Here is a 230686-nt window from a genome sequence, read left to right on the forward strand (position 1 = left end):
AACACCACGAGTGCGGGCACGCCGACCTGGCGGGCGAGCAGGATGTGCTCGCGGGTCTGGGGCATCGGGCCGTCGGCCGCCGATACCACCAGGATGGCGCCGTCCATCTGCGCCGCACCCGTGATCATGTTCTTCACGTAATCCGCGTGGCCGGGGCAATCGACGTGGGCGTAGTGCCGGTTGGCGGTCTCGTACTCGACGTGGGCCGTCGAGATCGTGATGCCGCGCGCCTTCTCCTCGGGCGCCTTGTCGATCTGGTCGTAGGCCGTGAACGTCGCCCCGCCCGACTCGGCCAGGACCTTCGTGATCGCCGCCGTCAGCGACGTCTTGCCGTGGTCCACGTGACCGATCGTGCCGATGTTGCAATGCGGCTTCGTGCGAGCAAACTTCTCTTTGGCCATCGTAGCCTCCGTCTATCTCAGGTGTTTCGGGTGATGCTGCAGCGGTCCGGAAAAGGCGGGAAGCCTTAAGCGTACTTCGCGACGACCTTCTCGGCCTCGCCGCGCGGCACCTCTTCGTAATGGTCGAACTGCATCGTGAAGTTGGCTCTGCCCTGCGAGAACGAGCGGAGCTGGTTCACGTAGCCGAACATGTTGGCGAGCGGCACCATCGCGTTGATGACGTTCGCGTTGCCGCGCATGTCCTGGCCCTGGATCTGGCCACGGCGAGAGTTGAGATCGCCGATCACCGAACCGGTGTACTCCTCCGGGGAGACGACCTCGACCTTCATCACCGGCTCGAGCAGCACCGAGCCACCCTTCTGGAGCGCCTCGCGCAGGGCCGCACGGGAAGCGATCTCGAAGGCGAGCGCCGAGGAGTCGACATCGTGGTAGGCCCCATCGACGAGCTCGACCTTGATGTCGACCACCGGGAAGCCGGCGAGGATGCCGGCACCCAGGACCGAATTCAGGCCCTTTTCGACGCCCGGGATGTACTCCTTGGGCACCGTGCCGCCGATGATCTTCGAGGAGAACTCGAAGCCCTTGCCCGGCTCGTTCGGCTCGACGACGAACTTCACCCGCGCGAACTGGCCTGTACCGCCGGTCTGCTTCTTGTGGGTGTAGTCGATCTCGGTCCGCTTGGTCAGCTTCTCGCGGTAGGCGACCTGGGGCGCACCGATGTTGGCGTCGACCATGTAGGTGCGGCGCAGGATGTCGACCTTGATGTCGAGGTGGAGCTCGCCCATCCCGCGAAGGATGGTTTGGCCCGACTCCTGGTCCGTCGAGACCCGGAAGGACGGGTCTTCGGCGGCGAGCTTGGCCAGGGCGATGCCGAGCTTCTCCTGATCGGCCTTCGACTTCGGCTCGACGGCGATCTCGATCACCGGCTCGGGGAATTCCATCTTCTCGAGGATCACGGCCTTCTGGGGATCGCACAGGGTGTCGCCAGTGCGGGTGTCCTTGAGGCCGGCCAGCGCCACGATGTCGCCCGTGAAGGCTTCCTTGACGTCCTCGCGGTTGTTGGCGTGCATGAGAAGCATGCGGCCGACACGCTCCTTCTTGTCGCGCGACGAGTTGATGACGTTCGCGCCCGACTCGATCTTGCCCGAGTAGACGCGGCAGAACGTGATCGTGCCGACGTGGGGATCGTCCATGATCTTGAAGGCGAGCATGGAGAAGGGATCGCTGTCGGACGGATGCCGGACGATCTCTTCCTCGGTCTTGAAGTCGAGGCCCTTGATCTCGCCGCGGTCGGCGGGAGACGGAAGGTACTCGACGACCGCGTCGAGCAGCGGCTGGACGCCCTTGTTCTTGAAGGCCGAGCCACATAGCACGGGATGGAACGCGCGGCGCTGCACGGCGGTGCGGACCAGGCGATGCATCGTCTCGGCGTCCGGCTCGACACCGTCGAGGTAGGCCGACATGGCGTCGTCATCCATCTCGACGCAGGCCTCGACGAGCTTGATGCGGTATTCCGCAGCCTGATCGACGAGGTCGGCCGGGATTTCGGCTTCCGCGAAATCCGCACCGAGCTTCTCGGAGGTCCAGACGATCGCCTTCATCTTGATGAGGTCGATGACGCCCTTGAAGCTCGTCTCCGAACCGATCGGCAGCTGCAGGCACACCGGCTTGCCGGCGACGCGGTCGATGATGTCGGCGACGCACTTGAAGAAGTCGGCACCGACCTTGTCCATCTTGTTGACGAACACGACACGCGGCACATCGTACTTGTCGGCCTGGCGCCAGACGGTCTCGGTCTGGGGCTCGACGCCCTGGTTGCCGTCGAGCACGCAGACCGCGCCATCGAGCACGCGCAAGCTGCGCTCGACTTCGATGGTGAAGTCGACGTGGCCGGGGGTGTCGATGATGTTCAGGCGCTTGTCGCGCCAGAAGCAGGTGGTCGCGGCGGAGGTGATCGTGATGCCACGCTCCTGCTCCTGCGTCATCCAGTCCATGGTCGCGGCGCCGTCGTGGACTTCGCCGATCTTATGGGACTTGCCGGTGTAGTAGAGGATCCGCTCGGTGGTCGTGGTCTTGCCGGCGTCGATGTGCGCCATGATACCGAAGTTGCGGTAGTCCTCGATCGCGTGCGTGCGGGGCATCGGATTGCTCCTGAAAGGGTCCGGGGCCGCTTACCAGCGGTAGTGCGAGAAGGCGCGGTTGGCTTCCGCCATCCGGTGGGTGTCTTCCCGCTTCTTGACCGCGTTGCCACGGTTGTTGGCGGCATCGAGGAGTTCGGCCGACAGGCGCTCGACCATGGTGCGATCGTTGCGCGAACGGGCGGCCTGGATCAGCCAACGGATGGCCAGCGCCTGGCGGCGCTCGGTCCGGACTTCGACGGGCACCTGGTAGGTGGCGCCACCGACGCGGCGCGAACGCACTTCGATCGCCGGAGCGACGTTCTCGAGGGCGGCCCGGAACACCTCGATCGGGTTCGTGCGGGAGCGGTTCTCGACGATGTCGAACGCGCCGTACACGATGCCTTCGGCGATCGACTTCTTGCCCTCGTACATGATCGAATTCATGAACTTGGTCAGGACGATGTCGCCGTACTTGGCGTCCGGGATGATTTCGCGCTTTTCGGCAGAATGGCGGCGGGACATCGCTCGCTCCGTATCGGTCTAAGGTCTTGGAACCACCCCGCGCAGGCCGCCTCAGCCTTCAGGGCCGGCGACATCCTTAGGGGGTGCGCGAAAGTCTTACTTGGGACGCTTGGCGCCGTACTTCGAACGACGCTGCTTGCGGCCCTTGACGCCCTGCGTGTCGAGCACGCCGCGCAGGATGTGATAGCGCACACCCGGAAGATCCTTCACGCGGCCGCCGCGGATCATCACCACGGAGTGCTCCTGAAGGTTATGGCCTTCGCCCGGGATGTAGCCGATGACCTCGAAGCCGTTGGTCAGACGAACCTTGGCGACCTTACGGAGCGCCGAGTTCGGCTTCTTCGGGGTCGTCGTGTAGACGCGGGTGCAGACGCCACGCTTCTGCGGGCAGGCGTCGAGGGCCGGAACCTTGTTACGGGCCTTCTGCGCCTTGCGCGGCTGGGCGATCAGCTGGTTGATCGTCGGCATGCCAATCCTCTCGCAACGCATCGCCTCGTGGCGACCGTCGAATCTTCCATCTCGTGCCGTCTGCCGCAGGGATGCGGCGAAACGCAAAACCGCGCCCCAGGCTGCGATCAGCCTTTGGCGCGCCGTTGCAAGCAGAGGATCACGGATACCGATCCGCGGTCATGCCAAGCTGACACGTGTTCGTCGTTTGAATGTCGGTCGCGTTTAGGCGGTCTGGATCAGGGCTTTTGAGAAAGCACTTCGATCGGCTACCGCCTACGGCCAGCCGTTCAGTGAGGGTCTGTTAGAGGGGGATTCGCCGCGCGTCAACCGCGAAGTGTGACCGCGGACACTGGCAGAGCGAGGTTATCGGACGATGACCGGCATCGCGGCCGCCTTACTTTCGGCCGATCCGGAAAGGCGATCGGCTTCGACATCGGCGTTGCGTCACGGCCGGCCGTCGGGCGTCCATCCGTAGAGCCATGCATAGCGTTCCGTGAGGCGCGCCGGGGTCATGCGGCTCATCACGGCGTTTCGGGCGAGCCGCGTGAGGCCGCCGGCATGATAAGTTCGGCCGTTGCCACGGGCGGCATCGCGCACTCTGCGGACCCTGGCGCCGCGCTCGCGGGCGTATGCATCGAGGGCGGCCGGAACCTCGGCCTGGCGGAGCGTGCGGGCGATGACCGCGGCGTCCTCGATGGCGAGGGCGGCGCCCTGGGCCAGGAACGGCAGGATGGGATGGGCCGCGTCGCCCAGGAGCGCGATGCGGCCCCTCGCCAGGGGCCTTGCCGCCGGTCGGTCGACGAGGGACCAGACGAGCCAGGAATCGGGGATGGCGAGCAATGCGGCCAGGGGTGGGGCGGCCCCGTGCAGCCGGGCACGCAGGACTGCGGGTTCGCCGAGTCGCCCCCAGCCTTCGCTGCCTAGCTTCTCGGGGATCACCGCAACGATGTTGATCTGCTGGCCGCGCCCGATCGGATAATGCACCACGTGGTGGCCGCGGCCGAGCCACAGGCCCGTTTCGTCGGACTGGAACTCCTCCGGGGCGGCCTCGCGCGGAACGAGCGCGCGCCAGGCCGCCTGGCCGCAGGCCTGCAGGGGCCTGGCGTCGAGGTGCTGGCGCAGGCGCGAGCGTACCCCGTCGGCGCCGATGGCGAGATCGGCCTCGAACGTATCGGTACGGCTTCCGTGCCCGCTCTCCAGGGTGAGGGTGACGCTGGTGTCGGTCTCGGCGATGGCGGTGACCTCGCGCCCCACCATCAACCGGATGCCGGCGCGGCTGCGCACCGCATCGAGGAGCAGCGTCTGCAGGTCGGCCCGGTGGATGACGTAGTAGGGTGCGCCGAACCGCTCCTTCAGCGAGGCCCCGAGCAGGACGCCGCCGAGCGTGCGGGCGCTCGCCAGGTCGCGCACCGTCACCTGCGGCGGCAGATCGGCGGCCCGGCGCAGGGCGGCGGACAGGCCGAGGTCGGCGAGCACGCGGCTGGCGTTGGGCGACAGCTGCAGGCCGGCCCCGACCTCGCTGAACCCGGTTCGCCGCTCGATCAGCGTCACCGAATGGCCTTCGGCGTCGAGGGCGAGGGCCGCGGTGAGGCCGCCGATGCCGGCTCCGACGATGGCGATGGTACGGGTGGTCACGGGGGAGATCGCGGTCCCTAGCCGATGGCCGCGGTCGCCCTGTCGTCCCAGACGCAGGCGGCGGGATCGGCCTGGTCGGCCTTGAGGCCGGCACGGAACCGGTACAGCGTCGAGCAGTACTGGCAGATGATCTCGTGGTCCGCGCCCATGTCGAGGAAGACGTGCGGATGGTCGAAGGGCGGCTTGGCGCCGATGCACATGAATTCGTGCACGCCGACATGGACGACCGCCACGCCGGGGTCGTTGTGGAAATGCGGTCTGCCTGCGTCAGCCATCGCGCCGTCCTGCCCGTGTGTCCTGCCCGTGCGAGGGTCCGCTCGCGGAGCCCCGGTCGCCACCGCTCTACCCGCTCGGATCGGTCAATCCTAGCCCGCAGGCGGGTTGGCGCCGGGATCGGCGCATCCTACAGTGCCGTCCTGACGCGCCGCCGCCCTTGAAGACGTTCGAACATCCATGATGCAGCAGGATCAAGCGAAGGCCGAGACCGGCCGGCGCGTACCCGAACCGCCGATCTACGGTCCCGACGGCTTTGCCGGCATGCGCCGCGCGGGCCGGCTCACGGCCGAGGCCCTCGACCTCCTGATGGAGGCGACGGTGCCAGGGGTGACCACGGAGGCCCTCGACAGGCTGGCCTACACCTTCGCGATGGACCACGGCGCCTACCCGGCCTCGCTGCTCTACCGCGGCTATCCGAAGTCGATCTGCACCTCGATCAACCACGTGGTGTGTCACGGCATCCCCAACGACAAGCCCCTGCGCGAGGGCGACATCGTCAACCTCGACATCTGCCTGATCCTCGACGGCTGGCACGGCGATTCGAGCCGGATGGCCTACGTCGGCGAGGTGCCGCGCAAGGCCGCGCGCCTCGTCGAGATCACCTACGAATCGCTCATGCGCGGCATCGCGGCGATCAAGCCGGGCGGCACCACCAGCGACATCGGCCGGGCGATCCAGACCTTCGCGGAGGCCGAACGCTGCTCGGTGGTGCGCGATTTCTGCGGCCACGGCCTCGGTCGCAGCTACCACGACGCGCCGACCATCCTCCATTACGTCGAGCCGAGCTACGACGTGACCCTGCGGCCGGGACAGTTCTTCACCATCGAGCCGATGATCAACCTCGGACGGCCCGCGGTGAAGATCCTCTCCGACGGCTGGACGGCCGTGACGCGGGACAGGTCGCTGTCGGCCCAGTTCGAGCACACGATCGCGGTGACCGAAACCGGGGCCGAGATCTTCACCCTGTCGCCCACGGGGATGCACAAGCCGGTCGACATCGGCGCCTGAGGCGGGTGGCGATGAAGCCCGGCCTGCCCTCCGGCCGCGATGCCCCCGCCGCCGAGGACCCGCAGCATTACCTCGGCCACCGCGAACGCCTGCGCGCCCGCTTCGCGCAGGCCGGGGCGGATGCGCTGCCCGATTACGAACTCCTGGAGCTCGCCCTTTTTCGCGCCATTCCGCGGCGGGACGTGAAGCCGCTGGCCAAGGCGCTGATCCGGCGTTTCGGCAGCTTCGCCGAGGTGGTGAGCGCCGAACCGGCGCGGCTGTCCGAGATCGAGGGCGTCAGCGCCGGCGTCGTGGCCGACCTCAAGCTCATCGAGGCGGCGGGCCACCGTCTCGCGCGCGGGGCCATCGCGGCCCGGCCGCTGCTGTCGTCGTGGGCCGCCTTGATCGAATACTGCCGGGCGACCATGGCCTTCGCGCCCCGCGAGCAGTTCCGCGTGCTCTTCCTCGACAGGCGCAACCATCTCATCGCCGACGAGGTCCAGGGTCGCGGCACCGTCGACCACACCCCGGTCTATCCCCGCGAAGTGGCGCGGCGGGCGCTGGAGCTCTCCGCCACCGCCATCATCCTCGCCCACAACCATCCCTCCGGCGATCCGACGCCGTCGGCGGCCGACATCCGCATGACCCGCGAGATCGTCGCCGTGCTCGATCCCCTCGGCATCGTCGTCCACGACCACGTCATCCTCGGGCGAGATGGCCATGCCAGCCTCAAGGGTCTCAAGCTGATCTGACAATCCCGTGGCCCCGGCCGGGTCGCCGGAACGCGGCGGCCCGGGCCGGGTTCATCCTCGGCGGGACAGGTTGTGGTGGCGCCCGGCGGGCGCTCGGCTAGGATGAAACCAACCGTACCGCCGGCCCTTCTCCGGCGGCGTCGCGCACCGGCCGCCGCCCTCGGATGGCGCGCCTCTTGCGACGAAGCGGGCGATCAAGGGGAGGCGCGAATGGCGCTCAACGCGTACGACGAGATGAACGGCTTTGCCGTGGACGGCATGAGCCCAGCGGCGGTGCGCGAAGCCTATGGCAGCCTCAAGTCCTGGCTCGAGACGACGCCGCCGGAGCATTTCAACACCCGCCGCAGCCAGGCCGAACTGCTGTTCCGGCGCATCGGCATCACCTTCGCGGTCTACGGCGCCAACGAATCCACCGAGCGGCTGATCCCGTTCGACATCATCCCGCGGGTGATCACCAAGCCGGAGTGGGGCTTCCTGGAGCGCGGTCTCAAGCAGCGCGTCACCGCCATGAACGCCTTCCTGAAGGACATCTACAGCGCCCAGGAATGCATCAAGGCCGGCATCATCCCGGCCGACCTCGTCTACCGCAACCCGCACTACAGGATGGAGATGCGCGCCTTCTCGGTCCCGCACGACCTCTACGTCCAGATCGCCGGCATCGACATCGTGCGGACCGGCGAGAACGACTTCTTCGTGCTCGAGGACAACGCCCGCACCCCGTCCGGCGTCTCCTACATGCTCGAGAACCGCGAGGTGATGCTGCGCCTCTTTCCGGAGCTGTTCTCGCGCCATCGCGTGGCGCCGGTAGAGAACTATCCCGACGCCCTGCTCGCGACCCTGAACAGCCTCGCGCCATCGACCGCGACCCGCGACCCCACCGTGGTGCTGCTCACCCCGGGGCGCTACAATTCGGCCTTCTACGAACACTCGTTCCTGGCCGACAAGCTCGGCGTCGACCTCGTGGAGGCCTCCGACCTCTTCACCAAGGACGACGTCGTCTACATGCGCACCACCGAGGGGCCGCGCCGGGTCGACGTGATCTACCGCCGCCTCGACGACGACTTCCTCGACCCGCTGGTGTTCCGCCCCGATTCGGTGTTGGGCGTGCCCGGCCTGATGAACGCCTACGAGCGCGGGACAGTGACGCTGGCCAACGCGGTCGGCACCGGCATCGCCGACGACAAGGCGGTCTACAGCTACATGCCGGACATCATCAAATTCTTCACCGGCGAGGAACCGATCCTGCACAACGTGCCGACCTATCGCTGCCGCGAGAAGGAGGCCTTCGCCTACGTCATGGACAACCTCGCCGAACTGGTGGTGAAGGAGGTCAACGGCTCGGGCGGCTACGGCATGCTGGTCGGCCCCCATGCCACCAAGCGCGAGATCGAGGATTTCGGAAAGAAGCTGCGGCACGCGCCGGACGGCTTCATCGCCCAGCCGACCCTGGCGCTGTCGACCTGCCCGACCTTCGTGGCCTCCGGCGTCGCCCCCCGCCACGTCGACCTGCGCCCCTTCGTGCTATGCGGCGCCGACGAGATCCGCATCGTGCCGGGCGGCCTCACCCGCGTCGCGCTGAAGGAGGGCTCCCTCGTGGTCAACTCCAGCCAGGGCGGCGGCACCAAGGATACCTGGGTGCTCGACGCCTGACCGACACCGCCCCACGGGCGCACACGACGCCATCGGCTGCCTCCCGGCGAGGCAGTCCACTCCAGACTCCGGCCACCCTCCGCGCCGGCCCGCTTCAGGACACCCATGCTCTCCCGGACCGCCGATAACCTGTATTGGCTCTCGCGCTACGTCGAGCGGGCGGAGTTCGTCGCCCGCATCCTGGACGCCGCGCATCGCCTCGCCGCCCTGCCCTCGAGCTACGGCGGCGGCGAGACCAACGAGTGGGCCTCGGCGCTGGCCTCGGCCGGCGACCCGGAGGTGTTCAAGCCACTCTACGGCGGGGTGAACGAGGCCACGGTCTGCAACTTCCTGGCCTTCAGTCCGCACAACCCGTCCTCGATCCGCTCCTGCATCGAGACCGCCCGCGAGAACGCCCGCAGCGTCCGCACCGCGCTGACCTCCGAGATGTGGGACGCGATCAACGGCGCCTGGCTCGAGCTGCGCAACTACGAAGGCCGCGACCTCAACCGCGAGGAGTTCTCGCACTTCCTCGACTGGGTGAAGGGTGTCTCGCTGGCCTTCGACGGCTCGGCCTATCGGACCATGCTGCGCAACGACGCCTATTGGTTCACGCGCCTGGGCACCGCCATCGAGCGCGCCGACAACACCGCCCGCATCCTCGACGTGAAGTACCGCATCCTCCTGCCGGACACCGAGCGGGTCGGCGGCAGCCTCGACTACTTCCAGTGGACCACGATCCTGCGCGAGGTCTCGGCCTTCAACGCCTACCATTGGGTCTACCGCGAGAGCGTCAAGCCGCTGCTGGTGGCCGACCTCCTGATCCTCAACCGGCAGATGCCGCGATCCCTCGCCAATTGCTACGGCATGCTCGTGGAGCACCTCGATCTCGTCGCCGACGCCTACGGCCGGCGCGGGGCCAGCCAGCGCCTGGCCAGCAACACCCTCGCCCGGCTCGAAGGCGAGAACATCGAGCGGGTGTTCAATTCCGGCCTGCACGAGTTCGTCACGGCCTTCATCGCCGAGAACAATCGCCTCGGCGCGGCGGTCATCGAGCAATATCTGGTGTAGGGTCGAGGCCTGAAGCCCGCGCGACCAAGGTTCCCGCATGCGCATCCGCGTCTTCCACGAGACCCAGTACACCTATGAGCAGCCGGCCCGCGGACTGATCCAGGTGCTCCGGCTGCGGCCGCGCGACCACGACGGGCAGTACGTGCGCCGCTGGCGCATCGAGCCGTCGGTGGATGGCCGCATCAGCGAGCGCGAGGACGGCTTCGGCAACATCGTCCATTGGTTCACGGCCGACGATCCCGCCGATGCCCTCACCATCCGGGTCACCGGCGAGGTCGACACCAACGAGATGCACGGCATCGTCCGCGGCACGATCGAGCGCCTGCCCAACGTGTTCTACCTGCGTGACTCCGATCTCGCGATGGCCAACCCCGAGATCCAGGCCTTCGCCAGGACCGTGGCCGCCGACGGCGATCCGACGCCCCTGTCGCAGCTCCATCGCCTGATGGCGGCCGTGAACGAGACCGTCGCCTATACGCCGGGACCGGCCAGTGCCAGCACCACCGCGGCCCGGTCGTTCGAAGCCGGCAAGGGCGTCTGCCAGGACCATGCCCACATCTTCATCGCCGCGGCCCGGTTCCTGGAGATCCCGGCCCGCTACGTCTCGGGATACTTCCACCGGGGTGACGGCGTCGTCGACCAGGAGGCCGGCCACGGCTGGGTCGAGGCCCTGGTGCCGGATCTCGGCTGGGTCGGGTTCGACCCGGCCAACGGCATCGCCACAACCGAGGCGCACATCCGCGTCGCGATCGGTCTCGATTACCTGGGCGCGGCCCCGATCCGCGGCAGCCGCATGGGTGGCGGGACGGAAACGCTCGCCGTGACCTTGCGCGTCGAGCAGGCACAGGCTTCCGTCCAGTCCTGATTCCGGTATCGCGCCGGAGCGTTTGAGGGGAAAACCGGACCGTGACCTACTGCGTCGGGCTCCTCGTCGAGGACGGGCTCGTGATGATCGCCGATACCCGCACCAACGCGGGGCTCGACAACATCTCGACCTATCGCAAGCTCCACCACTTCAACGTGCCGGGCGAGCGCGTGATGATGCTGGCCTCGGCCGGCAACCTCTCCATCACCCAGTCGGTGCTGAGCATGCTCGCCGAGGGCGTCGACGACAAGGAGAGCGAGGCGCCCCAGACCATCCTGCAGCAGCCGACCATGTTCAAGGCGGCCCAGCTCGTGGGGCGGGCGATCCGCCGGGTGCGGGCGATCGAGCGCGAGGGGTTCGAATCGGCCAACCTGCGGATGGACGTGTCCTTCCTGTTCGGCGGCCAGATCGGCGCAGAGCCGATGCGGTTGTTCATGATCTACTCGGCCGGCAACTTCATCGAGTGCAGCCGCGACGCGCCGTTCCTGCAGGTGGGCGAGCACAAGTACGGCAAGCCGATCCTCGACCGGGCCGTGAAATACGAGACCGACCTCTACGACGCCCTCAAGGTCGGCCTGGTCTCGATGGATTCGACCATGCGCTCCAACCTCGGGGTGGGGTTGCCCATCGACATCGCGGTCTCGCGCTCGGGCTCCCTCGACACCGAGGTGAACTACCGGATCGAGGCCGGCGAGAGCTATTTCCACGACCTGCGCGAGCGCTGGTCGGCGGCCCTGCGCGCCGCCCATCGCGCGATCCCGCGCCCCCCCTACGGCCCGTCGGGGCGGTAGGCCGGACGCACAAGGTTTTCCCGCCACGGGAAACGCCGATTTCCCGGTTGCCTCGCCGGGGGGCGACAACCACCTAGGCCGTATGCTGGATCGTGGCCCGCCCCAACCGCCGCCGCCGACCGCCGATGCGGACGGGTCCGAGGCCAACGACGTTCCCTTCGGGGCGCTGCAGGCATGCGTCGCCCTGCGCGACTGGCTGCTTAGCGAAGGCGCGCGCCTGCCCAAGGCCGACGACCTCCTGGCGGGGCTGTCCGAGCGGCTGATCGACCTCGACGTGCCCATCGACCGGGCCACCACCGCGATCGATACCCTGCATTCGGAGTATTCCGGGATCGGCCGCTACTGGACCCGCAAGGACGGCCCGTCGGTGCGGCTGTTCCCGCACGGCGAGGCCTCCGACAAGGCCTATCGCGAGAGCCCGTTCCTGACGGTCCACGAGACCGGCGAATGGCTCGTCCTCGACCTCGCCGAAACGCCCGAGGACCGCTACGCAGTCCTCCCCGAACTGAAGGCGGACGGCTACACCCACTACATCGTCGCGCCGCTGTTCTTCACCAACGGCACCCGCAACGGCATCACCTTCGCCACCCGCGCGCCGGAGGGGTTTCGCGACGAGGACATCGCGATCCTGCGCTTCGTCATGCCGACCCTGGCGGCGGTGATGGAGATGCGGATCGTCAACAAGACCCTCGACCAGGTGCTGCGCATCTACGTCGGCGACGAGCCTCATACCGCCATCCTTGCCGGGGACATCCGCCGGGGCCAGGTGCGCCGCATCCGCTCCGCGATCCTGTTCGCCGACATGCGCGACTACACCCGCATCTCCGCCGACATGACGCCCGAGGAGGCGGTGACGCTCCTCAACATCTTTTTCGATTGCCTCGTCCCGGCCATCGAGCGGGAGGGCGGCGAAGTCCTGAAGTACCTCGGCGACGGCCTTCTGGCGATCTTCCGCGAGCCCGGCGACGACCTCGGCAGTGCGGCCAAGGGCGCCCTCATGGCGGCCCAGAGCGCCCTGTCGGCCCTCGACGAGGCCAACGGCCTCGGCCGATTCGCCACCCCGGTGGCGGCCGGCATCGCCCTGCACCACGGCGAGGCGGCCTATGGCAACGTCGGCTCGGGCGCCCGGCTCGACTTCACGGTGATCGGTCGCGACGTGAACCTCGCCAGCCGGCTGGCCAAGCTCAACCGGCTGCTCGGGGAGCCGCTCCTGATGTCGAAGCCCTTCGTCGACTTCCTCTGGGGCGACCCGGAACCCCTCGGTCTTCATGCCCTGGACGGATTTCCCGAACCGATGGCGGTCTATCGCCCGGCCCGGCCGCTTTCGGCCCGAGGGGATTGACCACGACGCGCGGCGGGACCACATCAGGGTCGTTCCAGGGAGATCCCCGACAAGGGGCTGAGACACCGATGAGCCCGTCCTTCGCGGACGGGCGGCGCGGAAATCCTTCGAACCTGAACCGGCTCATACCGGCGTAGGGATTGGACCGCGGGCCCCGCGACAACGGCCCGGCTCGCTCGCCGAGACGCGAGCGACAGGACACCAGTCTCCGCCGGTCGATGCGGAGAGAGTTGTGGCGGACCTGGCGACCATCATCGGATCACGCAGACCGACCGGGGAATCCTGGCCGGGCGTCAGCCTACCGCAGAGCACCGACGTCATCGTGGTCGGGGCCGGCGTCGTCGGCCTGTCCATCGCCTGGCGGCTCGCCGACGCGGGGCGGTCCGTGACGGTGCTGGAGCGATCCGAGGTCGGCGCCGGCGCGAGCCTGGCTGCCACCGGCATGCTGGCGCCCGCCGCCGAGCACGAGCCCGGGTCCGATCCGCTGCTGCCGCTCGCCCTCGACAGCCTCGCGCGCTGGCCGGCGTTTCGCGATGACCTGGAGGCGGCGTCCGGGATCGACATCGACTACCGCACGCAAGGCACCCTCGTTCTCGCCATCGGCCGCGACGAGGTCGAGCGCCTGCGCTTCCGCCACGACCTGCAGACACGCTCCGGCATCCGGGCGCGCTGGCTCTCCGGCCTGGAGGTGCGCGAGCGCGAGCCGATGCTGCGCCCCGCCGTCACCGCCGGGATCCTGTGCGAGGACGACCACCAGGTCGATCCTCGCAAGGTGATGGCCGCGCTGATCCGCGCCTGCCGGGCCGCCGGCGTCGCCCTGGTGGCGCCCTGCCCGGCCCAAAGCCTCGACTGGGCCGGGGGACAGGTCCGCGGCGTCGTCACCGCGCAGGGGCGCATCGCCGCCGGGACGGTGGTCCTCGCCTCGGGCGCCTGGAGCGGCGAACGCGGCCTGCTGCCGCCGGAACTCGCGCTGCCGGTACGGCCGATCAAGGGTCAGGCGCTGGCGGTGAAGACCACGGCGCGCACCGGCACCCTCACCCACATGGTCTGGACCGAACAGGTCCACATAGCGCCCAAGGGCGACGGCGACCTCATCGTCGGCGCCACCGTGGAGGATTGCGGCTTTCGCGCCGGCCTCACCGTCGGCGGCCTCTATGCCCTGCTCGAAGGCGCCCGCCGCGTCCTGCCGGGGATCGAAGAGATGGAGATCGGCGCGGTCTGGAGCGGCTACCGCCCGACCTCGGACGACGACGCCCCCATCGTCGACCGCCTGGCGCCCGGCCTCGTGGTCGCCACCGGGCACCACCGCAACGGCTACCTCCTGACCCCGGCCACCGCCGACGCGGTGACGGCCCTCGTCGACACCGGTGCGGTCCCGGACTTCGCCCGCGGCTTCGGCCTCGGGCGCTTCGAGGCGGCGCCTCGACCGGGCATGAGGGTTCCGGCATGACCATCACGGTCAACGGCACCCCCCGGGACCACGCGGCGTCCGACCTCGAGGCCCTGTTCCGGATCGAGGCCGAGGAGGCCGGCATCGAGAGCGCACAGGGGGTGGCCATCGCGCTCAACGGGCGGGTCGTGCCCCGCCGCGAGTGGGCGCGCACACCGCTGGGCGACGGCGACCGCGTCGAGATCGTGCGGGCCATGCAGGGAGGATGAACCCATGAGCGCATCGATAAACACCGACGACGCCCTGGTGATCGCCGGGGTGAGCCTCGCCTCGCGGCTGTTCATCGGCACCGCCGGCTATCCGACCCAGACCATCATGACCCAGGCCGTCGAGGCCTCCGGCGCCGAGGTGGTGACCGCCTCGATCCGGCGGGTCTCGCTCGAGGGGCACGGCTCCGACACGGTGCGGCGCCTGGCGGGCTACCGCTTACTGCCCAACACCGCCGGCTGCGAGACGGCGCGCGACGCGATCCTCACCGCCGAACTCGCCCGCGAGGCCCTCGACACCACCTGGATCAAGGTCGAGGTCATCGGCGACCGCGAGACCCTCTACCCGGACGTCGCGGAACTGCTCGCCGCCTGCCGCCACCTCGTCGACGACGGCTTCACCGTCCTGCCCTATTGCAACGACGACCCGGTGCTGTGCCAGCGGCTCGAGGACATCGGCTGCGCCGCGGTGATGCCGATGGGTTCGCTGATCGGGTCGGGCATGGGCATCGCCAACCCGGCCAACCTCGAACTCATCTGCCGCCGCGCCGGCGTGCCCGTCATCGTCGATGCCGGCATCGGCACCGCCTCGGACGCGGTCATCGCCATGGAGCTCGGCGCCGCCGGCTGCCTCCTCAACACGGCGGTCGCCAAGGCCGACGATCCCGTGCGGATGGCCCGCGCCATGCGCCGGGCCGTCGAGGCCGGGCGCGACGCCCATTGCGCCGGCCGGATCCCGCGCCGCGGCCGGGCCGAGCCGTCGAGCCCGCAACTCGGGCTGGTCGGCTCGTGAGGCACCGGGAATGAAGCCGCTGCCGTCGCCGCTGCTCGTGGTGACGGACCGGGGGCCGATCCGCTCTCCCTCCGACCTCGCGCCGGCAGGAGCGCGCCTCCTCGCCACCGTCGAGGCGGCCCTGGAGGGCGGCGCGCGCTGGCTGTGGTTCCGCGAGAAGGACATGGCGTCCGGCGAGCGGCGCCGGCTGGCCGTCGCGGTGATGACCCGAGTGCGGGCCTTCGGTGGAACCTTCACCCTGGGCGGCGAGGCCGCAGCGGCGGTGGCGATCGGGGCCGATGGCGTCCATCTGCCCGGCGACGCGACGCAGGACGCGATCGCGGCGGCGCGCAGGGCCATGCCCGACGGCCTCGTCGGCGTCTCCGCCCATGGCGCGTCGGACATCGGGCGGGCCGCCGCCGCCGGAGCCGATTACGCGACCCTGAGCCCGATTTTTCTCACCGCCAGCAAGCCGGGCTACGGCCCGGCGCTGGGCGTCGACGCGATCCGGGCGGCGTCGGGCTACGGCCTGCCGGTGATCGCCCTGGGAGGCATCGCGCCCGCGCACGTCGCCGGCTGCCGCGGCGCCGGTGCGGCCGGCATCGCGGTGATGGGCGGCATCATGGCTGCGGACGACCCGGGCTCGGCCACGGCGCGCTACCTCGGTGCCTGGACAGGCTGACGCTGCGACCCGAGGTCTGCGCCGTCCGAGCCCGGAAGGCGGCCTCGGCACCGCCATCCGAACCGGCTGCCTTCTTCAATCACCACCCGTTAACGAAGACCTGAAGATCGTCGGGTGGGTGCGTCTTCGCACCGCGAACATTTGCGGGCACTGCAATAACGAATAAATCGTGAAGCTCTCGAACGATGTGGAACTTTTCAGCGGTTTCCCCATTATCCGCTGAGTGTCGTCGTCGCGTTCTCGAAATCTTCCTGGTGTCCCACAGGTCCGGTGACCGCAATGCCCGTTTTCGATGCCAAGAACCTCGACTCCGATACGGAAGGCTTCGCCCTCCTCGCCGCGATCCTGTACCCGACCCGTGAAGCCCAGGACCGCGCCCTGACGCACGGTCGTTGCCGTGCCGATCGCTCGGCTGCGCTCGCCGATCCGCTGACGATGGAGATGCAGTTTCCCCAGCGCGCCGGACAGACCGAGGCGGCGATCTCGACCTCCTAGGGCAGCTTGATCCGGACCGCCCGTCGGGACGGGTCGGTCCGCCGGCCCGTGCGGTTCGACTACCAATCCTGCGCTGTGATCACACCGTCCTTCGTCACGACGGCCCAAGCGCGGCCGCGACGCTCGATGGTCTCCACCCGACCGACTCCGGGCACCATGTCGCCACGCGCGACTTCCACGAGGCGCCGCTTGCGGTCTTCCAGGACGGCGATGCCGTCGTAGACCTCCCGAACCGCCCAGTTCGTCGCCGCCGCCGTCTTCGGCTTGGTCTCGACCGCCCCCTTGGGATCGGCCAGCGACCCCGTCTGCACCGGCTCGGCCGGAGCGGCCTTGGCCGCCTGCGGCGCCACAGGTTGCGGCGCCGGGGCGGCGGGGACCGCGAGGCGCTTGTCGATGACCGCGCCGAGGCTGGCGATGCGAGCGGCCTGCTCGCGGTCGGACACGTCCTGTTTGTCGGTCAATGCGACGAGGCGCGCGGCGATCGCCTGTTCCATCCGTGCGATCCGCTGCGAGACCTCGGCCCGGATCGCCTTGGCGTCCTCGGCCGCGCGTTCGCCGGACTGGCCGACAGTGGCGGCCAGCCGGCCGATCTGCGTGGCGATGCGAGCGGTCTCGCTGCGTCCCGCCTCGAGATCGGTCTTGATCGCCGACAGCGTCAGCGGGGCCGTGGCGTCGCGCGGGATGGTGAGGGCGGTGCCCCCCGCCCCGAGGATCAGGCCGATGCTGAGGGCGGCCCCGCCGACTGCCGCTGCGCGGGCGTCGACGAAGCCGAACGTCTTGCGCCGCAGGGCACGGGCGGCGGTCACCACCGGCGGCGCGTCGGGCTGGGTCTTGGCCGATCCCGAGACGGCCTGCTTGAGCAGAGCCTCGGCCGAGGCGCCGGCCGGGGTTGCAGACGGCGGCTTTGCCGCGACGACCGTATCCGTCATGAGAAACCGTCCCGATGAAACAGGTCTCCATCGTTAAGGACGTTTGTTTACCGAAGGGTTACCATGTTCGGCCGGCAAGCCTTCCCTCGGCCGGCAAGCCCCCGGCATCACGCGGCGAGGCCGCGCTGGCGCAGCAGCGGCGTGATGCTCGGCAGGCGCCCGCGGAAGGCGGTATAGGCCTCCTTCGGGTCGCGGAGGTTGCCGGCACCGTAGACGTAGGTGCGCAGGCGCGCAGCCGTCTCGGGATGGAAGATGTCCCCGGCCTCGCGGAAGGCGTCGAAGGCGTCGGCGTCGAGCACTTCCGACCACAGGTAGCTGTAGTAGCCGGCCGCATAGCCGTCGCCCGAGAAGATGTGCGCGAAATGCGGGCTGCGATGGCGCATGGAGATCTCGGCCGGCATGGCGATGCGTTCCAGCGCATCCGCCTCGAAGGCCGCCACGTCGAGCCCGTCCTCGCCGGCGCTCGAGAGGTGCAGCGTCATGTCGACGATGGCCGAGGCGGTGTATTCCACCGTCGAGAAGCCCTGGTTGAAGGTGCGCGCGGCGAGCAGGCGCGCCAGCAGGTCCTCGGGCATCGGCTCGCCGGTGACGTAGTGCCGGGCGTGCTCGCGCAGGACCTGCGGCTGCTCGAACCAGTGCTCGTAGAGCTGCGAGGGCAGTTCCACGAAGTCGCCCGAGACGGCGGTGCCCGCCAGCAGCGGATAGGTCACGTCCGAGAGGAGCCCGTGCAGGGCGTGGCCGAACTCGTGGAACAAGGTGCGCGCGTCGTCGAAGGACAGGAGGGTCGCCTCCCCGGCCGGCGCCTTGGCGAAGTTCATCACGTTGACGATGATCGGCTTGACGTCGCCGATCAGGCGCTCCTGCGAGCGGAAGGCGCTCATCCAGGCGCCGCTGCGCTTCGAGGCGCGGGCGAAATAATCGCCGATGAAGACGCCGACCTGCGACCCGTCGGAGTTGCGCACGCTCCAGGCGCGGATGTCGGGATGGTAGCGCGGGAACTCCGCCAGTTCCTCGAAGACGAGCCCGAACAGGCGCGAGGCGGTGTCGAAGGCCGCCGCGATGACCCCGTCGAGGGAGAGGTACGGCTTGATCTCGCCCTCGTCGAGGTTGTGCTCCACCCGCCGCAGCTTCTCGGCGTAGAAGCGCCAGTCGTGGCGGGCGAGGGCGAAGTTGCCCCCTTCCGCCTGGACCAGGGCCTGGAGCCGGTCGCGCTCGGCCGCCGCGCGGCGATGGGCGGGCGTCCAGACGTTGCGCAGGAGGTCCATGGCCGCGTCGGGGGTCCCCGCCATGGTGTCGGCGAGCTTGAAATGCGCGAAGCTCTCGAAGCCCAGGAGTCTCGCCCGCTCCGCGCGCAGGGCGACGATCTCGGCGATGATGCCGCGGTTGTCGTGGGCGCCGCCGCCCTCGCCGCGCCGGGTCCAGGCCTCGTAGGCGCGCTCGCGCAGGTCGCGGCGGGTCGAGAAGACGAGGAAGGGCTCGATCAGCGAGCGCGACAGGGTGATGACGTGGCCGTGCTCGCCGCCGCGCTCCTTGGCGGCGCTGGCGGCGGCGGCCTTCAGGAAGGGCGGCAGGCCGGCCAGGTCGTCCTCGCCGTGGAGGGGCAGGACGAAGCCGCTCTCGTCGGCGAGCAAGTTCTGGCTGAAGCTGGTGCCGAGTTCCGCCATGCGGCCGCTGATCTGCGCCATCCGTTCCTTGGCCTCGGGGGCGAGGTCGGCGCCCGACCGGCGAAAGCGGGTCCGGTAACGGTCGAGGACGCGCCGTTCCTCCGGTCCCAGCGCTTCGGCGGTCTCGTCCACGCCGGCGATCCGGGCCCAGAGCCGGGGGTCGAGGTAGATCGCGCTGCCGTGGCGCGCCAGCCGCGGCGTGATCGCGCGCTCGACCGCCTGCAGCTCCGGATTGGTGTGGCTGCCGCTCAGGTTGAAGAACACCGAGGCGACCCGGTCGAGGGCCTGCCCGGCCGTCTCCATGGCGACGACGGTGTTGGCGAAGGTCGGCGCGTCCGGATGGCCGGCGATGGCCGCGATCTCGGCGGTATGGGCTTCCAGGGCCTCCTCGAAGGCCGGCAGGAAGTGCGCCGCCTCGATCCGCTCGAACGGCGGCAATCCGAAGGGGGTATCCCAGGCGGGCTCTGCGAACGGGCCGGAAGGGGTGGTGCTCGTGGTCATTGTCGTCCTTGGTCGTCCTAGCGGGATCGCGCCGCCGATGGCCCTGAAGGTAGAGGGGCCTTGGCCCCGCGCAAAGCCATCCTTTGCGACACAGGGCGACGCGGCCGCTCCCGATCGGTATGCGGTGAAGACCCGACGTCGATGACGACGCGGGCGACGCGTGAGGGGAATGCGATGCCGACGCCGCGACGAGCACACCCATCGAGGGTGAAAGTCTGTCTGTTCGTCGCCCTGTCCGGGGGGCTCTTCACCGTCATGCCGCCGTCCGGCTCGACCGCAGCCGAAGAGAAGACCGCTGTCCGGGAGACGTCCTCGGTCCAAGACAAGCCGGCGATACAGTCACCCTCGCCGGTGCCCCCTCCCCGCCCGGAAGAACTCGGCCCCTCCGCCGCATCGCCGAATCCTGTGCCAACTCCTGCGACAACCCCTGCGACAACCCCTGCGCCAACTCCCTCGCCGGTGCCTCCGAGCGCGCCGCCGCCGCCCGAGCGGCCGAGCGAGCTGACGCCGGCGGCTCCGGCACCCGCCGTCGCCGCGCCGCCGCCGGCCGAGATGCCGGCCCCGCCGCCGCGTCCCGCCGACCTCGGCTCCGAGACCGCCCTCGCCATCAAGGTCGAGGCGGTGGACGATACCGCCTGTCGCCGGCGCCTCGAAGGCCTCGGCGCCGTCGTCTCGCCCCTGCCCCCGATCGCGCTCGGCCAATGCGGGGCGGCGAGGCCGCTGCTGGTCTCGAGTCTCAAGGGTGTCGCGCTCAATCCGCCGGCCACCCTGGTCTGTCCTGCCGCCGAGGCCCTGGCGCGCTGGACGACGGAGGTCCAGGTCTTCGCGGAACGGGACCTCGGCGCACCGCTGGCCAGTCTCGGCATCGGCACCTCCTACCTGTGCCGCGGCCAGAACCACGATCCGGATGCCAAGCTCAGCGAGCACGCCTTCGCCAACGGCGTCGACGTGATGGGCTACGGCTTCACGGGCCGCGCCGCCATCGCGGTCGGGCCTGCGGCCAAGGGGACGCCGGAGGCGGCCTTCCAGGCCAACGCCCAGGCCAAGGCCTGCGCCTTCTTCCGCACGGTGCTGGGGCCTGGCTCGGACGCCGCGCACGCCAACCACCTGCATCTCGACGAGCGGGAACGGTCCGCCGGTCACCGACTCTGCCAATAGGCCGGGAACGGCATCGGTCCTCGTGGCTTGATGGTCCGGATGGACGACCGGGGTAGCACGGCGATGACGACGACGACGGCGGCGATGCGGACGGGTGCGGTGCTGTTTGCCCTCGTCGTCGGGGGCGGCCATGCCTTGGCCGCCCCCGACGACGAGCGGCTGACCAGGGATGGCGTCAACGGCGCGGCCTTCGCGGACGAGGGAGCCGGGGCCGGCCGTGCGTCGAAAAAGGACACCGCGCGCAAGGCGGCGGGCGAACGGCCCGACCCGCTGCTCGTCAAGGTGCAGGTCCTCCTCGATCGGGCGCGGTTCTCCCCGGGCGCCATCGACGGACGCGATGGCGACAACCTGCGCGGCGCGCTCGCCGCCTTCGCCGCGGCCCGGGAAGGCGCGGCCCAGGAAGGCGCAGCCAAGGACGCGTCAGCCAAGGACGCGTCAGCCAAGGACGCCTCGACCAAGGACGCCTCGGCCGGGAAGTCCCTCTACAAGCCGTTGTTCGAGACCCTCCAGGCGACCAGCGCCGACCCGGTCCTGGTCGACTACACCCTCACCGAGGACGACGTCGCCGGGCCCTACGTCGACGAGATCCCCGCCAAGATGGAGGATCAGGCCGACCTCAAGGCGATGGGCTACGAGACCCCGCGCGAGATGCTGGCCGAACGCTTCCACATGAGCGGCGCTCTCCTGGCGGCCCTCAACCCCGATGCGGCCTTCGACAAGGCCGGTACCGTCGTCACCGTGGCGGCGGTGCCGCCGATGGAGAGGGGCAAGCCGCGGGCGCTCAAGGGGAAAGCGGGCAAGGAAAAAGCCGGCCCGGAAAAAGCCGGCACGGAGAAGCCGGACACGCTGAAAGACGACCAGGAACCGCCGCGGGTGACCCGCATCGTGGTCGACAAAGCCGCACGCCAGGTCCGCGCGTTCGACCGTGACGGGACCCAGCTCAGGTTCTATCCCGCCTCGATCGGCAGCGACGAGAAGCCGGCGCCGTCCGGCACCGCCAAGGTCGAGGCGGTGGCCTTCGAGCCGACCTATACCTACGACCCGAAGTACGCCTTCGACGGCGTCAAGGCCAAGAAGCCCTTCGCGATCCGTCCCGGCCCCAACAACCCCGTGGGGCTCGCCTGGATCGACCTGTCGATCCCCTCCTACGGCATCCACGGCACCGCCGAGCCGGAGAAGGTCGGCAAGACCGAGTCCCACGGCTGCGTCCGCCTCACGAACTGGGACGTGCGCGACCTCGCCACCCTCGTCGAGAAGGGCGCCGTGGTGGAGTTCAAGGACGAGTAGCGCGGCGCAAGAGACCTGCGACGGCGAGCATCGCGGCATCGCACAGGAAGGCCAGCGCCGCCGTGGCGCAGGCACCCTGGAGCAGCGGAACCAGGTTCTGGTTCTGGAGGCCGGCGACGATGGGGGTGCCGAGGGTGGCGGCGCCGGCGAGCGCCCCCACCGCTGCGGTCGCCACCGCGAGGACGAGGCCGGTGCGCAGGGCGTCGAGGATCCCCGGCGCGGCGAGCGGCAGTTCCACCTGCCGCAGGACCTGGAGATCGCTTAACCCGATGGCCCTGCCCGCCTCGCGCGCATCGGTCGGAACGCCTTCGATGGCGCCGATCGTCCCGCGCAGCACCGGCATGATGCCGTAGGCGACGAGCGCGAGCAGCGTCGGCGGCCCCCCGAAGCCCAGCACCGGCAGGGCGAGGGCCACCACCACCACCGGCGGCACGGCCTGCGCGAAGGCTGCCACCCGGTCGATCTCTCCACGCCAGGCCAGGGCGCCCGCCCGCGTCGCCAGGACGCCGAGGCCGACCCCGAGGATGGCCATGACGGCGAGTCCGCCGGCCGCGATGGACACATGGCTGGCGCCGAGGTCCACCAGCCGGTCGAGGCTCACCGGCCGCAGGGCCGGTTGCCCGAAGGCCGCGACGAGGGAGCCGGCGACACCGGGAAGGCTCGCCGCGGCCAGGACCGCCCCGGCCAGGGCCGAGCCCCCTGCCTTCCCGACGCTCATGAGTGCGACCGCCGTCGTGCCATGGCCTCGGCCGCCCCGAGGCCCGCATCGGCCGCGAGGGACAGGCCGACGATGGGCAGGGCCCCGAGCAGGATCAGGTCGGGGGCGAATTGCGCCATGCCATCGAACACGATGCGTCCGAGCCCGCCCGCACCCACGAGGGCACCCAGGGTCGCGAGGCCGAGGCTCTGCACGGCCGCGACCCGCAGGGCGCCGACGAGGACCGGAGCGCCGAGGGGAAGCCTGACCGACAGGAGGACCTGACGGCGGCCGAGGCCGACGGCCTCTGCGGTATCGACCAGGGTGGCCGGCGTTCCCCCGAGCCCGGCCGCCAGGCCGCGCCAGAGCGGCAGCAGCAGGTAGGCCGCGATGCCGAGGATGGCGGGGCCGGGCCCGAGTGCGCTGAGCCCGGCTTCGCGCAGGCTCGGTACAGCGCTCAGGACGGCCGAGAAGGCGCCGACCAGGGCGCCGAACAGGGCCACCGCCGGCACCACCTGGATGCCGCTCACCACCACCTCCACCAGACCCTGACCGCGCCGCCACAGGGACATCGTCACCGCACAGAGGCAGGCGAGGACGAGGGCGCCGCCGGCCAGGACGAGGTGCTGGACGATCGCCTCGCCGAGGACGGCGTGGCGGGCGCGGAACTCCACGGCCAGCGAGAGGTGATCGAGGGTGCCCGACCGGGCGAGCGTGGTCAGGCCCGCGGCCAGCCCCGCGATGGCGATGGCGCCGAACCCCGGCATCCGGAAAGCGCGGACCGACCAGCCCGCCGCCGCCAGCAGGACCATGACCGCGCACCAGCCGCCCGATCCGACGCTCGCCCTGGCGGCGGTGGGGCGGCCGTCGAGGAGGGCGGTCGCGCCCGCGCCGAGACCGGCCGCCAACAGAAGCACGGCGGCGCCGAATATCGGCAGGGCCAGGGCGGCGCCCACCCGTCCCGGCGCGGCGGCGAACAAAGCCAGCCCGGCGAGACCGAGGCCGGCCACGGCATGGACGTGGCCGCCGCCGGCCGCGGCACCGAACGCCGGCGTCCCGAGCGCGAGCCGGTTGGCGGCCACCGACAGGAGCGGCAGCCCGTAGAGGCTCGCCGCCAGCGCCAGGGCGAGGATGGCGGCCGCGGCGGCACGGGCGGTCGTCATCGGCCCCCGCGCCGGTCGGCGAGGTAGCGCGCGGCCACCGCTTCGGCCGGCTCGCCCTCAACCGCCACGGCGGCGTTGAGCCGGCGCAGGGTCGCGGCGTCGAGGGAGCGGAACAGGTCGGCCAGGGCCGGGCGGATGCCGGGGTGCCGGGCGAGGCTGGCCTCCCTGATCACCGGCGCCACCTCGTAGACGATCTGCGCGTTTTTGGGGTCGGCCATCACCACGAGGTCGAGGGCGGAGAGGGCGCCGTCGGTGCCGTAGACCATGCCCGCATCGACGCCGCTGATCCCCTGCGCCGCCGCCCGCGCGGTCACGGCGGTGTCGCCACCGGGCAGGCTGATCACACGGTCTCGCGGCATGTGGAAGCCGTAGGCCGCTTCGTAGGCCGGCAAGGCCGCCGGGCTCTCGACGAACTCGGTGGAGGCGGCGAGCCGGATCAGGCCACGCCGCACGGCCTCGGCGAAATCGGCCATCGTCGCCAGTCCCTCGCGCCGGGCGAGATCGCCCCGGACCGCGATGAGCCAGGTGTTGTTGGCCGGCGCCCGCTCCAGCCAGACGAGGCCACGGGCGGCATCGCTGCGGGCGATGCTCGAAAAGGCGCCCTCCGGCGTCCGCCAGGCGGGGTCGGTCTCGGTACCGGTGAAATAGGCGCCGTTGCCGGTGTATTCGGGATAGACGTCGACATCGCCCGACAGCAGCGCTGAGCGGACGATCAGGGTCGGGCCGAGCCCGAGGCGCCGCTTTACGGTCAGGCCGAGCCCTTCGAGCACCAGGGCGATCATGGCTCCGGTCAGGGCGCCCTCCGTATCGCTCTTCGAGGCGACCACGAGGACGCGGTCCGCCGCCACGGCGCCGCGCCGGGAGGCGTCGACGAGCGCGAAGGCGACCATCGCTCCAGCGACGAGGGATCGCCTGGGGAGGGTGGCGTGCGACACACGCGTCACGCTGGTTCTTCGGCCGTCATGCGCACCGTAACGGGCATCGCGAGTGTATTCTTTCATACCGTGTGTCGCGCCGATGTATCACTGCGTTACATTACGCGAACGTCGAGGGGTTCTACAGGACGTCCGGAGCTTGACACCACGCCCCGGACGGGCGACGGCTCGGGTCCGTCGTCCGAGACCGAGCATGGCAGACGCCGCTCCCCGACCCGGTTCGTCGCTTGCCGCGGGCAGGCGATCCAAGGGTCGAGGCTGCGGCCTTCTCGACGACGACGCACCCTAGGGAAGACATCGCAGCGTGAGTGCTGAAGCGAACGACGACCTGCTGAACGGAGTCCGGGTGCTGGTCGTCGAAGACGAGGCGGCGATCTCGATGCTGCTCGAGGACATGCTCCTCGACTTCGGCTGCACCGTGGTCGGCCCCGCCGCGCGTCTGGCCACCGCCCTCGAGATGGCCGAGGCCGAGAGCTTCGACGTCGCGATCCTCGACGTGAACGTGGCCGGCGAGCCGATCTATCCGGTGGCCGAGGCGATCGTGCGCCGCACGCTGCCGCTGGTGTTCTCCACCGGCTACGGTGGTGCCGGCATCCGCGAGCCGTTCCGGGATTGCCCGGTGGTGCAGAAGCCGTTCAGCCAGGCCGACCTCAAGCGCACCCTGACGGCGGCCATCGTCGCCGCCCGGAAGTAGCGGCCTTACAGCCCTTCGATCGGGAAGGCGTCCGGCACGTGCACCGGCCAGGAGGCCGGGGCGACGAAGACCGCGTCGGCCCTGAAGACCAGCCCGGCGTGGCGGGGATGGCGGCTGATCCAGCCGCGCACGGCCCGCGAGAACCGCGCCCGCTTCCTCGCGTCGATCGCCTCCACCGCATCCCGCATCCGGGCCCGGGCCTTCACCTCCACGAAGGCGATGGTCTCGCCCCGGCGCAGGATCAGGTCGATCTCGCCGCCGGCCGCGCTGAAGCGCCGGGCGAGCGGCCGATACCCCTTGAGCATCAACGCGACGAGCGCCAGCGTCTCGGCGGTGCGTCCGCGCAGATAGGTGGCGCGGCGGCGTCCTTCGGGACCCGCGAGCCGCCCCCTCGTCATCGCCGCGCCAGCACGAGGGCGCGGGCGTAGACCGCCCGGCGCGGCTGGCCGGTCTCGTCGGCCACGAGGGCCGCCGCGTCCTTGATCGAATGTCGCTCCAGGGCCAGGGCGATGGCCGCATCGAGCCCGGCGTCCGCCTCCTCGGCGGCTGGCTCCTCGGTGGGCGTCCCGATCACGACGACGACCTCCCCCTTGGGCGCCCCCTCTTCCGCGAAGGTTTCGGCCAGGGAGCCGAGGGTGCCGCGCCGAATGGTCTCGTAGAGCTTGGTCAATTCGCGGGCCACCGCCGCCGGGCGGGCGGGTCCGAGGATCGCGACGGCGTCCGCCAGCATCTCCGGCAGGCGATGGGGCGATTCGAACAGCACCAGCGTCCCGGGAATGTCCGCCAGGGCAGCGAGGCGGTTGCGCCGCGCCCCGGACTTGTGCGGCAGGAACCCCTCGAAGAAGAAGCGATCGGTGGGCAGGCCTGCGGCGACGATGGCCGTCATCACCGCCGAGGGCCCGGGAATCGGGGTGATGACGAGGCCCGCCTCGATCGCCGCCTGGACGAGCTTGAAGCCGGGGTCCGAGACCAGGGGCGTGCCCGCGTCCGAGACCAGGGCCAGGGCCTCGCCGGCCTGCATGCGCGCGATCATCCGCTCGCGTACCGCCGCGTTGGAATGCTCGTGATAGGCCACCAGCGGCGTGGTGATCCCGTAGTGCATCAAGAGCGTGCGGGTGACTCGGGTGTCCTCGGCCAGCACGGCGTCCGCCGCGGCCAGGGTCGCGAGGGCGCGGAACGACACGTCCTTCAGGTTGCCGATGGGGGTGGCGACCACGTGCAGGCCGGGCTCCAGGGGCTGCGCCTCCGCCGCGAGGCCGAAGGCGGTGAAGGTGGCCGGCGCCGTGCCCTCGGGCAGGGTCGGCCGCCGCCGGCTGCGGTTGTCGATGCGGGTGGGTGGCGCTGCCTTGGTCATGGGCGCCACCTTGCCACGGCGAACGCCGGCGATGGAATGGCGCTGGCGGGGACCGCCGGACATTTACTTTTCGCCCCCAGACTTTAAGCCCGACCGACGGCCGGCGGTCGCAAGCTGAAGGGGGGAGCCATGCGCCTACGAGATCGCTTCGGCAGGCGGCGGCATGCCCTCCCCCGCGGCCTCGCTCCGGCCGTCGTCCTGTTTGCATGCGCGCTCGCCGCCTGTGTCGGCGGGCCCGACGGCGGTCCCCGGTCTGCGGCGCGCACGCCGCCGGTGGCGGCCGATGCACCGGTCGCCGCCGATGCGGTCCCCGTTTCGGGCACCCGGATCGGTGCCGGTTCGGTCAAGCTCGCGCTGATCCTGCCGCTCACCGGACAGGGGGCGGCCATCGGCACGGCGATGCGCAACGCCGCCGAACTCGCCATCGAGGATTTCCAGAAGCCCGACCTGGAGATCCTGGTGAAGGACGACCGTGGCACGCCGGACGGCGCCCGCGAGGCGGCACAGGCCGCGCTGACGGATGGGGCCGACCTGGTGCTCGGTCCACTGTTCGCCGCCAACGTCCAGGCCGTGGCCGGCGTCGTCCGTCCCGTGGGCAAGCCGATGGTCGCCTTCTCCACCGATGCGGCGGTGGCGGCGCGGGGCGTCTACCTCCTCAGTTTCCTGCCCCAGACCGAGGTCGACCGCATCGTCGACGCGGCGGTGGCCGGCGGCCGGACCTCGTTCGCCGCCCTCATTCCGGAATCGAGCTACGGCAACGCCGTCGAGGCGCAGTTCCGGGAGGCCGTGGCGCGAAAGGGCGCGCGCCTAGTCGTCCTGGAACGCTACCCTCCCGGCAACCCGGCCGCCGCCGTCGCCCGCGTCTCGGGCCTGATCGCCGGCCCCGGCGCGCAGGCGGATGCGCTGTTTTTGCCCGACACGCCGGAGGGGCTCACCGCCCTCGCCCCGGCGCTCACCCGGGCCGGCTTCTCGCCCGCCCGCGTCAAACCCCTCGGCACCGCCTTGTGGAACGACCCGAGGGTGTTCGCCCTCCCCGCGCTTCAGGGCGGCTGGTTCGCGGCCGCCGATCCTGCCGGGTTCGCAACCTTCTCGCAACGCTACCAGGCCCGGTTCGGGGCGGCGCCGCCCCGGGTGGCGACCCTGGCCTACGACGCGGTCTCGCTGAGCGCGGCACTGACCCGCCAATACGGCTCGCAGCGCTTTGCCGACGCCACGCTCACCAACCCGGCGGGGTTCGCCGGCACCGACGGCACCTTCCGCTTCCGGCCCGACGGCGCGAGCGACCGCTCGCTCGCCGTCAGCGAGGTCCGCAGCGGCGGTGCCGCCATCGTCAGCCCGGCGCCGCGGGCGCTCGGGCCTTCGGGGACTTGAGCGACTACTCGCCGTCGATCCGCTTGCCGAGGAGCGCGATGGCGCGCTGGTAGACCGAGGCCGCGTTCCAGCCCTGGATCGCCGCGAAGTTCGGCTCGCCGGGCTGGTAGCCGGCGCCGGCCCGCCAGCCGTGGGCCTTCAGGAAGTTGGCCGTGGCGTTCAACGCGGCCGGGGCGTTGTCGAGGCTGCCGCCGGTGCCGTAGTTCAGGACGCTCTTGGGCAGGAACTGGGTGTGGCCGATCTCACCGTGGGCCGCACCGCGGGTGCTCGAGCTGAGGATGCCCCTGTCGACCAGGGTGAGGGCGGCGTAGAGCTGGTCGGTGAAGAACTCCGAGCGGCGGCAGTCGTAGGCGAGCGTCGCCACGGCCGAGAGGGTGTTGATGTTGCCCTTCACCGCGCCGAAGCCCGTCTCCATGCCCCAGATCGCCAGGAGCGGGCCGGCCGGCACGCCGTAGCGCTGCTCGATCGAAGCGAACAAAGCCGCCTGCGACTGCTTGAGCGACCGCCCGCGCGAGACGATGGCCGGGCCGCCGCGCTTGGCCAGGAACTGGTCGAGGGTGAGCTTGAAGCTCTTCTGGCCCCGGTCCGCCGAAATGGTCGCGGTGGAATAGGACGTCGTCATGAGGGCGGCGAGGCTGGCCGCGCTCGCCCGGCCCTTGGCCTCGTCGGCGAACTGCTGTTTCCAGGCCTCGAATCCGGCACCGGTGTTGCCGCATTGGGCCGCGTCGGCCGCCCCGCCGAGGCCGACGGCGGTGCAGACGCCAAGGGCCAGCGCGACGGTCCGATACCTGCGTGTGATCATCGACATAAACTCCCTGAGGCGGCGGGCCAGAAAACCGGGGCACGACCTCGACATCATGTGCGTCGATCGCGACCGATCTGCCGCTCTCGGACGATGCCGTCCTCTTGCCATTCCTTCGATGGGGAGGAAACCATGGCGCCGCGGGAAGCGGCGTTTTTATCGGACCTGCGGCAGGACTGTCGCTCTCCAAGACTGTCGCTGTGCTTGACGTTTGCTCCGGCCGGGACCGGGGGAGCTCACCCCGCCAGTTGCGCGACGACCGCGTTCAGCACCGGCGCGCCTCGGGCCGTCGTGGCGATGCGCCCGCCAGGCCGCCGCGCCACCAATCCTTCCGCCACGAGCGTCGCGAGCCGATCCGCGTCGAGGGCGCGGCCCTTCAACGCCGCATAACGGGCGGGGTCGATGCCCTCGGCCAGGCGCATCCCCATCATCAGGAACTCGTCGCCCTGGACGGCCGGGCTCAGCGTCTCGGTGGAAACGATGCCGTGACCGTCGGCCTCGACGCGCGCGAGCCAGGTTTCGGGGGCGCGCTCGGTCACCGTGCCGATCCGCCCCTGCGGCGTCACGAGGCGGCCGTGGGCGCCCGGCCCGATGCCGGCGTATTCGCCGTAGCGCCAATAGAGCAGGTTGTGGCGCGACTGCGCGCCGGGCCTGGCGTGGTTCGAGATCTCGTAGGCGGCGAGGCCGGCGCGGTCGCAGACCTCCTGCGTCACGTCGTAGAGGACGCGCGCGGTGTCGTCGTCCGGCGGCACCAGCCTGCCGGCCGTAAACAGACCGTGGAACGGCGTGCCCGGCTCGATGGTGAGCTGATACAGCGACAGGTGCTCGGCGGCCCGCGCGATGGCATCGGTCAGTTCCGCCCGCCAGGCCTGAGCGGTCTGGTCGGGACGGGCATAGATCAGGTCGAACGACGAGCGGTCGAAATGCCTGGCGGCCACGGCCACCGCCGCCAGGGCCTCCTCGGCCGTATGGAGGCGGCCCAGGCGCTTGAGAGAGGCGTCGTCCAGGGCCTGGACGCCGAGCGAGACCCGGTTGACGCCGGCGGCCCGGTATCCGGCGAAGCGACCGGCCTCGACGCTGGTGGGGTTGGCCTCCAGGGTGATCTCGACGTCGCCGGTGGTGCCCCAGGCCGTGGCGATGGCGTCGAGGAGCCCGGCGACGGTGGCCGGCTTCATCAGCGAGGGGGTGCCACCGCCCAGGAACACGCTGGAGACGGTGCGACCGGGGGTGCGCGCCGCCACGTGGGCGATCTCGGCCCGGAAGGCGGCGAGGTAGCGCGTCTCGTCGACCGGGGCATGGCGGACGTGGCTGTTGAAGTCGCAATAGGGGCATTTGGCGGCGCAGAACGGCCAATGCAGGTAGACCCCGAAGCCCACGTCGCGGGTCGGATGGTCGGGGGCCATGGGGTGGGCCGACATGCGCTGCGATCGAATCCGTTCCGAACGAGGCCCGCTTCCCTCGCCGGAGGGACGGGCCGTCGCACTCATACCCGCCGCAGGCAGGCCGCGGCCAGCAGAACGAAGGCGCGGGCCCTGTGCGACAGTGCCGCCCCGGACTGCCAGTCGACGCCGTGCTTCTCGTCCGACGTCATCTCCCCGAAGGTGCGGTCGTGGTCGTCGGGCAGGAACAGCGGATCGTAGCCGAAGCCGAGACCGCCGCGCGGCGGCACGATGCTGCCGAAGACCCGGCCCTCGAAGGTCTCGAGGTGGCCGTCGGGCCAGGCGATGACCAGGGCCGAGACGAAATGGGCACGCCGCTCGGTGGCGCCGCGGCGGTCGAGTTCGTGCGCGACCCGGCCCATGGCGCCGGCGAAATCCTTCGACGGCCCGGCCCAGCGCGCGGAGAACAGGCCGGGTGCCCCGTCGAGCGCATTCACGCACAGGCCGGAATCGTCGGCGAAGGCGGGCAGGCCGGACGCCCTGGCGGCGGCCTCGGCCTTGATCGCCGCGTTCTCGCAGAACATCGTCCCGGTCTCGTCGGGCTCGGGCAGGCCGAGCTCTCCGGCCGAAACGGCCTCGATCCCGAACGGCGCGAGCAGTTCGCGCATTTCGACGAGCTTGCCCGGGTTGTGGGTCGCGATCACGACCTTGCCGGTAAGGAGGCGATGATCGCTCATGCGATGGCCTGTTTCTGCAGGGCGACCAGTTCGGCGATGCCGCCCTTGGCCAGACGCAGGAGGCTGAGGAGTTCCTCCTCCGAGAACGGCTTGCCCTCGGCGGTGCCCTGCACCTCCACGAGACCGCCCGAGCCGGTCATGACGAAGTTCGCGTCGGTCTCGGCGGCCGAATCCTCGGCGTAGTCGAGATCGAGGACGGGCGTTCCCTTGTAGATGCCGCAGGAGATGGCGGCGACGTGGTCGCGCAGGGGGTCGACCGAGATGATCGAGCGGCCGCGCATCCACGAGAAGCAATCGTGCAGGGCGATCCAGGCTCCGGTGATCGCGGCGGTGCGGGTGCCGCCGTCGGCCTGGAAGACGTCGCAATCCACGGTGATCTGGCGCTCGCCGATGGCCGGCAGGTTGGTGACCGCGCGCAGCGAGCGGCCGATCAACCGCTGAATTTCTTGGGTGCGCCCGGAAGGCTTGCCCGCCGTGACCTCGCGGCGGTTGCGCTCGTGGGTGGCGCGCGGCAGCATCGCGTATTCCGCCGTGACCCAGCCCTTGCCCGAGCCACGCAGCCACGGCGGGCCGCGCTCTTCCAGGGAGGCCGTGCACAGCACCTTGGTCTCGCCGAAGGTGACGAGGCAGGACCCTTCGGCGTAGCGGGCGACCGACCGTTCGAGGGTGACGGTACGCAGGGCGTCGGTGGCGCGCTTCGACGGCCGCATCGGCGTCTTCCTCAGGGTGCTCTCGCTCGGGGTGGTCCGGAACGATGAGGCCGCGCTCTTAGGCGTCCGTCGTGTGGGCGGCAAGCGGCGGGACGCCGACCCGAAGGGTCGTGTCCCGCCCGTGCGGCTCAGTACCGGAAGCGGCGGCCGTGGTGGTGATGGTGGCGACGGCCGTAGTGGTGGCCGAAGTGACGGCCGCGATGGTGATGGAAGTGGCGGCGGTGATGGCGACCGTGATGACGCCAGTGACCGCCACCGTAGCGGACTTCGGCGATGTCGGTGGACGGGGCGACGACCTCGATCGGAGCCACGGCGGGAGCCGCCTCGGCGGTCTTCGGGCTACCGAACATCATGCCGCCGACGATGGCGACGACGAGGGCGGACGACTTGACCAGACCGGCCAGGGTTGGGAACTTCATCGCATGAACTCCTGTGAAGCACTCACTCGGATCGAGCCGGCCCGCGGTGGCGGGCGAGCGCGATAAGCGGAGACAAACGTCCGACACCCGCGAAACGACCCGACACCGGCGTGTTTTTCTCCGACTTAATTTCGCGGCCGCCGGGGATTAGTGTCGCGCCGCGGTCCGTCTCGTGCGTCCCTCGTCACCGGGATGCCGGCGGGGTCGGCCAGGATCAGGACCCGTGCAGGACGACCCGTGCAGGACCAGGACCAGGACCCGTGACAGAGCACCCTCGCCCGTTCTCGACCCACCACGCTCTCTCCGGCCTCGACACGCGGGCGCGGGAAATCTTCCGGCAGATCGTCGAGAGTTACCTGTCCACCGGGGAGCCGGTGGGCTCGCGCAACCTCGCCCGCATCCTGCCGATGCCGCTCTCGCCGGCCTCCATCCGCAACGTGATGGCGGATCTGGAGCATTCCGGGCTGATCTTCGCACCCCACACCTCCGCCGGGCGGCTTCCCACCGAGCAGGGCCTGCGTTTCTTCGTGGATGCGATGCTGGAACTTGGCGACGTCGGCCGCGAGGAACAGGAGCGGATCGAGGCGCAGATGCGGGCGGCCGCCTCCGGCCATACCTTCGAGAGTGCGCTGGCCGAGGCCTCGACGCTGCTGTCGGGCATCTCGCGGGGGGCCGGCGTCGTCGTCACCACCAAGGCGAATGTGCAGCTCAAGCACATCGAGTTCGTGCGGCTCGACCCGCAGCGCGCCCTCGTCGTTCTCGTCTCCGACGACGGTTCGGTGGAAAACCGGCTGCTCGACCTGCCGCCCGGCCTGCCGGCCGGCGCGCTCCAGGAGGCCTCGAACTATCTCAACGCCCGCCTGCACGGCCGCACCTTGGGCGGCCTGCGCGCCGAGATCGAGGCGGGGCGCCAGGCCATGAAGCAGGAGCTCGACGCCATCACGGAGCGGCTGGTGGATGCCGGGCTCGCCGTCAGCGTCGGCCCGAGCGAGGCGCGCCAGCTGATCGTGCGCGGCCAGGCCAATCTCCTCGACGACCTGCGCGCGGCGGAGGATCTCGAACGCATCCGGCTGCTGTTCTCCGACCTCGAGACGCAGAAGGAGGTCATCGACCTCCTGTCCCGTGCCGAGGGCGGCGAGGGCGTGCGAATCTTCATCGGCTCGGAGAACAAGCTGTTCTCGCTGTCCGGCTCGTCGATGATCGCCGCTCCGTTCCGGGACGGGTCCCAGAAGATCGTCGGCGTCGTCGGCGTCATCGGCCCGACCCGGCTGAACTACGCGCGGATCGTGCCGATGGTCGACTATACGGCCCGCGTCGTTTCGCGGATGCTCGATCGCGGGCCCAGGTAGCGCTCGGCCCGCGAGTGAGCGCGCGGCCCGAAGGCCGCACGCTTTTTCGGCTCAGCCGCGGATCACGTCGACGATCTCGTAGGTGTCGGGATCGACGATGACGATGTCGTCGTCCACCAGCACGTAGCGGTAATCCTCGTACTCCGGCACCACCCGGACGATCTCGGGCGGCAGGGTCGAGAGGGTGTAGCTACGGGCGATGGCGGTCCCAACCGTCAGCGCGAAGGCGCCGGCGGCCAGACGGGTCACGCCGCCACGGCGAAGCAGGCTCTGGCGGAACTCGGTGCGCTGCGGGGCGCCGAGACGGCCGAAGGCACCGCGGGCCGCGCCGCGCTCGCCGCGCATTCCGCGATCGCCACCGCGTCCGTCGCGGTCCGCCCGACCGTCGCGGTCGCCGCCACGTCCATCACGATCCGCGCGGCCGTCACGATCGCCCCCGCGCCCGTCGCGTCCGTCGCGGTCCATCTTGCCGTCGCGGTCGCCCCGCTCGGCGCCCTTGCCGTCACGGTCGCCCTTGCCGTCGCGATCACCCTTGCCGTCGCGATCACCCTTGCCGTCACGCTCCATCTGTCCGCCTTCGCGGCCGCCGCGGGCGCCATCCTCGCCACCCCGTCCGGGAGCACCGCCGGCCCGGCCAGGTGTTCCGGCCTCGCCGGCACCGCCACGCATGCCACCACCCGCACCGCCGGCCGCGCCACCCGCCTCACCGGCGCCGCCACGCATACCGGCGCCACCGGCACCACCGCCGGCACCCATGCCTGCGCCGCCGCCGACGCCGCCGCCCGCACCGCCACCAGCACCGCCGCCAGCAGCCCCGCCGCCCGCACCGCCACCAGCAGCCCCGCCGGCGGCACCGCCGCCAGCGCCGCCACCGCCGCCGGGACCGCCCTGCGCGACCGCGCTCGCCACACCGGCCACCATCAGGGCAGCCGCCATCGTGCTCCGCATGAGCTTATTCATGACCATCCATCCAATCGTATTCGAGATCCGGCGCCACGAATGAACGCCATCGCGAACCCGAAACGAGACTGCATACAAAACCGTTCCGTCCCATCGCGGTGGGTCTTGCGAAAGATCACGTCGGGACGAAACTGCCGGCAACGGCAAGCTAAGCGATGGCGCTTGTTGGCCTTCGCGAGCAAAGGGCGAAAAGCTTGAGCATTCCGGTCGATCGCGATTGAAAGTCGGTCGTCGAATACGGTCCGGCGGGCACGCGTCTTGCGCCCGTCGGTCGGCGTCCGTGGGGGCGAGCCGGGGCTTCTCGCGAACGGTCCGGCCGGTGGGAGCGCCCGTGTCCGCGGTGGCCCTCAGCCGAGGGCCGCCACCACCGCCCGGCCGCAGGCAGCGGTGTCGGCCCGGCCACCGAGATCGCCGGTGCGGGTCTCCGGGTCGGCGAGCACCCGTTCGATCGCGGCCACGATGGCGGCGGCGGCGTCCCGCTCGCCGAGGTGGTCGAGCATCATCGCCCCGGACCAGATCTGCCCGATCGGGTTGGCGATGCCCTTGCCGGCGATGTCGGGGGCCGAGCCGTGGACGGGCTCGAACAGCGACGGGAAGCGCCGCTCCGGGTTGATGTTGGCCGAGGGCGCGATCCCGATCGTGCCGGTGCAGGCGGGGCCGAGGTCCGACAGGATGTCCCCGAACAGGTTGGAGGCGACCACCACGTCGAACCGATCGGGGTTGAGCACGAACTGGGCCGTCAGGATGTCGATGTGGTACTGGTCCCAGCGCACGTCCGCATAGTCCTGCGAGACCGCCTTCACCCGCTCGTCCCAGAACGGCATGGTGATCGAGATGCCGTTCGATTTCGTCGCCGAGGTCAGGTGGCGCTTGGCCCGGCTCCTGGCCAGGTCGAAGGCGAAGCGCAGCACGCGGTCCGTGCCGAACCGCGTGAAGATCGATTCCTGCACCGCGAACTCGCGGTCCGTGCCGGGGAACATCCGCCCGCCGGCGTTGGAATACTCGCCTTCGGTATTCTCGCGCACCACCCAGAAGTCGATGTCGCCGGGCTTGCGGCCGGCCAGCGGGCACGGAACGCCGGGCATCAGGCGCACGGGACGCAGGTTGACGTATTGGTCGAACTCCCGCCGGAACAGGATCAGCGAGCCCCACAGCGAGATGTGGTCGGGCACCTGGTCGGGCATGCCGACGGCCCCGAAGTAGATCGCGTCGTGGCCGCCGATCCGCTGTTTCCAGTCCTCGGGCATCATCCGGCCGTGGGCGGCGTAGTAGTCGCAGGACGCGAAATCGAAGACGTCGAGGTCGAGGGTGAAGCCGAAGCGCTCGGCGACACGTTCCAGGACGCGGACGCCTTCGGGCATCACCTCCTTGCCGATGCCGTCTCCGGCGATGACGGCGATGCGATGGTGTCGTGCGGCCTTCGTCATGGCTGTCTCTCCCGGTGCGTTTTTCCCGGGGCGGGTCTGGATCGCACCGGTCGCGGCGTCAATCGCCGCGGCGGCTCCTCATGGCACCCGGGACCGGATGCGGTCGATGAAGGTCTCGACGGTCGGCAGGATGCCGGCGACGATGGTCTCGACCCCCTTGGTGTTGGGATGGAGCCCGTCCTCCAGGTTGAAGGTGCGGTCGCCGACGATCCCGTTCAGGAAGAACGGGTAGAGGACGAGGTCGTGGGCCTTGGCGAGATCGGGAAAGATCGCATCGAACCGCGCCGTATAGTCCGGCCCGAGGTTGCGCGAGGCGTGCATGCCGGCGAGCAGCACCGGAATGCCGCGCGCCTTCAGCCGCGTGACGATCGCCTCCAGCGCTTTTCGCGTAACCGCCGGATCAGTGCCGCGCAGCATGTCGTTGGCGCCGAGCTCGAGGATGACGCCGTCGGTCCCGTCGGGCACCGACCAGTCGACGCGGTCGAGGCCGCCGGTGGCGGTGTCGCCGGAGACGCCGGCATTGGCCACGCTGACGGCGTGGCCCTTGGCCGTCAGCGCCCGTTCCAGCACGGCCGGGAAGGCCGCGCTCGCCGGCAGCCGGTAGCCGGCGCTGAGGCTGTCGCCGAAGGCGACGAGGTTGAGCGTCCGTCCGGCCGGCGCGGCCCGGGCCGCGCCCGGCATTACGAGGGCGACCGAGAGCGTCGTGACGAGTGCGGCAAAGAGCGCCATCAGCGCGGCCCCGAGCCGGGGCGCATGGCGCCGGGCACGGGGCGGGACCATATCGCGCTCAACCGACGCGGCGGGGCCGGCGCTGGGGCTGTCATGTGACGCAGAGCACAGATCCATTCCGACACGTCCCCGATCCTCGTCGCCATCCGTCGTCGCTCGCCCCAAGATCGGTCTCCCATCGATGCCAGACAAGCCGTCGTCGGTCGCTTCCCAGACAACTCGCCAGACGATCCACCAGGTACCCCGCCCCGCCGGGCCGACCATCGCGCTGTCCGACATCGACCTCAGCCTCGGGCGCGGGGCGGCCCGGGTCCATGTCCTGCGCGGCATTTCCCTCGATGTCGCGGCGGGCGAGGCGGTGGGCCTCGTCGGCCCGTCCGGATCGGGCAAGTCGACCCTGCTCATGGTGATGGCCGGGCTCGAGCGGCCCGATGCCGGGCGGATCGTGGTCGAAGGCACCGACCTCGGCGCTTTGAGCGAGGACGATCTGGCGCGGTTTCGCGGCCGGCGTATCGGCATCGTGTTCCAGGCCTTCCACCTCGTGCCGACCATGACGGCGATCGAGAACGTGGCCCTGCCCCTCGAACTCGCCGGCAAGGACGGGGCGCACGAGCGCGCCGCGGCGGAACTGGCGGCCGTCGGTCTCGGGCACCGGCTGCACCACTATCCGGCCCAGCTCTCGGGCGGCGAGCAGCAGAGGGTGGCGATCGCGCGGGCCATCGCCCCCGATCCGGCCATCCTCGTGGCGGACGAGCCCACCGGAAACCTGGACGAGACCACCGGCCGGCAGATCGTCGACCTGCTGTTCGCATTGAAACGCGACCGTGGCGCCACCCTCGTCCTCGTCACCCACGATCCGGGGCTGGCGCGGCTGTGCGATCGCACCGTCCGGCTGCGGTCCGGCCGGGTCGAGGAGGCCATGGCCGCGTGAGTACGCATCTGCAGGGTACCCTGGCTGAGGCCGCCCCGGCGCGCCGCCCGGCCTCTCCGAGCCGCCTTCCCCTCACCCTGCGCCTGGCGCTTCGCGAATTGCGCGGCGGGCTGTCGGGCTTTGCGGTGTTCCTCGCCTGCATCGCACTGGGCGTCGCGGCGATCGCCGGGGTCGCCTCCATCGCCGGCTCGCTCACGGACGGGCTCGGCCGCGAAGGCCGGCGCATCCTGGGCGGCGACCTCACCTACAGCCTGATCAACCGCGCCGCGACGCCGGCCGAACTCGCGGCGCTGGAAGCGCAGGCGCCCGTCTCGGTGGTGACCACCCTGCGGGCCATGGCGCTGGCCGGCGACAAGGGCGCCGCCCTCGTCGAGATGAAGGCGGTGGGTGCCGATTATCCCGGTGCCGGGACCCTCGTCACCGATCCCGAACGGCCGCTGCAGGACCTCCTGGCGCAGGCCGACGGGGCCTTCGGCGTCGTCGTCGATCCGCTGCTCCTCACCCGCCTCGACCTCAAGGTCGGCGACCGCATCACCATCGCCGGGCAGCCGGTGGCGATCCGGGCGACCCTCGTGTCGGAGCCCGACAAGATCGCCAACGGCATCGGCTTCGGGCCGCGCGTGCTGATCTCGCGGGCGGGCCTCGATGCCACGGGCCTGATCCAGCCCGGCAGCCTCAACCGGTTCAGCTACCGGCTGCAGGCGCCCGAGGCGAGCGAGGCGGAGCTCGTCGACAAGGCCGCCGCCATCGCTGCGGCGGCCCCCGATGCCGGCTGGGAGATGCGCGCGCGCACCAATGCCGACCCGCGGTTCGCCAAGAGCATCGAGCGGTTCACGCAGTTCCTGACGCTGGTGGGCCTCACCGCCCTCATCGTCGGTGGGGTCGGCGTCGCCAACGCCGTCCATGCCTTCGTCGAGCGCAAGCGCGGCTCCATCGCCACCCTCAAGAGCGTCGGCGCGCCCGGCGCCCAGGTGGTGGCGCTCTACCTGACGCAGGTGATGCTGATCGCCACCCTCGGCACCCTGATCGGCCTCGTGATCGGGGCCGGCCTGCCGTTCGCCCTCGACGCCCTGTTCCGGAACGACCTGCCCCTGCCCCTCGACCCGACCCTGTCGCCGGGGGAACTCGCCCTCGCGGCGGCCTACGGCCTGCTGACGGCGCTCGCCTTCGCCATCGTCCCCCTCGGGCGGGCCCACGACGTGCCGGTGTCGGGCCTGTTCCGCGACGTGGTCGACCCGAGCGCGGCGCGGACCCGCCTGCGCTACCGCCTGATCCTCGCCGGCGCGGTGGCGGCCCTGGTCGCCCTCTCGCTGGTCACCGCCTTCGACCGGCGCGTGGCGCTGATCTTCATCGCGGCGGCCGGGCTCGCCTTCGGCCTCCTGCGGCTCGTCGCCATCGGCGTGATGGCCGGAGCCAGGCGCCTGCCGCGCCCGCGCTTCGCCGCGCCCCGGATGGCCCTGGCCAACCTCCATCGTCCCGGCGCCCTGACGCCGGCGATCGTGCTCTCGCTCGGGCTCGGGGTCACGCTCCTGGTGACCTTGAGCCTCATCGACGTCAACGTCCGGCGCACCCTCACGAACTCGCTGCCCGCGCGCGCGCCCAACCTGTTCTTCCTCGACATCCCCTCGGCCGACGCCGACGCGTTCCACGACTTTCTCGGGAAGCAGGCGTCGGGTGCCAAGATCGAGCGGGTGCCGATGATGCGCGGGCGCATCGCCGCCCTCAACGGCGTGCCCGCCGGGCAGATCAAGGCGCCGGACGATGCCGCCTGGGTCCTCGACGGCGACCGCGGCATCACCTACGCGGCAGACCTGCCGGAGGGGTCGAAGCTGGTCGCCGGTACCTGGTGGGACGCCGAGGCGGCCCGCACGCCGCTGGTCTCCTTCGACGCCGAACTCGCGCGCCGCCTCGACCTCTCTGTAGGCGACACCGTGAGCGTGAACGTGCTCGGGCGGACCCTGACCGCCACCATCGCCAACCTGCGCAAGGTCGAATGGCGCAACCTCGGCATCAACTTCGTGATGGTGTTCTCGCCCGGCACCTTCCGGGGGGCGCCCCATTCCGACCTCGCCACCCTGACCCTCGCGGGCGGGCCGGACGCCAAGGCCGAGGCGGTGATCCTGCGCGACGTCGCCCGCGCCTTCCCCTCGGTGACCAGCGTGCGGGTGAAGGACGCCCTCGACGCGGTCAACGACATCGTCGGCAAGCTCGTCCTGGCGATCCGCGGCGCCAGCGGGGTCGCGGTGGTGGCGAGCCTGTTCGTCCTGGCCGGCGCCATCGCCGCCGGTCACCGGGCCCGCCTCTACGACGCGGTGGTGCTCAAGACGCTGGGCGCCACCCGTTGGCGGCTCCTCCACGCCTATGCCCTCGAATACGGGGCGCTCGGCGCGGTCACGGCGGTGTTCGGGCTCCTGGCCGGCACGCTGGCGGGCTGGGTCATCGTGACGAAGGTGATGAAGCTCGACTTCGCCCTCGATCTGTCGGGCGCCCTGGTCGCGGCCGGCCTCGCCGTGGTGTTCGCGATCGTGCTGGGCCTGGCCGGCACCTGGCGCATCCTCGGCCAGAAGCCGGCGCCCTACCTGCGCCAGTTCTGAGGGCGTCGCGTCCGACGCTATTCCGCGGCGTCGAGCATCACCGCCTGCAGCCTCGGCGCGGCCGGGCCGTCCTTGCGGCCGGACCGCAGCGGCGCGATGTCGACCCGGTTGCGGCCTGCCTGCTTGGCCTTGTAGAGGGCCGCGTCGGCGGAACGTACGAGGTCGGTGGTCCCGCTGGCGGTGGCCGGGATCGACGAGACGCCGAACGAGGCCGAAACCGTCGCCCCGCGCTGGCCCGACAGCGCCTCGATCCGCTGGCGGATCACTTCGGCCTTGTCGGCGGCGTTCTCCAGGTCGCAATCGGGCATCAGCACGATCATCTCCTCGCCGCCGTAGCGGCAGGCGACATCGGTCTCGCGCAGGGCGCCCACGATGGCGCCGGCGGCCTCGCGCAGCACCGCGTCGCCGGTGGCGTGGCCGTGCTCGTCGTTGAGCCGCTTGAAGTGGTCGAGGTCGATCATGATCACCGCGAGCCTGCGGTTCTCGCGCTCGGCCAGGCGCACGAAGCGGTCGAGGCTGTCCTCCATGTAGCGGCGGTTGTAGAGGCCGGTGAGCGGGTCGCGCAGGGCCTGGTTGCGCAGCTTTTCCCGCAGCGACAGGTTCGAGAGGGCGAGCGACATCGCATCGGCCATGGCGAGGCCCAGCGGCGAAGCCGCGGTGACACGCGCCTCCGCCTCCGGTCCGTCGGCGAAGATCTGCAGCAGGCCGAGGATCTCGCCGCGGGCGATCATCGGGATCTCGACGAGGGTGCTGCCCGGCACGTGGTGCTCGCAGCACAGGCCGAGGCCGGCCGCGCCGTTGCGGTGCGGCTTGCCGCGCTTGAGCGCCCAGCACTGGTCGAGGCCGATCATCGCCGGCAGCGACCGCTCGGCGGGGATGTCCCAGGACGTCGAGAGGGTCAGCCGGTCGCGCGAGTTGTTGAAGACGTAGAGGGCGCCGCCGAGGCCGGGGATGAGTTCGCCCGCCGTCGCCCGCAGCACGGCGTTGGCGTCGAGGTGGTTGGCGGCGCTCTGGAGCATGTCCGTCATGTCGAACAGGCGCTTCACCTGGCGCCGCGACGAGGTCGCCTCGGCGATGGCCGCGGCGCGCCCCTGCGCCTCGCGGGCCGCCGACAGCACCGCCAGCAGCATCAGGACGCCGATCAGGACCTGGAACCCCATCACGCTGAGGGTGCCGGCCTCGATGCGGTTCTCGTAGGCCGTGAACTGCCCGTTCAGCTGGGCGAGGAAGGCGTCGGTGGCCGCGTGCAGGCCGTCGGAGGCGATCGTCGCCCGGCGCTGCGCCAGGAGGGCCTGGGCTTCGCCGCGCCGGCCCGCCTGGATCAGGTCGATCGCCTCGCGCCAGGTGGAATCGAGCCGGTCGAGGAGTACCGTGGCGCCGTCCGCGTCGCCCGCCGCCTCCAGTACCGGGGCGAGGACGGCGGCATACTCCTGTTTCCTGACCCGCAGCGTCTCCAGCGCGCGTGCCTGGAGAGAGCCGCTGCCGTCGTCGGGTCCGAAGGCGCGATGGAAGACGTGCGCCGCCGCGTCGGCCACGGCCTCCTGCGCGATCCGGACCTGGCGGCCGCCCTCGCGCAGGTCGATCAGGGTCCGGCGCTGCGTGTTGGTGAAGATGAAGCTCGCCAGCACCGCCGCGAGCATGGCCAGCACGAGCCCGCCCTGCAGGATCAGGCGGAACTGCGGCCCGAGGCTGCGCGCGGGCGGGACTGCATCGGCTCTCTCAGGCGTGAGTACAGTCTGCATCGTCGCGATGTCTCCCCGCCGAAACGATAGACCGGACGACGATGGGCCGTGAGCGGGATGTTGAGGGACGCTTAACGAAGATCCGAAATCCCCTCGCGTTTTTCTTTCAAAAGAGACAGATCTCAACGATGTCGCGTCGTCGCCGCGTGGACGGTCGGCCGAGACCGCGTTTTGCCTGGCGGGACCGGGTTTAATCCCCGATGCGGCAAATAAAAACAGGGCGGCGACGACGGGAATCCCGTCGTCGCACGTGCAATGTCCCTCTTGTGCGGGACGGCGCGACCGAACATATTTGGGATCGAGGCGCCGCAGGGTGCCAGAGGCGGTGTGCGTGAGCCTCGATTTTCGAAATCACACGCTGAGAGAGTTTCCAAAGGAATCTCCCATGGCATTCGACAACAGCCCCTTCCGCTACGGAAGCCAGCAGCAGACCGGCTACGCCGGCACCCAGGTCGACGTCGACCAGGGCCTGCGCACCTTCATGCTCGGCGTCTACAACAACATGGTCATCGGTCTCGGCATTTCGGGATTGGTGGCGCTCGGCCTCAACATGGCCGCCACGGCACAGACCACCACGGGCAAGGTCGCCCTGACCCCGTTCGGCCAGATGCTCTACACCAGCCCCTTCAAGTGGGTGCTGATGCTGGCGCCGCTGGCGTTCATCTTCTTCTTCTCGTTCCGGATGGACCGGATGTCGGCCGCCTCGGCGCGCACGATGTTCTTCGCCTTCGCGGCGGTGATGGGCGCCTCGATGTCGACGCTGCTGCTCGTGTTCACGGGTGCCAGCGTGGTGCGGGTGTTCTTCATCACGGCGGCGACGTTCGGTGGCCTGAGCCTCTACGGCTACACCACCAAGCGCAGCCTGTCGGGCATGGGCTCGTTCCTGATCATGGGCCTGATCGGCCTGATCATCGCCTCGCTGGTAAACATCTTCCTCGCCTCGAGCGCGCTGCAGTTCGCGATCTCGGTGATCGGCGTGCTGATCTTCGCCGGCCTGACCGCCTACGACACGCAGAAGCTCAAGGAGATGTTCCTCTACAGCGGCGCGGATGCCGAAGGCGCCGCCAAGCTCTCGGTGAACGGTGCCCTGACGCTCTATCTGGACTTCATCAACATGTTCCAGATGCTGCTGTCGCTGCTGGGTGACCGCCGCTAAGCGCTCCACCGATACGAAGAAGCCCCGGTGAGAACCGGGGCTTTTTTTATGCGCGGGCCGGTGCTGCGTTCGGCGTGACCCGCATGTTGGTCACACCGCCCGCAGGGGCTTGTCGAGCACCGCCAGCACGCGGGCGAGGTCGTGCCCGCGCTTCATCACGAGGCCGGTGGCGGCGACGACCGCATAGGCACCCTGGCGCCGGGCCAGCCTCGGGTCCTTCTCGACGCGGTACAGCGGCATCTCCGACGTGCGGCGGTAGATCGAGAACACCGCCTTGTCCCGGCGGAAATCGATGGCGTAGTCGCGCCATTCTCCCTCGGCGACCCGGCGCCCGTAGAGATCGAAGATGGCGCGCAGTTCCGTGCGGTCGAAGGTGACCTGGGCGACGACGGGTGGCACGGGGAAGGGAACGACGCTGCCGCTGGGGTCCGTCTGTCTCTGGTCGCCGCCCGTCCTCTCGCTCAATCCTGGCTCCTCGGTTCGCGGTCGTCGGTTCTTGGGATGATGGGCCGGCGGCCGGCGGCCCGCAAGGGTTGCCGCCGGAAACACGGACCACGATTCCGCCGTGTTGGCGCCCTTGACAAGCCTTCATGAGAAGCCATCCCTGTGACGGAACCTCGTCGGTTCCGATGGCCGGATCGTCCCCCGATCTTCTACGGTCCCCCAGCCTTTCGGGGGGTGCCCGGCCCTTCGGACCGACACTCCAGAGGTTTCGAGACCCAAGGACTTCAGGCCGCCTCTTCGGAGTGCGGCCTTTTTTTCGGATCGATGCTGCGCCCTCCGCCGGCGTTTCGGGTATGCACGAGGGACGGGAGACGGGGCGCGGGACGGGTCGTGGTGCAATTCGATGCGGGTTTCCGGGCCGCCCTGGCGGATCTCGTCGCCTGGCGCCGCGACGTGCGCCGGTTCCGCGTCGATCCGGTGCCCGAGGCCGTGCTGCGCGAGTGCCTCGCCATGGCGTCCTCCAGCCCCTCGGTGGGCAACAGCCAGCCCTGGCGCTTCGTGAGGGTCGCCGATCCCGCCCGCCGTGCGGCGGTGGCCGCGAGCTTCGAGCGCTGCAACGCGGCGGCCGCCGCGAGCTACCCCGATGCCCGGCGCGCCGCCTATGCCCGCCTCAAGCTCGCCGGCCTGCGCGAGGCGCCGGTCCATCTGGCCGTGTTCTGCGATGCCGTCACGCCCATCGGCCACGGCCTCGGGCGGGCGACCATGCCCGAGATGCTGCGCTACTCCGTGGTCTGCGCGGTGCAGACCTTCTGGCTGGCCGCCCGCGCCCACGGACTCGGCGTCGGCTGGGTCTCGATCCTCGAACCTGCCGAAGTGGCGGCCTGCCTCGACCTCCCCCCGGCCTACGAACTGGTGGCCTATCTCTGCGTCGGCTATCCGATCGAGGAGCACCTCGACCCGGAACTCATTCGCCACGGCTGGCAGGAGCGGACCGCAGACGCCGACCGCCTGATCGAGCGATGACGCCGTCGTGGTGAGCGAAGGTTTAAAGCCGAACCTCGATTTATCACGATCGTCGAGCGATGCTTTTGATCGTGATTGTCGAAACACGGGGACGGCCCCCGCCCAGTAACCGGACCGACAATCGCGAACGGCGATGGTCCCTGGACTTGCGGTGACGCTTGGACAGGGAGACGGATCGATGATCGGGCGGATGGGTGTGTGGGCGATTCTTACTGGCGCGGCGCTGATGGGATCGCCGCTGCAGGCGCGGGAGGTGGTGGCCTTCTCCGAAGGGGTGTCGCCGGGCACCGTCGTGGTGCGGACGGCCGAGCGCCGGCTCTACCTCGTCAACGGCGACGGCACCGCGATCCGCTATCCCGTCGCGGTGGGCAAGCCCGGCAAGCAATGGTCCGGGGCGACGCGCATCGACGGCAAGTACGTCGCGCCGGCCTGGTCGCCGCCCGCTGAGGTCAAGCGCGACAACCCGCGCCTGCCCGACGTGATCGCCGGCGGCTCGCCGAGCAACCCGATGGGGGCCGCCGCCATGACGCTGGCGGGGGGGCAATACGCCATCCACGGCACCAACCGGCCGAGCTCGGTCGGCACCTACGCGTCCTATGGCTGCATCCGCATGTACAACCAGGACGTGGTCGACCTGTTCGACCGGGTCGACGTCGGCACGCAGGTCTACGTCACGCGCTGAGGCCGGGCCCCGTCAGAAATCGACGGCGATGCCCTTCACCTCCCAGTCGGTGTAGCGCACCGGCTCGAGGCCGCCGCGGCCCTGCTTCTCCCGCGTCGCGGCGATGGCCTCGGCCCGGGCGTCGATGTCGGCGCGGCGCGCGGCGGCCTCCGCCAGGGCGCGCTCGGCCGCCGCCGGCAGCGGGGGCCGCGACACCGCCGTCGCTTCGCCGGCTTCGCTGGCGGGCGAATCTTTCGGCCTTTCGTCTTGCATCGACCTGAACCTGTGTGGAAGGGCGTCGGGTGAGCCCGGGCGACAGCCGGGCGTGATGCAAGCAAGGTGGCATTCATGGCGGCTCGCCGCAACGCGCCCGGTCCCGCGCCGGCGCTCGATTCCAGCGTCGCCGGCCTCGCCGCGCGCCAGGTCGCGCACGCGGCCGTGGCCGATCTCATCGGCAAGGATCGGGCCTTCGCCCTCGACGACGCCCTCGCCCAGGCCGACCGGGACGGGCGCCTCGAGCCGGCCGATGCCGGGCTGGCCCGCGCCATCGCCACGGCGACCTTCCGCCGCTTCGGTTTCCTGCGCTGCGCCCTGCACGAGCGCCTGTCGCAGGGCCTGCCCGAGGACCAGCCGCGCCTCGTGGCGCTGCTCGCCACCGGGGCGGCGCAAATCCTCGACCTCAACGTCCCCGACCACGCCGCCGTCGACCTGTCGGTGCGCCTCGCCAAGGGCGATCCCCAGCTCCAGCACCTCGCCGGCCTCGTGAACGCGGTGATGCGCCGCGTGGTGCGCGAGCGCGCGGCGATCTTTTCCGCCAGCACCGACCCCCTCGGCGACAACACCCCCGGCTGGCTCGCTACCCGCTGGCACGAGCGCTACGGACCGGAGACGGCCGCGGCCATCGCCGCCGCGCACCTGCGGGGTGCCCCCCTCGACATCACCGTCAAGGAGGATCCGCAGGCCTGGGCCGAGCGGCTCGGCGGCGTCCTCCTGGCCACCGGCAGCATCCGCCTGCACGACGTCCACGCGGCCGTCTCGGCGCTTCCCGGCTACGACGAGGGCGCCTGGTGGGTGCAGGACGCCGCCGCCGCGATACCGGCGCGCCTCCTCGGCGTGCGGCCGGGCGAGCGCGTCGCCGACCTCTGCGCCGCTCCGGGCGGCAAGACCGCCCAGCTCGCCGCCGCGGGGGCCGCCGTGACCGCCGTCGACCGGTCCGGGCCGCGCATGGAGCGCCTGTCCGAGAACCTCGCACGGCTCGGCCTCACCGCCGAGATCCGCGTCGGCGACGCCCTGGCGCTGGGTAACGACGAGACCTTCGACGCGGTCCTCCTCGATGCGCCCTGCTCGGCCACCGGCACTATCCGGCGTCACCCGGAGGTGGCCTGGACCAAGGTCGAGGCCGACATCCAGCGCCTGGCCGGATTGCAGGCGCGCCTGCTCGACCGGGCCGCCACCCTGGTCCGGCCGGGCGGGCGGCTCGTCTACTGCACCTGCTCGATCGAACCCGAGGAGGGCGAGGCACAGGTGGCGCGTTTCCTCTCCCGCAACGCCGGCTTTTCGCGGGTTCCGATCCTGGCCGACGAGATCGGCGGATTGGCCGAGGCGATCGATGGCGAGGGCGACCTGCGCACCCTGCCCGCGCAACTCGACGGAGACGCGCCGGATCGTCAGGGCGGCCTCGACGGTTTCTTCGCCGCGCGGCTGACGCGCCTCGCCTGAGTCGCCGGCCCGTGCGGCCGATCCTTATGCTTAACCGCCGGTTAAGCCCCGTGGCGCTACCGTGAGCCTGGGACCATCCTGCAGCGCCCCCTTCGGCGATGCGTCGCCGAACGAGGAGACCACGTGGGTTGGGGCGCTGATCGCTGGCGGCTATATCGGCTCATCGGGGGCGAGGCCCTGCGCATGGTGCGCGGCGCCGTGCTGCGGCTGGGCGCCCGCCCGGACGTCCTGGCCGGTGCGCGGGTGACCGGCGTGGTGATCGCCCCCCACGACCTGCGCACCAGCGACGCCACCTTCGCCGACGACATCTATGCCGGCCTGTTCGTGTTCTCGGGCCGCTCGCTCTCTGTGAGCGGACGCTCGCCCTTCGATTACGCGCCCCCCTCCCCCGAATGGGCCGATGCGCTCTACGGCTTCGGCTGGCTGCGCCATCTGCGCGCCGCCGACACCGCGCTGGCCCGCGCCAACGCCCGTGCCTTCGTCGGTGACTTCATGGCCGGACGGGGCGACGCCGCCCTGGCGCGGCCGACGGCGGTGGCAGCGCGGCGCCTCATCGCCTTCCTGTGCCAGTCGCCGCTGGTCCTCGAAGGTGCCGACCACGCCTTCTACCAGGCCTTCCTCAAGACCCTCGGCCGCTCGGCGCGCGACCTGGAGCGCGACCTGCGCCGCACCGGCCTGCCGCAGACCCGCCTCGTCGCAGCGGTGGCCCTGAGCTACGCCGGCCTGTGCTGCGAGGGCATCCAGCCGATCCTGCGCCGCGCGACCCGTGTGCTCAGTCGCGAACTCGACCGCCAGATCATGCCCGACGGCGGGCACCGCAGCCGCGACCCGCGCTTCGCGATGGAACTGCTCCTCGACCTGCTGCCCCTGCGCCAGAGCTTCCTCAGCCGCGGCGTCGATCCGCCCGACGCGCTGCTGCGGGCCATCGACCGGATGCTGCCGCTGCTGCGGCTCCTGCGCCACGGCGATGCCTCGCTCAGCCATTTCAACGGCATGGGGGCCACGGCGGCCGACCACCTGGCCACCCTGCTCGTCTACGATGGCGCTCTGGCCCAGCCGATGATGCACGCGCCCCATTCCGGCTACGAGCGGCTGGAGGCCGGCCGCGTGGTGGTGGTGGCCGATGTCGGCGCACCGCCGCCGATGCTCGCCTCGGCGCGCGCCGGGGCCGGCTGCCTCTCCTTCGAGATGTCGAGCGGCCCCCAGCGCATCGTCGTCAACTGCGGTCTGCCGGCCAGCGGCCCGGAACTGCGCCGCCTCGCGCGCAGCACCGCCGCGCATTCCACCGCCAGCGTCGCCGACACCTCCTCCTGCCGCTTCCTCGCCGGCGGCGCCTGGTGGGGCGAGGCCCGGGCGATCGACTGGCTCTCGAACCGGATCGGATCGGTGGTTCTGTCGGGCCCCCGCGAGGTCCGGGCCGAACGCACGCGCGACGGGCAGGCCCATGTGCTCGCCGCCCGCCACGACGGTTATGCGGCCGGCTTCGGGCTGATCCACGAGCGCCGCTGGCGGCTGCCGGCGGATGGACGCGCCCTCGAGGGCGAGGATTCCTTCGTGCGCGAGGGCAAGAGCAAGGACAAGGGCCGCCTGCGCACCCACGAGGTCGCGATCCGCTTCCACCTCCATCCGGGCATCGCGGTGCGGGGTCGGGCCGGCGACGGCCTCGAACTCGCGACCCCGCAGGGCGAGGTCTGGCACTTCGAGGCCGAATCGGACGAGGACGCCCTCGACGTCGCGATCGAGGAGAGCGTCTACTTCGCCGGCCTCACCGGCGCGCGGCGCACCGACCAGATCGTAATCTACGTCACGGTGGCCGCCGCGGCGCGGCTGCGCTGGCGCTTCGCCATGGTCGACGTGAGGCCGGCGTAAGATCGGGCCTCCCTGGCCCGGCCGGCCGGTTTCGTGCTACCCGCCGCAGCCCGACCCTTGTAAAAACGAGTTGCCGATGCCGTCCGATGCCGTGCGCATCACCCGCGCCCTCCTGTCCGTCTCCGACAAGACCGGCCTCGTGGAGTTCGCCCGCGCGCTGGCCGGGCACGGCGTCGCGCTGCTCTCCACCGGCGGCACCCACCGCGCCTTGCGCGAGGCGGGGCTGGCGGTGATCGAGGTCTCCGACGTCACCGGCTTTCCCGAGATGATGGACGGGCGCGTCAAGACCCTGCACCCGGCCATCCACGGCGGGCTGCTGGCGGTGCGCGCCAACCCCGAGCACCAGGCGGCCATGGCCGCCCACGGCATCGGGCCGATCGACCTCCTCGTGGTCAACCTCTATCCGTTCGAGGCGACGATCGCGCAGGATTGCACCGACGCCGAGGCGATCGAGAACATCGACGTCGGCGGCCCTGCGATGATCCGGGGCGCGGCCAAGAACCATGCCGACGTGGCGGTGGTGACGGATGTCGCCGATTATCCCGCCCTCCTCGCCGAGCTGGACGGCCGAGAAGGGACGCTGAGCAGCGTCACCCGGCGGCGCCTCGCGGCCAAGGCGTTCGCGCGCACGGCGGCCTACGACGCGGCCATCGCCAACTGGCTGGCGGCCCGCGCCGGCGAGCCGGAGACGGCGCCGTTCCGGGCCTTCGGGGGCACCCTGGCGCAGGGGCTGCGCTACGGCGAGAACCCGCACCAGGCCGCCGCCTTCTACCGCTCGCCGGGCAAGGCGCGGGCCGGCGTCGCGACGGTGCGCCAGCTCCAGGGCAAGGAACTGTCCTACAACAACCTCAACGACACCGACGCGGCCTACGAATGCGTCGCGGAGTTCGATCCCTCCTCCGCGGCCGCGGTGGCGATCATCAAGCACGCCAACCCCTGTGGCGTCGCCACCGGCACCACCTTGGCCGAGGCCTACGAGCGGGCGCTCGCCTGCGATCCCTCCTCCGCCTTCGGCGGCATCGTCGCCCTCAACCGGACGCTGGACGCCGACTCGGCGCGGCGGATCGTCGAGATCTTCACCGAGGTCATCATCGCGCCGGACGCCACGCCGGAGGCCGTCGCCATCGTGGCCGCCAAGAAGAACCTGCGCCTGCTCCTGGCCGGTTCGCTGCCCGATCCGCGTGGCGCCGGCGAGACCGTGCGCACGCTCTCGGGCGGGCTGCTGGTACAGGGACGCGACAACGCCGTCGTCGACGACATGGCCCTGCGGGTCGTGACCAAGCGCGCGCCCACCGAGCGGGAGCTCGCCGACCTGCTGTTCGCCTTCCGGGTCGCCAAGCACGTGAAATCGAACGCCATCGTCTACGCCCGCGACGGCGCCACCGTCGGCATCGGCGCCGGACAGATGTCGCGGGTCGATTCCTCGCGCATCGCCGCCTGGAAGGCGGCCGAGGCGGCCGCACGGGGCGGTGCCACCGAGAGTCTGGCCAAGGGCGCGGTCGTGGCCTCGGACGCCTTCTTCCCCTTCGCCGACGGCCTGATCGCGGCGGCGGAGGCCGGCGCCACCGCGGTGATCCAGCCCGGCGGCTCGATGCGCGACGACGAGGTGGTGCGGGCCGCCGACGAGGCGGGCCTCGCCATGGTCTTCACCGGGCACCGCCACTTCCGGCACTGAGGGCATACGGGCGTCGCCGGTGGCCTCGCCCGCCGATCGGACTGCCGCTACGGTCGACGCACCATCACCGGAGCGTCCACCCACCATGACCGAGTCGTCCGCCTATCACACCCGGAGTGCGCGCTACGCCGTCGGGGAGGCGCTCGCCAGGGCGACGCCCCATGCCGAACATGCCGCCTGGCAGCCCAGGCCCGATCGGGCGCCCCTGGCGATCCTCGCCGAGAGCGACGCCGAGCGGCTGCCGGACCTGGTGCCGCGCCGCTACAAGCGGATGGCCGAGAGCCCCTTCACCTTCCTGCGCGGGGCGGCGGCCGTCATGGCCCGGGACCTCGTCGGCGCGGCCATGGCCGGCGTGCCGGTCCAGGCCTGCGGCGATTGCCACGTCGGCAACTTCGGGCTGTTCGTGAGCCCCGAGGGCCGGGTGCTGTTCGACATCAACGATTTCGACGAGACTCTTCCCGGCATCGACTTCACCGTCGACCTCAAGCGCCTCGCCACCAGCATCGTGGTGGAGACCCGGGCCGATGCCCATGCCGATGCGGACACCGCCCGTGCGGCGGCGCAGGCGGCGCTGCGGGCCTATCGCGAGCACATCCACCATCTGGCTGCGCTGGAGCCGCTCGCCTGCTGGCGCAGCAACATCGACCTCGATCACGAGGTGGCGCACATCGACGACGACGGATCGCGCGACGAAGCCGAGCGCGGTCTCGATGCCGGCCTGCACCAGGAGACCGTCAAGGCCGACATCCCCGAACTCGACCCCGCCACCCAGGACGGCGCGCCGGCGACCTGGCGCATCGCGGACAAGGGCAAGAAGGTGTTCCACGTCGCGCCCAACGGCGACCGCGAGCCGGTGGAGGATGCGCGCGCGGCCCTGATCGCCTATCCGGCCGGCCTCGCGCCGGAGCGGCGCGGCCTCGTCGAGCGGTACGCCCTGCGCGACGTCGCCTTCAAGGTGGTGGGCATCGGCTCGGTCGGCCGCGTTTGCGCGGTGGGGCTCTACACCGATGCCGACGGTGCGCCGCTCTTTCTCCAGGTCAAGGAAGCCCGGCAGTCGGTGCTGACGCCCCTCGTCCTGGCCAGCGCCCGTGCGGCGGCGACGGAGGGCTTGCGCGTGGTCGAGGGCCAGCGGGTGATGCAGGCGGCGAGCGACATCTTTCTCGGCGCGGCGCAATCCCCGACGAGCGGCCGCTCCTATTACGTGCGCCAGCTCAAGAACAAGAAGCTGTCGGACGTGGCCGACCTGATGTCGCGGACCGAGCCGAGGCGCTACGCCGCCCTGTGCGGGCGGACCCTGGCCCGCGCCCACGCCCGCTCGGGCGAAGCCTCGACCATCGCCGGATACATGGGCGAATCCGACGGCCTCGACGAGGCGATCGCGCGGTTCGCGATGACCTACGCGGATGAGACCACCGCGGACCACGCGGCGCTGCTCGCCGCGAGGGGGTGATACGGTTCCCGCTCGAATCAAGCGGGAACGGTCTCACCGAGCCCGCGCGGCGCTCGAGAGAAGCCGACATCCGCTTTGCGAAGCCATCGAACGGATGTCGTATGACCCCGAGCTTCGGGCGGTGCCCCTGCGATCCGGCGCAGGCCGGCCCGCCCCAAAAGAAAAAAGGCCCCGTCGCGAGACGGGGCCTTTTCTCATGTCGCGGTGCGGTTCACCTCAGCGCGTGGGCGCCTCGTCGTAGGTGAAGATATCGCGGTCCTTGGTCTCCGGGATGAAGAGGGCACCGATGACCGCGGTCGCGAGGGCGATGACGATCGGGTACCAGAGCCCGAAGTAGATGTCGCCGGTCTGGGCCACCATGGCGAAGGCGGTGGCCGGCAGCAGGCCGCCGAACCAGCCGTTGCCGATGTGGTAGGGCAGCGACATCGAGGTGTAGCGGATACGCGTCGGGAACAGCTCCACCAGCGCCGCCGCGATCGGGCCGTAGACCATCGTCACGTAGAGGACGAGGATCGTCAGGATGCCGATGATGGTCAGCTTCTGGACCGTGAAGATGTCGATCATCTTGGCGAAGTTCGACAGGCCGTCCTTCGGGTCGATGGCGATCTTCACGATGCTCGGGTTGGTGGCCGTCGGGTAGCCGGCGGCGGTCAGCGCTGCACCCACGTCCTTGGCGAAGGCCGGATCGGCGGCGGCGAACTCCTTGCCGGCGACGGTCACGGTGGCCTTGGTGCCGGCGGCGACCGGCTCGGTGGTGTAGTTCACCGCGGAGCGGGCGAGCAGCGCCTTGGCGATGTCGCACGAGTTGGTGAACTTGGCCGTTCCCACCGGATTGAACTGGAAGGAGCAATCCGCCGGGTCGGCCTTGACCACCACCTGCGTGTTCTGCTGGGCCGCGTGCAGGGCCGGGTTGGCCGCAGCGGTCAGCGCCTTGAACAGCGGGAAGAAGGTCAGGGCCGCGATCACGCAACCGCCGAGGATGATCGGCTTGCGGCCGATCTTGTCGGAGAGCGAGCCGAAGAACAGGAACCCGCCGGTGCCGAGGATGAGCGACCAGGCGATGAGCACGTTGGCCGTGAACTGGTCGACCTTCAGGATCGTCTGGAGGAAGAACAGCGCGTAGAACTGGCCGGTGTACCAGACCACTGCCTGGCCGGCGGTGAGGCCGAGGAGCGCGAGCAGCGCCCACTTGGCGTTGCGCCATTGGCCGAAGGCCTCCGAGAGCGGCGCCTTCGAGCCGGTGCCCTCTTCCTTCATCTTCTTGAAGGCCGGGCTCTCCTGCATCTGCAGGCGGATCCAGACCGAGATGCCGAGCAGCACGATCGAGACCAGGAACGGAATGCGCCAGCCCCAGGCGGCGAACGGCGTGATCGTGCCGGCGGTGCCATCGGCCAGGGTGGTGGCCACGGGGACGTAGTTGGCGTTCACGTAGATCTGGGTGAACAGGATCACCATCAGCGACAGCAGCAGCCCGAGGGTCGCCGTGGTCTGGATGAAGGCGGTGTAGAAGCCGCGACGGCCGCGGGGGGCGTGCTCGGCCACGTAGACGGCGGCGCCGCCGTATTCACCACCGAGCGCCAGACCCTGGAGCATGCGCAGGGCGAGGAGCGCCACGGGGGCGACCCAGCCGATGCCGTACTCGTTCATGGTGGCGTAGGAGGGCAGCAGGCCGACGACGAAGGTCGAGATGCCCATGATCAGGATGGTGACGAGGAAGGTGTACTTGCGGCCGACGAGGTCGCCGAGCCGGCCGAACACCAGGGCGCCGAAGGGGCGCACGAGGAAGCCCGCGGCGAAGGCGAGCAGCGCGAAGACGTTGCGGGTGGCTTCCGGATAGGCCGAGAAGAACTGCGCGCCGATGATCGCGGCGAGCGAACCGTAGAGATAGAAGTCGTACCATTCGAAGACGGTCCCCAGCGACGAGGCCAGGATGACCTTCTTCTCTCCGGCGCTCATCGGTCGCGCCGCCTCCTCCGTCACCGGTGTCGCACTTGCAACAGCCATGGCCCCGTCCCTCCCAAGATCTTTTGTTTTGATTGTCGCGATGCGCCGGACCCGGCGCGGTTCAGATTAGGCGTCGATCGCCGCCGCGTCTGTGTCGACGGGATGCGGCGGGACCCGCATTTCCGCCACGCGGCGATACCGATACGGCCAAGTTACCGCAAGGTTTGACCGGGCCCAACAGTGAAAAGGAAATTTACCATCGACGCAAAGCATTTTGTAACAGCTTTGCGCGAACGCGGCTGCCGGAGAGGGTCGCAAGTGCCCGGCAGCCGCGCTCTCGGAGTCTATTGGGCCCGGTTCTGACGGTTCTCGATCAGGTCGTCGACCACGGCCGGTTCGGCGAGGGTCGAGGTGTCGCCGAGCGCCGAGAACTCGTCTTCGGCGATCTTGCGCAGGATCCGGCGCATGATCTTGCCCGAGCGGGTCTTGGGAAGTCCCGGCGCGAACTGGATCAGGTCCGGCGACGCGATCGGCCCAATGTCCTTGCGGACCCAGGTCACGAGTTCCTTGCGGAGCGCGTCCGACCCCTCCTCGCCCTCCATGAGGGTGACGTAGGCGTAGATGCCCTGGCCCTTGAGGCTGTGGGGGTAGCCCACCACCGCCGCCTCCGAGACCTTGGGGTGCGCCACCAGGGACGATTCGACCTCGGCCGTACCCATGCGATGGCCCGACACGTTGATGACGTCGTCGACGCGGCCGGTGATCCAGTAATAGCCGTCGGCGTCGCGCCGGCAGCCGTCGCCGGTGAAATAGAGGTTGGGATAGGTCGAGAAGTAGGTCTGCTCGAAGCGCTCGTGGTCGCCGTAGACCGTGCGCATCTGGCCCGGCCAGCTGTCCGCGATGCAGAGGTTGCCCTCGCAGGGGCCGTCGAGGGCCTTGCCCTCGGCATCCACGATCAGCGGCTGCACCCCGAAGAACGGCCGCGTCGCTGAGCCGGGCTTGAGCTTGGTGGCACCGGGCAGCGGCGTGATCAGGATGCCGCCGGTCTCGGTCTGCCACCAGGTGTCGACGATGGGGCAGCGCGAGTCGCCGACCACCCGGTAGTACCAGTCCCACGCCTCCGGGTTGATCGGTTCGCCCACCGAGCCGAGCACGCGCAGGCTCGCCCGCGAGGTCTTCTTCACGGGGCCCTCGCCGCCGCCCATGAGCGAGCGGATCGCGGTGGGGGCGGTGTAGAAGATGTTGACCTTGTGCTTGTCGACCACGTCCCAGAAGCGGGAGTTGGTGGGATAGGTGGGGATGCCCTCGAACATCAGCGTGGTCGCGCCGTTGGCGAGCGGCCCGTAGACAATATAGCTGTGACCGGTGACCCAGCCGACGTCGGCGGTACACCAGTAGACTTCGCCCTCGCGGTAATCGAAGACGTATTCGTGCGTCATCGCGGCGTAGACGAGGTAGCCGCCGGTGGTGTGGACCACGCCCTTGGGCTGGCCGGTGGAACCCGAGGTGTAGAGGATGAAGAGCGGATGCTCGGCCTCCACGGGCTCGGCCGGGCAATCGTCGGTGACCTGGGCGGCGGCCTCGTCGTAATAGACGTCGCGGCCCGGCTCCATCGGCACGGAGGTGCCGGTGCGGCGCACCACCACGACGTGGTCGACGGCATCGGGCCCGAGCCGGGCCAGCGCCGCATCGACGTTGGTCTTGAGCGGGACCTTGCGGCCGCCGCGCAGGCCCTCGTCGGCGGTGATGACGAGCTTGGAGGCACAGCCCTCGATGCGGCCGGCCAGCGAATCGGGCGAGAACCCGCCGAACACGATGGAATGGATGGCGCCGAGCCGGGCGCAGGCCAGCATCGCGTAGGCCGCCTCGGGGATCATCGGCAGGTAGAGGGTGACCCGGTCGCCCTTGGAGACGCCGCGATTGCGCAGCACGTTGGCCATCCGGCAGACCTCCGCGTGGAGCTCCCGGTAGGTGATGTGCTTGGATTCGTTCGGGTCGTCGCCTTCCCAGATGATCGCCACCTGGTCGCCGCGGCTCTTGAGATGGCGGTCGATGCAATTGACGGCGACGTTGGTGCGGCCGTCCTCGAACCATTTGATCGAGACGTTGCCGGGAGCGAAGCTCGTGGCCTTGACGCGCGAATAGGGCGTCGACCAGTCGATGCGCTTGCCGTGCTCGGCCCAGAACGCTTCCGGGTCCCTCACCGACGCCTCGTACATCGCCAGATATCCGGCGTTGTCGACACGGGCGCCGTCGCTCCATGCCGGGCTGACGTCCACGACCTTCTCGTCCATCGCGCGTTTCCCTGTTCCCGGTGCCCGATCGTATCGCGACAACGCGCGCAGCCGGTGCTTCCAGTGCCGTTCTTAGGCGTGCGCACAGGGCGGCGGCAAGGGCAAAAACGTCAATCGGGACAAGTGCTGAGCCACCCTCCCTCCCGGAGTGCCGGTCACGATCGCGGCGGCGGCGTCAGCTGCGATCGGCGCAGGGCTCGGTCCGGGCCGGCCAGTCGGGATGGGCGGCGCGGAAGGCGATGACGAGGGTGTCGAGGCGGGCATCGACGAGGGCGCGCTCCTGCGCGATCGGCGCCACCGAAGGCGCCCATTTCGCCCCGTCCCAGGTCTGCAGCGACAGGGCGGGACGGCCGCCGTGGTCGCGGCAATCGAAGCTCACCGCACGGGCGAAGCCCGCGAGCCCGAGCTCCTTCCAGCGAATGCCATCGATGGACAGGGTCTCGAACCCCCGCCTGATCCCGTCGCCCGTGAGGCCGCCCTGTGTTCGCCCATGCCCCCGGATCGCCTCGGCGAGGAGGACCGCGCCGTAGACGCCGCGGTTGTAGAGAGGTTCGCCGGAACCGTCTTTTGGCGTGCGCGAGAGGCCGCGGTCGATGACGTGCACGTCGATCTCGTCGAAGGCCGGGAAGTGGTCGCCGAAGGCGTGGCGGCTGACCTCGCGGAACCCGCGCGCGCCCGTGCCGAGCCGGTGCAGCACGGTGTCGTCGGGCCAGTGCAGGGCCACCAGCCTGTCCGGCGGCATGCCCGCCGCCAGGGCGTCCTCGACGGCCGTGTCCGCCTTCGGGCCGCGCCCGAGCAGGACCAGATAGTCCGGGCGCTGCGGTCCCAGGTCGCGCAGGCCGCCGGCCTCGCCGGACAGTGCGTAGAACCTCGGCGTGAAGCCGAGCCGGGCGGCGAGGTCGCGCATCACGTCGAGGGAGGCGGGATCCGCCGTCTCGGCGTCGTGGACCAGCCCGATCGAGAGGCCCGTCAGGTCGGCTTCGCGCCCTGTGAGATCGGCGATGGCACGAACGGCGACGGTGATGCCGCCCAGGGTCGCGTCCGACGGGTTGAACAGCCAGGGCATCACGTCGCCGCGGGTGGCCACGGCGAACCCGTCCGCCAGGGACAGCATCGGAACGCGGGCTCGCCCGGCGACGGCGGCCAGCGCCCGCGTTGTCGCCCGTTCGGTGGCCAGCACCACGACGGCGCCGGCCGCCACGGCCTGTCCGTGGCAGGCGGCGGCCTTCGCCTCATCGGCACCGACCTCGCATTCGAGGATCGTGAGGGGGCGGCCCGCGACGCCGCCGTCGCGCCGGTCGAGCATCGTGAGGTAGTCGCGCGCACCGTTGGCGATGCGGGTGCCGCTCGCGGCCGCCGGCCCGGTGCGGTCGGTCAGCAGCGCCACCACCAGCGGCTCGCCCAAGGCGGTCGTGGCCGCCAGCATCGCGGCGATGCCGGCGATCCATCCCGCAGATCTGGCCATGCCGCTCGCTCCCCGCCCCGCACCGGTCCAGACCGGTACCGGAGGGCGAACCACGGCCCGGGCGCCCTGGCAAGGGCGTCGCGGGCGCCGGTTCAGGCGCTGAGGGCCGGGGGGAACAGCATCTCGACGAGGGTGCCCTCGTCCTTGTGGCTGGTGATGCGCAGGCGCCCGCGGTTGGCCTCCACCAGGGCCTTGGTCAGCGGCAGGCCGAGGCCGGTGCTGCCCCGCGGCGTCGGCGCGGCGGTCTTGCGGTAGGGCTCGAGCACGGTCTCGACCTCGTCGGGCGTCATGCCGACGCCGGTGTCGCGGACCCGCAGGGCGATCTCGCCGCGGTCGGCCATGGTGGTGGAGACGATCACCTGCCCGCCCGCCTGGGTGAAGCGGATGGCGTTGGCGATCACGTTCAGGGCCGCCTGGCGCACCGAGGGCTCGTCGGCCACGAGGCGCGTCAGGTTCTCGGAGAAGCTTGTGCGGATCACGATCCGGTCCCTGGCGGCCTGCGGGAGCATCATCGCCACGCAACTCGACACGATGTCGTTGAGCGGCACCTCGGTGAAGGCGAGGTCCCGCCGCCCGGCCTCGAGGCTCGCCAGATCGGCGAGATCCTTGACGACGGCGAGCACGTGCTCTCCGGACGCCCGGATGTCGTGCAGGCACTCCCGGTACCGCTCGTTCTCCAAGGGGCCGAACTGCTCGGTGAGCATCGCGTCGGTGAAGCCGAGGATGCCGTCGAGGGGGGGGCGGACCTCGTGGTTGATCTTGGCGAGGATCTCGGACTTCAGCCCGGCCGCTGCCCGGTCCGGCTCCGCCTCCGTCTGCATCGCGCGCAGCAGCAGGAGCGATCGTCTCTCGCCTGCTCCGCTCAGGGGGACACGGCGCATCTGGAGGGTGAGCGGGCCGTTCGCGCCCTCGACGACGACCTGGCGCGGCTCCGGGCCGTCCGGCACCCGCGCGCCGGGGCGGTGGGCGACGCCGGACAACAGCGACGCGACCCCCGCGCCGACGACCTCGCGCGCATCGAGGCCGAGCAGCCGCGCCGCCGGCCTGTTGACGCCGAGGATGCGGCCGGCGGCATCGAGGGTGACGACGCCGTCGTCGAGGCTGTCGAGCACGGCCAGGACCTCGGCGGACCGGCGTCCCGCGAAGTCCTGCGCCACCCGCGCCGCGGCGAGGGCGACGTCGGGGGCCTCGGCGGCGACCTCGCGGATCAGAAGCAGCTCGGCCGATCCGCCCTGCCACGGGATCTCGCAGCGCGACACCGACACGCCGACGCTGCCGCCCTCGCGGCGGAACAGCAGCGCCGGGCTTTCCACCCGCGCCAGGTCCTCCGGTGGCCGGCCATGGAACAGGCGCGCGAGCCCCCCGGCGGCCACCAGGCCGTCGATGTCGGCGAAACCCGCCAGCGTCAGCATCGTCGGGTTGGCGAAGATCGGATGTCCGGCGCGGCAGACCAGCACCGCCGCCGGGAGCCGGACCAGGATCGCGATCGGATCGGCGCGCGCCTCGTCGCCGGGCGCGTCCGGTTCGGGCGCCCGCGGAACGGGGGCGGGAAACGGCATCACGTCGCCGCCGGGACCGTCGCGCCTTTCCGCGGTCCGGTCGGGTTCGTCGCCGGCGAAGCGCGCGCCGAGCGCCCGCGCGATCTCGCGAAAGGCATCGTGCTCGTCGCCCGACAGATGCGGATCGGACGCCGCCGCTCCGATCTCGACGGGCTCGTCCGCTGGCGGTGGCGTCGGGCCGTCGGCGATCACGGACACGGCCGGCTCCGTCACCGGATCCGAAGCCTGCGGAGCCGGATCGTCCGGCGGCTCGGCAGGGCGCTCGTCGACGGGGAGCGGGCGCAGCAGCCCGAAGCCGCCGTAGCCCGAGAACGGTTGCCCGGCGCGGGCCAGGGGCGTCCCGGAAAGCTCCATCTCGAACCGAGCCGGGAAGCCCGGCCGGCGCAGGACGAGGGAGATCGCCCGGAAGGTCCGTTGCTGCGCCAGCGCGGCGAGCAACCCCTCGGCATCGGTCAGCACCCGCGATTCGGCGAGGCCCTGCCACGATGCGCCGAGCATCGCCGATTGCACCAGCGCACCGGCCGGGCCTGCGATCGCGCCGAGGCGATCCTCGCCGTCGCTGCGCCAGGTGAAGCGCGCCGGCCCCTCGGCCGGTATCGTCGGCTCCGCCTCGGGTTCCGGCTGGGCCGCGGGTGGCACGACCCGCCGACCGACCGGCGCTTCGGCCGCGGGCCGGAGGCGGGGGAGACGGCCGGTGACGATCAACGCGATGACGGGGCCGCCCTCCCCGTCCGCCCTGACGACGAGGCAGGTGGCGGAGGGCTGGATACGGCGGCGATCGAACTGGAGCCGGGCCAGGGCCGGACCGTCGCCGCTCAGCCCGATCCGGCCGACCTGGGCCTTCAGCCCGACCGCAGGGTCGATGCGATCGCCGGCCCCGGCCAGTCCCGCCCGCAGGGGGGCGGCCGCCTCGGACGCATGGAGGATCGCTTCCGCAGCCGCGTCGAGGATCAGCAGCGCACAGGCCGGCGCGGCCAGGAGCGGGCCGAGCCGGCGGTCGTCGGCCCACCGCGCCAAAACCACGCCGAGGGCATCGGCGCCACCATCGCGATCCTCGCGCTGCTCCCGATTGGACATTCAAACCCGTTTTGCGTCACACCAATGCGGTCTGCGACCGTTAGTACGGCATTGCGCACCAGGATGTCGGCACCTAAGGGAGCCAACACACGTTTACGCGATGTCAACCTTAATGCGCTCGGCCCGGCTGTCATAGGCGAACGAGCGTGTTATTGTGCAGCGCACAACGATGCATCAACAAGCAAGTCCGAGGAGACGATCATGAGCAACATTCCGTCCTACGAGGTTCCCGCCGAGATGCGCGATTTCGCCGAGAAGAGTGTCGATCAGGCTCGCAAGGCTTTCGATTCCTTCATCGGCGCCGCCCGCAAGACCGCCGAGACGGTCCACGGCTCCACCGAGACCGCCCGCACCAGCGCCCAGGACATGTCGGCCCGCGGCTTCGAGTTCGCCGAGCAGAACGTGACCGCCGCCTTCGACCTCGCCCAGAAGCTCGTGCGCTCCCGCGACGTCCAGGAGGCGATGCAGCACCAGGCCGAGTTTGTGCGCAACCAGTTCGCCGCGATCCAGGCCCAGGCCAAGGAGTTCGGTGGCCTCGCCCAGTCGGTGATGCAGCAGAGCGCCGAGAAGGCGAAGTCCGCCATGGAGCAGGGCGCCCAGCAGGCCCGCCAGGCCATGGAGCAGGGTACCGAGCAGGCTCGCAAGGCCGGCGAGGACATGCAGAACGCCGCCCGCAACGCCACCAACTGATTCGCGGACCCAAGTCCGTCCGTGAATCCGTCCGTGACGGCCGGCCCGCCCCACGCCATGGGGCGGGCCCTTTCATGTCCGACAGGTTTTCGGGGTCCGGCGCCGGGCGCCGCCTTTTTTCCGGCATGGCGGGGCCATAACGCCTGCCTCGCGGCCCGCACATCGCGTTCTCGGGGGCCGGATCCTCACAGGGGCGACCACAGCCATGCGTCTTGCCTATCGAATCGGTCTCAGCGCCGTGATCCTCGCCAGCGCCATCGGATCGCAGACGGCCAGCGCCCAGTACTACGGCGGCTACGACCGTCCGCCGCCGCCCCGCTACCAGGAGGACGACGGCTACGACCGTCCGCCGCCGCGCCGCCGCGCCGTCGGACTGAACTGCGACGCCGTCCAGTCCGGCATCTCCGGGCTGCAGCCGTTCTCCTGCCCGCTGCCCGGGCCGAGGCCGCTCGGCGCCCGCTGCTTCTGCGACATGCCGATCGCCTCCTTCAGCGCGCCGCAGACGGCGGTGGGACGGGTGGTCCCGTAGGATATCGGAACGCAAGACGGCCGCGCCGCCCCGTGAGGGCGACGCGGCCGTTCTGCAGATTCGGAAGAACCGCGGTTCAGTTCAGGACGACGACCTTGGCGCCGACCTTCACGCGCTCGTAGAGATCGGTGACGTCCTCGTTGGTCATCCGGATGCAGCCGGACGAGACCGCCTGGCCGATCGTGTCGGGCTCGTTGGAGCCGTGGATGCGGTACTCGGTATTGCCGATGTACATCGCACGGGCACCGAGCGGGTTCTCGACACCGCCGGCCATGTAGCGCGGCAGGTCGGGACGACGGGCCAGCATCGCGGCCGGGGGCGTCCACGACGGCCACTCGCGCTTGGCGGTCACGGTCTTGGTGCCGGACCAGGTGAAGCCGGGGCGCCCGACGCCGACGCCGTAACGGATCGCCTCGCCACCCGGCAGCACGAAGTACAGGCGCCGCTCGGCGGTGGAGACGACGATGGTGCCCGGCTTGTAGTTGGCATTGAACGCGACGAGCTCGCGGGGGATCGGCGCCACCTGCGCCTGGGGTGCCGCCTGGACCGAATAGCCCCGCGATCCGTAGCCCGGCTCGACGCCGCGCGGCGCGGTATAGGGGTCGTAGGCCGGATCCGAGTAGTATTCCTCGCCGGCGTTGGTCTCGAATGGATCGTAGGGCGCTGCCGTGACCGGTGACGCGCCGAGAACACAGATCCCGATGACGCCTGCACCGAGAACGCCCGCGAGGGCCGTAGCCAAGGTCTTCATGATGGAACCCTTACCTGCGCGATAACCTTTGCCATACAAGCGTGGGCATAGGCGGCGGGTTCCCTGGTCTGTCGTGTTTTCGCGCACCGCGATGGACGAATGGTGAAAGGCGGATGTCTGGCGGCGATCGAAGGCAATGTCGCCGTCGAAACGTCGGGCCGCCGCCGCGATCCGCAGTGCCCGTCAGGCGGTGCGCAGCCCGGCCGCCGCCGCGGCGTTGCGCCGGATCGTGTCGGGGTCCGGGGTGCCGGCCGGAACCACCCAGCTCCCCCCGACGCACAGGACGGACTTGAACGCGAGCCACTCCGGGGCCGAGGCCTCGGTGATGCCGCCGGTGGGGCAGAACCGGACCTGACCGAACGGCCCTGCCAGGGCCTTGAGCGCCTTCAGGCCGCCGGCGGCCTCCGCGGGAAAGAACTTGAACCGGTCGAGCCCGTGGTCGAGCCCGCGCATGATGTCGGCCGCATTGGCGATGCCCGGCAGATAGGGAATTCCGCTGTCGAGGGCGGCCCTGGTCAGCGGATCGGTGAGGCCGGGGCTGACGACGAAACGCGCGCCGGCCGCGAGCGCGGCGTCGAGGTCCCTGCCGTTCAGGACGGTGCCGGCGCCCACGACCGCGCCCTCCACCGTGGCCATCTCGCGGATGACCTCGAGGGCGGCGGGCGTGCGCAGGGTGACTTCGAGGGCGGTGAGTCCCCCCTCCACCAGTGCTTGCGCGATGGGGATGGCGTCGCGGGCATTCTCCACCACGAGGACGGGGATCACGGGGACGGAGCGCATCAGGGCGTCGATGGCGGACATCGGAAGTATCCTCGGCTGAAGGTGTCGGTGCCCTCCCCTGTCGCGGGGAGGGCGGAGGCGCGACTTACAGGCCGGCCGCCGCCAGCATCGCGGAGGCGCCCTGCTCGGCCCCGTCCGCCCCCTGGCGCATGAAGGCGAAGAGCTCGCGCCCGGTGCCGAAGGCCGGAGGGGGCGCCACCGCGTCCTTGCGGGCGGCCCATTCCGCCGGATCGACCAGGGCGACCAGGCTCCCCTCCTCCGCGCTGAGGCGCACGCGATCGCCGTCGCGCAGCTTGGCCAGAGGGCCGCCGCCCAGGGCCTCGGGGCTCAGGTGGATCGCCGCGGGCACCTTGCCCGACGCCCCCGACATCCGCCCGTCGGTGACCAGCGCCACCCGGAAGCCCCGGTCCTGGAGCACGCCGAGCTGGGGCGTGAGCTTGTGCAGTTCGGGCATGCCGTTGGCCTTGGGGCCCTGGAAGCGCACGACCACCACCACGTCGCGTTCGAGTTCCCCGGCCTTGAACGCGGCGAGCACGTCGTCCTGGTCGTCGAAGACACGGGCCGGGGCCTCCACCGTCCAGCGCTCGGGATCGACCGCGCTGGTCTTGAAGGTGGCCCGGCCGAGGTTGCCCTGGACCAGCCGCATGCCGCCGTCGGCCTTGAAGGCGTTGGCCGGCGCGCGCAGGATCGACTCGTCGTGCGAGCGGTCGGGGGCGTCCTCGAAGACGAGGTCGTCCTCGATCAGCTTGGGGTCGCGGGCGTGGTCGCGCAGGCGCGTGCCGGCCACCGTGAGGATGTCGTCGTGCAACAGCCCGGCGTCGATCAGGCTGGCGATGACGTAGCTCATGCCGCCGGCGGCATGGAAGTGGTTCACGTCGCCCGAGCCGTTGGGATAGACCTTGGCCACCTGCGGCACCACCGCCGAGAGCCGGTCGAAATCCTCCCAGTCGAGGACGATGCCGGCGGCGCGGGCGATCGCCGGCAGGTGGATGGCGTGGTTGGTGGAGCCCCCCGTGGCGAGCAGGCCGACCACGGCGTTCACGATCGCCTTCTCGTCGACGCAGCGCCCCAGCGGCCGGTATGCGTTGCCCTGCGCGCCGATGGCCGCGAGGCGATGGACGGCCGCCCGCGTCACCGCCTGGCGCAGCTTGGTGCCCGGGTTGATGAAGGAGGCGCCGGGCATGTGCAGGCCCATCACGTCCATCATCATCTGGTTGGAATTGGCGGTGCCGTAGAAGGTGCAGGTGCCGGCCCCGTGGTAAGAGGCCGACTCGCTCTCCAGGAGTTCGTCGCGCCCGACCTTGCCCTCGGCATAGAGCTGGCGGATGCGCTGCTTCTCCTTGTTGGCGAGCCCGGAGGGCATCGGCCCGGCCGGGATCAGGATCATCGGCAGGTGGCCGAAGCGCAGGGCTCCGATCAGGAGGCCCGGCACGATCTTGTCGCAGATGCCGAGCAGCGCCGCGCCGTCGAACATGCCGTGGCTGAGGGCGACGGCGGTGGAGAGCGCGATGGTGTCGCGCGAGAACAGCGACAGCTCCATGCCGCGCTGGCCTTGGGTGACGCCGTCGCACATCGCCGGCACGCCGCCGGCCACCTGCGCCGTCGCCCCGACCTCGCGGGCGAACAGCTTGATCTGCTCCGGGTACCGTCCGTAGGGCTGATGCGCCGAGAGCATGTCGTTGTAGGCGGTGACGATGCCGATGTTCATCGACCGGCCCGCCTTGATCGCCGGCTTGTCCTCGCCCGAGGCGGCAAAGCCGTGGGCGAGGTTGCCGCAGTTGAGCATCGGCCGATGGACGCCCGAATCGCGCTCGCGGGCGATCAGGTCGAGGTAGGCCGTTCGCGAACGCTGGGAGCGCGAGACGACCCGCTCGGTGACGGCGGCGATCTCGGGGTGAAGCTCGGTCATGCCGTGTCCTGCCCTGCCATGTCCTACCTTGCCATGTCCTACCTTGCGGGCTCCGCCCCTGCAGGCCCCCGCCCCGGGGGCGAGCCTGCCTTGCGCGCGTGAAAAAGCCCGTTCACGATCTTCGCCGCGACGGGCGATCTCCTGGGATAGATCGGTCGATCGCCGGTCCAATCAACGGCGGCCGCCGTCGATGACCGCCGGGGTCGAGCAGGTTTCACGCCAATCCCGCCCGATCCGGCCTCCGTCGCGCCGCCCCGGGCGGTCTGTCCCGATCGACCCCTGCCCGATCGACCCCTGCCCGACGATCCATGGCCCAACGACCCTCGGCCCGATCCACTCTCGCGTCCGCGAGCGGCGCGAGACCTATCCATCGCTGCCCCATTCCGACAGAAGGACCCTCAGGCCGATCCAGCCGTCGCCGACCCATCCGTCCAGGAGTTCACGATGAGCCTTTTCCACGATCTCGTCGATCGGTTCACCCAGAGCGTCACAGCCTACGTCGGCGACAAGGCGCTGATGCTGGCCGCCGTCTCCGCGGCCTCGAACGTCATCGTCGCCGACAGCGAGGTCGACGACGAGGAGGTGGAGACCGCCCTGGCGGGCATGCGCGCCAACCCGATCCTGCAGAAGGGCTACGACACGCTGATGCTGGAGACCGAGCTGTTCGACGGCATCGCCCGGGCCCGCACCCGCGCCGGGCGCGCCGAGAACCTCGGCCGGGTGGCCGCCATCGTCGACCGGGACATCGAGCAGCGCAACAACGTGTTCCTCATCGCCGCCGACGTCGCCGACCACGAGGGCATCAGCGACGTCGAGCGCAAGGCCCTGGCGGAGGTCGCCGCCGCCCTCGCCGTCGACATGGAGGCCCTGCTCCGCGCCTCTCCGGTCAAGGTCGTGCCCGCGCCCTGACGCGGCGGCGCGAGCCCGCAGCGTGGCGGCCTGTCCCTGCCGCCGGCCTCGGTGTTCGCCGGTGGCCGGCGACGGCGTCCACGCCCTGTGCCCGCCGGGCCGCGCGGCCTGTCCGGTCCGCCGGACACCAACGTCCCGGCACCCGAGGTCGGTCGACAAAGGTCCCTCATGCCGAGGGAAAAGGGCGTGGCCGCCACGATTTCTTCATCGATCTGTCCTTTCCTGCAAGCTATTGCCCCGAAGTCTCTTGCTCCGAAGCAACCTTGCCCCACAGCACCCTTGCCCCGAAGCACCCTTGCCGGCCGCCGATGCCGCGCTCGGGGAGAGGTGACGCGTGACCCTGTCGTTCCAGCCATCCCAGCCGCCCGGTGCCGCCCCGGCAGGGGACGCCGCACCCCGAGACGGAGCGCCGCCCGCGGTGCCGCTCAGCCCGAAAGAACAGGGGCTGTCGGGTCTCGCGTCGGCCAAGCGCGGGAGCGATTCGGTCGAGGGCATGTTCGCGGATTCGTCCGGCGCCTCGCCGAGCCCGGGGGCACTGCCCCTCTGGCTGCTGCTGGTCGGACGCGAGGCGGTCCATCGGCGCTGGGGGCTCGTCACGGGCGCGGGCCTGGCCTGGGCGGCGCTGGGCGGCGCCCTGGTGATCGACGCCCTCGACGGCGCCACGCATGTGCCGGACCGCTGGTTCGGCCTCCTTCTCGTGATCGAGGCGGTGAGCTCGCTGGTGCGCGGCCTCGTCGCCACCGGCGCCGCCCGGCGCCTGCGCCTTCTCAAGGCCGGGCTGCTCCTCGTGGTCGCGGTGCTGACGATCCTGGCGTCCTCTTCGAGCACGTTCCTGTTGGCGATGCTGTTCGGTACGGCCTTCCTGTTCGACGGCCTGTCGCGGATCGTCCTCTCGCAGGTGCTGCGCTTTCCCGGATGGCGCGGGTCGGTGGCGCATGGCGCGCTCGGCGTGGTCCTGGGGATCCTGACCCTGCAGCCCTGGCCGACCTGGTACGCCGGCACGGTGGGGTTCAGCATCGGCGCCTTCCTGGTTCTGGCCGGGATCAAGGTCGCGCTGCTCGGCCTGCGCCTGCGGCGCGAGCCCGAACAGATGCCGGCTTCGACCCCGGCGAGCGGATCGGACGCCCTCACCGTCTACGTCTGGACGCCCACCGGCACGGCCACGATCCCGGCCCGGCGGCGGCTGGTGCATCGCTACGTCGTCTCGGTGAACGGCGGCGGCCACATCTCCACCGGCCACGCGGCGCTGGAGCTGGCGGGGCGGCCCGGCGGCGACGGGCCCTTGTACGTGAGCCACTACCCCGCCGTGGAGATCGACCGGTCGCCGGGCAACCTGCGCGCGACCCTGCGTGCGGGCCCCGAGAACAACGTCTCGGGTCGTTTCCTGCCGAGCTACCGCGAGGAGGCCGACGACTGGTGCGAGGCCACGGTCACGGTCACGCTCACGGGCGTCGACGGCGCCCGCCTGCGCACCTTCTGGGAGGCGTACCGCCGGGACGCGACCTACAACCTCGTGGGGCGCAACTGCTCGACGGGGGTCGCCAACGCCCTCGACGCCGCGGTGGAGGGCAGCTTCAGCCGCGACGGCACGCCGTGGCGCAGGCTGGCCCAGGCGGCCCTGAGCCCGGAATTCTGGGCGGCCGCGCTCATGCGCAACGGCGCGGGCGCGATGACCTGGACGCCCGGCCTCGTGCTCGATTATGCGCGGGCGCTGAGCGCGCTCGTCGATCCCGTCGCGCCGGTCCCGGCCGTCCGCTGGCAGGGCGTCAGGCGGCGGCTGTTGCGCAACTGGCGGGCCGAGACCGTCGCGCGCAAGCGCGGCGTGCTGGCGGCGGCCGAGGCCTCAGCGGCGCCGAAGGTCGCGTGAGATCGCCAGCATCACCGCGAGCGTGTCGGCCTCGTCCTGCTCGGCCCCGTGGTCGCTGAGCTTGACGATGACCGTCCCGGTATCGCGATTGACGTAGACGTATTGGCCGTAGACGCCGATGGCCGAGATATCGTCGTCGCCCTCCGGCACGTGCCACCATTGCGCCGAGTAGGGCCAGCCGTCGACCTCCCGACGCGCCGGCGTCTCGATCCGCTCGATCCAGCGCCGCGGGACGACGCTGGCCGAGCCGACCGCGCCGTGGTCGGCCACCATCAGCCCCAGGCGGGCGAAGTCGCGGGCGACCGCGTTGAGGCAACAGAACGCCTTCTCCGTCCCGCCCGGCCGGTCGAGGTTCCAGCTCGCGTCCGCCTGTGCCCCCATGGGCTTCCAGATCCGCTCCGACAGGAGGTCGGACAGCGGCCTGCCGTGGACCTCGGCGAGGATCAGGCCCAGGACCTGGGTGTCGATGCTGCGGTACTGCCCGGTGCTGCCGGGGCTCGACGACAGCACGGCGTGCTCCCTCACGAAGGCTCGCAGGTCGCGCGTCAGGTACATCCCCGCGGTGCCGACGAGCGGGTGCCAGGGGTCGTAGTTCTCCGGCACCGCGAGGCCGCTGGTCATGTCGAGGAGGTCGCCGACGGTGATGCGGCCGAAGACCGGAGCCGTGCGCAGGTCGGGCAGGAGGTCGGAGACGTGGTCCGTCTCCTTCAGCCGGCCATCGGCGATCGCCCGTCCGACCAGCAGCGAGACCACCGATTTCGCCACCGACCAGGACGGGAACGATGTCTCGGCGTCGAAGCCGGGACGGTACCATTCGTGGACGAGGACGCCGTCCTGGGTCACCAGGAGGGCATTGGTGTGCGTTGCCGCCAGCATGGCGCCGAGGGGGACGAGCGTGTCCTTCCAGGGGACACGATCGAGGATCGGGCGGGGTGCGAGGGTGAGGATCCGCGGCGTGCGCGACGCCGCCACCGGTCGGCTCGCGAACCAGGCTCCGGCGGCGGAGGGTTCGACGACCGCCAGGGCCGCCAGGGTGACCGGATTCGGCACCCCGAGGACGGCCGTGGCCGCCCATGCGAGGCCCCCCAGGCCGAGCAACGGCAGGCCGAGCCGCGAAATGAGCCGCTTGGGGGACGGATGCACCTGACGGCAACCCTTCTCGCGGGACGACGACGTGGGGCCGTGCGTGCGGCGACGCCCGGCGGTCACGATGGCGGCGGTGGTACGCGCGTCGCCGGTTCAGTGATGCGCGGTCTGGCCCGATGCCAGGATCGCCACGCCCAGGGCGATGACGGCGATGCCGGCCATCATGGTGACGGAGATCGGCTCGTCGAACAGGAGTGCGCCGCCGAGAGCCGCACCGACCATGCCGACCCCGGCCCAGATGGCGTAGACCACCCCGATCGGCAGCATGTTCATGCTGTTGGACATCAGCCAGAACGCCGTGCCGTACCCCACCGCCACGATGATCGTGGGGATCGGCTTGGTCAGCCCGTCGGCGGCCTTGAGGGCGAGGGTGGCCGTGACCTCGGCGCTGATGGCGAAGGCGAGGAGCAGGTAGGGGTTCATGGGCAGGGCGTCCGTGGAAGCGGCGGGCCGACGGAGCGCCGGATGATGTTTGCCTCCGACCATTGCAACCGGACCCGTTAAAGTCCGGTTCGAGAGGGCGCGACGGCGACCGGTTTTGCCCGACCCCCTACCGGCTCGCACGCATCGGGAGCGGTGGCCCTCGGCTTGCCTCCCGAAGGCGGCGGCCGTCGCAGGAGGCGTGCAAACATCCCGATGGGATCGCACCGGTTCCGTGTGGTACCGGGGTGACCTGGAACGACACCCCGTCGCACCGGTATCTGCAGGACCACGTCCGACCGGGACCATCCGTCCGCCGCCCCCCGGAGTTTGCCACGTGTCGCGATTGGCGATCGTTCCCAGCGTCATCGAAACGACGGATCGGGTCGAGGCCCGGTGGGCGTTCGAGTTCTGGCGCTCCACGGCCCTCGCCCCCTTCGGCGACGTGGCGCGCGTGCGTCCGGACGGCCCGTTCCGCGCCAGGCGCCTCGCCGTCGCACAGGCGGACTGGGTGATGACGCGGACGGTCAGCAGCCCGGTGGGGCTGACGTTCGGGCGCCGCCACGTCGACCGGAACGCCCCGGAGACGGTGGTGGTCGGCCTGGGGCTCGACGGGCTCGGGTATCACGAGCAACGCGGCCGCGGCGGACGGATCGCGGCCGGAACCGTCAGCTTCCTGTCGCGCAACCGGCCCTTCGTGGCGGGCACGCACTGCGACTACGAGGAACTGCGGCTCGCCGTGCCGCGCCGGACCTTCGAGGCCTGGGTCGGCGAGGCCGATGCCTTCGCAGGCCGCCTGATCGCGGATGAAGCCGCGAGCGGCGCGTTCCAGACCTGTTTTCGCGCGTTCGCCGCGTCGGTCGCCTGGCTCTCCGAGGACGAGGCGCGGATCGCCGTGGAAGGCGTGCTGCACATGCTGCGTAACCTCGCCCGGGATCCGCACGCTCCATCCGGCGTGCAGGTCTCGCGCGAGGCGGTGCTCGCCCTCGCCCGCGCCCATATCGCGCGGCGGATGCACGACCCCGGCCTCGACCCCGACGAGATCCACACGGTGCTCGGGCTCTCCCGCGCCCATCTCTACCGGGCGTTTTCGGACACCGACGGCGTGGCGGCGGCCATCCGCGAGGCGCGCCTCCTGCGCGCGCACCGGCGCCTGACGTCGCCGACCGGCGACCGGCCGAAGATCGCCACCATCGCCTATGCCTGCGGTTTCACCGACGTGCCGACCTTCAACCGCGCCTTCCGCAAGCGGTTCGGCCACGCGCCCGGCGAGCTTCGCGCCGATCGCCCCTGAACCGGCGGCGGCCTCCGCCAACCGGGCTCGGCGGGGGCTCATCTCAGGTGGTAGGACACCCCCGCGATCAGGGCCTTTTCCTCGGTGTTGACGGTCCGGCGCGGGTCGGCGCCGAACTTGTTGTGCCAGTACTGGAACCCGGCGAACACCTCGAGCTGGTTGGGCCTGCCGCCGGCGAGCTGCCCGACATCGAGCACCAGGTTGGTCTGGGACACGAACTCGACCCGGGTCCGGTTCTCGTTGGTGACGCCGTAGCGGCCCTTGGGCAGGATGACGGTGTTGAAGCCGGCCAGCGACAGGGGCAGTCCGGTGAACGTCAGCGGGAGTGAGTAGGTGACCTCGAACTCGGGCGTCATCAGGTATTCGACGCTGCGGAATTTGCCGGCGGCAAAGCCGTTGTGGGAGAATTCCTTGTAGCCCTGGACCTTCAGGTTCAGGTAGCCGGCCGGCACGTCGAAGGCGAAGTTCAGGCCAAAGGTGCCGGCCCGCTTCCGGCTGTCGAAGGTGGTGTCCTTGGTGTTGACGTCCGCCCCGAACGACAGCCCGATATCCTTGACGAGGCCGGGGATGCCGAAGACGTCGGTGTCGAAGATCTGGTTTGCGCTCAAGGTCCCGCGGTAAATCAGATAGACCTCCGTCGCACCGACGCCCTGGAAGCTCCCGAACCTGTCGCCGGCCGGGTCCTGCGAGCCGGAGCGCAGGATGTCGAGGGACAGGAGGTTGGTGCCGTAGGTCCATGCGTTGGTGTGGAAGACATTCACGACGTTCTTTGGCACCTCGCGGGGCTCCAGCCGGCCATTCGGGGTGCCGTCCGGACGCCGTACGCCGAGACCTGGCTCCGCCGACGGGCCCTGGAAGCGGTAGCTGACGATGGTGTCGGAGAAGCTGAAGAACGAGGGTGGGGCCGCCGCCTTTACAGGCGTGGCCGCGACGGGACCCTCGATCGCCTCTGCACGGGCGTCCCCGACCGGGAGGCCCAGCCCCAGGCCCCCGGCGAGGAGGGCCGCCGAAACCCTGAGGCCCCTTGGGCCGGACCGGCCTCCACGAGGCGTGAGAGCGAGCGTTGGCATCATTCCCGAACGTGTCCCCATGCCCTGTGTCGCGGTCCGGTTGGGTCCAGGCCGCCGTTGCGTTTCTTTGGCCGGTGGCGGCTTCGAGAAGGCGTCGCCGATGCCGTCTCGGCCCGATCCGATCGCCGCCGGCGCTCGGCTCATTCCATTTTCGGTTGATCACTCCGTGATGCGGACATGGGCTTCGCTCAGGCGCCGCGCGGGCTCGGTGATACGGTTCCCGCTTGATCCAAGCGGAAACCGTATCAGAGCACCTTCCAGAAGATCAGGATCATGACGACGTAGGCCGCGACCAGCAGGCCCGCGCCCCGGATGTCGAGGATGGCCCGCCTGTCGGGCGGCGGCGACAGCCACCAGCCGAGGCGGTTGGCCGTCCAGGGCACCAGTTTCGCGGTCAGCAGCACGCTGAAGACGTTGCCGATGAAGAGCGCCACCGGAAAATCGAGGTTCAACGTCCGCGAGAGGAACGGCGTACCGACGAAGAGGCCCCACAGGAAGACGGTGGGATAGAGCGTCAGCAGGACGATCATGTTCATCTTCCACGCGGCCGGCGCGGGCGCGCCCTCGGGCGTGGCATCGCGGAACCACTGCTCGAAGCCGCTCTGCACCCGGCGGGTGTGGAACTCCGCCGTCAGCGGAGCCGCTTCCTCGATCAAGGCCCGGCGTTCGGGCGAATCCAGCCAGGCCTGGAGGTTGGCGTCGCTGTCGAAGCGCAGGATGGCGACGTAGTCCTCCTGCACGCCCGGCACCGCGGGCTCGAACCGGTAGCCCTGCAGGCCCGCCGCCTTCGATTGGGCGGCGGCGACCTTCTGCTCCCAGATGCGATACTGCGCCTCCATCCCCGGTTTCACGCGGGTGCTGATGACGGCGGAGGCCGGTGCGGTGCGGGCCGCACTGGCGTCGTCGCTGACGATGTGGACGTCGTCGCGCCCCACCAGCATCGGGGCGGCGCCCTCGATGCGCGATTGCCGCTCGGGCGAGGCCAGCCAGCCCTTGGCGTGCTCCACGCTGACGAAGCGCTGCAGGATCACCCAATCGACCTGGAGCGGCGGGTGGGGCGGCATCAGCCGCTGCTCGATGAAGCCCGGAAACGTCGAGATCACCGCGCTGGTGCCGCCCTGCCACTGGGCGAAGGCTTCCGTCCTCTCGGGCCGGACGGAGGTCTGCGTCACGATGCTGACGCTGCGGGACTGCGCGCTCATCGGCCGGCGAGCTGCGTGAAGAGGCGGTCGGGCGTGAACGGAAGGTGGGCGAAGCGCACCCCCGTGGCATCGGCGAGCGCATTCGAGACCGCGGGCGCCACCGGGTTGATGCCGCATTCGCCCTGGGACTTCGCGCCGAGCGGCCCGATGCTGTCGGTCGTCTCCGCGAAGAAGATGTCGGTGTGGGGCGTGTCGGCCAGGGTCGGGATGCGGCAGTTGCGCAGCTGCGGGTTGACCATCCGCCCCTCGTCGTCGTGCACCATGTTCTCGACGAGCGCCCAGCCGTAGCCCATCGACACGGCGCCATCGAGCTGGCCGCGGCACTGCATCGGGTTGATCGGCAAGCCGATGTCGGCGGCGTGGACGCTGTGCAAGACCCGGATCTCGCCGGTGACGCGGTGCACCGCGAGGCGGACGCCCTGCACGTTGAAGGCGATGGTCCGCGGCGAGAGATAGGCCCGGCGGCCGACCGTGAAGCGATGGTCGACCTTGGCGCCCTCGGCGTGGAGATCGACGAGCGAGATGCGGCGGTTGCCGCAGATGACGCCGTCGTTGTCGAGGCGGCACTGGTCCATCGGCACGCCGGTGTGTCGGCTGGCGAAGTCGAGGATGTCCTGGGCCATGGCCTCGGCCGTCAGATGGACCGCCTTGCCGGCGACGACGACGCCGGTGCTGGCGAAGGTGCCGGTGTCGTAGGGGGTGCGGTCGGTGTCGGCGTTGATGATGCCGACGTCGTCGGCGCGCGTCCCCAGGATGGAGGCGGCGATCTGCTTGTGGGCCGTGGTGATGCCGTTGCCCATCTCGGTGGAGCCGCAGGCGAGGAAGTAGCTGCCGTCGGCCTTGAGGTGCATCTCGGCGCCCGAGCGATGCTCGGTGGGCGGGCCGCATTCGAGCATGGCCAGCGCCACGCCCCGGCCCTCGGCCCAATCCGCCCCCTCGGGCTTGGCGACGCCGTTGCCTTTGGCGAGCTCGCGCTCGACGATGTCGAGGCACTCGCCGATGCCGTGGCTGCCGAAGCTGGCGTCGGACGCCTCCTTCCAGATCGATTCGATGTTGTCGCCCGGCTGCACCACGTTTAGGCGCCGCATCGCGAAGGGATCGATGCCGAGCCGGCGGGCGAGTTCGTCGATGGCGCATTCGATCGCGAAGGTGGTCTGCGAGGCGCCGTAGCCGCGAAAGCCGCCGCCCGGCGTCATGTTGGTGTAGACGGCGTGGCCGATGCCCTTCTTGTTGGCGCAGCGGTAGGCCGCGATCGGGCTCGCCATGGCGGCCGCCAGGGTCTCGCTGCCGTGGCCGCCGTAGGCGCCGGTGTTGGAGAACACCTCGACGTCGAGGGCCGTCAGCGTGCCGTCCTTGCGGGCGCCGATCTTCACGCGGGTGGTCATCTGGTGGCGCGTGGTGGCGCCGATGAACTCCTCCTCGCGGGTCCATTCCCATTTCACGGGGCGGCCGAGCTTCATCGTGGCGAACAGTACGAGGTCTTCCGAGACCATCTCCTGCTTGCCGCCGAAGCCCCCGCCGACGCGCTCCGTGAACACGTGGAGGTCCCGGGGCGAGAGCCCCATGACGTAGGCGAGCTTCTGGCGCACCGCGAACGGCCCCTGCGAACTCGTGCGCACGTGCCAGCGGCCGTCCTCGCCCTTCCAGGCGATGGAGCCGTGCGTCTCGAGGTGCACGTGCTGGACGCGGGAGGTCGAGTAGGTCTGCTCGTGGACGACGTCGGCTTGCGCGAAGCCCTTGGCCACGTCGCCGATCTCGCCCTGCAGCGTGCAGAAGATGTTGTTGCTCCCCGCGACGTAGTCCTTGTCGTGCAGGATCGGCGCGTCGGGCCGCATGGCCAGGACCGGATCGAACACCGCCGGCAGGATCTCGTAGTCGACGTGGAGCGCGCGGCACCCCGCCTCGGCGGCCGCTTCCGTCTCGGCCACCACGGCCGCCACCCGCTGGCCGGAAAACCGCGCCACGTTGTCGAGGAGCAGGATGTCGTCGGGATCGACGAGGTGGTCCTCGTGCAGGGCCGAGCTGAACCGGCGCCCGGGCACGTCCTCCCAGGTGTAGACCGCGACCACGCCGGGCACGGCCAGGGCCGCCTGCCTGTCGATGCCGACGATGCGTGCGTGGGCGTGGGGCGAGCGCAGGACCTTCAGGTGCAGCAGGTCGGCCACCGCGATGTCCATCGTGTAGCGCGCGGTGCCGGTGAGAATGGTGTCGGTGAACGGATTGGGCAGGCTCGCCCCCAGCGCCTTGCCGGCCAGATCGGCCTCGATGTTGCACACGCCGTTGAGCGCGTCCTTGATCGAGCGGTAGCCGGTGCAGCGGCACAGGTTGCCCTTGAGGGCATGCGGCAGGTCGCTCTTCTGGGCCTCCGTCAGGGTGACGGCGGTCATGATCATGCCGGCGGTGCAGAAGCCGCACTGGAAACCTTGCGCGTCATGGAACGCCTGCTGGAGCGCATGCTTGTGCCCGCAGGGCGACAGGCCCTCGATGGTGGTGACCTCGCGCCCCTCGGCCCGGAAGGCCGGAACGAGGCAGGAGTGGAACGGCTTGCCGTCGATGTGCACCGTGCAGGCGCCGCAATCGCCGGAATCGCAACCCTTCTTGACGCCGAACACCTCGAGGTCGCGCAGGAGGGTCCGCAGGCACTGGCCCGGCGCCGGCTCGGCGGCGTAGGCGCGGCCGTTGATGGAATACTCAGTCATGCGAGCTCCGTACGGATCTGTTCGGCCAGGTACTGCGTGACGTGGCGCTTGTAGGGAGCCGTCCCGTGCACGTCGTGGAAGTAGGCGTCCGCCGGCAGGCGCTCGTCGATGGCGCGGCGCAGCGCGTCCGCCGACGGGAGCGTGGCGAAGCGCAGCTGCACCGGCTTCGGGGTCGCCGCGGTGATCGTCAGGAGGAAATCCGCGCCGCCGTCGCCGGCGGTGCCGATGATCAGGGCGGCCGAGCGACCGTAGCGGGTCAGCGAGACCTGCCGCATGGCCGTGCGCTTCGTCAGCGCCGCGGCGGGCAGGTGGATGCTGCGCAGCAATTCGCCCTTGCCCAGGACGTTGGCGTGGTTGCCGGTGACGAAATCGACCACCGTGACGGTGCGCGCCTGTCCCTCGCGCGGCCACAGCGTGCACACGCCCTCCAGCGCCGCGGTCAGCGAGATCATCGCGCCGGCCGGTAGCGACATGCAGACGTTGCCGCCGATGGTGGCGGCGTTCCAGACCTTGAACGACATCAGGAACGAGTCGATGCACTGCCGGAACAGGGGCACCGCGCGCCAGGCCGCCGGACCCTCGAACCCGTGCAGATCGACGACGCGACAGGTCGCGGCGATCTCGAGGCCGGCGTCGGTCGCCGTCAGCGGCGCCCAGCCCAGTCTCTCGAGATCGATCAGCGTATCGACCGCCACCTGCGGTTCCGCGAACAGCCAGGTGCCGCCCGCGAGCCACGAGTAGCCGTCGTGCCAGCCCTGGATCTCGTCCAGCGATGTCGGTCGCTTGACGTCGACAACGGTCGAAAGGTTCATCGTTGGCCCTCAAGGTTCGCAGGCTGCGGCGTCGGGTTCGTGAATGCCGTCGTCTGTCGTGATGCGGCGAATGACGCTCGCATTGCGATGAATAGGGTGTCGTTTGAAAAAGCCGGGCCGGTTGCCCTCACGAACCCAATAGGCTTTGTCCGAACCATCGGGGATACCGCCGCTTCCATCGGACGACACGCGGTGGCGGAGGTTTCTGCCGCGCCTCGATTGTCGTCTCGCCATGATGTACGGCCGAGCCTGTGAAACGCGGGTAAATGAAATCTGCGCATGCGCGTTTCGCAGGAGCGCGGCGATGAAAATTGTAACGACGCGTGTTCGAAGAACATCGTATTGTTCGCAGACGTCGAGAGACGCCTAAACTGGTCTTCCGAAAAATTCGGATCCCGTCGGTGGCGTTCGACGCGTAGCCCGGAAGGTCGGGCGTCGATACGGGTGAGACGGATCGGCAACGAAAAAGCGACCGGCGCGGCGCAACCCGTTCATGCGACGCGGGAGGCCGATCGTGACGAAGATTCCCCGGATGGCGTCGCAATGCGGATTTCGACGCCGCTCCGGCACCGAGCCCACCGGCTTTGGCGATCCCTTGTGGATGAAACGCCGCCCTGTCCCGGACGCCCGGAGCGCCGGCGGAGGGTGATCCGGGATCCAGGGAGACGAGGGCCGCGGAGCGGCGCGCTATCGCCACCGTCGATCCCGGTTACGATAGAGGCGCGCCGGGCGTCCCGTCTTGCATGGCGGCGGCGTAGAGCCGTTCGCATCCGTCCAGCCAGACATCGTGCGTGAAATGACGCCGGACGCGGTCGTGGGCGGTGCGTCGCGGGATCGCGAAGGCGCGGCCGATGGCGTCCGCCAGGGCGGCCTCGTCGTCGGGCGGAGCGAAGGCACCGGCCTCGCCGATGACCTCGCGGGCGGCCCCCCGGTCGAAACTCGCCACCGGCAGGCCGCAGGCCATCGCCTCGATGGCGACCAGACCGAACGGTTCGTCCCAGCACGGCGTGAACAGGAAAACGGAGGCCCTGCCGACCTCCGCCGCCAGGGACGGGCCGTCGAGATGGCCGCCGTAGCGGATCGCGCCGCCGAGCCGGGGCCGGACCTCGCTCTCCCAATACGCGCCATCCTCCGTCGAGCCGAACAGCGTCAGGGCGATGCCGGCCCGGCGCGCGGCCTGGATCGCCAGATGGGTTCCCTTGTAGGGGGTGATCCGCCCGCACCAGACCGCGCTGCCGTCGCCTCGGTCGCGGTAGGGCCAGTCCGCCAGGTCGATGCCGTTGTGGAGCACGCTGGCCTGCGGCGGCGCCCCGTCCGGGAACCACGCCCGCAACTGGCCGTGCGAGGTCACCGTGAGGCGGTGGCCGGGGACCACGCTGTCGTGCACGAACCAGCGCAGGGCGTCGTAGGGCGGAACGTGCAGGGAGGTGACGGTGGGGACCCGGCGGGTGCGCTCGCGGGCGAGCGGCAGGCGGCTGAGGCTGTTGTTGTGGACGACGTCGAACCCGCCCGCCGCGATCCGGTCGCAGGCGGCGGCGTAACCGGCGTCGAGATGCGCGACGAGGGCCGGGTCGCCGGTGTGTTCCTGGCCGGGGAACGTCGCCTCCTGATGCCGGGGGATCACGGCGTCGAGGGTGAAGCGCGGGTCGCTGTCGCCCGAGGCGAACAGCACCACGTCGTGGCCGCGGGCGCGCAGGCCCTCGGCGAGGTGCCAGCTGTGGGCCTCCATGCCGCCCCGGAACGGCGGCGCGATCGGCTGGCGGACGTGGGCGAGGACGGCGATCCTCATGCGGGCACGCGCGCGGTCTCGGCCGGGGATGCGGCGGCGGCGATCCGCGCGTCGAGGAGGCGGATCACCGTCGCGGTGTTGGCGTAGGGCTGGTGGCTCTGCTGGCCCGTCAGCGCGAGGTCGTCGGCATCGGGCCGGCGCAGGATGCGGATCGGCCGGCCCGGGGCATCGTCGATCAGCCCCATGAGGCGGAAGGCGTAGAGCCAGTGGCCCATGGTGCGGTAGCCCCACTTCGCCTCGAACAGCTCGGCGTTGCGCACGACGCTGTCGAGGTGGTGGATCGGCGGCATGTGGTGGGGGTGATACTGGTGGTGCGCGAGCCCGCCCCTGATCCAGGCGATGGGGATGCCGTACCGGTCGAGGGTCTTGCCGAAGTCCGTGTCCTCGCCGCCATAGCCGGTATAGCGCTCGTCGAAGCCGCCGGCGGCGATGAAGGTCGCCCGCCGCATGGCGAAGTTGAGCGACCAGAAGCACCGGTAGTCGGTGCAGATCTCGATGCCCTCGGCCGGCGGGCCGCGCCGGTCGGAGTGGCGCTGCGCGAGGGGGCCGAAGTCTTCGCTCCGCCAGGCGCCGCCCGTGGCGCCGCCGGGCAGGTAGAGGACTTCGCCCATCAGCAGGCCGTCGAGTTCGTCGAGCCGGCGCGCGTAGTCGGCCACCAGGTCCGGCGCGGGGATGCAGTCGACGTCGAGGAAGACCACCTGCTCGCCGGCCGCCGCCGCCACGGCGCGGTTGCGGGCGGCGGCCAGGGGCAGCCGGTCGCCGCCGACCACGATCTGGCGGATCGGGAACGGCGCGTCGGGCAGGTCGTAGGGCCGGTCCTGCATCACCGCCACGATGAGTTCGACGGGGATCTGCGTCTGGCGGGTCAGGCCGAGCACCAGGTTGTGCAGATGGGTCGGGCGCCCCTGAGCCAGGGTCACGACGGTCACGCTCGGCATGCTGGACGGTTCCGGATCGAGGAGTCGAGGATCAGGCGGCGGGCGCGCCGGCCCAGAGGTCGTCGGTGAGGCCTTCGAGCCAGCCCGCGGCGCGGGCGGCGGCATCGGGGGCGTGGAGCGGGCGCAGGATCTCGCCGTCGAGGGCGCGGGCCCGGTCGAGGAGGTCGCGCCAGCCCTGGAGGTCGCCGGGCCAGCGCGGCGCCTGCACGGCGGCGCCGAGGCGCACGAGGGCCTCGGCCTTGCGGGTCTGTTCGCCGAAATAGCGCCATTCGGGCATCACCACGAGGCGTCCGCCGACTCGGGCGACCTCGTGAATGGTGTTGTCGCCCGCCGACGCGATGACGATGTCGGCCGCCGCGAGATGGTCGGTGACGGAGGCGACCCAGCCGAGTTCGCGCAGGTTGGCGAAATCCGTCTCGTGGCCCTCGCGGTGGGTCGGCCCGAGGGTCAGCCATAGGGCGTCGGGGACGGCACGCGCGGCGACGGTGAGCGGCGCGTAGGGCGTACCGCTGCCCCCGCCCCCGGTCACGGCGACGACGATCTCCCGGGCCGGGTCGAGGCCGAGGCGGGCGCGGGCCTCGGCCCGGGTCGGCACCGGATCGACGCTCGTGCACAGGCCGCCGCTGTAGAAGGTCCTGGCCCGCAGGTAATCCGGATAGTCGTCCTGCTCGAGACGCGGGTCGAAGGGGGCGAGCATGCCCACACAGGCCTCGTAGGCGCCGATATGGCCGATGTCGGAGCGGTCGCCGTGCATGCGGATCTGCACGGCCGGGACGCTGGCGGCGCGGGCGAGCAGGGCGATCTCGGCCGAGACGTCGACGACGAAGAGGCCGACGCCCCGGTCGTCGAGGTGGTCGAGGATGGCCCGCATGGTCCGGCGGGTCTCCGTCACGCCGAGGGGCACGCAATGCATCACGCTCGGCGTCGGCTCGGCGAACAGGCGCGGCGTCGGCACCCTGGCGCCGATCATGTCGGGCAGGCCGACGATCTCGATGTCGCGGGCAAATCCGTCGAACAGGCCCAGGTCGGCGGTGAGGACCGAGACCGGCCGGTGGCGCGAGAATTCGGCGACCACGGCGCGGGTGCGGTTGGCGTGTCCGCGCCCCTGGTGGTGGACGAAGAAGGCGATGGGTTTTGTCATGGAACTCGAAAACTCAGGAGAACAGGCGCGTGCCGGGCTGCAGGGCGGCGGCGATCTCGGCCGGCTCCGGCGCGCGCAGCCGCTGGATCTCGGGCGCGTCCGGCTCCCATGCGATGAGGCCGGCGTCGCGGAACTGGCCGAGCCAGTAGTCCATGCACCAGGTGCCGTGCCGGGCGTGGAAGCGGGCGGCGTTGCGCAGGATGTGGTCGAACTGGTGGAGCGGCGGCACGTGCACCGGATGGTGCTGGTGGTAGGCGCGTGCGCCCGCGACCCAGTGGGTCGGCAGGCCGGCGGCGGCCAGACGCACGGCGAAATCGGTCTCCTCGGCGCCGTACCCGGAAAACCCCTCGTCCATGCCGCCCAGGCCCGCGTAGGCTGCGGCCGGCAGGGCGAAGGACAGGCCCCACAGTTCCTTCGCGTCGGGCTCCGGGCGCAGGCCGGTGGCGGGGATCGCGGGCTTGGCCGGATGGACCCGGCCGAGGCGGTCGAGGCGCGCGTCATCGAGGTCGGGCCCGACCGCGCCCTCGGGCAGGTAGAGCACTTCGCCGAGCAGCAGTCCGTCGGTCGCCGTCCCCGCATAGGCCGCGACCAGTCCCGGCCCGGGGATGCAGTCGACGTCGAGGAAGATCAGGCGCTCGCCCCGCGCCGCTTCGGCGGCGCGGTTGCGGGCGGCGGCGAGCGGCATCGGCTCGCCGGGAACGAACACGTGGCGCACGCGGCACCCCGGGTCGGGCAGGTCGGGCGCCGGCTCCGGCTGCATCCAGGCGATCACGAGTTCGCACGGCGCCATCGTCTGGCGGGCGAGCCCGCGCATGAGGTTGCGCAGGTGCGCGTCCCGGCCCCGGACCAGGGTGAGCACGCTGGCCGGGCTCCCGGCCTCAGGCGACATGGGCGAGGGTCTTCCGGAAATGCGCGACGCCTTCGATGACGCCGCGGGCATGCGAGGCGCGGGCGACGTAGGAATGGCCGAGCGCCGCGTGACTTGCGAGGTCGTCGGAGAAATTCGCCACGATGATCGCCTGACGGCCCGCCCGCAGCATCTCGACGTCGTTGCCGGAATCGCCGGCCACGAACACGTTGCCCTCGCCGAGGCCGTAGAGGGTGCGCACGTGGTCGACGGCCGTGCCCTTCGAGGCTAGGGGCGGCAGCACGTCGAGGTAGCGGCCGTGGCTGTGGATGAGGGAGGCGGGCAGGCCGGCGGCGTCGAGGCGCGCCCGCACCCGCCGGACGGTATCGGCATCCCCGAAATAGCTGAGCTTGTGCGTGCGCTGCTCCAGCGGCCCCTGGGCCACGAGGTCCGGCAGGTCGGACAGGGCGGCTCGCACTGCGGTCCGGTCCCACCCGCGCGAGACCGCCTCGCGCCAGGGCCGGTCGACGGAGTAACTGACGCCGTTGGGGTCGAGGTGATAAATCTCGGAGCCCACCGAGGTGATCATCACCTGCGGGCGCGGGCTCGCCTGCTGCTCCAGGATCGCCATCGCGCTGTGGAACGAGCGCCCGGTGGCGACTCCGAAGGCGAGGCCCTCCTGCTCGCTGCGCCAGTGTCGGAACGCGCTGAGCCCGGCGTCGCAGCCCACCAGGGTGTTGTCGATATCGCAGATGAGGAGCTGGCGCGGATCGCGCAGGGGCGGTTCGGCCGAACCCAGCGCCCGCAGGAGGGCGTGGTAGCGCGCCGCGTGGCGGTCCCAGTCGTAGGCCGCCGCCGCCCGGGCGCCGCCAGCCACGAAGCGGTCTCGCAGGCCCGGCTCGTCGAGGATGCGCAGGCACGCCCGCGCGATCGCGCCGGGATCGCGCGGATCGACCAGAAGGCCGTTGCCGCAGGTCTCGACGATGTCGTTGGGGCCGCCGCTGTCGGTGGCGACCAGCGGCAGGCCGGCGGCGGAGGCCTCCAGCAGGGTCAGGCCGAACGGCTCGTTCAGGGCCGGGTTGACGAACACGCCGCCGCGCACCCGGGCATAGGCGTAGAGCGCCGGCACGTCCTCGGGGCGATGGGTTTTGGGGTAGGCGACCCGGCCGTAGAGGTCGTAGCGATCGATGAGGGCGAGGAGTTCGCGCATGGTCCCGGCCATGCCGCCGTCGAGGTCGTCGAGGTCGCCGCGGGTTCCGGCGACGAGGACGAGGTTGGCCCGCGCCTGGAGGTCGGGGCTCTCGCCGTAGGCCGTCACCAGGGCGGCGAGGTTCTTGCGCGCCACCGGCCGGGCGAGCGCCAGCAGGGCCGGTCTGAGGGGGTCGCGCAAAAACCGGTCGATGGTCGCATCGACGCGCGGGCAGGGTTGCGCCCCCTGGAAGCGCGCGAGGTCGCTGCCCGGCGGAACCACCCGGATGCGGCCGGGATCGTAGGCGGCATAGGCCGCGTATTGCACCTCGGCCTCGTCGCGGGACGAGGCGACGACGAGGGCGGCGCGGGCGAGCGCGGTCTCCTCGGCGGCGATCCGATGCGCGAGCCGCGGGTCGGCGTCCGCGCGATGCCCCATCGCCGCGGCCTTGACCCGCCCGAGCGAATGGGCGGTGAACACGAAGGGGATGCCGAGGCGGTCCTCGACCCGCGCGGCGACGGCGGCGGCATCGGCGTAATGGGCGTGGATCACGTCCGGTGCCGTCGGTTGCGCGGCGATCCAGGAGACGAGTCCGTCGGCGAAGCTCGCGACCTCCGCGTGGAGGTCTTCCTTCGGCAGGTAGCCCGGCGACGCGCTGGCGAGTCGCACGATGGTCACCTTGCCCGATACCGCCTCCTCGGGCACGGCGTAGGCGTCCCCCAGCGTGCTGTCGAACAGGCGGGTCGCGACGACGATCCTGTCCACGGTCGCATCCTGTGCGCAGGATCGAACGAGGTCGAGGAGGTAGCGGATGTGCCCACCCGTATCCGCAGTGAGACCGTAGGCGACGCCGTCACCACGAAGACATCCTTGAAGTGCGACGTGAAGAACGAACATCGTCAGCGCGATAGCGTCAAAACGAGCGCCAGTGCATCACCAAATGTTAATTCCAACGCTAAAGTACAGCCGATGATCAGGGTCGCACAGGTCGCACCCAATATTTTCCCTACCCCGCCCCTCCATCATGGAGGCACGGAGCGCGTCGTTCACGATCTGGGCGTGGCGCTGCGGGGTCTTGGCGTCGAGGTAACCCTGTTCGCCCCCTCCGACAGTGTGACAGATCTCCCTCGCGTCGGGGATTATCCCAGCCTCGCCGCCCTCGAGGCCCGCGAGGGCAAGGTCGCGCCGGGGGTGCCCGCAGCCCTGGAAGCGCTGCAGATGGAGGCGCTTGCCCGCCGCCTCGACGCGTTCGACATCGTCCATTGCCACGGCGAATTCGCCCATGCCGCGATCCTGGGTGTGCGGCGATGCCGCAGCCTGACGACGGTGCACTGGCGCGTGGACGAGCGTGACCGCGCGCTGTTCTTTTCCGGCTTTCCCGACCTGCCGGTGGCGGCGATCTCGGCGGCGCAGGAGGCCGGCATTCCGGCACCGAACCGCGCCGGCATCGTCCACCACGGCATCGCCCGCGACCGCTACGCCCTGCGCACCGACCCCGAGGGCGGCCTCGCCTTCGTCGGGCGGATGACCGACCAGAAGCGGCCCGATACGGCGATCCGCGTCGCGCGGGCGGCCGGCCTTCCCATCCGCCTCGCCGGGACCGTGGATGTCGGAAACCCGGGCTATTTCGACCGGGCGGTCCGCCCGCTCCTGGGAGAGGATGCGGTCTACGTCGGCCCGGTGGACGACCGCGCCAAGGGGCTGCTTCTCGGCGACGCCCGCGCCCTCCTGTTTCCGATCGACTGGCCCGAGCCGTTCGGCCTCGTGATGATCGAGGCCATGGCCTGCGGCACCCCGGTGATCGCCTGGAACCGCGGCTCGGTGCCCGAGATCGTCGAGGACGGGATCACGGGCTTCGTCGTTTCCTCCGAGGCCGAGGCGGTCGCGGCGGTGGCGCGGGTGGGAGAGCTCGACCGCACGCAGGTCCGCCGCCGCTTCGAGGCGCGCTTCACCGCCGCGCGCATGGCCGCGGACTATCTCGCGATCTACCGCCGGCTGCTCGCGGCGTGAGCGCCCGCCTGCGCACGGCGCTGCTCGCCTGGGATTATCCGCCGGCCACGAGCGGCCTCTCCACCGCCGCCCGCGAGATCGCGGAAATCCTCGGCGGGCGCGATGTCCATGTCACCGTGTTCACCCTCGACCGGATCGGCGCGGGCGAGGCCGGCGGGGTGGCCATCGAGGGCATCGGCCTCCCGCCCGGCTCGCCCCTCGCGCGGCTGCGGCTGTGGGGATCGGCCGGGCATCTCGCGGCACCGCTGGCGTTTCGCCGGGCGGTGCTGCGCGCCCATGCCCGCCGACCGTTCGACTGCATCGAGGCGACCAACTGGTACGCGCCGGCCGCCCTCCTCGTGGGCGGGGCCGGGCCGCCCCTGGTGACCCGCAACTCGACGCCCGCCGCCTTCACGCGCGAGCCACCGACGTCCCTGCGCGACCGCCTCGACGGTCTGGCCGCCGACCGGCTCGAACGCCGGCAGGCCAGGCGGAGCGCCGGACTGATCTCGAACACCGCCGATCATGCCGCACGGATGACGGCGCTCTACGGCCTTCGTCCGGAGCAGCCTCACGCGGTGGCGGGCCTGAGCCTTCCCCCGGAAATGCGGGAGCGTGGCCGATCCGCCCCCTACCCGGGGGTCGAGGGCGGTCCGGTGCGCCTGCTGTTCGTCGGTCGGGCCGAGGCGCGCAAGGGCTTCGATCTCCTGCTCTCGGCCGCCGCGATCCTCGACGCCGATTGCGAGGCGGGGAGGCTGCCCCCCTTCGAGATCGCCCTCGTCGGCGTGGCGGCGGCCGACCTGCCGGTGGCCTGCCCGGCATCGGCCCGGCGGCGATTGCGGCCGCTGGGCCGGATCGACGCCGCCGCCCTCGACAGGGCCTACGCCACGGCCCATGCGGTCCTCGCCCCCTCGCGCTACGAGAGCTTCGGCCTCGTCTACCAGGAGGCCCTGGCCTACGGCCGTCCGGTGGTGGCCTGCGCCGAGGATGCCAGCGCCCGCGCCTTCGTCGGCGGCCCGGGCGCGGGGCTCCTGGCGCGCGAGGCGACGGGTGCCGCCCTCGCCGACGCCGTGCGACCGCTGCTCCTCGATTCCACCCTGCGCCTGGCGCTGCGGGACAGGGCGCTCGCGGCCGCCGGCGCCTTCGACCGGGCGCGGCTCGGGGACGAGACGCTGGCCCTCTACGAACGGGCCATCGCGGTAGCGCGTCAGGGCCGGTAGGGGCGCAGCAGCGCCTCCTCCTCCTCCGGCCGCCCCCGGCCGGGGTCCATCGCCTCGTAGCGCCGGGAGCGCGCCGCGACATGGGCCCGGGACAGGCGGTGTTCGATGGCGCCGTGGAGCGCGATGAAGCTGCGGCGCCAGTCGCCACCGAGGTCAGGCCGCTCGTGGACCCGCCCCCGGTAGCGCAGGCCGGCACGCGCGAGGCGATACTGGACGTCCGGATGCACATCCGACAGCACCCCGTCGACGCGATTGTGCCGGGGCAGCCCGATCGACAGGATCTCTCCGTCCTCGGCGAGGTCGACGAGGGCCGGCAGCAGGTCTCCCACGGCGGGCGGGAGATCCTCGTCGGCGTCGAGCTGGAGCATCCACGGGCTGCGTGCCAGGTCCTGCAGCGCATTGCGCTGGGCCGCGAAATCGCCGCCGAGCGGTCGGGCTGCGATCCGCACGGCCCCGGCCGGAAAGCCCGCGATGGTGGCGGGAGCCGGCGATCGCTCGGGGGCATCGACGAGGATCGCCACGTCCGAGGTCCAGGCCGCGTGACCGGCGATGCCACCCAGCACGGTATCGAGATCGCCGGGGCGGCACAGGAGGCCGAGGGAGACCTTTCCCGGCTGCGCCGAAGCGAGATCATAGACCTCGCCACGGCCGGCCCGGTCGGAATGCGGCCGGAGCAGTGCCGCGCGATCGGCCTCGCAGAGGGTGCGGATTCCCCGCCCGAGCGCGGTGGCGGCCGTGCGAAGGGTGTAGACGTCGAGGCCGTAGGGGGCCTCCGGCGCCAGGCGGAATGTCGGACCGGCCAGGGCCCGGACGAGATGCGTGCGGCAGGCTTCGTGGTCCGCCCCCTCCTCGAACACGACGCCGCAGGAGGCGCAGACGATCGGGAAAACTCGCTGGCGTCCATCGGCATAGACGATGTGCCGTCGCGTCGGCGCCAGGGTATCGGCCAGGCAGACGAAGCAACGTCGCATGGTGCGTCCTCTCTGCCGTCCGCGCTCGCGCGGCGCGACCTTGCGTACACCGTCGAGGCTCGGCGCGCATGACAGGGTGGCGCGTTTCGTCTCAAAGGTCGCAGACCGCCTCGAGGAATCCGTCCCCATGCCGCCGTTCCCCGCCTTCGACGGATCGCGCGTCGCCATCGTCGGCAATGCACGCGAGATCGGCGACCGGGGCCGGGCGATCGACGCGGCCGATTGCGTGGTGCGCTTCAACAATGCTTGTGGGTTCGGCGGCGCGGCGGGCTCGCGGGTGACGGTCCTCGCCCTCGTCAATCGCGGCGGGCAGGCGCGCGCCTGGGTCGAGGACGGTGGCTTCCTCGATCGCCCGGTCGTCAGGCAGTCCGGCGGCTTCCTGCTGCCGTTTCCCGAACTCGCACCGGACGAGGAAGGGGCGCACGAGCGGGTGTGCTGGACGGCGCCGTTGCAGGGTCGCCTCGTCGACCGGCCGGTCCGGCTCCTGCCGTCGACGCTGCATGACCGCGCCCGGCACCTGCTGGTCGCGCGCGGCTGCGCCTCCCCGAACCCGAGCACCGGCTTTCTCGTCGCGCTCGCCGTCCTGGAGGACCGGGCCGCTTGCCTGCCCCCCATCGACGTCTACGGGTTCGGGTTCGCAGGCTGGGCCGGCCATCCGTGGGAGGCCGAGCGGGCGTGGTTCGAGGCGGGCCACGCCGCCGGACGGCTGCGGCTGCATCCCCTCGCCGCGACCTGATCGGACTGCCGGTCGCCACTGTCACGAACCCTGCCCGGGGCCGCTGCGCAGCCGAGGTCGGTAACCAACGGTTAACCATGTTGCGGACAGTCTCCCTCCACGAGGAGTGATCATGCCCGGACGCAATTTCGATCGCCTGAGCGAGGCTCAGCTCATCGCCGGCCGGACGGATACGCGCCGGGTCCATGTCGCACCGCTGGTGCGGACGACGGAGCCCAAGAGGGTATCCGAGCTCTTGGACGCCATCGACCAGATCGCCGAGGCGGCGATCGGCGAACGCAGCTTCCTCCACGTGAAGCCCACGAGGATCGGACGCTGAGCGTGCCCGGCTCGATGTCTTCCCGTCCTGCGCCGCCTCAGCAGGAATAGGGAACGAGCCGGGAGAAGCGCCCGACATCGGGCCTGTGGCAGACGCGAGGCTTGCGACCGACGATCTCTGCGTCCGCCGCACCGCGTCCGACCTTCGCGCCCATAGGCCGATGGTGCCACTGCGCCCCATGAGGGTCGGCGCCCCCGCGGGGCTGCGCCGTCGAAGGTCCGGATTGCACCAGCAGGAGCATGGCCGCGGTCGCCAGGAGGGTGATGCGCATGCTCGGCTCTCGGTCGCTGTTTCCGGTCCCCCTGCAAATGGTGAGGCCGTCCGCCGGGAACCACCGGCCGCGACCGTGAGGCGCGACGCCATTCCCCCCAACCCTCGTCCCGGCTTGTGGCCCTTCGGCTCGGCGACCCATCGCGCATCTTAGGAGCGCCGCCGCGGGCAAAGCTTGTGACGCCACGCTGGAGGAACAGGCCGAACCTTCCCTTGGTTGACGGTCACGAACACTCATCCAAGGACCACAGATGACCCTTCTTCGCACGCTGGTTGCCGCCACCGCCCTTTCGACGCTCACGGCCGCCACGGCCCTGGCGGCCCCTTGTGCCGTCGGAACGACCACCAACAGCCAGGGCAGCCAGGCATCCGCCGACAAGAGCTCGAAGGTCGACGGCGCTTCCGATGCCAAGGTGACGCCCGGCGCGAAGGCGGAATCGCCCGGTACGGTCGGCGCGATGAACAACGTCGGCGCGAACACGCAGCCCGCCCCCGGCGAAAAGAAGCCTGCCGAGGGCCAGGTCGTGAAGCCCGGCAGCAACGACTGCTGAACCGCCACGTGACCGAACTCGCCGCCGGGTTCGATTTCCGGCGGCGAGGTCTGGGCTTTCCCGTGCTTGTATGGGGGGTAGTCGGAGAGCTTGTACAACCGATTGCAGTCGCTCTCGTGTTCTTCCTGAGTTTGAGGTTTTCAGCTGCCGGCCTCATAACCAGCCGCCGACGGTTACGGCGAAGCAGACGGCGGCGAGATCGTTGGTCTCCACGCGGTCGTGGCGTGTTGCGATGCGGCAGAAGTCCTCGAGGCGACCGATCATCCGCACGCTTGATGCCCCGCGTGTGGGTGGGCGAATGCGCCGCGACCTTCGCAAGTTGCACGTCCGTCAGCCAAAACTGGTCTACCGGCTTCTCTCAAAGACGCCCCGAATCACACCCGCGGCGTTCGCGCCATCGTGTTAGGCCCGGACGCTAGGCCGCCTGGAAGCACCGGTGGATCAGGCCGCGCAGGGCCACCCGCAGGTTCGCGGTGCGGGCGATCGGGTCGATCTCGGTCGTGAACAGCCGCAGGATCAGGCTGTGGCGCTGGCGCCGGTCGGGCTCCAGTCCGACGGCAAGCGTCCCGTCGGCGGAGGCGGTGAGCCGCGCGGCGATCCAGCCCGCCGGTGCGACGTGCACCCGCAGGGCATCGCCGGGGACGAGGATGTCGGGGTCGCCCCGCAGGCGCAGGTGCGCCGTGGTCATCCCGAGGCTCGTCAGCGTCCCGTCGTAGGTGGCACCCCCGATCTGGATCTCGGCCGGTTCGTCGACGGCGAATTCCTCGGCGCCCCGCGGCCGCTCGAAGCAGACGAGGAAGGCGACGAAGGTGAACGCCATCGCGACGCCGGCCCAGATCAGGTTGAGGTAGTCGAGGGGCGAGATCTCGGTGGCTCCGACGGGCGAGACGAACGACCACACGATCGAGGCCGCCGAGAGCAGTGCGATCCCGCCGAAGCCCGCCGCCATGCGTCCGCGCACCGTCGAGACCGAGCGGTCGCCGCCCTTGTCGGTCACCTTGAAGGGCCGCCCGAACGGACGGATCGCCGCCGAGACGAGCGTGACGGTGATGGCCAGCGCGGTCATGATGTGGGTCACCTCCATGAACAGCGGCAGCGTGCGCCGCCCGGAGACCCAGCCGCTGTAGACCCACAAAGCCAGAAGCGCCGGCAGGCCGTAGCGCAGGAACGACAGGTAGTCGGCATAGAAGGCCGGCATGTCGAAGAACCAGTAGATCGACGGGGCCACCAGCATCAGCACGATGAACGGCTTGCACAGCCAGTTCAGCACCCCGTGCAGGTAGTGCAGCCGCTCCCGCATCGCATAGCCGGGCCCGCGGAACGGGCCCTGCTTCAGGAGCGCCACCTGGATCGTGCCGAGGCACCAGCGCGTGCGCTGGGTGATGTACTCCGGCAGGCCCTCCGCCGAGAGGCCGGCGCTGAGGCGCTCGTTCAGCCAATGGGTCCGGTAGCCGTGGCGCATCAGCGAATAGGTGAGATTGATGTCCTCGCAGATCGCGTCGTGGGGGAAGCCGCCCATCTCGTTGACGCGGTCCCGGCGCACCAGGAACGAGGTGCCGACGCAGAAGGCGCAGCCCCAGGCGTCCTTGGCCGGCTGGAACACGTCGAAGAAGATGCGCTGGTCGTCGACCCAGGCGTCGGCGGCCATCAGGTTGTGCTGGATCGGGTCGGCGTTGAAGAAGAACTGCGGGGTCTGCACCACGGCGCAGCGCGGGTCGTGGAACAGCCCCACAGCCCGCTTGAGGATGTTGGGCGCCACCGCGAAGTCGGCATCGAGCACGAGGATGATCGGCGCGTTGCTGCGTGTTTCGGTCAGGCGCAGGGCGTTGTTGAGGTTGCCCGCCTTCGCGCCCTCGTTGTCGGCCCGGGTGAGATAATTGGCCCCGACCTCCTCGCAGAAATCCTTGAGCCAGCCGCGGCGGGTGTCGTCGCAGACCCAGACGGTGACGTTGGGATAGTCCACCGCCAGGGCCGGGATGATCGACTTCTCGACCACGTCGAGGGGCTCGTTGTAGGTGCAGATGAAGATGTCCACCGCCGGCCACTCGCCGCTGGCGGCGAGCCTGGCGCCCTCGCGGTCGGCCTCGGCCGAGCGATCCTTGAACCGGACCAGGATGACGATCGACATCAGCGTGTAGAGGATCGCCACCATCTCGAAGCCGAAGAACAGGTACGGCCACAGCTTGTCGAGGCCGGGCTCGATCCGCGGCAGCGTGTCGTGCCAGCGCCAGAGCGCGTAGCAGAGGATGAAGGTGGCGGTGACCGCGCCGAACAGGACGCGGGAGGCCGCGCTCGCCCTGTCGAGCAGGCCCGCCATCACCAGGAGGCCGAGCAGGATGCCGAGATCCAGGGTGAGGACCGCGGCGACGTCGGTGGGGGCTTCGAACATCGTCGTCTACTCCGCGGTCCGGCCGGTGAAGGGGTTCCAGCCGGTGGCGGCGAGCGCGGCCCAGGCGGTCGCGCCGAGGTGCGGCCGGCGGAAGTAGAAGAAGTCCGGTTCCTTGCTCGCCGGGCCGATGGCGATACCGGTGGTGAGGCGGGCCACGTTCGCGGCGTAGAGGTATCCGGATGGCGAGACCTGCCCTGACAGCCCGTCGAGGAGCCGCATGGCCTCCGGCACCCTGCCGAGCGCCCGCAGGGTCAGTGCCGCCTGCGCCGTCCCCTCGATCCAGAGTCCGTCGCGATCCTCGTTGAAGTCGAAGCCGCCGGGCACCCCCATGTAGGCCTCGGCATAGGCGTAGGCGGCCCGCCAGGACGCGGGCGCCCCGAGAACGCCGATCAGCGGCCAGAGCTGGGTGTCGAGCGCGGTGTGCGCGATGGGCTGCAGGGCGCCGTCCGGCACGGTGCCGAGGCGGAACAGGCCGGGATCGGCCACGAAGGCCGCATCGAGGAAGCCGCGGGCGGTCTTCGCCATGGCGGCGTCCTCCGGCCGGCCGTCGAGGCGGTGGAGCCAGGCGGCGACGGCGTGGACGTCGAGGTTGTGCTCGGTGGATTTCCAGGCGAGCGGCGTCTGCACCGGGTCGAACCCGTCGACCCCGCCCGAAAACCCTTCCGGGGGGCGGCGGTCGCGGGTGTGCTCGCCGATCCAGCCGAGCATCCGGCGCGCACCGGCCCGGTAGCTGCCGTCGGGGGCGGCCTGGTCGAGGGTCAGCAGCGCCAGGGCGGCCCAGGCGACGTTGCCGGTGGCGGTGCCGTCCTGGTAGGCGTCTTCGGCCCAGAGGTTCTTCTTGGCGTCCCACCAGCCCGGCATCGGCGGCGGTCCGTCGCCGACGGGGCCGGCGCGGTAGGCGTTGCGCACTCGCCCGTCCGAGAAGGTGCGGTCGTGGGACATCCCATGCAGGAGGGCGTCGCCGATCCGCCGGGCGCGGGGGACGTCGCCGCAGGCCACCAGGGCGATGGCCGCCAGCGCGTTGTCGTAGGTGAAGGCCGATTGGCGCAGGGGAAGCGGCAACTCCGCCTCGCCCTCCCCCGGCCGGTAGCTGGCGACGAACACCGGGCCGGAGCCGGCCGCATCGACGCCCGCGCCGAGCGCCGCGCAGAGCGGCGTGGCGGTCGGGTGGCGCGGGCCGGCCGCCGCGGGCATGGCGGCCAGCATCAGGGCGACGGCGGCGATCCGCACGATCACCGCAGAGTCTCGGCCCGGCGACCGTCGTGGCCTTCGTCGCGGGCCGCATCCGCATCGCTCACCGGCGAGATCCAGGCGGCGACCCTGCGGATGCCGTGGGACATGGTGACGGCGACCTCGCGGACGTTCGTGCTGACGGCCGTCCAGCCGGCCTGCGCCTCCGGGCCGGTGAAGCCCGACGCCACCGCTTTCCACGCCACCGAGGCCGAGGGGATCCAGCCGTTCTCGCGGGTGATCGTCACCCACTGGCCGACGGAGCAGGGACTGGTGCGGGCCTGCGGCCGCGGGCGATCGGTGGATGCATCACCCTCGGCACGGTCGAGGCTGACGAGCACGTACATCTCGCGCCGCTCGGTCTGGGGGAACGGCACCGCGTATTGCTGGTCGGTCTTGTCGCTGGTCTTTGGCAGGATCTCGCTCACCCGGCCCGGCTGCGGCTCGCTCGAACCGGCGGACGAGATCGTCACCGGAGTGCCGACGGCGAGATCCTGCGCCTGACGATACGAGAAGATGCCCACCGCGAAGGCCTGCTCGCAATCGACCAGCGTGGCGACGGAATCGCCGGGATTGACGTGGCGCCCCTGCGCTGCGCCGAGGCTGAGGACGACGCCGCCGTTCGTCGCGCGCAACTGCGCGTCGGTGAGGCTGTCGAGGCGCTTGCGCTCCGCGTCGAGCAGGGCCGTCTGGGTCTTCAGGCTGGAGGTGAGCTGGGTCTCCTCGATCGCCAGGCGCTGGGCGTCGAAGGCGAGGTCGCGCCGCTTCTGCGTGAGGACGGCGAGGCTGTTGGACTGGTTGCCGACGAAGACGTTCTTACGCACCGCGGCGAGTTCGGCGGACTTCTGAGCGAGCTTGGCGCTCTCGGCATCCTTGTCGAACCGGGCCGCCTCGAGCTTGTACTGGGTGGGGCGCACCAGATCGATGCTGGCGGCGTTGCGGTCGACCATCGACTGCTGGCGGTCGACCACCGCCTTGGTCGATTGACCCTCGGCGTTGGCCACCCCGACACGGGCCCTGGCCTCCGTCACCTCGCCTTCGAGCTTGGCCACGGTCTGCTCGACCTGCCGCTTGATCTCGGCATCCAGCGCCGCGACGTAGGCCTCGTCGGATTCCCGCTTCTGCCGGGCAGCGAGAAGGGAGCCGCGCAGTTCGGAGACCTTGCCGTCCAGGGTGATCAGGGTGGTTCGGTCGATACGGGCGTTGTGGATGCGCGCCACGGTTTCGCCGGGCGCCAGCCGTTGCCCGATGCCGGGGGCGATCTCGGTCATCTCGCCGGCGATGGGCGCGGTGAGGAGGCTGATCGGCGCGTTGATCACCGCCCGGTCGGACTGGTCGGCCAACAGCGGCGGCAAGGTCGCCGTCGTCATCAGCAACGCCAGCACCGTCGCGACGGAATAGGCGGAGATGCGGACCATCCGCGTATGATTTCGGTTGTGCCCGTTGTGCGGCGCAACAAGAGGCCCCGCCGAAGCGGAGGTGGAGGATTTCGGGGTCATGGGGAGGGCCCTTGCAAGAAGAAACGGAAGTCCGGCGGGGTTGCGACAGTCCCGATGCTTCAAGGGTTGAAGTCGTTCGGGGCCACGCGCGTCGGTAGTGTTTCCTCGCGCTCTGCCGATGATATGGCGATTTCGAATCGCTCGACGTCGTGCAGATCGTTAACGGTAATACAAGTGTTCGATAAAATCAAACCGGTTATATTTATACGAAGTGAGCATAATTGATCGATATTGACTTATATTGCCAGAGGCGATCCCGGTCTGAAAATCGCATCGACCTCATAATATTCGGCGTTCATGTTGTAAGGCTGCGCTTTTACCAAAGCGCGCGATGCCATCCCGATCTCGACGACATCGCATTACCCAGGACCGGAAGCCACGGACGACATCGTTTCGTGCCGGCGCCGTGCCGACACCCGCTCACAACGGCGGTGCAGCAAAAACCGTTCCGTTAATAAAACGTTGCAATTTTACACTCAATTCTGGGGTGAAACCCTTCGTCGGTGCAGTCCAACGCCCTTTGCGTGGCGGCCCGTCTCGGTTCGACCGCGCGCATGCCCCTTGCTCGGTCGTACTTTGCTGGGCACGGCGAGGCCGTGAGCGCTGTGCCGGCCGGCTCCGTCGAGGATGACACGGCGTGGGCGGCGGGATCGACGCTGCGGCCGATCTCGGCGCGGTGCGCGTTGATCGCCGAGGCGTCGCAGCGGGGTATGACGAGACCGGCCCCCTGCCCTTCTCCGGGCAGATCGCCGCGACGACTTAGGCGTCGCCCGTCGCCGGTGGTGGTCAGGACGCCTGTCGCACCGGTTGCGCCGCGACGGGGGTGCCGAGGTCGCGGTGCAGGCCGGCCATCGCGGCCAGCGCCAGGCGGCTCGCCTCTGCCGCCTCCTCGATGTCGCCCTGTGTCAGGGTGCCGGCCCGGCTGGCGCGCTCGAAGGCCCGGCAGGTCTCCGACAGGGGCGTGAACCCCAGCATGCCCGCCGAGGAGATGAGCCTGTGCGCGATCCCCGCCAGGTCGCGCTCCGGGTCGGCGAAGGTTTGGTGCGTGGTCGGTTCGAGCAGGAAGCCGGTCCTGAGGACGCCGTCGAGATCGCACAGCATCCGGGCGAGCTTCTCGCCCCCGAGCAGGTCCCTGAGTTCGTCGAAGGTCGCACGGTCGACCGCGGCGGGGCCGGCCGCCGTGCCCTGTTCGGACGCGGTCCACCGGGCCACGGCCGCGAGCAGTTCCGCCCTTCGGAACGGCTTGCCGACGTGGTCGACCATGCCCGCCGCCTTGAACGCCGCCACCTGATCGGGCAGCACGTTGGCGGTCAGCGCCAGGATCGGGATGGTCGCTCGGCGCCCACCCATCGCGCGGATGCGGGCGGTGGCCTCCAAGCCGTCCATGACCGGCATCTGCACGTCCATCAGGATGACGTCGTAGAGGGTGCGCTGGGCCGCATGGACCGCCTCGGCGCCGTCGCAGGCGACGTCGACCTCGTGCCCGGCACCGGCCAGGACCGCCATGGCGATCTCCTGGTTCGTCATCACGTCCTCCACCAGCAGGATCCTGGCGGGGCGGTGCGCTGCGGCCGGATGGGGCGCGACATCGGCCGCCGCCGGTACCGAAGCGCCGATCGCGAGGTCCACCGTGAACCAGAAGGTCGAGCCCCCCCCGGGCCGGCTCTCCATCCCGATCCGCCCGCCCATCAGTTCGACGAGGCTCCTGCTGATGGCGAGCCCGAGTCCGGTTCCTCCGAAGCGGCGCGAGATCGAGCCGTCGACCTGGCTGAAGCGCAGGAACAGCCGGTCGCGCCTGTCCTGCGGAACCCCGATGCCGGTGTCGCCGACCTCGCAGCGCAGGTGCAGCGTGCCCGCCTTGCGTCTCTCCCCGCGCAGGGTGAGCGCCACCTCGCCGGCGTGAGTGAACTTCACCGCGTTGTTGAGGAGGTTCAACAGCACCTGGCGCAGGCGGTTCTGGTCTCCCACCAGTGTCCGTGGCAGGTCCGGGTCGATGTCGGTCCGCAACGTGAGGGGTTTGTCGGCCACGAGGCCGCTGATCATCGCCATGGTGTCGGCCACGAGCGCGGACAGCGAGAACGCCTCCGGTTCGAGCTCGACGCGGCCGGCCTCGATCTTCGAGAAATCGAGGACGTCGTTGACGATGGTGAGCAGCGCGCGGCCCGAACCGAGGATGCGGCCGAGCTTGATCCGGTCCGGCGCGCCCTGCCCGGGCTCGTCCAGCAGCATCTCGGTGTAGCCGATGATGCTGTTGAGCGGGGTCCGGATCTCGTGGCTCATGGCCGCCAGGAAATCGGACTTCGCGGCATTCGCCGCCTCCGCCTCGATGCGGGCCGCTTCGGCGGCATGGCCGGCCTCGATCAGCACCGCCTCGGCGTGCTTGCGCCGGTCGACGTCGAAGTTCAGGCCGACCATGCGCAGGGGATGGCCCTGCGCATCGACATACGCGCTCCCGATCCCGTGGAGCCAACGGATGCCGCCATCGGGCAGCAGCACGCGGAATTCGGCCGAGTAGCTCTCGCCGGTCTCCACGGCGCGCCTCACCGCGGCCCACACGAGGTCGGCATCGTGGGGGTGGACGAGCCCACTCCAGGTGTCGGCGGTCATCGTCGCCGGCCCGTCGCCCTCGAGCCCGTGCATGGCCGCGCTCTCGTGGGACAGGATGACCGCGGCGATAGCGCCGTCGGCGAACACCACGTCCCAGGTGCCCGCGCCGGCCGCCGTCTGCGCAATCCGCAACAGGTCGGCCGATTGGCGCAGGGCGTCGCGGTCGGTCACCGCGTCGTGGATGTCGAGGGCGGTCCCCAGCCAGTTCACAACCTCGCCGTCGCGCATGATCGGAACGATCACCAGCCGGTGCCAGCGATGAGCGCCGTCCTCCCCGGCCAGGCGCACGTCGGCCTCCCATCGACCGTCCGAGGCGATCGTCCCGTCGTTCCAGGCCCGCTCGATCGGCGCGCGGTCGTCGGGATGGTAGCAGGCCAGCCGATCTACGAAGGTGGTCCCGATCCGACCGTGGTAGGTCTCGAAGCGGCGGTTGGCATAGACTGTGTCGCGGCTGTCGCGGTCCATGATCCAGACCATCTGCGGCAGGGTGTCGGCCAGGATGCGGTAGCGGGCCTCGCTTTCGCGCAGGGCCTCCTCGGCCCGGCGACGCTGCGAGGTGTCGCGGACCGCAGTGATGAAGCCGTCCGGCCTGCCCCGGGCGTCCCGCTGGATCTGCAGCGAGGCCTCGACCCAGATCCAGCGCCCGTCCCGGTGGCGCAGCCGGCTCACGGCCACCGCCCGGTCACGCTCGCCGGAGACGAGGCCCGCGATCATCCGATCGAACGCCGGCACGTCGTCGGGATGGATGCCGTCGCGCGGGCTCAGGCCGATCAGTTCTTCCGGGGCGTAGTCGATGAGGGCTCGGGAGGCGGGCGAGACGTAGGTGCGTCGGCCCTCGCGATCGAGCCGCACGATCATGTCGCTGGCGCTGTCGGCCATCTGGCGATAGCGCGCCTCGCTGATCCGCAGCGCCTCGGCCCTCTGTCTCCGGCTCGTGACGTCGCGACTGAGACAGACGAACCCGACGAGGCGGCCCGCGCCGTCGCGCAGCGGTTCGAGGAGGTCGCTCGCCCAGAAGCGCGTGCCGTCCTTGTGCTGGCGCCAGCCTTCGACTTCCGCCCGGCCCCTCGCCCGTGCCGCGGCGACGATGGCCTTCGCCGAGGCGTCGGCCCGGTCGTCGTCGGGACGCAGGTGCGACAGATGACGGCCGACGATCTCTTCCGGCTTGTAGCCGAAGATGCGCTCGCCGCCGGCGTGCCAGTCGATCACGATTCCATTGGGGTCGAGCAGGGAGATCGCACAGACGGTCAGGCCTTCGACGATGAGCCGGGCCTGGCTTTCGCGTACCGCGCGTCTCGCCTCGCAGTCGGGCGGGTCGGTCACGTCCTCGGTGACGATGACGAAGGCGTCGGGCCGGTCGACGGCCGTTTCGCAGGTGGCACCGACCACGACGGATCGGATGTCTCCGGAGGGCCCGACGATCCGCGCCTCGTAATGGAAGCCCCTTCTCGCGGCACTCGCCGCGGCGACGATGGCGCGCGCCCGCTCGCGGTCGTCGGGATGATGGCGCAGGAGCATCTGGTCGAGTCCCGGCGCGGCCTCGTCCGGACCGAACCCGTAGATCCGGCGCGCCTCGGCCGACCAGGCCCGGTCGCCGGTCGGCCATTCGAGACGGATGTGCCCGACTTCCCCGAACCGTCGCGCCACCGGAAGGACATCGTCGGCCTTGGCGTCGGATGTCCGGTCATGCGGTTCTCCGGCATCCCGCGGCTTTGCGTTCCGATCGGGATGCGGACCCAGGGAATGGATTTGCAGGTGCGCCGAGACGACCGCGGCCAGATCCCGGAGGCGGCGGCGTCGATCGGCGCGGAACGTGCGTGCCGTCACGTCCAGGACGCAGAGCGTTCCGACCCGCAGCCCGGACTCCAGGGTCAGCGCGGCGCCGGCGTAGAAGCGAATGCCCGGTGGCCCGGCGACGAGCTTCAGCCGCGAGAAGCGCGGATCGCGGCTCGCATCCTCGACCACGAAGACGTCGTCCGACGCGATGGCATGACGGGAAAACGGGTCGTCCTTGCCAGCCCCGTCGAGGGACGGGCCGCAGACCGTCCCGAACCGGACCCGGTCGGCCGCGACCAGCGAGACCGCGGCGACGGGGAGGTCGAACAGGGATCTCGCGACCTGGCAGACGGCCTCGAACAGCGGGTCGTGTTCCGTGCCGACGATCCTCGGATCGCGGGAGAATCGCAGGCGCGGCAGCGCGATGGCAGCAATGGGGAGCTTATCGGACACTCCGACTGCGGTCCTTATCGACGGTTGGTCGGCCTCCGGCCGATGTCATCGAGCCGTCCGGGTCGAGCCCTATCATCGCCATCGCCGACTGAACACCGCGTCGTGATCGACCGGGCCGAGGGGGTGACGATCTCCCGGCGATACGGTTTCCGCTTGGATCGAGCGGGAACGGTATCACCGAGCCCGCGCGGCGCCTGAGCGAAGCCCATGTCCGCATCACGACGTGATCAACCGGAACGTCCATCGCCCGCTGGCGGCGAAAGCCGGTCTTCCGCCGCATTACGGGGGCAGGTGCAGGCGATGATCGCAGTCCCGTTCCTGGCCGCCCTGGTCGTGTCCGTTTCGCTCACCGCACCGGCGACGGCCTCGCCTCCCTGCGGCGCCGAGGCCAGGGCCCGGCTCCTGGCGCCGCCGGGTCCGGACGACGACACGGTTTCCCTCACCTGCTCGATCCGCCTGCGTCCCGGGGACCGGATCGCGCGCAAGATCCTCCTCGAAGGGAGTGCGGCCTCGGGCGTGACCCTCGATTGCGCCGGGGCGACCCTCGGCCGGACCGATCCCCCGCCGGCGTTCAGCGATTTCGCCGTGGAGATCCGCTCGCGCCAGCCGACCCCCGGCTCGCCGCACTGGGAGCGGCCGGTGGACGTGACCCTGCGCGACTGTACGATCCTCGGCAACGTCCGGATCTGGGGCATGGGGCTCAACGGCCAGGGCGAGGCTGTGCGGCAATCCTCTCGCCGGCCCGGGCATACCGAACGGGCGCAGGGAGCGGCGCCGAGCCGGATCCGCATCCTCGATTCCCGCCTCACCGCGCTCGGGGCGATTCCGCTCTATCTGGCGCCCGGCGTCACCGGCGTGACCCTGTCGGGCTCGACGCTGGACGGCACCTCCTCGGCGGTGGCGCTCTATCTCGACGCCGAGAGCGGCGGCAACACCATCACGAACAACACCTTCGCGGTCTCGGCGGGCCGTGAAATGGTGGCGGTCGACGGTTCGGCCCGCAACACCATCACCGGCAACCGCTTCGTGCTCGGGGCTCGCGGCGGCATCCACCTCTACCGCAACTGCGGCGAGGGCGGCACGGTCCGCCACCAGACGCCGTCGGACAACCTCATCACCGGCAACAGCTTCCGCCAGACCGGCCTGTGGCGCTCCGAGCCCGTCAAGGTCGGCTCGCGCGGCGGCTGGGGCTGGACCATGAACTGCGACGCCGATGCCGGATATCCGTTCGGCAGCAGCCTCGACGACGACGACCATGCCACCGGCAACGTCGTCGAGGGCAATCGCGTGGAGTAGCGACCTACTTCTTGGCCGCCTTCACCGCCGAGCTGACCATGTCCTTGGTGGAGGGCGCTGCGGCGTTCGTCTTGGTCACGACCTTCTTGGGCTTCTTGGCCTCGCGGCTGCCGCGCTTGTTTTCCTGCGCCATGACGGTGTCCTCCGGTGGTTCGAGGGCGCGATCATGACATGCCGCGGCGATTCCTCGGCATGGAAAAGCGATGCCGCGAAACGCCGGCGCAGCGGCTCTGGCATCAGAGCGGGATGTTGTCGTGCTTCTTCCAGGGCTGCTCCATCGCCTTGGTGCGCAGCATGCCCAGCGCCCGGGCGATGCGCTTGCGGGTCGAATGGGGCATGATCACCTCGTCGATGTAGCCGCGCTCGGCCGCCACGAACGGCGACAGGAAACGATCCTCGTATTCGGAGGTGCGCGCCGCGATCTTGTCGCTGTCGCCGATTTCGCTGCGGAAGATGATCTCGACGGCGCCCTTGGCGCCCATCACCGCGATCTGCGCGGTCGGCCAGGCGTAGTTGAGGTCGGCGCCGACGTGCTTGGAGGCCATCACGTCGTAGGCGCCACCGAAGGCCTTGCGGGTGATGATGGTGACGAGCGGCACGGTGGCCTGGCTGTAGGCGAACAACAGCTTGGCGCCGTGCTTGATCAGGCCGCCGTATTCCTGGGCGGTGCCCGGCAGGAAGCCCGGCACGTCCACGAAAGTCACGATCGGGATCGAGAAGGCGTCGCAGAAGCGCACGAAGCGGGCGGCTTTTCGCGATGCGTCCGAGTCGAGCACGCCGGCCAGCACCATCGGCTGGTTGGCCACGAAGCCGACGGTGCGGCCCTCGATGCGGCCGAAGCCGGTGATGATGTTGCGGGCGTAGGTCGCCTGGATCTCGAAGAAGTCGCCCTCGTCGGCGACGCGCCGGATCAACTCGCCCATGTCGTAGGGGGTGTTGGGGTTGTCGGGGATCAGGGTGTCGAGGCCCTTGTCGAGGCGCAAGGGGTCGTCGAAGCTCTCGATCTCCGGCACGCCGTCGACGTTGTTGGCGGGCAGGAAGTCGAGGAGGCGGCGGATCTGCAGGATCGCCTCGACGTCGTTCTCGAACGAACCGTCGGCGATGGACGACTTCGTCGTATGGACCTTGGCGCCGCCGAGCTCCTCCGCCGTGACGACCTCGTTGGTGACGGTCTTCACCACGTCGGGGCCGGTCACGAACATGTAGCTGGTGTCGCGCACCATGAAGATGAAGTCGGTCATGGCCGGCGAATAGACGTCGCCGCCCGCGCACGGGCCCATGATCACCGAGATCTGCGGGATCACGCCCGAGGCCGCGACGTTGCGCTTGAACACCTCGCCGTAGCCGCCCAGCGCCGCCACACCTTCCTGGATGCGCGCGCCGCCGGCATCGAAGATGCCGATGATCGGGGCGCGCATCTTCAGCGCCATGTCCTGGACCTTGATGATCTTGGCCGCGTGCGTCTCGGATAGGGAGCCGCCGAACACCGTGAAGTCCTTCGAGAACAGGAAGACGGTGCGGCCGTTGACGGTGCCCCAGCCGGTGACGACGCCGTCGCCGGGGATCTTCTGCTTCTCCATCCCGAAATCGGTGGAGCGGTGCTGCACGAACATGTCGAATTCCTCGAACGACCTGTGGTCGAGCAGGAGTTCGATGCGCTCGCGCGCCGTCAGCTTGCCGCGCTTGTGCTGGGCCGCGACGCGGTTTTCGCCGCCGCCGAGGCGTGCCTCGGCGCGCCGCTCCTCGAGCCGGTCGAGAATGTCCTTCATGGTGGTCTGGCCTCGAGCACTGGAACGGTCACGACCTCACTCGCGCCGGTACAGGCTTTGCCGGTACAGGCTTGGCGGTAAGGTCCTGGGTCGGCCTTAGCACGGGTCGCTCCGGTGGAAAACGGGCTGCGGGCTCCCTCAGCCGGCGTATTGCGCGGTCAGGGCGGCCGCCTCGAACTCCGCCTTGCGCATCGTCATCCGAGCCTGCGCCTCCTCATCCGGCCCCCAGACCGCCGCCTGGTAGGTCTCGTCCACATGGGCGGCCTCCCACGCCTCCTCCGGGCTCAGGCGGCCGCGCAGGACGGCGAGCGCGATCAGGAGCGAACCGGTGAGGGTCGTCATGGTGTGGAGGGCGGCGAGTCGGAACGGTCCTTCGGTCGCCGCGATCGCCTCCTCCAGAATGCGGATCGACCGCTCGGGCTGGTCGACGTGGCGCACGCCCTCGCTCAGGATGAAGCGGGCGCCGAGCGCCTCGTATGCCCAGTCGAGCACCGGGTCCCAGGCGGCGGCCTGCATCGCCACGAGGCGCTCGGGCTCGCCGGCCCGGTAGGCGACGAGGTCGGTCACGGCATAAGACGCCAGATCCGCCACCACCGCCTCGCGGCGGGGGGCGACCCCGTCGATAGCGGTGTTGGCGAGACGGGTAAGGGGCATCCGTGCGGGGTCGATCACCGCGACCTGCGTCTGCCATTCCGCCGCCACCGCTTCGGCCAGGGCGCGTGTCGGCAACGTCAGCGGGTTCTTGGCGGGCGTGTTGGCGGAGCGCCCATCGAGGGTGAGGCGAAAGCCGCCCCCGGCATCGGCGAATCCGGCCTGTTCGTAGAAGCGCTTGGGCAGGGCCGGACGCCCCCCTTCGCGCACCGCCTTCAGCGGATCGCGGGCGGCGGACGGGTCGGGCTCGCCGAGCCAGTCGGACAGGGTGTCGTCGTTCATGAAGGACCAGATCTGGGGGAACCGGATTTTCGACGGAGCACGAGGTGCCTCAGGCGGGCGGCAGGGGGCCGCCGAACAGGTCGGCGAGGGCTCCGGCATGGTCCACCACCGTCACCGCGCCCGCCCCGAACAACGCGCCGGGGCTGTGATAGCCCCAGGCGACGCCGATCGCGGCGGCGCCGGCGCTCACCGCCATCGCCATGTCGTAGGTGGTGTCGCCGATCATCATCGTGGTCGAAGGCACCGCCCCGGCCTCGTCCATCGCCTGGCGCAGCATGGCCGGGTCGGGTTTGGAGGGCGCGTCGTCGGCGGTCTGGATGGTGGCGAACCAGCCCTCCCAGCCGTTGGCGGCGATGAGATGCTCGACGCCGCGGCGCGACTTGCCGGTGGCGATGCCCAGGCGCACGTCGTTGCGCGCATGCAGCTTGGCGAGAAGGTCGCCCATGCCGGGAAACAGCGGCTCCTCGTAGTCCGGGTCGAGCCGCAGCGCGTTGAAGGCGCGCTTGTAGCTCTCCGACAACCCCTCGATCGGCCCATCCTCGCCCACGAGACGGCGGAACGCCTGCGGCAGCGACAGGCCGACCACCGAGAGCGCCTCGCGCCGCTCGGGGCACGCCAGCCCGTGCTCGGCGAAGGCCACGCCTTGAGCAGCAACGATGAGATGCTGGCTGTCGACGAGGGTTCCATCGACATCGAAGACCACGAGCCTCACGGTGCGTCGGGCCGATCGACCGCGACGCGCATCACGGCTGCCGGGCCGGTGCGGCCGGCGAGGCGGGATTGGCCCTCGGCCGCTCGTAGCCGAGCTTGCACCGCACCAGGAAGCGCCGCCGGGCGCCGCCGCGCAGGCCGCGGTTGTGCGATTGCCGGTTGCAGCTGGCGTAGGAGTTGCGCCGCCGCTTTTCCGGCCGCGCGCCGGGGAGGGGCCGCTGGACGGGCGCCGTCGCGGCCGCCGGCGGCGCGGCTTGGGCCGGTCGCTGCACGGTCGCGGGCGGCGTCACGGCGGGAGGCTGGGCGGGCGGGGTCTGCGCCGAGGCCTGCCCGAACATCAGCGCACCGACCAGCATGCCGCCGGCAAGGGCCGCACCCGTGAGGCGCACGCGGGGGGGGATCGTCGGTCGATGCATCGGTACTCCGCCACAGGGCCGCCGAAGCGGGACCACGTCTGCGACCCGCCGGCCGCGAGGATACGGTATGCACGGCGATTGCCAAGCATGTTCCCGGCACCCTGCGGCATCGGGCCCGCCGGTCAGGCTTCGGGTGCCTCGACGATGGGGTCGTAGCGCGACGCATCGAACCCGAGCAGGTTCCAGCTCTGCGCCATGTGCGGCGGCAGGGGCGCGGTCACGTCCACCGGCTTTCCCGTGCGCGGATGCGGGATCACGATGCGGCGGGCGAGCAGGTGCAGCCGGTTCTGGATGCCGCCGGGCAATTCCCAGTTCTCGATGCTGAAGTACTTCGGGTCGCCGACGATGGGGTGGCCGATGTGCGCCGCATGCGCGCGCAACTGGTGTGTCCGGCCGGTCACCGGCTTCAGGGACAGCCAGGAGAGCTTCTGGGCGGCGTTGTCGACCATGGCGTAATAGGTCAGTGCATGGGCCGCCCCTTCGTCGCCGTGGCTGGCGACCCGCATGCGCGCGTCGGCGTCGGTCGGCTCCTCCTTGGCCAGATAGGTCGAGATCCGGCCCTGGTGGACGCGCGGCACGCCGGCGGTGAGCGCCCAATAGACCTTGCGGGCCGAGCGGGAGCGGAAGCTCTTGGCCAGCGTCGCCGCGGCCAGCCGCGTCTTGGCGACGATGAGGCAGCCGGCGGTATCCTTGTCGAGGCGGTGGACGAGGCGCGGCTTCTGGCCGTCCTTGCCGGTCAGGGCCTCGAGCAGGCCGTCGACGTGGCGCACGGTGCCCGAACCGCCCTGGACCGCGAGGCCGAAGGGCTTGTTCAGGATCATCATCTCCGCATCCTCGTAGAGGATCAGCGAGCGGATGAAGTCGGCGTCGTTCGCGTCCCGCGCGAGGCTGCGCGGGCGGTCCGCCACCGGATCGAGCTTGAGCGGCGGGACGCGCACGCTCATGCCCGGCGCGAGGCGGTCGTTGGGCTTGGCGCGCTTGCCGTCGACCCGCAGTTCGCCCTTGCGCACGATGCTCTGGACGCGGGTGAAGGGCAGCTGCGGGAACCGCGTGGTGAGGAAGCGGTCGATCCGCATCTCGGCCTCGTCCTCCTCCACCACGAGGGTCTGCACCCCCGAGGCGAGGGTGGCGGAGGCGGCGGCGCGCTGCTCGCGCCGGGTCGGCCCCTCGGGGGCGGGCTCCTGCGCCGTGGCAGCGGCACGGCGCGGCCGCGGAGCATCGGCGATCTCGGCCGCCTCGGCGCGAGGCGCACGGGTGCGGGGCGCCCGGACGGGGCGCGCCTCCGCCTCGGGGCCGGGATCGGGCGCATCGCCCGGGCGCCAAGGCGCACGCTTGGCCGATTCGTCGCCCCGGACCTGGGCGGCGCGCTGTGCAGCATCGAGGGCGCTGGTGCGCGGGCCGGTGCGCTCGCGGTCGGGACGTCGGAACGCCTCGGAACGCCCGGGCTTGCCCGGGCGGAACGGCTTGGCGGCACGGCCGGGGCCCGCGCCCCTACCGCTGGCATCCTTGCCGCCGGCACCTTTGCGCCCGGCGCCGCCGCGTGAGGGTGGTCGAGTGGTCATCGCCCGCTGCTAGCATCCGCCCGGCGCCGCGACAAATCAAACCCGCCGCGCGACCCAAGCAATCGCCGTCGTCCGGTCGACCGGTGTCGGTCGCACCGGGAGGGGCCTCCCACGGTGCCCGGCCATCCTCGATCGGCCGACCCGAACCCTATGGCGACACGCCATCGCCCATCGGCGCGGGCGGGCGTCTGGCGAGTTCGGTCCGCAGGCGCAGGATTTCACTGTCCCTCTCGGCGATGCCGCCGAGCAGAGCGGAGACGGGATTCGTCAAGACGTCGACGCTCAGGGTCGACGGCGGGATGCCAGCCGCCTCAGCGGATTTCGCCGCGACTGCGATGTGATAGGTCGGCGGACGCCCGGCCTGCTTGCGGACGCGCGACAGAGAGGGGTTGGAGAGAAACGAGACGGCCTCGGAGGAGGCGCCGTCTTCCAAACTCCAGATCGCGGACCCGTAGATGATCTCCTGGCCGAAGAACGCGATCGTCGGAAAATGCTTCGCCAGCATCGCTCGAAACTGATCGAGGTTCATTTCCTCGATATGAAACGGGTTGGGTACACCGCCTCTGGCGTAGGAATACACGTCCCGGTTCGGCGTGGAGCAAATGAAGATCCCGTCCCGCGCCAGGACCCGATCGACCTCGCTGACGAAAAGCCGCTGGTCGCGGAGATGCTCGATCGTCTCGAACGAGACGACCACGTCGACACTGCCGTCGCCGACCGGCAGGTTCAGCGCATCGCCCACCGAGAACGTCGCCCATTGACCGTGGGTCCGGACGGCATGGTCGACGACCTGGGGAGAGACATCGACCCCGAACATCTCGGAGGCGCCGGATTGGGCCAGCAGGGCGGTGCCGTAGCCCTCGCCGCACGCCACGTCGAGAACCCGCTTTCCCCGCACCAGATCGCTGCAGGCGAGGTAGCGGTGCAGATGTTCCAACGCCGTGTCGTCGACGCTACCTCGCGGCACGAACCGCTCGCCGCCGCCGCCCAGGTCCTCCGCGATGGGGCCCGAGAGCCGGAACTCCTTGGTCCCCATCACCTCGTCCCATCCGACACGCCGCGGCGGCGCAGCCAGATCGAGCCGCCGGAGTTCTTCAGGAAGCTCGGGCAATCCGCCTTGATGACGTCGACGCGAAGCTGAAGAAACATATCGTTGAAGAAGACAACTTCGAATTCTTTGTTGAAGGCCAGAAACGCGCGCAGACCATAGATCTCATTCCACGACCGATTCTCGGCAACCGCCCAGCTGTGACTGTATTCGAACGGGTAGAAGATGTCGTGAAAATGGATGAAGACGCCCGGCTTGATCAGAGGAAGCACCTCTGCCAATTCGAACGCGACATCGGAACCTGTCTTCAAGACGTGCGTGCTGTCGATGAAGAGAAAATCACCCTCTTCGAGAGTCTCGAAACAGCTGAGCGGGACTGACTGGATCCCCTGTTCGAGAATGGTCACGCGCTGGATATCGTCCTCGCGGATCAACGATTTGAGAAGGGTCGGATGCGGCTCGATGAACGTGATCTCGCACGGAAACCCACCCGGTCCCGAGGAGGCGTCGAGCAAGCACGCCGACGAATAGCCGGATCCGACCTCGATGACCCGTTTCGGCTTGAAGCGCCGAAGGAGCGCGTAGAGAACCGTCCCATCGCCGTAGGAGAACGCCGGGTTCTTGTAGTGATAGCGATGGTGACCGTCCGGTTCGTCGGCGAACGGAATGTCTTTGGCATACGGCAGAAGGTCGTCCCGCCAGAATTGTGTCATCTTGGCGATGTCGAGATCGAGCCCGACGAGCGTTTCAGGCTCGCGACGCTGGCGTGACGGGGTGATCGTCGACGTCAACGTCGTCGGGTCGACGACCGGCGAATAGAAGTGCCCGGCCGGAGCGAAGATGGGCACGGTACTTTTCTGCTGCGCGGCGGGCGACTTGCGATTCTTGAACTCGTCGGTGTTCGCGAAACGCTCGAGGACGGCGGGGAGAGAATCGAGATCGACGATCAGCCGTGTGATCGCAGTCATCTCGTTCGGGCCGGGGGCACGCCCCATGAAAATCGAAAACAGCGACGTCACGATCTTCTCTTGAACGGTGCCGGCGTGAGCGTCGTTTTCCACGGTTGCATTCCCCACGGTTTGGGATTTCGGATCGGCGGAACCTGCTGTCACGATGCGACACTCCTCGCCGATCGACACGGATGGATCAACCGATCGCCGCCTCGGTTCCACTCAACAAGTCGGCCAGGTCCTTGTTCGCGAACGTGGCCGTGCCGGACCCGGCCTCGACCGTCATCGTCCTCAATTTCCAGACCAACTGACGGCGGTCGGCACCCGTGCCCTTCATGAACGGAGACAACGTCGGCAGGGTCGTGATGTCGACGGCGAACCGTTCTGACGGAGGCTCGGGTACCGTCATCGTGATCGTGATCATCGTTTGAGCTTCGTTGATCGTGAGGTCGTGCGGAATCGTCTCACCGCCTGGGAACGAGGTCGAGACCTGATTGAAACTCGAGATCTCCCCTTTGGGAATGTCGGCCACGATCTCGATCCGGGTGATGCCTTTGCCTTCAAACGGAATACTGACCTTCGACTTCATCCACATGCCAGGCATTGCCCCGACTGGAAAAAAGACTTTGACACCGCTTTTTTCGGCACAGGGCAGCTTGGCCCAATCCAAATCGAGATGAAGCCCACTCTGGATCAAGGTCAGAGGCGGCATTTTGCGAGAGGTCAGCGCATTGCGGTCGATCTCGAGGAACTTTTCATACTTTTCGGCAGAAAGCTGATCGAGTTCGACGGCATCGTTTTTATAGTCGAATATTTCGGTCTTATCGAAGCCGATCGAGTTATAGAGATCGGGTGTATAGTGCTCACCCTCTTCTCCGATATATTTCGCGTTGACGGTTGCCGTCGAAATTCGAACCCGACCGAGCTCGTTCGTAGCGACATTCTTGAAAAGATCTTGATTCGACGGCAGTGGTCCGTAACCGCGCGAAAGCCACAATTTGTAGATCGGAAGATACGGGCGGTCCGAGTAATCGACGAGACTGATGGCATCAATGTAGGGACGCACGAGTTCGTTTCGCTCCCTCCAATGCCGTCGCGTCAGGCCAAACCCCCAGTTGTGGTGCATTCTGCCCAGGGCGGTTTTCGACCGCTCCTGCGCCTCCACCGTCACGACGACATTGGATCCGTAGGCGGAGACCATGCCGATGCGCTCGTCGCCGAGCGCCTGCTCGATGAGGCGATCGAGGATCTCGATGTATCTTGGGCTTGGAACGAGGTCGTCCTCGAAGAAGATCGCCGCCTCGTTGTCGTGCTCCACGAAGGCGCATTGCTCCGCGGCATCGATGTTCAGCGCGATACCGAGATTGCTCGACGAACGACGCATCTTTCCCTGCGGAAAGATGCGGTGAAAGATTTCCACGCACTCGTCGATCAACTTGGGGTCGGTCTTAACGACATCGTAGTAGCTGCTGTAGGCCGCATCCTGAAACAACCACACATCCCGTCCCGGATCGGACGAAAGGTCGACGGACGCCCGCAAACCCTCGAGCGTCTGCCTCAGATATTGAGGTCTGTTGTAGGAAACGATGAAAATCGGACTACCCATTGACCACCCCCATGCCGAACATCTCAACGTTTCTATCGAGGAAAGGACGAAGCCGGAAACATGCGCCGGTCAATTGACGCAGTACAAAACAAAAATTCCGGTGTTGTCCGATAGATAGGCGTATTGCTCGGAGGCCATGAAGCGGAAATACGCGTCCTTGAAGCCGGCTTTCTTGGCGCGCTCCAAAATATCCCACCCGGGCAGTTCGAAGACGAGCGAGCCGCCGGAATTGAACGGGTCGCCGTGATACTCCGGCTTGGTGATGTACTCGATCTCGCCGTCGGCCAGCAGCTTCGCCTTGCGTTCACCCTCCTCCCGCATGAAGAGGAACGGGTGGGTGCCGATGTGCATGCCCCCGGGGACGAGCACGCGCGCCATTTCGCCGAGCGCCTCATCCAGGCTGGGGACGTGTTCCAGCACTTCGTTGGTCATGACGAAGTCGAACGTCGCCGACGGGAACGACAGGCCGGTGAGGTCTTCCTGCGGTATCGGAAACATCGTCTTGCGGGTCTGCTCGTTCGTCGTGAACTCCGACCCGTAGAACATCGGATAGCGCCCTCTGAGACGCAGCGCGAGTTTCGTCACGGCTTCCGGTGAGTAGATCTTCACCATGATCGAGCGCGTGCGAAGCTGCTCGTCGAGGCAATACATCACCGCGCGTTGTCTCGAGTTGACCCCGTCGAAGACAAGGTTTTCCCTCAAGTTTTCGATGCTGCCCTCGATTTCGTGTGACAGCACCTTCCTGTCGGTCAACGGCTCGACGAAGCCGTTCGCCAAGACCCGCTGGCCGATCGCTCTGGCGTGCGAGGCATCACCGGCGAACTTGTTTTCAGCGAGCCAGGTCTGCCATTCACCGAACGACCGAAACGTGACATCGAGCGTATACGGATTTGAAATCGGTGTTTGCATTTCGTGCCTGCTCCATGCCGGTCTTGTCTTGACGATCAGTGCGGCTGGTCTTGCTTCCCCATCGCGTCCTTCAGAGCATACGGAGGCGCCACGTCGACTTGACAGATCGAGGCACCACCGCGGAGCGGCCAGAAGACCAGACTGGACGGTGCCACGCCCGCCTTCGAGAATTCAGCCACCATCATGTCGGTGAACTGCCGGCTTCCGAAGCTCAATTCGCCCACGACGAGTTGGGCGCGACGTTGCTTCACTTCCGCTGCGATGCTGTCGAGCGTCGCCGCGTCGAACGGTTTGCCGCGATCGTAGATGTGGACATCGTAGAATGCCGGCTTCTTGCCGCCTGCGGAAAAGACGCTGTCGATGCTTTTCACACTCTTCGTGAAACGATTGACGGGGCAAGACACGGTCGAGGGTATGTCGGGACGAGCCTGCTTGACGAGGCTGGCGGTGAAATTCGCGTACACGTCTTTGAGTTCAGGCGAGAAATCGGCCGGCGTGCAGCCCTCGTTGAAGAGGTCGAAATTGACCTTGAACGTGTCGTCGACTTTGATCTGGCGTTGCGAGTCCTCGACGAACTTCACGACGGTCGGCAACAGGGACTGGTCGTAACAATCCCCCCACGCCGTTCGACGACAGGCGGGATGGATCGTACCCTGCGGACCGAGTGCAATCGTCAGGCTCTTGAAGCCGGCGCGCTTCACATCCGTGGCGTAATTCGCGATCGCGGCCCCGGCGGCGGCGCCGTTGACGACATCGAACCAGTTCTTTTGGACCTTCGCTTGTGGTCCGAAGAAAACGATCGTTCTCACCGTCGAAAACCCGGATTTGCGCATCGTTTCGAGCTGAGCTTGAACTTGCGTGCGGATTTCAGGCTGGTCGTACTTCGGCAGAAACGCGGCGTCCTTGATGGTCGCATTTTTGCTGGTCGAGCAGAGAGCGACGTTTTCAGCCACGACGTTCAAGAAACTGAAGTTGATTCCATAATCCGTGGCTTCCGCCCGCGATGCGGATACGATGGCTAGACAGCCGAACCATGCCGCCAAGAAGGTTCGATGCGACGTCGATAGTGACAGTCCCATTGTGGCTCGCCCGTAGGTCATGATTATGAACGCCTGCGTTTACACAGAGTGAGCCACAGGCGCAAACGCAGGCGGTCTCGTCGAATGTCCGCCTGCGGCACGCCGGATCCCGGGCGACGTCCGCCTCGCGCCGGGAGCGCGGGCTTGACCCGAGCGGCTGGGCGAAAGGAGCGCCATGGTTTCGAGCGGGAGTCTCGATGGCGTGGCGAGAGGTCCATACGTTTTCTCGGACCGGTCACGTCCGCAGGACGAGGCAGGCGCCGCCCACGCCTCTGATCCGGGTGCACAGGGCATCGGCCGCGGCCCGGCTCTCGGCGGGGATGCGGATGCGGTAGAAGGCGCGGGTGCCGCGGTTGCGCAGGCGGGTGCCGATGATCATCGGGCGGACCTCGCCGATCACCCCGGCGTAGCGGGACCGCGCCCGCGAGAAACTCGCCAGGGCCAGGGATTTGGAAAAATTGCCGGCGAGCTGGATGCCCCAGGGGGCGGCCGGGCCTTCGGTGCCGCCCAGGGCGAAGCGGTCGCCGCGCCGGGCGATGCGCAGGTCGGCGGTGACCTGCAGGCAGGTCTTGTCCGGTGTCACGGTCTTGTCCGGTGTCACGGTGCCGGCATTCGGAGCGGTCGCGTCCTTCGCCTCGGAGGGGTCTGCCGGCGTCGACGCGGCCGCGCCGCGCCAATCCTCGGCGGGGGCGCCGGTGATCGCCAGCACGTAACCGCGGGTCTCGGCCGGCAGGCCGCCGGTGCCGGCGAGCCAGGCCGAGACCCGCCCCGGCCCGCCGTTGTAGGCCGCCGCCGCCAGGCCGAGGTTGCCGAACTGCCGGTTCAGGTCGGCCAGGAGATGGGCCGCGTGCGGGATCGCCTGTTCCGGGTCGAACGGATCGGTCAGGCCGCGCTCGCGCGCCGTGCCCGGCATGAACTGCGCCACCCCCTGCGCGCCGACGGGGCTGACCGCGGTGACGCGAAAGCTGCTCTCCCGCCAGATCAGCCGGGTGAGGAACGGGACCGGCAGGGCATGGCTCCGGGCCGCACCCTCGATCAGCCGGCACAGCGCCTGTTCCACGGTCTCGCCGCCGGCCTCGGCACGGGCGCCCTGGCTCGACCCGATCCCCAGGACGAGGGCGGCCAACACCGCGGCGGGTGCGCTGGGGAGGGCGAAGGGTCTGATCACGCCGCGTTGTAGCGCGATCGGGGTGGCGATCAATCGCGAGGGCACGCATCGCGGAGCGAGCGCGGGCGCGCTATAAGCCCTCGCCTTCCCGTTCCCTCCACCGCCGGTGCCGATGACCGACCCCCTGCTTTCCGTCCAGGACCTGTCGGTCGCCTTCCGCTCGCGCGAGCGCGAGACCCTGGCGGTCGACCGGATCGGTTTCACGATCCGCGCCGGCGAGACCCTGGCGCTGGTGGGGGAATCGGGGTCGGGCAAGTCGGTCACGGCGCTGTCGATCCTGCGGCTGCTCGACGGCAGCGCGGTCCACCCCTCGGGGCGCATCCTGTTCAAGGGCCGCGACCTCCTGACCCTGCCCGAGCGCGACCTGCGCAAGGTCCGCGGCGCCGACATCACGATGGTGTTCCAGGAGCCGATGACCTCGCTCAACCCGCTCCACACCATCCAGCGCCAGATCGGCGAGGTGCTGGAGGTGCATCGCGGTCTCTCCGGCAAGGCGGCGCGGGCGCGCATCCTCGACCTCCTCGGTCTCGTGGGCCTGCGCGATGCGGAGAGCCGGCTCGGGGCCTATCCGCACGAACTGTCGGGCGGCCAGCGCCAGCGTGTGATGATCGCCATGGCGCTCGCCTGCGAGCCCGACCTCCTGGTGGCCGACGAGCCGACGACCGCCCTCGACGTCACGGTCCAGGCCCAGATCCTCACCCTGCTCGCCGACCTCCAGAAGCGGCTCGGCATGGCGATGCTGTTCATCACCCACGACCTGGGCATCGTGAAACGCATCGCCGACGACGTCTGCGTCATGCTGGCCGGGCGCATCGTCGAGGCCGGCCCGGTGGCCGGCATCTTCGCGGACCCGCAGCACGCCTACACCCGCCGCCTGATCGCCTCCGAGCCGACGGGCCGGGCCAACCCGGTGCCCACGGCTGCGCCCGTCGTCCTGGCGGCCGGGCCGATGAAGGTGTGGTTTCCGATCCGCCAGGGCCTGCTGCGGCGGACCACCGGATACGTCAGGGCCGTTGACGGCGTCTCCATCGCCGTGCGCGAGGGCGAGACGGTGGGCGTGGTGGGGGAATCGGGCTCGGGCAAGACCACGCTCGGCCTGGCGCTGCTGCGGCTCACCGCCAGCGAGGGGCCGATCGTCTTCCTCGGTCGAGCGATCGAGGATCTGAGCGTGTCCGCGATGCGGCCGCTGCGCAAGGACATGCAGGTGGTCTTCCAGGACCCCTACGGCTCGCTGTCGCCGCGCATGACCGTGGCCGACATCATCAGCGAGGGGCTGGTGGTGCAGGGGCAGGCGCGCTCGCGGACCGAGCGCACCGCCATCGTCGCCCAGGCGCTGACCGAGGTCGGGCTCGATCCGGCGACCATGGACCGGTACCCGCACGAATTCTCCGGCGGCCAGCGCCAGCGCATCGCCATCGCTCGGGCGATCGTGCTCAAGCCCCGCTTCGTCGTGCTCGACGAGCCGACCTCCGCCCTCGACCGCTCCGTACAGGCGCAGATCGTCACGCTGCTGCGCGACCTCCAGCGCGAGCGCAAGCTCGCCTACCTGTTCATCAGCCACGATCTCAAGGTGGTCCGCGCGCTCGCCAACTACGTCCTCGTCATGCAGAACGGGCGCGTGGTCGAGGAGGGGAGCGCCGAGGCGATCTTCGCCGATCCGCAGACCGCCTACACCCGGGCCCTGTTCGCCGCCGCCTTCGACCTCGAGACCGAGACCGTCGACGACCCGGTTCCGGCCTGACAGGACGAGACCGTCATGGCCCGCGCCTTCCTCATCGTCCTCGATTCCGTCGGCATCGGCGGCGCACCCGATGCCGCCGCCTACGGCGACGCCGGTTCCGACACGCTGGGCCATATCGCCGAGGCCTGCGCGGGCGGACGGGGCGACCGGCCGGGCCTGCGCACGGGCCCTTTGCGCCTGCCGCACCTGGCCTCGCTCGGCCTCGGCCTCGCCGCTCAGGGCGCCACCGGGGCGATCCCGCCGGGGCTGGCGCCGGAAGGCCCCATTACCGGCGCCTACGGCCATGCCGTCGAGATCGCGGCCGGCAAGGACACCCCCTCGGGCCATTGGGAGATCGCCGGCCTGCCGATGCAGAAGCCCTGGGGCTACTTCCCGGACGCGAGACCGGCCTTCCCGCCCGAGTTGACCCGCGCCCTCGTCGCCGCCGGCCGGCTGCCGGGCATCCTCGGCGACTGCCATGCCTCGGGGATCGCGGCCATCGACAGCTTCGGGGCCGAGCACGTCCGCACCGGCCGGCCGATCTGCTACACCTCCGCCGACAGCGTCTTCCAGATCGCCGCCCACGAGGAGAGTTTCGGACTGGAGCGGCTGCACGGTCTCTGCCGCCTGGCCCGCGACCTCTGCGACCCCTACCGGATCGGGCGGGTCATCGCCCGGCCCTTCACCGGCACGCCGGAGGCCGGCTTCCGCCGCACGGCCAACCGCAAGGACTACGCGACGCCGCCCCCCGAGGAGACTCTCCTCGACCGTCTCACCGCGGCCGGGCGCGGCGTGGTCAGCATCGGCAAGATCGGCGACATCTTCGCCCATCGCGGCACCGGCCGCGAGGTCAAGGCCGCCGGCAACGAGGCCGGGCTCGACGCGGCACTGGCCGCCTTCGACGCCCTGACCGAGGGCGGCCTCGTCTTCCTCAACCTCGTCGATTTCGACACCGACTACGGCCACCGGCGCGACGTGCCGGGCTATGCCGCGGCACTAGAGGCCTTCGATGCGCGGGTCCCCGAGATCCTGGACGTGCTGGGCGCCGGCGACCTGTGCATCGTCACCGCCGATCACGGCAACGACCCGACCTGGGCGGGCACAGAGCACACCCGCGAGCAGGTCCCGATCCTGGCCTTCGGCCCGGACGTGCCCCCCGGCCCGATCGGGCGACGCGAGACCCTGGCCGATATCGGCGCCACCGTCGCCCGCCACCTCGGCCTGCCGCCGCTGCCGGCCGGGTACGCCTGGTAGGAATTGTTTCACGTGAAACCGCCGGGATGACGGTGGCGCCGTCACCGGGACGAGATCTCGCCCGCCTCTGACGGACCCCGCGATGGGCTCAGGCCAGGGCGGTGTCCGGCGGTCCGAGTTCGAGGGGGACGCCGATGATGGGAGCCTCCTCCGCGGCCGCCGCGCTCGGCTCGGAGCGGATGGTGACGGTGTCGCCGTCGATGGAGAAGCGCACGTCCATCGCCGCCGCCCTGGCCACCAGGCCGGCGTAATAGGCGAGGATGCCGTGGGCATCGACGCCGTGCTCGGGGGCGCCGGCGATCAGCGATTCCACATGCGGCGGGATACGGGCGTGCGAGCCCTTGGCGCGCAGCACCAGGGTCGGCGCCTCGCCGTCGCCCGTCACCTGCACGTCGATCACCCCGCCGCGCGGAATTGCGCTGGTGGCGATGACCACGAGGTTGAGGAGCAGCTTGACCTTGTTCTTCGGGTAGAGGGCCTGCGGCGCGCTCCAGGTGAGCTGGGTCTTCTCGTCGCCGAACATGCCGCGCGACACCTTCTCGGCGTCGGCCAGGTCGATCGAGGCCCCGGCCGAGCCGGCCGCCCCGAAGGCGATGCGGGTGAACTGCAGCCGGGCCGAGGCCTGGCGCGCGCTCTTGCGGATCAGGTCGAGGGCGAACTCGCGCATGGAGGCGTCGCTCTCGTCCTCCAGCACCTCGAGGCCGTTCACGATCGCACCGACCGGGCTGATGACGTCGTGGCAGATGCGCGAGCACAGCAGTGCCGAGAGGTCGAGGGCATCGAGGGTGACGGCGGTCATGGCGCTCTCCGCGCAGAGGTCGGGCTGCGATAGGACGATGGATGTGTGCGGGACTGTCTTAACGCACCGATAACCGCGCTCCGATGCTTTGAAAAGCGGCAGGACGGCCGACCCGGCCCGGCTCGACAAGAGGGCCGTCGCATACCATGTCTGAAGGATGACCCTTCTGGCGCAGGATCGCGCGCGCATCGCGACCACCCTCACCGAGATCGCCTGCGAAGCCGGCGAAATCCTGCGCGCCTACCACGGTGGCGACTGCCCGCACGTGATCAAGCCGGACGGGTCGCCCGCGAGTTCGGCCGACATCGAGTCCGAGGCGCTGATCGTCGCCGCCCTCGCCCGTCATTGGCCGGGCATCCCGGTGGTCGCCGAAGAGAGCAGCCACGACCGCCCCCCCGCCGACCTGTTCTTCCTCGTCGATCCCCTGGACGGCACCAGCGATTTCCTCGCCGGCAACCGCGAGTACACGGTCAACATCGGCCTCGTCCAAGGCGACCGGCCGGTGGCCGCGGCCCTGGCCGCTCCCGGGCTCGGCCGGGTCTGGGGCGCCGGGGTCGAGGCCTTCGAGGCGCCGATCGTCTGCGGCCGCCCCGGCGCACCCTCTGCGGTCGGGGTCAGGCGGCAACCCGACGACGGGCTCGTCGCCCTCGTCAGCCGCCGCCACGGCGATATCGAGACGGAGGCGTGTCTGGCGAGGCTGCCGGTCGGCCGGCGGCTCCAGGCCGCTTCCGCCCTGAAATTCTGTCTGATCGCGTCGGGCGAGGCCGACATCTACGTGCGCTGCGGCCCGACCATGGAATGGGACACCGCCGCCGGGGACCATGTCCTGACGAGCGCCGGCGGCCGCGTGCTGGTCTCGTCGGGCGAGGCCATCACCTACGGCCACTACGACCTCTACTACCGCAACGGCCCCTTCGTGGCGGTGGCGCAGGCGTCCTATGCGGACCGCTTGAGCCTGCCGCACCGGGCCCGGCCCGTGAGACCCGGAGCGGCGGTGTCGCCCAAGGCCTGATCGGCGCCGGTTCGCGGGTCCGGCGCCGGCGGGACGTGGCAGCCCCGCTTCAGCCGCGCTGGTCGATGGGGACGTATTCGCGCTTGTCCGGGCCGATGTAGAGCTGGCGCGGCCGGCCGATCTTCTGGGAGGGGTCCTCGATCATCTCGGCCCATTGCGCGATCCAGCCCACGGTCCGGGCGAGTGCGAACAGCACCGTGAACATCGAGGTCGGGAAGCCCATCGCCTTCAGGGTGATGCCCGAGTAGAAATCGATGTTCGGGTAGAGCTTCTTCTCGATGAAGTACTCGTCCTTGAGGGCGATCTGTTCGAGTTGCACCGCGACTTCGAGGAGCGGGTCGTCCTTGATGCCGAGCTGGCCGAGCACCTCGTGGGTGGTCTTCTGCATGATGCGCGCGCGCGGATCGTAGTTCTTGTAGACGCGGTGGCCGAAGCCCATCAGGCGGAAGGGGTCGTTCTTGTCCTTGGCCTTGGCGACGTATTTGGCGACGTTGTCGGGCGTGCCGATCTCCTCGAGCATCTTCAGCGCGGCCTCGTTGGCGCCGCCGTGTGCGGGCCCCCACAGGCAGGCGATGCCGGCAGCGATACAGGCGAACGGATTGGCACCCGAGGAACCGGCGAGCCGCACCGTCGAGGTCGAGGCGTTCTGCTCATGGTCGGCGTGCAGCACGAAGATCCGGTCGAGGGCGCGCGCGAAGATCGGGTTGACGACGAAATCCTCGCACGGAACCGCAAAGCACATCCGCAGGAAGTTCGACGTATAGTCGAGATCGTTCTTCGGGTACACGAACGGCTGGCCGATGGAGTACTTATAGGCCATCGCCGCGAGCGTCGGCATCTTGGCGATCATGCGCAGGGACGCGATCATGCGCTGCTTGTCGTCTGAGATGTCGGTGGAGTCGTGATAGAACGCCGAGAGCGCGCCGACCGAGGCGACCATGATCGCCATCGGGTGGGCATCGCGGCGGAAGCCCTGGAAGAAGCGGTTCATCTGGTCGTGCACCATGGTGTGGCGCGTGACCCGGTAGTCGAAATCGGCCTTCTGGGCCGGGGTCGGCAATTCGCCGAACAGCATCAGGTAGCAGGTCTCGAGGAAGTCGCCCTGCTCGGCGATCTGCTCGATGGGATAGCCGCGGTAGAGCAGGATGCCCGCGTCGCCGTCGATGTAGGTGATCTTGGATTCGCACGACGCCGTCGACGTGAAGCCGGGATCGAAGGTGAAGACGCCGGTCTTGGCGTGGAGCTTGCCGATGTCGATGACGTCGGGACCGATGGTCCCGGTCTTGATCGGAAGCTCGATCTGGTTGTCGCCCACGGTAATCGTGCTGGATGCGCTCATGGAGACGTGGACCCTTTCCTGGCAGCGGGCGGACCGAGGCTTGATGGTGTGAAGCCGGCCCGCCTGACGACGAAGCGACCACCGGCATCCAGGTTCCGCCTGCACCCTTATGCTGCAGTTGCGAACACCGGAACCGGGTTAGCGGATCGGCCCCCGGCCTTCAACTCGCGACCGTCGATCCCCCCGTCGCATCAAGCGAAATCCGGGCCGCAACCGTGACGGGTCAGGCGGCCTCGATCCGGTCGCGCAGGCGGCCGAGGCTGTCCTCGCGCCCGAGCACGGCCATGACGTCGAACAGCGGCGGCGAGGTCGTTCGGCCGGTGAGCGCCGCCCGCAACGGCTGTGCGACCTGCCCGAGCTTGAGCCCGTTCGCCTCGGCGAACTGGCGCACCGCCGCCTCGGTCGCGGCGGCGGTCCACTCCGCGACGGCCTCTAGGACCGGGAGGACCGCGGCCAGACGCGCCTTGGCCTCCGGGGTGAGGAGGGCGGCGGCCTTGTCGTCGAGCGCCAGCGGGCGGGCGGCCGTGAGGTAGTAGGCGCTGTCGAGAAGCTCGACGAGGGTCTTGGCGCGCTCCTTGAGGCCGGGCATCGCCGCCGTGAGCGCGGCCTTCAGCGGCGCCGGCATCGGCGAGGCGATGCCCCGCGACGGCCCGAGGGCGGGCAGGATGCGGTCGATCGCCTCCACCAGCGCCGAATCCTCGGCGCCGCGGATGTAGATGCCGTTGAGGTTTTCGAGCTTGGCGAAGTCGAACCGGGCCGGCGAGCGGCCGATCGCGCCGAGATCGAACGCCTCCGTCATCTCCTGCGTCGAGAAGATCTCCTGGTCGCCGTGGCTCCATCCGAGACGCACGAGGTAGTTGCGCAGGGCCGAGGGCAGGTAGCCGAGGTCGCGGTAGGCATCGACACCGAGCGCGCCGTGGCGCTTCGAGAGCTTGGCGCCGTCGGCCCCGTGGATGAGCGGGATATGCGCCATCGCCGGCACCGGCCAACCGAACGCCTGATAGATCTGGCTCTGCCGGGCGGCATTGGTCAGGTGGTCGTCGCCGCGGATCACCTGGGTAACGCCCATGTCGTGGTCGTCCACCACCACCGCCAGCATGTAGGTGGGATTGCCGTCTGAGCGCAGCAGGACGAGGTCGTCGAGGTCGCGGTTCTGCCAGACGACGCGGCCCTGCACGCCGTCCTCCACCACGGTCTCGCCCTCCGAAGGGGCGCGCAGGCGGATCACCGGCTTGACGCCGGCCGGCGCCTCGGAGGGATCGCGGTCGCGCCAGCGCCCGTCGTAGCGCATCGGCCGCCCCTCCGCCCGGGCCGCCTCGCGCATGGCGGTGAGTTCCTCGGGCGTGGCGTAGCAGCGATAGGCGTGGCCCGAGGCGAGCAGGCTCTCGGCCATCTCGCGGTGCCGGTCGGCGCGGGCGTATTGGTAGACGACGTCGCCGTCCCAATCGAGGCCGAGCCAATGCAGGCCGTCGAGGATGGCCTCGATCGCCCCTTGCGTCGAGCGTTCGCGATCGGTGTCCTCGATCCGCAGCAGCATGCGACCGCCGAAGCGGCGCGCGTAGAGCCAGTTGAACAACGCCGTCCGGGCTCCGCCGATGTGCAGGTAGCCGGTGGGCGAAGGCGCGAAACGGGTGACGACGGCTGACGACATCGGGCGGTCTGACTTGTGTGGGGAGAGGAGGATCGAGCGGGTCGACCCGCCGGGCTGCGGCCCTGTAGCATGGGCGGGCGGGGACGTTAAGGAACGGGCCGGGCCATGGCGTGCCCGCGGACGCCATCCGGGGCGGCGGGGTCCGGCGAAGGCGAGATCGGGAGACCGTCGGCATGGCGCGGGGCGAGGCTGGGGCGCGGACGGCCGGGCGGATCGCCGCCCTGTCGCCCCGCCGTCTCGCCGCCTGGCTCCCCGCATTGCGGCACTGGTTCGTCGCAGGGGTGGCGCTGGAGGCCGAACGGCGGCGGCTGTTCCCCTGGCTCGCGGTGGCCTTCGGCGCCGGCATCCTCGTGTATTTCTCCGCCACCGTCGGCGAGCCCGTGTTGGCGGCGCCCCTGGGATCGGCGGCCCTCCTCGCGGCCCTCGTCCCCGTCTGCGCCGCCCGGCCGGTATTGCGGGCGCTCCTCCTCGGGCTCGTGGCCGCGCTCCTCGGCTTTGCGGCCGGGGCCTGGCGCGTCGCCACGGTGGCGAGCCCGATCCTGGCCCGCACCACGATCGCGCCGCTCACCGGGTTCATCGAATCCCTGGACGAGCGCGAGGAGGGTGCGCGCCTGATCATCCGGGTCGAGAGCTTCGGCAGCCTCGCCGCCGAGGCCCGGCCGACCCGGGTGCGCGCCTCCTACAAGGCATCCCGCCCCCTCAAGCCGGGCGATTTCATCGCCGCCAACGCGCGCCTGCTGCCGCCGCCCGAGGCGGCGCGTCCGGGCGGGTACGACTTCGGCCGCGACGCCTTCTTCCGCGGCCTCGGCGCGGTGGGCTCCCTCGTCGGCAAGATCGAGGTCAAGCCGCCCCCCGGGCCGCTGCCGGTCCGGTTGCGTGCGGCCGCGGCGGTGGACGACGCCCGCAACGCCCTCACCCGGCGGATCACCGATGCCATCGGCGGACAGGCCGGTGCGGTCGCCGCCGCCCTGGTCACGGGCAAACGCGGCCTCATCGACCAGCAGACCAACGACGTGCTGCGGGACGCGGGGATCTATCACGTGGTCTCGATCTCGGGCCTCCACATGGTGCTGGCGGCCGGGGTGGTGTTCTGGCTGGTGCGCGCGATCCTGGCGGCGGTGCCTTTCCTCGCCCTGCGAGCACCGATCAAGAAGATCGCCGCCGCCTTCGCGATGGTCGGTGTCACCGCCTATTGCGTCTTCTCCGGCTGGGACATCGCGGCCGAGCGGGCCTGGATCATGACCCTGGTGATGCTCGGCGCGATCCTGGTCGACCGCCCCGCTTTGAGCATGCGCAACCTGGCGCTGGCGGCCCTGATCGCGCTCGCCCGCGAGCCGGAGGGGCTGCTCGGCCCGAGCTTCCAGATGTCGTTCGGGGCCGTCGCCGGCCTCATCGCCTGCGCCGGATATCTCGACGGGAGCGGCCTGCGCCGCGAGGCCGACGGCCGCGTCGCCCGCGCGATGGCCACCGTCGCCGCGGCGGTCGTCGGAACCCTCGCGACGACCCTGGTGGCGCAGATCGCCACCGCACCCTTCTCCACCTACCACTTCCAGGCGGTGCAGCCGTTCGGCCTCGTCGGCAACGCCCTGACCCTGCCGCTGGTCTCGCTGGCGGTGATGCCCGCGGCGGTGCTCGGGATCCTCGCCTACCCCTTCGCCCTCGACCAGCCGGTGTGGTGGCTGATGGGGCTCGCCGTGCAGGGCATGCTCGCGATCTCCGCCTGGATCAGCGGCTTCGGCCACGCCAGCGTCATGGTGCCCGCCTTCGGAGCCGGTGCCCTGGCCTGTCTGGCCGCCGCCCTGATCGTCCTCGCCCTGCCCGTCTCAAGCCTGCGCTGGCTCGGACTGCTGCCGGCCGCCATCGGGGTCGCCCTGGCGGCGATCCCGATGCGCAACGACATCTACGTCGACCGGGAGGGCGCGGGAGCCGCCGTTCGCGACCGGTCGGGCCGCCTCGCCGCGCTCGGCCGACCGCCGGCCTTCGTCATGGAGCAATGGCTGAAGGCGGATGGCGATTCGCGCCAGGCCACGGACGTCATCGCCGCATCCCCGGCGCGCTGCGACCGGCTCGGCTGCACGATGGAGGCGCAGGACGGCCGCCGCATCGCGCTGCTCAAGGACCGCCGCGGCTTTCGCGAGGACTGCGTCCGGGCGGATATCCTGATCTCGCGTCTCGAAGCGCCCACTGCTTGTGTCGCCGCCGTCATCGTCGACAGACGCTTTTTGCGGGACCACGGCGCCACTGCGATCCGCCTGACGGACGGGGCACCGACACTGACGACCGCGCGTGCGCCCGGCATCACCAAACCCTGGCGACCGTCCACGGTGGCGCCACGCCTGGCACCAACGCCGGACCCGGTGACGGCACCGGAAGCCACCGACGACGAAACGGTACCCGACACCCCTTCGTCGTCGCCGGCGGAGCGGCTTCAGTAGCGCCGCACGAGACTGACCAGGCGACCCTGGATGCGAACGCGGTCGGGGCCGAGCACCCGGGTTTCGTAGGCGGGGTTGGCCGCCTCCAGGGCGATGGACGAACCGCGGCGGCGCAGGCGCTTCAGGGTCGCTTCCTCGTCGTCGATCAGCGCGACGATGATGTCGCCGGTGTTGGCGGTCTCCTGCTTGCGGATGACCACGAGGTCGCCGTCGAGGATACCGGCCTCCACCATCGAGTCACCGCGCACTTCGAGGGCGTAATGCTCGCCGCCCGACAGGAAGTCCGGCGACATCGCGATGGTGTGGCTCTGCTCCTGGATCGCCGAGATCGGTGTTCCCGCAGCGATCCGCCCCATCACCGGCACCATCACCGGCCGCCCCGCCTCGTCGGTGACACGCGCCATCGGCGGCTTGGCCATGGTCGGCCGCGCGACCGGCGCATGGCTCTGTCCCGACTGGTCCCGACCCTTGCCGCCCTCGACCACGCTCGGCGTGAAACGCCGTGCCTCGACCGGTGCGTCCGACCGGACCGGCATGGTGCCGCCGAGGCTCTCGGGCATCCGGATCACCTCGATCGCCCGGGCGCGATTGGGCAGGCGCCGCAGGAAGCCCCGCTCTTCGAGGGCGGTGATGAGACGGTGGATGCCGGATTTCGACTTGAGGTCGAGCGCGTCCTTCATCTCGTCGAAGGAGGGAGGAACACTGCTCTCCTGCATCCTCTGCTGTATGAACTGCAGCAGATCCAATTGCTTGCGCGTCAACATCCGACGACCCACACTCTCGCGACACCAACCGCGACACGACATCGCAGAAACAAATCACGAACAGGCTAGTCGTTCTTTAAGTGTTCTGCAAGGGTTCCGATCCGACCCGTGTCGTGATCGATCCGAAGGAAACGGACGCCGCTCGCCGTCGCGGCGGCGGGCCGGCGGCGCCTACGGGATACGGATCGCGGCGCTGTGAATGGTCGGCGACCTCATGCGAGAAGACGGAGATCTCGACCGGGCTCGGGAAAACCGCCGCAACGCCGGACGGTGCCCGCAGACCCGAACACGGCCGCTCCGGTCGCCGCCGCAGGAAGACTGATCCGTGATGCGCACCGACATGCCGACCCTGATCCGCCTGGAGGACTACCGGCCGAGCGACCACCTCATCGACCGGGTCGACCTCGACGTCGTGCTGCATCCCACCGCGACCCGGGTGGTCTCCCGCCTCAGCCTGCGTCCCAACCCGGCCGGCCGCATCGGCTCACCGTTGGTGCTCGACGGCGAGGACCTCGTCCTCGTCCGCATCGCCCTCGACGGCAGGGTGCTCGACGCGGGATCCTTTTCCGTCGATGCCACCGGCCTGACCATCGCCGATCCGCCCCGGGCGCCCTTCACCCTGGAGATCGAGACCCGGATCGACCCGTCCGCCAATACCCGGCTCATGGGGCTCTACCGGTCGAACGGGGTCTATTGCACCCAATGCGAGGCCGACGGCTTCCGCCGGATCACCTACCTCCTCGACAGGCCGGACGTCCTATCGGTGTACACCACCCGGATCGAGGCGGACCGCGACGAGGCGCCGGTGCTGCTCGGCAACGGCAACTTGGTGGAGGCCGGCGAGGCGGGCCCCGGTCGCCATCATGCCGTCTGGCACGATCCCCACCCGAAGCCCGCCTATCTCTTCGCCCTCGTGGGCGGGCGCCTCGACCGGCTCGATCGGGCCTTCACCACGATGGAGGGCCGCGAGGTCACGCTCGCGGTCTACGTCGAGCCCGGCAAGGCGGAGCGGGCGGCCTACGCCCTCGACGCGGTCGCGCGATCGATGCGGTGGGACGAGGAGGCGTTCGGCCGCGCCTACGATCTCGACGTGTTCAACGTCGTAGCGGTCTCCGACTTCAACATGGGCGCCATGGAGAACAAGGGCCTCAACATCTTCAACGACAAATACGTCCTCGCTAGCCCCGACACCGCCACCGACGCGGACTACGCCAACATCGAAGCGATCATCGCCCACGAATACTTCCACAACTGGTCCGGCAACCGGGTCACCTGCCGCGACTGGTTCCAGCTCTGCCTCAAGGAAGGGCTGACGGTGTTTCGCGACCAGGAATTCTCGTCCGACATGCGCTCGCGGGCCGTCCACCGCATCGGCGAGGTCAAGACCTTGCGAGCCCGCCAGTTTCCCGAGGACGCCGGGCCGCTCGCCCATCCGGTCCGGCCGCAGGCTTACGCCGAGATCAACAACTTCTACACGGCCACCGTCTACGAGAAGGGAGCCGAGATCGTGCGGATGCTGCGCACCCTCATCGGCGCGAAGGCCTTTCGCGCGGGCATGGACCGCTACTTCTCCGACAACGACGGCAGGGCGGCCACCGTCGAGGATTTCCTCGATGCCTTCGCGGCCGTGACGGGACGCGAACTGTCGCCTTTCGCGCGCTGGTACGAGCGGCCGGGCACGCCGCGGGTGACGGTGCAGGAGCACTATGACCCGGCAGCACGTAGCTACCGCCTCGCCTTCACCCAGAGCCTGCCGGGTTCGGAGGGCGAGGCCCTGGTGATTCCGATCCGCCTCGGCCTCGTCGGCGCCGACGGCCCCCTGGCCGGACCGCGCTGCGACAGTGTCGTCGACGGGGTTTTCGTCCTGGAGGCGGCGACCGACAGCCTCACCTTCACGGATGTCGCCGAGGCGCCGGTGCCGTCCCTGCTGCGGGGCTTCTCGGCGCCGGTCAAGCTGGTGCCGCCCCTGACCACGGCGCAGAACCTGACGCTGCTGCGCCACGACGCCGATCCGTTCAATCGCTGGCAGGCCGCACAGGCGATGGCGCTCCACCTCATGGTTGCCGCCAGCCGCGGCGATGCGGCCGAAGCCGATGCGGCGGCCTTCGTGGAGGCCATCGGCGGGTTCCTCGACACGGACGCCCTTGGCGATCCCGCCTTCGCCGCCCTCGTCCTCGGCCTGCCGAGCGAGGGCGACGTCGCCAACGAGATCGGCGCGGTCATCGACCCCGACGCGATCCACGGCGCCCGGCGCGCCCTGCGCGAACGGTTGGGGCGGCATCTCGCGGGGCGTCTCGTCGCACTGCGCACCACCCTCGCCGACCCGCCCGGCACCGCCTTTAGCGCGGAAGCGGCCGCCGCCGGCCGGCGCGCGCTTCGCAATGCCGCCCTCGATCTGATCGCGGCGGGAGATCCGGTGCTCGGCGCCGACCTCGCCGGAGAACAGATCCGGCTCGCCACCACGATGACGGACCGGTTGGGCGGCCTGTCCACCCTCGCCCTGATCCCGGGTGCGGCGCGCGAGGACGCCCTGGCCGCCTTCGAGGATCGCTACCGGGACGATCCCCTCGTCCTCGACAAGTGGTTCGCGATCCAGGCGACCATCCCCGAACCGGAGACCCTCGACCGGATCGCGGCGCTGCAGGGCCATCCGGCCTTCGCGACGACCAATCCCAACCGGGTCCGCGCCCTGATCGGCAGCTTCGGCGTCGCCAACCCGACCCAGTTCAACCGCCCCGACGGCCGCGGCTTCGCCCTCGTCGCGCGCATGGCCCTGACCGTCGATGCCGCCAATCCGCAACTGGCCGCGCGCCTGCTCACCGCCTTCGGATCGTGGCGGATGCTCGAGCCCGAACGGCGGAGCGTTGCAAAAGCGACTCTGGCCGATCTCAATTGCATGCAGTCCCTGTCGCGCGACCTCGGCGATATCCTGGCGCGCAGTCTTTCCGGCCATTCAAGTCACTGAAAACGAACGCCAAACGGCGTTGTGACGCATCCGCCGGATATCTGCGATCGAGGAAAACGAACCATTAAAGCCGTGGACAAATCGGCTGTGGAAATGTCTATTTGAAGCGATTCGAAGCGCGGGCCGACATCGCGCTGGAGACGACCCACCGGGTTTGCGAGGTCTGAGAATGTCGGAGGCGGAAGCCGCTTCCCTCGCCGCTTCTGCGCGCGCGGACACCATCCTGGGCATCCATCGGCCGGACAAGGCCATCCACGCCCGCTTCGTGCGGATGGAGACCTGGTTGCGCTACGCGGTCCCGGCGGTGCTGGCGACCTTTCTCATCAGCATGGCGGCCGTGGCCGTGCTGCACCTCCAGAGCCAGCGCGACGATGCCTTGCGCGTGGCCGAGACCGAGATCGAAGCCTTCGCCCACCTCGCCGCCGCGGGCCTGTCCGACATCGGCAACCCGGGCCTCGCGTTGCAGGCCGACGTGAAGGGCCGCCTGCGCCGCCTCCTTCCGGCCTCTCTCCTCCCGGCCGGCCGCCGGATCCTGGTCGCGGACGACAAGGACCGGATCGTCGCCAGCCATCCCGGCACGAGCGAGGCGCAGGGCACCCTGAGCGCCCATCTCGGCGAGACCCATCCTCTCAGCATGCTCGGCGAGCGGGCCGGCGTGATGACGCTGACCCTGCCCGGCGGCGAGAGCGTGATCGCCTCCCTCAGGAGCCTGCCGGCGGGCCGCGGCCAGGTCGCCGTGCTGCAGCCGGTGGTCGACGTCACCGCCGCCTGGAGCGACCGCATGCGGACGCAGGCGACGCTGCTCGGCGCGGCCGCCCTCGTGATCGTCGGCATCGGCTTCGCCTACGCTCTGCAGACGCGCCGCGCCCATGCCAGCGACCGCATCTGCGAGCAGATCAAGAAACGCCTCGACACCGCCCTCGGGCGCGGCCGCTGCGGCCTGTGGGACTGGGACATCCCGCGCGGCCGCATCTACTGGTCGGACTCGATGTACGCCCTGCTCGGCTACACCCGCGAGCGGGAATTCCTGTCGTTCGGAGACGTCAACGCCCTGGTCCATCCCGACGACGGCGACCTCTACAGCCTCGCCCGCCAGCTCGCGGCGAGCCAGTCCACCGTCGACCACGAGTTCAGGGTGCGCGGCGCCAACGGGACCTGGATCTGGCTGCGCACGCGCGCCGAGATCGTCCCCGACACGGCCGACGGCGGGCGCCACCTCGTGGGTATCGCCGTCGACGTCAGCGAGCAGCGCCAGCTGGCGGAATCCAACGCCACCGCCGACATGCGCCTGCGCGACGCGGTCGAGGCGATCTCCGAGGCCTTCGTCCTGTGGGACACCGGCAACAAGCTGGTCCTGTGCAACTCGAAGTTTCGCGACCTCCATGCCCTCAGCCTCGAGGACGCCACCCCCGGCCGGCGCTACCACGAGATCATGGGCCAGGTCGCGCTGCCGCCGGTACGGCGGGAACTGCGGGACATCGAATCGGCCGGCGCCACCGCACGGACCTTCGAGGCCGAGCTCACCGACGGTCGCTGGCTCCAGATCAGCGAGCGGCGGACCAAGGACGGCGGCTATGTCTCGGTGGGCACCGACATCACCACCCTCAAGCTGCACCAGGAGCAGCTCGTGGCATCCGAGCGCGAGCTGATGGCGACGGTGCGCGACCTCAAGCGGTCGCGCCGGACCCTGGAGCTCCAGACCCAGCAACTCGCCGACCTCGCCGAACGCTACCTCGACCAGAAGGCCCAGGCCGAGGGGGCCAACCAGGCCAAGTCCGAGTTCCTGGCCAACATGAGCCACGAGCTGCGCACGCCGCTCAACGCGATCATCGGCTTCGCCGAGCTGATGGAGAGCGAGATCTACGGCAAGCTCGGTTCGCCGCGGTATGCCGAATACTGCCGCGACATCCGCTCGAGCGGCGACTACCTGCTGTCGGTCATCGACGACATCCTCAACATGTCGCGTATCGAATCGCACCGCGTGAAGCTGGCGGTGCGCGATGTCGCGGTGGTCGCGGCCGTGAACGGCGCCGTGAAGCTGGTGACGGAGGCCGCCAAGGCGAAGTCCCTCGCCCTCGACATCTGCGTCAGGCCCAACCTCGCCGTCTTGGCCGACGAACGGGCCCTGCAGCAGATCCTCGTGAACCTGATCCAGAACGCGGTGAAGTTCACGCCCAGCAACGGGCGCGTCGTCGTCAAGGCCAAGCCCGCGGGCGACTGCATCAACATCTTCATCTCCGATACCGGCATCGGCATTCCGAAGGCCGCGCTCTCGAAGCTCGGCGTGCCGTTCCAGCAGGTCGAGGCGAACCTCACGCGCTGCTACAAGGGCTCCGGCCTCGGGCTGGCCATCGCACGCTCCATGGTCGAGTTGCACGGCGGCCGCCTCCGCATCCGCTCCGAGGAGGGCATGGGGACCACCGTGCTGGTGCGCATGCCCGCACCGACGCCGGCCCGCCTGCGCGAACTTACCTACGAGGCGTCGACCGAGACCGTGGCGTCCCTGCGCAAGGCCGCAGGCGCCAGCCCACGCCCCTACGAGCGCACCGGCGCCACCGGCATGTGACGGGCCGCCCGAAAGGCGGCCGGCGAAGAAGGGCGGTGGGTCACGCTGCCATCCGCAGCCGCCAGCGAGGCCGGCCTTCGCCCATGCACCGCCCGGGTCGGATTCGGTCGCCTTCCGCCCACACGAGAACGACAATTGCAGGAGCGGCAACGCAGGCGTCCGCCTGCGCGACCGTCCCTGACAGGGCTGTCGCCCTTCCGCTCCCGAGCCCCGAGTGACGATGAATCGCGCCGTGCCCTCTCTCGACGACGTGGTCAGGGACATCGCCGACGAGTTGCGCGACCGGTCCGACCGGGGCGAGGTCGCGACCTACATTCCAGAACTCGCGCGCGTTGATCCGCGCGCCTTCGGGATGGTGGTGATCGATGCCGACGGTTATGTGGCGGCCGGTGGCGACAGCGACACGCCGTTCTCGATCCAGAGCATCTCGAAGGTGTTCACCCTGACCCTGGCGCTGGGCATGGTGGGGGATCGCCTGTGGCGCCGGGTCGGGCGCGAGCCCTCCGGCAGCCCGTTCAACTCCATCGTCCAGCTGGAGCGGGAGCGCGGCATTCCGCGCAATCCCTTTATCAATGCCGGCGCCATCGCGGTCACCGACGTGATCCTGTCCGGGCATCAGCCGCGCGAGGCGCTGGGCGAGATCCTGCGGTTCATGCAGTTCCTGGCGCAGGACCCGACCATTACCATCGACGAAGCGGTGGCAGCCTCGGAGCTGCGGACCGGTTTCCGCAACATGGCGCTGGCCTACTACATGAAATCGTTCGGCGTGGTCGACAATCCCGTCGACTTCACCCTGGGCGTCTACTTTCATCATTGCGCCATCGCGATGTCGTGCCGCCAACTCGCGATGGCCGGCCGTTTCCTGGCACACTCCGGGCGCAACCCCTCCACGGGGTTCTCCGTGGTCCAGCCGGAGCGGGCACGGCGGATCAACGCTGTGATGATGACCTGCGGCCACTACGACGGATCGGGCGAGTTCGCCTACCGGGTCGGCCTCCCCGGCAAGAGCGGGGTCGGCGGCGGCATCCTGGCAGTCGCGCCGGGCAAGGCCTCGATCGCGGTCTGGTCGCCGGGCCTCGACGCCGCCGGCAATTCCCATCTCGGGCGGATCGCGCTGGAGATGCTGACGAAGCGTCTCGGATGGTCGATCTTCGCCGGCTGACCCCGGCGCCGCGGCTTGGCGCGTCCCTCGACGCTACCCGCCTGATCGATCGTGTCCTGACGACCGGCAATGCCTCATGCGCAGCGAAGACGAGCCGATCGACCGGCTACCCGACAGGAACGTGGCAAAATGCCCGATTATGAGGCGTTTCGCCTGGGAAAATGCTCAATCCCAGGGCAGGTCCTTACCAGGTGGACGCCCTCGAGGCATGTCAAACGGAATGGTCCCGGTGGTTTCGTAACGCGGTAGCCCATCGATCGCGAAGCTCATCGACAGACCGACGATGCCACCGCGCCGGTTCGACCCCGACGATCCCGTCGTCCGACGATCCAAGCCCTGGCCATTCAGTAAAGGGTGGTCCTGCCGACCGGCAGTCCACCCTTAAGTCGTGCGTGGCACGGCCCCGCACCCGGCCCCCGGCGAGCCATATCGCCAGGGGGGATGCTCTTCGCGGTCAGGCCGCCGCGGACACCGAGGCCTCCGCTCCGGTCGGGACCGAGGCGATGGTCTTCAGGATCTGCGAGGCGATCTGGTAGGGGTCCCCCTGGCTGTTGGGCCGGCGGTCTTCCAAGTAGCCCTTGTACTCGTTGTTGACGAAGCTGTGGGGCACGCGGATCGACGCGCCGCGGTCGGCCACACCGTAGCTGAACTTGTTCCACGGCGCCGTCTCGTGCTTGCCGGTCAGACGCAGGTGGTTGTCCGGCCCGTACACGGCGATATGGTCGTCGAGGTTCTTGTCGAAGGCCGCCATCAGCGCCTCGAAATAGGCCTTGCCGCCGGTCTCGCGCAGGTAGGCCGTCGAGAAATTGGCGTGCATGCCCGAGCCGTTCCAATCGGTGTCACCGAGCGGCTTGCAGTGGTACTCGATGTCGATCTCGTATTTCTCGCAGAGGCGCTGCAGCAGGTAACGGGCGACCCACATTTCGTCGGCGGCCTTCTTGGAGCCCTTGCCGAAGATCTGGAACTCCCACTGGCCCTTGGCCACCTCGGCGTTGATGCCCTCGTGGTTGATGCCGGCATCCAGGCAGAGGTCGAGATGTTCCTCGACGATCTTGCGGGCGATCGGGCCAGCCTCCTTGTAGCCGACGCCGCAATAATAGGGGCCCTGCGGTGCCGGGTAGCCGGACGTCGGGAAGCCGAGCGGACGGCCGTCCTTGTAGAAGAAATACTCCTGCTCGAACCCGAACCAAGCACTCTCGTCGTCGAGGATGGTGGCGCGCTTGTTCGAAGGATGCGGGGTCTTGCCGTCCGGCATCATGACTTCGCACATCACGAGCACGCCGTTCTTGCGGGTGCTGTCGGGGAAATGGCGGACGGGCTTCAGCATGCAGTCCGAACTGCCGCCCTCGGCCTGCATGGTCGAGCTGCCGTCGAAGCCCCAGAGCGGGAGCTGCTCGAGGGTCGGGAAGCTATCGAAATCTTTGATCTGCGTCTTGCCGCGGAGGTTTGGCACCGGAGTGTATCCATCGAGCCATATATACTCCAGTTTATATTTGGTCATTTCGAATCTCTCGTGCGTTAGCGATGCGAAGCTTGATGCAAACTCTGCGGCGCACGTCACTCCCGACGCCGACACGCGACGGAGCATTTGTTGTGCCAAACGCCGTCACATTCGCTGCCCTTCTTCGGCTGGGGTCTTTCCCACCGGGCCAGACGCGGTCGCTCACCTGAGGTGACGGCAACGACCCGGGCCGCATCCTCCCCGAACCGGCAGCCCGATGCGTCCCGGTCGAACCCCGACCCTGCGCATCGACGAGCAGGTTCGAAACCGCAGCTGCATGAAATCGCGACGCACCAGTACGCCTCGCCGCGGACAAGGCTGGACAGGACGATCATCACTCCTTATACGCCCGCTTCAGGTCGAGCCGCCGAGCGGTTTCGCCTCTGCCCAGGTAGCTCAGTTGGTAGAGCATGCGACTGAAAATCGCAGTGTCGGCGGTTCAATTCCGTCCCTGGGCACCATCGCTCTCCTCAGTATTGAGCGGCCACGACGAATTACAAAACCGGTGACTGGGACCTCCCGGCTTGTACACGCGGGTGGTACGACTGCGTTGATGACGACGCGTTCCTGGAAGCATCGCTAGGCTGCCCGCCACGACCTGCGCCTTGCCGTGCCTCTCGACCTGCGCGCGCTCGTGGGCAGGCGCGAGGAAGAGGTCAGCCTCGGCACCCGAGATCGCATCGAAGCGAAGCGCCTGCACGCCGTCGCCCTCACGGAGCAGGAGAAACGCCAGGCGGCGTAGAGGGTCGGACCACGCCGCCGGAGCGATCGTGAGGCTCACGAACGCGTTGCCCCTTTCGACGAACGCTGGATCGGTCTCAATCGAGCCGAGCCGGCAGACCTTCCGGCGCTGGGATCAGCTGGTTTCTGGTGACGGTCAGGGGGCTGGGCTCGGATCACCGGTCCGGCCGCGTCTCCGGCTCGTAGACGACGGGCGAGCGGTATCCGAGCGCCGTGTGCCGGCGCAGCGGATCGTAGAAGCCTTCGCTGTCGCCGAAGCGGGCCCTCCATGCCTCGGCCTGCGAGCGGCAGCGACGGCGGGCGGGCAACTCGCAATCGAGGGTCGAGACCGGAACGGCCGCGAAGCGAACACGCTCTCGGCCATGGCGGTATCGTAGGCGTCGCCGACAGGACCCATCGTGGGGCGCCCGCCCGCCTCCTGGCAGCGCCTGCCGAAGGCCAGTGACGTATGCCGAGGCCCCCGGCCGAGTGATCGAAACCCATCAGGACGCAGGTGATTGGCCATCGCCCAACCGACAATCCGGCGGCTGAAGGCGTCGGGCACGACGGTGAGGGAGAGGCAAGCCGGCAGCCATGGGAACGTCGGTGACGTCGGCCACCCGGAGCCGGTTCGGGGCGATCGCCACACAATACGGTCGACGAGGTCGGAAGCCGGAGGCGTCGCGGCCGGCGCGGACCGGATCGACCCTCTGCGGCCGGGTATGCGGGACCGGCCTCGGGCATCGGACGAACACCTCGCTCGAAGGCATGATCGATCGCCATCAAACGGCGGGACAATCCCAATCCCATGGTGTCCGTCGTATCGCCACCCGCTCCGGCCGCTCGGCCGCACACGATATCGCCGCCGTCGGCCTCGCCGAGACTGCCAGCGGTGGGTTTGAATCTGGCCGATCATATTGAGCGACGACACCCTGGATCCGTACCACCGCGTGCGGGCGGATCATCCCGTTGGACAAAGGGGTAGCTTTTCGGAAGGAAGCCTCTCTCGATGCTGTCTCGGGTTCTGATAAAAACAAGGCTTTAAGCAAACGTTAGTCGTTATGCGTAATGAAGCTGTCCTGCTCTCTTGGTACAGGGGCAGTCGAGCGGGGGCAGGCAGTGCGGGCACTAGCGACAGGCGCTCCCGCGCGTGAACGACCTCGCCTGTGGGCTATGGCGACCACCTGCGGGCTGGTGATGGCCTGCGGCCTGATCCCTGCCGCCCTCGCGCTGGCCCCACGACCCGGCGAGCCGGTCGTGGCGCTCACACTTTTCCCCGATGCTCCGATGCCCCACGCGGTAGCCGCATCGGGTGCGCGTCTCCTGTGGCTGTTGCCCGGCGGCCACGTGGCCGTGCTCGCCGGCGACACGCCGGATTTGGCGGCCAACCTGCGTCGGTCCGGCACCCTTCTTGTACTCGCCGCCGGTCCGCTCGGCGCTTGCCTGCCGGGCACCCGGCCAACCCCTATGCTCACAGGCCCTTCCCAGCCATGAACGGCGACAGTCTCAACCGTCTACGCCAAGCCTTCACGCCCATCATGCTCGGCGTCCTCGCCGCTCTGTGGCTTGTCGTCATGGCCCTCGCTTGGTCCCTCGGCACGGCGATCGTGGCGCCCACGGTCCTGGGCGGCCTCCTCGTCGCCGGATCGGCCGCCTGCGCGCGGAGCCTCGGCCCGGCATTGGCCACACGCCATCTCACCTCGGCCGCACTCATGGCGATGGTCGGTCTGCTGGTGCTGACGACGGCGGACACGCCCTGGCAGATCGACACGCACATGGTCTTCTTCGCCGCCCTCGCGATCGTTGCAGGGTGGGGCTGCTGGGCCTCCATCCTCGTCGCTGCGGCGGTCGTGGCCGTCCATCACCTCGCCTTGAACGTGGCCTACCCGGCGGCGGTGTTCCCGAACGGGGCGGACTATCTGCGGGTGCTGCTCCACGCCGTCGTCGTCATCGCTGAGGCCGGCGCCCTGGTCCTGGCGGCGCGGCAGCTTTCCCGGGCGCTCGATGCGGCGGACGCCGCGACGTTACAGGCCTCCGAGAGCGCTGCCGCTCAAAGCCGGTTCGAGCAGGCCGCCCTCCGCGAGCACGCGCTGCAGGCGAGCCAAGGACGTCAGCTCGGCGACCTGGTCGCAGGTTTCCGCGCTACGCTGTCGGACATCGGACGTCAGGTCGAGCGCGAGACCTCCGGTATGCGCAACACCGCCGTCGCTCTGAGCGACGTCGCCGCACGGTCGAGCGAACAGGCCAGCCAATCCGCATCGATCGCCTCGACCACCGCGCAGAACGTGCTCTCCGTCTCGGCCGGGGCCTAGGAGCTAAGCGCCTCCATCTCCGATATCGCCGGACAGACGGACCGGACGCGACAGTTCATCGCGCGCATGACAGAGATGGCTCGGACCACCAGCGGCGAGGTGGGTCAACTCGCCGAGGTGGCGGGACAGATCGGCGCGGTGACGGACCTGATCAAGTCGGTTGCGGACCAGACCAATCTCCTGGCTCTGAACGCGACCATCGAGGCAGCCCGCGCCGGCGCCGCCGGCAAGGGCTTCGCGGTGGTGGCGACCGAGGTCAAGGCGCTCGCGGCCCAGACCATGAGGGCGGCCGACGAGATCTTCGGCCAAGTCGGTGCCATCCAGGCGTCGAGTGCTCGCACGGTCTCCGCCGTCGAGGCGTTCGCGAAGGCCACCCACGAGGTGCATGTGTTGACGAACGCCATTGCCGACTCGGTCGACCAGCAGCAAGCCGCGACGCAGGAAATCTCCCGCACGGTGGCACAGGTGGCACGGGGCAGTTCCGAAGTGCATGCGGGTGCGGCGAACGTTCAACGCGCCACGCAGGAGACCCGGCACCATGCCGACACGGCGCTCGCCGCTTCCGAGACGCTGAAGGCGGTCGCGGCGGATCTCGCGCGCTCGGTCGGAAGTTTCATGACCACGGTGACGGGCGATCTCGACGAACGCCGCAGCGCCGCGCTCTGACGCGTGTGCGCTCGGCCTGCGATCGACGACGCGGTTCTGCGTGGGGCGTGCTGGTGTCCGGGCTCCCGGCCCCAACCTGTGGTCGACGGACTCCTGAAAGATCGGAAGCGCGTCTCCGCACACCGAGTCCACGGGGGGCGAGACCCGAGCCGGCCGTCGTGGGAGTGGGGCCGGTACCCGGCGCAGGCGAGGGAAAAGGGTGTGCGCCTGCGGCGCCTGGGACTGGTCGCCTCCGGCTGGCGTAGGTTCCTTCGAGACCGCGTCAGGATCGCGCGACCGCCGACGCCGCTGCGGCTCGCAAGCCGGTCCGCCCACGCTCGGGCGCGTCGCCGGCGACGCCTTGACCCGCCACCGGGTCCGGCATCACCGTTGCCCCGACCGTTTCGTTGGTGACGTGGCCTGTGCGGCGAGGCGAGGCCGGCCGGGGAATTGACCCCACGACGGTCATCACGCCATCAGGCGTCATGACGACACGTCCCTGGCATGCGACCGTTCTCACCCTCTATCCGGAGATGTTTCCCGGACCCCTCGGGCTGTCCCTCTCGGGGGAGGCGCTGGCGCGGGGGATCTGGGCGTTGGAGGCTCGCCAGATCCGCGAGCACGGCCTCGGCCGCCATCGGGCGGTCGACGATACGCCCGCGGGGGGCGGCGCCGGGATGGTGCTGCGCTGCGACGTGCTGGGCGCGGCCATCGACAGTGTGGCCGCGGATACGCGCCCGCGGCTGCTGATGAGCCCACGGGGCCGGCCGCTGACGCAGGCGCGGGTTCGGGCCTTGAGCGAAGGCGCCGGCGCGGTCATCGTCTGTGGCCGGTTCGAAGGGGTCGACGAGCGGGTGATCGAAGGGCGCGGACTCGAGGAGGTCTCGATCGGCGACTACGTGCTCTCGGGCGGCGAGATCGCCGCCTTGGTGCTGCTCGATGCCTGCGTTCGCCTGCTGCCGGGCGTCATGGGCAAGGTCGCGTCGGGGGTGGAGGAGAGCTTCGAGTCGGGGCGGCTCGAATATCCGCATTACACCCGGCCGCGCGAGTGGGAAGGCCGGACCATCCCGGACATCCTCTTGGGCGGAAATCACGCCGCCATCGCCGAGTGGCGATCGCAGAACGCCTTGCGGATCACTCGGGAGCGACGCCCGGACCTCTTGGCCGGAGACCGGGTCGCGACAGCGTTCGGTGCCGGCGGGCGTTTCCCGGAGGATAACCGGGGTCAAAACGACGCGTGATACGGCTCCCGCCTGGATCGAGCGAGAGCCGTATCACTGGGCCCGCGCGGCACCTGAGCGAAGGCAAAATCCGCATCGCGGAGCAATCGAACGGAGTTTGTCTGACGTCCATCGACGGTCGATCCGACAAGACGGGAGCGAGGTCCCGTCTCGTCGGATCGGGTCGACTCAGGCGGCGGTGCGGTTGCGCGCCTCGCGCTTGGTGTCGACGCCCGAGGCTTTGATCTCGGAGAGTTTCTCGGCGACGTTGCGGGAGAACACGAACTCGGCCGGGCGCTGGTTCTCGAGGCTGACCTCGGGAGCCATCGCACCCTCGGTCTTGATGCCACGGATCGCGTGGATCAGCGGCTTCCACGGCTTCTTCACCGAATCGACCACGGAGGAGGCCTCGTAGCCCGAATGGACCATGCAGTCGGCGCACTTCTCGTAGTTGCCGGTGCCGTAGGAATCCCAGTCGGTCTCCTCCATCAGCTCCTTGAAGGTGGCCGCGTAGCCTTCGCCGAGCAGGTAGCAGGGCTTCTGCCAGCCGAAAACGGTGCGGGTCGGGTTGCCCCAGGGCGTGCAATGGTAGGTCTGGTTGCCGGCCAGGAAGTCGAGGAACAGGCCCGACTGCTGGAAGGTCCACTTCTCGCGGCCCTTCTCCTTGCCGTGGCGGAAGACGCCGCGGAAGAGGTCCTTGGTCGCCTTGCGGTTGAGGAAGTGCTGCTGGTCGGGGGCCCGCTCGTAGGCGTAGCCGGGCGAGACGGTGATGCCGTCGATGCCCATCTTCGTCACGCTGTCGAAGAAGTCGGCGATCTTGTCGGGCGACGAGTTGTTGAAGAAGGTGCAGTTGATGGTGACGCGGAAGCCCATCTCCTTCGCCTTGGCGATGGCGGCCACGGCCTTGTCGTAGACGCCGCGCTGGCACACGGAGCCGTCGTGCATTTCCTTGTCGCCGTCGAGGTGGATCGACCAGGTGAAGTACGGGCTCGGCTTGTACTCCTTGATCTTCTTCTCGAGCAGCAGCGCGTTGGTGCAGACGATCGCGAACTTCTTCTGCGCGATGATGCCCTCGACGATCTGCGGCAGATCCTTGTGCAGCAGCGGCTCGCCGCCGGCGATCACCACCACGGGAGCGCCGCACTCGCGCACGGATTCGAGCGCGTCGGCGACGGGCAGGCGCTTGTTCAGGATCTCGTCCGGATAGTCGATCTTCCCGCAGCCGGCGCAGGCGAGATTGCAGCGAAACAGCGGCTCCATCATCATCACGAGCGGATAGCGCTTGCGACCGGTGAGGTGCTGCTTGAGGATGTAGCCGCCAATCTTCGCGACGTACCGAAGGGGAATGCCCAAGGCGCGGCTCCTTTGCTGTTCTGGCCCCGTTTTTCAACGGGCTGCTTAGCGTGAAAAATTGTCGATTTCCAGCGGACTAGGCCGGAACCGGTCGGGGACACGAGCCGGCAGTGTGTTGTTTTCGATCGTGGCGCAAGCGTGTCACAGAATGCGTTCGTCGAGGATGGTCCGTTTGGGCCATGACGCCGCGGCGGCGGTGTCCGAGGCCCGGATGCACGCTTTCACGAGCCCGTCTCCCAGCGCGGACGCCTCACGGTCACCGTGCGCCGGCGGATCCGGCATGCGGCGGCGCCATGCCAGCTCCGCGCCGTCTTCATGGGCTCGCCGGCGCACGTTCCCGTCCGGCGAGCGCGCAAGCGTGGGTGCGGTGCGGCGGCTCCGCCCGTGCTCCCATGTTCGTGGTCCCATGCCATTGCTCCCATGGCCGTGGTTGACGTTTCGTTGCAATTCGCGTCCCAGCGACGTACTCAGCCCCGACTCCGTCGCGATGCACTCGCGACACGAACGCGCTCCCGATCGACCGTCGGGTTCGGCCCATGGCCGTACCGGATTCGGGGATCGGAGCGACAGGTGCTAGTCCGGCGCCCTCAGGAACGCTCATGTCCGGACTGCATCCTTCTCGTGCAGCCGGGCGTTCCGATGCGGCCGCGCGTCCAGGACGGCCCCGATAGGCAGGCAGGGTACTCGTGATCGAACGGCTCGTTGCGTTCTCCGTCCAGCGTCGCTGGCTCGTCATCGGTCTGATCGCCGTCCTCACGGTGGCAAGCGTCGGTCTCGCCGCTCATCTGTTCCGCATCAACACCGATGTCGAGCGGCTGATCGACAAGGACGTTCCCTGGCGCCAGGACGAGATCAACTTCGAGAAGGCGTTCCCGCAGCGCACCGGCACGCTGGTCGCCGTCATCGACGGCAGCACCCCGGAGACCGCCGAGGAGGCGGCCGCCGCTCTGGCCAAGGCCCTGGCCGGCAACAAGGACCGGATCGAGACCGTCTACCGGCCCGATGGCGGCCCGTTCTACGACCGCAACGGCTTCCTGCTCATGTCGCAGGAAGAGCTCACCAAGACCACCGAACAGCTGATCCAGCAGCAGGGCCTGCTCGGGCCGCTCGCGGCCGACCCGACCCTGCGCGGCCTGATGCGCGTCCTCGGCCTCGGCGCGCGGGGCATCAAGAGCGGCGACGCCAAGATCGAAGACCTCGAAGGTCCGATGACCCGGATCGACGAGACGCTGCAGGCGGTGATGGCCGGCAAGCCGGCACGGCTCTCGTGGCAGCTCCTGCTCTCCAACGGCAAGACCCAGAGCACCGAACTGCGCAAGTTCGTGATGATCCAGCCGGTCCTCGACTTCAATGCCCTGCAACCGGGGGCGGAGGCGACCAAGCTGATCCGCAGCATCGCCCAGGACCTCAAGATCGACGACGCGCATGGTCTGCGCCTGCGCCTGACCGGCCCCGTCGCCGTCTCCGACGACGAGTTCGCGACCCTGGCCGACGACGCGCTCCTCAACAACCTCGTGACGGTGGGCGCCATCCTGCTGTTCCTGTGGCTTGCGCTCCGGTCCGGCGCCCTCGTGGTCGCCGTGATGATCACCACCTTCTCGGGCCTCATCGTCACCGCGGCCCTCGGCCTCGTGATGGTCGGCGAGCTCAACCCGATCTCGGTGGCGTTCGCGGCGCTGTTCGTGGGCCTCGGCATCGATTTCGGGATCCAGTTCGCCGTGCGCTACCGGGCCGACCGGTTCGAGCAGCCCGACATCCCCTCCGCCATCCGGGCGGCGGCCCGCGGCGTCGGCTGGTCGCTGACCCTCGCCGCGATCTCGTTAATCGCAGGCTTCTTCGCCTTCCTGCCCACCGCCTTTCGCGGCGTGTCCGAGCTCGGCCTCATCGCCGGCGTCGGCATGGTCGTGGCGTATCTGTTCTCCCTGACGCTGCTCCCGGCCCTCATCGCCGTCATGAAGCCGCGCATCGAGAAGCGTGCCGTCGAGACCGCCTGGATGGCGGGCGTCGACCATTGGATCATCGAACATCGCAAGGCGGTGCTGATCGTGGTCGGCCTGATCACGGTGGCCGGCATCCCGCTACTGTTCAAGCTGCCGTTCGATTCGAACCCGATGCACCTGCGCAGCCCCAAGGTCGAATCGATCGCCACCTACCTCGATCTGATCAAGGATCCCGAGACCAGTCCCAACCTCATCGACGTCATCGCCCCCTCCGTCGAGGCCGTGCCCGAGCTGGCGGCGAAACTGCGCGCCCTCCCCTCGGTGGCCCGCGTCATCGACATCCAGACCTTCGTCCCGCCGGACCAGGAGCAGAAGCGCGCGATCGTCATCGAGGCGGCCCAGCTGCTCGGCCCCATCCTCAACCCGGCCCGCAAGCCGCCGCCGCCCACGGATGCCGATACGGTCAAGGCCCTCAAGGAAGGGGCCACCGCGCTCAAGGGCATCGCCACCGGCCCGTCCGGGGGCGCCAAGGCGGCCGGCCAGCTCGCGGCCACCCTCGAGAAGCTCGCCGGCAGCTCCGCCGCCATGCGCGAAGCGGCCAACGTCGCGATCACGACCGACCTGAAGACCCTGCTGACCCGCCTCGGCGGCCTCCTCAACCCGCAGGTCCTGTCCATCGCCACCCTGCCGCCGCAGCTCAAGGCGGAGTGGATCACCAGCGACGGCCGCTCGCGCATCGAGGTCCATCCGAGCGGCGACGCCAACGACAACGTCGTGCTGCGCCGCTTCGCCAAGGAGGTGCAGAGCGTCGCGCCCCACGCCACCGGTGCGCCGGTGGCCACGACCTCGTCGAGCTACACGATCCTCGGCGCCTTCGTGCAGGCGGCGCTCACCGCGCTCGTCCTCATCTTCATCATCCTGTCGGTGGCCCTGCGCAAACCCTGGGACGTGGCGATGACGCTGGGCCCCCTGGTATTGGCGACGCTGTGGACGCTGATGGCCCTCCACATCGTCGGCATGCCGCTCAACTTCGCCAACATCATCGCGATGCCGTTGATGCTGGCGGTGGGCGTGGCCTTCCATATCTACTACGTCATCGCCTGGCGGGCCGGCGTGGTCGACATGCTGGCCTCGAGCCTGACGCGGGCGATCTTCTTCTCCGCACTCACCACGGGGACCGCCTTCGGCTCGCTGGTGCTGTCGAGCCACCCGGGGACGGCGAGCATGGGCAAGCTGCTGGCCCTGTCGCTGTTCTTCACCCTGGTGGCGGCCTTCTTCGTGGTCCCGGCCTTCCTCGGCCCTCCGCCGAAGCAGCCCGACCCGAAGCGCCCGGAAGGCGACGACGCTGTCCCCGGCCGCAAGCCGGCGCGGTCCGAGCCGATGGCGGTGAAATAGCCCTTACCGGCCTGCCGTCCGCGAGAGACACGGATCCCGACCGTCGCGAAGGCTCGTCCAGCGCGACGGTCGGGGTCGGATCAGGAGAAATCCGAAAAGCCGCCCGTGACCGCTCCGGCTCGCTCGATCGCCGTGATCGCGTCCGGTGCGACCAGCGCGTCGCGCTCGGCGGCGTAGGCATAGCCCGGCGCCTCGCCGGGAAAGCCCGCGCCGGTGGCGGGGTGGGTGTAGAGCTCGGTCAGCCCGTCCGGCAGGTGTCGCAGCAGGCCGGCGACCCTGGCCGGAGTCATCGCGCCGGACCAGGCGAGGCCGAGGGTGCGGTCCGGGATCAGCAGGCCGGCCTGGCGGGCCCGCACCGCCAGCAGCGCGGCCCAGGGCGCGATGTCGAGGGCCGGCTTCGGCTCGCATCCGGGTTCGGCGGCGCGCAGGACCGCCCGCGGCTCGCGCGGGACGCGGATGGCGCGCATCCCGTATCCGTGGCCGATGGCGAGCACCCGGCCGGCGATCAGGGGATGCACATGGAAATGCTTGTGGGCATTGACGTGATCGAGCGGCAGGCCGGTGGCCCGGTAGGCCTCGAACTGCGCCGCGATCTCCGCCGAGAGCTGGCGGCGGGCGCTCGGCTTGAGGGCCAGATCGAGCCCGAGCCGGCCCATGTCCCGGCGGATGAGTCCGTCCGCACCGACGAGGTCGGGCAGGTCCGACGCCGGTAGCGTCGGCCAGGCCTCGACCATGACCAGATGCAGTCCGACGCGCAGCGACGGCATGCGCCGCGCACGCGCCACCGCATCGGTGGCGGCCGGTGCCGACACCATCAGGCTCGCCGCCGTGAGGATCCCCTCGCGATGGGCCTGCTCCACGGCTTCGTTGACTTGAAGGCTCAAGCCGAAATCGTCGGCTGTGACAACCAATCGCTTCACGAGGCATCTCCGGGTGCCGAGGGTGCAAGCCAACCCGCAGGTGCGGGGCAAAACCCTGCGACGGCACGCAGAGCCGGGCTCCGCCCCGCACCTGCCGGGGCCTCGGCCCCGGACCCCTTTCGAATGCAGAACGGCCGGGCTTTTCAGCCCGGCCGCCGTTGGAATGGAGAGGTTCGGTCGCTCAGGCGGCCTTGGCGGTACCCTGGCGCTCCTTGAGGAAGCGGTAGAACTCGACGCCTTCGCGCAGGCGGCGCTTCATCATGTCGGGCGAGCGGACCATCTCGGAGACGATCGAGGCGATCTTGGGGGCGCGGAAATAGAACTTCCGGTAGAATTCCTCCACCGCCGCGAAGATCTCGGCATGCGACAGGTGCGGATAGTGAAGCGGCGCGATCTGGACGCCGTTCTCATCGACGAGCTCGGCGTTCGCGACATCGAGCCAGCCGTTCTCCACCGCCTGCTTGTAGAGGAAGGTGCCCGGGTAGGGCGCGGCCAGCGAGGCCTGGATCGTGTGCGGGTTGATACGCTTGGCGAAGGCGATCGTCTCCTGGATCGTCTCGCGGGTCTCGCCGGGCAGGCCGACGATGAAGGTGCCGTGGATGGCGATGCCGAGGTTGTGGCAGTCCTTCGTGAACTTCTCGGCGACCTCGACGCGCATGCCCTTCTTGATGTTGTTCAGGATCTGCTGGTTGCCGGACTCGTAGCCGACCAGCAGGAGGCGCAGGCCGTTCTCCTTGAGCACCTTCAGCGTCTCGCGCGGCACGTTGGCCTTGGCGTTGCAAGACCAGGTCACGCCGAGCTTGCCGAGCTCGCGGGCGATCTCTTCGGCACGCGGCAGGTTGTCGGTGAAGGTGTCGTCGTCGAAGAAGAACTCCTTGGTCTGGGGGAACTCCTTCAGGCAGTACTTGATCTCCTCGATCACGTGCGCGACCGAACGGGTGCGGTAGGTGTGGCCGCCGACCGTCTGCGGCCAGAGGCAGAAGGTGCAGCGGCTCTTGCAGCCACGGCCGGAGTAGAACGAGATGTAGGGGTGCTTGAGATACCCGATGAAGTACTTCTCCATCTCCAGGTCGCGCTTGTAGACGCTGGTGACGAACGGCAGCTGGTCCATGTCGGTCATGATCTCGCGGTCCACGTTGTGGATCACGACACCGTCGGCGTCCCGGTAGGACAGGCCCTTGATCTCCGACATCGGCGTGCCGTCGGCAACTTCCTTGACCGTGAAGTCGAACTCGTTGCGCGCGCAGAAGTCGACGCAGGGCGCCTGGGCCATGGCGCCGGCGGCATCCACGGCGACCTTGGCGCCGATGAGGCCGGCGATGAGCTTCGGATTGGCCGCCTTCAGCGCCTCGATGGTCTTCACGTCCGACTTGAAGGACGGAACCGAGGTGTGGAGCACCACGAGGTCGAAGTCGTTGGCCTGGGCCACGATCTCGTGGAGCTTGATGTTGTGCGGGGGCGCGTCGATCAGCTTCGAGTTCGGCACCAGGGCGGCGGGCTGGGCCAGCCAGGTCGGGTACCAGAACGATTTGATCTCGCGCTTGGCCTGGTAGCGGGAACCGGCGCCGCCGTCGAAACCGTCGAAGGTGGGGGCCTGGAGGAAGAGCGTGCGCATGGGGTTCAAGGCCTCAGCGAGAGTACGGGATGGGCGGGTGTCGAGTGAGCGGCGGGCGTCAGAGCGGCGTCGCGCCAGCGTCGCGGCCGAGGCTTCGTTCCGGGATCAGGGTGCCGTCCGCAACCACCCGATAATCGTGACCTTTCCATGTCACCGCACCCGAGACGAAGCTCCAGGCGAAGTTCGCGAAGGAGAGGATGTCGCGAATCGGCAACAGCCAATACGGGTGCGCGGGCAGGCCGAAGGCGCGTTCGAGGCGCACGCACAGGACGATGCGGCAGGCGAGCGCCAGGGCGGCCACGGCCAGGGCATGCTGCCCGGCACCGGGGATCAGGGCGCCGATCAGGGCGAGGGGAAAGGCATGGGTGACGATGGACCCGGCATAGCCGAGCGGATCGACGTTGCGGATGGTCCGATTCCAGCGCAGCTCGTGCCGCCACAGGCCGGCCAGATCGGTGTCGACGCAGGTGTGGCCGACCGTGAAGGTCGGGATCGAGACCACGCCGCCGTCCGCGCGCAGGGCCTCGCCGATGGCGTAATCGTCGGCGAGATCGTCCCGGAACGTCTCGAAGCCGCCGATCCGCGTGAGGGCGGCACGGGTGAAGGCGATGGTCGAGCCGAAGCACGGGCGGGCGAGGCCGAGTGCCGTGCCCATCACCACGTTGGGCAGGAACTGCACGTCGATGGCCAGCGCCGAAAGATAGGCCCACACGCTCCGGTTGGCCGGGACGCCGTGGTAGAGGCAGGTGACCCCGTCGACGCCCTCGACGGAGAGTTCGGCGACGATGCGCTCGAGGTAGTCCGGCCGCACCACCATGTCGCTGTCGGCCAGAACGACCACGTCGTGGGCGATGTGGCTCGCCATGTTGATGAGGTTGGAGACCTTGCGGTTGGCGCCGTGCTGGCGCGCATCGATCACGAGGTCGAGCCGGACCGCCGGATAGGCATCGGCCAGCCGACGCACCACCCCGATCGCCGGGTCGGCGGCACTCTGGACGCCGAAGACCACCTGGACCGGGCCGGCGTAGCCCTGACGGCAGAAGGTCTCGAGGTTCTCGTAGAGGTTGGGCTCGATCCCGCAGAGCGGCTTGAGCAGCGTCACCGACGGTCGCGGCGCCGCGTCCGGCAGGGCGGCCGGCGCCCGACGGGCGAAGCGGCCGGCCAGATGCGCCGCGCCGAGGCCGTAGACGCAACCGGCCAACGCCAGCAGCAGGCACAGCGAAGACAGCCAGGTCAGGTCCATGGAAATTCGCTCGGGTCACGGGGCGCGTGAGGAGTGCCAACGGGCGGCACGAGATCGTCGATCGCCGGAATTCAAGGCGCCGGTTTGGCGGCGAGCATTCCCGTCGTCCGTTCTCGTAGGAATTTGAGGAGTTCGTTAGCCCCCCCGGCCTTCAAACTGTCGCCGAAGCTCGCCCGCATGGCAGCGAGTTCGCTGACGTTGCCGTTGAGATACACATCCTGGACCCGGTTGCCGGCGCCCACGAGGAAGTCGATCTGCGAGGTGTCGCCGTCGCCGTTGGCGACCTCGGTCTCGACGGAGCGGCCGGTCCCGCGCGGCTCGCTGGCCGGTTTGATCGTGAACTTGCCGCCCTGGGCCTGCGCGAGGCGATTGGCGTAGGTCGTCGAAAAGTACTGCGCGAAGGCTTCGGTCAGCGCCCCCTGCTGCTCGGGGGTGAAGCTCTTCCACTTCGGGCCGACCGCGACCCGTACCATCGCCGGAAAGTCGAAGGTCTCGGCCATCGTCTTCTCGATGGCGGCGAGACGGTCCTTGATGCCGCCACCGCCCTTCAGGGCGGTCTCGAAGCTGGCATAGACGGCGGTCACCGTCGCAACCGCGGGATCGTCGGCGGCCGCGACGGTCGTGAGACCGGAGAGGGATAGAGCCGCCGCCAACGCCACCCCTGCCAGGACGTCCCTCAGGCGCACTTTCTGAGCCTTCCTGTCTCGGCAAGGCTTCCCTTCTCTGCGAGTCTCCCACCGTCGGCTTGCGCCGATGGCGACGACGGCGCCTGGCCCGGCTCGTTCGCAGCCTCGTAGGGGGCCGTCTGGCGGTCGCCGCGATGGGAATCGGCCACGGCCCCTCCCCGCTCGGGGTCGTTCCCGGGACGGCCCTCGAGGGCATGCCAGGCGAACAATCCGGGCACGCCGACGAGAAGGTCGGCCAGGCGCTTGACGAGGGAGAGGGCCAGGGCGACCTCGGCCGGAATGTCGAAGATCGCGCACAGGGCGATGAGTCCGCCCTCCTGGGCGCCGAGGGCGCCGGGGATCGCGAAGGCCGCGCCGCGGACCGCCTGGGCCAGGCTCTCGATCACGATGGCTTCGAGGATGGTGACCGGATAGCCCATGAAATGGAGGGCGACGTAGACTTCGACCGTGCCGATCAGCCAGCCGACGAGATGGACGCCCATGCCGGCTCCCACCCGCATGGGTGCGCCGTAGAGGCGGCGCAGGCCCTCGTAGAGCACGTCGACGGCCCCCAGGGCCCGCCAGTCGCGGCCGGCGGCGAAACGGTTGAGCAGGCGCTGGACGAGGAGATGCCCGCCGCGGCGCTGGATCACGAAGAAGATGGCGAGTGCCGGGGCGGCCAGGACGAGGCCGCCGGCGACGGTCCGCACCACCGGGCCGTCGCCGGCGATCCAGATCAGGGCGGCCAGCCCCGCGATGGTGAACAGGAACTGCGTCACCGCCTGGGTCATCAGGTCGACGAACATGCTGGCACCGGCCAGCCCGCCGCCCAGGCCGCGCCGGGTGAGCAGGCGGGCGCCGACCAGATCGCCACCGACCTGGGCCACCGGCAGCAGGGTGTTGATGCCCTCGCGCACGAAGCGGAGGACCACGCAGTCCCACAGGCTCGGCCGATCGGCCTTGGGGAAGATCACGAACCAGCCGAGTCCCGCCCAACCGACGGCGAACACCCGTGCGAGGACGACGATCAGCGCACCCCAGCCTGCGCTCGCCACCGCGGCCGCCACGTCTTCCGGGCCGGAAGACAGGAATAGGCCGACGACCGTGCAGAGGCCGACGATCAAAGCCAGTGTCGTCAGTCGCTTCATGATCCCCTTTCGACCGGCGGCGAAGATGAGAGGTCGTGGTAACGCTGCGATACCGCTCGACTAGTGACCGCCGGGACCGATGAGCATCGAGGCAAGTTGCAGCTTTGCGCGGCGTTGTCTATCACCCCGGGGACACAGTGCGGATCAAAGCGGCACAGGTCCGGCTGCCCGAAACCCATGGTTCAGGCAGCCCGGGACTCGAAGGACAAACCGCCGCGCCGGACGCTTAGGGGATGATCAGAGACATGGACCGCGATTCCCACATCACGGCGGACGATTCCGTGCGCGACGACGCGCGCATCGGCGCCTACGCGTCCACCGATCGGACCGGAACGCCGGTGCCGCACAGCCCGGTGATGGCCTGGAACGAGTGGGACCCGCTGGAGGAGGTCATCGTCGGCAGCCTCGACGGCGCGACGATCCCCTCCCACCACCTGACGGTGATCTTCAACCTGCCGCGGGCGGCGCAGCCGTTCTATCGGTTCGCGGCCGGCTTCCGCTACCCGAAGTTCATGAAGAAGCTCGCCCAGCAGGAGCTCGACAACTTCATCTCGATCCTGGCGGGCGAAGGCGTGAAGGTTCGCCGGCCCGATTCGATCGACTTCTCGAAGAAGTACAACGCTCCGCGCTGGTCCTCCCGCGGCTTCTGCGTCGCCTGTCCGCGCGACCCCTACCTGGTCATCGGCGACGAGATCATCGAGTCACCGATGTGCTGGCGCTCGCGCTACTTCGAGGGTGACGCCTACCGGTCGCTGTTCAAGGAATACTTCCGCGCCGGTGCCCGCTGGACCTCGGCGCCGCGGCCCGAACTGTCCGACAAGCTCTACAACTACGATTACCGCGTGCCGAACCTGGCGGCCGGCGAGCCGATGCAGTTCACGGTCAACGAGTTCGAGCCGGTCTTCGACGCCGCTGATTTCGTGCGCTGCGGGCGCGACCTCTTCGTGACCCGCTCCAACGTCACCAACCTGATGGGCATCGAGTGGCTGCGCCGCCACCTCGGCCCGGGGTTCCGCATCCACGAGATCGAGAGCCGCTGCCCGCAGCCGATGCACATCGATTCGTCGTTCATGCCGCTGGCGCCGGGCAAGGTGCTGGTGAACCCCGACTACATCGACGTCGAGAAGCTGCCGGCGGTCCTGAAGAAGTGGGACGTGCTGATCGCTCCGCGGCCCGACCCGGTCGAGGGCTTCATGAGCAAGATCTCGATGTGCTCGCCTTGGACCTCGATCAACGTGCTGGCCATCGACGAGAAGAAGATCGTCGTCGACGCCAGCCAGCCGACGCTGATCAAGGCCCTCAAGGACTGGGGCTTCGACCCGATCCCGGCGCCCTTCCTGTCGTACGGGCCGTTCGGCGGCTCGTTCCACTGCGCCACCCTCGACGTGCGCCGTCGCGGACCGCTGCGGTCCTACTTCTAGGAACCCGAGGCGCGGAACGCCGTCCCGCTTGCGGGGCGGCGTCAGGCGGCGACGGCGCGCAGGAAGCGGTCGATCTCCGCTTCCAGCCCCGCGGCCACCGTCTCCACCGAGGTCGCCGTCTCCTGCACGCTCATGGCCATGGCGGCTGTGCGCTGGGAGACGCCGGTGACGGTGTCGAGGTCGCGGGCGATAGCGACCGCGGTGCCGGCCGTCTCGCCGGCGTTGCGCGAGATCTCGCCGGTGGCCGCACCCTGGGCCGTGACCGCATCGGCGAGGTCGGCGGTGGTGGCGCTGATCGTCGCCATGCGGCCGGTCACCCGCCCGATGGCGTCGACGGCGGTGCCCGTCGACATCTGCACCGAGGCGATCTGGCTGGCGATCTCGTCGGTGGCCTTGGCGGTCTGGCTGGCGAGCTGCTTCACCTCGGAGGCCACCACCGCAAAGCCGCGTCCGGCGTCTCCGGCGCGCGCCGCCTCGATGGTGGCGTTGAGGGCGAGCAGGTTGGTCTGCTCGGCGATGGCGCGGATCAGGCCGACGACGTCGCCGATCCGCTGCGTGGTGGCGGACAGATCGCCGATCTGGCGGTTGGTGGCGGCGGCCTCCTCGAAAGCCCCCTCGACCTCGCGCTTGGCGTGCGCGATGCGCGCGCCGATCTCGCCGATGGAGGCCGACAGCTGCTCGGAGGCGCTCGCCACGGTCTGGACGTGCGCGGAGGTCTCCCGGGAGCCGGCGGCGGCGCCCTCGGCGGCGCGGCAGGCTTCGTTAGACAGCGAGGCCATGTCCGTGGCGCGCCCGCGCATCGCGCTCATGCGGTCGCCGAAGCTTCGGACCGCATCGGAGGCGGTCCTGCGGAACCGCTCGATCTCGCCGTCGAGGCGCGCGCGACGACTCCGGTCGTCGCTTGAGGCGGCACGCTGGTCGGCCTCCAGCATGCGGGCCTGCCGGCTCGTGTCGAGGAGGCCGTCGAGGGCACGGGCGATCGACCCGACCTCGTCGCGGCGCGTCTCGAAGCCGATCGGGCTGTCGATGTCGCCGTGTGCGAGCGTCCCGGTGCGACGGGCGATGGCGGACAGCGGGCGCAGCAGCCGCATGGCGACGAAGCCGACCAGGAGACAGCCGACCAGCGTGATGCCGAACGCCGCCAGGGCCATGGTGGTCATGGTCGAGCGATAGAGCGCGGTGTAGGGGTCGAGGGGCAGACCCACGAACAGGACGCCGTTGACCTGGCCGCCGCCGTCGAAGGTCGGCTGGTAAACGGTGAAGAACTCGCGCCCGAACAGGGTGGCACGGCCGCGATAATCGGTGCCGGCCCTCAGTTTGACCTGGGCGGGATGGTCGGAGGCCAGCGCCGTCCCGACCGCGCGCTCTCCGTTCTCCTTCTTGACCGTGGTGATGCGGCGCACGAAGGCGTCGCGCTCCTTGTCGTAGGTGAACACCGTGGCCGTCCCGCCGGCGTAGGCGACCGCCATGTCGACGATGGCCATGTCGGACAGGGCGGCGAGGCTCGGAGCCGAGACCGAGGCGATCCTGTCCCCGTCGAGCTTGAGCCGGCTGCCGTCGACCCGCGAATCGAACACCAGCGCCAGGGTGCGCAGGTGGCGCTCGCCTTCCTGGCGCTGGCGCAGGTCGAGCTGGTCGGCCACCTCCCCGGCCGTCGCCAGCCACAGCAATCCCGACAGGGCCGTCATCGCGACCGCCGCGAGCAGGATGATCTTGGCGGTAAGGCTTCGGAAGAACGGCATCGGACGGTCCGCGCGGAGGACGGCCCTCCCTGCGGGATAACCTGCAGACGAAGTCCTAATTAACCATTCACGCGGTTGGCGATCCGCCACGAGGACTGTCGCCTCGACAGTCCTCGCGGCGGCGATCCGGCCGTCGACGGGCCGAATACGCTACGCCGACCAGACCTCCGTCACGCCCGCCAGACTTGCGTCACGCCCGCCAGACCTGGCCCGGCCGCATCGCCACGAACGGGACGGTTCCGCCGCGCTCCGAGGACGCGACGGCCAGAGCCTCCGCCGGCCGCTCGATCCCTTCGTCCGTGAGACGGAACGTGCCCCAGTGATGTCCGAGGGCCTCCTGCGCGCCGAGCAAGACGGCGGCGTCGACCGCATCGGCCGGGTTCATGTGTTGGCTCTCCATGAACCAGCGTGGCTCGTAGGCGCCGATCGGGAGGGTCGCGAGGCGCGGTGCTCCGAAGCGCGCCCGCGCATCCCGGAAGATCGCGCCGTCGCCGAAACCGGTGTCGCCGGAGTGATAGATCACGCCGTCCGGACCGGTCAGGACGTAGGAGCACCACAGCGCCATGCGCCGGTCGTTGACGCCCCGGGCCGACCAGTGGTTGGCGGGGGTCAGATGCGCGGTGACGCCGCCGCCCAGGTCGACCGCCTCGTGCCAGTCCCGCACGATCACCGCCATCGTGTCGTCGTAGCTCTTCAGGATGACGTCGTTGCCCAGCGGCGCCACGACTACGGGCTGGTGCTCCTGCCACAGGCGGGCGACGGTGGGGCCGTCGAGGTGGTCGTAGTGGTTGTGGGTGATCAGAACCACGTCGATCGGCGGCAGATCGGCGAAGGCGATCCCGGGCGGGTTGACGCGCTTGGGACCGGCGTAGCGCAGCGGGCTCGCGCGCTTGGCATAGACCGGGTCCACCAGGATGTTGCGGCCCGCGACCTGGAACAGGTAGCTCGCGTGCCCGATCAGGGTCACCCGCAGGGCCTTCGAACGCTCGGGCGGCTTGTCGGGCGGGTAGGGGCTGGGGAACTGGCGCGGCCACGCCTCTCCGGCGCGGGAGAGCTGCCAGCGCAACAGGTCGCCCAACTCCTTGTCGGCCGGCTGCTGCGGAGAGTGGAAGCGCAGGCCGTCGAAGTGATCGCTCTGCGGCCCCCTGTAATAGGGGTTGCGCCCGCGGCGGTGCGCGGCATAGCCGACACCCCCGAGGGTCATCATCGTGGCCGCACTCATGGTCGCGATCAGGCTTCGCCGTTTCATCAGAAACGAGATGGCCACCGCCGGTCCGTCGTCAAGGCGCGGTCGCGTGCGGCCGCTCAGGTCGGCGCCGAGGTCGCTGCGGCGAGTTCGGCGGCCAGGGCGCGGATCTTGTCGTGCGCCGCCTGCTCGACCTCGGCCTTGGACCGGTTCTCGGTGGGAACCGTCACGACGCCGGTGATGCGGCCGTGGTTGGCCAGCAGGGTGAAGTTGAACCGCCCGAGGCGGGAGCGCCGGACGACATAATGCTGCGGCAAGCGACTGGCCCCTCGGCTCGAACCCGGACACCCCGCCTACGCAACGGCGGGGCGAAAGGTTTCAGCCGCACGACGCCCCCTTCACGAGCGCCAGCGCAGTTCCTGCCGGGCCAACGGGTTGCGGAAGGCCCTTCCCTCCGCCTGCGCGGTCAGGGCCTCGCGCTTCAGCCGGAAGTACCATTGCGAGGGCAGGTCGCCCTGCCCGAACAGGACCATGGTCGGCTTGCGGTCGAGTCCGGCCTGGGCATGCTGGAGCACCTGCTGGTCCTGGGTCAGGAACTGGCGCATCAGCACGCCGGCGACGGGCTTCAGGAGGTTGAGGGCCGGCATGTTCCAGTACAGCGCGTTCGTCAGCATCGTGCGGTTGCGGCCGAGCGGCGTGGCGAAGGTGTAGTTGGCCACGCGCTTCGCTCCGGCCTCGATCCGCTCCAGCCTCACGCCCGGCAGGCGGAACTCGATCTCGACCTGGGGCGCCCCGCCCAGGAGCTTGTAGACGGGCGAACTCGTGGTGGTGCCGTGGCTCGTCATGGTGAAACCGTGCGGCGTCGGCGTGAAGGTCTTCACCTTCTCCCGCAGGGTCTTCGAGGGCCTGAACCACCAGGAGTCGTGAACGAAGGCGACATGGCCCGGATCGACCAGGCTGAGCGTGGTGAGGTCGAAGGAGGCCTCGACCACGAGCTCGACCACGGCCATCCCCGCGGCCTCGAAACCGAGTTCCGGCAGGGCGGGAGCGTCGCCGCCGGCCGGACCGAGATAGGGATCGACCCAGAGGAACCCGGCGCTCTCGCGGACGGGAAAACGCTGGACCGCGATCTTCGAGAAGTCCGCCTGGTCGGAGGAGGACAGGGTCGGCACGTCGCGGCAGCGGCCGTCGAGGCCAAAGCGCCACCCGTGGAACGGGCAGGTCAGCCCCTCGCCGTCGAAGCGACCCTTCGACAGGGCCATGCCGCGGTGGGGGCAGCGGTCGCGCAGGGCGAAGGGCTGCCCGGCGGCGTCGCGCCCGAGGACGAGTTGCTCCCCGTCGAGGTCGACCGCCTTCAGACGGGTGCCCGAGACGGCGTCCGAGCGACCGACGCAGTACCACGCGTCGCTCAAGGGCCGGCGCATGGCATCGGGATCGAGGGCGGTATCCGGTTCGGGGGCGATCCCGCCGTCGCCGGGGTCCGGCCGTGTGGTGTTCGACAGCATGGCGCCTTGGGCTGGTCCGTCGGTCGACGATGACGATGACGATGCCGACGTCTTACGCCGCCGCGGCCGGGGGAGCCACCCGCATCGCCGGGCCAGCGGCGAGACCGCGCATGCCCGCCGCAGGGCTTTTCAACGCCGCATTCGCCGCCTACCTTCCCGTCATCGCAACGAACGAAAGGAGGTGATCCAGTGTCTCATTGTCATCAGCCGCTCTCCCCGGCTCACCGGACCTGGACCGTCGCCTCCGGCCTGATCGACTGATCTCGCCAGAGCAACTCAGCCACGTTCGGCCGGACACGAGTGGTTCGGCAATGGAAGGGCCGCCCGAGCGATCGGGCGGCCCTTCGTCGTCTCGGTGGTGACGCCCGGTGGCCGCGTCCTACCCCGCGGCCGGCACCGCCTCAGCGCTTCTGGAACAGCGGCTGGGCCAGGGCCTCGGCCCGCGCCATCCACAGGTCGCGCTCGGCGCGGATCTCGTTGAGCTCGTCCATCTCGCTGTCGATGTGCGCGCGCAGGTCGCGCAGCTCCTGGGCGAGGATGGACTGAAGGTCCTTGTAGCGGTCTTCCTCGATGCGCAGCTTGGCCTTGAGCATCATGTTCTCGGCCATGAGGTCGGCGACGTCGCCCTCGACGTCGGGAGAGGCGGTCGGCCGGGCCTCGGATGCCGGCTGCGCGGGGGCCGGGGGCGTGACGACCCGGGGCGACCACGACGAGGCCGCCTGCTGCGGGGCCGGTTCGGCCGCCGCTTCGGCGGGAAGAGCCGTGGCCGCCTTCATGGCCGTCAGCCAGTCCCGCAGGGGGCCGGGCGCCTGCCGGGCGGGGGCTTCTTGGCTGGGGTACTGACGGGCGGCTTCCGACATCGCTGTGTCCTCGCGTTCTGTCAGCACCTGACCAAAACATGCTTAACGAACGGTAAAGACTGGCCCTCGGAAGCCGAATAGGACCGCCCCGTCTTCAGCGCACCACCACCTTGGTGCCGATCGGGATGCGATCGTAGAGATCGACCACGTCCTCGTTGAGCATGCGGATGCAGCCGGAGGACACGGCCTGCCCGATCTTCTCGGGCTCGTTGGTGCCGTGGATGCGGAACAGCGTGTCCTTCTTGCCTTCCGCGAGATAGAGCGCGCGGGCGCCGATCGGGCTCGTCGGGCCGCCCTCCAGGCGCTTGGGCAGTTCGGGGCGGCGCGCCAGCATCTCCGGCGGCGGGTTCCAGTCCGGCCACTCGCTCTTGCGGTCGATGTTGGCGGTGCCCGCCCAGGCCATGCCGGCGTTGCCGACGGCCACCGGATAGCGCACCGCCTTGCCGTCCGGCAGCACGTAGTAGAGCCTGCGCTCCTTGGTGACGACCACGATCGTCCCGGGGGCTTCCTTCGTCGGGTTGTCGACGATCGTGCGGGCGATCTTCGGGTCGACGCCGCCCTGCGGGGCGAGCTTCATCCATTCCTTGTCGCGGGCTTCGGGCGACAACGGGACCGCGGGGGTCGCGGCGGCGACCTGGACCACCGGCGGTGTCTGCGCGGTCCGGTTGTTGCAGCCCGCGAGGGTGGCGGACGCGAGGACGGCCATCATGACCGGAACGGGAAAGCGCATGGACGTGCCTGTCTAAAAGCCCGCCTTCAGGTTCGAGGACCGTGTTCGTCGGGATGAAAACAATCTTAACCTCTCGCGTCGTCTCGGCGTAGGGTCGAGCGGCCGAACCGTTGCGCAATTGCTTCGGTTGTTGCGGCAGGGTGACAGAGCGGTCGATGAGCCGCCGGGGGGACGCCGTGACGACGTTGTACGTGAGCCATTCCGCGGCCCTCGACCATGCGATGCCCGCCGGCCACCCGGAATCCGCCGACCGCATCCGCGCCATCGAGCGTGTCCTCGAGAACGAGCGCTTTGCCAGCCTGCTGCGCGCGCAGGCTCCCCTCGCCGACCCCGCCGTCGTCGCCCTCGCCCATCCCGAGGCCTACGTCCGCGCCATCGTCGAGCGGTCGCCGCGGGAGGGCTTCGTCCAGATCGACAACGACACCCTGATGTCGCCGGGCACCCTCGAGGCGGCCCTGCGGGCGGTGGGCGGCGCCGTGCACGCCGTCGATGCGGTGATGGCGCGGGGCTGCGCGAACGCCTTCGTGGCGATGCGCCCGCCCGGGCACCATGCCGAGCGCGCCCAGGCGATGGGCTTCTGCCTGTTCAACACGGCCGCGGTCGCCGTCCGTCATGCGCGAAAAACCTTCGGCGCCTCCCGCGTCGCTCTGATCGACTGGGACGTCCACCACGGCAACGGCTCGCAGGACATCTTCTGGGACGACCCGGCGGTGCTCTACGCCTCCACCCACGAGATGCCGCTCTACCCGGGAACCGGAAAAGCCTCCGAGCGCGGCGACCACGACACCATCGTCAACGTGCCGCTCGCGGCCGGCGACGACGGCCCGGTGTTCCGCGAGGCCTTCGAGGCTCGCATCCTCCCGCGCGTGGCCGCCTTCGCGCCGGATCTCGTCGTGATCTCGGCGGGCTTCGACGCCCATCGCCTCGACCCGCTGGCCCACCTGCGCCTCGACGAGAGCGATTTCGGCTGGGCGACGCGCCGCCTCATGGAGATCGCCGACCGCCACGCCGGCGGCCGGGTCGTCTCGATCCTCGAGGGCGGCTACGACCTCACCGGCCTCGGCCGCTCGGTCGCCGCCCACATGGACGCGCTGATGGGGCGGTAAGGGCTCCCACGGAAATCAGTGCGTCGTCTCGCGACGCGATTCGACCTGTCAAAGCTCGGTGGATCGACGCACTGATTTCCGTGGGGACCCTGAGCCGCCCTACCCCACCCGCAGCAGCACGTGCTTCTTGCGCCCGAACGAGAGCTTGATCACCCCGTCCGCCGTCACGTCGGCCAAGGTCAGGACCGCCTTCTCGTCGGTGACCTGGATGTCGTTGACGCGCAGGCCCCCGCCCTTGATCTGGCGCCGGGCCTCGCCGTTGGAGGGCACCAGCCCGGCCTGCTCGGGACCGAAGGCGGTGAGGACGCCGAGCCCCGCCTCCAGGGCGGCGCGGGGCACCGCGACGCTCGGCAGGTCCTGCGCCACGCTGCCCTCGACGAAGGTCTTGCGCGCGGTCTCGGAGGCGGCGTCCGCCGCCTCGCGGCCGTGCATCAGCGCGGTGGCCTCGCTGGCCAGCACCTTCTTCGCCTCGTTGATCTCGGCGCCCGAGAGCGCGGCGAGCCGGGCGATCTCCGCCATCGGCAGAAGAGTGAACAGGCGCAGGAACTTGCCGACGTCGGCGTCCTCGGTGTTGCGCCAGAACTGCCAGTAATCGTACGGGCTCAGCATCTCGGCGTTGAGCCAGACGGCGCCGGCGGCGGTCTTGCCCATCTTGGCGCCCGAGGACGTGGTCAAGAGCGGCGTGGTCAGGGCGAACAGCTGCTTGGTGCCCATCCGCCGGCCGAGATCGAGGCCGTTGACGATGTTGCCCCACTGGTCGGAGCCGCCCATCTGCAGGGTCACGTCGTAGCGACGGTTGAGCTCGACGTAGTCGTAGGCCTGCAGCAGCATGTAGTTGAATTCGAGGAACGAGAGCTCCTGCTCGCGCTCCAGGCGCAGGCGCACGCTGTCGAACGACATCATCCGGTTGATCGAGAAGTGCCGGCCGACGTCGCGCAGGAAGTCGAGGTAGTTGATGCCGCTCAGCCATTCGGCGTTGTCGACCATCAGCGCCGCGTCGTCGCCGAAGGTGAGGAACTTCGAGAACACCTGGGCGATGCCGGCCTTGTTGGCCTCGATGTCCTCGGCCGAGAGCACCTTGCGGCCCTCGTCGCGCCCGGTGGGATCGCCGATGCGGGTGGTGCCGCCGCCCATGAGCACGATCGGCCTGTGGCCTGTCGCCTGGAGCCAGTGCAGCATCATGATCTGCACGAGCGAGCCGACGTGGAGCGAGGCGGCGGTGCAATCGAAGCCGATGTAGGCGGTGATCCGTCCGGCCTTCAGGGCGCCGTCGAGCCCGTCGAGGTCGGAGCACTGGTGGATGAAGCCACGCTCCTGGAGGATGCGCAGGAAGTCGGAGGTCAGGGCGGACATCGGATCAATCCGTCTCGTCTGGGGCGGGCCCGGAGCGGTGGCGCGACACGCCCACGCCCGCGTGCTAGCCCGCTGGTCACGCAATGGTGGAGCGGGCTCTTAGCAGCCCGGACCGGGAAAGGCACGGCGGATGGCGATGGTGCGGGCGATCGGCCTGATGAGCGGGACCTCGCTGGACGGCGTCGACGTGGCGCTGATCGAGACCGACGGCGAGGACGTGCATGTGGTCCACAGCCACAACGGCTATCTCGAACCCCTCGGTCCCACCGGCTACCGCGCCTATACGGACGAGGATCGCGAACTCCTGCGTCGGGCGCTCGTCGACTCGGAGGGCGTGACCGACCGCGACGAGCGTCCGGGCTGCCTGGCGCAAGCCGAGGCCTTCGTCACCGCCGCCCATGCCGAGGCGGTGGAGGCGTTCCTCGCCGACAACGGCCTGACGCCCGCCGACATCGACGTGATCGGCTTCCACGGCCAGACCGTGGTCCACCGGCCCGACCAGCGCATGAGCGTGCAGATCGGCGACGGTGCCGCGCTCAGCCGGCGCTTGCGCATCCCGGTCGTCTCCGACCTGCGCCACGCCGATGTGCTGGCCGGCGGCCAGGGGGCGCCCCTGGTGCCGGTGTTCCACAAGGCGCTGGCCAAGGCCTCCGGCTTCAGCGGGGCGCTCGGCATCCTCAACATCGGCGGCGTCGCCAACGCGACCCTGATCGCCTCGAACGGCGACGTGGTCGCCTTCGACACCGGGCCGGGCAACGCGCTGATCGACGACTGGATGCGCGAGCGCACCGGCCGGCCGCTGGACGACGGCGGCCGCACCGCCGCCCGCGGACGCCCCGACGAGCCGCTGCTGGCCTGGCTCCTGATCCATCCGTTCTTCGCGCGAAAGCCACCGAAGTCGCTCGACCGCAACTGGTTCTCGCACAAGCTCGCCGGGCAGCTCTCCACCGAGGACGGTGCGGCCACGCTCACCGCCTTCACCGCCCGCGCCGTGGCGAGGGCGCTGGACCACGCCCCCGAGATCCCCACCCGCTGGATCGTCGCCGGCGGCGGCGCCCGCAACGGCGAGCTGGTGCGGCTCCTGAACTACCACCTGCGCGCCGAGATCACGACGGCGGACGCCATCGGCTGGTCCTCGGCCTACCTCGAGGCCCAGGCCTTCGCGCACCTGGCCGTGCGCTCGATGCAGGGGCTGCCGATCACCTTCCCGAGCACGACCGGCGTGCGCGAGGCGATGACCGGGGGCGTGCTGTCGCGCCCCTAAGTCGCGTGCCCGTGCTGGCCCTGCGGGGAAACCCGCGCTAGAGCGGGAGGGACATGTCGCACAATACCTTCGGCCATCTCTTTCGCGTCACCACCTTCGGCGAGAGCCACGGCGTGGCCCTCGGCTGCGTCGTCGACGGCTGCCCCCCCGGCATCCCCATCGACGCCGCCGACATCCAGGCCGAGCTCGACCGGCGCAAGCCCGGCCAGTCGCGCTTCACCACGCAGCGCCGCGAGGCCGACGAGGTCCGCATCCTGTCGGGCGTGTTCGCGGACGACCGCACCGGCGGCGTCCAGCTCACCACCGGCACCCCGATCGCCCTGGAGATCGCCAACACCGACCAGCGCTCGAAGGATTATTCCGAGATCCGCGACAGCTACCGGCCGGGACACGCCGATTACGCCTACGACGCCAAGTACGGGTTTCGCGACTACCGCGGCGGCGGCCGTTCCTCGGCGCGCGAGACCGCCGCGCGGGTGGCGGCCGGGGCCATCGCCCGCCGGGTGCTGCCGGGCGAGATCATCATCCAGGCCGCCCTGGTCCAGATGGGGCCGCACGCCATCGACCGCGCCAGGTGGGACTGGGACGAGGTCGCGCGCAACCCGTTCTTCTGCCCCGACGCCACGGCGGCCGCCTTCTACGAGGGCTATCTCGACGGCATCCGCAAGGACGGCTCGTCGGTGGGCGCGGTGATCGAGGTGGTGGCCGAGGGCGTCCCCCCCGGCCTCGGCGCGCCGATCTACGGCAAGCTCGACGCGGATCTCGCCGCCGCGATGATGTCGATCAACGCCGTCAAGGGCGTCGAGATCGGCGACGGCTTCGCGAGCGCCGCCCTGCGCGGCGAGGACAATGCCGACGAGATGCGCTCGGGCAACGGCGGCGGGCCGACCTTCCTCGCCAACCACGCCGGCGGCGTGCTCGGCGGCATCTCCACCGGCCAGCCGATCGTCTGCCGCTTCGCGGTGAAGCCGACCTCGTCGATCCTGACCCCGCGCATGAGCGTCACCCGCGACAACCGAGACGTCGACCTCGTGACCAAGGGCCGCCACGACCCCTGCGTCGGCATCCGCGCCGTGCCGGTGGCCGAGGCGATGATGGCATGTGTGCTGGCGGATCACTATCTGCGCCATCGGGGGCAGGTCGGGAAACCCGGCTGAGCCTATCTGCGAACCCTGCCGGGCGGCCCGGCGCGGGTGCGCGGGACGGATCGGCGGTCGGTGCTGTCTCGGTTTGGCAGGCATCGTCTCGGCCGTCCCCACATCCCTCTCCGTCCCGTGACGGGAGAGGCGTGCAACCGGATCGACGACGAGTAGCCCCGTGCCCCATACCAACGTCTTGCAGGCCATCGAGGCCTATGCCCGCGGCGAGATCGTGGTCGTCACCGACGACGACGATCGCGAGAACGAGGGCGACCTCGTGGTCGCGGCTTCCCTGTGCACGCCCGAGAAGATGGCGTTCATCGTCCGCAACACCTGCGGCATCGTCTGCGCACCGCTCACCCAGGCCGAGGCGCGGCGGCTCCACCTCTCGCCGATGGTCGCCTCCAACGACGCGCCTCTGGGCACCGCCTTCACGGTGACGGTGGACGTCAAGCACGGGCTCACCACCGGCATCTCGGCCGAGCAGCGCTGCAACACCGTGCGCGCGCTCGCCAACGGCAACATGGGCGCGGACGACTTCGTTCGCCCCGGCCACGTCTTCCCGCTCATCGCCAAGGAGGGTGGCGTCCTGATGCGCTCCGGCCATACCGAGGCGGCGGTCGACCTGTGCAAGCTCGCCGGCCTGCCCCCCGTCGGGGTGATCTGCGAACTCGCCAACGACGACGGCACGGTGATGAAGGGCCCTCAGATCGAGGCGTTCTCGGACCTGCACGGCCTCAAGCGCGTCTCGGTGGCCGACCTCATCGCCTATCGTCAGGCGCGCGAGACCTTGGTGGAGCGCGTCGGCAGCTTCCCGGTCAAGACCGAGTTCGGCGAGATGACCGGCTACGCCTACACCACCCCCTTCGAGACCGTGCAGCAGTTCGCCTTCGTCCACGGCCGGATCGGCGACGGCCACGACGTGCTGGTGCGCCTGCACCGGTCCAACGTGGTCGCCGACGTCATGGAGGGCGGCAAGCAGATCGAGGCCGTGATGCGCCGCTTCGCCAAGGAGGGACGCGGGGTCCTCGTCTACCTGCGCGACGGCAGCGCCGGCGTTCCGCTCTCGCGGGTGGTCGACGAAGGCGTCGAGGCCCAGCGGGTGCGCCAGTGGCGAGAGGTCGGGCTGGGCGCGCAGATCCTGCGCGATCTCGGCATCGCCTCGATCCGCAACCTGGCAACCTCGTCGCGCTCCTACGTCGGCCTGTCGGGATTCGGCATCGAGTTCCTCGGCGACGAGCGCCTCGACGGATAAGGATCGCCCGGCCGCAGCGTCAGCGTTCGCCGTCGCTTCGGCCGCGCTGTCCGTTGTTGCCCGTCGTCTCGGGCCCCTCGCCGCCCGCGCTGAAGAGCTTGCGCAGGATGCCCGGCGCCAGGGCGGAGAGCGGATTGACGCTCACGTCCGGCGACGTCAGGCGCCCCGAGACGCGGAAGTTGAGGGCGAACAGCCCCTCGTTGTTGCCGCCGCCGAGGAGCTGCCCGAACAGCGGCAGCTGCGAGACCACGTTGTTGAGCCCGTACAGCGGCACGAAGGTGCCCTTCACGTCGGTGCGCTCGCGGCTGGTGTCGAGGAAGCCGCTCAGGGTGAAGCCCATCGCGGCATTCGAGATCGCTGCGTCGGTGAAGTCGACGCGGGATCCGGTGCGCGTGAAATTGGCCCGCAGCCGGTCGAAGCTGACCTCGCTGCCCTGGCCCTGGACGACCTGCTTGCGCCCGCGCGAATCGACGACCTCGCTGGTGGTCGGCCCCTGCGCGATGATGCTCGACAGGGCCGGCTCGTTGCGCAGGGTGAAGTTGGTGATGCGCACGACCCCGGCCTGCGGGCCATCGTTCAGGGCGCTGCTCATGGACAGGCTGCCGCCGTACATCCGCCGGTAGATGTCGGCGAAGCGCAGGGTCGCGCCGGCATCGGCGGCCTCCACCGCCAGGGTCGGCACGCCGCGCTCGCCGCGGGAGATCTGGGCCTGGAAGGGCGTGCCGCGGAACTTGCCGGCGAACTGGGCGCTGCGGATGTCCTTGCCCTTCGTCGTCACGCGGAAGGTGGCGCCGGTGAGGACCTCGCCGTTGAAGCCGGTGACGATGGCGAGGGTGACGTCGGCATCGACGTCCTTGACGGCGCCGTCCTTGGACGGCTTCCCGTCGGGACCGCCGAGGCTCTTCAGGAACGGCCTGGCATCGGCGACCTGGCCCTTGACGACGAGCTTGTAGCCGGCCCCGGCCCGCTCGGCCTGCAGCCGCATGTCGTCGCCCGGCGACAGTTTGAGCGACGAGAGCTCGACCCGCTCGAGCCCCCCGTCGGCCGAGAGCACCACGTTGCCGCGGGCCGAGCCCGGCGCGGCGTCGAGAACCATGTCGCGCAGTTCCATGCCGCCGCCCTGGCCGCCATCGACCATCGTGAAGGTCAGGCGTCCGGCCTTGCCGGCCGATTTGACGAGGCCGGTGACGTCGATCCCCGCCTTCGTCAAATCGGCCTCGACCCGGATATGGCTCTTGGCCGGGCCGCTGCGGCCGATCGGCACCGTGATCCGGGTCGGGATCGAACCGCTGAGCTGGGGCGCCACCGGCATGCCCTTGCGCGCGCGCAGAGCTTCGTCGAGGGACAGGTTGACCAGAACCTCGCCCACGCCGCCGGCCTTGGGCTGGCGCAGGTCTACCGTGAGGGGCGCGCCGGCGACCTTTCCGTCCCCTTTCAACGTGAAGCCGTTGCGGTCGTAGGCGACCGTGAACCGGCCGGCGTCGAGGCGGTCCTTGCCGAAGGCCTTGTCGTAGCTGAGGTCGGTGAGCGTTCCGGTCATGGTCGCCGGCAGGTCGGCCAGATCGGGCATGTTCTTGAGGTCGAGGGGGAAATCGATCCTCAGGTCGGCGTGGCCCTTGACGTTGGCGGGCTCGATGTCCGCACCCGTGACGCTCTTGAACATCTTGGTCTGCAGGAGGGCCGCCAATCCGTCGGCCCCGCCGCCGAGCTTGAGCCCGATCTGCGCCACCACCTTGTCGGGGGTGATCTCCTTGATGACGAAGGAGCCGTCGGAGATGGCCAGGCTGCGGTTGTCCGCCATGCGGATCTCGGCGGTGACGCCCTTGATGGTCGTGCTCTGCCCGGTGATCGTTCCGGTGGCCCTGCCCTGGCTCAAGGGTGGCGCGTCCGGCGAGACGCCGAGGACCGCGTCGGCCACGGAGAAGCGGATGTTGACCGCATTGTCCGGCATCGGCTCGCCACGGGTGGCCGAGGCGAGCTCCGCAGCGCTCATGTCCACGACGATGTCGACGGCCTCGACCTTGCCGCCACGCAGGTTGTCCACGAGGTAATTGCGGGCGGGCGGGGCCACGTGCTCGGGCCACAGGCGCAGGGCCGTGCGTCCGTCCGTGCCGCCGGCGGTGATGTGCAGCGTCAGCCCGTCGTCGTCCGCGGCCGTGCCGATGCTGCCGGTGATCCGGCCGCGGCCGCCGCCGGCCTCCATGGTGAGGTCGTCGATGGTGATGCCGCCGGCCCGGCCGACGAGCCTGGCGTCGAGCTTCGCGACGGCGACCGGCTGGTCCTTTGGCGTGGCTCCGCGCAGGACCGCGTCGCGCCCCGACAAGGCCAGTGACCAATCCGTCTCCGCACCGGCGGGGCCGGCCGTCCAGGCGCCGGCGAGGCGCACGGCGTTGCCCGCGCCGCGATAGTCGATCTCCTCGATCTGCATCGATCGGGCGGCCTCGTCCCAGGTGGCGGCTGCGCGCAGGCTCTCGATGGTGACCGGGTTGAAGTCCTTCTCCTCGATCAGCAGGTTGCCGCCGCCGGTGTGCAGCCCCACCCGCATGCTCTCGATGCGGCCTCCGTCGAGGACGACGTCGGCCTTGGCCGAGAGCTTCAGGTCGGTGGTCACGGGCAGTTTCGACTGGCCCGACAGCAGCAGGAAATCGGTGACCGGCAGGTCGTCGAGGGTGATGACGCCACTGCGCCGCGCGCCGCGCGTCGTTCTGAGGGTGGCGTCGGTCTCGTCGGGGTCGCCACCGGTCGCTGCGAGGTCGCCGGCCGCTTCCTGCAGGTTGCCGCCGAGCCGCCATTCCCCGTGCGGACCGTCGATCCGCAGTTCGAAGATGCGCGCGTTGCGGGCGACATCCCGGCTGAACAGGGCGTTGACCCGGTCGAACACCGCCCGCTCGCGGGCGTCGTCGTCGATGAGGGTGAGCTTGCCGTTGGTGATGCGGGCCCGGTCGAGGGCGCCGACCACCCCGGCGGAATCGAGAACGATCCCGAAGATCGAGGCGACGGAGGCCGAGAGCGGCGAGACGACGCCGCGCGCCGCGTCGACGCTCGGGAGCGTATGCGGCTGCGCCTCGCCGGGATGTCCCGGCGAGGCGGCCGCGAAGGCGATCGACCCGTCGCGATGGACGAGGGCCGTCATCTGCAGGTCGCGGAACTCGATCGAGCGCGGTTGCACCGAGAGCCGCAGCAGGCTCCAGGTATCGATGCTGACCACCGCGGCCGGCGCCCTCATCACGAGCGCGCCTTCCGGATTGATGACATCGAGCCCCTTCACCTCCAGGGCGAGGGATCGCTCGGCGTCGAGCTGCAGGGCGCTGTCGCGCAGGGCGACGCGCCAGCCCGGACCGATCCGCGACGCGATCGCCGCGGTGACCTGCTCCGACAGCCCCTCGATGCGCAGCGGTCCCGATGCCAGGCGCACGATGCCGCTGCCCACCGCGACGACGAGCAGAACCATCACGAGGGCGCACCATCGCAACGGGCGCAGGCGGTTGGGCCGACGCGTACGGCGCGGTCCGTGGGCGGTTTCCTGAACCATCAATCCTTGCGCCGCTGGATCGGCGTGCCGACCCGAGATATCCATCCGTCCGTCGTGTTCGGCCCGCCGTGGCCGTGGCGTCCTGGCCGGGGCCTCCCCGCCCCGGTCGTCCGGTCCGTCGGCGCCGGTAACACCCCGTCCATGGCCACACCATCAATCGGCCGAAAGGAAGGCATGATGCCCCTCGTCGTCGGCGAAGCCGCCCCCGCGTTCGAACTTCCCGGTGCGGGTGGCGAGACGATCACCCTCACCGGGCTCAGAGGCCGCAAGGTCATCCTCTACTTCTACCCCAAGGACGACACCAGTGGTTGTACCCTCGAAGCCCAGGGCTTCAACGCCCTCGGCGAGGCGTTCGCGGCCACCGAGACGGTCGTCGTCGGCGTCTCCCCGGATTCGGTCAAGAGCCACGACAAGTTCCGGGCGAAGTACGGGCTGACGTTCCCCCTGGCTTCCGACGAGGGCAAGGCGATGCTGGAGGCCTACGGCGTCTGGGTCCAGAAGAGCATGTACGGCAAGACCTACATGGGCGTGGAGCGGACCACGATCCTGATCGACCGCGACGGGCGCATCGCCCAGGTGTGGCCGAAGGTGAAGGTGCCCGGCCATGCCGAGGCGGTCCTCGAGGCGGCCCGCGCGCTGGCCTGACCCCGAGCCACGGGACTGGACCGGCCTTTTTGCCGTTCCTTAACCCTAATGGCCTCAACTGACGCTCACGTGGCTCAGGTCCCCAGTGATGCGTCTCGCCGCTCGTCCGTTCTCGTTCCTTCAACGCACCGACACGACGAAGGTCGGCGGCAGTGCTCGCGGTCGGGACGAGCGCCGGCGCCTGCGGGTGCTGACCGTATCGCTGGCGGCCGCCGTGCTCTGGGCCGGTGCCGTCACCTGGTACCTCGTATTCCACGACGAGGCGCTGGCCCGCTTCATCTCGCAGCAGAGCGCGATGCAATACACCTACGAGGAGCGCATCGGTGCCCTCAGGCTCCAGCTCGACCGGGCGGTGATGGAGCGTGCCGCCGTGCGCACGACGGTCGAGGGCAGGATCACCGACCTCGCCGACCGCCAGGCCGCCCTGGAGCGGCGCCAGTCGCTCCTGTCCAACCTCGCCGGCGAGTCCTCGGGTCTGCCGGCCGACCCCGTAGAGGCGGCGCCCCCCTCGCCGACCGGGGCGACGGCGCGGAACCCCGCAAAACCTTTCCCCACCCCCGACGCCCTCGAGCTGAGGATGCGCGAGGACGACGGCAGCGAGGGCCGGCGTTCCGCCCTGGAAAGCGGGCCGGCCCTGGCCAGTGTCGAGCAGCGCCTCGATCGCCTCGCGGCCCTGCAGTCGCGCGCCCTCGACCGCATCGCCGCGAGGGCCGGCAGCAATGCCCGCCGGATGAGGGGCGTCGTCGCCCGCCTCGGCCTCGATCCCTCGCGGTTCGGCCGTCAGGCCGGCGTTGGGCTCGGAGGTCCGTTCGTACCGCTCGCCGCCGACCCGTTCGGCATCGCCCTGTCGGACGCGCAGCGCTCCCTGGCCGAGGAGGAGCAGTGGCGCCGCGCCACCGCCGCCCTCCCCCTGCGCCAGCCCTTGTCCGGCGCCTTCACGCCGTCCAGCACCTTCGGCCCGCGCCTCGACCCCTTCACCCGCGGTCTCGCCATGCACACGGGCATCGACATGAGGGCCGAATACGGCGAACCCGCCCGCGCCACGGCGGCGGGACGGGTGACGGCGGCGGATTACGCCGGCGGCTACGGCAACATGGTCGAGATCGACCACGGCAACGGGTTGGCGACCCGCTACGCTCATCTCTCGTCGCTGGCGGTGGTCATCGGGCAGACGGTCGCGGCCGGTGCGATCGTCGGGCGGGTCGGCTCCACCGGACGATCGACCGGCAACCATCTCCACTACGAGACACGGATCGACGGCGAGCCGGTCGATCCGCAGCGGTTCCTGCGCGCGGCAGCCGCTGCCGAGTCCTGGTCCGACGCCGGTCGTTGAGAGCCGTGGTACCGACGGCGCTCGAGACCGATCAGTCGATGTCCTCGACCTCGCCCGCCCCGCCATAGACCCGCTGGGCCAGGGACGCTTCCATGAACGGGTCGAGCGACCCGTCGAGGACGGCATCGGGATCGGTGGACTGGGTGCCGGTGCGCAGGTCCTTCACCAGCTGGTAGGGCTGCAGCACGTAGCTGCGGATCTGGTGACCCCAGCCGATGTCGGTCTTGGCCGCGTTCTCCGCGTTGGCCTTCTCTTCCCGCTTCTTCAGCTCGGCTTCGTACATGCGCGCGCGCAGCATGTTCCAGGCGGTGGCGCGGTTCTTGTGCTGCGAGCGTTCCTGCTGGCACGCCACCACGATCCCGGTGGGATTGTGGGTGATGCGCACGGCCGAATCGGTCGTGTTCACGTGCTGGCCGCCGGCGCCCGACGACCGATAGGTGTCGATGCGGCAGTCCGATTCCTTGATCTCGATGACGATGCGGTCGTCGATCAGGGGGTAGACCCGCACGCTGGCGAAGCTGGTGTGGCGGCGCGCGCTCGAATCGTAGGGCGAGATCCGCACGAGGCGGTGGACACCGGATTCGGTCTTGAGCCAGCCGTAGGCGTTGTGGCCCTTGACCAGGAGCGTGGCGCCCTTGATCCCGGCCTCGTCACCGTCCGACCATTCGACGATCTCGACCTTGTACTTCCGCCGCTCGGCCCAGCGCGCATACATGCGCTGGAGCATGTTGGCCCAGTCCTGGCTCTCGGTGCCGCCGGCGCCCGCGTGGACTTCGACGTAGGTGTCGAGCCCATCGGCCTCGCCCGAAAGCAGCGTCTCGATCTGGCGGCGCGCGGCCTCCGCCTCCACGGCGCGGACCCCGTTCTCGCCTTCCAGGATCGTGGCCTGGTCACCCTCCATCTCACCGAGTTCGATGAGTGTGGCGGCGTCTTCGAGGTCCTGCGACAGCTTCTTGATGGCGCTGACCGCCTCGTCGAGCTGGGTTCGGTCGCGCATCACCGCCTGTGCGGCCTCGGCGTCGTTCCAGAGGTCGGGATTTTCGGAGGCCGCGTTCAGCTCCGCCAGTCGTTTCTCGACGGTATCCCAGTCAAAGATGCCTCCTCAGCAGTCCGATCGACTGCTTGGCGGCATCCGAGAGTTGTTCGATCTCGGCGCGCATCAGGTGTTTCACACAGCGTTGGGCGGGGAGCGGTGTGATAGCGCCGCCCGGCGGGGGTGTAAACGCCGCCGCCGCTCGCATTGCCCGGATCGCAGCGCACGACGCGGTCCGCATCTCCCGCGGCCCCCGCGCCCTCCCCTCCTTCGGACCCTCGCGCCGGGGCTGATCGGTCGTCGGCGAGGCGGAAGACCTGAATTCAGAATTTCTCCTCCGGTCGGTCCGATGCCCGATGCCTTCCTTCCGACGCGATTTCTTTGTGTAAAACAAGCGGTAAACCGGTCGTCGGCAGTAAACCATGTCGTCGGACACTATCGGGCGACGATCGATCGGCTTAACCCACGATGGCCCGATATCGTCGGGCGAACGGCTCGGCACGCTTCGCGGCGTGCCGCCGAGCGGAGCGAGGCCGAGGCCCGGCACGAGATGACCATGCCGTCGATCGATCTGGATCGAACCCATCCGTTCGCGGAGGCCATGCGTGCGTCGAGCATCGCCATGGTGATGACGGACCCGACTCTGCCCGATCACCCCATCGTCTTCGCCAACGACGCCTTCCTGCGCCTGACCGGCTACTCCCTCCTGGAGGTGATGGGTCGCAACTGCCGTTTTCTCCAGGGACCGGACAGCGACGCCGCCGCCATCGCCGACATTCGCCGCGCGATCGCGGCGGGAGTGGATCTCACGGTCGAGCTCGTCAACTATCGCAAGGACGGGTCGGCCTTCCACAATGCCCTGTCCCTGAGCCCGGTTCGCGGAAAGTCCGGCGAGGTCCGGTACTTCTTCGCCACCCAGGTCGACGTGACCGACCAGCACCGGCAGACCGACGAACTGCGCCACGCCAATCTCGCCTTGGCCGCCGCCCTCGAGACCGCGACGACACTGGTCCACGAGATCGACCATCGCGTGAAGAACAATCTGCAGATGGTCTCCGCGATGATCCTGCTGCAGAGTCTCGATCGCTCTGACCTGCGCCTTCGCGACAGCCTGCTGGATACCCTCTCGCGCGTCGAGGCCCTGAGCACCGTCCATCACCGGCTGCACCGGTCGGGCGACGTCTCCCGGTTCGACGTGGCCGACTACGTCCGCGATCTGCTCGACGACCTCGTCGGGGCGACCGGCCGCACCGACATCCGCGTCCGGCTCGACCTGATGCCGGTGCTCGTTCAGGCCGGCAAGTCCGCTGCCCTGGCGTTGCTCTTCAACGAGCTGTTCACCAATGCCCTCAAGCACGCGTTTCCCCCGGGCACGCCGGGGACGCTGGCGGTGAGCATCGCGCGCGAGGCGACCTGCATCGTCGCGGTGATCGAGGACGACGGGGTCGGCGTCTCGCCCACCGCGACGCGGCTGAGCACGTTCGGCCAGTCGCTCATCCAGACGCTCTCGCGCCAGCTCGGCGCAGAGACGACCATCGGCCCGATGAGCCCGTCCGGCACCAGGGTCCGGATCGAGCTGCCCCTGGCTATCGTCGCCGCACCGGTCTGACGGCGCTGCAGAGAGTCAGCGGCTCCGTTCGGGCCGGAGGGCCGGCGCCAGGATGAAGTCGTTGGTCCGCCTGCCGGTGCGCAGCGGGCCCTCGTGAAGGCCGTCGCTGTAGTAGTCGACGCCCGACAGGCCGAACCCGCTTCCGTTCATGACGGTGGGGACGGGGACCGCGCGCACGGCACGCAGATCCTGCCGTTCGGGTCCGACGATGGGCTGCCCGGTATCGCGGTCGACCCGCAACACGACCGGACCGTAGGCGCCGAGCGCACGACCCTGCTGGGCTTCGGCCGAACCGGCCGCGAACGGAATCGCGCAGGCCAGCATCGCGCCCAAAGTCCAGGCGGACGGTCGCATTCCGTGCGGGCGTGACGCGCAGAAAGCAGTCTTCGGAAAGCGTGTCATCTGCAATATCCTGGGCGGTGGTCGGCGTTCCGCGAGACGACGGGTTCAATGGCGGTCGGTTGCGGGAAGCCTATCACATGCGGTCCTCGCACGGCGCTGATTCCCCGCTCGGCCGAGTGGTCGGGCCTAGCCGCGTGATCGGATCTGGCATTGGCGTCAATCGAGGCAATCGCTGCCGAACGAAACGGCGAATGCCGCGTTGATAGGCCAGCAACCCATCACAACCGTGGAAATCTCATCATGATTCGCAGTACGACTCTTGCCGTCGCCACCGTCCTCGTCGGCCTCTCCGGCGCCGCCTTTGCGCAGAGCGGCCCGGCCACCCACGACAGCGTCGGTACCAACGCGGCCGGTTCGAAGTCGGGCGTCGTCGGAAAGGGCGACAGCATGGAGGCCGCGCCCTCGACCACCGGGACCGCCGTGGCGCCGGGCGCGCGTATGGCGCCGGGCAGCAACGGGATGGTCACCGGCGACCCGACCGTAGCGCCCAAGCCCTCGAACCCGACGCCCGCTCGCTAAATCACGACGTCGATCGTCGTCGAGGAGGAGGTCGGACCGTTGGTCCGGCCTCCTTTTTCATGGCTGATACGGTTTCCGCTTGGATCAAGCGGGAACCGTATCACCGAGCCCGCACGGCGCCTGAGCGAAACCCATGTCCGAATCACGAAGTGATCAACCGGAAATGGTGTGATCCATCAGCCCTTGGTGCGAAGAACGACCTGCGGCTGACGCTCGACCGGTTCGCAGGTGCTCGACATCGCGTTCAGGACGAGGGGGCGCGTGTCGCAGACATAGGCGATGCCGGGTGCCGGAGCCGGGACGGGATCGCGGGCGACGATCGGATTGGGCGCACACGCGCTCGCCGATGCGGCCAGCAGCAGTGAAACGGTCAGGTTCAGTCGACGCATACCATCCTCGGATCACCCGCCGTTCGGCATCGCAGGACCCTGCATCCGCCCTCCACGACATGACAAGCATGTGCGCCACCCGCGCATGGCCGGCATCGTCGTTTGCGCAGACGTGTCGCCTGCCGGCAACAAGGTTGTCGGCAGGGCGAAAAACGATGCGCTCCCGGGTCGGGCTGTCGGCGTGCTCACCCGGCCTTGGCCATGGGGACGACGTTGTGCAGCGTCCGGTCGGCGTTCTCGAAGAACCGCCGGATGTTGCGCGCCGCCTGCCGGATACGCTGCTCGTTCTCCACCAGCGCGATGCGCACGAAGGCGTCGCCGTGCTCGCCGAAGCCGATGCCGGGAGCCACCGCCACATCCGACTTCTCCAAAAGCAGCTTGGAGAACTCGAGGCTGCCGAGGTCCTTGAACTTGTCGGGGATCGGCACCCAGGCGAACATCGACGCCGATGGGCTCGGGATCTTCCAGCCGGTCTTGTCGAAGGACTCGATCAGGGCATCGCGGCGCTTCTTGTAGATCGAGCGCATCTCGACGATGCAATCCTCCGGGCCGTTGAGGGCAGCGGTGGCCGCCACCTGGATCGGCGTGAAGGCGCCGTAGTCGAGGTAGGATTTCACGCGGGTGAGCGCGGCGAGCAGCCGTTCGTTGCCGACCGCAAAGCCCATGCGCCAGCCGGCCATGGAGAAGGTCTTCGAGAGCGAGGTGAACTCCACGGTGCAATCCATGGCGCCGGGCACCTGCAGCACCGAAGGCGGCGGCTCGCCCTCGAAATAGACCTCGGCATAGGCGAGGTCGGACAGGATGATGATCTCGTGGCGCTTGGCGAAGGCGACGAGGTCCCGGTAGAAATCGAGGGAGGCGACGTAGGCCGTCGGGTTCGAAGGGTAGCAGACCACGATCGCCACGGGCTTGGGAATCGAGTGCTGCATCGCCTTTTCGACCGCCGGGAAGAAGGCCGGTGTCGGCTCGGCCGGGACGGAGCGGATGACGCCGCCGGCCATCAGGAAGCCGAAGGCGTGGATCGGGTAGCTCGGGTTGGGCACCAGCACCACGTCGCCCGGCGCGGTGATCGCCTGCGCCATGTTGGCGAAACCTTCCTTCGAGCCGAGCGTGGCCACCACCTGCGTGTCAGGGTTCAGGCCGACCCCGAAGCGGCGCTGGTAATAGTTCGCCTGCGCCCGGCGCAGGCCGGCGATGCCCTTCGACGAGGAGTAGCGGTCGGTGCGCGGCCGACCGGCGGTTTCCACCAGCTTGGCGATGACGTGCTTGGGCGCGTCGAGGTCCGGGTTGCCCATGCCGAGGTCGATGATGTCGGCGCCGTTGGCGCGGGCCTGGGCCTTGATCCGGTTCACCTGCTCGAACACGTAGGGCGGCAGGCGCTTGATGCGGTGGAAGTCGGTCATGGCCTTCACGGTGTCCATCGGAACGGGCAAGCCCGTCCATGCTGATCTGTCATCGCTTTGACATCGGCGGGAGTCTAGCACCACGCGGCCCAAACGCCGACCCGGAATCTCTAGGCGGGTTTCGCAAAAGCGGTCACCGGCCTTGCGTCGAAAACCTGCGACAGACCAACGACCTGAGCAGGGTGAAGCGTTGGCCTGCCGACGCGACCCTGTCTAGGGCGTCGCGCTGGCGGGCTTGGTGGCGCGCGCCGCGCTCTCGGCGGCCCGGCCCTTGGCTTCGTTGGCGCCGCGCGCGCCTTCGAGTTCGGCCGCCAGCGCCTTGGCGCCTTCGCTGGAGCGGGCGCGGATCGGTCGCGCCGGTGCCGAGACGCCCACCGGCAGGAACGTCTCGTCGGTCTTGCGCGAGCCGGCCACGAATTCCGGCGCCGCGACGGGCTTGGCGGCAGGCGCCATGTAGGCCTGGCGCAGCGGGCTGACGTCGCCCGAACAGCCGGTGACCGCCAGAGCCAGGACGACGAGGGCGGGGACGGCGAGCCGGAGCATGTCGGTCCTGCGCGAGAAAGCGGTGCGAATCCCGTAGCGTCCCGTCGCACTCGCGCGTTAATTTGGCGGAAACGAGGCTAGCCCCACCGCATCGGACCCGGCACGGTGGCAGGCGACAAGGCCGACACTCAGGGAGACTCGCACGCGTGAGCATCGACAGCACCACGCCGCGGCCCGATATCGAGGCCCTGTCCCGCAACGCCAGTCAGTTCATGGAGGAGTTCGGACGCGCCGCCGCTCTCTACATGGCGCCGAAGGTGGCGCAGCCGGGCGCCCTCGCCGTTCCCGAGCCGATCGAGCCCCCGGAAGAGGTCAACGACGTGGTCCGCACCCTCGGCACGGTGGCCGAGAGCTGGATGGTCGATCCTCAGAAGGCGATGCAGGCGCAGGCCAAGCTGAGCGAGGCCTTCATCGCCCTGTGGGGCTCGACCTGGCATCGGCTCCAGGGCGAGGCGGTGCCGCCGGTGGCCGAACCCGAGCCCAAGGACACCCGGTTCAAGCACGCCGACTGGTCGGCCAACCCGGTCTTCGACTTCATCAAGCAGAGCTACCTGATCACCTCGCGCTGGGCCGAGGAGCTCGTGGTCGAAGCCGACGGCATCGACGACCACACACGGCACAAGGCGCAGTTCTACCTGCGCCAGATCGCGGGTGCCCTGTCGCCGTCGAACTTCGTGATGACCAATCCCGAGCTCATCCGCCACACCCTGGAGGAGAACGGCGCCAACCTCGTGCGCGGCATGAAGATGCTCGCCGAGGACATCGAGGCGGGCAAGGGGCAGTTGCGGGTGCGCCAGACCGACCCTTCCAACTTCGAGGTCGGCGTCAACATGGCGGTGACGCCGGGCGAGGTGGTGTTCCGCAACGACCTGATCGAGCTGATCCAGTACGCGCCCACCACCGAGACGGTGCTCAAGCGCCCGTTCCTGATCGTGCCGCCGTGGATCAACAAGTTCTACATCCTCGATCTCAACCCGCAGAAGAGCCTGATCCGCTGGATGGTCTCGCAGGGCCTGACCGTGTTCTGCATCTCCTGGGTCAATCCGGACGAGCGTCATGCCGGCAAGGACTTCGAGAGCTACATGCGCGAGGGTATCGAGGCGGCCATCGACGCCATCGGGGTCGCCACCGGCGAGACGGAGGTCGCCGCGGCCGGCTACTGCGTCGGCGGCACCCTGCTGGCGGTGACCCTGGCGATGCAGGCGGCCACCGGCAACAAGCGCATCAAGAGCGCCACCTTCCTCACGACGCAGGTGGATTTCACCCACGCCGGCGATCTCAAGGTGTTCGCCGACGAGGGGCAGATCAGCGCCATCGAGGCCAAGATGAAGAAACGCGGCTACCTCGAGGGGTCGGGCATGGCCGCCGCGTTCAACATGCTGCGGCCCAACGATCTCATCTGGTCCTACGTCGTCAACAACTACGTCAAGGGCAAGAAGCCGCTGCCCTTCGACCTGCTCTACTGGAACGCCGACGCCACCCGAATGCCGGCGGCCAACCACTCGTTCTACCTGCGCAACTGCTACCTGGAGAACACCCTCGCGCGGGGCAAGATGACCATCGGCAACATCCGCCTCGACCTGAAGAAGGTGAAGGTTCCGGTCTTCAACCTCGCCACCCGCGAGGACCACATCGCCCCGGCTCTGTCGGTGTTCGAGGGCTCGTCGAAATTCGGCGGCAAGGTCGACCTCGTGGTGGCCGGGTCCGGCCACATCGCCGGCGTCGTCAACCCGCCCGACAAGCCGAAATACGGCTTCTGGACCGGAGGGCCGGCCAAGGGCCGTTTCGAGGATTGGCTGGCCGCCGCCACCGAGACCAAGGGATCGTGGTGGCCCTACTGGTTCTCCTGGCTGGAGCATCAGGCGCCCGCCCGCGTTCCGGCGCGCGTCCCGGGTGCGGCCGGCCTTCCTTCGCTCGGGCCCGCACCGGGCACCTACGTCCGCATGAAGGCGTGACGTCGCAGCCTGCCGCCGGCGCCGGGCCGCGGAATTCCTCCGCGGCCGGTGCCGATTTCAGGCCTTGCTCAATACTTGCGGACGATCGGAGCGACCGGACGCACCGGCTCGCCGAAGACGTAGCGGAAGCCCACGGACACGATGTCGGCGCTGCCGCGGGTGTCGGCGGCGAACGCGATGCTCTGGCCGGTGAGCAGGCGCTCGTTGTAGTCGCGCCCGGCGCCCGCCAGGATCTTGCTGTCGCCGACCAGGAACAGGTGGGAATAGGCCAGCAGCAGGGTGAGCTTCTCGTTCCAGCGGTAGCTCGCACCCAGCGAGACGTTGAAGCGGTCGCTGTCGGGAAGCCGCACGGAACGGTTCTCGAAGTCGATCGGCGAGATCTCGTAGGCGACGCCGCCGCGCACGGTCAGGTTCGGCGACCAGTCGTATTCGGCGCCGACCGAATAGGTGAAGCCGTCCTTGTAGTTGAGCGGCAGCGACGAGATGGTCAGGCCCGAGCTGCGCTGGACGATGCCGATGTCGCCGGCCCTCGACCAGTTGTCCCACTCGAAGCCGAAGCTGACGCGGGTGACCGGGTTGATCGCCTGCGTCAGGCCCACCGTGACCTTCTCGGGGGTGTTGAAGTTGGCCCTGACCTGACCGGCCCTGCCGGCGAGGGCCACCAGCGGCACGCCGACGGCACCCTCGATCTCATGGTGCACCGACGAGCGGTAGCCGACGCCCAGCGTGGTGCCGGTGGGGGCCGTGATCAGCGCGCCGGCCGTGAAGCCCACACCCCAGGAATCGCCCTTGAGCGACGTGCTGGGCAGGGCGACGGTGGGGACGTTGAAGGGAGGTCCCGCGAGCACGCCGGTGGCTTGACGCAAGGTCAGGCGGAAATACTCGATGTTCGGCCCGGCGGCGACGGACAACCACTCGTTGACCTTGTAGCCGATGACAGGATTGAAGGAGAGGGAGAAGATCCGGTTGGAGCGCCCGTAGACTTCGCCGGCCCAGGTGTTGCGCGGCTTGGTCACGAGGCCGAACGGCGCCCCGGTCTGGAGCCCGAGCCAGATCCGATCGTTGAGCTGATACGACGTCGCGCCGGCCGGTACGATGGCGCCCTGGCCGATGTCGCCGCTGCCGCCGAGGCCGGCGAAGGCCGGGCTGGTGCCGGCCTGGGGCGTGATCCGCGCCGAGAGGTTGATGAAGGTGAGGTTCTGCTCCTTCACGAAGCCCGGCGCCATCGTCACCGTGGCGGGGTTCCAGAACATGGAGGAGACGCCGCCCGAGCCCGAGGCCGCGCCCGCGAAGGCCAACCCCTGCGCCTGTGCACTCTGCTCGCGGATCGCGAAGGCGCCGGCCTGCGCCTCGCCCCAGCCCGCCGTGAGGGCCGTCGCCGACAGGCCCGCGATGGCCAGTCCCCGAAGATGTCCGATCATGACCCGTTCCCCAGCCTTGGCTCTTGTGTCTGGCGTTCGCGTGCCCGAGCCAACCCCCCGTGCCGCCGCCTTGGGAACATGATTGCCGCGCCTCCCGTGACTTCGCAATCCCTCCGTTCGTCTTGAAAAAAATCGATATTTGTCTCAATTATAGAGATGAGATATCGCTTTTCATCGTAGAGAGTCATCTTTCTCGGATATCGAAACCGTGAGTCGAGAATTGGTTCACATCTAAACATTCTGCAGGATGATGCAGGTGCCGGACAAAAACGCGCAGGTGATGTCCGGTTGAGCGGGGCCGTGTGGTTCGTGCAACAGGTTCGGTCGCGTCGCCGGCGTTTCGGCCTTGCCCTGGGGCGGAGAGGCCCAATTTCCCTAATCGACCGTCAACGGGAGGCGAAAAAGATGAAGCTGGTCCGCCATGGAGCGAGGGGCGACGAGAGGCCCGGTCTGATCGATGCCGACGGCACGATTCGCGACCTGTCGGGGATCGTGCGGGATATTGCCGGTCGCCACCTGTCCCGGAGTAGCCTCGAGCGCATCCGCGCCATCGACCCGGCGAGCCTGCCGCCGGTCGCCGCCGGTACCCGGCTCGGCCCCTGCGTCGGCGGGACCCGCAACTTCGTCGCGATCGGCCTGAACTACGCCGACCATGCGGCCGAGACCGGCGCGGCGATCCCCTCCGAGCCGATCGTGTTCAACAAGGCACCGTCCTGCATCTGCGGGCCGAACGACGACCTCATCCTTCCCAAGGGTTCGGCCAAGACCGATTGGGAGGTGGAACTCGCCGTGGTGATCGGCGCGACGGCCTCCTACGTCCACGCCAACGAGGCGCTCGATTACGTGGCCGGCGTCTGCATCTGCAACGACGTCTCGGAGCGCGAATTCCAGATGGAGCGCGGCGGCACCTGGACCAAGGGCAAGGGCTGCCCGACCTTCGGTCCCCTCGGGCCCTGGCTCGTCACCCTCGACGAGGTGCCGGCCCTCGACGACCTCGCGATGCATCTCGACGTCAACGGCGAGCGCATGCAGACCGGCTCCACCGCGACGATGATCTTCGGGGTGGCGCAGATCGTCGCCTACCTGTCCCATTTCATGATCCTGGAGCCCGGCGACGTCGTCACCACCGGTACGCCGCCCGGCGTCGGCCTCGCCCGGAAGCCGCCGCGCTACCTGAAGAGCGGCGACGTGGTCAGCCTCGGCATCGCGGGGCTCGGGCGGCAACGCCAGACGGTGGTCGCCTTCGACGACTGGACGGCCAAGGTCGCCGCGGGCGAGCCGACGAACTGAGTCGGCTCGCAGTCGGGCTCGGGCGACTGCGCCCTCGGCTTGATTTTCCGGCCGGGATTGGCCTCTTAGGCGGATGACCGAGACCGCCTCCGCCTCCGCCCCGTCCCACGCATCCCCGGCGATCCGGCACGACTGGACCGTCGCGGAGATCCAGGCGATCCACGACCTGCCGCTGCTCGATCTCGTGTATCGGGCGGCCGAGGTCCACCGGGCGCACAACGATCCCGCCGACATCCAGCGGGCGAGCCTCCTGTCGATCAAGACGGGCGGTTGCCCGGAGGACTGCGCCTATTGTCCGCAATCGGCTCACCACAAGGAGGCCGGGCAGGTGCGCGAACGCCTGATGCCGGTGGATACGGTGCTGCGCGAGGCCGCCGCCGCCAAGGCTTCGGGCGCCCACCGCTTCTGCATGGGGGCGGCGTGGCGCCAGCCCAAGGACGGGCCGGAGTTCGATGCCGTCCTCGCCATGGTGCGGGGGGTCCGCGCCATGGGCATGGAGGCCTGCGTGACGCTGGGGATGCTCACGGCCTCGCAGGCGGGGCGCCTGGCCGAGGCCGGCCTCACCTCCTACAACCACAACCTCGACACCGGCCCGGACTTCTACGGCGACATCATCTCGACGCGGACCTACGAGGACCGGCTGACGACGCTGGAGAACGTGCGCGAGGCCGGCATCGGCGTCTGCTGCGGCGGCATCGTCGGCATGGGCGAGGCGATCAGCGACCGGGCCGGGATGCTCCAGGTCCTCGCCAACCACGCGCCGCATCCTGAGAGCGTGCCGATCAACGCCCTCGTCGCCGTGCCCGGCACCCCCCTCGAGGACCGTCCGCCCGTCGATCCCCTCGACATCGTGCGGATGTGCGCCACGGCGCGGATCGTGATGCCGCGCGCGCGCGTGCGCCTGAGCGCCGGCCGGAAGGAACTGACCCGCGAGGCCCAGATCCTGTGTTTCCTCGCCGGCGCCAATTCGATCTTCTACGGCGAGCGGCTCCTGACCACCGCCAACAACGAAACCGACGCCGACGCCGAACTCCTGCGCGACATCGGGATCACCGTCCCCGGCCTCGCACTGGCGGCCGAATAGGCATCGACGACCGGTCTACAGTTCGGCGATCGCTCAGGCTGGTTAACCGTCAGTGTCGCCGGCCGTTCTCCACGCCGCGACGTCATCGCGTGGCCGCCTGACACGGTCCTGCGCACGGCATCGTTCGACCACCCTCACGCGACCTTCGCGTCACCCTCGCCCGGGGCATAGCTGTCGGGAATGACGATCCGGAAGCAGGCGCCGGTGGTACCTTCGTCGAGGCCGAGGGTCGCTCCGTTGAGATGGACCAGCTCCGAGGCGATGGCGAGGCCGAGCCCGCTGCCGCCGGCCCGCATCGACCCCTGGAAGGGCGCGAACAAGGTCGCCCGCGCGCTCTCGGGCAGACCGGGGCCGTTGTCGGCGATCAGGATGACCACCCGCCCGCCGTCGCGGCGCGCGGTCACCGTGACGAGGGGGGACACCTCCTGGGTTCCCGCCGCATCGAGGGCCTGGACCGCGTTGCGCACGATGTTGATCAGCGCGCGCGAGAACTGCTCGGGGTCGACGAAGACCGTGAGCCCGGCCTCCGCCCGCGTCCGGATCGCGATCCGGGAATCGTGGCTCAGCCCGGCCAGATCCTCCATCTCGCTGAGGATCGGGGCGAGCAGGACATGGCGCCGCTGCGGGAACGGCTCGGTGGCGCGGCCGTAGGCCAGCGTCGCCTCGCAGAACCGGATCGCCCGATCGAGGGTCGCGATCAGGCGGGGAGCGACACGCTGGACCACCGGATCGGCGACTCCTTCGAGGCGGTCGCCGAGGAGTTGCGCGGTCGTCAGCAGGTTCCTGAGCTCGTGGTTGATCTTGCTCACCGACAGCCCGAGCCCGGCCAGGCGCCGCCGTTCCCGCAATTCGCCCGCCAGGGCCCCCTGCATCTGCGCCAGGGCGATCTCCGCCCGGCCGATCTCGTCCTTGCGCTGGGACGGGACGATGTTGCGGCCGATGCCTTCGGGGTCGTTGGCGAAGGCGCCGACGTTGGCCATCAGCCGGCGGACCGGACGCGAGACACGGCGGCTCACCACAAGGGAGACGAGACCTGCGATCGCCAGCGCCGACAGCAGGGCCGCGACCACAAGCTGGATCGCCACGTCGATCATCGAAGCCCGCATCTCCGTTTCGTCGACCAGGACCTCGACGCGAGGAAGCTGGGCGCGCGGGGCCGGACGGTCTTCGACGGCGGACGTGTGACGCGCGCTCCCGTGACCGACGACCCAAAGCGTCCGCATCGACCCGTCGAAGACGAGCGTTCCGGCCGCGGCCGTCGCGGCGGCGACCCCTTCGACGCCGATGTGGAGCTTGCGGCTGCCGGCGTCCGCTTCGGCAACGCTGCCGATGAGACGCCGGACGCCGACGGTCTCGACGGCGATGGCCCTGGCCCCGAGGGTGTCGAGCAGCAGCCGGATCCTGTCCTCCTGTGGGCTCCCGACGGGCGCGAACTCGACGGCGATGGCCGCGATCGTCGCCGCATTGAGGCGTTCCGACAGCCAGTCACGACGAACCTGGACGATCACTGCGATCGCCACGAGAAGTCCGATGGTAAAAACCAAGACGAAGACGGCGACGAACAGCCGGCCCGACAAGTCGAACCACCTCTCCGCACGGGCGCCGACTTCCCGACGGTCGGGTTGCACGGGCGAGGGATCTGTCTTGGCGACGTCGATGGCTGCAGTCATGTCCATACCGGTCGTTATCGCTTCGTGCCATCGTGTCGCGAACCGACCGTCGACCCCATTCGACGGCGCAGGGATAACGATAGCTTGTCGAGGGGCCAAGTCCGGCAAGATAGTCTTATACACGATCGACCGCACGCGCGGTCGTCATGCTCTGACCGTCAGGATACCATCATCGCACGACGTTGACGAAGGTTCACCGCGAGATGGGATTCTCGCCACATGGCCCGCCCCCCGTGCGGTCGTGATCAGGCGCCGCGTCGCCGTTGGCGCCGGTCGAACCAACGCTTGAGCGCCACCGAACCGAGCGCCAGGGCCGCCAGCGCGACGAGCCCCGCCACCGCTTTCGGCGTCGCGAACGCCCCGAACGACAGCGCGGCGTCGCAATCGAGGCCGGAAGCGGCCAAGCACGCCGCCCTGGCCGCTTCGTGGGTGGCCACGATATCCTCGATGGCCGCTCCCGCCGCCGCATAGACGAAGGCCCCGGGGATCAGGCCCACCACGGTCGCGAGAACGAAGGTCGAGAGCCGCACGCCGAAGGCGGCCGGGGCGAGATTGGTGAGCCAGAACGGAAAGACCGGCAGGAGCCTCAGCACGACGACGTAGCCGAAGGCATCCCGCCGGAACCCGTCGGCGAGGGCCGCGAGCCGGGGCCCGGCCCTGCGGGCGAGGAGGTCGGCGGCCGCCCAGCGCCCGATCGAGAACACGATGGCCGCCCCCGTCGAGGCCGCGGCGACGGCGAGGCAGGCTCCGGCGGTCATGCCGAACAGGAAGCCGCAGATCATCGTCAGGAACAGGGAGGCCGGCACCGAGACGACGACGCAACCCACGTAGACGAGCCAGGCCGTTGCCATCGCGCGGGCCGGGTTCTCGGCGACCGCCGCCGACAGCCAAGCCCGGGACGCGAGGAGTTGGTCGAGGTCGACGAAACGGGAAGCCCCGGACACGAGCACGCCGACGGAGGCCGCCACCAGAAGTGCGAAGGGCAGCCAGCGCAGGGCGGCCCCTCCACGCCAGCGCAGGTCGCCGCCGCTCCTCATGCGCACTCCTGGGTCGCCGCGCCCGGTCAGACCGGCTTGCGCATCCTCAGGATCTTGAAGAAACCGCCCGGGAAGGTCGGGGCGACCCCGATGAACTCGACGCCGTTCCTGCGCGCCCAGGCCTCGATCCGGGTCGACTTGAAGTCGGAGGACCAGCCGATCTTGGTGCAGAGCGGCGCCACGATCTCCTCGACCTTGGCCATGGGGCCGTCGCTCTGGCCGAAGTGGTTGGCGAGCACGATCTCGCCGCCAGGCCGCACCACGCGCAGGAACTCCGAGAGCGCCCCCTCCGGGTCCGGCACCAGGGTGATCAGGAACTGCGCCACGACCGCATCGAAGCTGCCGTCGGCATAACCGAGGCGGCACACGTCCATGACCTGCAGGCCGCGCACATGCGAGAGCCCGCGACGCAGGACCTTGCGGCGCGCCCGCTTGAGCATGTCCTCGGACAGGTCGACCCCGCACACGAAGCTGCCGGGCGGGTAGTAGCCGAGCGACAAGCCGGTCCCGACGCCGGCCTCGAGGATGCGCGGGCCGCAGGCGACCGCCGCCTGGACCGCGTCGCGGGCGGCCGGCTCGGTCAGCTTGTCGTAGACCACGTCGTAGACCGGCGCCCACCGCGCGTAGGCCTTGCGCATCAGCGCGGTGCTCGGACCGGCCTGCGGCTCGCTCAGCATGTCGACCTCGTATCTGGGGAGTCGGGGAAGGAGTTCAGGCGGCGCGGGCGGTTCCCGCCTGCAGGGCGTCGATCCGCCGGATGGTGCCGCCGCCCAGGACGCGAGCCCGCGGCCCGTCGTCGGCGTAGAGGACGCAGGCCTGGCCCGGCGAGACCCCGTCCTCGGGCAGCCCGAGCACGACATCGGCCTCACCCGTCGCGGGCCGGTAGCTCAGGGTCGCCGGCCGGGGCTCGCGGGTCGAGCGCACACGGACCGCCACCGGCATGTCGGTGATGCCGGCGGCCGGCATCGGTCCGAGCCAATTCACGTCGGTCAGGCGCATGCGGCTGGTGGCCAGCGCCGCCCGGGGGCCGACCACGACCCGGGCCGCGTCGGGCTCCAGGCGGATCACGTAGAGCGGCTCGCCCAGCGCCAGGCGCAGACCGCGCCGCTGGCCGACGGTGTAATGAATGATGCCCTCGTGCCGCCCCAGCACCCGGCCGTCGAGGTCGACCACGTCGCCCGGCCTGGCCGCGTCGGGGCGCAGCTTGGCGATCACGTCGGCATAGCGGCCCTGCGGCACGAAACAGATGTCCTGGCTGTCGGCCTTGTCCGATACCGACAGGCCGAGTTCGCGCGCCAGGCGACGAGTCTCGTCCTTGGGCAACTCGCCGAGGGGAAAGCGCAGGAAGTCGAGCTGCTCCGGGGTGGTGGCGTAGAGAAAGTAGCTCTGGTCGCGCGCCGGATCGAGGGCGCGGTACAGTGCCCGTTCGGGCGCGCCCGGGGCGATCGGCCGGCTCGCCACGTAATGGCCGGTGGCCAGGGCATCCGCGTCGAGGCTGCGGGCGAGGCCCAGCAGGTCGCGAAACTTCACGGACCGATTGCACTCGACGCAAGGGATCGGAGTCTCGCCGGCGAGGTAGCTCTCGGCGAAGCGATCGATCACCGCCTCGCGGAACTTATCCTCGTAGTCGAGGACGTAATGCGGAATGTCGAGGGATTCCGCGACGCGGCGGGCGTCGTCGATGTCCTGGCCGGCGCAGCAGGCGCCCTTGCGATGGGTCGCGGCGCCGTGGTCGTAGAGCTGGAGCGTGACGCCGACGACATCGTAGCCCTCGCGCTTGAGCAACCCGGCCACGACGGAGGAGTCGACGCCGCCGGACATGGCGACGACGACCCGCGTCTCGTGCGGAGCCTTGGGAAGGTCGAGGGAATTCATCGTGTCGCGGCTTGCCGGTGCCCGGAAGGGGAACGGACCCGTTCGCCCGCTCCCTTCCTATAGCGATCCCGCCCCGCAAGTTCCAGGGATGGCGGCGGTTTCGCCGCCGCATCCGTCATGGCGGCCCGGTCGGCACCGGGAGGTCGGCAGATCCTGCCGATCCGCGGCAGATTCGGCAGGGTCCGGCTGCGTACGCCGAGCCGGCGTTTCCGAAAAACCGTTGTTTTCGAGTGGCTTGAATGGCCGTCTATCTGGCTCGGCCCTTGCCATACCTCTTGCCGAGGCCGGGCGAGACGGATGACGATGCGGATCAACGAGACGGATGCACGGACGCCACAACCCTCGCGGACCCCCGCGCGCTCGAATGCTGCCGGCCAGGCCACCGTCGTCGAACGCTTCACCCTCGCCGGGGCCGACGCTGCGAACGACCCGGCGGCTCCCCGGCAGGCATCGCGGGCGGCCGAAGCGCGCGCCCGCCCCCCCGCGTCGACCGAGACCGCCGCGACGTCGGCCAGGACGGCCGATGCCGGAGCGGTTCCATCACGAGCGGCGCTCGACGGAACGCGCCGCGCCTCCGGTACCGAACCGGTCGGGCCCGGTCTCGTGGTCCATGAACGCAGACCGGGCCCGATCGCGAGGCCGCCCGTCCGGGACACCGATCCCGCTGCGGCTTCGGCGAGATCCGATGCGGCGGCCTCGGCGAGTTCGCCTCGTGTCGGTCCGCCGCCGGTGCCCGGCTCGACCGGGGCTCCGGTGTCCGGCCAGGCCCCCGTCTCGACGGTCTCGGGTGAAGGCAAAGACATCGCCGCCGCCGACGAGGACGAGGATAAGGACGAGGCTTCGACCGAGGCATCGCCGACGACCCTGCCGCTGCCGTCGTTCTTCTTTCCAACGCCGACATCCGGCGTTCGGATGCCGGCCGGCGAGCCGGATCCGGAGCAGGGCGACGCCTGGCCTGCCGCGGACGGAGAGACCGAACGCGAGCACGACGAAGCGACGTCCGGCAAGGCGGCTTCGCCCGACGCGAGCGCGCACGCTCCCCTCCTCCTCGCCGGACCCGAAGTCCCGGCCGCTTCGCAGGGCGACGCCCAAGCCCCCATCGCTGCCGGGCGGTCCGCCGCCGGCGCCGAGACGGCCGAGGGACACGCCCCAGCGTCGGACGCTGCCGGCCCGGCCGTGCCATCCAACGATCCGGCCGACGCGAGCTCCGCCGTTCCGACAGCCGCCGCGTCGTTCGCCGCGGAACTGGGTTCTGCGGCGCCGCGAGAGGAGGTCGCGGGCACGCCGGCGGATGGTGCACCGGTGGCGGGCGTGGCCGCCGCGGGCGTCGCCGCAGCCCCGGGCGGTCCGGCCTCGACCCCATCGGCCACCACCCCGCACCAGGGCCCGCCGGTTCCGATCGGCGCCGTGCCGATGACGATCGGCCTGCGCTCGCTGTCGGGATCGAGCCAGTTCCAGATTCGCCTCGACCCGATCGACCTCGGGCGTATCGACGTGACGCTCGCCATCGACAAGGACACCGGCACGGTGACGACCCGCGTGGTGGTGGACCGCCCCGAGACCCTGGCCCTGCTCCAGCGTGACGCGGGCAACCTGCAGCAGGCCCTGTCCCAGGCCGGGCTCGACGCCGGCTCCGGCATCGACCTGTCCCTGCGCGGCGACGGCGGTCCCGGGGGGCAGGGATCCGGCGACCCGCGGTCGGAGTCCCGGCCCGGCGAGGCCCGCACCCGGCCGGCCGGCGCGGATGCAGCCGCCCAACCCCTTCCCGACTACGCCGCCCCGCGCATGCTGCGCGGGATCGCCGGCATCGACATCCGGATCTGAAGGATCGCCATCATGACCGCCGGCATCAGTTCGCTCGCCAGTACCAACACCGCAGCCCTGACCGGGGTCGCGGCCGACAAGCAGGAGATCGCGGGCAACTTTCAACAGTTCCTCACGCTGCTCACGACCCAGCTGAAGAACCAGAACCCGCTCGATCCCCTGGATACCAACCAGTTCACGCAGCAGCTGGTGCAATATGCCGGCGTCGAGCAGCAGCTCAAATCCAACGACCGCCTCGACTCGATCCTGTCGAACGCCAAGTCGTCGAGCGCGGCCTCGGCCACCGGCTTCATCGGACAGACGGTCACCGCCGACGGCCGGACCGCGCAGCTCAAGGACGGGGCGGCGAACTGGAGCCTCACGCCGGCACGTGCGGCCAAGCAGGCCACCATCACGATCAGCGACGCCAAGGGAAACGTGGTGGCTACGCAGACGAAGGCGCTCATCGCCGGTGCCCAGACCTTCGCCTGGGACGGCCGCACCTCGTCGGGTTTCAGCTCGGCCAACGGCACCTATTCGATCAAGGTCGACGCCGTCGACGCCACCGGCGCCAAAGTTTCGGTGGATACCCAGCTCACCGGAAAGGTCGATGCGATCGACCTCACGGGCACCGAACCGGTGCTGCTCGTGGGGGCCTCGCGCCTGCCCGTTTCGAGCGTCCGGAACATCGGCGCAGGGTTATCCACATGACACGGTCAACGTCGGTTCAGATGCGATCGATCCGTTTCAAGATATTTTAAGTGGGCGCGCCTAACCTCAGGGCTCGACAGGTCAGTCGAGTTGTAGAGCGTATCATGACCGAACCGCACCGCCCGAGAGTGAAGTACGTCATCGGGCCCGATGGAAGCCCGTTGACGATTGCCGATCTGCCTCCGACCACGACCCGTCGTTGGGTCATCCGCCGTAAAGCCGAAGTCGTCGCCGCCGTCCGTGGCGGGCTCCTCAGCCTCGAGGAAGCCTGCCAACGCTACACGCTGACGACCGAAGAGTTCCTGAGCTGGCAATTTTCGATCGACCAGCACGGCCTGGCCGGACTTCGAACCACGCGGATCCAGCACTACCGTCACTGACGGGTCGGACCCGGAGCGATCCCGCTTTCGGCAGCAGGGTCGACATCGAAAACCGCGTCCATTCCGGTGGACGCGGTTTTTCGTTTCGGGGACCGAGCGATGCGTGCCCATCCTGTCCCCTCGGCCGATCCGGGACCACGAGCCCGGGCGCGCCCATCGACTTTTGGCCCCAAAGCGTCCCTATCGCTGCACGATGGAATCGACGTCCAGCCCGTCCGGGCTTACGGGCCGTCGCACGACGTCGGAGGAGCCGCCGGTGAAGGACATGCGCCGTCGCTTCCCACGTGCGACCGGGATCGCACGCCCATGACGAATGCCCGCACCGGGGCGGGGCTGGCCTCCACCGCGACCAGGGCGATCCTGCGGCGCCTGCCGCTGGCGGCCACCCTGATCGGCCTGGGCCTCGCCGTCTGGCTCGTGGCGACCAACGACACGGCCGCCATCGGCGCCGCCTTCGCGCGCATCGGGCCACTGGGCCTCGCCGCCATCGTCCTCGTGCGGATGGTCATCCTGCTCCTGTGCGGCCTCGGGTGGGCCTGCCTCCTCGACCGGATCGCCGCGGTGCCCCAGGCGGCCTTCGTCATCCTGCGGTTCGTGCGCGAGGGTATCAACACCCTGCTTCCCGTGGCCTCGGTGGGGGGCGACATCGTCGGCGGCCGGCTCCTCACGTTCTGGGGCGCGGCCGGCACCTTCGCCGCGGCCTCGATCCTGGTCGATCTCCTGATCCAGTCCGGGGCGCTGGTGGCCTTCGCGGTGGTCGGCGTGGTCCTGCTGCACCAAGTACCGGGAGAGCAGGCGACGCTGCTGGCGCAATGGGCGTCCCACGCCCTCATCGCGATGACGATCGTGCTGGCGGCCTTCTTCGCCTTCCAGCGCGCAGGAGCCCTGAGGCGCCTCACGAACCTCGTGGGCGACCTCGGCCGGCGATTCACGCGGGACGGCGGCGGTGCCGATACCGAGACCAAGCCCGGCGCCCCGGCGCAGGCCGGGGACGTTCAGGATGCCCTCGACCGGGTCTGGGCGGCGGGACGGCGACGGCCGCTCTTGTGGTCGACCGTGCTGCACGTCGCGGCCTGGTTCCTCGGGGCGGTGGAGATCTGGATCGCCCTCGCCTGCCTCGGCGTCGAGGGAGCGGGGCTGGCCGATGCGATCGTGATCGAGGCGCTCACCCAGGCGATCAAGGCGATGGCCTTCCCGGTCCCCAGCGGTCTGGGCATTCAGGAGGGCGGCTTCGTCCTGGTGGGCGGACTGTTCGGCCTCGACGCCGGAACGGCGCTGGCGCTCTCCCTGGTCAAGCGCGTGCCGGACGTGGTGCTGGGCCTGCCGGCCCTCATGGTGTGGCAGAGCCTGGAAGCGCGCCGTGGGACGGTGATCTGACGCCGTCGTCGAGGCTCGCTCGTCCTGCGACGGGCTCAGCCGGCGTCCGGCTCGTTCAGGAGGCCCTCGACGAATTCGGTCAGTCCCGTGCGCCGCGATCGCTTCAGGCGCTCGGACGTGAGGATGCCCTGCAGAGAGCGGAAGGCCTCGTCGAGGTCGTCGTTGACGAGCACGTAATCGTACTCGTTCCAGCGCTGGATCTCGAGCCGGGCGTTGGCGAGGCGCTTCTCGATGGTGGCGGGCGAATCCTCGGCCCGGCGCTCCAGACGGCTGCGCAACTCGGCCATGCTCGGGGGCAGGATGAAGATGGTCACCACGTCGTCGGCGAGCTTGCCCCGCACCTGCCGCGTGCCCTGGTAGTCGATGTCGAAGATCATGTCGCGGCCGGCGGCCAGGACCCGCTCCACCGGGCGCCGCGGCGTGCCGTAGAAGTTGCCGTGGACCTCCGCCCATTCGAGGAGGTCGTCGCGGGCGCGCAGGCTGTCGAAGGCCTCGCGGTCGATGAAGGTGTAGTGCTTGCCGTCGATCTCGGACGGGCGCCGCTGCCGGGTCGTCACCGAGATCGAGAGATCGAGGCCCCAGGTCGGGTCGCCGGCCACGGCCCGGGTCAGGGTCGTCTTGCCCGCCCCCGAGGGCGAGGACAGGATCAGGATGAACCCGCGCCGCCCGATGGTTGTGCCTGCCATGTGTCCCGGGACCTATTCGACGTTCTGAACCTGCTCGCGGAATTGCTCCACCACGGCCTTCAAGTCGAGTCCGATCCGCGACAGGACGACGTCGCCCGCCTTGGCGCACAGGGTATTGGCCTCGCGCCCGAGTTCCTGGGCCAGGAAGTCGAGCTTTCGGCCGATGCCGCCGCCGCCGCCTACCAGGTCCTTGACGCTGGCCAGATGTGCCTGCAGCCGGTCGAGTTCCTCGCGCACGTCGGCCTTGGCCGCCAGCAGCACCGCCTCCTGGTGCAGCCGGTCGCCGTCGAGGCCGCCCGCACCGGCGAGCGCCGCCACCGCCACGGCCAGGCGCGCCCGCACGGCCTCCGGCCTGCGGCTCGGGCAATCCTCGGCGGCCCGGGTCAGGCGCTCCATCGCCGCGATCTGTCCTGCGAGGATCGCGCCGAGTTGGCGGCCCTCGTCCCGGCGCGCCGCCACGAGATCGGCCACGAGGCGCGATGCGGCCTGCGCCAGGTCCCGCGACAGCGCGTCGGCATCGGCGGCGGGCTCCTCGTCGGCTTCGACCACGCCACGGATGCCCAGCAGACCGTCGAGGGTGGCCGGTGACATCCCGGGCGGCAGCGGCACCCGGGCGACGGAGGCGGCCAGGGAGGCGAGCAGCGTCTCGTTGATGCGCACGCGCGGCGGCGCCTCGGGCCGGGTGATCGACAGCGTGACCTGGCATTGCCCGCGGGTCAGCGCACGCTGGAGCGCCACGCGGGCGGTCTCGCCGGCGCCGTCGTAGCCGGTGGGAACCCGCAGGCGAATGTCGAGGCCGCGCCCGTTCACGCTGCGGACCTCCCAGGCCCATTGCACGGGGCCGGTGGTGCCGGCGGCACGGGCGAACCCGGTCATGCTCGACAGGGTCGCCTCTGGCGGCGCCGGTTCGGTCACGGCTGGCGCAGGGCCGGCACCGACTTGGCCGAATTGAGGTCGAAGGTCTTGTTGCGCAGGGGGTCGAGCTTCGTGCCTTCCGAGGCGTCGAAGGCCTTGGACTTCTGCGCCGTGGTGTCCTGTCCGGCGCCGAGGGCGAAGTTCGCCCCGCCCGGCGCATAGGCCGAGGCCTTGGCGCCGGCGGCCGATTCCACCGGCGGCTCGGCCTTGTCGACCGGGGCCGCGTCGGGGGTCGCCGGTGACTGGCGACTGCGCTCGACCTGACGCCAGCGCGCCACGTTGCGGCTGTGGCCTTCGAGGGTCTCGGCGAAGGCGTGGCCGCCGGTGCCGTCGGCCACGAAGAACAGGTCCTTGGTCCGGGAGGGATTGGCCACAGCCTCGAGGGCGGCCCGGCCGGGATTGGCGATGGGGCCGGGCGGCAGGCCTTCGATGACATAGGTGTTGTAGGGCGTCGGCCGGTCGATCTCGGACCGTTGGATGCCGCGCCCGAGGGTGCCGCGGCCGCCGACCAGACCGTAGACGATGGTGGGGTCCGACTGCAGCTTCATCCGCTTGTTGAGGCGGTTGACGAAGACCCCGGCGACCCGGGGGCGCTCGTCGGCGCGGCCGGTCTCCTTCTCGACGATGGAAGCGAGCGTCACCATCTCGGCCGGCGTCTTGACAGGGACCTCGGCGTTGCGGCGGGCCCAGATCTGGTTGAGCACCTCGCGCTGCTTGGTGCGCATCAGGTTGAGGATCTGCTGGCGGGTGGCGCCGCGCTCGAACTTGTAGGTGTCGGGCAGGAGCGCGCCCTCGGGCGGGATCTCGTTGATGTCGCCGGCCAGCACGTCGTCGTCGTTGAGGCGGGCGACGATCTGCTCGCTGGTCAGCCCCTCGGGGAAGGTGATGGCGTGCTGCACCTGCCGTCCGGCGGCGAGCACGTCGATGACGTCGGCGAGGCTGGCATGGGCCTTGAATGGATACTCGCCGGCCTTGAGGGCCTTGCCGCTGAGGCGGGCGGCGATCTCGAACAGGCCGGTATGGGCGATCACGCCCTCGCGGGTCAGGGCTTCGGCGATCTCGCTGGTGCCGCTGCGCGAGGGGATGACGACGACCTTGTCGGCCGGCAGCGGACCCGGCTCGCGGGTCTGCCGCTGGAAGACCGAGAGGCCGATCATCGCGGCGATCGCCACGACGACGAAGAGGGTGAGCAGGCCGCTGATGGTGCCGACGAGGCCACCCCGGCGCCGCTCGGGCCGGGTCGGCGGCGCCGGGGCGGCGGTGGGCTTGATGGCCTCGCTCGGGCTGCGGGGCGAGAGGCGGATCGGTTGGGCCGGCTCGTCCGCGGGAGCGGAGGGCGCTGGCGGCTGGCGTCTGCGGAACATGAACACCCTGTGCGGATTTCGGAAGCGCCGATCGCCGCCACACTCACGTGGCCCTGCGCCGCAACCACCGTCAAGCTTGGCATCGATCGCCGGAGTCTAGCGATTTTTATGGCCAAAACGCGATCCGGCGACGCCCTCGTCGGGATCGTCAGGAATCGAGCAGCTCCTCGTCGCACACCACCTTCGCGGTGCGCTGGTTCTCGCTTCGAACGTCGAAGCGCGGTGCCTCCGCCCGCGCGCCCTCGTGCGCGGCGTGGGCCATGAAACAGCGCATCACGTGCGCGACGCCCGCCGGGGTCACCGCGCGCAGGTTGTCGGCGAAGTAGCGCCCTTGCGTGGTCGGCGCCGTGACGATCTCGTAGGAGGGGAAATAGAACACCTCCGGCCGGGCGGCGCAGACCTCCTCGGCGACCACCCGCAGGGCCGCCTTGCTGTAGGCGTTGGCGACCAGGACGTGGCGGTCGGCGTAGGTCATGGCCAGCGGCACCGGCGAGACCGTGAGGATGACCCGGGCCGCCGGGTTCACGCCGCGCAGGGCATCGACGAAGGCGAGCATGTCGGCGGTCATCTCGGCCACGCCGGCATTGGCGAAGCCGACCTCGGCGGGGTCCCAGATCCCGCCGGCGACGCCGGGCGGAAGCGGCAGGGCGGCGCCGTCTGCGCTGTCGCGCCATCCCTCGGTGAGGCCTAGGGTGAACACCAGGGTGTCGAGGGTCTGGAACAGGGTGCGGACATGGGCGAGATGGACCTCGCGGGCCGTCGCCACGGCCTCGGGGCTTTCGTGGCCGGCCGGATCGATCCGCGGCCGGAACGGATCGACGAAGCGCCCGTCGGCACGCTGCCAGGCCTCCAGGCGCGGCGCGAAGGTGCCGAAGGCGCGCTCGAACAGCTGAACGAGCTGGCGCGTCGTGTAGATGTTGCCGTAGCGCGCCGAGAAATCCCCTTCCCCGTCCGCGGATGCGGTGGTGGCGGTGCCGGCCGACGGCGTTTCGACGACGAGGAAATTGAAACCCTCCGCCTTCAGGGCGCGGGCGACGTGCTGGGCAAAACAGCTCCCGGCGGTGGCGATGCGCTCGGTCCGCGTCAGCCGGAAGCCGGCGGCGCCGGTGGGGTCGAGGGCGAAGGGCGGGGTTCCGGCCACGGCCTTCCGCCAGGATCGACGGTCGGGCAAGGCGGAATAGGGGTTCGTCGCGAACGGGTCGGCTGTCGGTCGATCGGACGCCATGGGTCCTCCTGCGATCGCGGTACGGCGCTCAAGGGGCCGATGCTTGTTCTCGTCAGGCAATGGTGAGACAACCCGACCATGCCGATTATCGACGTTCTGCGAAGGGTTCAACGCGGCGCCCTCTCCCGCCTCGCTCCCGAGAGCGCCACCGGATCGCCGCGCATCCTGGTGATCGGGATCTGCCAGGGTGCGGCGGTCGCCCGGGCGATGCGGCTCATCCTGCCGGGCGCCTCCGTGACCTTCGTCTCCGCCTTCAGCGCCGCCAAGACGTTCGCCCGCATGAGCGACCTCGTGGAGGCGGCCCAGGAGAGCGACGTCGTCTTCGCCAACACCTACCTGCCGGCCTTCAAGGACGGCGGCGACATCGAGACCCTGAGGGCCAGCGCCAACCTCATCCTGATGCCGTCGATCGTGTTTCCGGCGTTTCATCCGGACCTCGTGCACATCGGCGAAGAGGTGGTGCCCGGCGACGGCAACCTCCTCGTCGGTCCGATGGGGCGGTCGCATTCCGCTCTGGCTCTGTTCGGGTTCCGGGCCGGCCTCGATCCGGACGAGACGAGGCGGCTGTTCACGGCCGCGGTCTACCGGCGCCTGGGATACTTCGACGGCTGGACGGAATCGGTGGCCTTCCTGCGCCTGCTCGGCGAACAGACCGGCTACGACCTCGAGGCCGACCTCGCCCGCTGGACCCGCCGCGGCTGCTTCATGCATGCCACCAACCATCCCAAGATGTACGTGGCCGCCGACCTCGCCCGCGGCCTCCTCGACAAGGCCGGGATCGCTTACGGCGACTGCGACCTCGATGCCTATCTCGCCGACGAGTTCATCCGCCTCGGGACCTGGCCGGTCTACCCCGAGATCGCGGAGTACTACGGCGTCCCGGGCAGCGCCCTCTTCCTGACGCCGGAATTCGCCAAGACCGGACGGTCCCGCACCATGAGCCTGTCCGGCTTCATCGCGGAGAGCTACGGCCTCTACGCGCAGCGGCCGACGGAGAGGCTGGTCTGTGCGCGGGTGGATGCCTGGCTCGCCGATCCCGCGATCCACGCCGATCTCGTCGCGGCGGCGCGCGACGGTCTCGCGTCGCGTCCAGCGACCGGGCTCCCGGTCGCGACGGCGGAAACCGTCCCCGCGTGAGCGATCCGCCGTCGGGCTAAGCCTCGACGCGGCGCATCACCAGGGAGGCGTTGGTGCCGCCGAACCCGAAGGAGTTCGATAGGACGACGTCGACCCGCTTGCGCTTGGCTTCGTGCGGCACGAGGTCGATGGCGGTCTCGACGGAGGGATTGTCGAGGTTCAGCGTCGGCGGGATGACCCCGTCGCGGATGGTCAGGACGGAAAAGATCGCCTCGACCGCGCCGGCGGCACCCAGGAGGTGGCCGATGGCGGACTTCGTCGACGACATCGAAGCCTTGGCCGCGCTCTCACCGAGGAGGCGTTCGACGGCCTTGAGTTCGAGCTCGTCGCCCATCGGCGTCGAGGTGCCGTGGGCGTTGATGTAGTCGATGGCCGAGGGGGCGATGCCGGCCCGCTTCACGGCGGCCGTCATGCACCGGAAGGCGCCGTCGCCGTCGGGGGCGGGCGAGGTGATGTGGTAGGCGTCGCCGGTGAGCCCGTAGCCCACGACCTCGGCATAGATCTTGGCGCCGCGAGCCTTGGCGTGCTCGTATTCCTCGAGCACCACGACGCCGGCGCCCTCGCCCATCACGAAGCCGTCCCGGTCCTTGTCGTAGGGCCGCGAGGCGCGGGCGGGGTCGTCGTTGAACCCCGTCGACAGGGCGCGGCAGGCCGCGAAACCCGCGATGGCGAGGCGGTTGACGGGAGATTCGGCGCCCCCCGCCAGCATCACGTCGGCGTCGCCGAACTGGATGAGACGGGCGGCATCGCCGATGGCGTGGGCGCCGGTGGAGCAGGCGGTGACCACCGCGTGATTCGGGCCCTTGAGCCCATGGGCGATCGAGACCTGGCCGGAGGCGAGGTTGATGATGCGTCCGGGAATGAAGAACGGCGAGATGCGCCGCGGGCCCTTGTCGTGAAGGGTCACCGACGCGTCGTAGATGCCGCCGATGCCGCCGATGCCCGAACCGATCATCACGCCGGTGGCGCATTGATCCTCGTGGGTCTTGGGGTGCCAGTCGGCGTCGTCGAGGGCCTGGCCGGCCGCCGCCATCGCGTAGACGATGAACGGATCGACCTTGCGCTGCTCCTTCGGCTCCATCCAGCGGTCGGGATCGAAGGTGCCGTCGCTGCCGTCACCGAGAGGAACCGAACACGCGATGCGGCAGGCCAGGTCATCGACGTCGAAGGCCGTGACCTTGGCAGCGCCGCTGTCCCCGGCGATCAACCGGCTCCAGGTGGCTTCGACTCCGCTCCCGAGCGGGGTCACCATCCCCAAACCCGTCACCACCACCCGACGCATCGCGTTATCCCGAACCGGTCCCGTCATACTCGTCAAACGTTCGGCGCCCGGGGTCGTTCGACCCTGTTCCAGGCGCCGTTCCGTCTCAACGTCTCAAGCGGAGTTCTTCTCGAGGAACTTCACGGCATCGCCGACGGTCTGGATCGTCTCGGCGGCGTCATCCGGGATCTCGACGTTGAATTCTTCCTCGAACGCCATCACGAGCTCGACGGTGTCGAGGCTGTCGGCGCCGAGGTCGTCGATGAAGTTCGCCCCCTCGACCACCTTCTCGGGCTCGACGCCCAGGTGCTCGACAACGATCTTCTTCACGCGCTCAGCGATATCGCTCATCGTTCTTGGTCCTTAGCTATTCGATCGTGATGGTGAAGGCGCCGTGGCCGCTCCTCAGATCCGACGTTCGTCGGAGGCGGCGTGTGTCCGATCGCGCGGGGTTCTGCAAACCCGCTATACGCTGATCCGTCAACCCCCCAAGCACGGCAGGCGGGGTGGTAGCATAGGGTTCCGGCGCTGGCGAGGGGCCGTTCACAAGCCATTCATCGGTGTGGTCTTTCTGCGAATTCTACGGTCTTCGCCCGGTGTGCGGCGCAGCAATCGAGGCCGGGGCGGATCGTCAATACATCGCCATGCCGCCGTTGACGTGCAGGGTCTGGCCGGTGACGTAGCCGGCTTCGTCGGAGGCGAGGTAGACCGCCGCCGCGGCGACGTCGCCGCCGCTGCCGAGGCGGCCCATGGGCACGCGCGTCAGGATCGTCTCGCGCTGCTTGTCGTTGAGCCCGTCGGTCATCGGCGAGGTGATGAAGCCCGGTGCGATGCAGTTGACCGTGAGGTTGCGGGTGGCGACCTCGGCCGCCAGCGCCTTCGTCATCCCCACGAGGCCGGCCTTGGCGGCGGCGTAGTTGACCTGGCCCGGATTGCCGGTGGCGCCCACCACCGAACCGATGTTGACGATGCGGCCGTGGCGCCGGCGCATCATGCCCTTGACCGCCGCCCGCGACAGCCGGAAGGCGGCGGTGAGGTTGACCGCGATCACGGCATCCCATTCCTCGTCCTTCATGCGCAGGAAGAGGTTGTCGCGCGTGATGCCGGCATTGTTCACCAGGATGTCGAGGCCGCCCATGGCCGCCTCGGCGGCCGGCACCAGGGCCTCCACCGCCGCCTTGTCGGAGAGGTCGGTCAGCAGGGGATGAACCCTGTCGCCGCCGAGTTCGCCGGCCAGCCCGTCCAGGGCCTCGCTGCGGGTGCCGGAGATCGCGACCACGGCCCCTTGCGCATGCAGCGCGCGGGCGATGGCGCCGCCGAGGCCGCCGGTGGCGCCGGTGACGAGGGCCTTGCGGCCGGTCAGGTCGAACATGGGGCTTCCCTCGGGTTGTTGGGTCTGGGCCCGCGCGTCAGCGCAGGTCCGGGAACGCGGCGACGTCCTCGGGCGTGCCGATGGCGCCGGCCTTCGCCTCGGGGGCGATTCGCTTGACGAGGCCGGTGAGCACCTTGCCGGTGCCGATCTCGTGGAAGCTGTCGACGCCGGCGGCGACCATGGCGAGCACGCTCTCGCGCCAGCGCACCGTGCCGGTGACCTGGGCGACGAGGGCATTTCGGATCGCCTCCGGATCGGTGACGGGGGCCGCCAGGACGTTGGCGTAGACCGGCACGACGGGAGGCTGGAGCCGCACGCCGTCGAGCGCGGCGCGCATCGCCTCGGCGGCGGGCCCCATCAGCGAGCAGTGGAACGGGGCGGAGACGTTGAGCATCACGGCGCGCTTGACGCCGCGCCCCTGTGCGATGGCGACCGCCCGCTCGACGGCCGCTCTGGTGCCCGACAGCACCACCTGCCCGGCGCCGTTGTCGTTGGCGACCTCGCAGACGTCCGCCTCGGCGGCCTCGGCCGCGATCGCTCCGGCCGTCTCGGCATCAGGCCCGATCAGCGCCGCCATGGCGCCCTGCCCCGGCCCGGCCGCCTTCTGCATGGCCGCGCCGCGCAGCCGCAGCAGCCTTGCCGCGTCGGTGATCGTGACCGTGCCGGCCGCGGCCAAGGCCGTGTATTCACCGAGCGAATGCCCGGCGAGGCAGGCGACGTCGCGCTTCAGGTCGAGGCCGCGCTCGGCCTCGAGCACGCGCAGGGTCGCGAGGCTCGCCGCCATCAGCGCGGGTTGCGCATTGGTGGTGAGGGTCAACGCGTCGGTCGGCCCCTCGAACATCAGGCGCGACAGGCTCTCTCCCAGCGCCGCATCGACCTCCTCCAGCACGAGACGTGCCTGAGGAAAGGCCTCGGCCAGGGCCCGACCCATGCCCACCGACTGGCTTCCCTGACCTGGAAAGATGCATGCCCGCGTCATCGGTCCTCGTCGTCGTGCCGGGTTGCCCCAAGAGGGCGGCGCAGTCGCACCCGAGGCCACCTGTGTCAACATGGCACTGCGAAGTGCGGTTGCACCGCTGCCGGCGATCCGCCCGGTTCAACCCTCGTCGAAGAAGTCGACCATGCCGGTGTCGAGGCTGTAGGAGGCGCCGACGATGCGCAGCTTCCTGGCCCTGAACGGATCGATGAGTGCCGGTTCCGAGGCATCGCGCAGACGCGAGACGACGCGGGACACGTTGGCCCGCACGCTGTTTTCGATCAGGTCGCCCGGGGCGTTGCGCACGGAGAGCACGGCCGGAACGATCGGCTCGATCATCCGGCCGATGGAGCCCGGGAAGAGGGTGTTGTTCTGGACGACATCGGCCGCCGCCGCGACGGCGCCGCAGCGGCTGTGGCCCAGGACGAGGACGAGCGGAACGCCGAGCTGGGACACTGCATATTCGATCGAGCCCAGGGCCGCGGTATCGACGGTGTTGCCGGCGTTGCGCACGATGAAGAGCTCCCCGAGCCCGCGCCCGAACAGGATCTCGGGCGAGACGCGGGAATCCGAGCAGCTCACGAGGATACAGAAGGGCGTCTGGCCCAGCGCGATCTCGATGCGCCGGTCCCGGCCCTGCACCGAGCGGACCGGGCTGTCGGTCTGGTAGAGGCGGTTGCCCTCCTTGAGCGCGGCGAGCGCCTGATCCGGCGTCATGTCGGTCTTGCGTGACGACGGGGCCGCGGCGAGGGCGAAGTTCGGGAGTGCGGTGGCCGCAAAACAGGCCGCTCCCATAGAGCACCCGCAACCAAGGAGGCGACGCCGGCTGAGCATGGTGGTCATCGGTGAGGTACATCCTAAGCGGGAAATGGATCGGCGCGAGCCTTAGGGCCGCGCCGGACCGATGTCGCCCGGACGATATGCAGCGCGCCGACGCGGGGATTGGCGGCGACGCGAGGACGTAGCCGCACCTCAACGGGGTGGCTCGCACGCTCCTTGTTGCAGGGCGTCATGCGGTGTAAGAGCCATGCTCAGCCCCGACATCCGTTTTCAAAGAAGGAGCCGTCCGCCATGGCTCGCGTCACCGTTGAAGATTGCATCGACAAGGTCGAGAACCGGTTCGAGCTCGTCCTGCTCGCCAGTCACCGTGCCCGTCTGCTCGCCGCCGGGGCGCCCCTGACGATCGACCGCGACCGCGACAAGAACCCGGTCTGCGCCCTGCGCGAGATCGGCGACGCCACCATCACCGCCGACGACCTCAAGGAACAGCTCATCCACTCCATGCAGAAGTACGTGGAGGTCGACGAGCCCGAGGCCGAGACCGTGCCGCTGCTGTCGAGCTCCCCGGCCGCCGCCTCGGTTGCCCCGCCCTCCACGAGCGACGACAGCGCCGTGCAGTTCGACCGCATGAGCGAGGAAGACCTCCTGCGCGGCCTCGAGAACCTGGCACCCCCGACCGAGACCGAGGAAGAGGGCGAATAGCGCCTTCTGGACCAGAGACCTCCGTCGCGACGACGAAACCCGGCCCTGGCGCCGGGTTTTTTCGTCGCGACGCGCGATTATCGCAGGGTTGCGGTGCCATGGGTCTGGCGCGCCTCGCGGCGATGCGGAACAAATGACGGGCGGCCGCGGGCGGTGGTGACCGGGGCCGGCGACGATCAGGGAAGGTGAACACGGCGGATGATGCGCCAGTACGAGCTCGTCGAGCGGGTCAGACGCTACAACCCCGCCACGGACGAAAGCCTCCTCAACCGCGCCTACGTCTATGCGATGCGCGCGCACGGCACCCAGAAGCGCGCCTCGGGCGATCCGTTCTTCGCCCATCCCCTGGAAGTCGCCGCGATCCTCACCGACCTGAAGCTCGACGACGCCACCATCGTGGCGGCCGTGCTCCACGACACCATCGAGGACACCGCCGCCACCCTCGACGAGATCCGCGAGATCTTCAGCCCCGAGATCGGGGCCCTGGTGGACGGGCTGACCAAGCTGAAGCGGCTCGACCTTGTCTCGAAGCGGGCGGCCCAGGGCGAGAACTTCCGCAAGCTGCTTCTGGCGGTGGCCGCCGACGTGCGCGTGCTCCTCGTGAAGCTCGCCGACCGCCTGCACAACATGCGGACCCTCCACCACATGCCGCCAGAAAAGCGGGTGCGGATCGCCGAGGAGACCCTCGACATCTACGCGCCGCTCTCGGGCCGCATGGGCATGCAGGAGCTGCGCGAGGAGCTCGAGGACCTCGCCCTGCGCAACCTCAAGCCCGACATCTACGCCACCATCACGCAGAGGCTCTCCGACCTCTCGGCCCGGTCCGAACGGCTTGTCGACAGCATCGAGCGCGATCTGACCGCCAAGCTCGCGGCGCGCGGGATCACCGCGCAGGTGAGCGGGCGGCAGAAGCGGCCGTTCTCGATCTGGTCGAAGATGGAGCGCAAGTCGATCGCCTTCGAGCAGCTCTCCGACATCTTCGGGTTCCGCGTGGTGGTGGAGCGGCTCGACGATTGCTACGGGGCGCTCGGCGTCGTCCACACCACCTGGCCGATGGTGCCGGGCCGCTACAAGGATTACATCTCGACCCCTAAGCAGAACGACTACCGCTCGATCCACACCACCGTGATCGGCCCCAAGAGCCAGCGCGTCGAACTGCAGATCCGCACCGCCGCCATGGACGAGATCGCCGAATACGGCATCGCCGCCCACGCCCACTACAAGGAGGCGGGCGACACGGAGGAGGTCGGGGTGCACCCGCGCCTCGCCACCGAGAGCGGCGCCTACCAGTGGCTGCGCCGCACCATCGAACTCCTGGCCGAGGGCGACAGCCCCGAGGAATTCCTGGAGCACACCAAGCTCGAGCTGTTCCAGGACCAGGTGTTCTGCTTCACGCCCAAGGGCCGCCTCATCGCCCTGCCGCGCGGCGCCACCCCCATCGATTTCGCCTATGCCGTCCATACCGACGTCGGCAATTCGGCGGTGGGCGCCAAGATCAACGGGCGCATGGCGCCGCTGCTCTACGAACTCGCCAACGGGGACGAGGTCGAGATCGCCCGCTCCGACGGACAGTCGCCGCCGGCGGCCTGGGAGTCGCTCGTGGTCACCGGCAAGGCGCGCTCCGCCATCCGGCGGGCGACCCGCGTCGCGGTGCGCCGGCAATACGCCGGGCTCGGCCGCCAGATCCTCGACCGCGCCTTCGAGCGGGCCGGCAAGAGCTTCACGCAGGACAAGCTGCGCGGCGCGCTGCCCCGCCTTGCCCGCGTCTCGGCCGAGGACGTGTTCGCGGCGGTGGGCCGAGGCGAGATGTTCTCGGGCGATGTGGTCAAGGCGGTCTATCCCGACTTCAAGGAGGAGCGCCGGCTCGGGTCGTCCTCGCCCCTGCAGCAGCCCGCCGGCGGCGGGGCGGGGCGGCTGAGTCTGGCCAAGGACCAGACCATGCGTCTGACCTTCCCCGACGGGGCGATGCCCGACGTGACCCACTCCGAGGCGATCCCGATTCGCGGTCTCGACAGCGATCTGGCCGTCACCTTCGCCCCCAACGGCGGCGCGGTCCCCGGCGACCGCATCGTCGGCATCCTGACTCCGGGCGTCGGCGTGACCATCTATCCGATCCAGTCGGCGGCGCTGGCGGCCTTCGACAACGAGCCCGAACGCTGGCTCGACGTGCGCTGGGACGTGGAGGCGGGCGGCAACGAGCGATTCCCGGCCAGGCTCGCCTTGCAATCCATCAACGAACCGGGCGTGCTCGCCCAGATCTCGCAAGTGATCGCCGACCACGACGGCAACATCGACAATCTTTCGATGAAGCGGCGCACCCAGGATTTCACCGAGATCGTCATCGACCTCTCGGTCTGGGACCTGAAGCACCTCAACGCCATCATCGCGGAACTGCGCGGCAAACGGGCGGTGAGCAAGGTCGACCGGGTCAACGGCTGACGGGGACGCTCGCCTTGCCACCCGCGGACGGCACTGCCACAAGCCCGGGCGATGCAGCAGGGCAGCCGGAGCCGCTTTCATGACACCCGACGACGTGCTTGCCGAGTTCCGCGACGCCGGCGCCTTGCTCGAGGGGCATTTCGTCCTCAGTTCCGGACTGCATTCGGGCGTCTTCCTCCAGAAGATGGCGATCTTCTCCGATCCGGCGCGGACCGAGCGCCTGTGCCGCGTCCTCGCCACCGTGATCCGGGACACCTTCGGCGCGATCGACATCGTGGTGTCGCCGGCGATCGGCGGCATCGTTCCCGGTTACGAGACGGCGCGCCATCTCGGCGCCAAGGCGATCTTCGTCGAGCGCGATCCCGGCGGGCCCTTCATGCTGCGCCGCGGCTTTTCCATCCCGGCCGGTGCCCGCGCCGTCATCGTCGAGGACATCGTCACCACCGGCCTTTCGGCCCGTGAATGCCTCGCCTCCCTCTCCGGGGAGGCCGGGACCGTGGTCGGTGCCGCCTGCCTCATCGACCGCTCCGGCGGGCGCGGCGAGATCGGATTGCCGCTGGCGAGCCTCGTCACCCTCGACATCCCGGCCTATCCCGCCCACGCCCTGCCGCCGGAACTCGCAGCCATTCCCGCGGTGAAGCCCGGAAGCCGCGTGGCCGCCGCCCCGTAGAGCGGATCGTTCACCGCTACAATCGTCGATTCGCCTGGCGGAATACACGCGAAAACCGGCACACACCCTAAAATAGCAACCTGTAGTAAGTAAAAACGCCAGAAATAAAAGCTAACATTTGATAAACCGTTGACATTAAGACGTGCTTTAGGGTACAGATACCGAACTTGGCGATTGAAAATATTGCACTCCTTGCCGGCCGGTATAGATCGTCAAGTCTTTCGCTGCTCCAATCATGACGACGGAGAGTGGATCGATATTGCGGCCGATGCCTATCTCGATGCTTTTGCGGACCTTGATCCGGCAAGACATCGAATATTATCCATTGTTATTTTCTGACAGGTTATTCCATGACCACGCAGCAACGTAGTGCATTATTCATTGACGGCGCCAACCTTTACGCCGCCACCAAGGCACTCGGGTTCGATATCGACTACAAAAAACTCCTCAAGGAATTTCAAGGCCGGGACAACCTGATCCGGGCTTTCTATTATACGGCCATGATCGAGGATCAGGAGTACTCTTCGATCCGGCCATTGATCGATTGGCTCGATTACAACGGCTACCGGGTGGTGACCAAGCCCGCCAAGGAGTTCACGGATTCCTCCGGCCGCCGCAAGATCAAGGGCAACATGGACATCGAGCTGGCCATCGATGCCCTCGAGCTGGCGCCGTTCATCGACCACATGGTGCTGTTCTCCGGCGACGGCGACTTCCGCTCCCTGGTCGAGGCGATGCAGCGGCGCGGCGTGAAGGTGACGGTGGTGTCCTCGATCCAGACCCAGCCTGCCATGGTCTCCGACGAGTTGCGCCGGCAGGCCGACGAGTTCCTGGACCTCGTCCATCTCATCGGCAAGGTCGGCCGCGACCCGGGTGAGCGTGGCGTCAGAAGCCATACCGATACGCGCAGCCGCGGCGAGTCGCCCGAGCGGCCGACCCGGCCGAGCCCGGGCCTCGAATCCCGCTACGGCATTCGCCAGGACGACGAGTCGCCGACGGGAAATTGAGTCCCGAAGCGCCGGCGGACGGGAGAACCGTTCCCCTTAGCCCTTCATGCCCACGACCCCGGATAGACCCGGGGTCGTGGGCGGGGTTGCCCGTCACACGCCTTTCATGCCGCTGAGGTCGAGCGGGAGCGAGCGCAGCCGCTGGCCCGTCGCCGCGAAGATCGCGTTCGAGATCGACGGGGCGAGTACCGGCACGCCCGGCTCGCCGATGCCGGTGGGGGCGGCCGTGGACGGCATGATGTGGACCTCGACCAGGGGCATCTCGCTCATGCGGGTCGGCTCGTAGGCGTCGAAGTTGCGCTCCTGCACGACGCCGTCCTTGAGGGTGATGCGGTTACGCAGGACCGAGGAGAGGGCAAAGCCCACCGCGCCTTCCACCTGCGCGCGGATCACGTCCGGATTCACGGCAATGCCGACGTCCACCGCCGCCACGATGCGGTTGACCTTCACCTTGGCATCCTCGGCGGTGATGTCGGCCACCATGGCGACGTAGGATCCGAACGACTCGTGCCCCGCGATGCCGAGCCCGCTGCCCTTGGCCGCCGGTGACCCCCAGCCCGCCTTTTCCGCGGCGAGTTTCAGCACGCCCGACAGGCGCGGCGCCGACGAGAGCAGTCCGAGGCGGAAGGCGAGCGGATCGGCCCCCGCCGCCTGGGCGAGTTCGTCGATGAAGACCTCCATCACCTGGGCGGTGTGGGTGTGCCCGACCGAGCGCCACCACAGCACCGGCACGCCTTCGCGCGCGTTGTGGACCGTGAAGCGGAAGGCCGGCAGCGCATAGGGCGTGTCAGAGGCGCCCTCCACCGTGGTCGCATCGACGCCGTTCTTGACCATCATGGTCTCGAAGGGCGAGCCGATCAGGATCGACTTGCCGACCATGGTGTGGGTCCAGCCGGTGATCGCCCCCTTGGCGTCGAGACCGGCCTTGAGGGTGTGGAGCACGGTGGGCCGGTAGAAACCGCCGGCCATGTCGTCCTCGCGGGTCCAGACCAGGTGGACCGGCGCCTTGGCCCCGGTGGCGCGCAGGATCGCGGCGGCCTCGGCGAGGTAGTCGGCCCCCGGCGTCGCCCGGCGCCCGAACGAGCCGCCGGCCCATTGGGTGTGCAGCCTGACCTTGTCGGTCGTCACGCCCAGCGTGCCGGCGATCACCGCCTGCTCGACGGAGTGTAGCTGGCAGCCGGCATAGACGTCGTAGCCGCCGTCGCTCGCCCGCTCGATGGTGGCGTTGAGCGGTTCCATCGCGGCATGCGCGAGATAGGGGAAGGTGAACTCGGCCTCCAGCACCTTGGCCGAGCCCTTGATCGCGGCTTCCGGGTCGCCGCGCTCGGAGGCGACGAGGCCGGGGCGTCGCGCCATCTCGCGATAGGACGCAAGGATGGCGTCCGACGAGCGCGTCTCGGCGCCTGCGTCGTCCCAGGTCAGCACCAGGGCGTCGCGGCCCCGGATCGCCGACCAGGTATCCTTGGCGATGACCGCGACGCCGGTGGGAATCCTGACCACGTCGATGACGCCGGGCACCGCGCGGGCGGCTTTGTCGTCCACCGCCGCGACCACGCCGCCGAAGCGCGGCGCATGGGCGACCACCGCGGTGACCTGCCCGGGGCGGCGAATGTCGAGGGCGTAGACGGCGCTGCCGTCGGTCTTGGCCGCCGAATCGAGGCGCGCGACCTTGGTGCCGATGAGACGCCACTGGCTCGGGTCCTTCAGGCGCGGCTCCTGCGGCACCGGCTGACTCGCGGCGGCCTCGGCGAGTTCGCCGAATCGCGCCTGCCGGTTCGACGCCGCATGCGCGACGACGCCCGACGCCACGGTGATCTCGCTCGCGGGAACCTTCCAGCGCGCCGCCGCCGCGGCCACCAGCATGGCGCGCGCGGCCGCTCCGGCCTTTCGCAACTGGAACCAGGAGTTGGCGATGGCCGTCGAGCCGCCGGTGCCCTGGACCGGGCCCATCAGGAGGTTGGCGTAGAGGGTGGCGTCGGCCGGCGCGAAGGCGGTGCGAACCTGAGCCCAATCGGCGTCGAGTTCGTCGGCGAGGATGGTGGCGAGCCCGGTGGCGTTGCCCTGCCCCATGTCGAGGTGCTTGATCATCACCGTGACGGTGTCGTCGGCGGCGATGCGCACGAAGGCGTTGGGCTGCGCCGGCAGCGTCGAGAGATCCGGACCGGCGGCGGCCCGCACGGCCTTGCCGGCATCGAGGTGGAAGCCGATCAGCACGGCACCGGTGGCGGCGGCACCTCCGAGGAAGGCCCGGCGCGAGGGTGTGGCGGCCGGCGGTGTCGGATGGACCTTCAGCATGGCTCGGGCTCCAGTCCTCTGGGAAACGTAGGGCGTGCGCGGGATCGATCGGGCAAAGGCGCCGTCAAGCGAGGGTGCGGGCGGCGTCGTGGATCGCGGCGCGAATGCGCTGATAGGTGCCGCACCGGCAGACGTTGCCGTCCATGGCCCCGTCGATGTCGGCATCGGTGGGCTTGGGGGTCGACGAGAGCAGGCCGATGGCCGACATGATCTGGCCGGACTGGCAATAACCGCACTGGACCACGTCGAGGCCGCGCCAGGCCGTCCGGACCGCCTCGGCCACGCGCCCTGAAACCCCCTCGATGGTCGTCACGGCGGCGGTGCCGACGTCGCCGACCTTGGTTTGGCAGGCGCGCACGGGTTGCCCGTCGAGGTGGACGGTGCACGCACCGCATTGCGCGATGCCGCAGCCGTACTTGGTGCCGGTCTTGTCGAGGTGATCGCGCAGGACCCAGAGCAGTGGCGTCTGCGGATCGGCGTCGATCTGGTGCGCTACGCCATTGACGGTGAGTGTCAGCATCCCGCGTCTCCGGACTTGTTCGAGTCGCTCAAGGTCGACGGTACCGAGGCTAGTCCCGCCCAACCCGTTCTCATGTGCGCCCGCGCACATGATTCGGGGGGGCGTCCCGCCTCCGTCGCCCTGTGCATCCCGTCCCGATTGCGGACAATCGACGGGATCTCCCTCAGCCGTTCTTAACACATCCCGCGCAGGTTCGAGCCTCGGTCGGGCGGCAGACGTGGTTTCCCGCCCGCGACATCGATCACTTCAAATTTCAAGACGGTGATGACCGATCTGACGGCGGAGATGGTGCAACGCGGGCGTGGGCCCTCCGTCGAGGAGGTCGTTCGGCGACGCGAGATCGCGCGCGACATCCGCTCGGCCCGGGAGCGCCTCACCTCCACGAGCGGTCTCGAACGAGCGTTCGATTACGAACTCATCCGGATCTACGCGCAGTACCGGGCCGGCGCGGGCCTGCCGCAGGCGCTGCTCGCCACCGCGGTGGCGGGGGCTTCGGCGTTCTGGGTGCCGCTGAGCTTCTCCCTGTGCTGGGCGATCTGCCTGGTGGCGTCGGTGGCGCTGACCATGTGGCTGACCCGGCGCTTCCTGGCCGCCGACCCGGAGACGGTCTCGGTGGACCGCTGGCGGCGCGCGTTCGTGGTGTCCGAGGCGGTCCAGAGCGTGTCCTGGGGCCTGATGGTCCTGGTCGGGTCGAGCGAGGCGCAGACCTTCGTCCTGTTCGGCCTCGTCATCGTGGCGGCGGTGGCGACGATGCTGGCGGCGACCCTGCCGGCGGCGGCCGTCGCGGCCCTGGTCCCGCTGATGCTGGCGGCGCTAGGTCTCCTGACGATCTCCCACGACATGGACACGATCATCCTCGTCACGATGGCGCTGGGCTCGCAGGTGTTCTTCCTGGTGGTCGGGCGCCGGGTCTACGTCTCCACCGTCGAGGCCCTGCAGTCCCAGGCCGAGAAGGACGCGATCTTCGGCGAACTCGAGCACGCCAAGGCCAATTCCGACGAGGCGCGGCGCCGGGCCGAGGAGGCCAACCTCGCCAAGTCGCGCTTCCTGGCCACCATGAGCCATGAGTTGCGCACGCCGCTCAACGCCATCCTCGGCTTCTCGGAGGTGATGAAGAACGAGGTGTTCGGCCCGCACGTGGCGCCGTCCTACGGCGAATACGCCAAGGACATCCACGAGAGCGGGCTCCATCTCCTCAACCTGATCAACGAGATCCTCGACCTCTCGCGCATCGAGGCGGGCCGCTACGAGCTCAACGAGGAAGCGACGGAACTCGCCCAGGCGGTGGAAGAATCGCGCCACATGGTCGGGCTGCGGGCGCGCAGCAAGGGCCAGACCTTCCGCGAGTTCATCGACGGTACGCTGCCGCGCCTGTGGGCCGACGAGCGGGCCCTGCGCCAGATCGTGCTCAACCTGCTCTCCAACGCCGTGAAGTTCACGCCGCCGGGCGGCGAGATCACGATCAAGGTCGGCTGGACGGGGTCCGGAGGCCAATACGTCAGCGTGAAGGATACCGGCCCGGGCATTCCGGAGGACGAGATCGGTACCGTGATGTCGTCCTTCGGCCGCGGTTCGCTCGCGATCAAGACCGCCGAACAGGGCTCCGGCCTCGGCTTGCCCATCGTCAAGGGCCTCGTGGACCTCCACGGCGGCACCTTCCAGCTGTCCTCGCGCCCGCGCGAGGGCACCGAGGTGGTGGTGACCTTCCCCGCGAGCCGGGTCATGGAAACCCTGCCGGCCGTGGACCTGGAGGTCGACGGCCTCGTGCCCGAGGCGAGGATGGACGGGGCTCGGCGGTCGGCGGCCTGACCGAACGCCTCCGGAGCGGTTGCCGGCCCTTCGACGACGATACGCCGCTCCTTCCACGCGGCCCGCGCCCCGGCGGATTTCCTTTTGCCGGCGCCGACGCAGCGTACGAGCTCGCGTTCCGTCGTCCGTTCAGGGGTGAGGCCTTGCCGCCGCGACTTTCGCCCCCGCGACTTTCGCCGGGCGGGAACCGCCTGGCGCGAACCGCAGCACGAGCGCGCCCAGCGCCATGCAGACGAGGGAGCCGGCCAGCACGCCGATCTTGGTCTCGGCCTCGAGTTCCGGCGAGTCGGCAAAGGCCAGGAGGCCGATGAACAGGCTCATGGTGAAGCCGATCCCGCACAGCAGCGCCACGCCGTAGATCTGTAGCCAGCTGGCATGCGCGGGCCGTTGCGCCCAACCGAGCCTGACGACGACCAGGACGAACCCGAACACGCCGACCTGCTTGCCGAGGAAGAGGCCGAGGGCGACGCCCAACGTCACCGGGTCGAGCATCATCTTGCCCGTGACCCCCGCTAGCGACACGCCGGCGTTGGCAAAGCCGAAGATCGGCAGGATCAGGAACGACGACCACGGGTGCAGGATGTGTTCGAGCTTGTGCAGCGGCGATGTCGGATCGTCGGGCTTGCCGATGCTGAGGCGAAGGGGGATCGTCATCGCCAGGAGCACGCCCGCGATCGTGGCGTGGATCCCGGATTTGAGCACGAAGACCCAGAGCACCGCCCCGACCACGAGGTAGGGCGTCAGTCGGCTGACCCCGGCCTTATTCAGGCCGAACAGGACGGCGAAGGCGACCGCCGCCCCGCCGAGCATCGGCAGGGACAGTTCGGCGGTGTAGAACGCCGCGATGATCAGCACCGCGCCGAGGTCGTCGATGATCGCCAGGGCGGTGAGAAAGATCTTGAGCGAGACCGGCACGCGCGAGCCGAGCAGGGCCAGGACGCCGAGGGCGAAGGCGATGTCCGTGGCCGCCGGGATCGCCCAGCCCCGCAGGGTTTCCGGCGAGTGCCAGTTGACGGCGAGATAGACGAGGCCCGGGGCGACCATGCCGCCCAGCGCCGCCACCCCCGGCAGGACGCGATCGGGCCAGGTGCGCAGGCGCCCGTCCAGCACCTCCCGCTTGATCTCGAGGCCGACCAGCAGGAAGAACACCGCCATCAGGGCATCGTTGACCCAGTGGAGCACGCTCAAGGGCCCGAGATAGGCCTTCAGCGTGGCGAAATAGGCGGGCGCCAGCGCGGAGTTGGCGACGACCAGGGCCAGGGCGGCGCTCGCCATCAGGACGAGGCCGCCGCTCGCTTCGTTGTGCAGCATCGCCCGCAGGGCTGAGAACGGGCGGCGGATGGGGGTTGGCGCGTGCATGTGTCAGCCCTGTCAGCGTTTCATGCGCGGTTCAACGGGCCCGGGTGAAATTCGGCGCTCCACTGCGACGGCCGCATCGCGATCACGAACGGGGTGCGACGCGAATTCCGAGACCGTCGGTGGGCGGCCCCTCGCATCGAGCCGGGACTCGGTTTGCCGGGACTCGGTTTCGTGTCGGGTGGATGACATTCGTCTCGCTTTCTGGAAAACGCGACGCCTCCGGCCGCCGGTTTCATCACGACAGACGTTCCTGGGGGCGCGGGCCATCCCAACGTGGGCGCCGGGCGACCACACACCTGTCGGGACCTCATGACCTGGTACGCCGCGCGCTTGAAGGAACTCTACGAGGGCGACACCGACCGGGCGCATCGCTTCCGCTACGGCCTGCTCGTCTTCGACGTGGCCACGATCCTGTTCGTCATCGTGTCGTCGTTCATGCCGCGCACGGGCTGGATCGCGGTGCTCGACATCGTGCTCGGATTGATCGTCCTGCTCGATTTCGTAGCTCGCCTCGTCGTCAGCCCGCGGCCCAGCCGCGAGTTCCTGCGCGTCACCACCTGGGCCGATCTGGCCGCGATCGCGTCGTTCCTGCTTCCGCTCCTGGGCGAAAGTGCCGGCTTCCTGCGCATCCTGCGCACGCTCCGGCTCCTGCGCACCTACGAACTGCTCGACCGCCTCCGGAAGGACAGCGCGCTGTTCCGACGCCACGAGGACGCGATCCTGGCCGGCACCAACCTCGTGGTGTTCGTGTTCGTGATGACCGGGGTGATCTACGTCACCCAGCACGGCAGCAACCCCGCCATCGCCACCCCCGTCGACGCACTCTATTTCACGGTGACGTCGCTCTCGACCACGGGTTACGGCGACATCACCTTGCCGGGTACGACCGGCCGGCTGATCTCGGTCTTCGTGATGATCTGCGGCGTGACGCTGTTCTTCCGCCTCGCGCAGGTTCTCTTCCGCCCCTACAAGGTGCGCTTTCCCTGCCCGACCTGCGGCCTCCAGCGCCACGAACCCGACGCGGTGCACTGCAAGGCCTGCGGCGTCACCCTGAACATCCCCGACGAAGGCGATAGCTAGACAGGCGAACGGAGGGGCCGCCGTTGCAGGCGGCCCCTCCGCGGGATCGGTTCGGGCTCAGGCGGCGAGCAGCAGGTGAGCCGATTGATAGACGGTGACGATCAGGCCCGCCGCACAGACGGCGGCCATGACGTAGGTGAAGGTCTTCAACAGCATCCGTTCGTTCCGAGGGGCCGGATCAGCAGCGGTTGCCGCCGGAGGTCTGGCCGTACTGCTGGACGGGGAAGTTCTGCTGGTTGGCATTGCCTTCGGCGGCCGAACTCATCGGACAACCGAAATACGCCGGCGGGCGACGGACGTCGTTGATCGAGCCCGTGGTCTCCACATCGTAGGGCGAGAAGGTCGTGTAGCGAGAGGGTCTCTCGAAAGCCATCGCGGACGAGATCGGAGCAACGCCAATGACAAGGGCGGTGGCAATAGCGGCGATACGGGTCTTCATAATGGCTTGCTAGCTCCTTGACAGTACGGACCAACTGTTTGGTCCGCTTCTCACTGTGTAAGCCAGATATGGGGTGCCGATCTCATCCATGACGTGCGCGCAGGCACATGAGCGGCCGGATTAAAACCGTCGGCTGCACCCGGTCTCGCGCCGTCACCGCCGGGGGAAGAATAAAACGGTTCGTCGCCCGGCGTTTCTCCAGGGCAAGCGTCTCTCCGGGGCAAGCCTCGCTTCAAAGCAGGTCTCGACGAGCCGCCTGTCGGCGACCGTCCGGTTCGCCGCGGTCGCGAAAGACTCGCCGCGGTCGATGCGGTCAGGCCGGACCCGCGACCCCCGCCTGCGCGAACGTCGCCATGTCGCGGTGGCAGGCCAGGGCGCCCTTGAGCACGCCGATCGCCATCGCGGCGCCTGAGCCTTCGCCGAGGCGCATTCCGAGGGCCAGCAGCGGGACCAGTCCGAGCCGTTCGAGCACGTCGGCATGGGCACCCTCCGCCGAGACGTGGCCGGAGAGGCAATGGTCGAGGGCGGCCGGGTCGATGGCGTGGAGCACCGCCGCCGCCGCGGTGGCGACGTAACCGTCGAGGACCACCGGCACCCGCTGCAGGCGGGCGGCGAGAATGGCGCCGGCCATGGCGGCGATCTCGCGGCCGCCCAGGCGCGCCAGGACCTCCAACGGATCGTCGAGGTGGCCGGCGTGGTGGGCGAGCGCGTCGGTCACGGCCTGCGTCTTGCGGGTCAGCCCGGCCTGGTCGACCCCCGTGCCGCGGCCGACCCAATGGGCCGGCTCGCCGCCGTAGAGGGCCGCGTAGATCGCCGCGGCGATGGTGGTGTTGCCGATGCCCATCTCGCCGAGCCCCAGGCAATCGGTGCCGGCGGCCACCGCCTCCATGCCGAAGGCCATGGTCGCCACGCAGTCCTTCTCGGAGAAGGCGGGGCCGGCGCAGATGTCGCCGGTGGGCAGGTCGATGGCCAGATCGAACACCTTGAAGCCGAGGCCGTAGGCGGCGCAGATCTGGTTGATGGCGCCGCCGCCGGCGGCGAACGTGTCGAGCATCTGCCGGTTCACCTCCGGCGGGAACGCCGAGACGCCGCGGGCGACGACCCCGTGGCTGCCGGCGAAGACGCAGACCAGCGGCCGGTCCAGGCTCGGCCGGCCCTTGCCCTGCCAGGCGGCGAGCCATTCCACCAGGCGTTCGAGGCGACCGAGGGCGCCGGCGGGCTTGGTCAACATCGCGTCGCGCTCGCGCACCATGGCGAGGGCGTCGCCGTCCGGGCCGGGCATCGTGGCGATCAGGCGGCGGATGTCCGCGAACGGGCCTTCCTCGGACGGTGTCTCGACGGTCATGGCGACATCCCTCGCGCGGGTCGGGCCGGGATGGCGGCGCGCTGTCGCTCCGCTATAGCTTTCGCAGGTGCGAGGGTGAAGGCGGGCCGACCATGGCGCAGGATGCGCGCGACATCGCGGAGCCCGGCTTTCCCGGGGCTCGGGCCGCCTACGACCTCGCCGCGTGCCTGCGCTTCTACAGCCGGCTGCCGGTGCCGCGCCTGCCCGGCGAGGGCGACCCGCACGGCGTGCCCGATTTTCGCACCGCGCCGCGGATGCTGCCGCTGGCCGGCCTCGTCCTGGCACTCCCCTCGGGGCTCGTGCTGCTCGGCGCCTGGGCGCTCGGGCTCGGGCCGTTCCTGGCCGCGACCCTGGCGGTGGCGGCCGGCGTCCTCGTCACCGGCGCCCTGCACGAGGACGGGCTCGCGGACGTCGCCGACGGGTTCGGCGGCGGGGCCACCCGCGAGCGCCGTCTCGAGATCATGCGCGACAGCCGCATCGGCGCCTATGGCGGCGTCGCCCTGATGCTGTCGCTGGCCCTGCGCATCGGGGCGCTCGCGACCCTCCTCGACCGGATCGAGGCCGTCGCCGCGGTGGCGCTGGTCCTGGCCGCGGCGCTGTCGCGCACGGCGGCGCTGTATCCCCTGGTGGCGCTCGATCCGGCCCGGCCGGGGGGCGCCGGCGCCGCGGTGGGACGCCCGAGCCGCCGGACTTTCGGCATCGCCGTGGTGCTCGGCCTGGGTCTCGCGGGTCTGAGCCTGCCGTTCGGTGTCCCGGTCGCCGCTCTCGCCCTGATGGTCGGCGGCTGCGCCCTCGCCGCCTGGGGCGTCGCCGGCCTCGCGCGGCGCAGCATCGGCGGCCAGACCGGCGACGTGGTCGGGGCCTGCCAGCAGCTCGCCGAGATCGCGGCCCTCCTCGGTCTCCTTGTCGCGACCCCCGCCTGAGGCCATGCCCTCGACTTGATCCCGGCCGCGCGGCCCGGCATGGAACGGGTCATGATCAGCCTCGTCCAGAAAGCCTCCAGCCCCTGCACCAAGCTCTGCGTCCTCGACGATGGGCTGGGGCTGTGCGAGGGCTGCGGCCGCACCCGCGACGAGATCGCCCTGTGGGGGGGGATGCCGGAGGCCAGGCGCCGGGCGATCATGGCGACCCTGCCCGAGCGCCTGAGAGCCGCCCAGCGCCGCAAGGTGGCACGATGATCTACCTCGCCATCGGGGTGCTCGGCATCGCGCTCGTGGCCCTCGTCCTGAATCACGGCGAGGGTCGGATCGTCGGCCTCGAGCCGGAGCAGCTCGCGGGGCTGGCCGGCAGCGGCGCGCTGCTCGCGATGATCGCGGCCGGGTTCTGGGGCGAGTTCCGCAGCCGCATGGGCGAGAACCTGCGGGCCTTGGCGATCTGGGGCCTCCTCGGCCTCGCCTGCGTCGGCGCCTACGCCTATCGCGACGAGGCGCGCGAGGTCGGCAACCGCATCGTGGGCGAGCTGCGCCCCGGCAGCGCCACCACCGGGCCGGGCGGCAGCGTCACCATCGCCCGGCGGGCGGGCGGCGACTTCCAGGTGAGGGCGGCGGTGAACGGGCGGGTACAGACCTTCGTCTTCGACACCGGCGCCAGCGCCGTGGTGCTGACCGCCGAGAACGCCGCCGCCCTCTCGCTGACGCCCAAGGAGTCGGAATTCAGCGTGCGGATCTCCACCGCCAACGGCACCACGGTGGCCGCGCCGGCCTACCTCGACAGCCTCGCGGTGGGCGACATCACCCTGAGGCGGGTCTCGGCGCTGATCAGCCGTCCGGGCGCCCTGTCCGACAATCTCCTCGGCATGAGCTTTCTCAGCCGCCTCGGCTCCTACGAGGTCCGCGGCGACCGGCTGACCCTTCGCGCGCCCTGACCGTTCAGGCGGCGCGGGTCGCCTCGGGCCATTCGCGCGAGACCATCGCGACCGCGTCGCGCAGGTCCCGGAGGCCGGCGTCGGACTGCGTGCCCACGGTGGAGAGGTGGCGGCGATAGGCGCGCGCGCCCGGCCGCCCGTTGAACAGGCCCAGCATGTGCCGGGTGATCGTGTGGAGGCGGACCCCCTCGGCCAGGGCGTCGGCGATCGTCGGCGCGAAGGCCTCGACCGCCCCGAAGGCGTCGGCCACCGGCGCCGCCTCGCCGAACAGCATCGGGTCCACCGCGAGGAGGATCGCCGGGTCGCCGTAGGCCGCCCGGCCGATCATCACCCCGTCGACCGCGCTCAGATGGCCGAGCGCGTCAGGAATCGTGGCGATGCCGCCGTTGACGGCGATCGGCAGGGTCGGCCGCGCCCGCTTCAGGGCGGCGACGCGCGGGTAGTCGAGGGGTGGCACGTCGCGGTTCTCCTTGGGCGAGAGGCCCTGGAGCCAGGCCTTGCGGGCATGGACGACGAGGGCGTCGACGCCCGCCGCGACCACCGCCTCGGCGAGGGCGTCGAGGGCCTCCTCGCCCTGGTCGTCGACCCCGATGCGGCACTTGACCGTCACCGGGACGCGGACGGCCGCCTTCATCGCCGCGACGCAATCGCCGACCAGCCCCGGCTCGCGCATCAGGCAGGCACCGAAGCGACCGTCCTGGACCCGGTCGGACGGGCAGCCGACGTTGAGGTTGACCTCGTCGTAGCCGTAGTCCGCCGCGATGCGGGCGGCTCTCGCCAGGTCGGCCGGGTCCGAGCCGCCGAGCTGCACCGCCACCGGATGCTCGGCCGGGGAGAAGGCGAGCAGCCGGTCGCGCGGCCCATGGAGCACGGCGCCGGTGGTGACCATCTCGCTGTAGAGCCGCGCCCGCCGCGACAGGACGCGGTGGAACGACCGGCAGTGACGGTCCGTCCAATCCATCATCGGTGCGACGGAGAGTCGGTAGGGACTGAAAGGGGTGGTGTTTTCGACTGCGTCCGTCACGTGTCGTCGTTTCCGGCTGTTCCGTTTGCGGCCGTTCGGGCCGGTTTTTCCACCCGCTTCGTTCCGTCCAGCTCTGCAACGCTGTCGTCCGTCGCTCACACCGTACGGCATGGGGCGGGATGCGACGCGGAGGCAATCGTCGAGCGCTGGCGGACGGACGGGACGACCGGATACCATGCGCGGGTGGTCGTCAAAAGGGACGGGCAGATCCGCCGGGAAACCCGGCATGGTTTAGATAAAAAGACGCAAAGGGTGGAGGCTTGCCATATTCTCCGACCGTAGTTGCTCTATGGACAGGAATAAGCCTCTTGGTGCAGCAATCCTCCTCAGAGGGTATCCTTCGGTGCTACTGAAGCGGCGACCTTCGTCTGCCACCTGCCTCCCGGAAGATTGAGATAACCCCACATGCTTGATGCCCTGTCCACATTGCGTCGATGCCAAGCGATGTGGGGAAGCTATGAGATTGTCCATGAGCGCCCCAGCGTCAGTGATGTGCGAGATGTCATCGCTTTGCCAACCGATCCGGGAGGTTCTTGGGGTATCTTTAACCGCTCGGGTCGCGCGCTCGATGAGGCAATGGATAGGCATGGACCAAATGGCACGATTGGCGATAGGAAGACCCAAGTTCCGATCAGTACCCTTCGAAGTGCTCTCAATACAGTTGACGAAACTTATATCTACGGCGGGTTCGTCAATTTACATTTCGGCCATTTCATAGTAAATACCCTGCCGCGACTTTGGCCATTGATCGATCGGGCCAATGATAATTATAAAATACTCTTTCACGGTCAGGGAAATCCAAAGGATTGGTTTGGGTTGCCCTTTATTCGAGATTTGTTTGGCGCTCTCGGCCTCACGGAAGACCGAATCGTTTTTATTGACCGTCCGATGGTTTTCTCGCGATTGATCGTCCCCCATCCAAGCTTCCAAGAACAAAGCTTCGCCCATCGTGCGTTCGGTCAGCTCTGTAGGATGATTGGCGATAATATCTTGCGAGATCACCCACTGCAGCAAGAAAGAAATATGGCTCCCGCATATCTTTCTAAAGGTAATCTAAAATCCGGCGTTGGCCGCTTTGCAAACGAAAATGTTGTTACTGAAATTTTATCGGCATCGGGCATCGAGATAATCTACCCAGAAACTCTAGCACTTCCGGAGCAAATAGCGCTATTTAGAGACAGGCAGACAATATTGGGAACGGCTGGTTCGGCGTTTCATAATTCGGTATTTGTCACTTCTCGTGCAAAAATTATCTGTATTTCTCCAAGTTGCTATCCAAATAGCAACTTCATGATGTTGGATGCCCTGTCCGGTACGCATGTGACATACCTGTACGCCGCCGGCACAGAGACTATCGTTGGAGGCGAGGCAGGGTTTCTAACGACGCTGAAATTTTCAAACCCCGAGGCCGTGGCCAAGGAAATGCTCCAGCTTCTGTAGATTTCTCCCGCTCCGCCTCTACTGTTCGTTAGTAGTTTGCTCGCAGCGTGTCATCGCCGACCATTTTCATGGCCTTGTTAATGAGGGGCGCTCGCTCAAATACAAGGATACTGTCGTAGGCCGTCATGGCCACCGTTTGGCGAGTGAAAGCGGACGGGGTGGTTGTTCCATCGCGGATATGATCGGCGTTGAGATCGTCGATCAGGGCTTTGAAACGTTCGACAATCGATCGCGGATCGCCTTTTCCGCCGCCGTAATCGGGCCAGTACGCCGTGTGCATGTCTTCGATCATGTAAACGCCATTCGACGCTATTTTTTCGTATAGGAAATCAAAGCTCTTGTTGACATGCTCCATGTGGTGGCTGCCATCGTCAAGAACTGCGTCGAATGTGCCAAATTCGTCCAAGAGGGACTGTAGGAAGACTGGATCGGATTGGTCGCCGATTCGAACCGAAACCTGTTCGTCAGCGTATTGTCGACACACTTCGTTGATGTCGATTGTAACGATGCGGGCGAGTGGCCCAAGCCACCGTTTCCACATCTGAGACGAGCCGCCGTTGCCCGCCCCAATTTCTAGAAAAGTCACGGGCTGTCCGACGTAACGCCCAAAATGGCGTTCGTAAGCAAAAAAGTAGTGTCCCGCTTTGTGGATGGGGCGACCAGTATTGGCGAGAAAAATTTCGTACAGTGACATTGCCGTCATTTCCAATCCGCTCACCGAGCTACCGGCCATCTCTATCATAGGGAAACTGGCATAGGGAAACCGGGCTTTTGAAGAAAATAGCGGCTGTTTGCTCAAGACGCTCTGGAACTGGGTTCGGCACGCCGAGAGGTGCCGCTACGATCGTCCTCTCACCGAACGGTGATCTGGCTTGCCAAGGCCGAGGTGATCCACCGGTGAGGCCCATGGCAATCATTCGGAGCAATTGCGTCCGCTACCCTCCAATGGGTCGGCGGGTTCGACACCTGAGGCCTGCTCGAATCCATCGGGAGTATCCCTCCCGGTAAAGCCGAAGAGCGCTCCGACCAAGAGCCAAGCCTCGGCCGCCCGACCGAAACCAAACGCTCTCCGGAAAATGCAGTGTGGTTCATTTTCTCCGGTAAGCATGCAACGCCGGGCATCGGTGCATCTGGCCGAGCGCGCCGCAAAAGCTGACGATCGGATTCAAGATCGCATCCCTTGGCCGATCCGCTGGCGCGTCACACAAATGCTCGGCCAAGGTGTAGCCGGCAATCCTACCACAGCCGATTGACGATGCCCGCCTCCGCTGGAATAACCGCCGTCAACGCGGGTTGGAGGCAGTATGTCAGAGGCAGTCGAATTTGAGGTATTTGGCGAGCGGTTTAATATCGTTCCTCCAGATGTGCATGATAATGTGGCAGGCCAGTTCGCTGACGGCTCGTTTGAGCGTCCAATGCCTGCCGTTCTCTTGAGCTTGGCCCGTACATCTGGCAACGGCGTCATGTTCGATATCGGCGCTAACAATGGCGTCTATACGTTGCTTGCATGCGCCTCCAACCCCGGCTTGATATCCCACGCGTTCGAGCCATACCCGCCGGTCATCAGCATCTTGCAGCAGACGATTGCGGCGAATGCCTTTCGCGATCGCGTCACGCTGCATCAAGTGGCCTTGTCCGATGCCAATGGCACGGCACAGCTATACGTCCCCGATGCTGGACATGGTTTGCTGGAAACTAGCTGTTCGCTGAACTCCGAATTTCAACAGTTCGCCGGTTCCGTGTCGGTGCCGACGCGGCGGCTGGACGACATGCACCTGCCTGCCCCTTCGTTCATCAAGCTAGACGTCGAGGGGCACGAGCCCGCCGTCCTGGCCGGCGCCCGTCGTACGTTGCGCGAGGCTCGGCCAATCCTGTTCATCGAGGTGCTAAGGGAGGCGGACACGACCTTGGTCAACGAGATCGCCGCCACCGACGGCTTTCAACGCTACCGCCTGCATCAAGACGGGTATGTGCTGCGTGAGGACGTCGTCGCCTTCGATCTCGCGGCCTGGAACCACGTTCTCGTCCCGCACGCCAAAACCGCAATGTTCGAGTCCGCAGTCGCTACGGCCGACGTGCCGTTGCGATAGCCCGATCGCTCAAGATCCCGTCATGGCCCGGCCGCCTCCACTGGCGGTCGGGTCGTTTGCGTTTAAGCCCTCGCCCCGCTTCGCCATTGCTCGAGCGATGGCTCGACCAATCTGCGCAGCCTTGTCCCCTCAGGCGCGCCAGGCCTCGTTGCGACGACCGGGTTCGGTTTCGACGTAAGCCTTCCGCCTAGCCATTGCAGACGACGGCTCAGTGGTCGTGCTTGCAGTCCGGGCCGTGGACGTGGCCATGGTCGTGAGCCGCGTGGTCGTGCCCGTGATCCTGGTGGCCGTCACCGGCGTGGGCCTGGTGATCGTGCGCGTGATGATCGTGGCCGCATTGGCTGTGGTCGTGCGCGGCGCGCTCGGGCTTGAAGGCGCGCGAGACGGCCTGCGCGGTGCAGCCCTGGCCGCGGACGAGCTCGGCCACCGCCGCGTCGGCCGGGACGTAGAGCACGTCGGGCCCGATTTCGGCGGCCACGTGGTTGCCGCCGAGCTGCCAGGCCAAGCGCATGAGGCGGGCCGGGTTCTCGGCCCGCACCGCGATCAGCGGTTCGGCCGCCGCGCGCACCGCCACCAGGCGGCCGTCGTCGAGGCGCAGGGCGTCCCCGTCCTCCAGCCCCGTGGTCGCGGTGAGGGCGAGGGTGAGGCCCAGGCCCCCCTGCCCGGTGATCTCGCCCGTCGTCGCCTGCCGGGCGGCGTGGTCGAGGATCACGGTGTCGACCACGGCCTCCGGGCGGACGGCCGGCTTGCGGACGATGGTGGTGGCGCGCAGCATGATGTCCTCGGTGACCGACCCCGGACCTGTGGGGATCGGGCCTCTCTAAAGGGTTTTCCATGCGAACGGAAAGCGTGGGCGGAACCGAATGCCGCCAGGGTGCATTCATGAGCCTGTACGGCTAAGCTCATCCCAGCGCGGTGATCCGCCGGATCGTCGAGCCTGACCCATCACGGCGCAAAGCCGGACCCGATCCACTGCACAAGGGACCTCCGCCATCATGAAGAAGCTCATCGCCACGGCCCTCGCGGGCGCCCTCGCCCTCTCGCTCGGCGCCTGCAACACCCCCGAGGACCGCGCCCTCGGCGGCGCCGGCCTCGGCGCCCTGGCGGGAGCCGCCATCGGCGGAGCCGCCACCGGCCGCGCCGGCGGCGCCCTGGCCGGTGCCGCCATCGGCGGAGCCGGCGGTGCCATCGTCGGCGCCGCCAGCGCGCCGCGCTGCCCCTACGGCACCTACCGCGACGCCTACGGCGACGTGTACTGCCGCTGAGCCCATCGCGCCGATCGGCCGGTCTTCACGGCCGGCGAAGGAGGGGCTGGAACCGACGGTTCCGGCCCCTTCTCGCATCTGCGCTATCGCTTTTGCACCTGCGTGCTCCGGTGTATGGCTTGCGCCCGATGCCGTGTTCCCGTGCCGAGACGATGACCGTCGACTTCCCTCCCGTCCACACCGACCGGCCCCTGCGATGAGCGACGGAATCTGGGGCAAGCTCGGCGGCGCCGGCCTCGGGCTCGCCATCGGCGGGCCGCTCGGGGGGCTCGTCGGCCTCGCGGCCGGGCACTTCCTGGTGGACCGCGAGGGCGCGATCTTCGGCACGACGCCGCGCGACGTGGTCTTCACCACCGGTCTGGTGGCCCTCGCCGCCAAGATGGCGAAATCCGACGGGGTCGTGACCGAGTCCGAGGTCGAGGCCTTCGACAAGGTGGTGGCGGTGGACGCCGATGCCCGCCCCGGCGTGGCGCGGCTGTTCGACCTCGCCAAGGGCACGACCAGCGGCTTCGAGGCCTATGCCCGGCAGATGGCCTCGGTCTTCCACGACGAGCCGCAGATGCTCGAGGACGTGCTCGACGGCCTGTTCCACATCGCCAAGGCCGATGGGGCGATCCACGAGGCGGAGGAACGCTACCTGCGCGCCGTCGCCGAGATCTTCGGCTACGACGAGCACGCCTTCCGGCGGATCGCGGCGCGGCACATGCGCCTGTCGGACGATCCCTACCTCGTGCTCGGCTTGGAAGCGGACGCCGAGGACGGCGCGCTCAAGGCGGCCTACCGCGCCCTGGTGATCGAGAACCATCCCGACCGGGCCATCGCCCGCGGCCTGCCGGCGGAGGCGGTGGCCATCACCACCCGGCGGCTCGCGGCCATCAACGCCGCCTACGACCGCATCGCGACCGAGCGGGGCCTGCGGTGAAGGCGACCCCGGAAAGCGCCGTCGCCACCAGCGTGGTGCCCTCGCCCAACCACGGCGAGCGCATCGGCGGGCCGCCGACCCTCCTGATCCTGCACTACACCGGCATGGATTCGGCCGCCGCCGCCATCCAGCGCCTCGCCAACCCGCTCTCCGAGGTCTCCGCCCACTACGTGGTCCTGGAGGACGGCAGGGTGATGCAGATGGTCCCGGAAGGCCGCCGCGCCTGGCACGCCGGCCGTTCGGCCTGGGCGGGCGAGCGCGACGTGAACTCACGCTCGCTCGGCGTCGAGATCGTCAATCCCGGCCACGACGGCGGCCTGCCGCCCTACCCGGACGTCCAGATCGCGGCCGTGATCGCCCTGTGCCGCGACCTCGTCTCGCGCTGGCCGATCCGTCCGGCCGGCGTGCTCGCCCATTCCGATATCGCGCCCGAGCGCAAGGAAGACCCCGGCGAGCGCTTTCCCTGGGACCGCCTCGCCAGGGAGGGCGTCGGGCACCATGTGCCGCCGGCCCCGATCCGCGACGGGCGCTTCTTCGCGCAGGGCGACGCCGGCCAGCCGATCGAGGCGCTCCAGGCGATGTTCGCCCTCTACGGATACGACCTTGCGGTGACCGGCACCTTCGACGCGCGGACCCTGGCGGTGGTGACGGCCTTCCAGCGCCATTTCCGCCAGGAGCGGGTCGACGGCATCGCCGATTCCTCGACCATCACCACCCTGCGCGACCTCATCGCCGCCAGAGACAGGCCCCGCCCGTCATCGCCGTGACGTGACGATCGGTCCCCCCTCGCCTGCGACGCCGTTGCCGGCGGGCAGGCCGGTGTCGGACCGCGATGCGGACCCTCAGCGCGCCCGCGCCGACGAGGCGACCTCGTCTTCGTCCTGCGCGCCGCCCCTCGTCCGCCACAGGCTGTAGACGATGCCGCCGGTCAGCAGCGTCACGGTGACGAGCAGCGACACCCACGGCGGCAGGTGGACGAGGTCGAAGGTATCCGCCACCACGATCTTGAGGCCGATGAAGATCAGGATGAAGGCGAGCGCCGTCTTGAGGTAGGCGAAGCGGTCCACCATCGCGGCGAGCGCGAAATAGAGCGCGCGCAGCCCCAGGATCGCGAAGATGTTCGAGGTGTAGACCACGAAGGTGTCGGTGGTGATCGCGAAGATCGCCGGCACGCTGTCCACCGCGAAGATCACGTCGGCGAGGTTGACGAGGACGAGGCCGAGCGCCAGCGGCGTCAGCCAGCGCACCATCTTGCCGGTCTCGGGATCGGGCTTCTTCACGACGAATTGCTGGCCGTGCAACTCGGGGGTGATGCGGAAGAAGCGCCGCAACACCTTGACGGCGCGGTTGTCGTTGATGTCGACGGCCTCGGTCTCCTCCTTCGAGACGAGCATCTTCACGCCCACGAAGATCAGGAAGGCCGCGAACACCGTGAGGATCCAGGCCGCCTGATGCACCAGGGCGGCGCCGAGCCCGATCATCAGCCCGCGCATCACGAGCGCGCCGAGGATGCCCCAGACCAGGACGCGGTGCTGGGCCGCCCGCGGGATGCCGAGCGAGGTCAGGATCACCGCGATGACGAAGACGTTGTCCATGGACAGCGACTTCTCGACGACGAGGCCGGTCACGTATTCCTGTGCCGTCTGCCCGCCGAAATACCACCAGACCCATCCGCCGAAGGCGAGCCCGAGGCCGAAGTAGAAGGCCGTAAGCAGCAGGCTCTCACGCACCTCGATGACGTGGTTCTTGTCCTTGTGGAGAACGCCGAGGTCGAAGGCGAGCAGCGTGACCACGACCGCGTGGAAGCCGAGCCACATCCAGATCGGCTTGCCGAGCCAATCGACGAAGAGAAATTCGGGCATGCGCGGGCACCATCGATGCTTTTCAAGGGAGAGGAAAGCATCGGCTCCGACATCACGGAGGCATGAAAACGCGCTCCGCCAGAGGGGCCCGCAGCCGATGTCGCGGACTTGGGAAGGCCTGTCGGCGGAATCAAGGGTGTCCGGGAGCCTTGCGGTTCTCCGGGAGCCTTGCGGTTCTCCTTGACAGGACGGGTGCCGATGCGGCTCCGCATGGGCATGCAAGACGTGCCGCCGACCGATATCGCCGTCATCGGGGCCGGCCCCGCCGGTCTCTTCGCCGCCGAGGTGCTGGCTGGGGCCGGCCACCCCGTGACGGTCTACGACCGGATGCCGTCGGTGGGCCGCAAGTTCCTGATCGCCGGACGCGGCGGCCTCAACCTCACCCATTCCGAGGCGCTGACGGATTTCCTCGCCCGCTACCGGCCGGCACCGGCCGGCCTCGTCAGGGCGGTCGAGGGTTTCCCGCCCGATGCGCTGCGGGCCTGGTGCCACGACCTCGGCCAGCCGACCTTCGTCGGTTCGAGCGGCCGGGTGTTCCCCGAGAGCTTCAAGGCCTCGCCGCTGCTGCGGGCCTGGCTCGCCCGCCTCGACGGCCTCGGGGTCCGGATCCGGGCCCGCCATCGCTTCGTCGGCTGGTCCGACGCCGGCGGTGCCGCCTTCGAGACCCCCGACGGACCGGTGACGCGGCATTCGGGGCCGGTACTGCTGGCGCTGGGCGGCGCGAGCTGGCCTCGCCTCGGCTCGGACGGCGCCTGGGTCCGGCTCCTCGAGGGCCACGGCGTGCCTGTCTCGCCCCTGAGGCCGGCCAACGTCGGTTTCACGGTGGCATGGTCCGAGCACCTGCGTCGCCGCTTCGCCGGCGAGCCCCTGAAGCGCATCGCCCTGCGCTTCGGCGACACCACCGTGCGCGGCGAGGCGGTGGTGACCGCCGACGGCATCGAGGGCGGGGCGGTCTATGCGCTCTCGCGCCCGATCCGGGAGGCGATCGCCGAGCGCGGCGAGGCCGTGATCCACCTCGACCTACGGCCGGACCTCGCCCATCGGACCTTGGTCGAACGGCTCGGCGCCGCGAAATCCGGGCAGTCCCGGTCCACCACCCTGCGCAAGGCCGCGGGCCTGAGCCCTGTGGCTACGGCGCTCGTCTACGAGGCCGCCGGCCGCACGCTGCCCGACGACCCGGTGCCGCTCGCCGCCCTCGTCAAGGCGGTGCCCGTCCGCCTGCGCGCCCCGCGACCGATCGAGAAGGCGATCTCCACCGCCGGGGGCGTCGCCTTCGCCGGCCTCGACGACCGGTTCATGCTCACCGCCCGGCCCGGCACCTTCGTGGCCGGCGAAATGCTGGATTGGGAGGCGCCCACCGGTGGCTACCTGCTCCAGGCCGCCTTCGCCACCGGGCGCGCCGCGGCCCAAGGGCTTCTCGCCTGGCTCGGCGAAGAGGCGGTCAGGCCCCCGTCATAGGCGTGCGCAGATCCCGATCATGCCCTGGCTGTCGGCGGGACAGGCGGCGCTCGGCGCCCCGCCGCTCTGCATGAAGGTCGGGCTGCGCGCCTTGAGGCAATAGGCCGAAACCAGGACCTCCGCGGTCTCGCAGGTTATCTCGCAGCCGCCCACCGGGCAGCTCTCGAGCCTCAGGAGCCGGAACGCGCTCGCCGATGGGACCGGTGTGGCCACGACGGCGGCCGCACCCGCCTGCCCCGCCGCACCGTCGGCCCCGGCCGTCCCCGCCACGCCCTGCGGCCCGGCGGGCCCCTGCGGACCGGGCTCGCCCCGTTCGCCCTTGGGACCGGGCGGTCCTTGCGGTCCGGCCTCGCCCTTCGCGCCGGGCTCGCCGCCAGGACCCGGATCGCCCTTCGGACCCGGATCGCCCTTCGGACCCGTTTCACCTTTGACGCCGGCTTCCCCGTTCGCCCCCGGAGCACCGGCCACACCCGCGACCCCCTGCGGTCCCGATGAGCCGCAATTGGCCACCACCGCCTCGCGCTCGTCCTCGCCCGCCTTCAGCGTGGCGACGCAGTTGGGCGGCAGATAGGGCAGCCGGAACGAGAAGCGCCCGCGCTTGTCGGCGATCACCGAGATGTCGTCGTCGAGCACTACGACGAGACCGCCCTTGCGCAGGCTCCCCGAGATCCGCAGGTCGCCGGCCTCGATGCGTGCCTCGTAGACCGTGATCGGCTGGCTCGGCTCAGGCGGTCGCTTGGCCCGCGGCTTGGACGCTTTCGGCGCCGACCGCGCACCAGGTGTCCCCGCAGACGGGCCGTCGGACGGCTCCGCGGGAGCCGCCGTCTCGCCGGGCAGGACCTGGATCGCCAGCTGCGCGGCGGCCGGCACCGATGCGACCGGTCCCGCCAGCACCATGGCCGCCAGGAGGAAAGCGACGCCGTCGAGACGCATGGATCTGTTCCCGGCCACCGCCGCGTCCCGGCGCGGCAGGCGGACATTGGCGTCGGGCATCCGGAACGGTCAAGCCTCGTGATCGCCCGATCGAAGGCTCGCCGCCGTTCCGGCCGGGATCGTCAGGCCACCTCGAACGACGTCCACAACCCGGTGTCGAAGCGCTCCAGCACCGCCGCGCTGATCAGCCAGCGCCCGGGATTGTCGGCGAGGAAGGCGATGCGGGCGGTGCGGCCTTCCGGCAGCTGGAACGTGTCGAGCCAATAGGGCTCCCAGCCGTCGTCGAGGTTGTGCAGCAGGCGGAAGGCGTGGCCGTGCAGGTGCAGGCCCTGCGTGAAGGCCGTCTCGTTCTTGATGGCCAGGACCACCACCTGACCGCGCTTGACGGTGAACAGCGGCGGCTGGCCCGCTGCGCCGCTGACGCCGTTCATCGCCCAGATCCGGGCCGGATCGCCGGAATAGCTCGGCTCGACCTCGGGCTTGGCCTTGTCGATCCTGGCGCCGCCGGTGATCGCGATGTCGCGCCGCACCGCGTTCTGCAGCTTCACCTCGGCCGGCAGCAGGGTGTTGACGCCGACCGGCCCGATCGGAGGGCGGTTTCCGGCGACCGGCTCGCCCCTGGTGGTGATGCTGGCGAGCGCCAGGCCTTCCCCGATCAGCGCCGTGATCGCGCCGCTGACGGCCGAACTCGGGAGGTCGACCAGCAGGTCGTAGCGGGTCCCGGGGCCGAACGGCAGCGTCGCGCGCAGGGGCTCGAAGGTGTCGGTGGGCTGGCCGTCGACGGCCACCACGTAGACCTTGAGCCCGTCGAAGCGGATGCGGGTCGCACGGGCGTTGCAGGCGTTGGCCAGCCGCAGGCGCAGCCGCGCATTGGGCGGCGCCTCGATCGCCTCGGGCGTCGGGCGGCCGTTGACGGTGACGAGGTTGCCCAGGCGCCCGGAGGCGGCGGCGAAGGGCGTCTGGCCGAAGGCCAGCAGGGCGGCCTGGTCGTCGAGCCGCCAGTCCTGCATCAGCAGGGGGATGTCGCGGTCGACCGGGGGCAGGACCTTCTCCTCGACGATCAGCATTCCGGCGAGGCCCCGCCCCGACGGCTCGCTCGATCCGCCGACCACGAGGGGCCGCATCAGGAAGGTGCCGGCGTCGGGGGGCGTGAAGGCGTAGGTGAAGTCCGTGCCCGGTGCGATCGGCGGCTGCGTCACCCCGCCGACGCCGTCCATGGCGTTGCGGTTGCGCACGCCGTGCCAATGGAGCGAGAGCGGCTTGTCGGTCCGGTTCTCGACCTTCAGGCGCACGGGCTCGCCATGCCGCGTCCTCACCACCGGCGGTGCCGCCTTGCCGTCGAAGGCCCACAGGGCGGTCTCGGGTGCCGGTTCCGGCTTGAGACGGGCCTTGAGGGCGCCGGCGACGAGGTTGCGCGGCTCGGGTGCAGGCGTCGCGGGCTGCGCGCCGCCCACCGAGGGAAACACGGCCAGCCCCGCGCCCAGGGCGCCGGCCCCGAGCACCGCGCGCCGCGAGGGACCGCACGGGGCGGCGACGGTGGACGGGCCGGGTCGATTCTCTGGCATGGGTCCTCGCGGCCTCGTCTGCGATGCGGCTGGCTTGTAGACGGCGTCGGCGCGATCCGCCAAACGGCCGGCGCGCGGGGCCCTGGGGGCCTGCAAGTTTTTTGCTGCGGGCCGGATCGTGCGTGCTATAGAGCCGCGCTCTGGCGGCGGGATGCGCGCCGGGCGTGGACGCTTGCGGGCGTGGCGGAACTGGTAGACGCGCTGGATTTAGGTTCCAGTGACGATGAGTCGTGGGGGTTCGAGCCCCTCCGCCCGCACCAGCCCCGCCGTCGGGAACGGAATGGCTCATAGCGATGGCCGGCCCGGCCTGCCGTAACTGTCGTACCACCGGCCCGTGCGTTTCTCGCTGTCGTCGGCCGCCGCGACCCGTGTTCGGGGGCGAGGCCGGGCGAGACCCATTCGCGTGATCACACGGACGACAGCGGAAAGACGACCATGCAGGTGACCGAGACACTGTCCCAGGGCTTGAAGCGCGAGTTTCAGGTTCTCTTCGCGGCCCACGAGCTCGAGGATCGCCTGAACAGCGAGTTGTCCACGCTCAAGGACAAGGCCCAGATCAAGGGCTTCCGCCCCGGCAAGGTGCCCGTGGCGCACCTGCGCAAGCTCTACGGGCGCTCGGTGATGGCCGACGTGCTGCAGAACGCGGTCAACGAGGCCAACCAGCGGATCGTCACCGACAACAACCTCAAGCTGGCGCTGGAGCCCAAGATCGAGTTCCCCGGCGAGCAGTCGGTGGTGGAGCGCGCCCTCGACGCCAAGGGCGACATCGCCTTCAACGTGGCGCTGGAAGTGCTGCCGAGCTTCGAGCTCGCCGACCTCTCCGACGTCAGCCTGAAGAAGCTCGTGGTCACGCCTTCCGAGGCCGAGGTCGACGAGGCGATCGGCCGCATGGCGAGCCAGGGCCGGCCGTTCAGCCCGAAAGCCGAGGGTGAGGCCGCCGCCACCGGCGACCGCGTCACCATCGACTTCGTCGGCCGCATCGATGGCACCCCCTTCGAGGGCGGCACCGGCGAGGGCGTCGATCTCGAGCTCGGCTCCGGCCAGTTCATTCCTGGCTTCGAGGACCAGCTCGTGGGCGCCACCGTCGGCGAGGCGCGGCTCGTGAAGGCTTCGTTCCCGGCCGAGTACGCCGCCGAGCACCTGGCCGGCAAGGACGCCGAGTTCGACGTCACCGTCACCGCCATCCAGGCGCCCGGCGAGGTCACCCTCGACGACGCGTTCGCCAAGGGCTTCGGCATGGATTCCCTCGAGAAGCTCCGCGAGGCGATCTCCGCCGCCATCGGCAGCGACTTCGAGGCGCAGTCCCGGCGCAAGCTGAAGAAGGAGCTCCTCGACGCGCTGGACGGCAAGTACAGCTTCGACCTGCCGCCGAGCCTCGTCCACCAGGAGTTCGCCGCCGTCTGGGCCCAGGTCGAGCAGGATCTCAAGACCCGCGGTAAGACCTTCGAGGACGAGGGCACCACCGAGGAGAAGGCGACCGCGGAATACCGCCGCATCGCCGAGCGCCGCGTCCGTCTCGGCTTGGTGCTTGCGCAGGTCGGCGAGACGGCCGATATCAAGGTGACGGACGAGGAGGTGAACCAGGCCCTGATCGCGCGCATCCGGCAATACCCGGGGCAGGAGCAGCAGGTCTGGGACTTCTATCGGAAGAACGCACAGGCGCTCGCCGAGCTTCGCGCGCCGCTGTTCGAGGAGAAGGTCGTCGACCATGTCCTCGCCCAGGTCCAACTCGTCGAGGAGCCCGTCTCGAAGGAGACGCTGTTCGCCGACGAGGACGAGGACAAGGCGGACGGCAAGGCCGAGCCCGCCCCGGCCTCCGACAAGGCCGACTGAGCCCGACGCTCTCCTCCGAAGGGGCTGCGGGCGGATTTTTTAACTGAGGCGCCCATAACGGTCGCCGTTGTTCGCTGCACGTCCGGTCCGCGAGTGGGTTCGCGGCCGGATTCCCCTGGGAGCCTGGGCACGATGATGAGAGATCCGGTCGACTATTATAACAGCGCGCTCGTGCCCATGGTGGTGGAGCAGTCGAGCCGCGGCGAGCGGGCGTTCGACATCTACTCGCGGCTCCTGCGCGAGCGGATCATCTTCCTCACCGGCCCGGTGGAAGATTACGGCGCATCGCTCATCGTCGCCCAGTTGCTGTTCCTCGAGGCCGAGAACCCCAAGAAGGAGATCTCCTTCTACATCAACTCGCCCGGCGGCGTGGTGACCTCGGGCCTCTCGATCTACGACACGATGCAGTTCATCCGCTGCCCGGTGACGACGCTGTGCGTCGGCCAGGCCGCCTCCATGGGCTCGCTCCTGCTCACCGCCGGCGCCCCCGGGCACCGCTTCGCCCTGCCCAACGCCCGGATCATGGTCCACCAGCCTTCCGGCGGCTTCCAGGGCCAGGCCACCGACATCCTGATCCACGCCCGCGAGATCGAGGCGCTCAAGAAGCGCCTGAACGAGATCTATGTGAAGCACACCGGGCGCGACTACGACACCATCGTGACGGCGCTGGAGCGCGACAACTTCATGACCGCCGACGCGGCCAAGGAGTTCGGCCTCATCGACGAGGTCATCCAGAAGCGTCCCGAGCCGGCCGCCGCCTGACGCCGGGCGTAATCCTTTGCCGCGACGGGAACGGGCGGGTCCGCCTTGATCCTGCCGCGGCAGCGTGCTTGCATCTCCTCGCCGGGACGTTCTCGTCAGAAGCGCGCAGGTGACTGTTTCTTTAGGCGGATGCCATTACATCTGAGCGAACCGTGCGTGCCGGAGGCTGGCCGCATGTCCGCACATCGGAGACCGATATGAGCAAGACTGGCGGCAACGACTCGAAGAGCACGCTGTACTGCTCGTTTTGCGGCAAGAGCCAGCACGAGGTCCGCAAGCTGATCGCGGGCCCGACGGTGTTCATCTGCGACGAGTGTGTCGAACTGTGCATGGACATCATTCGCGAGGAGTCGAAGTCCTCTCTCGTGAAGTCGCGCGACGGCGTGCCGACGCCCAAGGAGATCCGCCGCGTCCTCGACGACTACGTCATCGGCCAGGATTTCGCCAAGAAGGTGCTCTCGGTCGCGGTGCACAACCACTACAAGCGCCTCGCCCACGCCTCGAAGCACAACGACGTCGAGCTGGCCAAGTCCAACATCATGCTGATCGGGCCCACCGGCTCCGGCAAGACTCTGCTCGCCCAGACACTCGCCCGCATCCTCGACGTGCCCTTCACGATGGCGGACGCGACGACGCTGACCGAGGCCGGCTACGTCGGTGAGGACGTCGAGAACATCATCCTGAAGCTGCTCCAGGCCTCCGACTACAACGTCGAGCGGGCGCAGCGCGGCATCGTCTACATCGACGAGATCGACAAGATCAGCCGCAAGTCAGACAACCCCTCGATCACCCGCGACGTGTCCGGCGAGGGCGTGCAGCAGGCCCTCCTGAAGATCATGGAGGGCACCGTCGCCTCCGTGCCTCCGCAGGGCGGCCGCAAGCACCCGCAGCAGGAGTTCCTGCAGGTCGACACCACTAACATCCTCTTCATCTGCGGCGGCGCCTTCGCCGGGCTGGAGCGCATCATCTCGGCGCGCGGCAAGGGCACCTCGATCGGCTTCGGCGCGACCGTGCAGGCCCCTGACGACCGCCGGACCGGCGAGATCTTCCGGAATGTCGAGCCCGAGGACCTGCTGAAGTTCGGCCTGATCCCCGAGTTCGTGGGTCGTCTGCCGGTGCTGGCGACGCTGGAGGACCTCGACGAGGTCGCCCTCAAGCGCATCCTGCAGGAGCCCAAGAACGCGCTCGTGAAGCAGTACCAGCGCCTGTTCGAGATGGAGAACGTCGACCTGACCTTCCAGGACGAGGCCCTCTCCATGGTCGCCCGCAAGGCGATCGAGCGGAAGACCGGTGCGCGCGGCCTGCGCTCGATCCTGGAGACCATCCTGCTCGAGACGATGTACGACCTGCCCGGCCTCGATTCCGTGGAGCAGGTGGTGATCGGCCCCGAGGTGGTGGAGGGCAAGTCTCGCCCGCTCTACATCCACGGTGACCGCAACAAGGACGTGCCCGCCAGCGTCAGCGCCTGAGGGCGATCCCGAGCCGGCCCCCTTGTCGCATGAGGGGCCGGCAGGCCGGCGGGCCGCTTGAAGACCCTCGCCGCAGGGACCATTTGAAGCCTAGCGCGATGGCCGCACGCCCACTGTCTGGGGTCCGGTGCCGCGCCGCCAGCCGCATCGTCTCCGTTGCTTCCGACCCCCTCGCGGCCCGGTCGGCCCCTGGCAGGTTGCTTGCTCCTCATTGAGAGGCGGCTGCCCGGCGTCAATCATGAGGAAGTCCTTTATGACCCAATCGAAATCGCGCCAGCCGGTGGTCCCGGGCTCGACGGGCACCTATGCCGTCCTGCCCCTGCGAGACATCGTCGTATTCCCGCATATGATCGTGCCGCTCTTCGTCGGCCGCGAGAAGTCGATCCGTGCCCTGGAGGAGGCGGTTCGCACCGATCGCCACATCCTACTCGCCACGCAGATCAACGCCAGCGACGACGATCCGGCCACCGACGCGATCTACAAGATCGGCACCCTGGCCAGCGTGCTCCAGCTTCTCAAGCTGCCCGACGGCACCGTGAAGGTGCTGGTCGAGGGCGCCGGACGCGCCCAGATCACCCGCTTCAGCAAGTCGGACGCCTATTACGAGGCGGAGGCCGAGACATTGACCGACGAGCTCGGCGATCGCGTCGAGGCAGAGGCCCTGGCCCGCTCCGTGATCTCGGAGTTCGAGAACTACGTGAAGCTCAACAAGAAGATCTCGCCCGAGGTCGTCTCGGCCGTGACGCAGATCGACGAGCCCTCGAAGCTCGCCGACACCGTCGGCTCGCATCTGGCCGTCAAGATCGCCGACAAGCAGGCGATCCTCGAGATCCCGACGGTGGCGCAGCGCCTCGAGCGCGTGCTGTCGCTGATGGAGAGCGAGATCTCGGTCCTGCAGGTGGAGAAGCGCATCCGGACCCGCGTCAAGCGGCAGATGGAGAAGACCCAGCGCGAGTACTACCTCAACGAGCAGATGAAGGCGATCCAGAAGGAGCTCGGCGACGAGGACGGTCGCGACGAGCTCGCCGAGCTCGAGGACAAGATCGAGAAGACCAAGTTCACCAAGGAAGCCCGCGAGAAGGCGGTGGCCGAGCTGAAGAAGCTGCGCCAGATGTCGCCGATGTCGGCCGAGGCGACGGTGGTACGCAACTACCTCGACTGGATGCTCGGCATCCCGTGGGGCAAGCGGTCCAAGATCAAGAAGGACCTGCTCGGCGCCCAGGGCATGCTCGACAACGACCACTTCGGCCTCGACAAGGTCAAGGAGCGGATCGTCGAGTACCTGGCCGTGCAGCAGCGGGCCAACAAGCTCACCGGCCCGATTCTCTGCCTCGTCGGCCCACCCGGCGTGGGCAAGACCTCGCTCGGCAAGTCGATCGCCAAGGCGACCGGCCGTGAGTTCGTGCGGATGTCCTTGGGCGGCGTGCGCGACGAGGCCGAGATCCGCGGTCACCGCCGGACCTACATCGGTTCGATGCCCGGCAAGATCGTGCAGTCGATGCGCAAGGCCAAGACCTCCAACCCCCTCATCCTGCTCGACGAGATCGACAAGATGGGCATGGACTTCCGTGGTGATCCGTCGGCGGCTTTGCTCGAAGTCCTGGACCCCGAGCAGAACTCGACCTTCAACGACCACTACCTTGAGGTCGACTACGATCTTTCGAACGTCATGTTCGTGACGACGGCCAATACGCTCAACATCCCTGCGCCCTTGATGGACCGCATGGAGGTGATCCGTATCGCCGGCTACACCGAGGAGGAAAAGGTCGAGATCGGGCGCAAGCACCTGATCCCGAGCGCGCTCAAGAAGCACGGCCTCGACGTCAAGGAATGGCAGATCGACGACGCATCGCTCCTGATGCTGATTCGCCGCTACACCCGCGAAGCCGGCGTGCGCAACCTCGAGCGCGAGCTGTCGAACCTGATCCGCAAGGCGGTCAAGGAAATCCTGATCACCAAGGTGAAGGCCGTGGCCGTCACTGAGGAGACCCTGCCGGTGTTCCTCGGTCCTCCGAAGTTCCGCTACGGCGAGATCGACGAGGAGGATCAGGTCGGTCTGGTGACCGGTCTGGCCTGGACCGAGGTCGGCGGCGAACTGCTGACGATCGAAGGCGTCATGATGCCCGGCAAGGGCAAGATGACGGTGACAGGGAACCTGCGCGACGTGATGAAGGAGTCGATCTCGGCCGCGGCGAGCTACGTCCGCTCGCGGGCCGTCGACTTCGGCATCGAGCCGCCGCTGTTCGACCGTCGCGACATCCACGTCCACGTTCCCGAGGGGGCGACCCCGAAGGACGGTCCCTCCGCCGGTATCGGCATGGCCACCGCCATCATCTCGACGATGACGGGGATCGCCGTGCGCCGCGACGTGGCGATGACGGGTGAAGTGACCCTGCGTGGTCGGGTGCTGCCGATCGGCGGACTCAAGGAGAAGCTGCTCGCGGCTCTCCGCGGCGGCATCAAGACGGTGCTGATCCCCGAGGAGAACGCGAAGGACATCGCCGAGGTGCCCGACAGCGTGAAGAACGGGCTGGAGATCATCCCGGTCTCGCGGATGGATCAGGTGCTCAAGCACGCCCTGGTGCGTGTGCCCGAGGCGATCGAGTGGGACGAGCCGTTGCCGGCGGTCAAGCCGGTGGTGGCGGACGACGACGGGGCGATCGTGGTGGCGCACTGACACGCCGCGACCATCGACGGGACGGTGATAGCGGCGGCTCCCACGGGGGCCGCCGTTTTCTTATGGCACTCCGATTTCCAAAGAAGGAACGCGGTTGTGTCGTCGATCCGTATTCCCGCAAAGCGGGCGTACCGCTATCGTCGTCCGCCAGGCGGCGAGGTTTCGATGCGGTCCCGATGGCGTTTGCGACATGTGCCGATCACGCTGGGTCTCTTTGTGTCCGCCTGCAGCGGGACGGGGCCGCCACCGCCCTCGCCGACCGCGACCCTGCGCGAGCGCGTGGCGGCGCTGGCCCTGCGCCAGACCGATTTCGGGGCGATCTCCGTCATTCCCGTTCGCTTCGAAAAGAGCCGCCTCTCCGGCCCGTTCGAGGACGGCGGGCGTACGCTCTATTGCGTGTCGAGCCGGATGAAGGGCCGAAGCTTCGATAACGGCGAGCGCCCCAAGGTCGTGATTCGCGACGAGGGCGGCG

Annotated in this window: 195 protein-coding genes, 2 tRNA genes, 2 pseudogenes and 1 riboswitch (1 of these 200 cut by a window edge); of the genes and pseudogenes, 88 read left to right on the plus strand and 111 right to left on the minus strand. The window is 69.7% G+C overall.

Annotated features, from left to right (window positions below):
- The 6 genes from ASF39_RS11180 to ASF39_RS11205 all read right to left on the minus strand — a co-directional run.
- Positions 1-401: GTP-binding protein (locus tag ASF39_RS11180; protein ID WP_156648467.1), on the minus strand; the 401-nt coding region annotated here is incomplete at its 3' end.
- 65 nt (positions 402-466) lie between these two features.
- On the minus strand, positions 467-2542 hold the full coding sequence (gene fusA, locus ASF39_RS11185; protein ID WP_055885336.1) for an elongation factor G: 2076 nt from the start codon (positions 2540-2542) through the stop codon (positions 467-469).
- 30 nt (positions 2543-2572) lie between these two features.
- A complete protein-coding gene (rpsG, locus tag ASF39_RS11190) occupies positions 2573-3043 on the minus strand; it encodes a 30S ribosomal protein S7 (protein WP_055885340.1) in 471 nt (156 codons plus the stop codon).
- 96 nt (positions 3044-3139) lie between these two features.
- Entirely contained in the window at positions 3140-3511 is a 372-nt protein-coding gene (rpsL, locus tag ASF39_RS11195) for a 30S ribosomal protein S12 (RefSeq protein WP_055885344.1), read from the minus strand.
- Positions 3512-3937: 426 nt separating this feature from the next.
- Entirely contained in the window at positions 3938-5128 is a 1191-nt protein-coding gene (locus tag ASF39_RS11200; protein WP_056283882.1) for an FAD-dependent monooxygenase, read from the minus strand.
- Between the two features lie 17 nt (positions 5129-5145).
- On the minus strand, positions 5146-5403 hold the full coding sequence (locus ASF39_RS11205) for a zinc-finger domain-containing protein (protein WP_056283887.1): 258 nt from the start codon (positions 5401-5403) through the stop codon (positions 5146-5148).
- 178 nt (positions 5404-5581) lie between these two features.
- Between ASF39_RS11205 and map the strand changes: the two genes are divergently transcribed.
- The 12 genes from map (at position 5582) to ASF39_RS11265 (ending at position 16446) form a co-directional block, all read left to right on the plus strand.
- Positions 5582-6412: a type I methionyl aminopeptidase gene (map, locus tag ASF39_RS11210; protein WP_055885359.1), complete on the plus strand. Its 831-nt coding sequence runs from the start codon at positions 5582-5584 to the stop codon at positions 6410-6412.
- Positions 6413-6423: 11 nt separating this feature from the next.
- Positions 6424-7143: a DNA repair protein RadC gene (radC, locus tag ASF39_RS11215; protein ID WP_056283891.1), complete on the plus strand. Its 720-nt coding sequence runs from the start codon at positions 6424-6426 to the stop codon at positions 7141-7143.
- A 210-nt stretch (positions 7144-7353) separates the two neighbouring features.
- A complete protein-coding gene (locus ASF39_RS11220; protein WP_056283894.1) occupies positions 7354-8793 on the plus strand; it encodes a circularly permuted type 2 ATP-grasp protein in 1440 nt (479 codons plus the stop codon).
- Between the two features lie 105 nt (positions 8794-8898).
- Positions 8899-9843, plus strand: a complete 945-nt coding sequence (locus ASF39_RS11225; protein ID WP_055885369.1) for an alpha-E domain-containing protein — start codon at positions 8899-8901, stop codon at positions 9841-9843.
- A 37-nt stretch (positions 9844-9880) separates the two neighbouring features.
- Positions 9881-10708, plus strand: a complete 828-nt coding sequence (locus ASF39_RS11230; RefSeq protein ID WP_056283896.1) for a transglutaminase family protein — start codon at positions 9881-9883, stop codon at positions 10706-10708.
- Between the two features lie 41 nt (positions 10709-10749).
- Positions 10750-11499, plus strand: a complete 750-nt coding sequence (locus ASF39_RS11235; protein WP_055885375.1) for a hypothetical protein — start codon at positions 10750-10752, stop codon at positions 11497-11499.
- A gap of 82 nt (positions 11500-11581) precedes the next feature.
- Positions 11582-12841 (plus strand): adenylate/guanylate cyclase domain-containing protein, encoded by a 1260-nt coding sequence (locus ASF39_RS11240; protein ID WP_055885377.1) that lies wholly within the window; start codon positions 11582-11584, stop codon positions 12839-12841.
- 27 nt (positions 12842-12868) lie between these two features.
- A riboswitch (TPP riboswitch) is annotated at positions 12869-12999 on the plus strand.
- An 83-nt stretch (positions 13000-13082) separates the two neighbouring features.
- Positions 13083-14291 carry a glycine oxidase ThiO gene (gene thiO / locus ASF39_RS11245; protein ID WP_056284400.1) on the plus strand — a complete coding sequence of 403 codons (1209 nt, stop codon included), beginning with the start codon at positions 13083-13085 and terminating at the stop codon, positions 14289-14291.
- The gene (thiS, locus tag ASF39_RS11250) at positions 14288-14500 is read left to right on the plus strand and encodes a sulfur carrier protein ThiS (protein WP_056283899.1); all 213 of its coding nucleotides are present in this window, start codon (positions 14288-14290) and stop codon (positions 14498-14500) included. Before thiO ends, thiS begins: the two co-directional genes overlap by 4 nt.
- A gap of 4 nt (positions 14501-14504) precedes the next feature.
- The gene (locus tag ASF39_RS11255) at positions 14505-15290 is read left to right on the plus strand and encodes a thiazole synthase (protein WP_056283902.1); all 786 of its coding nucleotides are present in this window, start codon (positions 14505-14507) and stop codon (positions 15288-15290) included.
- Positions 15291-15300: 10 nt separating this feature from the next.
- Complete coding sequence (locus ASF39_RS11260; RefSeq protein ID WP_056283905.1) at positions 15301-15951, plus strand: thiamine phosphate synthase; 651 nt, start codon at positions 15301-15303, stop codon at positions 15949-15951.
- Between the two features lie 279 nt (positions 15952-16230).
- The gene (locus tag ASF39_RS11265; protein WP_056283907.1) at positions 16231-16446 is read left to right on the plus strand and encodes a hypothetical protein; all 216 of its coding nucleotides are present in this window, start codon (positions 16231-16233) and stop codon (positions 16444-16446) included.
- Between the two features lie 59 nt (positions 16447-16505).
- On the opposite strand, the gene ASF39_RS11270 is transcribed toward ASF39_RS11265, so the two are convergent.
- Both ASF39_RS11270 and ASF39_RS11275 read right to left on the minus strand, forming a co-directional pair.
- On the minus strand, positions 16506-17375 hold the full coding sequence (locus tag ASF39_RS11270) for a hypothetical protein (RefSeq protein ID WP_056283911.1): 870 nt from the start codon (positions 17373-17375) through the stop codon (positions 16506-16508).
- Between the two features lie 107 nt (positions 17376-17482).
- On the minus strand, positions 17483-19540 hold the full coding sequence (locus tag ASF39_RS11275; protein WP_056283914.1) for a M3 family metallopeptidase: 2058 nt from the start codon (positions 19538-19540) through the stop codon (positions 17483-17485).
- A 459-nt stretch (positions 19541-19999) separates the two neighbouring features.
- On the opposite strand from ASF39_RS11275, the gene ASF39_RS11280 reads away from it, so the two are divergent.
- Positions 20000-20698 carry an extensin family protein gene (locus ASF39_RS11280; RefSeq protein WP_244472373.1) on the plus strand — a complete coding sequence of 233 codons (699 nt, stop codon included), beginning with the start codon at positions 20000-20002 and terminating at the stop codon, positions 20696-20698.
- 84 nt (positions 20699-20782) lie between these two features.
- Positions 20783-21985, plus strand: a complete 1203-nt coding sequence (locus ASF39_RS11285; RefSeq protein ID WP_056284403.1) for a L,D-transpeptidase — start codon at positions 20783-20785, stop codon at positions 21983-21985.
- Here the strand turns inward: ASF39_RS11285 and ASF39_RS11290 are convergent.
- From ASF39_RS11290 to ASF39_RS11300, 3 genes are read right to left on the minus strand one after another with little or no spacing between them, the layout of a single operon-like run.
- On the minus strand, positions 21972-22703 hold the full coding sequence (locus ASF39_RS11290; protein WP_056283917.1) for an ABC transporter permease subunit: 732 nt from the start codon (positions 22701-22703) through the stop codon (positions 21972-21974). The genes ASF39_RS11285 and ASF39_RS11290 overlap by 14 nt on opposite strands.
- A complete protein-coding gene (locus ASF39_RS11295) occupies positions 22700-23845 on the minus strand; it encodes an ABC transporter permease subunit (protein WP_056283920.1) in 1146 nt (381 codons plus the stop codon). Before ASF39_RS11295 ends, ASF39_RS11290 begins: the two co-directional genes overlap by 4 nt.
- Positions 23842-24735 (minus strand): glycine betaine ABC transporter substrate-binding protein, encoded by an 894-nt coding sequence (locus tag ASF39_RS11300; RefSeq protein WP_056283923.1) that lies wholly within the window; start codon positions 24733-24735, stop codon positions 23842-23844. Before ASF39_RS11300 ends, ASF39_RS11295 begins: the two co-directional genes overlap by 4 nt.
- Positions 24736-25084: 349 nt before the next feature.
- Here ASF39_RS11300 and ASF39_RS11305 point away from each other — a divergent pair, with 349 nt between their 5' ends.
- Positions 25085-25474 (plus strand): response regulator, encoded by a 390-nt coding sequence (locus ASF39_RS11305; RefSeq protein ID WP_055885406.1) that lies wholly within the window; start codon positions 25085-25087, stop codon positions 25472-25474.
- 5 nt (positions 25475-25479) lie between these two features.
- Here ASF39_RS11305 and ASF39_RS11310 read toward each other — a convergent pair whose 3' ends face one another.
- Together ASF39_RS11310 and rsmI are read right to left on the minus strand one after the other, a co-directional pair.
- Positions 25480-25872 (minus strand): YraN family protein, encoded by a 393-nt coding sequence (locus tag ASF39_RS11310; protein ID WP_055885409.1) that lies wholly within the window; start codon positions 25870-25872, stop codon positions 25480-25482.
- Complete coding sequence (gene rsmI / locus ASF39_RS11315; protein ID WP_056284407.1) at positions 25869-26828, minus strand: 16S rRNA (cytidine(1402)-2'-O)-methyltransferase; 960 nt, start codon at positions 26826-26828, stop codon at positions 25869-25871. The genes ASF39_RS11310 and rsmI overlap by 4 nt, the downstream gene beginning before the upstream one ends.
- Before the next feature lie 129 nt (positions 26829-26957).
- On the opposite strand from rsmI, the gene ASF39_RS11320 reads away from it, so the two are divergent.
- Complete coding sequence (locus tag ASF39_RS11320; protein WP_082494519.1) at positions 26958-28199, plus strand: penicillin-binding protein activator; 1242 nt, start codon at positions 26958-26960, stop codon at positions 28197-28199.
- 4 nt (positions 28200-28203) lie between these two features.
- On the opposite strand, the gene ASF39_RS11325 is transcribed toward ASF39_RS11320, so the two are convergent.
- From ASF39_RS11325 to ASF39_RS11345, 5 genes are all read right to left on the minus strand, one after another.
- Positions 28204-29001 (minus strand): lytic transglycosylase domain-containing protein, encoded by a 798-nt coding sequence (locus ASF39_RS11325; RefSeq protein ID WP_055886342.1) that lies wholly within the window; start codon positions 28999-29001, stop codon positions 28204-28206.
- Between the two features lie 236 nt (positions 29002-29237).
- The gene (hemW, locus tag ASF39_RS11330; protein ID WP_056283925.1) at positions 29238-30419 is read right to left on the minus strand and encodes a radical SAM family heme chaperone HemW; all 1182 of its coding nucleotides are present in this window, start codon (positions 30417-30419) and stop codon (positions 29238-29240) included.
- A 65-nt stretch (positions 30420-30484) separates the two neighbouring features.
- Positions 30485-31117, minus strand: coding sequence for an RdgB/HAM1 family non-canonical purine NTP pyrophosphatase (gene rdgB / locus ASF39_RS11335; RefSeq protein WP_056283928.1), 633 nt, complete (start codon positions 31115-31117; stop codon positions 30485-30487).
- Positions 31114-31827: a ribonuclease PH gene (rph, locus tag ASF39_RS11340; protein WP_056283931.1), complete on the minus strand. Its 714-nt coding sequence runs from the start codon at positions 31825-31827 to the stop codon at positions 31114-31116. Before rph ends, rdgB begins: the two co-directional genes overlap by 4 nt.
- 128 nt (positions 31828-31955) lie before the next feature.
- Positions 31956-32246: a hypothetical protein gene (locus tag ASF39_RS11345; protein ID WP_055885420.1), complete on the minus strand. Its 291-nt coding sequence runs from the start codon at positions 32244-32246 to the stop codon at positions 31956-31958.
- Between the two features lie 260 nt (positions 32247-32506).
- Here ASF39_RS11345 and hrcA point away from each other — a divergent pair, with 260 nt between their 5' ends.
- On the plus strand, positions 32507-33595 hold the full coding sequence (gene hrcA, locus ASF39_RS11350; RefSeq protein ID WP_056283934.1) for a heat-inducible transcriptional repressor HrcA: 1089 nt from the start codon (positions 32507-32509) through the stop codon (positions 33593-33595).
- A gap of 51 nt (positions 33596-33646) precedes the next feature.
- On the opposite strand, the gene ASF39_RS11355 is transcribed toward hrcA, so the two are convergent.
- The 3 genes from ASF39_RS11355 to ASF39_RS11365 form a co-directional block, all read right to left on the minus strand.
- Positions 33647-34531 carry a DUF1236 domain-containing protein gene (locus ASF39_RS11355; protein ID WP_244472374.1) on the minus strand — a complete coding sequence of 295 codons (885 nt, stop codon included), beginning with the start codon at positions 34529-34531 and terminating at the stop codon, positions 33647-33649.
- Positions 34532-34902: 371 nt separating this feature from the next.
- Complete coding sequence (locus tag ASF39_RS11360; protein WP_056283937.1) at positions 34903-35982, minus strand: tartrate dehydrogenase; 1080 nt, start codon at positions 35980-35982, stop codon at positions 34903-34905.
- Positions 35983-36060: 78 nt separating this feature from the next.
- On the minus strand, positions 36061-36711 hold the full coding sequence (locus ASF39_RS11365; RefSeq protein WP_055886348.1) for an arylesterase: 651 nt from the start codon (positions 36709-36711) through the stop codon (positions 36061-36063).
- A gap of 181 nt (positions 36712-36892) precedes the next feature.
- Here ASF39_RS11365 and ASF39_RS11370 point away from each other — a divergent pair, with 181 nt between their 5' ends.
- Positions 36893-37642, plus strand: coding sequence for an ABC transporter ATP-binding protein (locus ASF39_RS11370; protein ID WP_244472375.1), 750 nt, complete (start codon positions 36893-36895; stop codon positions 37640-37642).
- Positions 37643-37650: 8 nt separating this feature from the next.
- On the plus strand, positions 37651-40236 hold the full coding sequence (locus ASF39_RS11375) for an FtsX-like permease family protein (RefSeq protein WP_056284418.1): 2586 nt from the start codon (positions 37651-37653) through the stop codon (positions 40234-40236).
- Positions 40237-40253: 17 nt separating this feature from the next.
- On the opposite strand, the gene ASF39_RS11380 is transcribed toward ASF39_RS11375, so the two are convergent.
- Complete coding sequence (locus ASF39_RS11380; RefSeq protein ID WP_056283940.1) at positions 40254-41978, minus strand: GGDEF domain-containing protein; 1725 nt, start codon at positions 41976-41978, stop codon at positions 40254-40256.
- A 385-nt stretch (positions 41979-42363) separates the two neighbouring features.
- Between ASF39_RS11380 and ASF39_RS11385 the strand changes: the two genes are divergently transcribed.
- On the plus strand, positions 42364-43134 hold the full coding sequence (locus tag ASF39_RS11385; RefSeq protein WP_055885430.1) for a Bax inhibitor-1/YccA family protein: 771 nt from the start codon (positions 42364-42366) through the stop codon (positions 43132-43134).
- A 90-nt stretch (positions 43135-43224) separates the two neighbouring features.
- Here the strand turns inward: ASF39_RS11385 and ASF39_RS11390 are convergent, their stop codons facing one another.
- Entirely contained in the window at positions 43225-43599 is a 375-nt protein-coding gene (locus tag ASF39_RS11390; RefSeq protein ID WP_055885433.1) for a DUF2794 domain-containing protein, read from the minus strand.
- A 372-nt stretch (positions 43600-43971) separates the two neighbouring features.
- Between ASF39_RS11390 and bluB the strand changes: the two genes are divergently transcribed.
- Positions 43972-44601: a 5,6-dimethylbenzimidazole synthase gene (gene bluB / locus ASF39_RS11395; RefSeq protein ID WP_244472376.1), complete on the plus strand. Its 630-nt coding sequence runs from the start codon at positions 43972-43974 to the stop codon at positions 44599-44601.
- A gap of 190 nt (positions 44602-44791) precedes the next feature.
- On the plus strand, positions 44792-45283 hold the full coding sequence (locus ASF39_RS11400) for a L,D-transpeptidase (protein ID WP_244472377.1): 492 nt from the start codon (positions 44792-44794) through the stop codon (positions 45281-45283).
- Between the two features lie 12 nt (positions 45284-45295).
- On the opposite strand, the gene ASF39_RS11405 is transcribed toward ASF39_RS11400, so the two are convergent.
- Positions 45296-45535 carry a DUF1674 domain-containing protein gene (locus ASF39_RS11405; RefSeq protein WP_082494521.1) on the minus strand — a complete coding sequence of 80 codons (240 nt, stop codon included), beginning with the start codon at positions 45533-45535 and terminating at the stop codon, positions 45296-45298.
- A gap of 75 nt (positions 45536-45610) precedes the next feature.
- Here ASF39_RS11405 and ASF39_RS11410 point away from each other — a divergent pair, with 75 nt between their 5' ends.
- The 4 genes from ASF39_RS11410 to ASF39_RS11425 all read left to right on the plus strand — a co-directional run bounded on the left by ASF39_RS11410 (position 45611) and on the right by ASF39_RS11425 (position 51975).
- Positions 45611-46981, plus strand: coding sequence for an RsmB/NOP family class I SAM-dependent RNA methyltransferase (locus ASF39_RS11410; protein ID WP_056283948.1), 1371 nt, complete (start codon positions 45611-45613; stop codon positions 46979-46981).
- 123 nt (positions 46982-47104) lie between these two features.
- Positions 47105-48850, plus strand: coding sequence for a heparinase II/III family protein (locus tag ASF39_RS11415; RefSeq protein WP_055885444.1), 1746 nt, complete (start codon positions 47105-47107; stop codon positions 48848-48850).
- Between the two features lie 76 nt (positions 48851-48926).
- The gene (purH, locus tag ASF39_RS11420) at positions 48927-50525 is read left to right on the plus strand and encodes a bifunctional phosphoribosylaminoimidazolecarboxamide formyltransferase/IMP cyclohydrolase (protein WP_056283951.1); all 1599 of its coding nucleotides are present in this window, start codon (positions 48927-48929) and stop codon (positions 50523-50525) included.
- An 85-nt stretch (positions 50526-50610) separates the two neighbouring features.
- Entirely contained in the window at positions 50611-51975 is a 1365-nt protein-coding gene (locus ASF39_RS11425) for a DUF2252 domain-containing protein (protein ID WP_056283955.1), read from the plus strand.
- Between the two features lie 216 nt (positions 51976-52191).
- Here the strand turns inward: ASF39_RS11425 and ASF39_RS11430 are convergent, their stop codons facing one another.
- The 4 genes from ASF39_RS11430 to ASF39_RS11445 form a co-directional block, all read right to left on the minus strand.
- Entirely contained in the window at positions 52192-53979 is a 1788-nt protein-coding gene (locus tag ASF39_RS11430; RefSeq protein ID WP_056283959.1) for an MFS transporter, read from the minus strand.
- A 284-nt stretch (positions 53980-54263) separates the two neighbouring features.
- Positions 54264-56213 carry an acetate--CoA ligase gene (acs, locus tag ASF39_RS11435; RefSeq protein WP_056283963.1) on the minus strand — a complete coding sequence of 650 codons (1950 nt, stop codon included), beginning with the start codon at positions 56211-56213 and terminating at the stop codon, positions 54264-54266.
- A 175-nt stretch (positions 56214-56388) separates the two neighbouring features.
- Positions 56389-57678 carry an ABC transporter substrate-binding protein gene (locus tag ASF39_RS11440; RefSeq protein ID WP_244472378.1) on the minus strand — a complete coding sequence of 430 codons (1290 nt, stop codon included), beginning with the start codon at positions 57676-57678 and terminating at the stop codon, positions 56389-56391.
- A 92-nt stretch (positions 57679-57770) separates the two neighbouring features.
- Entirely contained in the window at positions 57771-60314 is a 2544-nt protein-coding gene (locus ASF39_RS11445; protein WP_056283966.1) for an ATP-binding protein, read from the minus strand.
- A 201-nt stretch (positions 60315-60515) separates the two neighbouring features.
- Between ASF39_RS11445 and ASF39_RS11450 the strand changes: the two genes are divergently transcribed.
- Entirely contained in the window at positions 60516-61004 is a 489-nt protein-coding gene (locus tag ASF39_RS11450; protein ID WP_055885459.1) for a phasin, read from the plus strand.
- Positions 61005-61209: 205 nt separating this feature from the next.
- Positions 61210-61533 (plus strand): hypothetical protein, encoded by a 324-nt coding sequence (locus ASF39_RS11455; protein WP_055885461.1) that lies wholly within the window; start codon positions 61210-61212, stop codon positions 61531-61533.
- Between the two features lie 76 nt (positions 61534-61609).
- On the opposite strand, the gene ASF39_RS11460 is transcribed toward ASF39_RS11455, so the two are convergent.
- The 3 genes from ASF39_RS11460 to edd all read right to left on the minus strand — a co-directional run bounded on the left by ASF39_RS11460 (position 61610) and on the right by edd (position 64973).
- Positions 61610-62284 carry a L,D-transpeptidase gene (locus tag ASF39_RS11460; protein ID WP_056283969.1) on the minus strand — a complete coding sequence of 225 codons (675 nt, stop codon included), beginning with the start codon at positions 62282-62284 and terminating at the stop codon, positions 61610-61612.
- Positions 62285-62467: 183 nt separating this feature from the next.
- A complete protein-coding gene (gene eda, locus ASF39_RS11465) occupies positions 62468-63085 on the minus strand; it encodes a bifunctional 4-hydroxy-2-oxoglutarate aldolase/2-dehydro-3-deoxy-phosphogluconate aldolase (RefSeq protein WP_056283971.1) in 618 nt (205 codons plus the stop codon).
- Positions 63086-63149: 64 nt separating this feature from the next.
- A complete protein-coding gene (gene edd / locus ASF39_RS11470) occupies positions 63150-64973 on the minus strand; it encodes a phosphogluconate dehydratase (RefSeq protein ID WP_056283974.1) in 1824 nt (607 codons plus the stop codon).
- Positions 64974-65417: 444 nt separating this feature from the next.
- On the opposite strand from edd, the gene ASF39_RS11475 reads away from it, so the two are divergent.
- Both ASF39_RS11475 and ASF39_RS11480 read left to right on the plus strand, forming a co-directional pair.
- Positions 65418-65882, plus strand: coding sequence for a tellurite resistance TerB family protein (locus ASF39_RS11475; protein WP_055885472.1), 465 nt, complete (start codon positions 65418-65420; stop codon positions 65880-65882).
- A gap of 334 nt (positions 65883-66216) precedes the next feature.
- On the plus strand, positions 66217-67749 hold the full coding sequence (locus tag ASF39_RS11480) for a DUF4105 domain-containing protein (protein WP_244472379.1): 1533 nt from the start codon (positions 66217-66219) through the stop codon (positions 67747-67749).
- Here the strand turns inward: ASF39_RS11480 and ASF39_RS11485 are convergent.
- Both ASF39_RS11485 and ASF39_RS11490 read right to left on the minus strand, forming a co-directional pair.
- Positions 67726-68892, minus strand: coding sequence for a serine hydrolase (locus ASF39_RS11485; RefSeq protein ID WP_056283977.1), 1167 nt, complete (start codon positions 68890-68892; stop codon positions 67726-67728). The genes ASF39_RS11480 and ASF39_RS11485 overlap by 24 nt on opposite strands.
- Before the next feature lie 96 nt (positions 68893-68988).
- Entirely contained in the window at positions 68989-69318 is a 330-nt protein-coding gene (locus tag ASF39_RS11490; RefSeq protein WP_055885479.1) for a multidrug efflux SMR transporter, read from the minus strand.
- Positions 69319-69652: 334 nt separating this feature from the next.
- Between ASF39_RS11490 and ASF39_RS11495 the strand changes: the two genes are divergently transcribed.
- Complete coding sequence (locus ASF39_RS11495; RefSeq protein ID WP_056283980.1) at positions 69653-70609, plus strand: helix-turn-helix domain-containing protein; 957 nt, start codon at positions 69653-69655, stop codon at positions 70607-70609.
- A 38-nt stretch (positions 70610-70647) separates the two neighbouring features.
- Here ASF39_RS11495 and ASF39_RS11500 read toward each other — a convergent pair whose 3' ends face one another.
- The 9 genes from ASF39_RS11500 to ASF39_RS11540 all read right to left on the minus strand — a co-directional run bounded on the left by ASF39_RS11500 (position 70648) and on the right by ASF39_RS11540 (position 83193).
- Positions 70648-71385, minus strand: coding sequence for a hypothetical protein (locus ASF39_RS11500; RefSeq protein ID WP_244472380.1), 738 nt, complete (start codon positions 71383-71385; stop codon positions 70648-70650).
- 539 nt (positions 71386-71924) lie between these two features.
- Complete coding sequence (locus tag ASF39_RS11505; RefSeq protein ID WP_055885484.1) at positions 71925-72881, minus strand: antibiotic biosynthesis monooxygenase; 957 nt, start codon at positions 72879-72881, stop codon at positions 71925-71927.
- Positions 72878-75580 carry a molybdopterin cofactor-binding domain-containing protein gene (locus tag ASF39_RS11510; protein ID WP_056283982.1) on the minus strand — a complete coding sequence of 901 codons (2703 nt, stop codon included), beginning with the start codon at positions 75578-75580 and terminating at the stop codon, positions 72878-72880. Before ASF39_RS11510 ends, ASF39_RS11505 begins: the two co-directional genes overlap by 4 nt.
- Entirely contained in the window at positions 75577-76392 is an 816-nt protein-coding gene (locus ASF39_RS11515) for an FAD binding domain-containing protein (RefSeq protein ID WP_056283985.1), read from the minus strand. The genes ASF39_RS11510 and ASF39_RS11515 overlap by 4 nt, the downstream gene beginning before the upstream one ends.
- 709 nt (positions 76393-77101) lie before the next feature.
- On the minus strand, positions 77102-78181 hold the full coding sequence (locus ASF39_RS11520; RefSeq protein WP_056283988.1) for a glycosyltransferase: 1080 nt from the start codon (positions 78179-78181) through the stop codon (positions 77102-77104).
- Positions 78178-79119, minus strand: a complete 942-nt coding sequence (locus tag ASF39_RS11525) for a galactosyltransferase-related protein (RefSeq protein WP_056283990.1) — start codon at positions 79117-79119, stop codon at positions 78178-78180. The genes ASF39_RS11520 and ASF39_RS11525 overlap by 4 nt, the downstream gene beginning before the upstream one ends.
- 31 nt (positions 79120-79150) lie before the next feature.
- A complete protein-coding gene (locus tag ASF39_RS11530; RefSeq protein WP_056283993.1) occupies positions 79151-80260 on the minus strand; it encodes a glycosyltransferase in 1110 nt (369 codons plus the stop codon).
- 13 nt (positions 80261-80273) lie between these two features.
- Positions 80274-81149 carry a galactosyltransferase-related protein gene (locus tag ASF39_RS11535; protein ID WP_200938206.1) on the minus strand — a complete coding sequence of 292 codons (876 nt, stop codon included), beginning with the start codon at positions 81147-81149 and terminating at the stop codon, positions 80274-80276.
- Positions 81139-83193 carry an HAD-IIB family hydrolase gene (locus tag ASF39_RS11540; protein ID WP_056283996.1) on the minus strand — a complete coding sequence of 685 codons (2055 nt, stop codon included), beginning with the start codon at positions 83191-83193 and terminating at the stop codon, positions 81139-81141. The genes ASF39_RS11535 and ASF39_RS11540 overlap by 11 nt, the downstream gene beginning before the upstream one ends.
- Before the next feature lie 72 nt (positions 83194-83265).
- On the opposite strand from ASF39_RS11540, the gene ASF39_RS11545 reads away from it, so the two are divergent.
- Both ASF39_RS11545 and ASF39_RS11550 read left to right on the plus strand, forming a co-directional pair.
- Positions 83266-84306, plus strand: a complete 1041-nt coding sequence (locus tag ASF39_RS11545) for a glycosyltransferase family 4 protein (RefSeq protein ID WP_056284000.1) — start codon at positions 83266-83268, stop codon at positions 84304-84306.
- A gap of 8 nt (positions 84307-84314) precedes the next feature.
- Positions 84315-85505, plus strand: a complete 1191-nt coding sequence (locus ASF39_RS11550) for a glycosyltransferase family 4 protein (RefSeq protein ID WP_056284431.1) — start codon at positions 84315-84317, stop codon at positions 85503-85505.
- Here ASF39_RS11550 and ASF39_RS11555 read toward each other — a convergent pair.
- Positions 85493-86476 (minus strand): hypothetical protein, encoded by a 984-nt coding sequence (locus ASF39_RS11555; protein ID WP_056284003.1) that lies wholly within the window; start codon positions 86474-86476, stop codon positions 85493-85495. The genes ASF39_RS11550 and ASF39_RS11555 overlap by 13 nt on opposite strands.
- Before the next feature lie 127 nt (positions 86477-86603).
- Here ASF39_RS11555 and ASF39_RS11560 point away from each other — a divergent pair, with 127 nt between their 5' ends.
- The 3 genes from ASF39_RS11560 (at position 86604) to ASF39_RS11570 (ending at position 88352) form a co-directional block, all read left to right on the plus strand.
- Entirely contained in the window at positions 86604-87212 is a 609-nt protein-coding gene (locus ASF39_RS11560) for a hypothetical protein (protein ID WP_056284006.1), read from the plus strand.
- A gap of 112 nt (positions 87213-87324) precedes the next feature.
- Positions 87325-87531, plus strand: coding sequence for a hypothetical protein (locus ASF39_RS11565; RefSeq protein WP_056284434.1), 207 nt, complete (start codon positions 87325-87327; stop codon positions 87529-87531).
- Positions 87532-88052: 521 nt separating this feature from the next.
- Positions 88053-88352, plus strand: a complete 300-nt coding sequence (locus tag ASF39_RS11570; protein ID WP_055885516.1) for a hypothetical protein — start codon at positions 88053-88055, stop codon at positions 88350-88352.
- A gap of 153 nt (positions 88353-88505) precedes the next feature.
- On the opposite strand, the pseudogene ASF39_RS22355 reads toward ASF39_RS11570, so the two are convergent.
- From ASF39_RS22355 to ASF39_RS11595, 6 genes and pseudogenes are all read right to left on the minus strand, one after another.
- A pseudogene (locus ASF39_RS22355) lies at positions 88506-88637 on the minus strand (IS5/IS1182 family transposase); the annotation flags it as partial.
- 130 nt (positions 88638-88767) lie between these two features.
- Complete coding sequence (locus tag ASF39_RS11580; protein WP_056284011.1) at positions 88768-90741, minus strand: cellulose synthase catalytic subunit; 1974 nt, start codon at positions 90739-90741, stop codon at positions 88768-88770.
- 6 nt (positions 90742-90747) lie between these two features.
- Positions 90748-91977, minus strand: a complete 1230-nt coding sequence (locus ASF39_RS11585; protein ID WP_244472381.1) for a hypothetical protein — start codon at positions 91975-91977, stop codon at positions 90748-90750.
- Complete coding sequence (locus ASF39_RS11590; protein ID WP_055885521.1) at positions 91974-93389, minus strand: HlyD family secretion protein; 1416 nt, start codon at positions 93387-93389, stop codon at positions 91974-91976. The genes ASF39_RS11585 and ASF39_RS11590 overlap by 4 nt, the downstream gene beginning before the upstream one ends.
- A 662-nt stretch (positions 93390-94051) precedes the next feature.
- Positions 94052-94220: pseudogene (locus ASF39_RS21890) on the minus strand (IS630 family transposase); the annotation flags it as partial.
- Between the two features lie 36 nt (positions 94221-94256).
- On the minus strand, positions 94257-98306 hold the full coding sequence (locus tag ASF39_RS11595) for a PAS domain S-box protein (protein ID WP_056284014.1): 4050 nt from the start codon (positions 98304-98306) through the stop codon (positions 94257-94259).
- 300 nt (positions 98307-98606) lie between these two features.
- Here ASF39_RS11595 and ASF39_RS11600 point away from each other — a divergent pair, with 300 nt between their 5' ends.
- Entirely contained in the window at positions 98607-99602 is a 996-nt protein-coding gene (locus ASF39_RS11600) for a right-handed parallel beta-helix repeat-containing protein (protein ID WP_162240595.1), read from the plus strand.
- A gap of 4 nt (positions 99603-99606) precedes the next feature.
- Here ASF39_RS11600 and ASF39_RS22550 read toward each other — a convergent pair whose 3' ends face one another.
- The 12 genes from ASF39_RS22550 to ASF39_RS11655 form a co-directional block, all read right to left on the minus strand.
- Positions 99607-99735, minus strand: coding sequence for a hypothetical protein (locus tag ASF39_RS22550; protein ID WP_274533829.1), 129 nt, complete (start codon positions 99733-99735; stop codon positions 99607-99609).
- A gap of 103 nt (positions 99736-99838) precedes the next feature.
- Positions 99839-101371 carry an acyl-CoA carboxylase subunit beta gene (locus tag ASF39_RS11605; RefSeq protein ID WP_056284022.1) on the minus strand — a complete coding sequence of 511 codons (1533 nt, stop codon included), beginning with the start codon at positions 101369-101371 and terminating at the stop codon, positions 99839-99841.
- Between the two features lie 138 nt (positions 101372-101509).
- Entirely contained in the window at positions 101510-102304 is a 795-nt protein-coding gene (locus tag ASF39_RS11610) for an ATP12 family protein (protein WP_056284024.1), read from the minus strand.
- Positions 102305-102353: 49 nt separating this feature from the next.
- Complete coding sequence (locus tag ASF39_RS11615; RefSeq protein ID WP_056284029.1) at positions 102354-103016, minus strand: HAD-IA family hydrolase; 663 nt, start codon at positions 103014-103016, stop codon at positions 102354-102356.
- Between the two features lie 31 nt (positions 103017-103047).
- Positions 103048-103431, minus strand: coding sequence for a hypothetical protein (locus ASF39_RS11620; protein WP_244472382.1), 384 nt, complete (start codon positions 103429-103431; stop codon positions 103048-103050).
- A 122-nt stretch (positions 103432-103553) separates the two neighbouring features.
- Positions 103554-104993: an RluA family pseudouridine synthase gene (locus ASF39_RS11625; protein ID WP_056284033.1), complete on the minus strand. Its 1440-nt coding sequence runs from the start codon at positions 104991-104993 to the stop codon at positions 103554-103556.
- A gap of 148 nt (positions 104994-105141) precedes the next feature.
- Entirely contained in the window at positions 105142-106029 is an 888-nt protein-coding gene (locus tag ASF39_RS11630; RefSeq protein ID WP_056284035.1) for a class I SAM-dependent methyltransferase, read from the minus strand.
- Entirely contained in the window at positions 106029-107153 is a 1125-nt protein-coding gene (locus tag ASF39_RS11635) for a class I SAM-dependent methyltransferase (RefSeq protein WP_156399141.1), read from the minus strand. Before ASF39_RS11635 ends, ASF39_RS11630 begins: the two co-directional genes overlap by 1 nt.
- A 34-nt stretch (positions 107154-107187) precedes the next feature.
- A complete protein-coding gene (locus tag ASF39_RS11640; protein ID WP_056284040.1) occupies positions 107188-108597 on the minus strand; it encodes a glycosyltransferase in 1410 nt (469 codons plus the stop codon).
- 69 nt (positions 108598-108666) lie between these two features.
- On the minus strand, positions 108667-109506 hold the full coding sequence (locus ASF39_RS11645) for a class I SAM-dependent methyltransferase (RefSeq protein ID WP_082494524.1): 840 nt from the start codon (positions 109504-109506) through the stop codon (positions 108667-108669).
- A gap of 35 nt (positions 109507-109541) precedes the next feature.
- A complete protein-coding gene (locus tag ASF39_RS11650) occupies positions 109542-110585 on the minus strand; it encodes a hypothetical protein (protein ID WP_210168671.1) in 1044 nt (347 codons plus the stop codon).
- Positions 110586-110820: 235 nt separating this feature from the next.
- Entirely contained in the window at positions 110821-111711 is an 891-nt protein-coding gene (locus tag ASF39_RS11655; protein ID WP_244472395.1) for a transglycosylase SLT domain-containing protein, read from the minus strand.
- 154 nt (positions 111712-111865) lie between these two features.
- Between ASF39_RS11655 and ASF39_RS11660 the strand changes: the two genes are divergently transcribed.
- Both ASF39_RS11660 and ASF39_RS11665 read left to right on the plus strand, forming a co-directional pair.
- Entirely contained in the window at positions 111866-113494 is a 1629-nt protein-coding gene (locus ASF39_RS11660) for an ABC transporter ATP-binding protein (RefSeq protein ID WP_056284049.1), read from the plus strand.
- A 15-nt stretch (positions 113495-113509) separates the two neighbouring features.
- Entirely contained in the window at positions 113510-114727 is a 1218-nt protein-coding gene (locus ASF39_RS11665) for a phosphopentomutase (protein WP_056284051.1), read from the plus strand.
- Between the two features lie 88 nt (positions 114728-114815).
- Here the strand turns inward: ASF39_RS11665 and ASF39_RS11670 are convergent, their stop codons facing one another.
- Positions 114816-115526 carry a histidine phosphotransferase family protein gene (locus ASF39_RS11670; protein ID WP_056284053.1) on the minus strand — a complete coding sequence of 237 codons (711 nt, stop codon included), beginning with the start codon at positions 115524-115526 and terminating at the stop codon, positions 114816-114818.
- A gap of 157 nt (positions 115527-115683) precedes the next feature.
- Here ASF39_RS11670 and ASF39_RS11675 point away from each other — a divergent pair, with 157 nt between their 5' ends.
- Positions 115684-116538, plus strand: coding sequence for a 3'(2'),5'-bisphosphate nucleotidase CysQ (locus ASF39_RS11675; RefSeq protein WP_055885582.1), 855 nt, complete (start codon positions 115684-115686; stop codon positions 116536-116538).
- Between the two features lie 49 nt (positions 116539-116587).
- Here the strand turns inward: ASF39_RS11675 and gltA are convergent, their stop codons facing one another.
- Positions 116588-117877 (minus strand): citrate synthase, encoded by a 1290-nt coding sequence (gltA, locus tag ASF39_RS11680; protein WP_055885585.1) that lies wholly within the window; start codon positions 117875-117877, stop codon positions 116588-116590.
- 223 nt (positions 117878-118100) lie between these two features.
- The gene (gene gltX, locus ASF39_RS11685; RefSeq protein ID WP_055885588.1) at positions 118101-119528 is read right to left on the minus strand and encodes a glutamate--tRNA ligase; all 1428 of its coding nucleotides are present in this window, start codon (positions 119526-119528) and stop codon (positions 118101-118103) included.
- A gap of 173 nt (positions 119529-119701) precedes the next feature.
- Between gltX and ASF39_RS11690 the strand changes: the two genes are divergently transcribed.
- Positions 119702-121963, plus strand: coding sequence for a ComEC/Rec2 family competence protein (locus tag ASF39_RS11690; RefSeq protein ID WP_056284056.1), 2262 nt, complete (start codon positions 119702-119704; stop codon positions 121961-121963).
- Here ASF39_RS11690 and lexA read toward each other — a convergent pair.
- Positions 121957-122727, minus strand: a complete 771-nt coding sequence (lexA, locus tag ASF39_RS11695) for a transcriptional repressor LexA (RefSeq protein WP_055885593.1) — start codon at positions 122725-122727, stop codon at positions 121957-121959. The two genes, ASF39_RS11690 and lexA, sit on opposite strands and share 7 nt — an antisense overlap.
- 328 nt (positions 122728-123055) lie before the next feature.
- On the opposite strand from lexA, the gene pepN reads away from it, so the two are divergent.
- From pepN to ASF39_RS11710, 3 genes are all read left to right on the plus strand, one after another.
- Positions 123056-125692 carry an aminopeptidase N gene (gene pepN / locus ASF39_RS11700; protein ID WP_056284058.1) on the plus strand — a complete coding sequence of 879 codons (2637 nt, stop codon included), beginning with the start codon at positions 123056-123058 and terminating at the stop codon, positions 125690-125692.
- A gap of 169 nt (positions 125693-125861) precedes the next feature.
- Positions 125862-128258 (plus strand): PAS domain-containing sensor histidine kinase, encoded by a 2397-nt coding sequence (locus ASF39_RS11705; protein ID WP_056284060.1) that lies wholly within the window; start codon positions 125862-125864, stop codon positions 128256-128258.
- A 220-nt stretch (positions 128259-128478) separates the two neighbouring features.
- A complete protein-coding gene (locus ASF39_RS11710; RefSeq protein WP_082494525.1) occupies positions 128479-129420 on the plus strand; it encodes a glutaminase in 942 nt (313 codons plus the stop codon).
- A gap of 454 nt (positions 129421-129874) precedes the next feature.
- On the opposite strand, the gene ASF39_RS11715 is transcribed toward ASF39_RS11710, so the two are convergent.
- Complete coding sequence (locus ASF39_RS11715) at positions 129875-130921, minus strand: glutamine synthetase beta-grasp domain-containing protein (protein WP_056284062.1); 1047 nt, start codon at positions 130919-130921, stop codon at positions 129875-129877.
- A 385-nt stretch (positions 130922-131306) separates the two neighbouring features.
- Between ASF39_RS11715 and ASF39_RS11720 the strand changes: the two genes are divergently transcribed.
- Positions 131307-131382, plus strand: a tRNA-Phe gene (locus ASF39_RS11720).
- A gap of 149 nt (positions 131383-131531) precedes the next feature.
- Positions 131532-131663: a DUF6538 domain-containing protein gene (locus ASF39_RS22555; protein ID WP_274533830.1), complete on the plus strand. Its 132-nt coding sequence runs from the start codon at positions 131532-131534 to the stop codon at positions 131661-131663.
- A 154-nt stretch (positions 131664-131817) separates the two neighbouring features.
- On the opposite strand, the gene ASF39_RS21305 is transcribed toward ASF39_RS22555, so the two are convergent.
- The gene (locus ASF39_RS21305) at positions 131818-131970 is read right to left on the minus strand and encodes a hypothetical protein (protein WP_156648471.1); all 153 of its coding nucleotides are present in this window, start codon (positions 131968-131970) and stop codon (positions 131818-131820) included.
- 1161 nt (positions 131971-133131) lie between these two features.
- On the opposite strand from ASF39_RS21305, the gene ASF39_RS21310 reads away from it, so the two are divergent.
- The 3 genes from ASF39_RS21310 (at position 133132) to trmD (ending at position 135839) form a co-directional block, all read left to right on the plus strand.
- The gene (locus ASF39_RS21310) at positions 133132-133953 is read left to right on the plus strand and encodes a hypothetical protein (protein WP_056284065.1); all 822 of its coding nucleotides are present in this window, start codon (positions 133132-133134) and stop codon (positions 133951-133953) included.
- Positions 133954-134019: 66 nt separating this feature from the next.
- Positions 134020-134619 (plus strand): methyl-accepting chemotaxis protein, encoded by a 600-nt coding sequence (locus ASF39_RS21315; protein WP_156648472.1) that lies wholly within the window; start codon positions 134020-134022, stop codon positions 134617-134619.
- Between the two features lie 464 nt (positions 134620-135083).
- A complete protein-coding gene (trmD, locus tag ASF39_RS11735) occupies positions 135084-135839 on the plus strand; it encodes a tRNA (guanosine(37)-N1)-methyltransferase TrmD (RefSeq protein WP_056284071.1) in 756 nt (251 codons plus the stop codon).
- A gap of 168 nt (positions 135840-136007) precedes the next feature.
- Here trmD and hpnH read toward each other — a convergent pair whose 3' ends face one another.
- Complete coding sequence (hpnH, locus tag ASF39_RS11740; protein WP_055885609.1) at positions 136008-137171, minus strand: adenosyl-hopene transferase HpnH; 1164 nt, start codon at positions 137169-137171, stop codon at positions 136008-136010.
- A 686-nt stretch (positions 137172-137857) separates the two neighbouring features.
- On the opposite strand from hpnH, the gene ASF39_RS11745 reads away from it, so the two are divergent.
- Positions 137858-140506 (plus strand): MMPL family transporter, encoded by a 2649-nt coding sequence (locus tag ASF39_RS11745; protein WP_056284074.1) that lies wholly within the window; start codon positions 137858-137860, stop codon positions 140504-140506.
- Between the two features lie 80 nt (positions 140507-140586).
- On the opposite strand, the gene hpnK is transcribed toward ASF39_RS11745, so the two are convergent.
- The 5 genes from hpnK to ASF39_RS11770 form a co-directional block, all read right to left on the minus strand.
- Positions 140587-141426 (minus strand): hopanoid biosynthesis-associated protein HpnK, encoded by an 840-nt coding sequence (hpnK, locus tag ASF39_RS11750; protein WP_056284077.1) that lies wholly within the window; start codon positions 141424-141426, stop codon positions 140587-140589.
- Between the two features lie 181 nt (positions 141427-141607).
- A complete protein-coding gene (gene hpnJ, locus ASF39_RS11755) occupies positions 141608-143041 on the minus strand; it encodes a hopanoid biosynthesis associated radical SAM protein HpnJ (RefSeq protein ID WP_056284080.1) in 1434 nt (477 codons plus the stop codon).
- 58 nt (positions 143042-143099) lie between these two features.
- Entirely contained in the window at positions 143100-144284 is a 1185-nt protein-coding gene (gene hpnI, locus ASF39_RS11760) for a bacteriohopanetetrol glucosamine biosynthesis glycosyltransferase HpnI (protein WP_056284083.1), read from the minus strand.
- Between the two features lie 71 nt (positions 144285-144355).
- Positions 144356-144952 (minus strand): ABC transporter substrate-binding protein, encoded by a 597-nt coding sequence (locus ASF39_RS11765; protein ID WP_244472396.1) that lies wholly within the window; start codon positions 144950-144952, stop codon positions 144356-144358.
- 8 nt (positions 144953-144960) lie between these two features.
- Positions 144961-146097, minus strand: coding sequence for a flippase-like domain-containing protein (locus tag ASF39_RS11770; RefSeq protein ID WP_082494527.1), 1137 nt, complete (start codon positions 146095-146097; stop codon positions 144961-144963).
- Between the two features lie 245 nt (positions 146098-146342).
- On the opposite strand from ASF39_RS11770, the gene ASF39_RS11775 reads away from it, so the two are divergent.
- Complete coding sequence (locus ASF39_RS11775) at positions 146343-147518, plus strand: hypothetical protein (RefSeq protein WP_055885628.1); 1176 nt, start codon at positions 146343-146345, stop codon at positions 147516-147518.
- 41 nt (positions 147519-147559) lie between these two features.
- Here ASF39_RS11775 and ASF39_RS11780 read toward each other — a convergent pair whose 3' ends face one another.
- From ASF39_RS11780 to ASF39_RS11805, 6 genes are all read right to left on the minus strand, one after another.
- Positions 147560-149260, minus strand: coding sequence for a methyl-accepting chemotaxis protein (locus ASF39_RS11780; protein WP_056284086.1), 1701 nt, complete (start codon positions 149258-149260; stop codon positions 147560-147562).
- A 190-nt stretch (positions 149261-149450) separates the two neighbouring features.
- Entirely contained in the window at positions 149451-150509 is a 1059-nt protein-coding gene (locus ASF39_RS11785) for an MBL fold metallo-hydrolase (protein WP_056284446.1), read from the minus strand.
- Positions 150510-150565: 56 nt separating this feature from the next.
- Positions 150566-150763, minus strand: a complete 198-nt coding sequence (locus ASF39_RS11790; protein WP_055885633.1) for a hypothetical protein — start codon at positions 150761-150763, stop codon at positions 150566-150568.
- Positions 150764-150844: 81 nt separating this feature from the next.
- Entirely contained in the window at positions 150845-151951 is a 1107-nt protein-coding gene (locus ASF39_RS11795) for an aromatic ring-hydroxylating dioxygenase subunit alpha (protein WP_056284089.1), read from the minus strand.
- A 401-nt stretch (positions 151952-152352) separates the two neighbouring features.
- Complete coding sequence (locus ASF39_RS11800) at positions 152353-152811, minus strand: hypothetical protein (protein ID WP_055885638.1); 459 nt, start codon at positions 152809-152811, stop codon at positions 152353-152355.
- Between the two features lie 94 nt (positions 152812-152905).
- On the minus strand, positions 152906-153541 hold the full coding sequence (locus ASF39_RS11805; protein ID WP_055885641.1) for a L,D-transpeptidase: 636 nt from the start codon (positions 153539-153541) through the stop codon (positions 152906-152908).
- A gap of 176 nt (positions 153542-153717) precedes the next feature.
- On the opposite strand from ASF39_RS11805, the gene ASF39_RS11810 reads away from it, so the two are divergent.
- Positions 153718-154647: a histone deacetylase family protein gene (locus ASF39_RS11810; RefSeq protein ID WP_055885644.1), complete on the plus strand. Its 930-nt coding sequence runs from the start codon at positions 153718-153720 to the stop codon at positions 154645-154647.
- A 99-nt stretch (positions 154648-154746) separates the two neighbouring features.
- On the opposite strand, the gene tyrS is transcribed toward ASF39_RS11810, so the two are convergent.
- Positions 154747-156000 (minus strand): tyrosine--tRNA ligase, encoded by a 1254-nt coding sequence (gene tyrS, locus ASF39_RS11815; protein ID WP_056284093.1) that lies wholly within the window; start codon positions 155998-156000, stop codon positions 154747-154749.
- Positions 156001-156130: 130 nt separating this feature from the next.
- Between tyrS and ASF39_RS11820 the strand changes: the two genes are divergently transcribed.
- The 3 genes from ASF39_RS11820 to ribB all read left to right on the plus strand — a co-directional run bounded on the left by ASF39_RS11820 (position 156131) and on the right by ribB (position 159658).
- Positions 156131-157264, plus strand: coding sequence for an anhydro-N-acetylmuramic acid kinase (locus tag ASF39_RS11820; RefSeq protein WP_200938207.1), 1134 nt, complete (start codon positions 156131-156133; stop codon positions 157262-157264).
- Positions 157265-157317: 53 nt separating this feature from the next.
- On the plus strand, positions 157318-158421 hold the full coding sequence (gene aroC / locus ASF39_RS11825) for a chorismate synthase (protein WP_055885651.1): 1104 nt from the start codon (positions 157318-157320) through the stop codon (positions 158419-158421).
- A gap of 160 nt (positions 158422-158581) precedes the next feature.
- A complete protein-coding gene (gene ribB / locus ASF39_RS11830) occupies positions 158582-159658 on the plus strand; it encodes a 3,4-dihydroxy-2-butanone-4-phosphate synthase (protein ID WP_055885654.1) in 1077 nt (358 codons plus the stop codon).
- Between the two features lie 19 nt (positions 159659-159677).
- On the opposite strand, the gene ASF39_RS11835 is transcribed toward ribB, so the two are convergent.
- The gene (locus ASF39_RS11835; RefSeq protein ID WP_347379676.1) at positions 159678-163109 is read right to left on the minus strand and encodes a DUF3971 domain-containing protein; all 3432 of its coding nucleotides are present in this window, start codon (positions 163107-163109) and stop codon (positions 159678-159680) included.
- A gap of 258 nt (positions 163110-163367) precedes the next feature.
- On the opposite strand from ASF39_RS11835, the gene ASF39_RS11840 reads away from it, so the two are divergent.
- Both ASF39_RS11840 and ASF39_RS11845 read left to right on the plus strand, forming a co-directional pair.
- On the plus strand, positions 163368-163835 hold the full coding sequence (locus ASF39_RS11840) for a peroxiredoxin (protein ID WP_056284449.1): 468 nt from the start codon (positions 163368-163370) through the stop codon (positions 163833-163835).
- A gap of 88 nt (positions 163836-163923) precedes the next feature.
- Positions 163924-165168, plus strand: a complete 1245-nt coding sequence (locus tag ASF39_RS11845; RefSeq protein ID WP_082494528.1) for a peptidoglycan DD-metalloendopeptidase family protein — start codon at positions 163924-163926, stop codon at positions 165166-165168.
- Positions 165169-165199: 31 nt separating this feature from the next.
- Here ASF39_RS11845 and prfB read toward each other — a convergent pair.
- Positions 165200-166328 (minus strand): peptide chain release factor 2 gene (prfB, locus tag ASF39_RS11850; RefSeq protein ID WP_156387689.1). Its coding sequence is split into 2 segments (ribosomal slippage): positions 165200-166258 and positions 166260-166328, totalling 1128 coding nucleotides; the frame shifts between segments, so codons are not numbered across the junction.
- A gap of 222 nt (positions 166329-166550) precedes the next feature.
- On the opposite strand from prfB, the gene ASF39_RS11855 reads away from it, so the two are divergent.
- Positions 166551-167810, plus strand: a complete 1260-nt coding sequence (locus ASF39_RS11855) for a PAS domain-containing protein (protein ID WP_200938208.1) — start codon at positions 166551-166553, stop codon at positions 167808-167810.
- A 15-nt stretch (positions 167811-167825) separates the two neighbouring features.
- Here the strand turns inward: ASF39_RS11855 and ASF39_RS11860 are convergent, their stop codons facing one another.
- Positions 167826-168164, minus strand: a complete 339-nt coding sequence (locus ASF39_RS11860) for a hypothetical protein (RefSeq protein ID WP_082494530.1) — start codon at positions 168162-168164, stop codon at positions 167826-167828.
- Between the two features lie 288 nt (positions 168165-168452).
- Here ASF39_RS11860 and ASF39_RS11865 point away from each other — a divergent pair, with 288 nt between their 5' ends.
- Positions 168453-168731, plus strand: coding sequence for a hypothetical protein (locus ASF39_RS11865; protein ID WP_056284102.1), 279 nt, complete (start codon positions 168453-168455; stop codon positions 168729-168731).
- A 176-nt stretch (positions 168732-168907) separates the two neighbouring features.
- Here ASF39_RS11865 and ASF39_RS11870 read toward each other — a convergent pair whose 3' ends face one another.
- The 3 genes from ASF39_RS11870 to ASF39_RS11880 form a co-directional block, all read right to left on the minus strand.
- On the minus strand, positions 168908-169120 hold the full coding sequence (locus ASF39_RS11870) for a hypothetical protein (protein ID WP_056284105.1): 213 nt from the start codon (positions 169118-169120) through the stop codon (positions 168908-168910).
- Between the two features lie 185 nt (positions 169121-169305).
- Positions 169306-170523, minus strand: coding sequence for an LL-diaminopimelate aminotransferase (locus ASF39_RS11875; protein WP_055886389.1), 1218 nt, complete (start codon positions 170521-170523; stop codon positions 169306-169308).
- A 213-nt stretch (positions 170524-170736) separates the two neighbouring features.
- On the minus strand, positions 170737-171066 hold the full coding sequence (locus ASF39_RS11880) for a hypothetical protein (RefSeq protein WP_056284107.1): 330 nt from the start codon (positions 171064-171066) through the stop codon (positions 170737-170739).
- A 212-nt stretch (positions 171067-171278) separates the two neighbouring features.
- On the opposite strand from ASF39_RS11880, the gene phaC reads away from it, so the two are divergent.
- Positions 171279-173021, plus strand: a complete 1743-nt coding sequence (gene phaC, locus ASF39_RS11885) for a class I poly(R)-hydroxyalkanoic acid synthase (protein ID WP_200938214.1) — start codon at positions 171279-171281, stop codon at positions 173019-173021.
- A 68-nt stretch (positions 173022-173089) separates the two neighbouring features.
- Here the strand turns inward: phaC and ASF39_RS11890 are convergent, their stop codons facing one another.
- A complete protein-coding gene (locus ASF39_RS11890) occupies positions 173090-174442 on the minus strand; it encodes an outer membrane protein transport protein (RefSeq protein WP_056284112.1) in 1353 nt (450 codons plus the stop codon).
- A gap of 405 nt (positions 174443-174847) precedes the next feature.
- Here ASF39_RS11890 and ASF39_RS11895 point away from each other — a divergent pair, with 405 nt between their 5' ends.
- Both ASF39_RS11895 and bioB read left to right on the plus strand, forming a co-directional pair.
- Positions 174848-175732 (plus strand): fumarylacetoacetate hydrolase family protein, encoded by an 885-nt coding sequence (locus ASF39_RS11895; RefSeq protein ID WP_056284116.1) that lies wholly within the window; start codon positions 174848-174850, stop codon positions 175730-175732.
- Between the two features lie 73 nt (positions 175733-175805).
- The gene (gene bioB / locus ASF39_RS11900; RefSeq protein WP_056284120.1) at positions 175806-176816 is read left to right on the plus strand and encodes a biotin synthase BioB; all 1011 of its coding nucleotides are present in this window, start codon (positions 175806-175808) and stop codon (positions 176814-176816) included.
- A 134-nt stretch (positions 176817-176950) separates the two neighbouring features.
- Here bioB and ASF39_RS11905 read toward each other — a convergent pair whose 3' ends face one another.
- From ASF39_RS11905 to mnmA, 4 genes are all read right to left on the minus strand, one after another.
- Positions 176951-178486 carry a HAMP domain-containing sensor histidine kinase gene (locus ASF39_RS11905; RefSeq protein WP_056284454.1) on the minus strand — a complete coding sequence of 512 codons (1536 nt, stop codon included), beginning with the start codon at positions 178484-178486 and terminating at the stop codon, positions 176951-176953.
- Positions 178487-178731: 245 nt separating this feature from the next.
- Positions 178732-179523 (minus strand): VTT domain-containing protein, encoded by a 792-nt coding sequence (locus ASF39_RS11910; protein WP_056284124.1) that lies wholly within the window; start codon positions 179521-179523, stop codon positions 178732-178734.
- A 26-nt stretch (positions 179524-179549) separates the two neighbouring features.
- Positions 179550-180200 carry a methyltransferase domain-containing protein gene (locus tag ASF39_RS11915; protein ID WP_055885691.1) on the minus strand — a complete coding sequence of 217 codons (651 nt, stop codon included), beginning with the start codon at positions 180198-180200 and terminating at the stop codon, positions 179550-179552.
- A 34-nt stretch (positions 180201-180234) separates the two neighbouring features.
- Positions 180235-181398, minus strand: coding sequence for a tRNA 2-thiouridine(34) synthase MnmA (mnmA, locus tag ASF39_RS11920; RefSeq protein WP_055885693.1), 1164 nt, complete (start codon positions 181396-181398; stop codon positions 180235-180237).
- Positions 181399-182127: 729 nt separating this feature from the next.
- On the opposite strand from mnmA, the gene ASF39_RS21320 reads away from it, so the two are divergent.
- The 4 genes from ASF39_RS21320 to ASF39_RS11940 all read left to right on the plus strand — a co-directional run bounded on the left by ASF39_RS21320 (position 182128) and on the right by ASF39_RS11940 (position 185669).
- The gene (locus ASF39_RS21320) at positions 182128-183222 is read left to right on the plus strand and encodes a flagellar hook-length control protein FliK (protein ID WP_244472383.1); all 1095 of its coding nucleotides are present in this window, start codon (positions 182128-182130) and stop codon (positions 183220-183222) included.
- Between the two features lie 12 nt (positions 183223-183234).
- Positions 183235-183912 (plus strand): flagellar hook capping FlgD N-terminal domain-containing protein, encoded by a 678-nt coding sequence (locus ASF39_RS11930; RefSeq protein WP_056284130.1) that lies wholly within the window; start codon positions 183235-183237, stop codon positions 183910-183912.
- Between the two features lie 104 nt (positions 183913-184016).
- Entirely contained in the window at positions 184017-184292 is a 276-nt protein-coding gene (locus ASF39_RS11935; RefSeq protein WP_055885701.1) for a DUF1153 domain-containing protein, read from the plus strand.
- Positions 184293-184598: 306 nt separating this feature from the next.
- A complete protein-coding gene (locus ASF39_RS11940; protein ID WP_056284133.1) occupies positions 184599-185669 on the plus strand; it encodes a lysylphosphatidylglycerol synthase domain-containing protein in 1071 nt (356 codons plus the stop codon).
- A 35-nt stretch (positions 185670-185704) separates the two neighbouring features.
- Here the strand turns inward: ASF39_RS11940 and gmk are convergent, their stop codons facing one another.
- From gmk to ASF39_RS11960, 4 genes are all read right to left on the minus strand, one after another.
- Entirely contained in the window at positions 185705-186355 is a 651-nt protein-coding gene (gene gmk, locus ASF39_RS11945; RefSeq protein ID WP_055885709.1) for a guanylate kinase, read from the minus strand.
- A gap of 12 nt (positions 186356-186367) precedes the next feature.
- The gene (locus ASF39_RS11950; protein ID WP_056284135.1) at positions 186368-187231 is read right to left on the minus strand and encodes a YicC/YloC family endoribonuclease; all 864 of its coding nucleotides are present in this window, start codon (positions 187229-187231) and stop codon (positions 186368-186370) included.
- A 35-nt stretch (positions 187232-187266) separates the two neighbouring features.
- Positions 187267-188634: an endolytic transglycosylase MltG gene (gene mltG, locus ASF39_RS11955; RefSeq protein ID WP_056284138.1), complete on the minus strand. Its 1368-nt coding sequence runs from the start codon at positions 188632-188634 to the stop codon at positions 187267-187269.
- 148 nt (positions 188635-188782) lie between these two features.
- Positions 188783-189859 carry a GSCFA domain-containing protein gene (locus ASF39_RS11960; RefSeq protein WP_056284142.1) on the minus strand — a complete coding sequence of 359 codons (1077 nt, stop codon included), beginning with the start codon at positions 189857-189859 and terminating at the stop codon, positions 188783-188785.
- A gap of 78 nt (positions 189860-189937) precedes the next feature.
- Between ASF39_RS11960 and ASF39_RS11965 the strand changes: the two genes are divergently transcribed.
- Positions 189938-190996: a WcbI family polysaccharide biosynthesis putative acetyltransferase gene (locus tag ASF39_RS11965; protein WP_056284148.1), complete on the plus strand. Its 1059-nt coding sequence runs from the start codon at positions 189938-189940 to the stop codon at positions 190994-190996.
- 16 nt (positions 190997-191012) lie between these two features.
- Here the strand turns inward: ASF39_RS11965 and fabF are convergent, their stop codons facing one another.
- The 5 genes from fabF to ASF39_RS11990 all read right to left on the minus strand — a co-directional run bounded on the left by fabF (position 191013) and on the right by ASF39_RS11990 (position 195322).
- Positions 191013-192278 carry a beta-ketoacyl-ACP synthase II gene (gene fabF / locus ASF39_RS11970; protein ID WP_055885724.1) on the minus strand — a complete coding sequence of 422 codons (1266 nt, stop codon included), beginning with the start codon at positions 192276-192278 and terminating at the stop codon, positions 191013-191015.
- 93 nt (positions 192279-192371) lie between these two features.
- Positions 192372-192608 carry an acyl carrier protein gene (locus tag ASF39_RS11975; RefSeq protein ID WP_018044468.1) on the minus strand — a complete coding sequence of 79 codons (237 nt, stop codon included), beginning with the start codon at positions 192606-192608 and terminating at the stop codon, positions 192372-192374.
- A 280-nt stretch (positions 192609-192888) separates the two neighbouring features.
- The gene (fabG, locus tag ASF39_RS11980; RefSeq protein ID WP_055885727.1) at positions 192889-193629 is read right to left on the minus strand and encodes a 3-oxoacyl-[acyl-carrier-protein] reductase; all 741 of its coding nucleotides are present in this window, start codon (positions 193627-193629) and stop codon (positions 192889-192891) included.
- Positions 193630-193666: 37 nt separating this feature from the next.
- Positions 193667-194608 (minus strand): ACP S-malonyltransferase, encoded by a 942-nt coding sequence (gene fabD, locus ASF39_RS11985; protein ID WP_056284150.1) that lies wholly within the window; start codon positions 194606-194608, stop codon positions 193667-193669.
- A gap of 117 nt (positions 194609-194725) precedes the next feature.
- On the minus strand, positions 194726-195322 hold the full coding sequence (locus tag ASF39_RS11990) for a carbonic anhydrase (protein WP_348271517.1): 597 nt from the start codon (positions 195320-195322) through the stop codon (positions 194726-194728).
- A 354-nt stretch (positions 195323-195676) separates the two neighbouring features.
- On the opposite strand from ASF39_RS11990, the gene rpoZ reads away from it, so the two are divergent.
- The 4 genes from rpoZ to ASF39_RS12010 all read left to right on the plus strand — a co-directional run bounded on the left by rpoZ (position 195677) and on the right by ASF39_RS12010 (position 200203).
- Complete coding sequence (gene rpoZ / locus ASF39_RS11995) at positions 195677-196087, plus strand: DNA-directed RNA polymerase subunit omega (RefSeq protein ID WP_055885734.1); 411 nt, start codon at positions 195677-195679, stop codon at positions 196085-196087.
- 198 nt (positions 196088-196285) lie between these two features.
- On the plus strand, positions 196286-198526 hold the full coding sequence (locus ASF39_RS12000; protein ID WP_055885736.1) for a bifunctional (p)ppGpp synthetase/guanosine-3',5'-bis(diphosphate) 3'-pyrophosphohydrolase: 2241 nt from the start codon (positions 196286-196288) through the stop codon (positions 198524-198526).
- A gap of 79 nt (positions 198527-198605) precedes the next feature.
- The gene (gene pyrE / locus ASF39_RS12005) at positions 198606-199196 is read left to right on the plus strand and encodes an orotate phosphoribosyltransferase (RefSeq protein WP_055885739.1); all 591 of its coding nucleotides are present in this window, start codon (positions 198606-198608) and stop codon (positions 199194-199196) included.
- A 350-nt stretch (positions 199197-199546) separates the two neighbouring features.
- Positions 199547-200203 (plus strand): NYN domain-containing protein, encoded by a 657-nt coding sequence (locus ASF39_RS12010; protein WP_056284156.1) that lies wholly within the window; start codon positions 199547-199549, stop codon positions 200201-200203.
- A gap of 93 nt (positions 200204-200296) precedes the next feature.
- Here ASF39_RS12010 and ASF39_RS12015 read toward each other — a convergent pair whose 3' ends face one another.
- A complete protein-coding gene (locus ASF39_RS12015) occupies positions 200297-202498 on the minus strand; it encodes a xanthine dehydrogenase family protein molybdopterin-binding subunit (protein WP_056284157.1) in 2202 nt (733 codons plus the stop codon).
- 64 nt (positions 202499-202562) lie between these two features.
- The gene (locus tag ASF39_RS12020) at positions 202563-203018 is read right to left on the minus strand and encodes a (2Fe-2S)-binding protein (protein ID WP_055885748.1); all 456 of its coding nucleotides are present in this window, start codon (positions 203016-203018) and stop codon (positions 202563-202565) included.
- A gap of 264 nt (positions 203019-203282) precedes the next feature.
- On the opposite strand from ASF39_RS12020, the gene ASF39_RS12025 reads away from it, so the two are divergent.
- Positions 203283-204827 carry a HAMP domain-containing sensor histidine kinase gene (locus tag ASF39_RS12025; RefSeq protein WP_055885751.1) on the plus strand — a complete coding sequence of 515 codons (1545 nt, stop codon included), beginning with the start codon at positions 203283-203285 and terminating at the stop codon, positions 204825-204827.
- Positions 204828-204956: 129 nt separating this feature from the next.
- Here the strand turns inward: ASF39_RS12025 and nhaA are convergent, their stop codons facing one another.
- Positions 204957-206186, minus strand: coding sequence for a Na+/H+ antiporter NhaA (nhaA, locus tag ASF39_RS12030; protein WP_056284158.1), 1230 nt, complete (start codon positions 206184-206186; stop codon positions 204957-204959).
- Between the two features lie 309 nt (positions 206187-206495).
- Between nhaA and ASF39_RS12035 the strand changes: the two genes are divergently transcribed.
- The gene (locus tag ASF39_RS12035) at positions 206496-207266 is read left to right on the plus strand and encodes a potassium channel family protein (RefSeq protein WP_056284160.1); all 771 of its coding nucleotides are present in this window, start codon (positions 206496-206498) and stop codon (positions 207264-207266) included.
- Between the two features lie 178 nt (positions 207267-207444).
- Here the strand turns inward: ASF39_RS12035 and ASF39_RS12040 are convergent, their stop codons facing one another.
- Positions 207445-207705, minus strand: coding sequence for a hypothetical protein (locus ASF39_RS12040; protein ID WP_056284165.1), 261 nt, complete (start codon positions 207703-207705; stop codon positions 207445-207447).
- A 313-nt stretch (positions 207706-208018) separates the two neighbouring features.
- Positions 208019-209050 carry a nicotinate-nucleotide--dimethylbenzimidazole phosphoribosyltransferase gene (gene cobT, locus ASF39_RS12045; RefSeq protein WP_056284170.1) on the minus strand — a complete coding sequence of 344 codons (1032 nt, stop codon included), beginning with the start codon at positions 209048-209050 and terminating at the stop codon, positions 208019-208021.
- A 92-nt stretch (positions 209051-209142) separates the two neighbouring features.
- Between cobT and cobS the strand changes: the two genes are divergently transcribed.
- From cobS to ASF39_RS12060, 3 genes are read left to right on the plus strand one after another with little or no spacing between them, the layout of a single operon-like run.
- The gene (cobS, locus tag ASF39_RS12050; RefSeq protein ID WP_056284173.1) at positions 209143-209973 is read left to right on the plus strand and encodes an adenosylcobinamide-GDP ribazoletransferase; all 831 of its coding nucleotides are present in this window, start codon (positions 209143-209145) and stop codon (positions 209971-209973) included.
- A gap of 51 nt (positions 209974-210024) precedes the next feature.
- A complete protein-coding gene (locus ASF39_RS12055) occupies positions 210025-210228 on the plus strand; it encodes a DUF1289 domain-containing protein (protein WP_082494548.1) in 204 nt (67 codons plus the stop codon).
- Positions 210225-210914, plus strand: coding sequence for a TIGR02281 family clan AA aspartic protease (locus ASF39_RS12060; protein WP_056284176.1), 690 nt, complete (start codon positions 210225-210227; stop codon positions 210912-210914). Before ASF39_RS12055 ends, ASF39_RS12060 begins: the two co-directional genes overlap by 4 nt.
- Positions 210915-210918: 4 nt before the next feature.
- Here the strand turns inward: ASF39_RS12060 and dusA are convergent, their stop codons facing one another.
- On the minus strand, positions 210919-212166 hold the full coding sequence (gene dusA / locus ASF39_RS12065; protein WP_348271518.1) for a tRNA dihydrouridine(20/20a) synthase DusA: 1248 nt from the start codon (positions 212164-212166) through the stop codon (positions 210919-210921).
- Positions 212167-212343: 177 nt separating this feature from the next.
- On the opposite strand from dusA, the gene ASF39_RS20575 reads away from it, so the two are divergent.
- Positions 212344-213378, plus strand: coding sequence for a glycosyltransferase 61 family protein (locus ASF39_RS20575; protein ID WP_082494533.1), 1035 nt, complete (start codon positions 212344-212346; stop codon positions 213376-213378).
- A 28-nt stretch (positions 213379-213406) separates the two neighbouring features.
- Here the strand turns inward: ASF39_RS20575 and ASF39_RS12070 are convergent, their stop codons facing one another.
- Complete coding sequence (locus tag ASF39_RS12070) at positions 213407-214177, minus strand: class I SAM-dependent methyltransferase (protein WP_244472384.1); 771 nt, start codon at positions 214175-214177, stop codon at positions 213407-213409.
- Positions 214178-214682: 505 nt separating this feature from the next.
- Here ASF39_RS12070 and ASF39_RS12075 point away from each other — a divergent pair.
- Positions 214683-215468 carry an FkbM family methyltransferase gene (locus tag ASF39_RS12075; protein WP_082494534.1) on the plus strand — a complete coding sequence of 262 codons (786 nt, stop codon included), beginning with the start codon at positions 214683-214685 and terminating at the stop codon, positions 215466-215468.
- Positions 215469-215676: 208 nt separating this feature from the next.
- Here the strand turns inward: ASF39_RS12075 and ASF39_RS12080 are convergent, their stop codons facing one another.
- A complete protein-coding gene (locus tag ASF39_RS12080) occupies positions 215677-216243 on the minus strand; it encodes an urease accessory protein UreE (protein WP_056284188.1) in 567 nt (188 codons plus the stop codon).
- Between the two features lie 220 nt (positions 216244-216463).
- Between ASF39_RS12080 and ASF39_RS12085 the strand changes: the two genes are divergently transcribed.
- The 3 genes from ASF39_RS12085 to ASF39_RS12095 all read left to right on the plus strand — a co-directional run bounded on the left by ASF39_RS12085 (position 216464) and on the right by ASF39_RS12095 (position 218422).
- On the plus strand, positions 216464-216733 hold the full coding sequence (locus ASF39_RS12085) for a hypothetical protein (protein ID WP_055885784.1): 270 nt from the start codon (positions 216464-216466) through the stop codon (positions 216731-216733).
- A gap of 196 nt (positions 216734-216929) precedes the next feature.
- Positions 216930-217655, plus strand: coding sequence for a DnaJ family molecular chaperone (locus tag ASF39_RS12090; protein WP_056284190.1), 726 nt, complete (start codon positions 216930-216932; stop codon positions 217653-217655).
- Positions 217652-218422, plus strand: coding sequence for an N-acetylmuramoyl-L-alanine amidase (locus ASF39_RS12095; protein WP_056284192.1), 771 nt, complete (start codon positions 217652-217654; stop codon positions 218420-218422). The genes ASF39_RS12090 and ASF39_RS12095 overlap by 4 nt, the downstream gene beginning before the upstream one ends.
- Positions 218423-218497: 75 nt before the next feature.
- Here the strand turns inward: ASF39_RS12095 and ASF39_RS12100 are convergent, their stop codons facing one another.
- A complete protein-coding gene (locus tag ASF39_RS12100; RefSeq protein ID WP_056284194.1) occupies positions 218498-219517 on the minus strand; it encodes a TerC family protein in 1020 nt (339 codons plus the stop codon).
- 216 nt (positions 219518-219733) lie between these two features.
- Between ASF39_RS12100 and ASF39_RS12105 the strand changes: the two genes are divergently transcribed.
- Positions 219734-220975 carry a TIGR03862 family flavoprotein gene (locus tag ASF39_RS12105; RefSeq protein WP_056284460.1) on the plus strand — a complete coding sequence of 414 codons (1242 nt, stop codon included), beginning with the start codon at positions 219734-219736 and terminating at the stop codon, positions 220973-220975.
- Here the strand turns inward: ASF39_RS12105 and ASF39_RS22560 are convergent.
- Positions 220970-221908 carry a hypothetical protein gene (locus ASF39_RS22560; RefSeq protein ID WP_056284464.1) on the minus strand — a complete coding sequence of 313 codons (939 nt, stop codon included), beginning with the start codon at positions 221906-221908 and terminating at the stop codon, positions 220970-220972. The two genes, ASF39_RS12105 and ASF39_RS22560, sit on opposite strands and share 6 nt — an antisense overlap.
- Before the next feature lie 122 nt (positions 221909-222030).
- Positions 222031-223473, minus strand: coding sequence for a multicopper oxidase family protein (locus ASF39_RS12115; protein ID WP_056284200.1), 1443 nt, complete (start codon positions 223471-223473; stop codon positions 222031-222033).
- A gap of 174 nt (positions 223474-223647) precedes the next feature.
- On the opposite strand from ASF39_RS12115, the gene ASF39_RS12120 reads away from it, so the two are divergent.
- The 6 genes from ASF39_RS12120 to ASF39_RS21895 all read left to right on the plus strand — a co-directional run.
- Positions 223648-223733 (plus strand) — tRNA-Leu (locus ASF39_RS12120).
- A gap of 175 nt (positions 223734-223908) precedes the next feature.
- Positions 223909-225306 carry a trigger factor gene (tig, locus tag ASF39_RS12125; RefSeq protein WP_055885798.1) on the plus strand — a complete coding sequence of 466 codons (1398 nt, stop codon included), beginning with the start codon at positions 223909-223911 and terminating at the stop codon, positions 225304-225306.
- A gap of 135 nt (positions 225307-225441) precedes the next feature.
- Entirely contained in the window at positions 225442-226068 is a 627-nt protein-coding gene (locus ASF39_RS12130; RefSeq protein WP_055885801.1) for an ATP-dependent Clp protease proteolytic subunit, read from the plus strand.
- A 197-nt stretch (positions 226069-226265) separates the two neighbouring features.
- A complete protein-coding gene (gene clpX / locus ASF39_RS12135) occupies positions 226266-227537 on the plus strand; it encodes an ATP-dependent Clp protease ATP-binding subunit ClpX (protein ID WP_055885803.1) in 1272 nt (423 codons plus the stop codon).
- A 253-nt stretch (positions 227538-227790) separates the two neighbouring features.
- Positions 227791-230214: an endopeptidase La gene (gene lon, locus ASF39_RS12140; RefSeq protein WP_055885806.1), complete on the plus strand. Its 2424-nt coding sequence runs from the start codon at positions 227791-227793 to the stop codon at positions 230212-230214.
- A gap of 96 nt (positions 230215-230310) precedes the next feature.
- Positions 230311-230686, plus strand: partial view of a hypothetical protein gene (locus ASF39_RS21895; RefSeq protein WP_200938209.1) — the 5' portion only. The gene runs 98 nt beyond the window's last position; the window shows 376 of its 474 coding nt (coding positions 1-376); its start codon is at positions 230311-230313; its stop codon lies off the right edge, out of view.

The sequence above is a fragment of the Methylobacterium sp. Leaf108 genome (assembly GCF_001423265.1).
Lineage (GTDB): Bacteria > Pseudomonadota > Alphaproteobacteria > Rhizobiales > Beijerinckiaceae > Methylobacterium.

Coding starts and splice junctions, on each gene's coding strand:
- ASF39_RS11220 (WP_056283894.1), top strand. CDS start 7,354: ATGGCGCTCAACGCGTACGACGAGATGAACGGCTTTGCCGTGGACGGC.
- edd (WP_056283974.1), bottom strand. CDS start 64,973: ATGACCGAGCTTCACCCCGAGATCGCCGCCGTCACCGAGCGGGTCGTC.
- ASF39_RS11880 (WP_056284107.1), bottom strand. CDS start 171,066: ATGCTCCGGCTCGCCGTCCCCGCCCTCGTCGTCCTGGCTCTGGCGGTC.
- ASF39_RS11805 (WP_055885641.1), bottom strand. CDS start 153,541: ATGCGCTTTCCCGTTCCGGTCATGATGGCCGTCCTCGCGTCCGCCACC.
- ASF39_RS11260 (WP_056283905.1), top strand. CDS start 15,301: ATGAAGCCGCTGCCGTCGCCGCTGCTCGTGGTGACGGACCGGGGGCCG.
- ASF39_RS11670 (WP_056284053.1), bottom strand. CDS start 115,526: ATGACCGCCGTCACCCTCGATGCCCTCGACCTCTCGGCACTGCTGTGC.
- mnmA (WP_055885693.1), bottom strand. CDS start 181,398: ATGAATTCCCTCGACCTTCCCAAGGCTCCGCACGAGACGCGGGTCGTC.
- ASF39_RS11910 (WP_056284124.1), bottom strand. CDS start 179,523: ATGAGGAGCGGCGGCGACCTGCGCTGGCGTGGAGGGGCCGCCCTGCGC.
- ASF39_RS11270 (WP_056283911.1), bottom strand. CDS start 17,375: ATGACGGATACGGTCGTCGCGGCAAAGCCGCCGTCTGCAACCCCGGCC.
- ASF39_RS11770 (WP_082494527.1), bottom strand. CDS start 146,097: ATGAAGCGACTGACGACACTGGCTTTGATCGTCGGCCTCTGCACGGTC.
- gltX (WP_055885588.1), bottom strand. CDS start 119,528: ATGTCGTCAGCCGTCGTCACCCGTTTCGCGCCTTCGCCCACCGGCTAC.
- ASF39_RS12100 (WP_056284194.1), bottom strand. CDS start 219,517: ATGCCCGAATTTCTCTTCGTCGATTGGCTCGGCAAGCCGATCTGGATG.
- ASF39_RS12075 (WP_082494534.1), top strand. CDS start 214,683: ATGTCAGAGGCAGTCGAATTTGAGGTATTTGGCGAGCGGTTTAATATC.
- ASF39_RS11565 (WP_056284434.1), top strand. CDS start 87,325: ATGCCCGGACGCAATTTCGATCGCCTGAGCGAGGCTCAGCTCATCGCC.
- ASF39_RS11960 (WP_056284142.1), bottom strand. CDS start 189,859: ATGGCGTCCGATCGACCGACAGCCGACCCGTTCGCGACGAACCCCTAT.
- ASF39_RS11285 (WP_056284403.1), top strand. CDS start 20,783: ATGCGGACGGGTGCGGTGCTGTTTGCCCTCGTCGTCGGGGGCGGCCAT.
- ASF39_RS11530 (WP_056283993.1), bottom strand. CDS start 80,260: ATGACAAAACCCATCGCCTTCTTCGTCCACCACCAGGGGCGCGGACAC.
- ASF39_RS11975 (WP_018044468.1), bottom strand. CDS start 192,608: ATGAGCGATATCGCTGAGCGCGTGAAGAAGATCGTTGTCGAGCACCTG.
- ASF39_RS11560 (WP_056284006.1), top strand. CDS start 86,604: ATGCCGCCGTTCCCCGCCTTCGACGGATCGCGCGTCGCCATCGTCGGC.
- ASF39_RS12085 (WP_055885784.1), top strand. CDS start 216,464: ATGAAGAAGCTCATCGCCACGGCCCTCGCGGGCGCCCTCGCCCTCTCG.
- ASF39_RS11400 (WP_244472377.1), top strand. CDS start 44,792: ATGGGTGTGTGGGCGATTCTTACTGGCGCGGCGCTGATGGGATCGCCG.
- mltG (WP_056284138.1), bottom strand. CDS start 188,634: ATGTTCCGCAGACGCCAGCCGCCAGCGCCCTCCGCTCCCGCGGACGAG.
- clpX (WP_055885803.1), top strand. CDS start 226,266: ATGAGCAAGACTGGCGGCAACGACTCGAAGAGCACGCTGTACTGCTCG.
- ASF39_RS21310 (WP_056284065.1), top strand. CDS start 133,132: ATGAACGGCGACAGTCTCAACCGTCTACGCCAAGCCTTCACGCCCATC.
- ASF39_RS11935 (WP_055885701.1), top strand. CDS start 184,017: ATGACCGAACCGCACCGCCCGAGAGTGAAGTACGTCATCGGGCCCGAT.
- rdgB (WP_056283928.1), bottom strand. CDS start 31,117: ATGAGCGATCATCGCCTCCTTACCGGCAAGGTCGTGATCGCGACCCAC.
- gmk (WP_055885709.1), bottom strand. CDS start 186,355: ATGGCAGGCACAACCATCGGGCGGCGCGGGTTCATCCTGATCCTGTCC.
- ASF39_RS11455 (WP_055885461.1), top strand. CDS start 61,210: ATGCGTCTTGCCTATCGAATCGGTCTCAGCGCCGTGATCCTCGCCAGC.
- ASF39_RS11705 (WP_056284060.1), top strand. CDS start 125,862: ATGTCGGAGGCGGAAGCCGCTTCCCTCGCCGCTTCTGCGCGCGCGGAC.
- ASF39_RS11715 (WP_056284062.1), bottom strand. CDS start 130,921: ATGACCAAATATAAACTGGAGTATATATGGCTCGATGGATACACTCCG.
- ASF39_RS11590 (WP_055885521.1), bottom strand. CDS start 93,389: ATGGTCCGCATCTCCGCCTATTCCGTCGCGACGGTGCTGGCGTTGCTG.
- ASF39_RS21315 (WP_156648472.1), top strand. CDS start 134,020: ATGACAGAGATGGCTCGGACCACCAGCGGCGAGGTGGGTCAACTCGCC.
- ASF39_RS11490 (WP_055885479.1), bottom strand. CDS start 69,318: ATGAACCCCTACCTGCTCCTCGCCTTCGCCATCAGCGCCGAGGTCACG.
- ASF39_RS11460 (WP_056283969.1), bottom strand. CDS start 62,284: ATGAAGACCTTGGCTACGGCCCTCGCGGGCGTTCTCGGTGCAGGCGTC.
- ASF39_RS11570 (WP_055885516.1), top strand. CDS start 88,053: ATGACCCTTCTTCGCACGCTGGTTGCCGCCACCGCCCTTTCGACGCTC.
- ASF39_RS11385 (WP_055885430.1), top strand. CDS start 42,364: ATGGCATTCGACAACAGCCCCTTCCGCTACGGAAGCCAGCAGCAGACC.
- ASF39_RS11290 (WP_056283917.1), bottom strand. CDS start 22,703: ATGAGCGTCGGGAAGGCAGGGGGCTCGGCCCTGGCCGGGGCGGTCCTG.
- tig (WP_055885798.1), top strand. CDS start 223,909: ATGCAGGTGACCGAGACACTGTCCCAGGGCTTGAAGCGCGAGTTTCAG.
- lexA (WP_055885593.1), bottom strand. CDS start 122,727: ATGTTGACGCGCAAGCAATTGGATCTGCTGCAGTTCATACAGCAGAGG.
- ASF39_RS11365 (WP_055886348.1), bottom strand. CDS start 36,711: ATGGCGCTCTTTGCCGCACTCGTCACGACGCTCTCGGTCGCCCTCGTA.
- ASF39_RS11650 (WP_210168671.1), bottom strand. CDS start 110,585: ATGGGACTGTCACTATCGACGTCGCATCGAACCTTCTTGGCGGCATGG.
- ASF39_RS11845 (WP_082494528.1), top strand. CDS start 163,924: ATGCGTCTCGCCGCTCGTCCGTTCTCGTTCCTTCAACGCACCGACACG.
- ASF39_RS11940 (WP_056284133.1), top strand. CDS start 184,599: ATGACGAATGCCCGCACCGGGGCGGGGCTGGCCTCCACCGCGACCAGG.
- ASF39_RS11645 (WP_082494524.1), bottom strand. CDS start 109,506: ATGCAAACACCGATTTCAAATCCGTATACGCTCGATGTCACGTTTCGG.
- rpsL (WP_055885344.1), bottom strand. CDS start 3,511: ATGCCGACGATCAACCAGCTGATCGCCCAGCCGCGCAAGGCGCAGAAG.
- trmD (WP_056284071.1), top strand. CDS start 135,084: ATGACGACACGTCCCTGGCATGCGACCGTTCTCACCCTCTATCCGGAG.
- ASF39_RS11990 (WP_348271517.1), bottom strand. CDS start 195,322: ATGACGCCGGATCAGGCGCTCGCCGCGCTCAAGGAGGGCAACCGCCTC.
- pyrE (WP_055885739.1), top strand. CDS start 198,606: ATGACACCCGACGACGTGCTTGCCGAGTTCCGCGACGCCGGCGCCTTG.
- rpsG (WP_055885340.1), bottom strand. CDS start 3,043: ATGTCCCGCCGCCATTCTGCCGAAAAGCGCGAAATCATCCCGGACGCC.
- ASF39_RS11605 (WP_056284022.1), bottom strand. CDS start 101,371: ATGAAGGACATTCTCGACCGGCTCGAGGAGCGGCGCGCCGAGGCACGC.
- ASF39_RS11580 (WP_056284011.1), bottom strand. CDS start 90,741: ATGTTCGAAGCCCCCACCGACGTCGCCGCGGTCCTCACCCTGGATCTC.
- ASF39_RS11230 (WP_056283896.1), top strand. CDS start 9,881: ATGCGCATCCGCGTCTTCCACGAGACCCAGTACACCTATGAGCAGCCG.
- ASF39_RS11620 (WP_244472382.1), bottom strand. CDS start 103,431: ATGCATCGACCGACGATCCCCCCCCGCGTGCGCCTCACGGGTGCGGCC.
- ASF39_RS11410 (WP_056283948.1), top strand. CDS start 45,611: ATGGCGGCTCGCCGCAACGCGCCCGGTCCCGCGCCGGCGCTCGATTCC.
- ASF39_RS11275 (WP_056283914.1), bottom strand. CDS start 19,540: ATGACCACGAGCACCACCCCTTCCGGCCCGTTCGCAGAGCCCGCCTGG.
- ASF39_RS11800 (WP_055885638.1), bottom strand. CDS start 152,811: ATGTCGGAAGCCGCCCGTCAGTACCCCAGCCAAGAAGCCCCCGCCCGG.
- cobT (WP_056284170.1), bottom strand. CDS start 209,050: ATGACCGTCGAGACACCGTCCGAGGAAGGCCCGTTCGCGGACATCCGC.
- ASF39_RS11640 (WP_056284040.1), bottom strand. CDS start 108,597: ATGGGTAGTCCGATTTTCATCGTTTCCTACAACAGACCTCAATATCTG.
- ASF39_RS11930 (WP_056284130.1), top strand. CDS start 183,235: ATGACCGCCGGCATCAGTTCGCTCGCCAGTACCAACACCGCAGCCCTG.
- ASF39_RS12000 (WP_055885736.1), top strand. CDS start 196,286: ATGATGCGCCAGTACGAGCTCGTCGAGCGGGTCAGACGCTACAACCCC.
- ASF39_RS22550 (WP_274533829.1), bottom strand. CDS start 99,735: ATGGCGCAGGAAAACAAGCGCGGCAGCCGCGAGGCCAAGAAGCCCAAG.
- nhaA (WP_056284158.1), bottom strand. CDS start 206,186: ATGCACGCGCCAACCCCCATCCGCCGCCCGTTCTCAGCCCTGCGGGCG.
- ASF39_RS11405 (WP_082494521.1), bottom strand. CDS start 45,535: ATGCAAGACGAAAGGCCGAAAGATTCGCCCGCCAGCGAAGCCGGCGAA.
- eda (WP_056283971.1), bottom strand. CDS start 63,085: ATGTCCGCCATCGACGCCCTGATGCGCTCCGTCCCCGTGATCCCCGTC.
- rph (WP_056283931.1), bottom strand. CDS start 31,827: ATGCGGCCGTCGAAGCGCGCCACCGACGCCCTGCGTACCGTCACCCTC.
- ASF39_RS11440 (WP_244472378.1), bottom strand. CDS start 57,678: ATGGCCAGATCTGCGGGATGGATCGCCGGCATCGCCGCGATGCTGGCG.
- aroC (WP_055885651.1), top strand. CDS start 157,318: ATGTCGCACAATACCTTCGGCCATCTCTTTCGCGTCACCACCTTCGGC.
- radC (WP_056283891.1), top strand. CDS start 6,424: ATGAAGCCCGGCCTGCCCTCCGGCCGCGATGCCCCCGCCGCCGAGGAC.
- ASF39_RS11520 (WP_056283988.1), bottom strand. CDS start 78,181: ATGAGGATCGCCGTCCTCGCCCACGTCCGCCAGCCGATCGCGCCGCCG.
- acs (WP_056283963.1), bottom strand. CDS start 56,213: ATGGACGAGAAGGTCGTGGACGTCAGCCCGGCATGGAGCGACGGCGCC.
- ASF39_RS12130 (WP_055885801.1), top strand. CDS start 225,442: ATGAGAGATCCGGTCGACTATTATAACAGCGCGCTCGTGCCCATGGTG.
- bioB (WP_056284120.1), top strand. CDS start 175,806: ATGACCGAGACCGCCTCCGCCTCCGCCCCGTCCCACGCATCCCCGGCG.
- ASF39_RS12090 (WP_056284190.1), top strand. CDS start 216,930: ATGAGCGACGGAATCTGGGGCAAGCTCGGCGGCGCCGGCCTCGGGCTC.
- ASF39_RS12060 (WP_056284176.1), top strand. CDS start 210,225: ATGATCTACCTCGCCATCGGGGTGCTCGGCATCGCGCTCGTGGCCCTC.
- ASF39_RS11450 (WP_055885459.1), top strand. CDS start 60,516: ATGAGCAACATTCCGTCCTACGAGGTTCCCGCCGAGATGCGCGATTTC.
- rsmI (WP_056284407.1), bottom strand. CDS start 26,828: ATGACCAAGGCAGCGCCACCCACCCGCATCGACAACCGCAGCCGGCGG.
- ASF39_RS11225 (WP_055885369.1), top strand. CDS start 8,899: ATGCTCTCCCGGACCGCCGATAACCTGTATTGGCTCTCGCGCTACGTC.
- phaC (WP_200938214.1), top strand. CDS start 171,279: ATGGAGGAGTTCGGACGCGCCGCCGCTCTCTACATGGCGCCGAAGGTG.
- ASF39_RS11625 (WP_056284033.1), bottom strand. CDS start 104,993: ATGACCACTCGACCACCCTCACGCGGCGGCGCCGGGCGCAAAGGTGCC.
- fabG (WP_055885727.1), bottom strand. CDS start 193,629: ATGTTCGACCTGACCGGCCGCAAGGCCCTCGTCACCGGCGCCACCGGC.
- ASF39_RS11905 (WP_056284454.1), bottom strand. CDS start 178,486: ATGACTGCAGCCATCGACGTCGCCAAGACAGATCCCTCGCCCGTGCAA.
- ASF39_RS11600 (WP_162240595.1), top strand. CDS start 98,607: ATGATCGCAGTCCCGTTCCTGGCCGCCCTGGTCGTGTCCGTTTCGCTC.
- ASF39_RS12055 (WP_082494548.1), top strand. CDS start 210,025: ATGATCAGCCTCGTCCAGAAAGCCTCCAGCCCCTGCACCAAGCTCTGC.
- ASF39_RS11360 (WP_056283937.1), bottom strand. CDS start 35,982: ATGACGAAGGCCGCACGACACCATCGCATCGCCGTCATCGCCGGAGAC.
- ASF39_RS11205 (WP_056283887.1), bottom strand. CDS start 5,403: ATGGCTGACGCAGGCAGACCGCATTTCCACAACGACCCCGGCGTGGCG.
- ASF39_RS11870 (WP_056284105.1), bottom strand. CDS start 169,120: ATGCGTCGACTGAACCTGACCGTTTCACTGCTGCTGGCCGCATCGGCG.
- ASF39_RS11515 (WP_056283985.1), bottom strand. CDS start 76,392: ATGAACCTTTCGACCGTTGTCGACGTCAAGCGACCGACATCGCTGGAC.
- ASF39_RS11610 (WP_056284024.1), bottom strand. CDS start 102,304: ATGAACGACGACACCCTGTCCGACTGGCTCGGCGAGCCCGACCCGTCC.
- ASF39_RS11875 (WP_055886389.1), bottom strand. CDS start 170,523: ATGACCGACTTCCACCGCATCAAGCGCCTGCCGCCCTACGTGTTCGAG.
- hpnJ (WP_056284080.1), bottom strand. CDS start 143,041: ATGCGCACGCTCTTCCTCCAGGCCCCCACCTTCGACGGTTTCGACGGC.
- ASF39_RS11265 (WP_056283907.1), top strand. CDS start 16,231: ATGCCCGTTTTCGATGCCAAGAACCTCGACTCCGATACGGAAGGCTTC.
- ASF39_RS11545 (WP_056284000.1), top strand. CDS start 83,266: ATGATCAGGGTCGCACAGGTCGCACCCAATATTTTCCCTACCCCGCCC.
- ASF39_RS11820 (WP_200938207.1), top strand. CDS start 156,131: ATGGCGATGGTGCGGGCGATCGGCCTGATGAGCGGGACCTCGCTGGAC.
- cobS (WP_056284173.1), top strand. CDS start 209,143: ATGGCGCAGGATGCGCGCGACATCGCGGAGCCCGGCTTTCCCGGGGCT.
- ASF39_RS12115 (WP_056284200.1), bottom strand. CDS start 223,473: ATGCCAGAGAATCGACCCGGCCCGTCCACCGTCGCCGCCCCGTGCGGT.
- ASF39_RS11510 (WP_056283982.1), bottom strand. CDS start 75,580: ATGACTGAGTATTCCATCAACGGCCGCGCCTACGCCGCCGAGCCGGCG.
- purH (WP_056283951.1), top strand. CDS start 48,927: ATGCCGTCCGATGCCGTGCGCATCACCCGCGCCCTCCTGTCCGTCTCC.
- ASF39_RS11915 (WP_055885691.1), bottom strand. CDS start 180,200: ATGCTGAGCGAGCCGCAGGCCGGTCCGAGCACCGCGCTGATGCGCAAG.
- ASF39_RS11780 (WP_056284086.1), bottom strand. CDS start 149,260: ATGCCGTTCTTCCGAAGCCTTACCGCCAAGATCATCCTGCTCGCGGCG.
- ASF39_RS11840 (WP_056284449.1), top strand. CDS start 163,368: ATGCCCCTCGTCGTCGGCGAAGCCGCCCCCGCGTTCGAACTTCCCGGT.
- map (WP_055885359.1), top strand. CDS start 5,582: ATGATGCAGCAGGATCAAGCGAAGGCCGAGACCGGCCGGCGCGTACCC.
- fabF (WP_055885724.1), bottom strand. CDS start 192,278: ATGCGTCGGGTGGTGGTGACGGGTTTGGGGATGGTGACCCCGCTCGGG.
- ASF39_RS11300 (WP_056283923.1), bottom strand. CDS start 24,735: ATGGTCGCCTTCGCGCTCGTCGACGCCTCCCGGCGCGGCGCCGTGGCG.
- rpoZ (WP_055885734.1), top strand. CDS start 195,677: ATGGCTCGCGTCACCGTTGAAGATTGCATCGACAAGGTCGAGAACCGG.
- ASF39_RS11775 (WP_055885628.1), top strand. CDS start 146,343: ATGGACCGCGATTCCCACATCACGGCGGACGATTCCGTGCGCGACGAC.
- ASF39_RS11835 (WP_347379676.1), bottom strand. CDS start 163,109: ATGGTTCTGCTCGTCGTCGCGGTGGGCAGCGGCATCGTGCGCCTGGCA.
- ASF39_RS11370 (WP_244472375.1), top strand. CDS start 36,893: ATGCCAGACAAGCCGTCGTCGGTCGCTTCCCAGACAACTCGCCAGACG.
- ASF39_RS11855 (WP_200938208.1), top strand. CDS start 166,551: ATGCCCGATGCCTTCCTTCCGACGCGATTTCTTTGTGTAAAACAAGCG.
- ASF39_RS20575 (WP_082494533.1), top strand. CDS start 212,344: ATGCTTGATGCCCTGTCCACATTGCGTCGATGCCAAGCGATGTGGGGA.
- ASF39_RS11320 (WP_082494519.1), top strand. CDS start 26,958: ATGCGCCTACGAGATCGCTTCGGCAGGCGGCGGCATGCCCTCCCCCGC.
- ASF39_RS11785 (WP_056284446.1), bottom strand. CDS start 150,509: ATGAAACGGCGAAGCCTGATCGCGACCATGAGTGCGGCCACGATGATG.
- ASF39_RS11675 (WP_055885582.1), top strand. CDS start 115,684: ATGACCCTTCTGGCGCAGGATCGCGCGCGCATCGCGACCACCCTCACC.
- ASF39_RS12080 (WP_056284188.1), bottom strand. CDS start 216,243: ATGCTGCGCGCCACCACCATCGTCCGCAAGCCGGCCGTCCGCCCGGAG.
- ASF39_RS11475 (WP_055885472.1), top strand. CDS start 65,418: ATGAGCCTTTTCCACGATCTCGTCGATCGGTTCACCCAGAGCGTCACA.
- fabD (WP_056284150.1), bottom strand. CDS start 194,608: ATGACGCGGGCATGCATCTTTCCAGGTCAGGGAAGCCAGTCGGTGGGC.
- ASF39_RS11540 (WP_056283996.1), bottom strand. CDS start 83,193: ATGTTCGTTCTTCACGTCGCACTTCAAGGATGTCTTCGTGGTGACGGC.
- dusA (WP_348271518.1), bottom strand. CDS start 212,166: ATGCCGGGTTTCCCGGCGGATCTGCCCGTCCCTTTTGACGACCACCCG.
- ASF39_RS11710 (WP_082494525.1), top strand. CDS start 128,479: ATGAATCGCGCCGTGCCCTCTCTCGACGACGTGGTCAGGGACATCGCC.
- ASF39_RS12105 (WP_056284460.1), top strand. CDS start 219,734: ATGCAAGACGTGCCGCCGACCGATATCGCCGTCATCGGGGCCGGCCCC.
- ASF39_RS11255 (WP_056283902.1), top strand. CDS start 14,505: ATGAGCGCATCGATAAACACCGACGACGCCCTGGTGATCGCCGGGGTG.
- ASF39_RS11660 (WP_056284049.1), top strand. CDS start 111,866: ATGACCGACCCCCTGCTTTCCGTCCAGGACCTGTCGGTCGCCTTCCGC.
- ASF39_RS12015 (WP_056284157.1), bottom strand. CDS start 202,498: ATGCTGAAGGTCCATCCGACACCGCCGGCCGCCACACCCTCGCGCCGG.
- ASF39_RS11860 (WP_082494530.1), bottom strand. CDS start 168,164: ATGCGACCGTCCGCCTGGACTTTGGGCGCGATGCTGGCCTGCGCGATT.
- lon (WP_055885806.1), top strand. CDS start 227,791: ATGACCCAATCGAAATCGCGCCAGCCGGTGGTCCCGGGCTCGACGGGC.
- ASF39_RS12035 (WP_056284160.1), top strand. CDS start 206,496: ATGACCTGGTACGCCGCGCGCTTGAAGGAACTCTACGAGGGCGACACC.
- ASF39_RS11425 (WP_056283955.1), top strand. CDS start 50,611: ATGACCGAGTCGTCCGCCTATCACACCCGGAGTGCGCGCTACGCCGTC.
- ASF39_RS11865 (WP_056284102.1), top strand. CDS start 168,453: ATGATTCGCAGTACGACTCTTGCCGTCGCCACCGTCCTCGTCGGCCTC.
- thiS (WP_056283899.1), top strand. CDS start 14,288: ATGACCATCACGGTCAACGGCACCCCCCGGGACCACGCGGCGTCCGAC.
- ASF39_RS11665 (WP_056284051.1), top strand. CDS start 113,510: ATGGCCCGCGCCTTCCTCATCGTCCTCGATTCCGTCGGCATCGGCGGC.
- ASF39_RS11445 (WP_056283966.1), bottom strand. CDS start 60,314: ATGTCCAATCGGGAGCAGCGCGAGGATCGCGATGGTGGCGCCGATGCC.
- ASF39_RS11895 (WP_056284116.1), top strand. CDS start 174,848: ATGAAGCTGGTCCGCCATGGAGCGAGGGGCGACGAGAGGCCCGGTCTG.
- ASF39_RS11240 (WP_055885377.1), top strand. CDS start 11,582: ATGCTGGATCGTGGCCCGCCCCAACCGCCGCCGCCGACCGCCGATGCG.
- ASF39_RS12025 (WP_055885751.1), top strand. CDS start 203,283: ATGACCGATCTGACGGCGGAGATGGTGCAACGCGGGCGTGGGCCCTCC.
- tyrS (WP_056284093.1), bottom strand. CDS start 156,000: ATGTCCGCCCTGACCTCCGACTTCCTGCGCATCCTCCAGGAGCGTGGC.
- ASF39_RS11505 (WP_055885484.1), bottom strand. CDS start 72,881: ATGAGCGCGCAGTCCCGCAGCGTCAGCATCGTGACGCAGACCTCCGTC.
- ASF39_RS11325 (WP_055886342.1), bottom strand. CDS start 29,001: ATGATCACACGCAGGTATCGGACCGTCGCGCTGGCCCTTGGCGTCTGC.
- ASF39_RS11555 (WP_056284003.1), bottom strand. CDS start 86,476: ATGCGACGTTGCTTCGTCTGCCTGGCCGATACCCTGGCGCCGACGCGA.
- ASF39_RS12020 (WP_055885748.1), bottom strand. CDS start 203,018: ATGCTGACACTCACCGTCAATGGCGTAGCGCACCAGATCGACGCCGAT.
- ASF39_RS22560 (WP_056284464.1), bottom strand. CDS start 221,908: ATGCGTCTCGACGGCGTCGCTTTCCTCCTGGCGGCCATGGTGCTGGCG.
- ASF39_RS11355 (WP_244472374.1), bottom strand. CDS start 34,531: ATGGCGGCTGCCCTGATGGTGGCCGGTGTGGCGAGCGCGGTCGCGCAG.
- ASF39_RS11535 (WP_200938206.1), bottom strand. CDS start 81,149: ATGTCGCCTGAGGCCGGGAGCCCGGCCAGCGTGCTCACCCTGGTCCGG.
- ASF39_RS11950 (WP_056284135.1), bottom strand. CDS start 187,231: ATGACCGGGTTCGCCCGTGCCGCCGGCACCACCGGCCCCGTGCAATGG.
- ASF39_RS11690 (WP_056284056.1), top strand. CDS start 119,702: ATGGCGCGGGGCGAGGCTGGGGCGCGGACGGCCGGGCGGATCGCCGCC.
- ASF39_RS11345 (WP_055885420.1), bottom strand. CDS start 32,246: ATGAAGTTCCCAACCCTGGCCGGTCTGGTCAAGTCGTCCGCCCTCGTC.
- hpnI (WP_056284083.1), bottom strand. CDS start 144,284: ATGGACCTGACCTGGCTGTCTTCGCTGTGCCTGCTGCTGGCGTTGGCC.
- ASF39_RS11795 (WP_056284089.1), bottom strand. CDS start 151,951: ATGCTGTCGAACACCACACGGCCGGACCCCGGCGACGGCGGGATCGCC.
- fusA (WP_055885336.1), bottom strand. CDS start 2,542: ATGCCCCGCACGCACGCGATCGAGGACTACCGCAACTTCGGTATCATG.
- ASF39_RS11430 (WP_056283959.1), bottom strand. CDS start 53,979: ATGGCTGTTGCAAGTGCGACACCGGTGACGGAGGAGGCGGCGCGACCG.
- ASF39_RS12040 (WP_056284165.1), bottom strand. CDS start 207,705: ATGAAGACCCGTATCGCCGCTATTGCCACCGCCCTTGTCATTGGCGTT.
- ASF39_RS11380 (WP_056283940.1), bottom strand. CDS start 41,978: ATGCAGACTGTACTCACGCCTGAGAGAGCCGATGCAGTCCCGCCCGCG.
- ASF39_RS11295 (WP_056283920.1), bottom strand. CDS start 23,845: ATGACGACCGCCCGTGCCGCCGCGGCCGCCATCCTCGCCCTGGCGCTG.
- ASF39_RS11630 (WP_056284035.1), bottom strand. CDS start 106,029: ATGGGGACCAAGGAGTTCCGGCTCTCGGGCCCCATCGCGGAGGACCTG.
- ASF39_RS11310 (WP_055885409.1), bottom strand. CDS start 25,872: ATGACGAGGGGGCGGCTCGCGGGTCCCGAAGGACGCCGCCGCGCCACC.
- pepN (WP_056284058.1), top strand. CDS start 123,056: ATGCGCACCGACATGCCGACCCTGATCCGCCTGGAGGACTACCGGCCG.
- ASF39_RS11890 (WP_056284112.1), bottom strand. CDS start 174,442: ATGATCGGACATCTTCGGGGACTGGCCATCGCGGGCCTGTCGGCGACG.
- ASF39_RS11525 (WP_056283990.1), bottom strand. CDS start 79,119: ATGCCGAGCGTGACCGTCGTGACCCTGGCTCAGGGGCGCCCGACCCAT.
- ASF39_RS11965 (WP_056284148.1), top strand. CDS start 189,938: ATGCCGATTATCGACGTTCTGCGAAGGGTTCAACGCGGCGCCCTCTCC.
- ASF39_RS12010 (WP_056284156.1), top strand. CDS start 199,547: ATGACCACGCAGCAACGTAGTGCATTATTCATTGACGGCGCCAACCTT.
- gltA (WP_055885585.1), bottom strand. CDS start 117,877: ATGAGCGCATCCAGCACGATTACCGTGGGCGACAACCAGATCGAGCTT.
- hemW (WP_056283925.1), bottom strand. CDS start 30,419: ATGTCGGCCCACCCCATGGCCCCCGACCATCCGACCCGCGACGTGGGC.